Source organism: Rhodococcus sp. GB-02 (assembly GCF_053470465.1).
The window spans coordinates 747719-974948 of the sequence record NZ_JBPUKE010000002.1; the positions used below are offsets into that span (position 1 = coordinate 747719).

General features: G+C 62.1%; 231 protein-coding genes. 106 read left to right on the top strand and 125 right to left on the bottom strand.

Annotated elements, in window-relative coordinates; genetic code table 11:
• Positions 1-18 precede the first annotated feature (18 nt).
• Entirely contained in the window at positions 19-261 is a 243-nt protein-coding gene (locus ACSW29_RS16630; protein ID WP_448277759.1) for a hypothetical protein, read from the bottom strand.
• Between the two features lie 99 nt (positions 262-360).
• Here ACSW29_RS16630 and ACSW29_RS16635 point away from each other — a divergent pair, with 99 nt between their 5' ends.
• The 7 genes from ACSW29_RS16635 (at position 361) to ACSW29_RS16665 (ending at position 6936) form a co-directional block, all read left to right on the top strand.
• Positions 361-717 (top strand): WhiB family transcriptional regulator, encoded by a 357-nt coding sequence (locus tag ACSW29_RS16635; protein WP_448278163.1) that lies wholly within the window; start codon positions 361-363, stop codon positions 715-717.
• A 141-nt stretch (positions 718-858) separates the two neighbouring features.
• Entirely contained in the window at positions 859-1197 is a 339-nt protein-coding gene (locus ACSW29_RS16640) for a hypothetical protein (RefSeq protein WP_448277760.1), read from the top strand.
• Between the two features lies 1 nt (position 1198).
• Positions 1199-5416, top strand: a complete 4218-nt coding sequence (locus tag ACSW29_RS16645) for a hypothetical protein (protein WP_448277761.1) — start codon at positions 1199-1201, stop codon at positions 5414-5416.
• A gap of 124 nt (positions 5417-5540) precedes the next feature.
• Positions 5541-5828, top strand: coding sequence for a hypothetical protein (locus tag ACSW29_RS16650; protein WP_448277762.1), 288 nt, complete (start codon positions 5541-5543; stop codon positions 5826-5828).
• Complete coding sequence (locus ACSW29_RS16655; RefSeq protein ID WP_448277763.1) at positions 5825-6067, top strand: hypothetical protein; 243 nt, start codon at positions 5825-5827, stop codon at positions 6065-6067. Before ACSW29_RS16650 ends, ACSW29_RS16655 begins: the two co-directional genes overlap by 4 nt.
• Positions 6068-6074: 7 nt before the next feature.
• Complete coding sequence (locus ACSW29_RS16660) at positions 6075-6275, top strand: hypothetical protein (RefSeq protein ID WP_448277764.1); 201 nt, start codon at positions 6075-6077, stop codon at positions 6273-6275.
• Positions 6268-6936, top strand: a complete 669-nt coding sequence (locus ACSW29_RS16665) for a hypothetical protein (protein WP_448277765.1) — start codon at positions 6268-6270, stop codon at positions 6934-6936. Before ACSW29_RS16660 ends, ACSW29_RS16665 begins: the two co-directional genes overlap by 8 nt.
• Positions 6937-6953: 17 nt before the next feature.
• Here ACSW29_RS16665 and ACSW29_RS16670 read toward each other — a convergent pair whose 3' ends face one another.
• Positions 6954-7295 (bottom strand): helix-turn-helix domain-containing protein, encoded by a 342-nt coding sequence (locus ACSW29_RS16670; protein WP_448277766.1) that lies wholly within the window; start codon positions 7293-7295, stop codon positions 6954-6956.
• Between the two features lie 148 nt (positions 7296-7443).
• Between ACSW29_RS16670 and ACSW29_RS16675 the strand changes: the two genes are divergently transcribed.
• Positions 7444-8055: a hypothetical protein gene (locus ACSW29_RS16675; protein ID WP_448277767.1), complete on the top strand. Its 612-nt coding sequence runs from the start codon at positions 7444-7446 to the stop codon at positions 8053-8055.
• Between the two features lie 87 nt (positions 8056-8142).
• The gene (locus tag ACSW29_RS16680) at positions 8143-8445 is read left to right on the top strand and encodes a hypothetical protein (RefSeq protein ID WP_448277768.1); all 303 of its coding nucleotides are present in this window, start codon (positions 8143-8145) and stop codon (positions 8443-8445) included.
• 64 nt (positions 8446-8509) lie between these two features.
• Here ACSW29_RS16680 and ACSW29_RS16685 read toward each other — a convergent pair whose 3' ends face one another.
• The 7 genes from ACSW29_RS16685 to ACSW29_RS16715 form a co-directional block, all read right to left on the bottom strand.
• Positions 8510-9067: a hypothetical protein gene (locus ACSW29_RS16685; protein WP_448277769.1), complete on the bottom strand. Its 558-nt coding sequence runs from the start codon at positions 9065-9067 to the stop codon at positions 8510-8512.
• Between the two features lie 6 nt (positions 9068-9073).
• Entirely contained in the window at positions 9074-9313 is a 240-nt protein-coding gene (locus ACSW29_RS16690) for a hypothetical protein (RefSeq protein ID WP_448277770.1), read from the bottom strand.
• 75 nt (positions 9314-9388) lie between these two features.
• Complete coding sequence (locus ACSW29_RS16695; protein ID WP_448277771.1) at positions 9389-9703, bottom strand: hypothetical protein; 315 nt, start codon at positions 9701-9703, stop codon at positions 9389-9391.
• 351 nt (positions 9704-10054) lie between these two features.
• Positions 10055-10906 carry an alpha/beta fold hydrolase gene (locus tag ACSW29_RS16700; protein ID WP_448277772.1) on the bottom strand — a complete coding sequence of 284 codons (852 nt, stop codon included), beginning with the start codon at positions 10904-10906 and terminating at the stop codon, positions 10055-10057.
• 62 nt (positions 10907-10968) lie between these two features.
• A complete protein-coding gene (locus tag ACSW29_RS16705) occupies positions 10969-11235 on the bottom strand; it encodes a hypothetical protein (protein WP_448277773.1) in 267 nt (88 codons plus the stop codon).
• 622 nt (positions 11236-11857) lie between these two features.
• Entirely contained in the window at positions 11858-12667 is an 810-nt protein-coding gene (locus tag ACSW29_RS16710; protein WP_448277774.1) for a CPBP family intramembrane glutamic endopeptidase, read from the bottom strand.
• An 87-nt stretch (positions 12668-12754) separates the two neighbouring features.
• Positions 12755-13300 carry a TetR family transcriptional regulator gene (locus tag ACSW29_RS16715; RefSeq protein WP_448277775.1) on the bottom strand — a complete coding sequence of 182 codons (546 nt, stop codon included), beginning with the start codon at positions 13298-13300 and terminating at the stop codon, positions 12755-12757.
• A 120-nt stretch (positions 13301-13420) separates the two neighbouring features.
• On the opposite strand from ACSW29_RS16715, the gene ACSW29_RS16720 reads away from it, so the two are divergent.
• Positions 13421-13894, top strand: a complete 474-nt coding sequence (locus tag ACSW29_RS16720; RefSeq protein ID WP_230814651.1) for a DUF4334 domain-containing protein — start codon at positions 13421-13423, stop codon at positions 13892-13894.
• A 29-nt stretch (positions 13895-13923) separates the two neighbouring features.
• Positions 13924-15012: an NAD(P)-dependent alcohol dehydrogenase gene (locus ACSW29_RS16725; RefSeq protein WP_317826123.1), complete on the top strand. Its 1089-nt coding sequence runs from the start codon at positions 13924-13926 to the stop codon at positions 15010-15012.
• Between the two features lie 10 nt (positions 15013-15022).
• Here the strand turns inward: ACSW29_RS16725 and ACSW29_RS16730 are convergent, their stop codons facing one another.
• Positions 15023-15607, bottom strand: coding sequence for a hypothetical protein (locus ACSW29_RS16730; RefSeq protein ID WP_230814652.1), 585 nt, complete (start codon positions 15605-15607; stop codon positions 15023-15025).
• Between the two features lie 45 nt (positions 15608-15652).
• Positions 15653-16030, bottom strand: a complete 378-nt coding sequence (locus ACSW29_RS16735; protein ID WP_448277776.1) for an MmcQ/YjbR family DNA-binding protein — start codon at positions 16028-16030, stop codon at positions 15653-15655.
• Positions 16031-16130: 100 nt separating this feature from the next.
• Between ACSW29_RS16735 and ACSW29_RS16740 the strand changes: the two genes are divergently transcribed.
• Entirely contained in the window at positions 16131-16577 is a 447-nt protein-coding gene (locus tag ACSW29_RS16740) for a hypothetical protein (protein ID WP_448277777.1), read from the top strand.
• A 99-nt stretch (positions 16578-16676) separates the two neighbouring features.
• Complete coding sequence (locus ACSW29_RS16745; protein WP_448277778.1) at positions 16677-17267, top strand: DUF937 domain-containing protein; 591 nt, start codon at positions 16677-16679, stop codon at positions 17265-17267.
• A gap of 56 nt (positions 17268-17323) precedes the next feature.
• Here ACSW29_RS16745 and ACSW29_RS16750 read toward each other — a convergent pair whose 3' ends face one another.
• Complete coding sequence (locus ACSW29_RS16750) at positions 17324-18541, bottom strand: MFS transporter (protein ID WP_448277779.1); 1218 nt, start codon at positions 18539-18541, stop codon at positions 17324-17326.
• Between the two features lie 117 nt (positions 18542-18658).
• Here ACSW29_RS16750 and ACSW29_RS16755 point away from each other — a divergent pair, with 117 nt between their 5' ends.
• The 5 genes from ACSW29_RS16755 to phoU all read left to right on the top strand — a co-directional run bounded on the left by ACSW29_RS16755 (position 18659) and on the right by phoU (position 24816).
• Positions 18659-19534: a LysR family transcriptional regulator gene (locus ACSW29_RS16755; RefSeq protein WP_448278164.1), complete on the top strand. Its 876-nt coding sequence runs from the start codon at positions 18659-18661 to the stop codon at positions 19532-19534.
• A gap of 128 nt (positions 19535-19662) precedes the next feature.
• The gene (locus ACSW29_RS16760) at positions 19663-20622 is read left to right on the top strand and encodes an acyl-ACP desaturase (protein ID WP_230814657.1); all 960 of its coding nucleotides are present in this window, start codon (positions 19663-19665) and stop codon (positions 20620-20622) included.
• Positions 20623-20703: 81 nt separating this feature from the next.
• The gene (gene dusB / locus ACSW29_RS16765; protein ID WP_003939756.1) at positions 20704-21846 is read left to right on the top strand and encodes a tRNA dihydrouridine synthase DusB; all 1143 of its coding nucleotides are present in this window, start codon (positions 20704-20706) and stop codon (positions 21844-21846) included.
• Between the two features lie 150 nt (positions 21847-21996).
• On the top strand, positions 21997-24048 hold the full coding sequence (locus ACSW29_RS16770) for an LCP family protein (RefSeq protein ID WP_448277780.1): 2052 nt from the start codon (positions 21997-21999) through the stop codon (positions 24046-24048).
• Positions 24049-24120: 72 nt separating this feature from the next.
• Complete coding sequence (gene phoU, locus ACSW29_RS16775; protein ID WP_003940130.1) at positions 24121-24816, top strand: phosphate signaling complex protein PhoU; 696 nt, start codon at positions 24121-24123, stop codon at positions 24814-24816.
• Between the two features lie 58 nt (positions 24817-24874).
• Here the strand turns inward: phoU and ACSW29_RS16780 are convergent, their stop codons facing one another.
• The 13 genes from ACSW29_RS16780 to ACSW29_RS16840 form a co-directional block, all read right to left on the bottom strand.
• Positions 24875-25621 carry an SDR family oxidoreductase gene (locus ACSW29_RS16780; RefSeq protein ID WP_448277781.1) on the bottom strand — a complete coding sequence of 249 codons (747 nt, stop codon included), beginning with the start codon at positions 25619-25621 and terminating at the stop codon, positions 24875-24877.
• Positions 25622-25711: 90 nt separating this feature from the next.
• Positions 25712-26449 carry an urease accessory protein UreD gene (locus ACSW29_RS16785; protein ID WP_317825575.1) on the bottom strand — a complete coding sequence of 246 codons (738 nt, stop codon included), beginning with the start codon at positions 26447-26449 and terminating at the stop codon, positions 25712-25714.
• Positions 26449-27198 (bottom strand): urease accessory protein UreG, encoded by a 750-nt coding sequence (gene ureG, locus ACSW29_RS16790; RefSeq protein ID WP_347874591.1) that lies wholly within the window; start codon positions 27196-27198, stop codon positions 26449-26451. The genes ACSW29_RS16785 and ureG overlap by 1 nt, the downstream gene beginning before the upstream one ends.
• Positions 27191-27880, bottom strand: a complete 690-nt coding sequence (locus tag ACSW29_RS16795; RefSeq protein ID WP_317825577.1) for an urease accessory protein UreF — start codon at positions 27878-27880, stop codon at positions 27191-27193. The genes ureG and ACSW29_RS16795 overlap by 8 nt, the downstream gene beginning before the upstream one ends.
• Positions 27881-27884: 4 nt before the next feature.
• Positions 27885-29594 carry an urease subunit alpha gene (locus tag ACSW29_RS16800; protein ID WP_448277782.1) on the bottom strand — a complete coding sequence of 570 codons (1710 nt, stop codon included), beginning with the start codon at positions 29592-29594 and terminating at the stop codon, positions 27885-27887.
• The gene (gene ureB, locus ACSW29_RS16805) at positions 29591-30061 is read right to left on the bottom strand and encodes an urease subunit beta (RefSeq protein WP_317825579.1); all 471 of its coding nucleotides are present in this window, start codon (positions 30059-30061) and stop codon (positions 29591-29593) included. Before ureB ends, ACSW29_RS16800 begins: the two co-directional genes overlap by 4 nt.
• Positions 30058-30360: an urease subunit gamma gene (gene ureA, locus ACSW29_RS16810; RefSeq protein ID WP_003939800.1), complete on the bottom strand. Its 303-nt coding sequence runs from the start codon at positions 30358-30360 to the stop codon at positions 30058-30060. The genes ureB and ureA overlap by 4 nt, the downstream gene beginning before the upstream one ends.
• A 281-nt stretch (positions 30361-30641) precedes the next feature.
• Positions 30642-31418 carry a phosphate ABC transporter ATP-binding protein PstB gene (pstB, locus tag ACSW29_RS16815; protein WP_230814665.1) on the bottom strand — a complete coding sequence of 259 codons (777 nt, stop codon included), beginning with the start codon at positions 31416-31418 and terminating at the stop codon, positions 30642-30644.
• A 58-nt stretch (positions 31419-31476) separates the two neighbouring features.
• The gene (pstA, locus tag ACSW29_RS16820; protein ID WP_003940100.1) at positions 31477-32385 is read right to left on the bottom strand and encodes a phosphate ABC transporter permease PstA; all 909 of its coding nucleotides are present in this window, start codon (positions 32383-32385) and stop codon (positions 31477-31479) included.
• Between the two features lie 3 nt (positions 32386-32388).
• Positions 32389-33480, bottom strand: coding sequence for a phosphate ABC transporter permease subunit PstC (gene pstC, locus ACSW29_RS16825; protein ID WP_230814666.1), 1092 nt, complete (start codon positions 33478-33480; stop codon positions 32389-32391).
• A gap of 62 nt (positions 33481-33542) precedes the next feature.
• Complete coding sequence (gene pstS / locus ACSW29_RS16830; protein WP_317826124.1) at positions 33543-34661, bottom strand: phosphate ABC transporter substrate-binding protein PstS; 1119 nt, start codon at positions 34659-34661, stop codon at positions 33543-33545.
• 192 nt (positions 34662-34853) lie between these two features.
• Entirely contained in the window at positions 34854-35753 is a 900-nt protein-coding gene (gene mshD / locus ACSW29_RS16835; RefSeq protein ID WP_317825580.1) for a mycothiol synthase, read from the bottom strand.
• Position 35754: 1 nt separating this feature from the next.
• Entirely contained in the window at positions 35755-36507 is a 753-nt protein-coding gene (locus tag ACSW29_RS16840; RefSeq protein ID WP_003939728.1) for a winged helix-turn-helix transcriptional regulator, read from the bottom strand.
• 141 nt (positions 36508-36648) lie between these two features.
• Here ACSW29_RS16840 and ACSW29_RS16845 point away from each other — a divergent pair, with 141 nt between their 5' ends.
• The 7 genes from ACSW29_RS16845 to ACSW29_RS16875 all read left to right on the top strand — a co-directional run bounded on the left by ACSW29_RS16845 (position 36649) and on the right by ACSW29_RS16875 (position 40713).
• A complete protein-coding gene (locus ACSW29_RS16845) occupies positions 36649-37428 on the top strand; it encodes an LmeA family phospholipid-binding protein (RefSeq protein ID WP_347874593.1) in 780 nt (259 codons plus the stop codon).
• Entirely contained in the window at positions 37425-37901 is a 477-nt protein-coding gene (locus ACSW29_RS16850) for a thioredoxin family protein (RefSeq protein ID WP_230814669.1), read from the top strand. Before ACSW29_RS16845 ends, ACSW29_RS16850 begins: the two co-directional genes overlap by 4 nt.
• A gap of 10 nt (positions 37902-37911) precedes the next feature.
• On the top strand, positions 37912-37998 hold the full coding sequence (locus tag ACSW29_RS16855; protein ID WP_350318872.1) for a putative leader peptide: 87 nt from the start codon (positions 37912-37914) through the stop codon (positions 37996-37998).
• 131 nt (positions 37999-38129) lie between these two features.
• A complete protein-coding gene (locus tag ACSW29_RS16860) occupies positions 38130-38600 on the top strand; it encodes a DUF4395 domain-containing protein (RefSeq protein WP_448277783.1) in 471 nt (156 codons plus the stop codon).
• Between the two features lie 74 nt (positions 38601-38674).
• Entirely contained in the window at positions 38675-39508 is an 834-nt protein-coding gene (locus tag ACSW29_RS16865) for a sulfurtransferase (protein ID WP_003939859.1), read from the top strand.
• A 2-nt stretch (positions 39509-39510) separates the two neighbouring features.
• Positions 39511-39816 (top strand): DUF1416 domain-containing protein, encoded by a 306-nt coding sequence (locus ACSW29_RS16870; RefSeq protein ID WP_003939797.1) that lies wholly within the window; start codon positions 39511-39513, stop codon positions 39814-39816.
• Positions 39817-40074: 258 nt separating this feature from the next.
• Entirely contained in the window at positions 40075-40713 is a 639-nt protein-coding gene (locus tag ACSW29_RS16875) for an FABP family protein (protein WP_214884598.1), read from the top strand.
• Between the two features lie 263 nt (positions 40714-40976).
• Here ACSW29_RS16875 and cydC read toward each other — a convergent pair whose 3' ends face one another.
• The 5 genes from cydC to ACSW29_RS16900 form a co-directional block, all read right to left on the bottom strand.
• Positions 40977-42665, bottom strand: a complete 1689-nt coding sequence (gene cydC / locus ACSW29_RS16880; protein ID WP_448277784.1) for a thiol reductant ABC exporter subunit CydC — start codon at positions 42663-42665, stop codon at positions 40977-40979.
• Positions 42655-44343 carry a thiol reductant ABC exporter subunit CydD gene (gene cydD / locus ACSW29_RS16885; RefSeq protein WP_448277785.1) on the bottom strand — a complete coding sequence of 563 codons (1689 nt, stop codon included), beginning with the start codon at positions 44341-44343 and terminating at the stop codon, positions 42655-42657. Before cydD ends, cydC begins: the two co-directional genes overlap by 11 nt.
• Positions 44344-44401: 58 nt before the next feature.
• Entirely contained in the window at positions 44402-45445 is a 1044-nt protein-coding gene (cydB, locus tag ACSW29_RS16890) for a cytochrome d ubiquinol oxidase subunit II (protein ID WP_003939727.1), read from the bottom strand.
• 9 nt (positions 45446-45454) lie between these two features.
• On the bottom strand, positions 45455-46954 hold the full coding sequence (locus ACSW29_RS16895; RefSeq protein WP_448277786.1) for a cytochrome ubiquinol oxidase subunit I: 1500 nt from the start codon (positions 46952-46954) through the stop codon (positions 45455-45457).
• Between the two features lie 154 nt (positions 46955-47108).
• Entirely contained in the window at positions 47109-47972 is an 864-nt protein-coding gene (locus ACSW29_RS16900) for an aminodeoxychorismate lyase (RefSeq protein ID WP_448277787.1), read from the bottom strand.
• Positions 47973-48051: 79 nt separating this feature from the next.
• Here ACSW29_RS16900 and ygfZ point away from each other — a divergent pair, with 79 nt between their 5' ends.
• The 4 genes from ygfZ to ACSW29_RS16920 all read left to right on the top strand — a co-directional run bounded on the left by ygfZ (position 48052) and on the right by ACSW29_RS16920 (position 51194).
• Positions 48052-49173 carry a CAF17-like 4Fe-4S cluster assembly/insertion protein YgfZ gene (gene ygfZ, locus ACSW29_RS16905; protein ID WP_448277788.1) on the top strand — a complete coding sequence of 374 codons (1122 nt, stop codon included), beginning with the start codon at positions 48052-48054 and terminating at the stop codon, positions 49171-49173.
• On the top strand, positions 49170-49838 hold the full coding sequence (locus ACSW29_RS16910) for an MOSC domain-containing protein (protein ID WP_317825587.1): 669 nt from the start codon (positions 49170-49172) through the stop codon (positions 49836-49838). Before ygfZ ends, ACSW29_RS16910 begins: the two co-directional genes overlap by 4 nt.
• Positions 49835-50788, top strand: a complete 954-nt coding sequence (locus tag ACSW29_RS16915; protein ID WP_448277789.1) for an asparaginase — start codon at positions 49835-49837, stop codon at positions 50786-50788. Before ACSW29_RS16910 ends, ACSW29_RS16915 begins: the two co-directional genes overlap by 4 nt.
• Positions 50789-50990: 202 nt before the next feature.
• On the top strand, positions 50991-51194 hold the full coding sequence (locus ACSW29_RS16920) for a DUF3073 domain-containing protein (RefSeq protein WP_003940337.1): 204 nt from the start codon (positions 50991-50993) through the stop codon (positions 51192-51194).
• 150 nt (positions 51195-51344) lie between these two features.
• Here the strand turns inward: ACSW29_RS16920 and purM are convergent, their stop codons facing one another.
• The 9 genes from purM to purL form a co-directional block, all read right to left on the bottom strand.
• Positions 51345-52424, bottom strand: coding sequence for a phosphoribosylformylglycinamidine cyclo-ligase (gene purM / locus ACSW29_RS16925; RefSeq protein WP_070795756.1), 1080 nt, complete (start codon positions 52422-52424; stop codon positions 51345-51347).
• Positions 52425-52631: 207 nt separating this feature from the next.
• Entirely contained in the window at positions 52632-53378 is a 747-nt protein-coding gene (locus tag ACSW29_RS16930) for an AIM24 family protein (RefSeq protein ID WP_003939813.1), read from the bottom strand.
• 13 nt (positions 53379-53391) lie between these two features.
• Complete coding sequence (locus tag ACSW29_RS16935) at positions 53392-54069, bottom strand: AIM24 family protein (protein WP_003939918.1); 678 nt, start codon at positions 54067-54069, stop codon at positions 53392-53394.
• A 3-nt stretch (positions 54070-54072) separates the two neighbouring features.
• Positions 54073-54681 (bottom strand): AIM24 family protein, encoded by a 609-nt coding sequence (locus tag ACSW29_RS16940; protein ID WP_020970622.1) that lies wholly within the window; start codon positions 54679-54681, stop codon positions 54073-54075.
• 166 nt (positions 54682-54847) lie between these two features.
• Entirely contained in the window at positions 54848-56425 is a 1578-nt protein-coding gene (purF, locus tag ACSW29_RS16945) for an amidophosphoribosyltransferase (RefSeq protein ID WP_003940541.1), read from the bottom strand.
• Positions 56426-56551: 126 nt separating this feature from the next.
• A complete protein-coding gene (locus ACSW29_RS16950; protein ID WP_214883455.1) occupies positions 56552-56941 on the bottom strand; it encodes a sterol carrier family protein in 390 nt (129 codons plus the stop codon).
• The gene (locus tag ACSW29_RS16955; RefSeq protein ID WP_317825591.1) at positions 56941-57597 is read right to left on the bottom strand and encodes a CPBP family intramembrane glutamic endopeptidase; all 657 of its coding nucleotides are present in this window, start codon (positions 57595-57597) and stop codon (positions 56941-56943) included. The genes ACSW29_RS16950 and ACSW29_RS16955 overlap by 1 nt, the downstream gene beginning before the upstream one ends.
• Positions 57594-59378 (bottom strand): alpha/beta hydrolase, encoded by a 1785-nt coding sequence (locus ACSW29_RS16960; RefSeq protein ID WP_448277790.1) that lies wholly within the window; start codon positions 59376-59378, stop codon positions 57594-57596. The genes ACSW29_RS16955 and ACSW29_RS16960 overlap by 4 nt, the downstream gene beginning before the upstream one ends.
• 3 nt (positions 59379-59381) lie before the next feature.
• Entirely contained in the window at positions 59382-61670 is a 2289-nt protein-coding gene (purL, locus tag ACSW29_RS16965; RefSeq protein WP_230814683.1) for a phosphoribosylformylglycinamidine synthase subunit PurL, read from the bottom strand.
• A gap of 250 nt (positions 61671-61920) precedes the next feature.
• On the opposite strand from purL, the gene ACSW29_RS16970 reads away from it, so the two are divergent.
• Positions 61921-62898, top strand: coding sequence for a Dyp-type peroxidase (locus ACSW29_RS16970; RefSeq protein ID WP_448277791.1), 978 nt, complete (start codon positions 61921-61923; stop codon positions 62896-62898).
• An 11-nt stretch (positions 62899-62909) separates the two neighbouring features.
• On the opposite strand, the gene ACSW29_RS16975 is transcribed toward ACSW29_RS16970, so the two are convergent.
• Both ACSW29_RS16975 and ACSW29_RS16980 read right to left on the bottom strand, forming a co-directional pair.
• A complete protein-coding gene (locus ACSW29_RS16975; protein WP_448277792.1) occupies positions 62910-64202 on the bottom strand; it encodes a M18 family aminopeptidase in 1293 nt (430 codons plus the stop codon).
• An 88-nt stretch (positions 64203-64290) separates the two neighbouring features.
• Complete coding sequence (locus ACSW29_RS16980) at positions 64291-64644, bottom strand: VOC family protein (protein WP_317825596.1); 354 nt, start codon at positions 64642-64644, stop codon at positions 64291-64293.
• A gap of 68 nt (positions 64645-64712) precedes the next feature.
• Here ACSW29_RS16980 and ACSW29_RS16985 point away from each other — a divergent pair, with 68 nt between their 5' ends.
• Positions 64713-65318, top strand: a complete 606-nt coding sequence (locus ACSW29_RS16985) for a hypothetical protein (RefSeq protein ID WP_448277793.1) — start codon at positions 64713-64715, stop codon at positions 65316-65318.
• A gap of 12 nt (positions 65319-65330) precedes the next feature.
• Here ACSW29_RS16985 and ACSW29_RS16990 read toward each other — a convergent pair whose 3' ends face one another.
• From ACSW29_RS16990 to ACSW29_RS17000, 3 genes are all read right to left on the bottom strand, one after another.
• Entirely contained in the window at positions 65331-65975 is a 645-nt protein-coding gene (locus ACSW29_RS16990) for a CatB-related O-acetyltransferase (RefSeq protein WP_448277794.1), read from the bottom strand.
• 94 nt (positions 65976-66069) lie between these two features.
• Positions 66070-67299: an acyl-CoA dehydrogenase family protein gene (locus ACSW29_RS16995; protein WP_448277795.1), complete on the bottom strand. Its 1230-nt coding sequence runs from the start codon at positions 67297-67299 to the stop codon at positions 66070-66072.
• 91 nt (positions 67300-67390) lie between these two features.
• Entirely contained in the window at positions 67391-68692 is a 1302-nt protein-coding gene (locus ACSW29_RS17000; RefSeq protein WP_317825599.1) for an alpha/beta hydrolase, read from the bottom strand.
• Positions 68693-68761: 69 nt separating this feature from the next.
• Between ACSW29_RS17000 and ACSW29_RS17005 the strand changes: the two genes are divergently transcribed.
• Positions 68762-69373: a phosphoribosylanthranilate isomerase gene (locus ACSW29_RS17005; protein WP_448277796.1), complete on the top strand. Its 612-nt coding sequence runs from the start codon at positions 68762-68764 to the stop codon at positions 69371-69373.
• Here the strand turns inward: ACSW29_RS17005 and ACSW29_RS17010 are convergent.
• Entirely contained in the window at positions 69361-70272 is a 912-nt protein-coding gene (locus ACSW29_RS17010) for a hypothetical protein (RefSeq protein ID WP_448277797.1), read from the bottom strand. The genes ACSW29_RS17005 and ACSW29_RS17010 overlap by 13 nt on opposite strands.
• 235 nt (positions 70273-70507) lie before the next feature.
• Between ACSW29_RS17010 and ACSW29_RS17015 the strand changes: the two genes are divergently transcribed.
• Positions 70508-71281, top strand: a complete 774-nt coding sequence (locus ACSW29_RS17015) for an SDR family oxidoreductase (protein ID WP_448277798.1) — start codon at positions 70508-70510, stop codon at positions 71279-71281.
• Positions 71282-71312: 31 nt separating this feature from the next.
• Here the strand turns inward: ACSW29_RS17015 and ACSW29_RS17020 are convergent, their stop codons facing one another.
• Positions 71313-71744 (bottom strand): nuclear transport factor 2 family protein, encoded by a 432-nt coding sequence (locus tag ACSW29_RS17020; protein WP_448277799.1) that lies wholly within the window; start codon positions 71742-71744, stop codon positions 71313-71315.
• Entirely contained in the window at positions 71741-72664 is a 924-nt protein-coding gene (locus tag ACSW29_RS17025; protein ID WP_448277800.1) for an alpha/beta fold hydrolase, read from the bottom strand. The genes ACSW29_RS17020 and ACSW29_RS17025 overlap by 4 nt, the downstream gene beginning before the upstream one ends.
• 111 nt (positions 72665-72775) lie before the next feature.
• Between ACSW29_RS17025 and ACSW29_RS17030 the strand changes: the two genes are divergently transcribed.
• A complete protein-coding gene (locus ACSW29_RS17030) occupies positions 72776-73777 on the top strand; it encodes an NADP-dependent oxidoreductase (RefSeq protein WP_347874608.1) in 1002 nt (333 codons plus the stop codon).
• A gap of 54 nt (positions 73778-73831) precedes the next feature.
• On the opposite strand, the gene ACSW29_RS17035 is transcribed toward ACSW29_RS17030, so the two are convergent.
• Positions 73832-74980, bottom strand: coding sequence for a CaiB/BaiF CoA transferase family protein (locus tag ACSW29_RS17035; protein ID WP_448277801.1), 1149 nt, complete (start codon positions 74978-74980; stop codon positions 73832-73834).
• A complete protein-coding gene (locus ACSW29_RS17040; protein ID WP_347874610.1) occupies positions 74977-76149 on the bottom strand; it encodes an acyl-CoA dehydrogenase family protein in 1173 nt (390 codons plus the stop codon). Before ACSW29_RS17040 ends, ACSW29_RS17035 begins: the two co-directional genes overlap by 4 nt.
• 148 nt (positions 76150-76297) lie before the next feature.
• On the opposite strand from ACSW29_RS17040, the gene ACSW29_RS17045 reads away from it, so the two are divergent.
• On the top strand, positions 76298-77368 hold the full coding sequence (locus ACSW29_RS17045) for a LacI family DNA-binding transcriptional regulator (protein ID WP_448277802.1): 1071 nt from the start codon (positions 76298-76300) through the stop codon (positions 77366-77368).
• Positions 77369-77372: 4 nt separating this feature from the next.
• On the opposite strand, the gene ACSW29_RS17050 is transcribed toward ACSW29_RS17045, so the two are convergent.
• The 3 genes from ACSW29_RS17050 to ACSW29_RS17060 are packed head-to-tail and all read right to left on the bottom strand — an operon-like array spanning position 77373 to position 79394.
• On the bottom strand, positions 77373-77924 hold the full coding sequence (locus ACSW29_RS17050; RefSeq protein ID WP_378542803.1) for an SRPBCC family protein: 552 nt from the start codon (positions 77922-77924) through the stop codon (positions 77373-77375).
• 43 nt (positions 77925-77967) lie between these two features.
• A complete protein-coding gene (locus ACSW29_RS17055) occupies positions 77968-78633 on the bottom strand; it encodes an alpha/beta hydrolase family protein (RefSeq protein ID WP_448277803.1) in 666 nt (221 codons plus the stop codon).
• Entirely contained in the window at positions 78630-79394 is a 765-nt protein-coding gene (locus ACSW29_RS17060) for an MBL fold metallo-hydrolase (RefSeq protein ID WP_448277804.1), read from the bottom strand. Before ACSW29_RS17060 ends, ACSW29_RS17055 begins: the two co-directional genes overlap by 4 nt.
• Positions 79395-79413: 19 nt before the next feature.
• On the opposite strand from ACSW29_RS17060, the gene ACSW29_RS17065 reads away from it, so the two are divergent.
• On the top strand, positions 79414-80505 hold the full coding sequence (locus ACSW29_RS17065) for an alpha/beta hydrolase (RefSeq protein WP_347874615.1): 1092 nt from the start codon (positions 79414-79416) through the stop codon (positions 80503-80505).
• Here the strand turns inward: ACSW29_RS17065 and ACSW29_RS17070 are convergent.
• Positions 80491-81081, bottom strand: a complete 591-nt coding sequence (locus ACSW29_RS17070) for a TetR/AcrR family transcriptional regulator (protein ID WP_317825612.1) — start codon at positions 81079-81081, stop codon at positions 80491-80493. The two genes, ACSW29_RS17065 and ACSW29_RS17070, sit on opposite strands and share 15 nt — an antisense overlap.
• Positions 81082-81211: 130 nt before the next feature.
• On the opposite strand from ACSW29_RS17070, the gene ACSW29_RS17075 reads away from it, so the two are divergent.
• The 6 genes from ACSW29_RS17075 to ACSW29_RS17100 all read left to right on the top strand — a co-directional run bounded on the left by ACSW29_RS17075 (position 81212) and on the right by ACSW29_RS17100 (position 85864).
• Positions 81212-82216: a patatin-like phospholipase family protein gene (locus ACSW29_RS17075; RefSeq protein ID WP_448277805.1), complete on the top strand. Its 1005-nt coding sequence runs from the start codon at positions 81212-81214 to the stop codon at positions 82214-82216.
• A gap of 13 nt (positions 82217-82229) precedes the next feature.
• Complete coding sequence (locus ACSW29_RS17080) at positions 82230-83762, top strand: flavin-containing monooxygenase (protein ID WP_448277806.1); 1533 nt, start codon at positions 82230-82232, stop codon at positions 83760-83762.
• A complete protein-coding gene (locus ACSW29_RS17085; protein WP_317825615.1) occupies positions 83759-84637 on the top strand; it encodes an SDR family oxidoreductase in 879 nt (292 codons plus the stop codon). Before ACSW29_RS17080 ends, ACSW29_RS17085 begins: the two co-directional genes overlap by 4 nt.
• Positions 84638-84656: 19 nt before the next feature.
• The gene (locus ACSW29_RS17090) at positions 84657-85175 is read left to right on the top strand and encodes a GNAT family N-acetyltransferase (protein WP_448278165.1); all 519 of its coding nucleotides are present in this window, start codon (positions 84657-84659) and stop codon (positions 85173-85175) included.
• 90 nt (positions 85176-85265) lie between these two features.
• The gene (locus tag ACSW29_RS17095) at positions 85266-85676 is read left to right on the top strand and encodes a hypothetical protein (RefSeq protein ID WP_230814708.1); all 411 of its coding nucleotides are present in this window, start codon (positions 85266-85268) and stop codon (positions 85674-85676) included.
• Positions 85676-85864, top strand: a complete 189-nt coding sequence (locus tag ACSW29_RS17100) for a helix-turn-helix transcriptional regulator (protein WP_230814709.1) — start codon at positions 85676-85678, stop codon at positions 85862-85864. Before ACSW29_RS17095 ends, ACSW29_RS17100 begins: the two co-directional genes overlap by 1 nt.
• A gap of 24 nt (positions 85865-85888) precedes the next feature.
• On the opposite strand, the gene ACSW29_RS17105 is transcribed toward ACSW29_RS17100, so the two are convergent.
• The 5 genes from ACSW29_RS17105 to ACSW29_RS17125 all read right to left on the bottom strand — a co-directional run bounded on the left by ACSW29_RS17105 (position 85889) and on the right by ACSW29_RS17125 (position 90055).
• Complete coding sequence (locus ACSW29_RS17105; protein ID WP_030535223.1) at positions 85889-86116, bottom strand: hypothetical protein; 228 nt, start codon at positions 86114-86116, stop codon at positions 85889-85891.
• 81 nt (positions 86117-86197) lie between these two features.
• Complete coding sequence (locus ACSW29_RS17110) at positions 86198-87025, bottom strand: ABC transporter ATP-binding protein (RefSeq protein WP_448277807.1); 828 nt, start codon at positions 87023-87025, stop codon at positions 86198-86200.
• Entirely contained in the window at positions 87009-88109 is a 1101-nt protein-coding gene (locus ACSW29_RS17115; protein ID WP_448277808.1) for a taurine ABC transporter substrate-binding protein, read from the bottom strand. The genes ACSW29_RS17110 and ACSW29_RS17115 overlap by 17 nt, the downstream gene beginning before the upstream one ends.
• Complete coding sequence (locus tag ACSW29_RS17120) at positions 88106-88963, bottom strand: ABC transporter permease (protein WP_448277809.1); 858 nt, start codon at positions 88961-88963, stop codon at positions 88106-88108. Before ACSW29_RS17120 ends, ACSW29_RS17115 begins: the two co-directional genes overlap by 4 nt.
• 243 nt (positions 88964-89206) lie before the next feature.
• The gene (locus tag ACSW29_RS17125) at positions 89207-90055 is read right to left on the bottom strand and encodes a class I SAM-dependent methyltransferase (protein ID WP_448277810.1); all 849 of its coding nucleotides are present in this window, start codon (positions 90053-90055) and stop codon (positions 89207-89209) included.
• Positions 90056-90236: 181 nt separating this feature from the next.
• On the opposite strand from ACSW29_RS17125, the gene ACSW29_RS17130 reads away from it, so the two are divergent.
• The 4 genes from ACSW29_RS17130 to ACSW29_RS17145 all read left to right on the top strand — a co-directional run bounded on the left by ACSW29_RS17130 (position 90237) and on the right by ACSW29_RS17145 (position 93615).
• Complete coding sequence (locus ACSW29_RS17130) at positions 90237-91082, top strand: LLM class F420-dependent oxidoreductase (protein ID WP_347874622.1); 846 nt, start codon at positions 90237-90239, stop codon at positions 91080-91082.
• A gap of 103 nt (positions 91083-91185) precedes the next feature.
• Positions 91186-91758: a flavin reductase family protein gene (locus ACSW29_RS17135; protein ID WP_448277811.1), complete on the top strand. Its 573-nt coding sequence runs from the start codon at positions 91186-91188 to the stop codon at positions 91756-91758.
• Positions 91751-92377 carry a superoxide dismutase gene (locus ACSW29_RS17140; RefSeq protein WP_378446622.1) on the top strand — a complete coding sequence of 209 codons (627 nt, stop codon included), beginning with the start codon at positions 91751-91753 and terminating at the stop codon, positions 92375-92377. The genes ACSW29_RS17135 and ACSW29_RS17140 overlap by 8 nt, the downstream gene beginning before the upstream one ends.
• 146 nt (positions 92378-92523) lie before the next feature.
• Positions 92524-93615 carry an alpha/beta fold hydrolase gene (locus ACSW29_RS17145; RefSeq protein ID WP_448277812.1) on the top strand — a complete coding sequence of 364 codons (1092 nt, stop codon included), beginning with the start codon at positions 92524-92526 and terminating at the stop codon, positions 93613-93615.
• A gap of 1 nt (position 93616) precedes the next feature.
• Here ACSW29_RS17145 and ACSW29_RS17150 read toward each other — a convergent pair whose 3' ends face one another.
• Positions 93617-94885 carry a vWA domain-containing protein gene (locus ACSW29_RS17150; protein ID WP_317825623.1) on the bottom strand — a complete coding sequence of 423 codons (1269 nt, stop codon included), beginning with the start codon at positions 94883-94885 and terminating at the stop codon, positions 93617-93619.
• 173 nt (positions 94886-95058) lie between these two features.
• On the opposite strand from ACSW29_RS17150, the gene ACSW29_RS17155 reads away from it, so the two are divergent.
• Positions 95059-96021, top strand: a complete 963-nt coding sequence (locus ACSW29_RS17155) for a sensor domain-containing diguanylate cyclase (protein WP_230814720.1) — start codon at positions 95059-95061, stop codon at positions 96019-96021.
• Between the two features lie 89 nt (positions 96022-96110).
• On the opposite strand, the gene ACSW29_RS17160 is transcribed toward ACSW29_RS17155, so the two are convergent.
• Entirely contained in the window at positions 96111-97409 is a 1299-nt protein-coding gene (locus ACSW29_RS17160) for a DUF222 domain-containing protein (RefSeq protein WP_448277813.1), read from the bottom strand.
• A gap of 158 nt (positions 97410-97567) precedes the next feature.
• On the opposite strand from ACSW29_RS17160, the gene ACSW29_RS17165 reads away from it, so the two are divergent.
• From ACSW29_RS17165 to ACSW29_RS17185, 5 genes are all read left to right on the top strand, one after another.
• Complete coding sequence (locus ACSW29_RS17165) at positions 97568-98071, top strand: MarR family winged helix-turn-helix transcriptional regulator (RefSeq protein WP_317825625.1); 504 nt, start codon at positions 97568-97570, stop codon at positions 98069-98071.
• 10 nt (positions 98072-98081) lie between these two features.
• On the top strand, positions 98082-99140 hold the full coding sequence (locus ACSW29_RS17170) for an LLM class flavin-dependent oxidoreductase (protein WP_448277814.1): 1059 nt from the start codon (positions 98082-98084) through the stop codon (positions 99138-99140).
• A gap of 8 nt (positions 99141-99148) precedes the next feature.
• Complete coding sequence (gene msuE, locus ACSW29_RS17175; RefSeq protein WP_448277815.1) at positions 99149-99715, top strand: FMN reductase; 567 nt, start codon at positions 99149-99151, stop codon at positions 99713-99715.
• On the top strand, positions 99712-100239 hold the full coding sequence (locus ACSW29_RS17180; protein WP_042952845.1) for a hemerythrin domain-containing protein: 528 nt from the start codon (positions 99712-99714) through the stop codon (positions 100237-100239). Before msuE ends, ACSW29_RS17180 begins: the two co-directional genes overlap by 4 nt.
• A gap of 72 nt (positions 100240-100311) precedes the next feature.
• A complete protein-coding gene (locus tag ACSW29_RS17185) occupies positions 100312-100644 on the top strand; it encodes a CD225/dispanin family protein (RefSeq protein ID WP_448277816.1) in 333 nt (110 codons plus the stop codon).
• Positions 100645-100680: 36 nt separating this feature from the next.
• Here the strand turns inward: ACSW29_RS17185 and ACSW29_RS17190 are convergent, their stop codons facing one another.
• Complete coding sequence (locus ACSW29_RS17190; RefSeq protein ID WP_448277817.1) at positions 100681-101832, bottom strand: alpha/beta hydrolase family protein; 1152 nt, start codon at positions 101830-101832, stop codon at positions 100681-100683.
• A gap of 38 nt (positions 101833-101870) precedes the next feature.
• Here ACSW29_RS17190 and ACSW29_RS17195 point away from each other — a divergent pair, with 38 nt between their 5' ends.
• Positions 101871-102329: a DUF5990 family protein gene (locus ACSW29_RS17195; RefSeq protein WP_448277818.1), complete on the top strand. Its 459-nt coding sequence runs from the start codon at positions 101871-101873 to the stop codon at positions 102327-102329.
• 72 nt (positions 102330-102401) lie between these two features.
• The gene (locus ACSW29_RS17200; protein ID WP_317825629.1) at positions 102402-103883 is read left to right on the top strand and encodes a flavin-containing monooxygenase; all 1482 of its coding nucleotides are present in this window, start codon (positions 102402-102404) and stop codon (positions 103881-103883) included.
• Positions 103884-104505: 622 nt separating this feature from the next.
• Here ACSW29_RS17200 and ACSW29_RS17205 read toward each other — a convergent pair.
• Both ACSW29_RS17205 and ACSW29_RS17210 read right to left on the bottom strand, forming a co-directional pair.
• Positions 104506-105276 carry an ABC transporter permease gene (locus tag ACSW29_RS17205; RefSeq protein WP_230815461.1) on the bottom strand — a complete coding sequence of 257 codons (771 nt, stop codon included), beginning with the start codon at positions 105274-105276 and terminating at the stop codon, positions 104506-104508.
• Positions 105277-105338: 62 nt separating this feature from the next.
• Positions 105339-105776 (bottom strand): GtrA family protein, encoded by a 438-nt coding sequence (locus ACSW29_RS17210; protein ID WP_020908979.1) that lies wholly within the window; start codon positions 105774-105776, stop codon positions 105339-105341.
• A gap of 141 nt (positions 105777-105917) precedes the next feature.
• Between ACSW29_RS17210 and ACSW29_RS17215 the strand changes: the two genes are divergently transcribed.
• Positions 105918-106625: a TetR/AcrR family transcriptional regulator gene (locus ACSW29_RS17215; protein WP_003940173.1), complete on the top strand. Its 708-nt coding sequence runs from the start codon at positions 105918-105920 to the stop codon at positions 106623-106625.
• Positions 106626-106674: 49 nt separating this feature from the next.
• On the opposite strand, the gene ACSW29_RS17220 is transcribed toward ACSW29_RS17215, so the two are convergent.
• The gene (locus ACSW29_RS17220; protein ID WP_230815460.1) at positions 106675-108171 is read right to left on the bottom strand and encodes an MFS transporter; all 1497 of its coding nucleotides are present in this window, start codon (positions 108169-108171) and stop codon (positions 106675-106677) included.
• 99 nt (positions 108172-108270) lie between these two features.
• Here ACSW29_RS17220 and ACSW29_RS17225 point away from each other — a divergent pair, with 99 nt between their 5' ends.
• Positions 108271-108930: a TetR/AcrR family transcriptional regulator gene (locus ACSW29_RS17225; protein ID WP_019745154.1), complete on the top strand. Its 660-nt coding sequence runs from the start codon at positions 108271-108273 to the stop codon at positions 108928-108930.
• Positions 108931-108939: 9 nt separating this feature from the next.
• Here the strand turns inward: ACSW29_RS17225 and ACSW29_RS17230 are convergent, their stop codons facing one another.
• The 3 genes from ACSW29_RS17230 to ACSW29_RS17240 form a co-directional block, all read right to left on the bottom strand.
• Complete coding sequence (locus ACSW29_RS17230; RefSeq protein WP_317825630.1) at positions 108940-109143, bottom strand: PspC domain-containing protein; 204 nt, start codon at positions 109141-109143, stop codon at positions 108940-108942.
• Between the two features lie 178 nt (positions 109144-109321).
• Positions 109322-110170 carry a PGAP1-like alpha/beta domain-containing protein gene (locus ACSW29_RS17235; RefSeq protein WP_448277819.1) on the bottom strand — a complete coding sequence of 283 codons (849 nt, stop codon included), beginning with the start codon at positions 110168-110170 and terminating at the stop codon, positions 109322-109324.
• 294 nt (positions 110171-110464) lie between these two features.
• On the bottom strand, positions 110465-110818 hold the full coding sequence (locus tag ACSW29_RS17240) for a winged helix-turn-helix transcriptional regulator (RefSeq protein ID WP_007731459.1): 354 nt from the start codon (positions 110816-110818) through the stop codon (positions 110465-110467).
• Positions 110819-110927: 109 nt separating this feature from the next.
• Between ACSW29_RS17240 and ACSW29_RS17245 the strand changes: the two genes are divergently transcribed.
• The 5 genes from ACSW29_RS17245 to ACSW29_RS17265 all read left to right on the top strand — a co-directional run bounded on the left by ACSW29_RS17245 (position 110928) and on the right by ACSW29_RS17265 (position 115517).
• The gene (locus tag ACSW29_RS17245) at positions 110928-111548 is read left to right on the top strand and encodes a malonic semialdehyde reductase (protein ID WP_448277820.1); all 621 of its coding nucleotides are present in this window, start codon (positions 110928-110930) and stop codon (positions 111546-111548) included.
• 300 nt (positions 111549-111848) lie between these two features.
• Positions 111849-112496 carry an ABC transporter permease gene (locus ACSW29_RS17250; protein WP_054187726.1) on the top strand — a complete coding sequence of 216 codons (648 nt, stop codon included), beginning with the start codon at positions 111849-111851 and terminating at the stop codon, positions 112494-112496.
• Complete coding sequence (locus ACSW29_RS17255) at positions 112493-113704, top strand: ATP-binding cassette domain-containing protein (RefSeq protein ID WP_007731456.1); 1212 nt, start codon at positions 112493-112495, stop codon at positions 113702-113704. Before ACSW29_RS17250 ends, ACSW29_RS17255 begins: the two co-directional genes overlap by 4 nt.
• Before the next feature lie 2 nt (positions 113705-113706).
• Complete coding sequence (locus tag ACSW29_RS17260) at positions 113707-114525, top strand: ABC transporter permease (protein WP_003939758.1); 819 nt, start codon at positions 113707-113709, stop codon at positions 114523-114525.
• Positions 114522-115517, top strand: a complete 996-nt coding sequence (locus tag ACSW29_RS17265) for a glycine betaine ABC transporter substrate-binding protein (RefSeq protein WP_347874636.1) — start codon at positions 114522-114524, stop codon at positions 115515-115517. The genes ACSW29_RS17260 and ACSW29_RS17265 overlap by 4 nt, the downstream gene beginning before the upstream one ends.
• A gap of 27 nt (positions 115518-115544) precedes the next feature.
• Here ACSW29_RS17265 and ACSW29_RS17270 read toward each other — a convergent pair whose 3' ends face one another.
• Positions 115545-116321 carry a trans-aconitate 2-methyltransferase gene (locus tag ACSW29_RS17270; RefSeq protein WP_448277821.1) on the bottom strand — a complete coding sequence of 259 codons (777 nt, stop codon included), beginning with the start codon at positions 116319-116321 and terminating at the stop codon, positions 115545-115547.
• A 44-nt stretch (positions 116322-116365) separates the two neighbouring features.
• Positions 116366-117412 carry a phosphatidylinositol-specific phospholipase C domain-containing protein gene (locus ACSW29_RS17275; RefSeq protein WP_448277822.1) on the bottom strand — a complete coding sequence of 349 codons (1047 nt, stop codon included), beginning with the start codon at positions 117410-117412 and terminating at the stop codon, positions 116366-116368.
• A gap of 192 nt (positions 117413-117604) precedes the next feature.
• Between ACSW29_RS17275 and ACSW29_RS17280 the strand changes: the two genes are divergently transcribed.
• Positions 117605-119143, top strand: coding sequence for an acyl-CoA synthetase (locus ACSW29_RS17280; RefSeq protein ID WP_448277823.1), 1539 nt, complete (start codon positions 117605-117607; stop codon positions 119141-119143).
• Between the two features lie 19 nt (positions 119144-119162).
• Here ACSW29_RS17280 and ACSW29_RS17285 read toward each other — a convergent pair whose 3' ends face one another.
• The 11 genes from ACSW29_RS17285 to ACSW29_RS17335 all read right to left on the bottom strand — a co-directional run bounded on the left by ACSW29_RS17285 (position 119163) and on the right by ACSW29_RS17335 (position 130889).
• Positions 119163-120227, bottom strand: a complete 1065-nt coding sequence (locus ACSW29_RS17285; RefSeq protein ID WP_448277824.1) for an acyl-CoA dehydrogenase family protein — start codon at positions 120225-120227, stop codon at positions 119163-119165.
• Positions 120224-121351: an acyl-CoA dehydrogenase family protein gene (locus ACSW29_RS17290; RefSeq protein ID WP_448277825.1), complete on the bottom strand. Its 1128-nt coding sequence runs from the start codon at positions 121349-121351 to the stop codon at positions 120224-120226. The genes ACSW29_RS17285 and ACSW29_RS17290 overlap by 4 nt, the downstream gene beginning before the upstream one ends.
• Positions 121352-122373: 1022 nt before the next feature.
• A complete protein-coding gene (locus ACSW29_RS17295; RefSeq protein WP_448277826.1) occupies positions 122374-123432 on the bottom strand; it encodes a hypothetical protein in 1059 nt (352 codons plus the stop codon).
• Between the two features lies 1 nt (position 123433).
• Complete coding sequence (locus ACSW29_RS17300) at positions 123434-124045, bottom strand: signal peptidase I (RefSeq protein ID WP_448277827.1); 612 nt, start codon at positions 124043-124045, stop codon at positions 123434-123436.
• Positions 124042-124647: a SipW-dependent-type signal peptide-containing protein gene (locus ACSW29_RS17305; RefSeq protein ID WP_230815448.1), complete on the bottom strand. Its 606-nt coding sequence runs from the start codon at positions 124645-124647 to the stop codon at positions 124042-124044. The genes ACSW29_RS17300 and ACSW29_RS17305 overlap by 4 nt, the downstream gene beginning before the upstream one ends.
• Before the next feature lie 9 nt (positions 124648-124656).
• Positions 124657-125328, bottom strand: coding sequence for a signal peptidase I (locus ACSW29_RS17310; protein WP_448277828.1), 672 nt, complete (start codon positions 125326-125328; stop codon positions 124657-124659).
• 65 nt (positions 125329-125393) lie between these two features.
• Positions 125394-125936, bottom strand: coding sequence for a hypothetical protein (locus ACSW29_RS17315; RefSeq protein ID WP_019745195.1), 543 nt, complete (start codon positions 125934-125936; stop codon positions 125394-125396).
• A gap of 15 nt (positions 125937-125951) precedes the next feature.
• Positions 125952-126449 carry an alternate-type signal peptide domain-containing protein gene (locus ACSW29_RS17320; RefSeq protein WP_448277829.1) on the bottom strand — a complete coding sequence of 166 codons (498 nt, stop codon included), beginning with the start codon at positions 126447-126449 and terminating at the stop codon, positions 125952-125954.
• Between the two features lie 218 nt (positions 126450-126667).
• Complete coding sequence (locus tag ACSW29_RS17325; RefSeq protein ID WP_448277830.1) at positions 126668-127609, bottom strand: Ig-like domain-containing protein; 942 nt, start codon at positions 127607-127609, stop codon at positions 126668-126670.
• A 728-nt stretch (positions 127610-128337) separates the two neighbouring features.
• A complete protein-coding gene (locus ACSW29_RS17330) occupies positions 128338-129933 on the bottom strand; it encodes an amidohydrolase (RefSeq protein WP_448277831.1) in 1596 nt (531 codons plus the stop codon).
• A complete protein-coding gene (locus ACSW29_RS17335; protein WP_448277832.1) occupies positions 129930-130889 on the bottom strand; it encodes a DMT family transporter in 960 nt (319 codons plus the stop codon). The genes ACSW29_RS17330 and ACSW29_RS17335 overlap by 4 nt, the downstream gene beginning before the upstream one ends.
• Before the next feature lie 51 nt (positions 130890-130940).
• Here ACSW29_RS17335 and ACSW29_RS17340 point away from each other — a divergent pair, with 51 nt between their 5' ends.
• Positions 130941-131498: a TetR/AcrR family transcriptional regulator gene (locus ACSW29_RS17340; RefSeq protein WP_448277833.1), complete on the top strand. Its 558-nt coding sequence runs from the start codon at positions 130941-130943 to the stop codon at positions 131496-131498.
• Positions 131499-131704: 206 nt separating this feature from the next.
• Positions 131705-133345 carry an ABC-F family ATP-binding cassette domain-containing protein gene (locus tag ACSW29_RS17345; protein ID WP_347874650.1) on the top strand — a complete coding sequence of 547 codons (1641 nt, stop codon included), beginning with the start codon at positions 131705-131707 and terminating at the stop codon, positions 133343-133345.
• Positions 133346-133413: 68 nt separating this feature from the next.
• Here ACSW29_RS17345 and ACSW29_RS17350 read toward each other — a convergent pair whose 3' ends face one another.
• The 6 genes from ACSW29_RS17350 to ACSW29_RS17375 all read right to left on the bottom strand — a co-directional run bounded on the left by ACSW29_RS17350 (position 133414) and on the right by ACSW29_RS17375 (position 138884).
• Complete coding sequence (locus ACSW29_RS17350; RefSeq protein WP_113682517.1) at positions 133414-133902, bottom strand: nuclear transport factor 2 family protein; 489 nt, start codon at positions 133900-133902, stop codon at positions 133414-133416.
• Between the two features lie 27 nt (positions 133903-133929).
• On the bottom strand, positions 133930-135243 hold the full coding sequence (locus ACSW29_RS17355; RefSeq protein ID WP_317825652.1) for an MFS transporter: 1314 nt from the start codon (positions 135241-135243) through the stop codon (positions 133930-133932).
• Positions 135244-135319: 76 nt separating this feature from the next.
• Complete coding sequence (locus ACSW29_RS17360; protein ID WP_317825653.1) at positions 135320-136777, bottom strand: FAD-dependent oxidoreductase; 1458 nt, start codon at positions 136775-136777, stop codon at positions 135320-135322.
• The gene (locus ACSW29_RS17365) at positions 136774-137556 is read right to left on the bottom strand and encodes an SDR family NAD(P)-dependent oxidoreductase (protein WP_030535186.1); all 783 of its coding nucleotides are present in this window, start codon (positions 137554-137556) and stop codon (positions 136774-136776) included. Before ACSW29_RS17365 ends, ACSW29_RS17360 begins: the two co-directional genes overlap by 4 nt.
• Complete coding sequence (locus tag ACSW29_RS17370) at positions 137549-138385, bottom strand: SDR family NAD(P)-dependent oxidoreductase (protein ID WP_317825655.1); 837 nt, start codon at positions 138383-138385, stop codon at positions 137549-137551. Before ACSW29_RS17370 ends, ACSW29_RS17365 begins: the two co-directional genes overlap by 8 nt.
• 49 nt (positions 138386-138434) lie before the next feature.
• Complete coding sequence (locus tag ACSW29_RS17375; RefSeq protein ID WP_448277834.1) at positions 138435-138884, bottom strand: nuclear transport factor 2 family protein; 450 nt, start codon at positions 138882-138884, stop codon at positions 138435-138437.
• A gap of 138 nt (positions 138885-139022) precedes the next feature.
• Here ACSW29_RS17375 and ACSW29_RS17380 point away from each other — a divergent pair, with 138 nt between their 5' ends.
• From ACSW29_RS17380 to ACSW29_RS17405, 6 genes are all read left to right on the top strand, one after another.
• The gene (locus tag ACSW29_RS17380) at positions 139023-139745 is read left to right on the top strand and encodes an IclR family transcriptional regulator (RefSeq protein WP_230815435.1); all 723 of its coding nucleotides are present in this window, start codon (positions 139023-139025) and stop codon (positions 139743-139745) included.
• A gap of 131 nt (positions 139746-139876) precedes the next feature.
• Positions 139877-140842, top strand: a complete 966-nt coding sequence (locus ACSW29_RS17385) for a pirin family protein (protein ID WP_230815434.1) — start codon at positions 139877-139879, stop codon at positions 140840-140842.
• A gap of 1 nt (position 140843) precedes the next feature.
• The gene (locus ACSW29_RS17390; protein ID WP_448277835.1) at positions 140844-141590 is read left to right on the top strand and encodes a pirin family protein; all 747 of its coding nucleotides are present in this window, start codon (positions 140844-140846) and stop codon (positions 141588-141590) included.
• Positions 141591-141704: 114 nt separating this feature from the next.
• Positions 141705-142487: a pirin family protein gene (locus ACSW29_RS17395; protein WP_448277836.1), complete on the top strand. Its 783-nt coding sequence runs from the start codon at positions 141705-141707 to the stop codon at positions 142485-142487.
• A 44-nt stretch (positions 142488-142531) separates the two neighbouring features.
• Positions 142532-143458, top strand: coding sequence for a PaaI family thioesterase (locus ACSW29_RS17400; RefSeq protein WP_448277837.1), 927 nt, complete (start codon positions 142532-142534; stop codon positions 143456-143458).
• Positions 143459-143524: 66 nt separating this feature from the next.
• Positions 143525-144472 (top strand): intradiol ring-cleavage dioxygenase, encoded by a 948-nt coding sequence (locus tag ACSW29_RS17405; protein WP_448277838.1) that lies wholly within the window; start codon positions 143525-143527, stop codon positions 144470-144472.
• 13 nt (positions 144473-144485) lie between these two features.
• Here ACSW29_RS17405 and ACSW29_RS17410 read toward each other — a convergent pair whose 3' ends face one another.
• From ACSW29_RS17410 to ACSW29_RS17420, 3 genes are all read right to left on the bottom strand, one after another.
• Positions 144486-146846 carry an ATP-binding cassette domain-containing protein gene (locus tag ACSW29_RS17410; RefSeq protein WP_448277839.1) on the bottom strand — a complete coding sequence of 787 codons (2361 nt, stop codon included), beginning with the start codon at positions 146844-146846 and terminating at the stop codon, positions 144486-144488.
• An 88-nt stretch (positions 146847-146934) separates the two neighbouring features.
• Positions 146935-147345, bottom strand: coding sequence for a VOC family protein (locus ACSW29_RS17415; RefSeq protein ID WP_448277840.1), 411 nt, complete (start codon positions 147343-147345; stop codon positions 146935-146937).
• 5 nt (positions 147346-147350) lie between these two features.
• Positions 147351-147800 (bottom strand): helix-turn-helix transcriptional regulator, encoded by a 450-nt coding sequence (locus ACSW29_RS17420; RefSeq protein ID WP_230815428.1) that lies wholly within the window; start codon positions 147798-147800, stop codon positions 147351-147353.
• 113 nt (positions 147801-147913) lie between these two features.
• On the opposite strand from ACSW29_RS17420, the gene ACSW29_RS17425 reads away from it, so the two are divergent.
• Positions 147914-149872, top strand: coding sequence for a M13 family metallopeptidase (locus ACSW29_RS17425; RefSeq protein WP_448277841.1), 1959 nt, complete (start codon positions 147914-147916; stop codon positions 149870-149872).
• Positions 149873-149942: 70 nt separating this feature from the next.
• Here the strand turns inward: ACSW29_RS17425 and ACSW29_RS17430 are convergent, their stop codons facing one another.
• From ACSW29_RS17430 to ACSW29_RS17490, 13 genes are all read right to left on the bottom strand, one after another.
• Positions 149943-150269, bottom strand: coding sequence for a YnfA family protein (locus ACSW29_RS17430; protein WP_448277842.1), 327 nt, complete (start codon positions 150267-150269; stop codon positions 149943-149945).
• A 16-nt stretch (positions 150270-150285) separates the two neighbouring features.
• Entirely contained in the window at positions 150286-151371 is a 1086-nt protein-coding gene (locus tag ACSW29_RS17435) for an ABC transporter ATP-binding protein (RefSeq protein WP_448277843.1), read from the bottom strand.
• Between the two features lie 15 nt (positions 151372-151386).
• Positions 151387-152718: an ABC transporter substrate-binding protein gene (locus tag ACSW29_RS17440; RefSeq protein WP_214883217.1), complete on the bottom strand. Its 1332-nt coding sequence runs from the start codon at positions 152716-152718 to the stop codon at positions 151387-151389.
• Between the two features lie 37 nt (positions 152719-152755).
• Positions 152756-153658 carry a carbohydrate ABC transporter permease gene (locus ACSW29_RS17445; protein ID WP_124567764.1) on the bottom strand — a complete coding sequence of 301 codons (903 nt, stop codon included), beginning with the start codon at positions 153656-153658 and terminating at the stop codon, positions 152756-152758.
• Positions 153655-154629, bottom strand: coding sequence for a carbohydrate ABC transporter permease (locus ACSW29_RS17450; RefSeq protein ID WP_003940557.1), 975 nt, complete (start codon positions 154627-154629; stop codon positions 153655-153657). The genes ACSW29_RS17445 and ACSW29_RS17450 overlap by 4 nt, the downstream gene beginning before the upstream one ends.
• Positions 154630-154703: 74 nt before the next feature.
• Positions 154704-155627: a L,D-transpeptidase gene (locus ACSW29_RS17455; protein WP_124567765.1), complete on the bottom strand. Its 924-nt coding sequence runs from the start codon at positions 155625-155627 to the stop codon at positions 154704-154706.
• Between the two features lie 215 nt (positions 155628-155842).
• Complete coding sequence (locus ACSW29_RS17460; RefSeq protein WP_448277844.1) at positions 155843-157525, bottom strand: FAD-dependent oxidoreductase; 1683 nt, start codon at positions 157523-157525, stop codon at positions 155843-155845.
• An 81-nt stretch (positions 157526-157606) separates the two neighbouring features.
• A complete protein-coding gene (locus ACSW29_RS17465; protein ID WP_448277845.1) occupies positions 157607-158488 on the bottom strand; it encodes a hypothetical protein in 882 nt (293 codons plus the stop codon).
• Between the two features lie 10 nt (positions 158489-158498).
• Positions 158499-158717, bottom strand: coding sequence for a dodecin (locus ACSW29_RS17470; protein ID WP_003939815.1), 219 nt, complete (start codon positions 158715-158717; stop codon positions 158499-158501).
• Between the two features lie 15 nt (positions 158718-158732).
• Positions 158733-159944: a serine hydrolase domain-containing protein gene (locus ACSW29_RS17475; RefSeq protein ID WP_230815420.1), complete on the bottom strand. Its 1212-nt coding sequence runs from the start codon at positions 159942-159944 to the stop codon at positions 158733-158735.
• 108 nt (positions 159945-160052) lie between these two features.
• A complete protein-coding gene (locus ACSW29_RS17480) occupies positions 160053-160568 on the bottom strand; it encodes a DUF6764 family protein (protein ID WP_448277846.1) in 516 nt (171 codons plus the stop codon).
• A gap of 78 nt (positions 160569-160646) precedes the next feature.
• Entirely contained in the window at positions 160647-161687 is a 1041-nt protein-coding gene (ligD, locus tag ACSW29_RS17485) for a non-homologous end-joining DNA ligase (RefSeq protein ID WP_230815418.1), read from the bottom strand.
• Positions 161687-162733 (bottom strand): ATP-dependent DNA ligase, encoded by a 1047-nt coding sequence (locus ACSW29_RS17490; RefSeq protein WP_448277847.1) that lies wholly within the window; start codon positions 162731-162733, stop codon positions 161687-161689. The genes ligD and ACSW29_RS17490 overlap by 1 nt, the downstream gene beginning before the upstream one ends.
• A 108-nt stretch (positions 162734-162841) precedes the next feature.
• On the opposite strand from ACSW29_RS17490, the gene lppU reads away from it, so the two are divergent.
• A complete protein-coding gene (gene lppU / locus ACSW29_RS17495) occupies positions 162842-163459 on the top strand; it encodes an LppU family putative lipoprotein (protein ID WP_230815416.1) in 618 nt (205 codons plus the stop codon).
• 88 nt (positions 163460-163547) lie between these two features.
• Here lppU and ACSW29_RS17500 read toward each other — a convergent pair whose 3' ends face one another.
• Both ACSW29_RS17500 and ACSW29_RS17505 read right to left on the bottom strand, forming a co-directional pair.
• Positions 163548-164699: a magnesium and cobalt transport protein CorA gene (locus ACSW29_RS17500; protein WP_317825675.1), complete on the bottom strand. Its 1152-nt coding sequence runs from the start codon at positions 164697-164699 to the stop codon at positions 163548-163550.
• A gap of 302 nt (positions 164700-165001) precedes the next feature.
• Positions 165002-165619 (bottom strand): TetR/AcrR family transcriptional regulator, encoded by a 618-nt coding sequence (locus ACSW29_RS17505; protein WP_230815414.1) that lies wholly within the window; start codon positions 165617-165619, stop codon positions 165002-165004.
• A gap of 100 nt (positions 165620-165719) precedes the next feature.
• Here ACSW29_RS17505 and ACSW29_RS17510 point away from each other — a divergent pair, with 100 nt between their 5' ends.
• From ACSW29_RS17510 to ACSW29_RS17570, 13 genes are all read left to right on the top strand, one after another.
• Complete coding sequence (locus ACSW29_RS17510; RefSeq protein ID WP_448277848.1) at positions 165720-166634, top strand: SDR family NAD(P)-dependent oxidoreductase; 915 nt, start codon at positions 165720-165722, stop codon at positions 166632-166634.
• 49 nt (positions 166635-166683) lie between these two features.
• On the top strand, positions 166684-168285 hold the full coding sequence (locus ACSW29_RS17515) for a PucR family transcriptional regulator (RefSeq protein WP_347874667.1): 1602 nt from the start codon (positions 166684-166686) through the stop codon (positions 168283-168285).
• Positions 168286-168430: 145 nt separating this feature from the next.
• Positions 168431-170029, top strand: a complete 1599-nt coding sequence (locus ACSW29_RS17520) for an ABC transporter substrate-binding protein (protein WP_230815411.1) — start codon at positions 168431-168433, stop codon at positions 170027-170029.
• A 215-nt stretch (positions 170030-170244) separates the two neighbouring features.
• Positions 170245-171843, top strand: a complete 1599-nt coding sequence (locus ACSW29_RS17525; protein ID WP_448277849.1) for an ABC transporter substrate-binding protein — start codon at positions 170245-170247, stop codon at positions 171841-171843.
• 227 nt (positions 171844-172070) lie between these two features.
• A complete protein-coding gene (locus ACSW29_RS17530) occupies positions 172071-173672 on the top strand; it encodes an ABC transporter substrate-binding protein (RefSeq protein ID WP_448277850.1) in 1602 nt (533 codons plus the stop codon).
• 65 nt (positions 173673-173737) lie between these two features.
• A complete protein-coding gene (locus tag ACSW29_RS17535) occupies positions 173738-174751 on the top strand; it encodes an ABC transporter permease (RefSeq protein ID WP_230815408.1) in 1014 nt (337 codons plus the stop codon).
• A 1-nt stretch (position 174752) separates the two neighbouring features.
• Positions 174753-176633, top strand: a complete 1881-nt coding sequence (locus ACSW29_RS17540; RefSeq protein ID WP_317825682.1) for a dipeptide/oligopeptide/nickel ABC transporter permease/ATP-binding protein — start codon at positions 174753-174755, stop codon at positions 176631-176633.
• Positions 176630-177421 (top strand): ABC transporter ATP-binding protein, encoded by a 792-nt coding sequence (locus ACSW29_RS17545; RefSeq protein WP_448277851.1) that lies wholly within the window; start codon positions 176630-176632, stop codon positions 177419-177421. The genes ACSW29_RS17540 and ACSW29_RS17545 overlap by 4 nt, the downstream gene beginning before the upstream one ends.
• Positions 177418-180777, top strand: coding sequence for a serine hydrolase (locus ACSW29_RS17550; protein WP_448277852.1), 3360 nt, complete (start codon positions 177418-177420; stop codon positions 180775-180777). The genes ACSW29_RS17545 and ACSW29_RS17550 overlap by 4 nt, the downstream gene beginning before the upstream one ends.
• Positions 180774-181937, top strand: coding sequence for a M20/M25/M40 family metallo-hydrolase (locus ACSW29_RS17555; RefSeq protein WP_317825684.1), 1164 nt, complete (start codon positions 180774-180776; stop codon positions 181935-181937). Before ACSW29_RS17550 ends, ACSW29_RS17555 begins: the two co-directional genes overlap by 4 nt.
• On the top strand, positions 181915-182736 hold the full coding sequence (locus ACSW29_RS17560) for a GNAT family N-acetyltransferase (RefSeq protein WP_317825685.1): 822 nt from the start codon (positions 181915-181917) through the stop codon (positions 182734-182736). The genes ACSW29_RS17555 and ACSW29_RS17560 overlap by 23 nt, the downstream gene beginning before the upstream one ends.
• A complete protein-coding gene (menC, locus tag ACSW29_RS17565) occupies positions 182726-183859 on the top strand; it encodes an o-succinylbenzoate synthase (RefSeq protein WP_448277853.1) in 1134 nt (377 codons plus the stop codon). Before ACSW29_RS17560 ends, menC begins: the two co-directional genes overlap by 11 nt.
• 123 nt (positions 183860-183982) lie before the next feature.
• Entirely contained in the window at positions 183983-184663 is a 681-nt protein-coding gene (locus ACSW29_RS17570; protein ID WP_230815402.1) for a 3'-5' exonuclease, read from the top strand.
• 31 nt (positions 184664-184694) lie between these two features.
• On the opposite strand, the gene ACSW29_RS17575 is transcribed toward ACSW29_RS17570, so the two are convergent.
• Positions 184695-186122: an amidase gene (locus tag ACSW29_RS17575; RefSeq protein ID WP_448277854.1), complete on the bottom strand. Its 1428-nt coding sequence runs from the start codon at positions 186120-186122 to the stop codon at positions 184695-184697.
• 115 nt (positions 186123-186237) lie between these two features.
• Positions 186238-187104 (bottom strand): response regulator transcription factor, encoded by an 867-nt coding sequence (locus tag ACSW29_RS17580; protein WP_448277855.1) that lies wholly within the window; start codon positions 187102-187104, stop codon positions 186238-186240.
• A gap of 142 nt (positions 187105-187246) precedes the next feature.
• Between ACSW29_RS17580 and ACSW29_RS17585 the strand changes: the two genes are divergently transcribed.
• Positions 187247-188851 (top strand): acyl--CoA ligase family protein, encoded by a 1605-nt coding sequence (locus ACSW29_RS17585; RefSeq protein ID WP_448277856.1) that lies wholly within the window; start codon positions 187247-187249, stop codon positions 188849-188851.
• 15 nt (positions 188852-188866) lie between these two features.
• On the opposite strand, the gene ACSW29_RS17590 is transcribed toward ACSW29_RS17585, so the two are convergent.
• Entirely contained in the window at positions 188867-190234 is a 1368-nt protein-coding gene (locus ACSW29_RS17590; RefSeq protein ID WP_230815484.1) for a cytochrome P450, read from the bottom strand.
• A gap of 90 nt (positions 190235-190324) precedes the next feature.
• Between ACSW29_RS17590 and ACSW29_RS17595 the strand changes: the two genes are divergently transcribed.
• The 6 genes from ACSW29_RS17595 to ACSW29_RS17620 all read left to right on the top strand — a co-directional run bounded on the left by ACSW29_RS17595 (position 190325) and on the right by ACSW29_RS17620 (position 195408).
• The gene (locus ACSW29_RS17595; RefSeq protein ID WP_448277857.1) at positions 190325-190945 is read left to right on the top strand and encodes a TetR/AcrR family transcriptional regulator; all 621 of its coding nucleotides are present in this window, start codon (positions 190325-190327) and stop codon (positions 190943-190945) included.
• Between the two features lie 72 nt (positions 190946-191017).
• On the top strand, positions 191018-191710 hold the full coding sequence (locus ACSW29_RS17600; protein WP_230815397.1) for a TetR family transcriptional regulator: 693 nt from the start codon (positions 191018-191020) through the stop codon (positions 191708-191710).
• A 159-nt stretch (positions 191711-191869) separates the two neighbouring features.
• Positions 191870-193027 carry an acyl-CoA dehydrogenase gene (locus ACSW29_RS17605; protein ID WP_448277858.1) on the top strand — a complete coding sequence of 386 codons (1158 nt, stop codon included), beginning with the start codon at positions 191870-191872 and terminating at the stop codon, positions 193025-193027.
• Between the two features lie 39 nt (positions 193028-193066).
• Positions 193067-193915, top strand: coding sequence for a 3-hydroxybutyryl-CoA dehydrogenase (locus ACSW29_RS17610; protein ID WP_448277859.1), 849 nt, complete (start codon positions 193067-193069; stop codon positions 193913-193915).
• A 164-nt stretch (positions 193916-194079) separates the two neighbouring features.
• The gene (locus tag ACSW29_RS17615) at positions 194080-194991 is read left to right on the top strand and encodes an oxygenase MpaB family protein (protein WP_448277860.1); all 912 of its coding nucleotides are present in this window, start codon (positions 194080-194082) and stop codon (positions 194989-194991) included.
• A gap of 24 nt (positions 194992-195015) precedes the next feature.
• Positions 195016-195408, top strand: coding sequence for an RNA-binding S4 domain-containing protein (locus ACSW29_RS17620; RefSeq protein ID WP_092764369.1), 393 nt, complete (start codon positions 195016-195018; stop codon positions 195406-195408).
• A gap of 18 nt (positions 195409-195426) precedes the next feature.
• On the opposite strand, the gene ACSW29_RS17625 is transcribed toward ACSW29_RS17620, so the two are convergent.
• Positions 195427-196059 carry a GyrI-like domain-containing protein gene (locus ACSW29_RS17625; RefSeq protein WP_230815394.1) on the bottom strand — a complete coding sequence of 211 codons (633 nt, stop codon included), beginning with the start codon at positions 196057-196059 and terminating at the stop codon, positions 195427-195429.
• A gap of 120 nt (positions 196060-196179) precedes the next feature.
• Between ACSW29_RS17625 and ACSW29_RS17630 the strand changes: the two genes are divergently transcribed.
• Positions 196180-197502 (top strand): metallophosphoesterase, encoded by a 1323-nt coding sequence (locus ACSW29_RS17630; protein ID WP_448277861.1) that lies wholly within the window; start codon positions 196180-196182, stop codon positions 197500-197502.
• Between the two features lie 33 nt (positions 197503-197535).
• Here ACSW29_RS17630 and ACSW29_RS17635 read toward each other — a convergent pair whose 3' ends face one another.
• The 4 genes from ACSW29_RS17635 to htpG form a co-directional block, all read right to left on the bottom strand.
• A complete protein-coding gene (locus ACSW29_RS17635; protein ID WP_347874680.1) occupies positions 197536-198453 on the bottom strand; it encodes a diacylglycerol kinase in 918 nt (305 codons plus the stop codon).
• Complete coding sequence (locus tag ACSW29_RS17640) at positions 198450-200030, bottom strand: FAD-binding oxidoreductase (protein ID WP_317826127.1); 1581 nt, start codon at positions 200028-200030, stop codon at positions 198450-198452. The genes ACSW29_RS17635 and ACSW29_RS17640 overlap by 4 nt, the downstream gene beginning before the upstream one ends.
• Positions 200031-200121: 91 nt before the next feature.
• Positions 200122-200661, bottom strand: a complete 540-nt coding sequence (locus ACSW29_RS17645; RefSeq protein ID WP_317825697.1) for a DinB family protein — start codon at positions 200659-200661, stop codon at positions 200122-200124.
• A gap of 157 nt (positions 200662-200818) precedes the next feature.
• Positions 200819-202747, bottom strand: coding sequence for a molecular chaperone HtpG (htpG, locus tag ACSW29_RS17650; RefSeq protein WP_448277862.1), 1929 nt, complete (start codon positions 202745-202747; stop codon positions 200819-200821).
• On the opposite strand from htpG, the gene ACSW29_RS17655 reads away from it, so the two are divergent.
• The 8 genes from ACSW29_RS17655 (at position 202705) to dacB (ending at position 211894) form a co-directional block, all read left to right on the top strand.
• Positions 202705-203163: an ATP-binding protein gene (locus tag ACSW29_RS17655; protein WP_448277863.1), complete on the top strand. Its 459-nt coding sequence runs from the start codon at positions 202705-202707 to the stop codon at positions 203161-203163. The two genes, htpG and ACSW29_RS17655, sit on opposite strands and share 43 nt — an antisense overlap.
• A 188-nt stretch (positions 203164-203351) precedes the next feature.
• Positions 203352-204515, top strand: coding sequence for a UDP-N-acetylglucosamine--N-acetylmuramyl-(pentapeptide) pyrophosphoryl-undecaprenol N-acetylglucosamine transferase (locus tag ACSW29_RS17660; RefSeq protein WP_230815390.1), 1164 nt, complete (start codon positions 203352-203354; stop codon positions 204513-204515).
• Complete coding sequence (locus ACSW29_RS17665) at positions 204512-205513, top strand: GDP-mannose 4,6-dehydratase (protein ID WP_448277864.1); 1002 nt, start codon at positions 204512-204514, stop codon at positions 205511-205513. The genes ACSW29_RS17660 and ACSW29_RS17665 overlap by 4 nt, the downstream gene beginning before the upstream one ends.
• 57 nt (positions 205514-205570) lie before the next feature.
• Complete coding sequence (locus ACSW29_RS17670) at positions 205571-206236, top strand: response regulator transcription factor (protein WP_230815388.1); 666 nt, start codon at positions 205571-205573, stop codon at positions 206234-206236.
• Positions 206233-207573, top strand: a complete 1341-nt coding sequence (locus tag ACSW29_RS17675; RefSeq protein ID WP_448277865.1) for an ATP-binding protein — start codon at positions 206233-206235, stop codon at positions 207571-207573. The genes ACSW29_RS17670 and ACSW29_RS17675 overlap by 4 nt, the downstream gene beginning before the upstream one ends.
• Before the next feature lie 45 nt (positions 207574-207618).
• A complete protein-coding gene (locus tag ACSW29_RS17680; protein WP_448277866.1) occupies positions 207619-209541 on the top strand; it encodes a glycoside hydrolase in 1923 nt (640 codons plus the stop codon).
• Complete coding sequence (locus tag ACSW29_RS17685; RefSeq protein ID WP_448277867.1) at positions 209538-210530, top strand: phosphatase PAP2 family protein; 993 nt, start codon at positions 209538-209540, stop codon at positions 210528-210530. Before ACSW29_RS17680 ends, ACSW29_RS17685 begins: the two co-directional genes overlap by 4 nt.
• 161 nt (positions 210531-210691) lie before the next feature.
• Complete coding sequence (dacB, locus tag ACSW29_RS17690; protein ID WP_448277868.1) at positions 210692-211894, top strand: D-alanyl-D-alanine carboxypeptidase/D-alanyl-D-alanine endopeptidase; 1203 nt, start codon at positions 210692-210694, stop codon at positions 211892-211894.
• Positions 211895-211986: 92 nt separating this feature from the next.
• Here the strand turns inward: dacB and bla are convergent, their stop codons facing one another.
• On the bottom strand, positions 211987-212892 hold the full coding sequence (gene bla / locus ACSW29_RS17695; protein ID WP_448277869.1) for a class A beta-lactamase: 906 nt from the start codon (positions 212890-212892) through the stop codon (positions 211987-211989).
• A gap of 250 nt (positions 212893-213142) precedes the next feature.
• Here bla and ACSW29_RS17700 point away from each other — a divergent pair, with 250 nt between their 5' ends.
• Complete coding sequence (locus tag ACSW29_RS17700; protein ID WP_448278166.1) at positions 213143-213619, top strand: helix-turn-helix domain-containing protein; 477 nt, start codon at positions 213143-213145, stop codon at positions 213617-213619.
• 6 nt (positions 213620-213625) lie between these two features.
• On the opposite strand, the gene ACSW29_RS17705 is transcribed toward ACSW29_RS17700, so the two are convergent.
• From ACSW29_RS17705 to ACSW29_RS17715, 3 genes are read right to left on the bottom strand one after another with little or no spacing between them, the layout of a single operon-like run.
• Entirely contained in the window at positions 213626-214741 is a 1116-nt protein-coding gene (locus ACSW29_RS17705; protein WP_448277870.1) for an acyl-CoA dehydrogenase family protein, read from the bottom strand.
• A gap of 9 nt (positions 214742-214750) precedes the next feature.
• Positions 214751-215923, bottom strand: a complete 1173-nt coding sequence (locus ACSW29_RS17710) for an acyl-CoA dehydrogenase family protein (protein ID WP_448277871.1) — start codon at positions 215921-215923, stop codon at positions 214751-214753.
• A 28-nt stretch (positions 215924-215951) separates the two neighbouring features.
• Positions 215952-216413 carry a MaoC family dehydratase gene (locus ACSW29_RS17715; RefSeq protein ID WP_230815380.1) on the bottom strand — a complete coding sequence of 154 codons (462 nt, stop codon included), beginning with the start codon at positions 216411-216413 and terminating at the stop codon, positions 215952-215954.
• Positions 216414-216509: 96 nt separating this feature from the next.
• Here ACSW29_RS17715 and ACSW29_RS17720 point away from each other — a divergent pair, with 96 nt between their 5' ends.
• Positions 216510-217163: a TetR/AcrR family transcriptional regulator gene (locus ACSW29_RS17720; RefSeq protein ID WP_448277872.1), complete on the top strand. Its 654-nt coding sequence runs from the start codon at positions 216510-216512 to the stop codon at positions 217161-217163.
• 6 nt (positions 217164-217169) lie between these two features.
• On the opposite strand, the gene ACSW29_RS17725 is transcribed toward ACSW29_RS17720, so the two are convergent.
• Both ACSW29_RS17725 and ACSW29_RS17730 read right to left on the bottom strand, forming a co-directional pair.
• Positions 217170-217616 carry a MarR family winged helix-turn-helix transcriptional regulator gene (locus ACSW29_RS17725; protein WP_347874691.1) on the bottom strand — a complete coding sequence of 149 codons (447 nt, stop codon included), beginning with the start codon at positions 217614-217616 and terminating at the stop codon, positions 217170-217172.
• A gap of 12 nt (positions 217617-217628) precedes the next feature.
• Entirely contained in the window at positions 217629-218033 is a 405-nt protein-coding gene (locus ACSW29_RS17730; protein WP_448277873.1) for an EVE domain-containing protein, read from the bottom strand.
• Between the two features lie 145 nt (positions 218034-218178).
• On the opposite strand from ACSW29_RS17730, the gene ACSW29_RS17735 reads away from it, so the two are divergent.
• Both ACSW29_RS17735 and ACSW29_RS17740 read left to right on the top strand, forming a co-directional pair.
• Positions 218179-218856: a TetR family transcriptional regulator gene (locus tag ACSW29_RS17735; protein WP_448277874.1), complete on the top strand. Its 678-nt coding sequence runs from the start codon at positions 218179-218181 to the stop codon at positions 218854-218856.
• Positions 218853-219773, top strand: coding sequence for a TIGR01777 family oxidoreductase (locus tag ACSW29_RS17740; protein ID WP_317825712.1), 921 nt, complete (start codon positions 218853-218855; stop codon positions 219771-219773). Before ACSW29_RS17735 ends, ACSW29_RS17740 begins: the two co-directional genes overlap by 4 nt.
• On the opposite strand, the gene ACSW29_RS17745 is transcribed toward ACSW29_RS17740, so the two are convergent.
• Positions 219731-220699 (bottom strand): NAD(P)/FAD-dependent oxidoreductase, encoded by a 969-nt coding sequence (locus tag ACSW29_RS17745; protein WP_448277875.1) that lies wholly within the window; start codon positions 220697-220699, stop codon positions 219731-219733. The two genes, ACSW29_RS17740 and ACSW29_RS17745, sit on opposite strands and share 43 nt — an antisense overlap.
• A 94-nt stretch (positions 220700-220793) precedes the next feature.
• On the opposite strand from ACSW29_RS17745, the gene ACSW29_RS17750 reads away from it, so the two are divergent.
• Complete coding sequence (locus ACSW29_RS17750) at positions 220794-221303, top strand: MarR family winged helix-turn-helix transcriptional regulator (RefSeq protein WP_448277876.1); 510 nt, start codon at positions 220794-220796, stop codon at positions 221301-221303.
• Positions 221304-221309: 6 nt separating this feature from the next.
• On the opposite strand, the gene ACSW29_RS17755 is transcribed toward ACSW29_RS17750, so the two are convergent.
• From ACSW29_RS17755 to prpD, 6 genes are read right to left on the bottom strand one after another with little or no spacing between them, the layout of a single operon-like run.
• The gene (locus tag ACSW29_RS17755) at positions 221310-221783 is read right to left on the bottom strand and encodes a MerR family transcriptional regulator (RefSeq protein ID WP_283302778.1); all 474 of its coding nucleotides are present in this window, start codon (positions 221781-221783) and stop codon (positions 221310-221312) included.
• Between the two features lie 10 nt (positions 221784-221793).
• A complete protein-coding gene (locus ACSW29_RS17760; RefSeq protein WP_448277877.1) occupies positions 221794-222654 on the bottom strand; it encodes an SDR family NAD(P)-dependent oxidoreductase in 861 nt (286 codons plus the stop codon).
• Between the two features lie 60 nt (positions 222655-222714).
• Positions 222715-223497: an enoyl-CoA hydratase gene (locus ACSW29_RS17765; protein ID WP_448277878.1), complete on the bottom strand. Its 783-nt coding sequence runs from the start codon at positions 223495-223497 to the stop codon at positions 222715-222717.
• A gap of 28 nt (positions 223498-223525) precedes the next feature.
• Positions 223526-224647: a bifunctional 2-methylcitrate synthase/citrate synthase gene (locus ACSW29_RS17770; RefSeq protein ID WP_448277879.1), complete on the bottom strand. Its 1122-nt coding sequence runs from the start codon at positions 224645-224647 to the stop codon at positions 223526-223528.
• Positions 224644-225561 carry a methylisocitrate lyase gene (gene prpB, locus ACSW29_RS17775; RefSeq protein ID WP_448277880.1) on the bottom strand — a complete coding sequence of 306 codons (918 nt, stop codon included), beginning with the start codon at positions 225559-225561 and terminating at the stop codon, positions 224644-224646. Before prpB ends, ACSW29_RS17770 begins: the two co-directional genes overlap by 4 nt.
• Positions 225561-227063: a 2-methylcitrate dehydratase PrpD gene (gene prpD, locus ACSW29_RS17780; RefSeq protein WP_448277881.1), complete on the bottom strand. Its 1503-nt coding sequence runs from the start codon at positions 227061-227063 to the stop codon at positions 225561-225563. The genes prpB and prpD overlap by 1 nt, the downstream gene beginning before the upstream one ends.
• Positions 227064-227230: the final 167 nt, after the last annotated feature.

Consider the following 227230-nt stretch of genomic DNA (forward strand, 5'->3'; position numbering starts at 1 on the left):
AGCGAACGTTCGGCACGGCTACCGCGCACGGGAGAGAGGAACCCCGCAATGCCTGACCGCTACGGCGAAGAACGCACCGACACCGCGAGCACCGAGCCACTCCCCCACGAGTGCGATAACGGCTGGCTCGGAGAAGACGAACAAGGCCGCCCGCGCCCATGCCTGCGTTGCCGGCCGAACCTCGCCAACCCCACGACCGTCTTCGGCGTCCGCTGACAGGTCCGCGCAGGCGCGTGCATCCGCGAACCAGACGTCTGGCACAGTCCCCGCGCACGCGATAGGAGCAACGAGGTGAACGCCCGAGGTGATCTAGACAAGGTTGCGGTCGACAAGCTTCTACGGGCGCTGGCATCACCAGCAATGAGCATCCTCGTCGATCCCCGACTCCACGGCGCAGCCTGCAAAGGGAAGGCGCCACTGTTCGACGACCGCCTCGACCGGGAAGACCACGACGCCGAACCCGAGAAGGAACGCGCCGAAAGGCATCACCAGGCGCGAAGGATCTGCCTGACATGTCCGGTGCGCTCCGCATGCGAACTCGCGGCGAAAGACCACGAGGCGTCCGGGATGTGGAACGGCCGCCTCGTCTCGCGCCATCAGCCGCCAAGGCGAAAAGCAAAAGACGCCGGGACAGCGGACCCCGCCAAACGGGTCGAGCTTGTCGGTACCAGCCCGCATGATCAACCAAAACGAATGGCTATTCGCGTTACCGCATAACCATTCCACCGAACGGAAGGAAATCGCGATGCTCACCGGAACAGCAGCGCGTGACCACCTTGTGACCACAGGTGGCCTGAACTGCACAAACACACACCTGATCGGATTCTCAATCCGCAGGTCCGACCCCTCGGAGAACTCATGAACGATCCCACCGGCGCATTGCCGGGACACTACGACTTGCAAGCGCTGATCGTGGCCATCGGAAACGACGATGCTGCTGGCGCTCGGGCGATGCTCGATCAGATGAACCCCGACGAGCTCAAGGCCGTCACGATGTACGCCGCTGAGAGCTTCTCTATGCACTCCCCGTTGACTCATCCGCAACATGTCGAGCGGACGATCCTCCGACAAAGGCTGGACGAACTCGAATGGGTCGCGACCCAGGCCGAATCCGAACCCGCCGATAGTGTGCTCGTCGCCAAAGTCGGAATGAAGATCCGGCTACTCAACGAGTCCATCGACGAGCTGGGGCACTGACATGCTCGACGTAGGGGAGCTTGTCGCCCGACTCACCGTTGACATGTCCGGGTACACCCGCGACGTTCGATCGGCCGACCAGCAGTTCAGCAACCTGGCGCGGTCGACAGCTCAGTCGTCGACCCAGATCAGCCAGTCACTTCAGGGCGCGTCCCGTGGACTCGAACGCATGGGTCAGGGCGCGCAGGACGCTGGCCGGCATCTCGGTCAGGTGGAGTTGAACCGGAACTTGGATCGTGCAGCCCAGCAGGCTGCTGATCGGATTCAGGAACTCCAGTCCAATGCGAACCGTGCTGGTCAGTCGACGCGGGAGATCGAGCTGAATGCGCAGCTGTTGCGTGATGCTCGGCAGTCGGCGAATCAGATCGAGGAGTTGCGGCGCAATGCCCAGCAGGCTGCTTCGAGTGTCAATGACATCGAGGTCCGGAACTCTCTTGAGCGGGATCTGCGGGCAGCGCAGGGCGAGTTGGAGCGTGTTCGGCGTAGCGCCGAGCAGGCCAGTGAGTCCACCAACAGCATCGGTGAAGGCTTGCAGGAAAGAATGTCAGGAGCCTTCGGAGGGATCGGCGACCTGGCAGGCCAGTCCGGCGAGTCCGGCGGCGGCAACTTTCTCGCCGGATTCGCCAGCCGAATCGGTGGTTTGTCCGGCAAGGGCGGCCCGATCGTCATGTCCTTGGCCGGCGTCGCCGTCCTCGGGCTCGCAGCAGGTGCAGTTCTGGCAAATGCCATCGCAGACGGCATGGAGCAGGAGCGGGTTAGCGACCTGATTCAGGCAAAGCTAGATGTGGATGACGCAACGATGCGCCGGGTCGGTAGCGCGGCAGGTGCGTCGTACTCCAACGGCTGGGGCGAATCCGTCAGCGAAAACATGGATGGCATTCGGGCCGCAATGCAAGCCGGGTTGCTCGATAAGAACGCTGACACCAAGACGATTCAGGGGACAATTGATCAGCTGAACATCGTCTCCTCGCTGCTCGGCGAAGATCTTCCGGCCGTCGCTCGGGCCGCGGGCAAGTCACTGCAAAGCGGCATTGCAAAGGATGGCACTGGCGCGCTGGATCTCCTCGCCCAGTCTGCAAAGGCGAACCTGAATGTCTCCGAAGATCTTCTGGATTCACAGGTCGAATACTCGACCCAGTTGCGCGCTCTCGGCCTCGAAGGCGCCGAAGGGTGGGGGCTGGTCTCACAGGCTGTAAACGGCGGGGCACGCGATACCGACGTTGCGATCGACATGCTCAAGGAGTTCAAGCTTCGAGCCACTGACGGAACCGCCTCTGCTGCTGATGGTTTCGATAAACTGAACGTCAATGCTGCCGAGTTCAAGACTGCGATGAACGAAGGCGGAACAGCATCTCGGGACATGATTGCAACGGTGCTCCGGAACCTGAACGCAATCCAGGATCCGACTGAAAAGAACGCTGCGGCGCTCGCACTGTTCGGCACAAAGTTCGAGGACGTTCAAGACGCCGCCTTCGCAATGAACCTGGACACCGCTGTCGAGGCGTTCGGAAAGGTCGAAGGATCTGCCCGCAAGGCCGGCGACACAATGTCGTCGAACACGGCCTCCTCGTTCGATTCGGCGAAGCGTTCCATTGAAACATCGTCTGCCGACATCAAACTTGCGCTTGCACAGGCGTTCGGTCCCGCGCTTACCGATATGGCGACCTGGGTGAGTGAGCACAAACCTGAGATCATCGGGTTCTTCACTCAGCTCGCTGATGCAGGGTTCGCAACCTTGGATGCAATGCTGGCCTTCACGTCTGGCGCGTTGCGCGGCTGGGCTGTCTTCGCGGATGGTGTCGGCGGAATGATGGGCAGCATCATCAACGTGATGGCGCTCGGGGTCGAGAACGCTGCTCGGTTCGCGGACATCATCCCGGGCATGGGCGACAAGGCAGACACCCTCCGTGACCTCGCCGACGACATGCGCGGGTTCGCGAACACAGTTGGCACGGCTGGCGACAAGGCCCGCGACATGGCTGACGGCATCGACAGCGCTCGACCTGTCATCGAGGGAATGCGAAACGACGTTCGAGACGCAGGCGAGGAAGCGGAGAACTCCGCTCGTCTGATGCAGGCGTTGGGGACCGCCGTCGTAGAAGACATCCCTGACAGCAAGACGATCACCATCTCTGACAACAGCCCCGAGACGGTTCAACGTTTGCAGGATCTCGGATTCAAGGTCGAGACAACCCCGAACGGGATCAGGGTCACCGCCACCACCGATGAAGCCGACACGATCATCGGCGACTTCATCAATCGCGAACGGGTCATCAACGTAGCAATGGTGATCTCTGAGCGTCGGACTGCCGCGGGTGTGCCGTCCGATTTCATCGGACCGACTGCAGTTGACAACGGTTACTACGTCGGTCGTGGCCCATCCCGTGGAGGTGGCGGCAACTTCGCTGATGGTGCCGTCCGGACGTACGCAGACGGTGGCATCGACAAGCTGCCCGATCAGGCGGTCATCCAGAAGGGGCAGGGCAAGGGTCTCGTCAACTGGGCGGAGGGCGAAACCGAATGGGAGTCGTTCATCCCTGGCGCCCGCTCGAAGCGGCGCCGCTCCGAGGCTATCCTCAGCGAGACCGCTCGGCGCTTCGGTTTCGGACTCGTCAAGTTCGACGCCCTCAAGATGGCTGACGGCGGCGTGATCGACAAGGACGGCTTAGATGCGTCGATGTCGTGGGCGCGAAGTGTCGATCCGGCGACGTATCAGATGGGCGGGTTCTCGCCGAAGGCGTTGGACTGCTCGGGCGCCGTATCCGGCGCGGTCAATACTGCTCTGGGGTTGGGGCCGTACGACTCTCGGATGTCGACAGTCACGGCTGCGGAGTGGTTGCAGGCGAAGGGCGCGGTACTCGGCCGTGGCGGTCCGGGGACGATGCGTGTCGGTTGGTGGGACAAGGGCGGTGGCGCGAACGGTCACATGGCCATGACCTACCCGGACGGCACGAACTTCGAATCCAACGGCTCCGAAGGTGTCGTCATCAACGGCAAGACCGGCGCTGATGATCCGAGTTTCACCGATCATGCTTACTTCCCGACGATCGGTGACCTCGGCCAAAACTATGGTTTGCCTCCGGACACCCGCACCGAGAAAGAGAAGATCGCTGACACGATCATCTCCGAAGGTAAGAAGCGGGGGATGTCGGACAAGCAGATCAAGGCTGCGGTCATGGCGTCGCTCGAAGAGACGAGGTTGGAGAACCTCGACTACGGGATGGACGGCGACAATAAGGGCATTTTGCAGCAGCGTGATTCGTGGGGTACCGCGGAAGAGCGTATGGATCCGTCCAAGGCTGCGGGCATGTTCTACGACGAGTTGGCGAAGCTGGATTCGGCGAACATGACTGAGGCTCAGATGGCTCAGGCTGTGCAGCGTTCGGGTACTGCTGACGGTTCGAACTATGCCGACGAGGCTGCTGAGGCGGAGCAGATTATTGCTGCGTCGAATGCCCGCGGCAACGGTCAGATGACCGTTGGGACGACGGAGTCCGGCGTCGCACTCGCCACAGACGGCCAACGGGTATTCGTCACCAACTGGCCCGGATCATCGTCACTGACCTCCACCCCGAGCGCACCGACCACTACCAGCGCGCCGGCAGCAGCGGCCGCCCCGGATGACAACGTGATCTGGAAAGGCGCGTTCCGAGTCTTCGAGAACGGCGGGATCCGTGGTCTACCCGAGCAGGCGGGCATCTACCCCGACGGCGCCGACCTCGTACGGTTCGCTGAGCGCGGCACAGGTGGAGAGGGTTACATTCCACTCTCGCCAGCCAAACGCCCTCAGTCCCTTGCTGTGACGAAGAAGATCGTCAACGGCTTCGGATTCGATCTCGTCCCCTTCGAGGACGGCGGGATCCACGGCGGCCTAGGCGGCTTCGGTGGCTACGTCGGAGAGGCCCCCGGGCTGAAGGTGCCCACCACCGCCAACGGGCGCAGAGCAGCCGCATACAACGCCCTTGCCTTCGGCGTCGGTGGAGCATTCGCGCTCGCAAGCGGTTTCGACGCAGACGGCCACTTCACCGGCAAGTTCGACACAGGCGCCAATAGTTCCGCTCAGTTGGAAAAGCAGTTCTCGGAAGCAACGGACGAGATTAAACCGATCCTCGAAGGAATCCTGTTGGCGATCAAGAACCGTGAGCCAATCCGAGCAACGGTGAATGTTGGGACCGACGATCGCATGGCGAACATCGCAATCATGAAGGGCGGCCTCTAATTTCGCTGTGACCACTGCGTGACCACACGGCCCTTGACCAGCACCTTTGCACACACCATCGGACATTCAGTCCGCAGGTCGAAACCACAACAGCAGCAACAACACTCAACCAGGAGAACACATCATGGCAATCACAGAGAACGTGCGACGCATCCAGACCGGCGTAGGAGCAGCGAACCCCGACTCCCACGACTACACCGGACTCGGCTACGTCGATAGTGACGGCGTCTATCACTTCCGCGACGGCCGTACCTTGCCGACGCATGGCGTGACCTTGGTCGTCCAGCCGAATGGCGTCGCGAGTACGCCCGGGCCGAATGACGGTGCAGATCCAGAAGGGTCTCGGCTGCGGCGACTCCACGCCGTCGACGCCAAACTCCAGAACGACTACGACGAGGGACGGATCGCATGACCTACTTTCGAACCGACAACCTGATGACCCCTCTACATCCGGGGCGCAAGACCTCGAACGGCCAGGAAAGCAACATTGCCCTGAACGGCGCAAGTCAGAAGCAAGCTGCAACGTTCAGAGCGTGCGCTGCGGCAGAACGGGCCAAGCAGGAAGACCCCGCCAGTCCGGCTACAGCTGCCCTCGTCGAGAAGGCGCATCAGATGCGGGAAGCACTCGAAGCCACCTACCCGAACAGCTGAGGACCGAATGACGAACCCACAAAGCGCACTCGGGGAGAGCCTCCACGCTCACTACGAGCGCCAGCAAGAGCAGATCGCCCAGGAACGGACAGATCGGCCGGCAGACGATCGTGAGCCGCCCAAGAGCTTTCACGAAGCAGCCGGCCGAATGGTCGAAGCCATGACCAACCGCAGGGACCACAGAACGAAGGGCACCAACGATGAGTAACGAAACAGTGCGAGATGTCGACCAGGCAATCATCGACGCAAACGCCGAAGTCGAACGACTCGAACAGGCAGTTGTCAACGGAGACAGGCGAATCACTGCCGAGAAGATCGAAGATGCCAAACGGCGAATTGGGTTCCTCAGCTTGCGTCGTCAGGCCGCAGAAAAGCGCTCGATCAAAGACCAGGAAACCGAGCGGCAGGCAGCAATTCAGTCGCTTGTTGCCGACCGCGAGAAGTTTTACAGCGAGGGCATCGACCATGCACGACGCGCCTACTCTGCACTCATCGAAGCTGGCGGGGCCTTCGTCGACGAGCTGAAGGCTATCCGCGAGACTGTCGCGGAGCTGAAGAGCCGGGAGAACTCCATCCCTGGCGCACCGGTAGACCCATTTGCTGCCTGGTGGCAGCCAGACGATGAGCGCTTTCTGCGTTGGGCGCTTGAGGAATACCGGGGTGAGTTGCTCGACCAGTCAACGTCCTCCACCTACTATCTCGTCCACGCTCTGCACGACGAGGCTGCGAGGAAGCGCATCACCGAGAAGGAAGCCGAGCGTGACCGCCTCTTGGCGGAGCAGGAGGAAGCGAGGCTGAAGGCGGCAGGTTTCTACGATCGCGTGGAAGAGACCGGCCCGGACAGTCAGATCGGCCGTATCTACCTCTGACCCGAATCACAGGTGGCTCAGCCTTCACGGGCTGGGCCACCACGGTGGTCGAGCCGACTTCGGTAGTGATGCGTCTTCCGCCTACTCCCTGGCCTCATGTGGACACGAGCAGGCGGACCCTGATCGAAGAACAAAGAAGGCTTAGTAATTGGCCGATGCGTCAGATCCAAGATCGCCTGAAGATCGTCCTGAGTCAGTCGCCACCGCTGTCCGAACTTGTGGCCAGGGAACTTCCCAGCGCGCAGCTGGTCCGCGAACCAAGTCGGCTTCACCCCGAATATCTCCGCAGCTTCCGGGACCGAGATCGTTCGGAACCGTCCTAGATCCATCTCGAATACATCCTCAGGCTTCTCAGACATAACAGAGATCCTCGCAAACCATGGTCACGAGGTCACGCCACCAATCCTTTGATCGATACATTCGATCAATAATTCGATATTGATTGATTGAAGCAATAAGTTAGACGTGCCGATCGGAATAGTCCGAGCGGTCTGGTATCAATTGGCCATGAATCGCATGACTTCCGCGCTGCTAGCCGGCACATTGGCAGCGTTCGCGCTCACAGGTTGCACAAGTGAAAATGAGCCGGCCGCCGCTTCTCAACCCGCCACGACTCCTAGCGAACCCTCTAGCGAAACGCTAGCGCCCGCTACGCCCACAACGATCAACACGCAGGGCGGCGTCATCTCCAAGAACATCGGCGAGGCGGCAGGGTTTGGGTGCGATCCAGCCCTGACCCGCGACGACTGCGATGTCCAATTCAAGGTCACCTCGATCACCCGCGGCGAGACCTGCCCGTCGTACGGCAAGGGCCCAGGACCGGACGAGGAGATTGTGCGGTTCGATCTCGAAGTCACAACCCAGCCCGCTTTCAACTATCAGCAGAGTGAAGGCATGCTTCTCATTCAGAACTGGAGCGTCATCGGCGCCGATGGGTTCATGCAAAAGAACCCGGACGTTGCCATCGGCTGCACTGTGGTGGACACAGACGCCGTGTATCAGTTCCTCGAACCAGGGACGAAGCAACGGGCTAGCGTCCCGATCATTGCGCCCAAGGGATCAACAACGCTGCGTTTGTTCTCCAGTGGATCCGGCCTCGAATGGCCAATACCAGCATAATTACTTGCAGTCACGCAAGCATTCCAGAGCATGCACCTCGGCGCGAACACACCCTCGGAAACCGATTGGTTGCATTCACACGATTGCGTGAAAGCAACCAATCATGTACGTAAGCAATTGTTTTCATGCCTGGACGAGCGGGTAAGTACCTATCGCATGAGCACCAAAACAGTCGACATCCTCGAACTCGCTGAGCTAATGCACTGCAGTAAGCAGACCATCCTCAATAACCGGAAACTCCACCCTCTGTACAGGAGAGGCTTCAAGAACGGGGTCGGTCGCAGCAGCAAGCTGTTGTGGTTTCAGGACGATGTGGACGAATACTTCGAGATGCTCCGGAAGGCAATCAATCAGCGCGAGCCTCAGTTCACCCTGCCACCCGGTTGTTGATAGTTGCACTCTGTCGCCCGCTTGAACCGACCAACTCCACCCCTGGGCCTATCTGCGACTGTCCCTACCCCTCAGACTGTTCGGGCATGTCGGACCAAGTCCTATGTTCCTCGTGCAGTTGCTTGTTCGTCTGCAGAATCTCGCGCCATCGCTCGGTCGTGGGCTGTGCGCCTTCGTTCACGCACCATTCGATCGCGTCCTCAATAGTGTGACGAGCGCATGGGTTGTGAGCACCAGGTCGCCGATTGAAATGATAATGGGGGCGAGTCTCGTAGCTATTGCCGTGCGGATGCCAGTGCATCTGCCACTCAACTATTCCGTCGATCTTCAGTTCGTAGGCATACATGAGTGTCGTCACCCGGTATCGGTTTGCAGTCGTTCGACGAGCGGATTCGACCTCGACGATACGAAACGCCTGCTCCGCGGCGAAATATGCAGTGGACCCGTTTGCCATACGCAGTTGCAGCCCGTCCTCGGCGCCCAATCGCCAGTAGCCATCGGCATCTAGCTCGTACTTGACCCCACGCCCCAGAATAAGAGTTGGATGCCCCAGAACACCAAGGCATGCGCGGATCGGATCGAGGTAATTCTGGACTGCCTCAAAGGGCTTGCGGCCTGGCATCTACAGCTAGGGGCGCACCAAGGGAAGCGCCATCGCGGCCGCCCTTAGACCGCTGACATCATCCCAGTCACGTCCTTCATATTCGCCAGAGTCCCAGCGAGCTAAGAACTCACCCGCAGGAATCCCCATGTTCTTGCGAACGATGCGGTCAAACAACGCGTCGTACTCCTCGTTGGAGAGCACAACGACGCCTTCCACCGCTTCTGTAATTAGCATTGTTGCTCCAATCTCCTCGGGTGTACTCATTATTTGTACCGGCTAGGTCCGACAGTACCCGCGACAACGCGTAGGTGGTCACTCAATCGGTCGTTTTGTCGGTCGTCACAGTGCGATCAGTTCGATGATCTCAAGTTCCGTGTCGAACGGCACCCGGCAGGCCTCCTTGTGTGCTTTCTGTGTGGGAATTGGCGGGTGCTGCAGGACCATGCCAACCCCCGGCGCATGGCCTGTCTCGAAGATCTCCAACTTCAGGATCTTCGCTTGGTAGTTGACGCCATCGCGATTACATCCAACGAACTTGCCGACATCATCGGGCGTCAACTCTCGTGCACTCACCTTCTTCATCGAGACAAGCCCCTCAGTGATGTCTCCACTGCCCACGATTTCCGTGTGCCTGATCGGCTCTTCCACAACCACAACGACCAACTCCAATCCACCGAGCAAATACTTCAACGACCCAGCGTGATGCTACAGAGCGCGAGGCCTGACTCGACGGCAAATGTGGCTTCAGAGTGGTCACAGACGACGCGTGTGACCACGTAACCAGGCATCACGAAACGGACCTCGAATCGACGGCCACCTGCCGAAACGAGGTCCGTTCGTCATTGGGTATCACCAGGTGTCACGTCTGGGTTCTGACTTTTAATCCGCAGGTCGTAGGTTCGAGTCCTACTGGGGGCACAAATGCAGACCCGGCGCCTCATTCGGAGGCGCCGGGTCTTGTGCATTCATGCCACATCAATTCGTGCCACATGAATACTGAACAGGTCATCGAAGCAGGAACTCGCGGGTCACGCGCTCGAATGCCTCCTTGGCTTCGATCATCACCCAGTGACCGCAGTTCGGGAATACATGCAGTTCGGCGTTCGGAATCAGTCGCATCGGAATCATCGGCATGTCCGGTGGACATTGCCGATCATCGAGCCCCCACGTCAGCAAGGTCGGGCATTGCACCTTATGCATCATCGACCAGTAGGGCGGGGTATCCGAGTTGGCCATCATCTGCTGCTGAGCGGCAAAGGCTTTGGATCCGTACATCGCCGACAATGCCTGGTGCGAAGCCGGGTCGTTGGCCGTTTCCCACCGCTCCTCGATCCGCTCCTCGGTAATCACGGATTTGTCGTAAACCATGCACTCGAGCCAGCGAACCAACTTCTCGCGACTGGGAGCGTCGGCGAAATCCTGCAGGAGCCGCGTGCCTTCACTCGGGTTCTGACTGAAGATGTTCGGACCGATGCCACCGATGGTGACCAACTTGCGGACGCGATCGGGAAACCTCATTGCGATGTTGACGCCGACTACCCCACCCATCGAATTGCCGATCATCGCAGCTGATTCGATTCCCAGCGCGTCCATAAATCGGATCACCGACGACGCTGCCGTGAGCACCGGGTGGCCGTCGACTGGATCACTCACGCCGAAACCCGGGAACTCGAGGATGTAGCAGTGGAAATGCTTCGCGAATATTTCGAGGTTCCCCCGATAGTTCCGCCAACCACTCACACCGATCCCTGAGCCGTGCAACAGGATCAACGGCGGACCATCGCCCGCCTCGTGATAGCGCAAAGTCCCCTTGTCGGTAGCGACTTCGCGTTTGGTCCCCTCATAAGTCACGTCCATCACGCAAGATTAGAACGTGTTACAGATTTGCGACGGTTGATTGCGGAACTTCGCAATCACTGTCAGAAGCATCCCCCGCTACCTCGACGCCCACTACGATTCGTGGACTTCTGCTCGCTCGTTTTCGGCTTTCCCTGCCCGGCCTTCACGCATCGGTTGGGGCGCCGCACCTGCTCCAAATGCCCAGCGCTCACGACATTGCCGGCCACGCTCACCCTGACCGGCGTGTCCGCGCGGGCGGTTCCGACTTGCGCCGACCCCAACGTCAGGGCGAATGCAGCCACAACGACCAGCGCCGTCATCTTCGAAATCTTCATGCGTGCTGCCACTTCGACACAGTCCACTCCCGATGCTGAACAGGTGCGCGCACCGAAGGAACACGCTGGGTGTCGACGATATTCAGTCCGGGTGGCCGGCCGCGATCCTTTTGCTCACCAGCATCTGAACAGTCGACAACAAAAGTTTTGGCGGCACGTCAACATCCCGAGGGCGTCAACGAGCCGACGCCCAACGTACGCACCGTTACTGAGAAATCCGTAAATCCAGGCAACCGCCTCACTCGAGGGTCGAGCTGCACCCCTACCCGGTCCCGAGAGAACGGCGCGTTTCCTCCACAGTCCGAAGCATCCGGTGTGCGGAAACTCTTAACCCACCAAGCCGCGGAAACCGAGGCATGAATGACACACACGAACGTCACCGGACGGGAAGGGCCGCCACCTGTCCTCTTCGTCATCATGACCGTCACCGCATTGACGATCGTGGTCCGCGTATTTCGATGACGGTTCCACAAAGCGCCAGTTCCTCCGAGAGGTCCTCGCCCCGGAGGTCGAGCGAGGCGTCATGACTGGTGATTCGCGGACGCCGCGGGTCTCGCCGATACGCGGAACAGAAAGCGACCGAATCGAATTCGCGTGATCCGAGACAAACGAATCCGAAGCTGCGTTTCTCGCCTCAGAGAGCGAGGAACGCAGCGTTTGCTACCAACGCCTGTGTGAACAGCGTCCAGTCGTTGACGATGTGCGCACCCGAGGAGACCCACAGGTTCTTCGTGCGAATGTAGGCGAGGGTCAATACAAGTCGAGCGCCACCGATGACGATGAACGCTTGCGCGAAGTTCCAGTCATATGTCGGAAGATGCGCAGCAGCAAACCACAGGGAACTGATCAGCCAAGCCAGAAGAATCGCGTTCTTACGTGAGAGCTTTGCCTTGGCGAACAGGAAGTACATCAGGGCGAGAAACGGGATGATCGTGAAGACTTCCTCGCCGACGAGTTGGAACAGTGTCCCCACGTAGAAGGCAACGGTGTCCAACGCACCCGCTTCGCCGACATCCTCGATTACGTCGTTCGCCGATACCCCGAAGACCGACTTGACGATGAGGGCCAGTAGAACCGTCAGGATGAGGTTGAGAACGGCAAAACCGATCATCACCAACACATCGTGACCACTGACCTTACGAAACAGTGCGCGCCAGTGATCTTTTTTCACCATGGCCAGCACAACCAGCGGAATCGTCACGAACAGGATCCGGGGAATCAACCCCACGAAGTTGTTGGGCTGCGGGATGAGTACCAACGCAGCGAACCCGACTATGACGGAAGCCCACAGGATGATCCACTGCTTCACGGAAAGCGCAGCCGGAACATCGTTGTAGAACGGGAAATCTGCGTCGTCACGACGCTCTACCAAGTGACCGAAACGATCACCAGGGGTATCGCTTCCACCCGCAGGCAGCTCGTGCGTTCCGGAACGACCACTCATCGAAGTGCCCCTTTTAGGTAGTTTGGTGCGTTGATAATCTCACCTCCCACCCGTCGGCACAGCATTGAACACGGCCGGAAATCCATGTCACTGCATGGCGATCAACCGCTGAACCGCCCCGACCGCAGCCTCGCGACGCTGAGCGACGGGACGGGACGACTTGAGCGCGAGCATCCGCGCGATGTCGGTAATCAACAGAATCAACTCCGCGGGATTCCACTCGGGGTCGATGTGTCCCTCGAGTTGGCCTTTGCGAATCTCGGCCACTTTCGGCCTGAACGTCTTGCTTCGTATGTCGTCCTCGCTCATGACGTCCGGCGCTTCGAGTTCCGCCCACTGCTGTAATCGAGCGTTCTCGGGATGCGCTACGTAATTGTCGAAAAGTCGACCTGCATAGCCCGGCAGATCATCACCTCGTAGCGCTGTCTCCGCTGTGGTTTCGGACGTCCATTGCTCAGTGACGACAGAAAACAACTCTTCCTTGCTCGCGAAGTACGCATATAGACGGTCCTTGCTGGCACGCGCTTGCGCGGCGATCCGATTGATCCGCGCGCCGGCCAGGCCGTACGTCGCAAATTCGTCCTTTGCGGCCGCCAGAATGCGGTCTCTCGTGGCTTCCCCTGCTGAGCGCATGTTCACAGCCTAGAACGAATCGACCGTTGCCGAACCATCCGGTTCGGCGTAGCGTGCAGAGTTGACGAACAATTTGGTTCGCGAACTTCGGCCAACTCACCCGCCGCCGCAAGGAGAGACATGAATCTCGATGACGCTCGAACCGCATTCACCCGGCTCCGTGGATCGGAAAGTGGTGTTTCACCAGCAGAACTCGACGAAGTGTGGGCCGCGTTGGAGACCGTCGCCGCCGAAGAAATCCTCGGCGAATGGAAGGGTGACGACTTCGCCACCGGTCATCGTCTGCACGAAAAGCTGTTCGCGAGCCGTTGGTACGGCAAGACTTTCAATTCCGTCGAGGATGCCAAGCCGTTGATCTGTCGCGACAAGGACGGAAACCTCTATTCCGACGTCAAGGGCGGCAACGGCGAAGCAAGCCTGTGGAACATCGAGTTTCGTGGCGAAGTCACGGCGACGATGGTCTACGACGGCGCGCCGATCTTCGACCACTTCAAGAAAGTCGACGATTCGACGCTCATGGGCATCATGAACGGAAAATCGGCGTTGGTTCTCGACGGCGGGCAGCACTACTACTTCCTGCTCGAGCGAGCGTGATTCGCGCCGAACAGAATTCGACGTCCTCCATGCAGATGACAGCGGCGCTCTCACACGGCCCGCACTCCCCCTTCACGCTCGATACCGTCGAGATCGACGAACCCCGCACAGACGAGATCCTGGTTCGCATCGTCGCGACTGGCCTGTGTCACACAGATTTGTTCACGAAGTCGGTGCTACCGGAAAGGCTCGGCCCCTGTGTGTTCGGACACGAAGGAGCGGGGGTGGTCGAGGCCGTCGGCGCGTCAATCGACAGCATTGCACCCGGTGATCACGTGTTGCTGAGCTACCGCAGTTGCGGTGTGTGCAGGCAATGTCTCAGCGGCCATCGGGCGTACTGCGAAAGCTCACACGGGCTCAACAGCTCTGGCGCACGCATCGACGGCTCGACGCCGGTCCGGCGAAACGGGACTCCGATACGGTCCGCATTCTTCGGCCAGTCCAGCTTCGCGGAATATGTCATCGCCTCTGCCGACAACACCGTCGTCGTCGATCCTGCAGTGGACCTGACCGTCGCGGCTCCCCTCGGCTGCGGATTTCAAACCGGCGCGGGTGCCGTGCTGAATCTGCTTCGCCCCGAGCCCGACTCGACGTTTGTCGTTTTCGGAGCCGGCAGCGTCGGACTCGCAGCGCTGCTGGCGGCGAGGGCTGCCGGCGTTTCAACCCTGGTCGCCGTGGACCCCGTTGCGCAGCGGCGCGAACTCGCCGAGGAATTCGGCGCCGTCACTGTCGATTCCTCGACTGAAGATGTGATCGACGCGGTCCACTCCGCCACCGACGGAGGTTCGACACATTCCCTCGACACCACCGGAGTCGGCTCCGTGATCAATCAAGCCGTCGCATCACTCCGAGCACGGGGAACGCTGGCAGTGGTCGGACTCGGAGCATCAACGGTCGAGGTGAACATGGCCGACATCATGCTGAGCGGAAAGACAATTCGAGGATGCATCGAAGGTGAATCGGAAGTCTCGACGTTCATCCCCGAACTCGTCGAACTCTTCACCGAGGGTCGATTTCCGATCGACCGCTTGGTGACGCGCTACGCCTTCTCCGACATCGACAAAGCCGTCGAAGATCAAGCGTCGGGGCGCGTCATCAAACCGGTGCTCGTGTGGTGACTCGGCCGCCTCAGATTTCGGGAGCTGGTGCCTCGCCCTTGCTCTGCGGCTCGTGCTGCTTGAGTTCACCGCGCATCTTGTCGAGATCCTTGCCACGCTTTTTGTACAGGTAGCCGAGCGCAACGAGACCCAGGAACAACGCGACGCCGAGGACTGCACCAACAACGGAGGCTCCGCGGAAACCGGGACCGTCGACGTCGAGGATCCGCTCGCCCGCGTGTGCTGCATTGTTGTTGCCGAGAACGACTGTCAAAGAAAGCAGATTCGGCAGCGCGAAGATCACACCCAACGCGAGAGCCGTGATCTGCATGATTCGAGCGTGCTTGCGCTTGCGCACCTGCCACACAGCCCGGAAGAAGAGCAGCGGGACCAGTGTGCAGACGAGACCGAACAGCAGTCCCCACGCGATACCGGCGCTGAAGCTGCCGTTCGCGAGCGACGCGATGCGCTGTGCCCACCAACGTGGAAGGAAGGCGGCAAGGATGAAGTAGGCGATGACCAGGACCACCGCCATCACTGCGATCCCGATGGCCTTCTTCGCCCACGGCGGCATGCCCGGTTTTGCGGTGGTCGGTGAAGTTTCCGGTGTCGTCATGACAATTCCTCGTCTAGTCGGCGTTTGTACTGACGAATCTATCCGTTACGGGCGTTCCTCATCCGCATCGAGAACGATCCGGGCAAGCCGCTTCGGCGCAACGAGGGTGAACGAGGTGTAGATCCATTCCTCGAGCTGTGACCATTTCTCCTCGAAAACGTCGGTACCGATGTCGAGTGAAACCCACCCGTGGCGACCGAGCCCGTAGCCGGCAGCGCTTGCGCCTGGTTCGGTGGCCACCACCGCTTCGGCTTCTTCCTTGCTCAACTTGACGGTCAAGGAGGTAGCTTCGAGGTTGCAGAACACGAAGTTCTTGCCGCGCACCCGAAACGTCGGGTGACCATCCCACGCTTCGATGTCGACACGCTCTGCCTCCGGCAGTGACAGCGAGATCTCTTCGAGTCGACGCATGTTGTCAGGCATGGAGATGATTGTGCACGCTTCGCTACTGGGCTTCACACTCGCGACACAGCTAGGCTCGGCGACGACCGCGTTACCGAACTCCAATCATGGGGAGAGTGGCATGCGCACGTTAGTTCATCTGGTTCTGTTGATTTGTGGGATCGCCGTAGCCGTCGGCTCGTTCATGTACGTTCTGGCCGGCGTCAAACCGGGCAACGTTCGTCTCGAGGACCTGCGGGACGGTTTTCCGGCGGGTTGGGCCATCGAGCAGATCAGTGATCAGTCGGTGACCTTCTACCGTTCGATGGCGGTACTTCTGCTCGCCGCCGCCGTTTTGATTCTGATTGCCGCATTGTTCGGTTCTCGCATTGCAGCGTGGATCGGAATCATCGTGGGATTGGGAACTCTGGGCACGTTCTACTACCGAGTGAACGACCAATTCGACAACGTCATCAGGGAAAACCACTCCACGATCCTGACAAATCAGACAGGATTCATCTTGACGGCCGGCGGACTCATTCTCGCTCTCCTAGCGTGTCTGGTCCCCCGCGAGAAGACCCGAGCCTGACCGCTCGGCAACCGGAGGGTTACCGTCGACACCGACATTCACTAGTGTCTGCAGCAGCCGGGTACTGACGAGTAGTACCCCAGAAGAGGTAGGGCATCAATGGCATCGCTTGACGACCTTCTATCCCAGATCCCCATCGACCAGATCGCGCAGCAACTCGGTGTGGACCAGGCAACTGCCGAATCGGCGGTCAAGACTGCACTTCCGACCCTCGTCGGTGGCCTGGGCGCCAACGCGCAGGATCCCGCCGGCGCAGCATCGCTGGAAAGCGCGTTGCAGTCGCACGCCGACACCAGCCTTCTCGACGACGGTGTCGACATCAGCAAAGTCGACACCGCTGACGGTCAGAAGATCGTCTCGAACATCTTCGGCGGCAAGACCGATCAGGTCGCCAGCGCACTCGGCGGTGTCGGTGGCGGCGGTGGAAACGATCTGGTGAAGCAGTTGCTGCCAATCCTCGCTCCCATCGTCCTGGCTTACCTCGCCAAGCAGTTCACCGGTGGCGGAGCTGGCGCGCAGACCCAGGCCTCCGGTGGTGGCGGACTCGGGGATCTCCTCGGCGGAATTCTCGGCGGTGGTGGCAATTCCGGCGGCGGCATCGGCGGAGCACTCGGCGGCATCTTGGGCGGATCCGGTGGCGGCGGCCTCGGAGACCTGCTCGGCGGCCTCCTCGGCGGCGGCAAGAAGTAAGTCGCTCGACAGATTCGCACTGTGGCGATCCCGTTTGGGGTCGCCTCAGTGCACTGTCAGTCGACCATCGAAGTTCGAAACATCTTCAGCGACAATGCAAACGCAACCAACAGCAGCGCGCCGACAAAGGCGCTGACCCCACCCCAACCGCCGCCCGCGTACGCGAGACCCGCGAGGGCACCCGCCACGGACGAACCCGCGTAGTAGGCAAACAGATACAACGCCGACGCCTCGGCCCGGTGGTCGGTCGCGATCAACCCCACCCACCCGCTGGCCACCGAATGTGCCGCGAAGAATCCTCCGGTGAAGAGGAGCATTCCCACGAGTGTCAACGCCAGGTTGTCCGGAACGGTCACTGCCAGCCCGATACCGATGACGACAACCGAGCCGAGCAGAACACTGCGCCTACCCAGCCGGTCCGAGGCCGCGCCGGCTACCGCTGATGTGAAAGTACCGGCAAGGTAGAAAAGAAACACCAGCCCGACAAGTGCTTCAGGAAGGCCGAAAGGTGCTGCCGTGAGCCGAAATCCGAGGAAGTTGTAGATCGAGACGAAGCCGCCCATCAGGATGAAACCCAAGGCGAACAGCGTGCGCAGCGACGGGTTCGCAAGGTGGCGTCGTAGATTCGATGCTGTCGTGCGTAGCGATACAGGTTGCGGGCGAAAGAACTTCGAAGCGGGCAACTTTCGGATCATGTCGAACGCGAACAACGCTGACAGCAGAGCCGCAGTCAGCAGTGCCCAACGCCAGGTACTGAAATCGACCACGGCCGACGGAACAAGCCGTCCGATCAATCCACCGATCGTCGTACCGGCGACGTACCTTCCCATCGCTGCACCGAGGTCCTTCCGATCGACCTCCTCGGCCAGATAGGCCATCGCCACCGCCGGGACACCAGCCAGAGCCAATCCTTGTGCTGCGCGTCCGACCAGCAGAACCTCGATCGTCGGACTAAGCGGCAGAAGCAAACCGATCACACAGGACGCCGACGCCGACGCGATCATCACCCGTGTGCGACCGAAACGCTCGGAGAGCGCACTGGCGGGAATGATCGCCAACGCCAGCATGCCCGTCGTCGCCGAGACGGAAAGCGCAGACACCGCCGGCGAGATGTCGAAGCCTTCCGCGAACGCGGGGAGCAATGCCTGTGCCGCGTACATCGAGATGAACGTCGACAGTCCGGCCGCGAACAACGCAACGGTCACCGTGCGATACCCGGCGGATCCCCGGCGAAGCGGCGCCACCTCGGATTCGATCACATTCTCGACAGTCACCACGTACCTCCAGGCATCACTTACCTCCGGTAAGAATCTTCCCGCCGAGCTTCGACAAAAGAAAATGCATATATTTGGAGTTCTATATGCGCAGAACGCATATAGATTTGGTTCGTGATGCTGACCGAAGACCTCGACTGGTTTGTCGTTCTCGCCGAAACCCAACAGGTGACCGCTACCGCGGATCTGACTCACCTGTCGCAGCCGACCCTTTCGCGCAAACTCGCACGCCTCGAACGGCAGATCGGCGTGACGCTCTTCGACCGTCAGGGACGACGACTCGAACTGAACCGGTACGGCGAGATCCTCTACGAACACGCTCGAACCGCGCTCCGCGCCCTCGACGCGGCGCAAACCGAAATCCAGTCGCTGGCGAGCCCCGAGAGCGGCACGGTCCGGCTCGACTTCCTCCACTCGTTCGGCACCTGGTTGGTGCCGCACATGCTGCGGGGATATCGCGTCGAGCATCCCGGGGTGCGATTCGAATTGCATCAGGACAGTGCACAGTTCCTGGTCGACAGAATTTCCGCCGGCACGTCCGACCTGGCCGTCGTCTCGCCGCAGCCGCGAGATCCGCAGGTGGCGTGGATGCAAATCGCTCAACAGTCACTGGCATTGGCCGTTCCGGCTGATCATCGCTTTGCAAAGTTGCATTCGGTCGAGCTTGCGGACGCGGCCGACGAACCGTTCATCGGTATGCATCCGAACTTCGGGATGCGAAGAATTCTCGATGAACTGTGCGCGGACGCAGGATTCACTCCGAATTTCGTCTTCGAGAGCAGTGAGCTGGCAACGGTCGGCGGACTGGTCTCCGCGTCCTTCGGCGTCTCGGTCATGCCGGTTCAGGATCCACCGATCTGGGCCGAAGGAGTCGTCTACGTACCGATCGAAGGAGCACAGCGAAAAATAGGCCTGATCTGGTCGAAGAGCCGCGAGCTGTCCGACCCCGCCCGGACGTTCCGCGACTACGTCCAAAGAACGACTTGGTCGTGAAAGTGCCCCCGGATAACTACGGATCGGTAACATCCCTCGAGGGGAGCAATTTTCATGCCATTCTTTTCAAACCTACGGTGCCGTAGGCTGGGGCGAAGTCGCGCATTCACTCAACATGGAGGCAAGAAATGACGAGGATTCTGACGCAGCTGGAGCTGCTACAAGAGCTGCAGCCGGTTGCCGAGGAGAACGTCAACCGCCACATCTCCATGGCCAAGGAATGGCATCCACACGACTACGTTCCGTGGGACGAGGGTCGTAACTTCGCAGCCATGGGCGGCGAGGACTGGAGTCTCGAGCAGTCACAACTCGGCGAGGTAGCTCGCGCCGCGATGATCACCAATCTGCTCACCGAGGACAACCTGCCGTCGTACCACCGCGAGATCGCCGAGAACTTTTCGCAGGACGGTGCCTGGGGAACGTGGGTCGGCCGGTGGACCGCCGAGGAGAACCGTCACGGCATCGTGATGCGTGACTACCTCGTCGTCACGCGCGCAGTCGACCCCGTCGAGCTCGAGCGCTTCCGCATGGAACACATGACAAACGGTTACAGCGCGCCCATCGACGAGGGTGACGCCGGCCTGCTGCACTCGGTCGCCTACGTGACCTTCCAGGAACTCGCGACGCGCGTCAGCCACCGCAACACCGGCAAGGCCTGCGACGAGCCGATTGCCGACAAGATGCTTCAGCGCATCGCGGCCGACGAGAACCTGCACATGATCTTCTACCGCAACATCTGCGCCGCCGCGCTCGATCTTGCTCCCGACCAGGCTCTCAAGGCTGTGGCGAACATCGTCCAGAACTTCCAGATGCCCGGCGCCGGCATGCCGAACTTCCGTCGTAACGGCGCTCTCATGGCCAAGCACGGCATCTACGACCTTCGCCAGCACCTCGACGAGGTCGTCTGGCCTGTCCTGCGCAAGTGGAACATCTTCGAGCGCAACGATTTCAGCGCCGAAGGCGAGAACACGCGCGAAGAGTTGGCGGCCTTCCTCGAGAGCCTCGCCGCCAACGCGACGAAGTTCGAGGAACAGCGCGATCGCATGCTCGCACGCGAAGCCGCCAAGCGCGAACAGCAGGCTTCTTAGTTTCACCGGCTATTCTGTGCCCGGTACCGGATTCGGTACCGGGCACTTCCAATTGTCACAAGTATTTGTTCAGAGGTAGACATGTCATCCCTTCGTATCGGTTCACTCGAGCTGCACAGCCCCGTGGTCCTCGCACCCATGGCGGGCGTCACCAACGTCGCCTTCCGCACGCTGTGTCGTGAACTCGAACTCGAACGTGCAGGCAGCACGTCCGGGCTCTACGTCTGTGAGATGGTCACCGCACGCGCGCTCGTCGAACGCCAGCCCGCCACGATGCACATGACCACGTTCGGCCCGACCGAAACGCCCAGGTCGCTGCAGCTGTACACCGTCGACCCGGATACGACGTACGCCGCAGCCAAGATGATCGTCGACGAGAACATGGCCGATCACATCGACATGAACTTCGGCTGCCCGGTACCGAAGGTGACCCGCAAGGGCGGCGGATCCGCGCTGCCGTACAAGCGTCGACTGTTCGGACAGATCGTCGCGGCAGCCGTGCGCGCCACCGAAGGCACCGACATCCCGGTCACCGTCAAGATGCGCGTCGGTATCGACCCGGAACATCACACACACCTCGACGCCGGCCGGATCGCCGCAGCTGAAGGCGCCGCTGCCGTCGCGCTTCACGCACGAACCGCGTCGCAGCGCTACTCCGGCACCGCCGACTGGAACGAGATCACGCGCCTCAAGGAACACGTCACCGACGTTCCGATCCTCGGCAACGGCGACATCTTCGACGCCTCGGATGCTGCCCGCATGATGAACGAGACCGGCTGCGACGGCGTCGTCGTCGGACGCGGCTGCCTCGGACGGCCATGGCTGTTCGCGGAACTCAGCGCAGCTCTCAACGGACAACAGATCGCCACGCCGCCGACGCTCGGCGAAGTCACCAAGATCATCGCCCGTCACGCCCAACTGCTCGCCGCGCATCACGGTGAAATGAAGGGCTTGCGCGAACTTCGCAAGCACGTCTCCTGGTACATGCGTGGGTTCCCGGTCGGATCGGATCTACGGGTCTCGATGGCTTTGGTCAGCACGTTGTCCGAACTGGACGACCTGCTCGGACAGCTCGATCACGACGTCCCGTTCCCCAAGGACGCCGAAGGCCCGCGCGGACGCCAAGGCTCACCCGGTCAGGTAGCACTCCCGGAAGGTTGGCTCGACGATCCCGAGGACGACCTTGTGCCGGTGGGAGCTGACATGATGCACTCTGGCGGCTAGCGACAACACGCCGTCGGATTACTCACATCACTTTCTGAGTGGAGCACTCAGGATTCACCAGTAATATGGCTCCAGCTTCGTCGACAACCGGTTGACGCCGGCATCTGAATGACGAGTTACTGACAGTCGACGACGGGACAGGTTGCATCGGTGGGTGATGATCACGATTCGGGCCCACCTCCGCCCGAGAGCCGCGCCCCCTGGGAACGTCCGCTCGCAGACAAGCGCTTCCGCAGCGCCCGACCGGACCAACCGGCAACGCCCCAGCGCCCGGCAACACCACGCCCTTCAACATCACAGCGACCAGCACCGCAACCGCCCAGTCCCCCGGAGCGTCGCAGCAGTGGACGTACCGGCCGACGGGATTCGCCTCCGACCGACGACTCCGTGTCGGTCGCCGAGTTGGTCCGTCGGGTAGGCGACAAAAAGCCGCCACCTGCCCCGGCGGCGCCGCCCAAGTCCGCACCACCCAAGACTCCATCTCGAGCTGCATCGGCACCACGCCCGGCGGCATCAGCACCGCCCCCGGCCCGGCCGATTCCCGCGCGTCCGACAGTCCCGCCTGCCGCTGCGGACTGGATAACCGAAGAACATCCCGTCACCTCCGCAGTGCCGCGCATAGTCGGTGACACCGGCGCCACCCGCCTGGCGCAAAGCAAGATTCGCCGCCGCCATCGCGCAAAAGTGATCGGCCGATCAGCAGTAGCGTTCCTGGCCGTCATGTCGCTCGCATTGACCGGCGTCGTCTGGGGTTATCTGCGATCGGTCGAAGGCGGCTTCGATCAGATTGCAGCACTCGACACCGAATCCGACGACATCATCGACGCCGGCGGCCAGCTCGGTGACGAGACATACCTGATCATCGGCACCGATACCCGCGCCGGTGCGAGTGGTGAGATCGGCGCCGGAACCGTCGAGGACGCCGAAGGTGCCCGAGCCGACACGGTCATGCTCGTGAACATTCCCGCCGACCGAAGCCGTGTCGTCGCAGTCTCCTTCCCCCGTGACCTCGACGTCGAACGTCCGATCTGCCAGGGCTGGGACAACGACGCCGGCAAGTACACCAGCGAAACCTTCCCAGCGGCCAGTGGCGACAAGCTCAATGCGACGTACGCACTCGGTGGCCCCAAGTGCCTGGTCAAGGTCATCCAGAAGATGTCCGGCCTGAAGATCGGACACTTCGTCGGAATGGACTTCGCCGGTTTCGAGCGCATGGTCGACACCGTCGGCGGCGTAAACGTCTGCTCCCCCGGACCGATCGAAGACGGCATTCTCGGAACCGTTCTCGCGTCCGGCGGCACGCAGATGCTCGACGGCCGTACCGCACTCAATTACGTGCGCGCCCGCCACGTCGAAGCCGAGGGCAACGGCGACTACGGACGCATCACTCGCCAGCAGAAGTTCCTGTCGGCGCTGCTCCGCTCGGCCCTGTCCAACCAGGTCCTCCTCAATCCGAGCAAGCTCAACGGATTCATCAACGCCTTCACCAGCGACACGTTCGTCGAGAACATCGACACGAAATCACTGGTCACCCTCGGCCGTTCGCTACAGAACGTCGATGCAGGCGCGGTCACGTTCTTGACGGTCCCCACCGACGGCACCAACGACTGGGGCAACGAGATTCCTCGCACCGACGAGATCAAGTCCCTCTTCCAGGCGATCATCGACGACGATCCGCTTCCGGGTGAAGAGCGCGAGGACACCACACCATCGTCGACCAGTTCCACGACGACCGCTCCTACGTCCAGCACGCCGCCCGCCGCCACTTCCGTCGAAGCGATGAGCGCCTACAACATCTCGGTCGACGTCTCCAACGCGTCGGGAATTGCCGGGCAGGCCGCGACAATCGCCGACAGCCTCGCTGCTTACGGTTTCCAGATCTCCACGGTCGGTAACTTCAGCGCAGCCACCGGCCTGGCGAATGCTCAAGCGTCGACCACCGTCGTGCGTTACGCCGCAGGCTACGAGGCTGAAGCGGTGACTGTCGCGTCGTCGATTCCCGGCGCGGTTCTCGTCCTCGCTCCGAGCATGGGAGACATGATCGAGGTCGTCGTCGGAAGCAATTTCTCCGGCACCGTCGTCGCCCCCGCCGACCCGGGGACCATGCTGGCGGCAAATCCGACGTCGGTCGACACCAGCACCTCGACGGCTCTGCCCGCCGACATCGCCAGCGTCAACGCCGGCGACACCACCTGCGACTGACACGCGTTCATTCACCTTGCGTTCACCTGGTGCTTGTGACTTGGTCTTTCACGGCACGTAGGCTCTGACCTCATGCGCGTGGCTTACAACGAACAGATGACCGAGCTTGCAGACACGCTCGGCGAGATGGCAGGACTGGCAGGTGCCGCTATGGAGCGCGCCACCCAGTCCCTGCTCCAGGCAGACCTGTCCCTGGCAGAACAAGTAATCGGCGAACACGACAAGATCACCGAACTCAGCACCATCTGCGAGGAGCGCGCGTTTGCGTTGCTCGCCTTGCAGGCTCCCGTTGCCGGAGATCTGCGCTCGGTGGTCAGTGGAATCCAGATCGTCGCCGACATCGACCGCATGGGTGCACTCGCCCTGCACGTCGCCAAGATCGCGCGTCGCCGACATCCCAACCACGTGCTTCCTGAAGAGGTCAACGGCTACTTCGCCGAGATGGGACGCATTGCTGTCTCCATCGGTGCGGCCGCCAAGGTCGTCCTCGAGACCCGCGACCCCGAGCGCGCTGCCCGTCTGCGCGAAGAAGACGAAGCGATGGACGACCTCCACCGCCACCTCTTCACCGTCCTCATGGACCGCGAGTGGAAGCACGGCGTTGCCGCCGCAGTCGACGTCACGCTGCTCGGCCGCTTCTACGAGCGATTCGCCGACCACGCCGTCGAGGTCGGCCGACGTGTCATCTTCCTGGTGACCGGCAAGCTGCCGGAAGAGCCGGAAACCACCGAGAAGGTCGACAACCTCACCTCGTACCCGGATCTCTGAACCCAACCGTCCACGTGAGTAAAAGGCGGCCGCGCACCTGCGCGGCCGCCTTTCCTATTCAGTTCTCGTGCAACCAGGTTCCCAACGTGGGTCCTGCAGTTGTCGATCCAGGCCCGGGTAGCAACGCCCCACCCTTCATCGCCTTACCCGCTCCCGGCATCGAGATCGGGATCAGCCACTTACGTCGGCCACGGTATTTCAAGATCTCGCGCGTCATGGCCGGGATCTCGAGAACCTCGGGCCCGGCCAGGTCTGGAGCCCTCCCGGTCGGACCGTTCTGAGCGCAGGTCACGAGCGCCTCGGCAACGGTCTTCGCTGCTATCGGTTGTGACCGCATCCGCGGAACCATCGCGACCGGCCCGAGTCCGAAGAGGGCGATGGTCTTCTCACCGAACTCGAACCACTGGGTGGATCGCAGAATCGTGAACGGAATGCCCGACGCTTCCACCGCGCGTTCCTGCGCAGCTTTTCCCTGGTAGTACCCGAACGACTTCAATTGCGGATCGTCGCAGTTCACGATCGAAAGCAGCACGTGGTGCTTCACGCCGGCTCTGGTTTCGGCCGCGGCGATATTCCTCGCTGCGGTCTCGAAGAAATCGATCGCCTTCTTGGCACTGTTGGTGACGTGATCGCTCGCGTCGACGACCACGTCGGCGCCGGCAAACGCGTCGTCCAACCCGGCACCGCTGAAGATGTCGACTCCCGTCGATCGAGCGGCAGCGACCACCTCATGGCCCCCTGCCGTTGCCAGCTCTACGACCAGTTTTCCCATCTGGCCGGTTCCGCCCAGAACAACAATTCGCATGATGCCTCCGTCAAACCTGTGCGCCCGGCTCTCTTCGGCCTGGTCACATAGTGGACGATGCAGCCGCCCGGAGTGTGACGGTCGGGCAGATCAGTCGCTGTACTTCTCCGCGACCCGTGCCCGCCACTGCGACCAGATCTCGTCCAGAGCCGCGCTCGCCTCGTGTGCGTGATCGGCCACAGCCCGGGCCAGCATCCCCGGTCCCGCCAGCGGCGTCACGTGCCCCTCGACGTCGTCGGAAGTCTTCATCCCCAGCAGCATGGTTGTACCGAGCACGCGATGACCACCAAGAATTCCCGGCAGCGAACGGCCCGGCACGCTACGCAGATCGAGTGTTTCCACGAGAAGCGCGTCACCGTCGACGGTGATTCGCTGATCCGAGCGAAGCGCACCGCCGGTTTCGCCGGTCCGGCCGAACACGATCATCTCGTCGAGCAGCGCCACCGCGTCGGATTCCAGCGAAATATCCACACGCCTGGTCACATCCGCGCCGCCGGCGACGACAAACGGTGCCGCACGCCAGATCAGCGCCGCACCGGTACCGACTCTGGCCGAAGCCGACCACGACGCCCGGCCACCGCGCGCGTTGTACGCGACTGTCCCTGAAGGCTCGATCACCTCGAGACACGTACCCGGCGCGACCACGAATTCGATACGCAGGTCGTCGCCGGCCAGCAGCGTTGCGCTATGCCCTACCAAGGCAATTCGCACGGTGAGCCCGCGAGCGTCGACGAATCGCGGGGCCAGGAAGTCGCCCGAGATCAGCTCTCGTGCAACAGCGGTGTCACCCACTCTCTCGACGACGACCCGCGTAGCTCCGGCACTCATCAGTGAGCGTGAGAGTGACTGTGCCCGTGACCGTGTCCGTGGTCGTGGTCTTCCTCATCGGCATGGAAGTGCGGTGCCATCGGTCCCGGATCCTGCGGGGTGTGGCTACCCGCGCGATGAGCTGCGATGACCTGGCGAAGCCACGCGCTGAGCTGGTCGATCGTGGCGTGATCCTTCTGGCTGAGCGCGAGAACGGGAAGTCCGTCACGTGCGGCCGTGGCGTCGGCAACCATCTGGACCGCGTCGACGTCGACGTAGGGGGCCAGGTCGATCTTGTTGACCACCAATAGATCTGCCCGCTCAATTCCGGGACCACCCTTGCGTGCGACGTCTCCGCCGCCGGCGACGTCGATGCAGAAGATCTGGGCGTCGACCAAGGCCGGACTGAACGTGGCGGTCAGATTGTCACCACCGCTTTCCACGATCACCATGTCGAGGGGATGGAACTGACGCTCGAGGTCTTCGACCGCAATGAGGTTCGGTGTGACGTCGTCACGAATAGCCGTGTGCGGGCACGCGCCCGTCTCGACTGCGACGATGCGCTCAATCGGCAGAACGTTGGCCGCGCGCAACAGTCGCGCGTCCTCGTCGGTGTAGATGTCGTTGGTGACAACCGCAATCTCGTACTCCGACGCGAGCTCGCGGCAGATGGTGGCGATGAGGGTACTTTTGCCGGTGCCAACCGGTCCGGCGACGCCGAGCCTCAAACCTCTTGCAGCAGTGGCGGTGTTGTTCAGGTTGTCAAGCACGGAAAATCCTCCTGGATCGAGCGTGGTGTTCGAGTGACCATTGTTCGACCAACGGTCCTGTTGTAGCGGGTATATCTGTGACGCCGTCGACTGCTACGGCAGCCGCTGCGACGGTTTCGATGGTCGAGGCAGCTCGGAGCAGCCATTCGACCGGTTCTGCCGGATCCACCGGCAGTAGCTTCAATGCCGCCGACGCCACCGTTTGAGCGTCGTCGTACAGACAGGATCTAGCTGCCTGTAGGTCGTCCATCCCGGAGATCGCCGTGAAGACTCCCAACGCGAGCGGACGCATCGGATGCCCAGGCAGGGCCATGAGGATCTGCACCGCGGGGTGTTGCGGCCACAATCGCGACGCCAGCCTTGCCAGCCCACGCCCGAGCTGAATCGACGCCTCACGCAGCGGTGCGCTGGGAGTCCGAGCGAGCAGTTCCCTCGAGATGTCCTCGAGTTCGCCTGCACCACCCTCACTTACGGCCCAGCGTCGCGTGACCACGGTTGCAGCGGCCTCGACCAGTCCGACTGTTTCGAGTCGACCCCGGATGAAATCCGGGACCTGACTCTGCAGGAGTCCGCCCACCAGTGCCGGTTCCAACCCGGACGAGTGCGCGTGACCGCCCGTAGGCAGACGCCCGTCTGACAAGAGCATCGACGCTATCTCGGCAGACGCCATCTCGATTGACATGGTTTCAGAACAGCATGTAGCGCTGAGCCATCGGCACTACGTCAACGGGGTTGGGCGCGATCAGGTCGCCGTTGACCTTGATGGCAAACGTCTCCGGATCGACGTCGATGGACGGCAGCGCCGTGTTGTTCGGCATGTCCGCCTTGGTGAGGTGCCTCGTCGGGCGAACACCGGTAAGGGTGCGGGTGAGACCGAGACGATCGGCCAGACCGTCCTCGATGGCCATCGGAGAGACGAACGTCGTGGACAGGTGCGGGGCCGATCCCGGAGTCGCCGCGATGGCCGGGCGAACGAACACCGGCTGCGGGGTCGGGATAGCAGCATTCGGATCACCCAGCGGCGCAGCAACTATCGCCCCGCCCTTGATCACGGCAGAAGGACGGACTCCGAAGAACGCGGGATCCCACAGCACCAGGTCCGCCATCTTCCCGGCCTCGACCGAGCCGATCTCGTGATCGATACCGTGCGCCACCGCGGGGCAGATCGTGTACTTGGCGACGTAACGCCGCGCACGCTCGTTGTCGGCGGGCATGCTGGTGCCCAGCTTGCCGTACTGGGCCTTCATGACGTGGGCAACCTGCCATGTCCGCAGGGTCACCTCACCGATACGGCCCATCGCCTGGGCGTCGGACGAGGTGATGGAGATGGCTCCGATGTCGTGCAGAAAGTCTTCTGCTGCAATCGTTGTCGGCCGGATCCGGGACTCGGCAAAAGCAAGATCCTCCGGAACCCGGGGATTGAGCGCATGACACACGATGAGCATGTCGAGGTGCTCGGCGACCGTGTTGACGGTATGCGGCAACGTCGGATTGGTCGATGCCGGAAGAACGTTCGACTCACCTGCCGTCACGATGATGTCCGGTGCGTGCCCGCCGCCGGCGCCTTCCGCATGGAACACGTGGATCCCGCGTCCGGCGATCGCATCCAAAGTGTGCTGTACGTAACCGGTTTCGTTGAGGCTGTCGGCGTGCAGCGCTACCTGGAGGCCGAACTCGTCGGCTGCGCGGAGAGCTGCGTCGATGGCGGCCGGAGTGGATCCCCAGTCCTCGTGGACCTTGAATCCGCCTGCGCCGGCGAGAGCTTCCTGACGCATGGCCTCATGGCTGACGGTGCTGCCCTTGCCGAGGAGAAGAACGTTGAGCGGGATGTGGTCGAGGGCGCGGTGCATCATCGTCAAGGACCAGGCACCGGGCGTGACGGTGGTTGCCTTGCTTCCTTCGGTTGGGCCCGTTCCGCCGCCCGCAACCGTCGTCGTACCGGTCGCGAGCGCCTCCATCATCTCGATTTCACTGAGGAAGTGCACGTGAGTGTCGATCGCACCCGCGGTGAGGATCTTCCCCTCGCCGGCGATCACGTCGGTGCTCGGCCCGATGAGCAACTTGGGGTGCACGCCATCCATGATGTCGGGGTTACCGGACTTGCCGATCGCAACGATGCGTCCGTCGCGAATTCCGACGTCTGCCCGGACGATTCCCCAGTGATCGAGAATCACCGTGTTGGTGATGACGACGTCGAGAGCGCCCTGATCGCGAGTGGTCAGGCCCTGGCCCATCGACTCGCGGATGCTCTTGCCGCCGCCGAAGACCATCTCGTCGCCGGTCGCGGTGTAGTCGTGCTCGATCTCGATCCACAGATCTGTGTCGGCCAAACGGATCTGGTCGCCTGCGGTCGGGCCGTACAGGGAGGCGTAACCGCGTCGATCGATCCTGCTCATTCGGCTGTCCTCTCAACTGTCGTCGCGGCGTCATCCGGTGAATCCGCCTCGACTGGAACATCACTCACGCGAACGTTCACCGAGGACGCTCGCAAAGGCTCTTCGACCTCCACGCCGGGTGTGCCGAACGGCATGACGGTCTTGGGCTCACGCGCATGCGTCGGCAGGTCTTCGTCCGGCACGATCTGCAGGCCCGGAACCCTTTTGAGTCCTCCGAGCGCGATCAGTGTCACCGTCCTGCTGACCCCCGGTTCGAACCGAACCGACGTTCCCGAGGGGATGTCGAGCCGGAAGCCTTCTGCCGCTTCGCGATCGAAGGTCAACGCCGGGTTGGCCGCGGGAAGGTGGAGATGTGAACCGATCTGAATGGGGCGATCGCCGTCGTTGACGACGACCATCGTGATCTTCTCCGCGTCCGTTCCGAACTCGAGCGGTTCGGTGGACACACGTACCTCACCGGGAATCATCGAATGGGCTCCGTCACGGTTACCAGCTTGCGACCGTCCGGGAAAGTGGCCTCCACCTGGACGTTTGCAATCATCTCGGGTACCCCTTCCATCACGTCGTCTCGGGTGAGCACTTGCCGACCGGCGTTCATCAGTTCCGCAACCGTCATTCCGTCACGCGCGCGCTCGAGAATCCAACACGAGATCAGGGCCATCGCTTCGGGGTAGTTCAGCAGTACCCCGCGCTCGCGGCGGTCGCGGGCGACCATGCCCGCAACGCTCAGGAGCAGCTTTTCGGTATCTGAAGGGGTGAGGTGCACTGACAAGCCCTTCCGGTTGTGAAACGACATCGATCGACAGCGTGCTGTCGGGCCGAGATTAGCATTGCCCGAAGCGTCGTCAGTATCCACGAGATTCACATCTTCGGCTACTTCAGCACCCGCTCGGCACACTTGCGCTGCTCATCGAATTATTCGGGCGCCCAACGACGCTCAGCTGTGCGCACCGGAGTGGGAACTATCACCACAACCAAAAATTTTCACCCCCGTCTCCTGTTGGAAACGGGGGTGAAACATGGTCGTGCGGTGTGCAATCCCAGGACTTATCCGAAGCGTCCGGAGATGTAGTCCTCGGTGGCCTTCTGTGTCGGGTTCGAGAAGATCTTCTCGGTGTCGTCGATCTCGACGAGCTGACCGGGCTTACCGGTTGCCTCGAGGTTGAAGAAAGCCGTCTGGTCACTCACACGCGCAGCCTGCTGCATGTTGTGCGTGACGATGACGATGGTGAAGTCCTTCTTCAGCTCGGTGATCAGGTCCTCGATCGCCAGAGTCGAGATGGGGTCGAGAGCGGAGCAAGGCTCGTCCATGAGCAGGACGTCGGGCGAGACGGCAATGGCACGCGCGATGCACAGACGCTGCTGCTGACCGCCTGAGAGGCCTCCACCGGGCTTGTCGAGGCGATCCTTGACCTCGTTCCACAGGTTGGCGCCGCGCAGCGAACGCTCGGCCACCTCGTCGAGCTTCTTCTTGCTGCGCTCGCCCTGCAACTTCAAGCCCGCGACGACGTTGTCCCGGATGGACATGGTCGGGAACGGGTTGGGCCGCTGGAAGACCATGCCGATGGTCTTGCGAACACCGACGGGATCGACGTTCGAGCCGTAGATGTCTTCTCCGTCGAGCAAGACCGAACCCTCGACGCGCGCACCGGGAATCACTTCGTGCATGCGGTTGAGTGAACGAAGAACGGTGGACTTGCCGCAGCCGGACGGGCCGATGAAGGCGGTGACACTCCGGGGCGGGACGGACAGGCCCACATCGGCGACGGCGTGGAACTTGCCGTAGTAGATGTTGACGTCCTTGAGATCCAGACGCTTGGCCATTACCGGCTCCCTACTGAGTTGTTGACGCTGTTGAGTACGAACATGTTCCGAGGCCGCATCACTTGCTTCTGACCTGTGAGAAGTGACCGATCAGCTTCGCGACGATGTTGAGGATCGCGATCAGCAGGATCAGGGTCAGTGCTGCGCCCCAGATGCGGTTGGTGCCGGCGTCGGTGGGGTTGTTCATCTCTGCGACCATGACGGAAGGCAGAGTACCCATTTCGCCGTTGAACAGATCGAAGTTGATGAACGGCGCGTAGCCGACGAGGATCAGCAGCGGTGCGGTCTCACCGAGCACGCGGGCCAGGGCCAACATGACGCCGGTGATGATGCCGGGGAGTGCCGTCGGCAGAACGATTTTCGAGATGGTCTTCCACTTCGGCACACCGAGCGCGTACGACGCCTCTCGCAGATCCATCGGGACGATGCGCAGCATTTCCTCGGTGGAGCGGATGACGACCGGGACCATCAGCAGGACCAGAGCCAGCGACACGGCGAACGCGGACTTGGGGAAGCCGAAGGTCGCGATCCACAAGGCGTAGATGAACAGCGCGGCCACGATCGACGGAACACCGCTGAGGATGTCGACCATGAACGTGGTGAGCTTGCCGAGCTTCGACTTCCGGTCGGCGTACTCCACCAGATAGATCGCGACGAAGATACCGAGCGGGATGGAGAAGACCGCGCACACGATGCCTTGCAGCAGGGTACCGATCAATGCGTGATAGATACCGCCGCCGTCGGCCGACGCCGTCAATCCGCTCAGTGAGTTGGTGAACCACGTCGGCGACGTCAGAGCGGGCAGGCCCTTGGCGATAACGGTGAAGAGCACCCAGACCAACGGGATGAGCGCGATGACAACTGCCAGGCTGACCAGGATGGTCGCGATGACGTCCTTGGCGCGACGACGGGCGCCGACGCCTTGGAAAGTGGGGGCCTTGACCGGCCGGTCCAGAGTGGAGGTCATGGGTCAGTCCTTCTTTCCGGCGATCACTGCGCGGGCAGCCGCGTTGACGACGAAGGTCAGAACGAACAGCACCAGTCCGGCCGCGATGTACGCGCCTGCCTGGATGTCGTTGTTGAACTCCGCGTAGCCGAGGGCGATCTTGGAGGCGATGGTCGAGCCGCCGTCGAACAGCGACCAGCCGAAGGCCTGAGAGGTGGTGCGCAGGATCAGGTAAAGCGCCATCGTCTCGCCGAGTGCGCGTCCGAGACCGAGCATCGAGCCGCTGATGTAGCCGGACTTACCGAACGGGATGACCGTGGTGCGCACAACTTCCCAGCGCGTGGCGCCGAGAGCGAGTGCTGCTTCGATCTGTGAGCGCGGGGTCTGGATGAACACCTCGCGGGTCACTGCGGTGATGACCGGAAGGATCATCACAGCGAGGACGATGCCTGCGGTGAAGATGGTGCCGCCGCCGGTGATCGATCCGCTGCCGTCGGCGAAGAGCGGGAACCAGCCGAGAGTGTCGTTGAGCCACACCGCGACCGGGGTGATCGCCGGAGCGAACACGAGAAGTCCCCACAGGCCGTAGACGATGGACGGCACGGCCGCGAGGAGGTCGATCGTGTACGACAGTGGCCGCGTGAGCCACTTGGGTGAGTACGAAGTCAGGAAGATCGCGATGCCCAGTGCGATCGGCATCGCGAGCACCAGTGCGAACAGCGAGACCAACACCGTGACCTGGAAGAGATCGAGGACACCGAACGCCATCGCGTTGATGTTCTGCGTGACCCATTCACGGCTGGTCAGGAAGTTGACCTGGTTCCGGCTCAAAGCAGGAACGGCACGCCAGATCAGGAACGCACCGATCGCCGCGATGACAACCGTGATGAAGATTGCCGAACCGGATGCGAGCGATCTGAAGATGCGGTCACCCGGACGGGTCACCGTCTTGCTGTTGCCGCTGCCCGGACCGTCACCCTTCGGAGGATGCTCGGTTTCTGGAGCCTTGGTGGAAGTAATCGTGTCCTCCGTGGTGCCGTTCGGACCGCCCACCCCGGCCCCGCTGGTTGCGGGGCCGGGAGAACGAGATGTCGAGGTGATGGGCGCGTCACTCATGTGCGCTCACTTCCTTCACGTCTGAATGTAGATCCATGAGCTTGTCCGCACGAGTCTCTAGGTCAGCTGATTGCCGTGATGGACGCGTTGAGGCGATCCTGGACGTTGGCCGGCAGCGGGACGTAACCCTGCTCGGCAAGGTTGGCCTGACCCTCGTTGGCCGCGCTCGTCAGGAACGACTTCACTGCTGCGGAGGTGTCCGCGTCGTAGCCCTTGGAGCAGACGATCGAGTACGTGGCGAGAACCAGCGGGTATGCGCCGGCTTCGTTGGTCTTGAAGATCGACGCGAGGTCGAGCGTCAGGTCGCCGGTCGCGTCGGACTTGAACTTCGCGCCTGCGATCGACTTCGAGGCCGAATCGTTGGTCAGTGCGACTGCCTCGGAGCCGGTGTTGATTTCGGCAACCGAGAGCTTGTTCTGGTCCGCGAACGACTTCTCGACGTAGGTGATCGAACCCGGTGCAGTAGCGACTGCCTGCGCAACGCCCGCCGAACCCTTGGCGCCCTCACCGACGCCACCGGTGAAGTCGGACCCAGCGCCCGACGTCCAAGCACCGTTCGATGCTGCGTCGAGGTACTTCTGGAAGTTGTCGGTGGTGCCCGAGGAATCGGACCGGATCACGGTGGTGATCTTCTCGTCGGGAAGCGAAGCACCGGAGTTGAGCGCGGCGATGGCCGGATCGTTCCACTTGGTGATGCCACCGTTGAAGATCTTCGCGAGAACCTCTGCGTTGAGAACGAGCTTGTCGACGCCGTCGAGGTTGTATGCAACTGCGATCGGGCCGAAGACGAGGGGAAGGTTCCAGGCTTCGCCGCCGACGCAACGCTCCTTGGCCTTGTCGGCCTGCTCGTCCTTGATGGCCGAGTCGGAGCCGGCGAAGTCGATCTGGCCGGCGATGAACTGCGTACGTCCGTCACCCGAACCGCTGGGGTTGTAGGCGACGTTGACCGTCTTGCCCTTTTCCTGGCACACGGAGATGTAGGTGGAGACGAACTGGTCCATGGCGTTCTTCTGTGCCGAGGAACCAGCGGCAGAGAGGTTGCTCTTGCCTTCGCACGTTGCGTTCGATGAGGACGCGTCCACACCCGTCGACGACGAGTTGTTGTCGCTGCCACATGCGGCCAAGGTCATGGCGCCCACGGCCACTACACCGAGCAGGGCACCACTGCGCTTGAGATTCACCAAGATCCTCCGGAAATCGCTACCGCCACGCCCACGATCGGGCGGCGACATGAGATGCAGATGATTGAAATCTGCATCAGGCAACACGGCGCTGCCCACAGAGAAAAGTAGGCGGGCGCGGTGTCCGGTTGGACCACACATGGTTAACGGAGAATGAACAGACCAGACATTTCTGCGTGTTCGACTGTGACGTCAGCGCGCGCGGGCGTAAGCCATGTCCACATGGAACCGATCGAAGCCGAGACGCTCGTACGTGTGCAGGGCGGCAGTGTTGTCGCCTTCGACGTAGAGAAGGACGGTTCCGAGGCCGCGATCACGCAGGTAATGCATGCCCGCGAGAGTCAGCACTCGGCCGAGACCGCGTCCCTGCGCCGCAGGATCGATACCCACGACGTACACCTCACCCAGTTCGGGATCGTCACCTTCCGGTGCGTGCACCTTGGTCCAGTGAAAGCCGAGAAGAGTATCGGGATCGGTGTCCGCGAACGCCATGAACAGACCGGCGGGGTCGAACCACCCTTCGGCCGTTCTCTCGTCGATCTCCGACTGGGTCCAGCCGCCCTGCTCGGGATGCCAGGAGAACGCCGCGTTATTGACGCGAAGGATCTCGGAATCGTCTTCGGGTCCACGATACGTCCGCATCGTTATACCCTCGGGCACAACGATTTCCGGAAGCTGCGGAGCATCGAGAGGTCGACGCAACTGGAGGAGCTCACGAACACTGATCAGATCGAGACTCTTGGCGAATTCCACTGCAGCATCGATGTTTCCGTGCGCCCAGACGCGTGCGCCTGAACGACCCTCGTCGAATACCGCTGCGGCAAGCCCGGTTCCGATGCCGCGGCGCCGTGCCTGCGGGTCGACCACCAACTCCGCCATGTCGGGATGCTCGTCCGAACCGGCTTGCAGCTGTGCGTAACCGACGACGGCATCGCCGTCGAACTCGAGGAAGTGTCGTGCTGCACCGCGTCCGGCAACGGCATGGCGCCCCTGCTCCGACACCGGTGCCTTGCCGTCGAACTCGGTCGCGCGATCGAGCAGCGAGGAAACCTGCGCGGCGGATCCGGCCGGCAGCGAATCGGTCCAACCCACGTCAGACCACCGAACCGTCGGCCGCGTCGTAGTCGACGTCTTCGTCGTCCTCGAACTGAACGGGAGCTGCTGCGCCGCCCTTGGCCCTGGTCGGACGCACTGCCTTGTATCCGACATTCCGGACTGTACCGATCAAGGACTCGTATTCGGTGCCGAGTTTCGCCCGCAGACGACGCACGTGGACGTCGACCGTCCTGGTGCCGCCGAAGAAGTCGTAACCCCACACTTCCTGTAGCAGCTGTGCACGGGTGAATACACGCCCGGCGTGCTGCGCGAGGTACTTGAGCAGCTCGAATTCCTTGTAAGTCAAATCAAGGGGCCGTCCACGCAGTCGTGCCGTGTACGTCCCCTCGTCGATAACCAGTTCGCCCAGCGTGATCTTTCCCGACGCTTCCGGACTGGCCACACCGCCGCTGCGAGCGACCAACAACCGCAATCGGGCGTCCACCTCCGCCGGACCGGTACCGGGAAGCAGGATGTCGTCCAGCCCCCAGTCGGCGTTGACTGCGACGAGTCCGCCTTCGGTGAGTACGGCGACCACAGGTACTGCTGATCCCGTGCTTCCGAGCAGTCGACACAAACCGCGCGCGGCAGCAAGATCGGTGCGCGCATCCACCAACGCCACGTCCGCGGAACTCGCTTCGAGAAGCGAGGAAACCTCTGTGGGGGCAGGCCGAACCGAGTGCGCCAGCAACGCCAACGCCGGTAGTACAGCTTCCGGGTTGGGGTCGGAGGTGAGGAGGAGCAGTTCCACACGGCCTCCTATCTAGTAGCCCGCGCAACCCGCGAGGGCAACGCTCGAGTAGTTCGACGCTTTTGGTCGGTCACTACATTAGCGTGCCTGGTACCGGGGCCGTCGCATCGAACCCCGACCGGAGTCCGTCACAATGGTGCGGTGCGCAAACTGATCATCGGCATCGTCTTCCTCCTCGGCCTCGGACTGGTGGCCGATTTCGGCGCTGCCGCGTACGCCGAGTACCGGGTTTCCCGCGAGCTCCGAACCGGCGCGTCACTCGAGGCGGACCCCGAGGTCACCTTCAACGGGTTCCCCTTCCTCACCCAGGCACTCGGTGGGAAGTACAAGGACGTCTACGTCAGAGCCACCGGCGTCCAGAGCGACGTGGTCGGCGAAGTGACCGTCGAGGCCAACCTGCGCGGGGTCACCGTGCCCTTCTCCGACATCGTGAACGGCAACGTCACCCAGCTCCCCGTCGACAAACTCGACGGCCGGATGGGAATCAACGCCACCGACCTCGGAAAGCTGCTCAACATCCCTGACCTGCAGGTATCTTCGCCGCCGGCCAACAAGTCGGACGGCACCGGGGGCAGCGGCGGAACGGGCGCCAGCACCGCGGGCGCCGTCGTGCTGACCGGAACGGTTGCCGTCGGCCCGGTCGAGACTGCCGTGAGCGTGCAGGCCAACCTGGTTCTGGAAGGAGGGCAGGTCAAGATCGTCGCCAGCAACCTGTACTTCGGTCCTGAGGGCAAAGCCGATTTCTCGATCCCCGCAGCACTCGAGCCCGTAGTCCTCGGATTGTTCAGCTACACGATCGATCCGCAGGCACTCCCCTACGGAATCCAGCCGAGCCTGGTCTACGCAGAAGGCGGAAGAATCGTGATCGAAGGCAGCGCCGAAAACACGACGATCGATCTCGCAGAGCTGCAGAACCGATGACCGGGATCACAATTCTGCTGGTCGCGCTCGTAGCCGTCGTCGCGGTCGGGCTCTTTCTCAAGTCGCGCAACGGAGCGGTCCGAGCCACAACCACGTCCGCAGCCGGCACCACCGACAGCCGCCTCGAACTGCTGAGCGCCGCCGGAGTCGCGTCGCCGAACGGCGGACCCGTCGTACTGCATTTCTCCGCCGACTGGTGCGGGCCGTGTGCAGCAGTACGGCGCGTCGTCGGCCAGGTCGTGGTTTCGATGGCCGACGCTCCCCGTCCGCCGGTGGAGATCGAACTCGACATCGACAAGGAACCGGCCCTGGCAAGCGAAATGAGCGTCCTGTCCCTACCCACCACGTTCATCCTCGACGGTGGTCTCGACGAACAGTTCCGAGTGTCCGGAGTGCCGTCCGCAGCCGATCTGAAAGCTGCGCTCGTACCACTATCCGGACCCCACGAGCCAAAATCCGAGAATTCGGGGTAAACTCGCCGACGTGCAAACCCGCCACGAGCTGATGCTCACCCGACGCCGCGCAGTAGACCTGTGCCGCCTCGGGGGCTGTTGCTGTACCTGTTGCTGATCACCACATCCGTCAGTTCTCTCTGACTCTCGAGCTTTCGCTCACGTGATCAATTCACCGAATGGGACTTTTGCGTCCCCGTTTTCTCGGTCCAGGCAAGCACCATGCAATCCAGCGCAGGAGCACTCCCGATGTCCACAACCACACCCCAACTCGAGCAAGTCGACGTCCGCGGACCTCGATTCGCAGCATGGGTCACCACCGGCGTACTCGTACTCACGCTCATTCTCTCGACCTTCTCCCTGCCCGCCGCCACCGCGCTTCTCGCCCTGCAGGCGATCGTCTTCGCGGTCGGAGCGATACTCGGCCCCAAGCGCAGCCCGTACGGCCAGATCTTCGGCAAGCTCGTCGCGCCGCGAATCTCGCCGGTCAGCGAACGCGAACCCGTAGCGCCACTTCGCTTCGCGCAGTTCGTCGGCTTCGTCTTCGCACTCGCCGGCACGGTCAGTTTCCTGGCCGGCTCGACGATCGTCGGCACCGTTGCCACCGGCTTCGCCTTGTTCGCGGCTCTGCTCAACGCCGCGTTCGGCATCTGCCTCGGCTGCCAGATCTACCCACTCGTCGCAAGGCTGCGAAATACCGGCCGCGCTACCACCGTGTGAAAGCGCTTGCCACACAACCCTGTTGAACCCCTGCTAGATATCGACCGATGCAAGACCACATCGAAAGGAACACCATGGCTCGCTCCGACGTCCTAGTCTCCGCTGACTGGGCTGAGCAGAACCTCAACACCCCCAAGACCGTTTTTGTCGAGGTGGACGAGGACACCAGCGCATACGACGGCGGCCACATCGAGGGTGCAGTCAAGCTCGACTGGCGCAAGGACCTCCAGGACGGCGTCCGACGCGACTTCCTGAACCAGGAGCAGTTCTCGGATCTGCTCTCCGCCAAGGGCATTGCGAACGACGACACCGTCGTTCTCTACGGTGGCAACAACAACTGGTTCGCCGCTTACGCGTACTGGTACTTCAAGCTGTACGGCCACCAGGACATCAAGCTGATCGACGGTGGCCGCAAGAAGTGGGAGCTCGACGGACGCCCGCTCTCGAAGGACGCCGTCAACCGCGAAGCCACCCAGTACAAGGCCGAGACCCCCGACTTCTCGATCCGCGCATTCCGCGACGAGGTCATCGACGCCATCGGCAGCAAGAACCTCGTCGACGTTCGCAGCCCTGACGAGTTCTCCGGCAAGATCCTCGCCCCCGCGCACCTTCCGCAGGAGCAGGCACAGCAGCGCGGCCACGTCCCCGGAGCCATCAACATCCCGTGGAGCACCACCGCCAACGAGGACGGCACCTTCAAGTCGGACGACGACCTCGCCAAGCTGTACGCGGAGAAGGGCTTCGACGACACCAAGGAAACGATCGCATACTGCCGCATCGGCGAGCGCTCGAGCCACACCTGGTTCGTCCTGCAGGAGATCCTCGGCAAGAACAACGTCAAGAACTACGACGGCAGCTGGGTCGAATACGGCTCACTCGTCGGCGCACCGATCGAATTGGGAGCCTGATCATGTGTGGAGCACCTACCCAGGGCCAGACCCTGCCTGCCGGCGTCGACGTCGAGAAGGAAACGGTCATCACCGGCCGCGTTCTCGCAGCTGACGGCCAGCCCATCGGCGGCGCATTCGTGCGTCTGCTCGACGGCTCCGGAGAGTTCACGGCCGAGGTCGTGGCATCGGGAACCGGCGATTTCCGCTTCTTCGCCGCTCCGGGCGAGTGGACCGTGCGTGCGCTGTCCAGCTCGGGCAACGGCACCTCGACCGTCGCTCCCGAGGGCTCGGGCGTGCACAACGTGGACGTGACCGTCAGCAAGTAATTCCTGCTTCGGCAGGCGGCCCCGCACCCCTTCGGTGCGGGGCCTTCTGCATTCCGGCTCCCGATTTTTCCGGTCGGTCGCCGCGGTCTAAGATGTACCCGTGGTCATTTTCTTCGAGGTACTCCTCGCACTCGCATCCGTCATGATCGCTTGGTTCTCCGTGTACGTCGTGTACCGCTTGGTCACCGACGAGTCGTGAGCCAGGCTCCGGATTCAGGGTCCGACGCGACCGCTGACGATTCCGCCGCTGCAGGTGCCGTGAGGCGCGGCAGCGGGGACGAAGCTGTCGCCATCGCCGTCGAGCGCTCCAAGTCGACGGCGTCGCTCAACATTCCGACCCTGCCGGACCTTCCGTTGCCCGAGGACACCGCAAACCTGCGCCTCGGCCCGGACATCAATCCCGAACTTCTCGCACTACTCCCCCTCGTCGGCGTCTGGCGCGGCGAAGGCGAAGGGCACGACGAGACCGGCGACTACGCCTTCGGTCAGCAGATCGTCATCTCCCACGACGGTGGCCCCTACCTCAATTGGGAGTCCCGGTCCTGGCGCCTCGACGCCGAGGGCGAGTACGTGAGCCCTGATCTGCGCGAGAGCGGTTACTGGCGCATGGGCGGCGACGGCATCCCCGGCAGCGTCAACCAGGAAGTCGTCGAACTCCTGCTCAGCCACAGCTCCGGCGTCGTCGAAATGTACTACGGCCGAGCTCTGACCCAGGCGTCGTGGGAACTTGCCACCGACGTGGTGATCCGCAGCCAGTCCGGTGCACTGTACGGCGGCGCGAAGCGCCTGTACGGCATCGTCGAAGGCGGCGACCTCGCGTACGTCGAAGAGCGGATCATGTCTGACGGTGGCCTGGAACCGCGCCTCTCGGCGCGGCTGACGCGCTACATCGGCTAGTTCTGCTGTGCGCCTCTACTAACGGCAGGCTCACGTGGTTGTCGCAACGAGCGACCCCCGAGCCACATCCACGCTTTCGCGGGGTCCCGGTCGGACTGATCGGGGGCTCGGGGGTCGGGTGGCTGCCTGGGATTCGCCGGCCGCTCGCGCGGTAAGTGAATTCCGTCAGCGATTGCGGCTAGCTGGCAGCCACCTCACGCGTCCGTCTGTACTTCAATTTCAGACCACCTCCTTCCTTGTGTACTGGAGAAAGTACGCCCACTTCACGATGACGGCAACGTATTTTCCACAAAAGCTTTTCCGACGCATATCACCTGTTCAGCTCCAGTACCGGCCGGAAGTTGGTGGGTGACTACAACAACCGTTCGCGAAGAATCGACCAGCATCCCGTCGCGATCGAGTAACTCGCGAAGCAACTGAGCGCCTGCCTCCGCGTCCATGTGCTCGGTCGGCTCGTCGAGCAGCAGTACCTCCGCGGGCGAGACGATCGCGCGTGCCAAAAGCAGCCGACGACGCTCACCGCCCGAAACCGCTCGCATACCGCCGACCAGGTAGGTGTCGAGCCCGCCCGGCAGTTCCGCCAGCCAATCGCCGAGACCGACTGCGGCAAGTGCTTTCTCCGCGTCCTCGACGGTGAGGTCGCCGCGCGCAACGCGCAGGTTCTCGAGTACCGACGTCTCGAAGAGGTGTGCGTCCTCGGCGAAGTACCCCACGTGACGACGCAACTCTGCCGGATCGACATCCGAAACATCCACTCTGCCAACGCGAACTGTTCCCGCGACAGGCGGCAGCAGACCCGCCATCGTCATCAGCGCAGTCGTCTTTCCCGATCCACTCTCGCCGACGACTGCAACACGAGCACCGCGAGGAAGATCCACCGACAGCGGTTCGGTCACCCTTCCCCCGGGCCAACCAGCCCGCAACGCGTCCACGCTGAGGACCCCGTCCTCCGGCCACGCACGGTCACCTTCGACGTGTTCCTCAGCTGCGCGATCGAGAACCGCCATGATGCGCGCCGACGCCAGTCGCGCCTTGGTCAACGCCACCGCTGCGCTGGGCAGTATCGCGGTTCCCTCAAAAGCCGACAGGGGAAGCAGTACAAGGATTCCCATGGACATCGGTGACATGTCGGTGGTTCCGTAGAGCGCGATTCCGATCAGTAGAGCCCCGAGGACGCTCACTCCGATTGCGAGAGGCGTCGCGGCGGCGGCAAAGGCACTCGGTACCGCCGCACGGTCGGTTGCCTCGACCACCTCGTTCTCGGCGGAGACTGCCTCGCTCACCGCCTGATCCAAGCGACCCGATACCCGGAGCTCGGCGGAATGGTCGAGGGCGGTCACCGCAGACTCACTGAATCGAGCTGCGGCAGCAGAACTGTCGGCTTCGGCCAGCCGAGCAGCTCGCGCCGACAGCCAGGGTGCCGCGATCCCGGACACCGCCAACGCAACAGCGAGAATGAGCGCCGCCGGCACGGAGATGAACAACAAGATTCCCACCGCGGCGAATGCGAGGACAACCGAAACCGCAATCGGGATCAGCGCTTTGACGACGACGTCGCCCAGCGCGTCCACATCGGCGCCGGTACGTGAGAGCAGGTCACCGCGTCGCAGTCCGGCAGCGGCCGCGGGGTCCCCCGCCGCCAACTGCTGGTAGATCCTCGACCGCGCCGCGGTGGTTCCGCGCAACGCGACGTCGTGCGTCGTCAATCGCTCGAGATAGCGGAAGACACCACGCGAGATTCCCAATGCGCGTACGGCTACCACCGCAACACTGAGGTCGAGAACAGGGGGCATCTCCCAGGCCCGCGTGATCAACCACGCGGACAGTGCGGCCAAGGCGAGTGCACTGCCGAGTGTTGCCACGCCCGCCGCTACCGCAGTCAGTACGCGTCGTGGCCGAAGTTCCAGAAGCCGCAGAGCACGCAGGAGCGGATCGTGAGTGTCACTTCTCATGAGCATGTACCTCGACAATCCGGTCAGCCGCGGCGAGCACACTCGGACGGTGGCCGATCAGGACCACGGTGTCGCCGCGCTCCGCCCGTGCTCTCAGAGAAGCCAACACTGTCCCTTCCGAATCGGCGTCGAGGTGGGCGGTGGGTTCGTCCAGGACAAGAACCGCGCGGTCGGAGGCGAGGACGCGTGTCAGGGCCAGGCGCTGCCGCTGCCCCAACGACAGACCAGTGCCGCCGACGCCGATCACGGTCTCGACGCCCGCTGGCAGCTCGGCCAGTACCGCGTCGAATCCCGTCGCGGCCGCAGCACGAGCCAACGCCTGCGACTCGACGGCCCCGGTGAGATCGAGGTTCTCGCGAATGGTGCCGGGCAAGAGGACCGGATGTTGCGGTAGCCAGGCCAACTGACTCCACCACGCGTGCTCGTCCAGGTCTCGGACATCGATGCCGGCGACCGTCACGCGCCCACTGCTCGGTTCGATCAACCCGAGTAGCGCGTGCACTGCCGTCGACTTGCCGCAGCCGTTGGGGCCGGTGAGCACCGTGATCTTCCCTGGCGACGCAACGGCGGAAAGTCGAGACGGCGCCACTCCCCCACGAGTGGCCACACCGAGACCGTCGAAGACGATATCGGCGCCGCGAGCGACCACCGTCGTCCGACCGCCCTCCGGCGCGGCAGAATCGGCCTCGATAACCTCGAATGCTTTGTCGGCTGCGGCCATTCCGTCCTCGGCGGCATGGAACTGGGTTCCCACCATTCGGAGCGGCAGGTACACCTCGGGCGCGAGGATCAACGCGACTATCCCCGGCTCGAGTGTCATGTCCCCGTACACCAGTCGCAAGCCGATGCTCACGGCCACCAATGCAACGCAGAGTGTTGCGAGCAGTTCCAACACCATCGAGGACAGGAACGCGACGCGGAGGGCGGACATCGTCGTTCGCCGATGGGCGTCACCGAGTTCACGGACGCGCTCGGCAGGGCCTTGCTGACGACCGAGCGCCCGCAGCGTCGGCAAACCGGCGAGTAGATCGAGGAGTTGCGAAGACAACGTGGTCATCGCTGCCAGCGTCTTCTCCGACTTACCCTTTGTCAGCAAGCCGATCAGAATCATGAAGATGGGGATCAGCGGCAGCGTCACGAAAATGATGACCGCAGACGTCATGTCCTGCATCGCAATGACTATCAGGGTGATGGGTGTCAGCGTTACCGACAGGACCAGAGCCGGAAGGTATCCCGTCAGATACGGACCAAGACCGTCGACGCCGCGGGTGACCACGGTCGCGATCTCGTCACGCCGCGGATCGAGATCGCGAGGACTCATCGCCGTCGCCGACGCCAGCACGCCGTTCTTGATCTCGGCAACGACGCGTGTCGACGCCCGGTGCGCATACCTGGTCTGTAGCCAAGTCCCCAGAACTCGGACCACCACAGCGGCGGCAAGAACAGCCAACTCGGTTGTCCACGAGGAAACATCCACAGTTCGAGTGGTGATCACTCCGGCCAGCACCCGGCCGATCATGAGCGCCGCGACGATGACCATCACGACGTTCACTATCGACAGAGCAACGGTCAGGATCAGATAGCCGCGCGCAGAAGCGGAATGTCGCCACAGCCGCGGGTCGATCGGCCCCCGGCGACGCTCCCGAGTGGTGGGAGCGTCGCCTACTTCGATAGTCACGTGAATTCGACCGTCAGTTCTTTCGTGATTCGAATCGTTTGTGACTGCGGGTTTGCCACTACCACGTCTTCTCCTTGAATCGCAGACCGATCGACGCCGGAATCTGCTTGGAGGAGATGCGCTGTCGGAACACCCAGTACGTCCAACCCTGGTAGATGATCACCACCGGCGTCATGAAGGCCGCGGCCCACGTCATCACCTTGAGCGTGTACGGGCTCGACGACGCGTTCTCGATGGTCAGGCTGTACGCCGGATCAAGCGTCGACGGCATGACGTTCGGGAACAGCGAGGCGAACAGCAGCACGACGGTGGCGATGACGGCCACACAGGTGAGAACGAAGGCCCAGCCTTCGCGCTCGGCCCGCGTCAGGAAGACGACGCCGATCAGTGCGGCAGCAGCGGCGGCTACCAGAATCCACGTCCATCCCTTGCCGTAGGCGAGTTGCGTCCACAGGACGAATCCGCCGGCGACCGGAATAGCTGGAATTGCCAGTCGTGCAGCAATTTTCACGGCATCTTCACGAACCTCGTCGGCACTCTTGAGCGCCAGGAACACAGCGCCGTGGAGAGCGAACACCAGCGCGGTGGTCAGACCGCCGAGCAGTGCGTAAGGATTGAGCAGATCGAAGAATCCCGACTCGACCTGCTTGTCCGCGTTGATCGCCACGCCCCGAACGATGTTCGCGAAAGCCACGCCCCAGAGAACTGCCGGGACCCAGGAGCCGAAGATGATGCCCCAGTCGCAACGCTGACGCCACTTGTCGTCGTCGATCTTGCTCCGCCATTCGATGGCGCAGATCCGAACGATCAAGGCCACCAGGATGATCAGCAGCGGTAGATAGAACCCGGAGAACAACGTCGCGTACCACTCCGGAAATGCCGCGAACATCGCGCCACCGGCCGTGATCAGCCACACTTCGTTTCCGTCCCACACCGGGCCGATCGTGTTGAGCGCCACCCGTCGACGCGTATCGGCTGGGAGGTCACTGCCTCTGCCGACGATCGGCATGAGCATTCCGACACCGAAGTCGAACCCTTCGAGGACGAAGTAACCGATGAACAGTACTGCGACGAGCACGAACCATACTTCTTGAAGTCCCATGATCGCCTCCTAGTACGCGAACGACAGTTGTTTGGGCTTGTCCGGATCTTCCGGCTCGTCATGATCTGTATCGCCCGGCGGATGCATGTCGTGCTCCAACGGGCCTTCCTTCGCGTACCGCACGATCAGCTTGAACCAGACCACACCCAGCGCTCCGTACAGAAGAGTGAACGTGATCAACGAGGCCCAGACCGTCGCCGTTGCATGGTCCGAAACACCTTGGTCGACAGTGAGTCTGATCATGTCGACGCCCGTCGGGTTGGGATGCACCACCCAGGGCTGACGGCCCATCTCGGTGAAGATCCAGCCGGCGCTGTTCGCCATGAACGGAGTGGGAATCGCGACCAGGCTGAGGATTCCGAACCACTTCTGGTCCGGGACTCGCCCCTTACGAGTGACCCATAGTCCCGCGAGAGCCAGTGCTGCCGAACCTGCGGCGAGGCCGATCATGGCGCGGAAAGACCAGTACGTGACAAAGAGATTCGGTCGGTAGTTGCCCGGTCCGAAGTCTTGCTCCGCCTGCTCCTGCAGCTGGTTGACGCCTTGCAGTTCGACGCCGGTGAACTTGCCCTCGGCCAACCACGGTAGAACGAAGGGGACCTTCAGAACGTGCGTCACGCTGTCACAGTTGTTGTGTGTACCGATGGTGAGAATCGAGAAATCCGGATCCATCTCGGTCTCACACAGCGATTCCGCCGACGCCATCTTCATGGGCTGCTGCTGGAACATGAGCTTGCCTTGGACGTCACCGGTGTAGATGATGCCGATTCCGGCCACGATCATGACGAGCAACGCGAATCGTGTTGCCGGACGGTACATCGTCCGCGCATCGGTTTCGAGACGTTCGGCTTCGGCGGCCTCAGCCTGCTTGGCGCGGCGCATGTTCCGCACCATCCACCAACCACTGATGCCGGCAACAAACGTCGCCGCCGTCAGGAAGGCGCCGGCAACCGCGTGCGGGAAGGCAGCGAGAGCGGTGTTGTTGGTCAACAACTCCCAGATGCTGGTGAGTTCGGCACGACCCGTTTCAGGGTTGTACGTCGCACCGACCGGATGCTGCATGAACGAGTTGGCCGCGATGATGAAGAACGCCGACGCGTTGACTCCGATCGCCACGAGCCAAATGCACGCCAGGTGTACAAGTTTGGGCAGCCTGCCCCAACCGAAGATCCAGAGTCCGATGAAGACGGACTCCATGAAGAAGGCGACAAGGCCTTCCAATGCGAGTGGAGCTCCGAAGACGTCACCGACGAATCGCGAGTACTCGCTCCAGTTCATACCGAACTGGAACTCCTGCACGATGCCGGTGGCTACACCGAGTGCGAAGTTGATGAGGAAAAGCTTGCCGAAAAACTTGGTGAGCCGATACCAGTGGTCCTTTTTGGTGACCACCCACATCGTCTGCATGATCGCGATCATCGGTGCAAGTCCGATGGTCAGCGGAACAAGGATGAAGTGGTAGACGGTAGTGATACCGAACTGCCACCTGGAGACGTCCAAAGTATCCATTGGCTACTCCGAGAGTAGGGCCCTGGGACAGGCTTCGGGGTTCGAGACGCGGGCAGTCGCTCGGCCCCTGCGGACACGGTACTGCTGTCCGGTTTGGACCGCAGGACTTTGCTACTACCAAATGTAGTAGCAACCTGTCGCGATTCCTATTCGCCTATCGCCCTGCTGAATCCGAATCAATTGCACGTTCAACCAATTCCGCGAATTCCTCGGAGACCTTCGGCTCTGGCAATGCGAGCCCGTCGAGTGTATGGACGCGCGCGGCCAGCGTGACGCTCGAAACCATCCACACTCCGTCGGCTGCAATCAAATCCGCAGGTCGGAGGGTTTCGTATCGGCAATCGAAGCGAGCACTGCCGGCAACGTCGAACAGGGCACGCTGCGTCGTACCCATCAAAATGCCCTGTGCGGGAGGAGGTGTGATCAAAGTCCTGTCCCGAACGATCACCACCGTCGAGCGTGGTCCCTCCAACACATTGCCCTCGGAACTGACGAAGATCACATCGTCGGCACCCAAATTCGCCGCATATCGAAGCGCTGCCATGTTGGTTGCGTAGGACAACGTCTTCGCGCCCAGTAGTTGCCAGGGTGCCCGGGCGGAGAGATCGACGGAGAAACCTCGCTCGAGAGTCATCACCGACAGCCCCGATTCACGGACCTGCCTGACCCGATCAGCCACCGGACCGACCATCACGAAGGCTGTCGGCTTGTCACCGCCCTCACGGCCGCGGGTCAGAACGAGACGAAGAGCGCCTTCCTTCTCTGTCCCCCACTCCTCGGCTGCCATCTCGATCGCCAGACGCCAGTCATCGAGAACGGGGGCGGGTAGACCCAGTGCCCGCGCGCTCAGAACCAGTCGACTCAGATGTCCCTCGACCACCCGCGCCCTACCGTCGCGCACCAACAGCGTCTCGAAGACTCCGTCGCCGCGTACCACCGCCAGGTCGTCGGCGTGCAGAAACGGTGCGTCAGCATCGAGCACCTCATGGTCGAGAGTCACCAATACGCGTTCAGGCATGCCATCAACCCTAACGATCCGCCAAGCCGCCGGGGCCGCCCTGTAACCGCGATCCCGCCCACACTCCTAGACTGGTCTTGTGGTCGACAACGCTCTTGTGCCCAACAGCCCACTTCTGACTTCCCCCGGCGCGGTCACCGCACCGGACGGTTCGGCCGACATCGGTGTCGCATGGCACTACGGCGATCCCCTCGGTGAACAGCGAACCGCGCAGCGCGCAGCAGTGGTGGTCGACCGCAGTCACAGATTCGTGATCGCCATTCCCGGCGACGAACGCCTCACGTGGCTGCACACGATTACGAGCCAGCACATCGCCGCGCTCCCCGACGGCAAGAGCGCCGAAAACCTGAGCCTGGACGTCAACGGACGCGTCGAGCACCACTTCGTGCAGACGGACCTGGCAGGTGTCACCTGGATCGACACCGAGGCCGACCGCGGACCGGACCTCCTCTCCTTCTTGAAGAAGATGGTGTTCTGGTCCAAGGCCGAACCTCGAGACGGCAACGAACTCGCGGTCCTGAGCCTGATCGGACCCGAGGCGCCTACCGTCCTCGCCGCACTCGAGGTTCAGACACCAACCGAGGCCTACGACGCTCTCGCGTTGGCCGACGGCGGATTTGTCCGCCGCATGCCGTGGCCTACCGAGAACTCTTTCGATCTTCTCGTCCCACGTGAGCAATTGGCGGCGTGGTGGACCAAGCTGACCGATGCCGGCGCGAAGCCCGCCGGCAGTTGGGCCTTCGAGGCACTGCGCGTCGAAGCGACGAGGCCACGCATCGGACTGGACACCGACGAGCGGACGATCCCACACGAGGTCCACTGGATCGGTGGGCCGGCCGAGCAAGGCGCTGTCCACCTCGACAAGGGCTGCTACCGCGGTCAGGAAACCGTCGCCCGGGTTCACAATCTCGGCAAGCCTCCGCGCCATCTCGTCATGTTGCACCTCGACGGCAGCGCCGAAGCCGTCCCGGAACCGGGTGACCCGATCACGGCGGGCGGACGAACTGTCGGACGCGTCGGCACCGTTGTCAATCATCACGAACTCGGCCCCATCGCGCTCGCTCTGATCAAGCGCAACATCCCGGTCGACACCGAACTCATGGCCGGACCCAGCGCCGCGTCCATCGACCCGGACTCGATCGTCGCGGACGACGCACCCCAGGCCGGACGTGAGGCCGTCAACCGATTGCGCGGAAAGTGACGGGCATCGTCGACGCGGTCTGCGTCGTCCACACCGAACGTGACAGTGGCGTCAGGCGCGTCCCGCGAACCGCGATCGACAAGCGTCCCGTCGACGGCCGTGTCGCTGTCGGGCGACTCGGACTCGGCGGAGACTACGTCTGCGACACCGAGTTCCACGGCGGCGCCTTCCAAGCTGTCTACGCCTATCAGCGCGACGAAGCCCAGCGTTGGTCGGACGAATTGGGCCGACCTCTCGGCCCCGGATGGTTCGGCGAGAATCTCCATATCAGCGGGATGCTTGTCACGGACGCCGTGATCGGCGAGCGTTGGCACATCACCGGAGCCGAGGCGTCGGACGTTCTCGAACTCGAGGTGACCGCTCCCCGCGTCCCGTGTGGCACGTTCGGCATCTGGGCCGCGGAAAAGGGCTGGGTCAAGAGATTCACCGAGCGGACCGACGTCGGCGCCTACCTTCGCGTCAACCGGACCGGCACGATCGCCGCCGGCGACTCGGTCACCCGAGTCCACATACCGGATCACGGAGTGACTGTTCGAGAGGTCTTCGCCGGAACGGACCCTGAGCGGCTTCGACGGCTGCTCGCAGAACACACCGATCTTGCACCGAACGTCACCGCGCGCGTCCAGAGGTTCATCGAACAAGCCGAAGCGCAGGTGCACTCGTGAGTATCGACTTGGTGGAAGTGGTCCGCTCCGGATTCCGCGAATGCGTGCATCGCGGATCGGCAGTCATTCTCGGCGCCGACGGCGAGGTCGATGTCGGACTCGGGGAAATTCACACACCCATCTACCCCCGCTCGGCGAACAAGCCGCTGCAAGCCGTCGCTGCGCTTCGTAACGGCTTTGCACCCACCAGCCCGCAAGAGTTGGCCGTCGCGTCGTCTTCACACGCGGGCGAAGCCGATCACATCGAACTGATCGCCGCGCTTCTCGCTCGCTACCAGCTCGGTGTCGACCAGTTGCAGTGCCCGTCCGACCTCCCGGGCAACGAACTGGCCCGAGCCGAACTGATCGCCGCGGGCGAGCTTCCCAGCCCGATCTACATGACCTGCTCGGGCAAGCACTCCGCGATGCTCGCGACGTGCGTCGTGAACGACTGGCCTCTCGAGACGTACATGGAGCCGACTCATCCCCTGCAGCTCGCGATCCAGGAGACGATCTTCGATCTCAGTGGCGAGGAAGAGCAGGAACTCGGCATCGACGGTTGTGGTCTCCCGATCGTGCCGCTCTCGCTCACGAACCTGGCTCGGGCATTCGGACGCCTGCCCTCGGCCGAGCCCGACTCACCCGAGCGAGCTGTGGCCGACGCGGTCCGCGAGAACCCCTTCCTCGTCTCGGGCACGGGCCGCAACGATCAGCGCCTGATGTCCGCCGTGCCGGGTCTGTTCTCCAAGACCGGATACGACGGCATCTACGCCGGAGCGCTTCCCGACGGGTCCACTTTTGCCCTCAAGATCGACGACGGTCACGAGCGGGCGCTCCTGCCCTTGGCGGCAGCTCTGCTCAAGCGGATGAACACGGAGTGGACCGAGGAGTTGGCGGCTCTTGCGTCCGCTCCGGTCTTCGGCGGCGACGCCCGAGTGGGGACGATTCGCGCAATTCCGGGAAACTTCTGAGCAGTTCTCACAAAGTTCTGACGAGTTCTTTCAGCATCCTGGCAGCTCGCGGCCATAGTGAGAGCAATCAGACACGGCGGTGAGGCCTTCGTGGAAGCGGAAGCGACTTTTCCACGCTAGAGTGTGTGTCAGGAAACTTACACACTCAAACGGGGCCGCCAAATTCCCCAGGCCGCCCCGCGAAAGCGCGAGGGGGTCAGCCATGGGCCGCGGCCGGGCTAAGGCAAAGCAGACCAAGGTTGCACGCGAATTGAAATACAGCGTACCGACCACGGATTTCGACAGCCTGCAAAGAGAGCTCGCAGGTGGATCGACCAACTCGCATCGGAGCAGTGTCCGATCGGACCAGACTTCCGATAGGGAAGGGCATGCGCGAGAGGACGACTACGACGACTGGCGGCGTTGACCGCGCACTGCCACCGCGCAGACTGTGAAATGAGGAAGAGCTGATCGCTCTTCCTCATTTTTGCGTTCCATTTTCTGCCTTGCGACTGCTTGTGCGGACACACAAAACTGCCCCACCGGATCTCTCCGATGGGGCAGTTGACGTTGCGGTTCAGAAGCGCGGGTGGTCTCCGGCCAGGAACGCACGCTCTGCAGCGGCGTCCGACGCCTTCTTGACGCTACCGAGCGTCCAGCAGTCGATGTGGCGTGCGGTGAGGACGGCCAGCGCGCGGTCGACGTCCTCGGGTGCGACAACGGCGACCATGCCGACGCCCATGTTGAAGGTCTGCTCCATCTCGGCGCGCTCGACGCGTCCGCGCTGCGCGATCATGGCGAAGACCGGAGCGGGGCTCCAGGTTCCGCGATCGAGTTCGGCGACCAGGCCCTTGGGCATGACGCGCGCGAGGTTGTTGGCGAGGCCGCCACCGGTGACGTGGCAGAAGGTGCGCACGTCGGTCTCGGCAGCGAGCGCCAGGCAGTCCTTGGCGTAGATCTTGGTGGGCTCGAGCAGTTCCTCACCGAGCGTGCGGCCGAACTCGTCGACGTGTGCGCTCAGGTTCATCCGGTCGATCTCGAGCAGGACCTTGCGGGCCAGCGAATAACCGTTGGAGTGCAGTCCCGACGAACCCATGGCGATGACGACGTCGCCGGGGCGAACGCGGTCCGGTCCGAGCAACTTCTCTGCCTCTACGACGCCGACGCCGGTGGCGGAGAGGTCGTAGTCACCGTCGGCCATGATGCCGGGATGCTCGGCGGTCTCGCCACCGAGGAGAGCGCAGCCGGCCTGGATGCAGCCCTCGGCGATACCACTGACCAATTCCGCGACGCGTTCGGGGACGACCCGGCCGACCGCGATGTAGTCCTGGAGGAACAGCGGCTCAGCGCCACAGACGACGAGGTCGTCGACGACCATGGCGACGAGGTCGAGTCCGACCGTGTCGTGCTTGTCCATCGCCTGGGCGACAGCGAGCTTGGTGCCGACGCCGTCGGTCGATGCGGCGAGCAGCGGCTCCTTGTAGTCACCCTTGAGGGAGAACAAGCCGGCGAAACCACCGAGGCCACCCATGACCTCGGGGCGGCTGGCCTTCTTGGCCAGAGGGGCGAAGAGTTCCACCGCCCGGTCGCCTGCGGCGATATCGACTCCTGCTGCCGCGTAGGAGGCGCCTGCGGTGCGGTGACTGTCCTCGGTCATCGGGTTACTACTCCAGCCTTGTATTTCTCGCGAGCACGTATTGCTCGTGCACAGGTAAGTGGTCTTGCAATGTGAAGTGTTTGCAATCCTCGTGACGCGAGATGGATCGTTCGACTCGAGACCCAGAGCGCGCACACAAATACCGACGATTACGCCCATACGCTACCGGACCGGCCCCCTCGGTGAGACCTCGCGTACCCCGAGACGTCAGTTCTGCAGCCGCGCGCCGATCGAGGCGTGCAGTGCGCGCAGACTGTTCTGCCCGAGTGCAACGGTCTCGGATTCGATGTGTTTGAGGAGGTGTCCGTCGTGGACGACCTTCTCGCTCGACTGGATCAGTACCGTCCCGGCTCCGGTGAAATCGAACTGACGTTCTTCGCCGGTGTTCGCGCCGAACATGCTTCCGCGAACCGCGCCCAGGAAGCTCTGCATCCAGTCGGCATCGAAGTGATGGGACGGTGACGGGCAGTCAGCCCAACCCACCAGCGCCTGCGGGTCGATGCGCAGCGGCGGCTCCGCGAACATGACGGGGCCGTTGGACGACGCCAGGAACTTGCCCGTCCCGAGCAGCGTCAAAAAGCCTGGGACGATGGACTGTTTGAGGTCCAGGCTCGTCTCGAAGGCGAGGAGATTGGCCGCGCGAATCGTGAGGTTGCCGTCGTCGAGGTCGTAGGAATTGATGTTGAATCCGCGGTCCCCGAGGATCAACTTGCCCTGCCCCTGAGCGAGCACCCAGTCGTCCGCGTAGAGCGGCGAAGAGAACCTGGCCGCGACGATCGCCGTCATACTCGTGCGCCCGAGCGGCTCGAAGTTGATGTTTCCGTAGTACGCGATCATCGCGCCCTTGGACGTGAACCACGGCTGCCCGGCCATCTCGACGCAGAAGGCGTAATCGTTGCCCGGGACGTTGTCGTTGGCGGGCAGAGTTGCCGGATTGTGAATTTCGATACCCATGCTCTGTGCCCTCTCAGAACTTCTGCTCGGACGCCTGGACCCAGACGGTGCCGGCGCCGGTCATCTTCAGCTGGATGGACTCCCCCGAGCCCTTGCCGACGGCCTCGCGCCAGCCGACGTTCGCGGAGATGTCGACGTTGATCTGACCGATGTGGCACACGTACGCCTGCGGGTCGACGACGACCTGAGGATTGTTCGGACCGACCTGCAACGGAATCGCGCCCCCGTGCGAGAGAACCGCGACGCTTCCCTGTCCGTGCAACTGCGTCGTGAACAGTCCTTGACCGGTCATGGCGCCGCGTACCGCTCCGCGCACACCGCCCTGCGACGTGAGAGCGACTATCGAACTCTGGAGGTAACCGTCGTGTGCGAGGAGCCGGTCGGCTTCGACCGTGAGCATCGACGAACCGTCGAGGTGGATGACCTCGACGTAAAGACCGGCGTGCCCGTAGAAGACCTCTCCATTTCCCTCGGCGGCCATCATGCGTGCATGTTCGCCGGACATCATGCGGCCGGCCATCCCGGCGATACCGCCCATGTTCGGCATGGCGCCGGGCCCACCGCCCATGCTGTGCGGGATGAAACGGACATCGCCGGTGTAGTAGAGCATCGACCCGGTGCGGGCGAGCACGTTCTGTCCCGGTGCGAGAGTCGACTTGACGACCTTGCTGTTCACCAATTCCAACGGCATGGCTCAGCGCTCCTCGGGCTGGATGTAGACGACACCGGATCCGTCGAATCGCAGCGAGAACGCTTCACCGCTGCCACCGCCGATCGCGGAGCGCCAGGTGACGTCGGTGACGAAGCTCTGGTTCAGCTGGCCACGGTGCGCGACGAATGCGTCGGGATCGGCAACCAGCGGATACTGCGGGCTGACTTCGAGCGCGATGATCGGTCCGCCCTTCGACAGCACGGCCACCAGACCGGTGCCGCTGACGACCGTCGTGAACAATCCCTGTCCGGAACCTGCGCCGCGGAGGCCGGCAAACTTCACATCGGTTCGCAGCTGTCCGACCAGTGCGAGCAACTGTGACGCTTCCACGTGTAGAGCGTCGTTGTCGAGCTCGATGATCGTGATGTCCTGGGCGTCGACCGCGAAGTAGACGGTGCCTTGACCGCTGACTTCCATCAGGGACAGTGATTCACCTGCCGCCTTCTGTTTCAGCGCGGCGCGTAACCCACCGCCACCGCCCATACCGGCGTTCTTGAAGGTGATCGCACCCTCGTACGCCACCATCGAACCGTTGATCGCTTTGATGGTGTCCCCCACCAGGTCTGCGACCAGTACCCGGTGCCCATCCATTCTCAGTTGCGCCACGGAGGGCACTATGCCAGATGCTCACGACGTATGCCGTGTCGTGGAACAGATCGCGTCGTTGAACAGATCAAAAAGCGACGGAACAGAAAATCTGCCGCCCACATGCTGTGGACGGCAGATTCTCGGCTATCGAATTTCAGGCTTTCGGTGTTCAGGGGCGGCTGAGCGCGCTCGCATTGTCGTTGTCGCGAGTGGCCGTCGAACCTGCGGTGCTCTCGAGCATCCCCTCGAGGACGTTCTTGCCGATCGACGTTTCCTTGGGAAGCGCGATCGGGTAGGTTCCGTCGAAGCACGCGGCGCACAGACGGCTGGCCGGCTGCTCGGTGGCGGCGATCATGCCTTCGGTGGAGATGTACCCGAGGGTGTCCGCACCGATGGAACGACGCACGCCGTCGAGCATTTCCTCGAACGTCGCGTCCTGTCCGCCCGCTCCGTTGGCGATCAACTCGGCCGGTGAGGCGAAGTCGATGCCGTAGAAGCAGGGCCACTTGACCGGCGGCGAGGCGATGCGGACGTGGATTTCGAGAGCGCCGGCTTCACGGAGCATCCGGATGAGCGCACGCTGAGTGTTGCCGCGAACGATCGAATCGTCCACCACCACAAGGCGCTTGCCGCGGATGACTTCCTTGAGCGGGTTGAGCTTGAGCCTGATACCGAGCTGACGGATCGTCTGCGACGGCTGGATGAAGGTACGGCCGACGTAAGCGTTCTTCATCAGACCCTGGCCGTAGGGGATGCCTGAGCCCTGTGCGTACCCGACTGCTGCGGGGGTGCCGGACTCGGGAACGGGGATGACCAGGTCACCTTCAGCGGGATGCTCGCTGGCGAGCAGACGGCCGATCTCGACGCGGGTCGAGTGGACCGAACGGCCACCGATGACGCTGTCGGGACGGGCGAGGTAGACGTACTCGAAGACACAGCCCTTGGGCGTCGGGTTCGCGAAACGCGAGGATCGGACGCCGTCGGCGTCGATCGCGAGCAGCTCACCGGGTTCGATGTCGCGGACGAACGACGCACCGACGATGTCGAGGGCTGCGGTCTCGCTGGCGACTACCCAACCGCGGTCGAGTCGGCCCAGGCAGAGCGGGCGGATGCCGTGCGGATCGCGCGCTGCGTACAGCGTGTGCTCGTCCATGAAGGTGAGGCAGAACGCGCCCTCCAACGTGGGAAGCAATTCCATTGCGGCCTGTTCGATGGTGCTGTCGCCGGCGGCGTGTGCCAGGAGACCACCGATGAGGTCGGAATCGGAAGTCGCGGCATTGGGGCGCTTGTCGTTGACCAGGCCGGCTGCACGGGTGCGGCTCGCGAGTTCAGCGGTGTTGACCAGGTTGCCGTTGTGGCCGAGCGCAATGCCGGTACCGGCAGTGGTCGTACGGAAGATGGGCTGCGCGTTCTCCCAGGTCGTGGAACCGGTGGTGGAGTAACGGCAATGTCCGACGGCGACGTGTCCTGGCATCGCTGCGAGGGTCTGCTCGTCGAATACCTGGCTGACCAGGCCGAGATCCTTGAACACCAACACCTGGGAGCCGTCGGCTACCGCAATGCCGGCAGCTTCTTGACCACGGTGCTGAAGTGCGTACAGGCCGTAATAAGTGAGCTTCGCCACATCCTCTCCCGGCGCCCAGACGCCGAATACACCGCATTCTTCGCGGGGCTCGTTCTCGTCCTCGTCGGACGGGTTCGAAGCGAGGAGATTTGGACTGTTGACCGACAGATCGGCACGAGTCACCGGGCGCTCCCTTTGTGGGCAGGGGTTGGGGGGCATCCATAGTCTACGGGCATTTTGGGACCCACTTCCCCTGAGGGCTGCCTTGGGCCTCAGATCACGGCGAAGCGAACCGGATGGTCTCTGTCCCTACGCCAACCGGAGCAGTGGGAGCCAGTGCGCAATTTCGGGGGCGCGGCTACCTGAGGCGTCGACTCGTCCGTCACCTGCGGCCTCGGAAAACTCGAGGAGTCCGGTGACCATCTGCAACCAGGTCCGAGCGTCCGTCTCGACGACGTTGGGCGGGGTTCCGCGGGTGTGACGCGGACCTTCGATGCATTGCACGGCAACAAACGGCGGCACTCGTACCTCGACGCTCGATCCAGGGGCAATCTGTTCGAGAGTGCGCGCACTCATCTTCACTGCCGCACCGAGTTCACTGCGGGAAGGCTTCGGAAGTTCCGGATCGCGAAGCCACGGGCCGACGGCCAGGACGGCGGCTCGAAATTCGGCGGGGTCGACGGCGCGGCGGGGCGGCATCAGTTCACTCCATGTCTGCGAGTAGCGATACGAACGGCAAGTGCGCCACCAGCATTCGTGGCCAGGTGCAGCAGGGCGGGGGCAAGCACGCTGCCGCCCCGGCGGTGCAGCCACTCGAACAGCAATGCCGACGCACCGGTGAATGCCACTGCTGCGGGAACGTTGTCGCCGGCGCCGCGGGCGGGGGCGACGTGCCACAGCCCGAAGGTCACTGCATGAACGGCCTGCGCGGTCGGTCTGTTCAATTCGCGGTTCCAGACTGCGGACATCGCGCTGCGGAACAACAGTTCCTCGGAGAGCACCGTGCCGAACGGGATGTGCAGGACGATCCATTCGAGGAAATCTTCGCGGCCGTCTGCTCGCTCGTCGGCAGCGAGAGTCGCGCGCAAGGAGGGAACGGCCAAAGCGACGCTGTAACCCGTAAGTACTGCGCCGGCCGCGGCTCCGCCGAACTGAGCACCACCACGAATGCCGGTGTGCGCCAAACCGAGTTCCTCGCGGGTGTAACCACGTGCGAGTAGGACTCCGATGGCCGACAGACCGGCCGCGGTGTTGACCACGGCGCGAGCGCGAGGCGAAAGACCGAACGCCGGAAGCACGACGTTGCTCCAGGTGATCGCGGTAGCGGAAAGCGCGATCGAGGCGACTCCCCTCACTTCTCGGGGCCCTCTGATTTCACGGCGACAACCAATGCCGACCGCACTCGCTCTGTTTCTGCGGCCGTCCATCCCTCGGGCTGGGCGACGCTGATCCAGGCGTCCAGAACGGAGGTTCCGTAATTGTGACCGTGACCGTCGGGAACTCCCGCGGCGTTACCGAGGTCTGCGGACACCTGCCAGAACGTCACGACCGGGAACCATTTCATCGACGGCGAGCGGTCGAAACCGGGTACTTCCTTGAGCCACTCAGGCCGATTGAACATGAGGTCGGGTGACCACCACACCACTGGATCGGAAGGGTGCTGGACAAACAGAACTCGAGGCTGCGGCCACGTCATCCCGTCGGTCGGAATGTCTTCGGAGCGATCCGCGAACCGCACGCCGGCCAAGCCGTCCGCGTATACGGGAGCTACTTCGGGAGTGCCGGGATCGCGTCTCTTCTCGATCGAACGCCACAACTGCGTCGCGTTCGGCGGGCCCACCCACAGAATTCCGTCGGCGGTATCGCGCGCCGCTTGCAGTGTGTCGAACGCCCCGGCGCCTGCCATGACGCCGAGGCTCTCGCCGTAGACCATGAACTTCGGCCTGGTGGCTTCCGGTTCCTGAAGCCATCTTTCGTGTACCCGCTCGATCAACAGGCGACCGGCAGCTTGCGCCTTCTCCTGGTCTGCGAGGAACGAGATCCAACTCGGCAGGTACGAGTACTGGCTGGCGACAAGCGCAGTGTCACCGTCATGTACAAGTTCGATTGCCTGCGCCGCAGTGGGATTGACCCACCCCGTACCCGTCGTCGGAATGACCACGAGAACCTTGCGCTGGAATGCGCCGGTCCTCTCCAGTTCTTTGACGACCAGATCCATGCGCTCTTCGGGGTCTTCGGCGCTTTCGAGGCCGGTGTACACGCGAATCGGATCCATCGCAGGCTTACCGGTTGCCGCTTCGAGTTCCTGCGCGTCGAGTCCGCGTGAGACGAAGTTCCGTCCCTCGAACCCCAATGTGTCCCAGGGAGCAGCAGATTCGGGGCTACCCGATTTCATCGGATCCTGCGGTTCCACGACGCCGTCGCGAGTAGTCGAGTTCTGCAGACTGAAGATCGAGTTGGTCGCGGCGTAGATTCCGCGGACCAGGACGCCGTCGACCAGCATGAAGAACAGAACGGTGACCGCCAGGACGCCGACACCATTGGCCACCGACCGCGACCAGTGGAACCGCCGCATCAGCTGTCGGGCAATCAGTTTCACCAGATCGTGGAGGACCCGCCAGATCGAGATGAGCAGGCCGCCGACGAGAAGACTCAGTCCGAGTGTTCGGATGTAGCCCGAGGTGGTCGTGCCTTCGGCATCGGTCAGTGCCGCGATTTCACGTTGCCACCCGGCCGCGTAGACCAGCATGATGATCGCCGCGACAATGGACGCGACCGGAACGAAGACCTTGATCGCGGATGGCACCGGTTCGGGCAGTGGCCACCACCGTCGACCGCTGAGGAGGTATCGCTCGACAGCCCAACCGATTGCGGTACCGACGCCGTAGCCGATGGCCGAGTTGATTCCGCCGATCAGACCTTGGAACAGCCAATCTCGCGGCAGCAACGAGGGAGTCAACGACCAGCAGAAGAAGAACGCGGCAAACGCGATGCCGGTGAAGTCGAGTTTGAGGAGACCCCACGCCCACTCGGTGAAGCGGTTGTCGAGCTTCTCGAGAGATGCGGGAACAGCCAGCCGCAGGTGGTGTTCCTGCGGCTGGCTGTCAGAAGAAGTCAGTTCTCCGGAATCGACCATCTATCACCCGAACAGAGCGGGCAGCGTTCCCTCGAAAGCCTCACGGAGCTTGGCCATCGTGACGGAGAAGTGTCCCTGGACCTCGACGGAATCACTGCCCTCATCGACGACTCCGATACGCGTCCACGGCAAGCCGCGGGCGGTGCACATACCTGTGAAGCGTGTTTCTTCCGTGCGCGGAACTGCAACGAGGACGCGTCCCGACGATTCCGAGAACAGGGTGACGAACGGATCGGCGCCTTCGGGAATCAGGATGCGGCAACCGGTTTCGCCGGCCAGCGCGGCTTCGACGACGGCCTGGGCCAGTCCGCCCTCGGAGAGGTCGTGGGCTGCGGTGACCAGTCCGTCACGCGAGGAGGCGAGCAGGATGTCCGCGAGCAACTGCTCACGGGCGAGGTCGACCTTCGGCGGCACGCCACCGAGATGACCGTGCTCGACCTGCGACCAGATGGAACCGTCGAACTCGTCGTGGGTGTCGCCGAGCAGGATCAGCGTCTCGCCGGGTTCGAGTCCGAGGCCCGTCGGGATGCGGCGGTGAACGTCGTCGATCACACCGAGGACGGCAACCACCGGCGTCGGCAGGATTGCCGTGGATCCGGTCTGGTTGTAGAAGCTGACGTTGCCGCCGGTGACGGGGATGCCGAGGGTGGCACAGCCGTCGGCGAGGCCGCGAACAGCCTGCTGGAACTGCCACATGACACCCGGATCCTCGGGTGAACCGAAGTTGAGGCAGTTGGAGACGGCCTTGGGCGTTGCGCCCGTGACTGCCACGTTGCGGAAAGCCTCGGCCAACGCGAGCTGGGCACCGGTGTACGGATCGAGCGCGGTGTAGCGGCCCGAAGCGTCGGTGGACAGCGCGATTCCGCGTCCGGTCTTCTCGTCGATGCGGATGACGCCGCCGTCGGCGTTCTCGGCCAGGACGGTGTTGCCGCGGACGTAGCGGTCGTACTGCTCGGTGATCCACTTGCGGCTGCACAGGGCAGGCGAAGCGATCATCTTCAGCAAAGTGGCTTCGAGTTCTTCGTCCGTCTCGGGACGCTCGAGGCCTGCGGTCGTGTTCGCGATCAAAGCGTCCTGGCTTGCCGGGCGCTCGACGGGACGGTTGTAGACCGGGCCCTCGTGAGCGACGGTGCGCGGGGGAACGTCGACGACGGTCTCGCCGTGCCAGGAGATGGTGAGGTGCTCACCGTCGGTGACCTCGCCGATGTCGGTGGCAAGGACGTCCCACTTCTTGCAGACCTCCATGAACGCATCGACGTTCTCGGGCGTGACCACGGCGCACATGCGCTCCTGCGATTCGCTCGAGAGCACCTCGGCCGGGGTCATGCCGGTGGCGCGCATCGGAACCTTCTCGAGGTTGATGTGCATGCCGCCGTCGCCGGCTGCAGCCAGCTCGGAGGTTGCGCAGGACAGCCCGGCGCCGCCGAGGTCCTGAATACCGACAACGAGGCCGGCCTTGTAGAGGTCGAGACAGCACTCGATGAGTACCTTCTCTGTGAACGGGTCGCCGACCTGAACCGCGGGCAGCTTCTTACGTCCGCCGGTGTCTCCACCCTCGTCGTCGAAGGTTGCCGACGCGAGGACCGAAACGCCGCCGATTCCGTCGAGACCGGTGCGTGCTCCGAACAGGATGATCTTGTTGCCTGCGCCCGAAGCGAAGGCCAGGTGCAGATCCTCGACGCGCATGACACCGGCAGCGAGGGCGTTGACCAGCGGGTTGCCTGCGTAGGACTCGTCGAAGACCGTCTCGCCGCCGATGTTCGGCAGGCCGAGGGAGTTTCCGTATCCACCGACACCACGCACGACACCGTCGACGACGCGACGAGTGTCGGGGGCGTCAGCAGCGCCGAAACGCAGCTGATCCATGACGGCGATCGGGCGCGCACCCATGGCCATGATGTCGCGGACGATGCCGCCGACTCCGGTGGCCGCACCCTGGTAGGGCTCGACGTACGACGGGTGGTTGTGGCTCTCGACCTTGAACGTGACTGCCCAGCCGTCGCCGATGTCGACGACGCCGGCGTTCTCACCGATACCGGCCAGCATGTTGGCGCGCATCTCGTCGGTGGTGGTCTTGCCGAAGTATCCGAGGTGGACCTTGGAGGACTTGTACGAGCAGTGCTCGCTCCACATCACCGAGTACATCGCCAGTTCGGCGTCCGTGGGACGGCGGCCCAGGATCTCCTTGATGCGTGCGTATTCGTCGTCCTTGAGACCGAGCTCCTTGAACGGCTGAGCGGCATCGGGATCAGCCGATGCGTGCGTGACGGTATCGACCTGGTGAGCAGACACTGGAGAGTGGTCCCTTCCCTACGGGAGTCAAGAGGCAAGCCGGCGCGGAGCAGGACACCACGAATGTGCCCAACGAAAGAACGTGCCGGGGGACAGTCTATCGGTGTGGGCCGACGACTTCCGCAGACGGCAGCACCCGCAACACCTCCGGGCCTGCGAAGTATCGCCGGTCACACCCGCCCCGGTTTGGGTAATCCGGTCGGTTTTCTTAAGGTCAGGCCGGTCCACTCTCTCCCTCGAAAGGCCTCGCATGCCCCAGGATGTTCGTCAGTCCGACCTCACGGCACAGTCGCAGTCGGTGACCACTCCCCTCACTCCGGCTGCAATTTTCCTGGTCGCGACCGTAAATCCGGGCGGCGAGAACACCACACGCGGACTACTCGCCGACGTCGCGGGTCTGCAGCGCGCCGTGGGGCTGCGCGTCCCCGGATCAGGTTTGGATGTGGTGACGAGCATCGGATCGTCGGCCTGGGATCGACTGTTCGCCGGTCCGCGCCCCGCGCTACTGCACCCGTTCGCCGCTCTACAGGGTGACGTTCACTCGGCGCCGTCGACTCCCGGCGATCTGCTCTTCCACATCCGCGCAATGAGCATGGACGCGTGTTTCGAGGTGGCTCGGCAGATCACGAAGCGACTGCACGGCGCGGCCACCGTCGTCGACGAAGTTCACGGCTTCCAATATTTCGAGAACCGCGACCTCATCGGCTTCGTCGACGGCACCGAGAATCCGGTGGGCCGCGACGCCGTCGCCGCGGTGACGGTCGGCGACGAGGATCCCGAGTTCGCGGGCGGCAGCTACGTCCACATCCAGCGATACATCCACAAGATGCGGGACTGGGAAGCAATCACCGTCGACGAGCAGGAGCGTGTGATCGGACGCAGCAAACTCGAGGACATCGAGATGACGTCCGACGTGAAGCCTGCCAACTCGCACGTCGCCCTCAACGCAATCAAGGACGAGAACGGCAAGGCTCTCGAGATCCTGCGTGCCAACATGCCGTATGGACGCCTCGGCGACGACGAGATCGGCACCTTCTTCATCGGCTACTGCCGCACACCGGCGATCACCGAACGGATGCTCGAGAACATGTTTCTCGGCAACCCTCACGGGAATTACGACCGTCTGCTCGACTTCTCGACGGCCGTGACGGGCTCGATGTTCTTCACACCGAGCGCCGACTTCTTCGAGGATCTACCGGCTGCGCCCACTGAGCTCCCAGCACCTTAACTACGCGCCCTCTAACTACGCGGCGTGAGGAAGGCACCAAGCGCGTCGGCATACATGCGGACATCTGCCGCCCCCATCAGCTCGCGCGCCGAGTGCATGGCGAGCTGAGGCGCGCCCACATCTACGGTGGACAGTCCGGTGCGTGATGCCGTGATCGGTCCGATGGTGGAGCCGCACGGCAGATCGGCGCGGTGGACGTAGCGCTGCATGGGCACTCCTGCCTGATCGCACGCCAGCGCGAATTCGCCTGCACCGGCTGCGTCGGTGGCGTATCGCAGGTTCTGGTTCACCTTGAGTACCGGCCCACCGTTGATCTCGATCCGATGAGCGGGCTCATGGCGGTCCGGGTAGTTGGGGTGCGTCGCGTGAGCCATATCGCCCGACGCGCACACCGAGCCCGCCATCGCCTGCAGGAATTCTTCGCGGCCACCACCGCGCCCCAACACGATCCGTTCGAGCACGGTGTTCAGCAGATCTGAGAAAGCTCCACGGTCGGACATGCTGCCGACCTCTTCATGATCGAAGAGTGCGAGCACCGGGACCTGCTGACCGGGCGACTCGACTGCGGCCAGAAGTGCTTGTGTCCCTGCATAACACGTGCCCTGATTGTCCAGCCGAGGGGCGCTGACCAATTCCTTGTCCACCCCCACGACTGAGCTGGGCGCAAGATCGTGTGTCATCAATTCCCAGCCGAGAACCGACGACGCGGCTACACCCGCACGCTCGGCGACAAATCCGATGAACGACTTGGGTTTCGAACCCACGCCCCAGATTCCGTTGACGTGCCGCTGCGGATCCAGAGTCACGCCCTTGCGATCTTCGGACAGGTGGATAGCCAGCTGCGGAACACGCAGAATCGGGTCGTCGATGCGAACCAGCTTCTGCTCCACAGTGTTTCCCACCCGGACACTCAAACGGCCGGAGATACCGAGATCGCGGTCGAGCCAGGAGTTCAGCCACGTACCGCCATACGGTTCGAGGCCCACCATCTGCCACCCGGCCGAAGTGAGGTCGGGATGCTGTTTGACCCGCAGATTCGGGCTGTCGGTGTGACCTCCGACGATCCGGAACGGAGCGGTGTTTCCCACGCCCTCGGTGCTCCAGGCAATCAGCGAACCACCCCGCACGAGGAAGTACCGTCCGGGCTCGGCGGGCCACGACTGCGTTTCGTGGACTTCGACGAACCCACCGGCCGTCAGCTCGGTCGCCACCGTCGCGCACACATGGAACGGTGACGGTGACGAATCGACGAAGCTGCACAGGCCGTCTGCGTCGGCCCCGGTCCGAGGAGTCTGAGAAGTCATGCCCCTCATCATGCCCGAATCGGTGTCCGCGAAATCAGTGGGCACGAAATCAGTGGGCACGAATCGGGTGAGCTCAGAACCTGTCAGCTCAGGCGTGAGGACCGGACACGCAGAACTGGTTCCCATCAGGATCGAGGAGCGTCACCCAACGGAAACCGTCCATGTTCTCGCGGTGGTGCTCGGTTGCTCCGGCCTCGACGAGCCGCGCCACCTCGGCGTCGAGATCCGGACTCCCCAGATCGAGATGGATGCGATTCTTCCCTGCCGTGGGATCCGAGACCTTCTGGAAAGCGAAGTTGGTGGCGCTGTCAGGGACCGCGACGATGTAGAACCAACCGTCGTTCTCCTCGACGATGTTTCCGCCCAACTGCGCTGCCCACCACGTTGCAAGCGGACCGGGATCGAGACTGTCGAAGGTGATCATGCCGAGTGTGAGAGTCATGCGCACAAGCTAATGCAAGCCACCGACAAAAGACTCGCAATCTCGGGCCGAGATGAGACGATCCTCGAATGCGACTCACGACGCTTCGCAACCGCGTTGCAGAACCACTCTTCGCCGTTTTCTTCACGACCGGATTGCTGTTGAGCTGCCTCGGAGTGCTCGCCTGGCGATTTGCCACGACATCTATGCGAACAGAACATATCGGCATCCAACCTCCGCCTCCGCCGCCGGCGGAGGACGGCAAGACCGGATACATGTGGGTTGTCGAAGGCTACAGCTACGTCGACGCCCCTCATTGGTTCCCCGCAACTGCGTGGTTCCTGATTGTCGGAACGGCTGTCGCCATTGCCGTGTCGGCGATACTGAACGCGACGGGATGGCACCTGTCCCGCGACGCAGGTGGGCGAAGATTTGTTCTTCCGCTTGCACTTTCGATCTTCGGAGCGGCCTACGGACTTGCGGTCGCCGTTGTCGGAAAAATCTGGCCGCCCACCTTCTATTCGGTGGTCCTTCCTGAACCTCGTGACCCGCAGAACCCTTACCCGGCATCGGCCATCATCCACTTCGACCTCGAACCGAACTTGATCACCTTCACCGCAACCGGTCTTGCCGTCGGCCTTCTCACGGCCGCCCTGCTTTATGTCCGGGACTACTCGCTCATACGAACGAACTAGCGGGCGAGGAGATCACTCGACCGATTCGAGTTCCGCGACACTCCCGTCCGAGATCACCCGGACGTGGCGGGTGATCTTCTCGATCGGCCAGTCCCACCACGCAATTCGCACCAACTTCTCGATGTCTTCAGCACTGAAGCGGCGCTTGATCTCCGTTGCCGGGTTGCCGCCGACAATTGCGTAGTCCGGGACGTCGCGCGTCACGACGGCGCCAGTGGACACGATCACCCCGTGACCGATCCGAACACCGGGCATGACTGTCACATTCCCACCGAACCACACGTCGTTCCCGACGACGGTGTCACCGCGCGACGGCAGATCCTGCACCAAATCCATGTGCCTGGCCCAATCGCCGCCCATGATCGGGAACGGGTAGGTGGAGACACCGTTCATACGATGATTTGCGCCGTTCATGATGAAGGTGACGCCGGTTGCCAGCGCGCAGAACTTTCCGATCACCAGTTTGTCGGGACCGTAGTGGTGCAACACGTTTCGAGTCTCGAATTCTTCGGCGAACTCCGGATCGTCGTAGTAGGTGTACTCCCCTACCTCGATCAACGGGTTGTCGATCAACGGCCTCAGCAACACCACTCGCGGTTGCCCGGCCATTGGATGAACAAGGCCGGGATCCGGCGCAGTGAAATCTGACGCGTCCATTACCAACTCCGATCCGTCGGCGCGGTGTCGCCGACCGCAGCAAGACTATCTGGTTCCTGCTGCGGTCGACCGACACGCGAAAACGTGCCGGTCGTCAGCCCAGAAGCCCCTTGGCAATATGGGTGACCTGAATTTCGTTGCTGCCTGCATAGATCATGAGCGACTTGGCATCACGCGCCAACTGCTCGACTCGGTACTCGGCCATGTAGCCGTTTCCACCGAACAGTTGCACGGCTTCCATCGCGACCTCGGTCGCTGCGCGCGAGGAGTACAGCTTCATCGCCGACGCCTCCGCCAGGCTCACCTTGTCGCCGGCCGCGGTGCGTTCAATCGCGTTGAAGACCATGTTCTGCACGTTGATTCGAGCGACTTCCATCTCGGCCAGCTTGAGCTGGATGAGCTGGAACTGCCCGATCTCACGTCCCCACAGTTTGCGGGACTTCGCGTATTCGATACTCAGACGGTGACATTCGTTGATGATGCCGAGCGAGAGGGACGCGATGCCGATGCGTTCGGCGGCGAAGCTCTCCTTGGCGCTGGACTTTCCGTCCGACTTTCCGCTGTCCTCGGTCTCGCCGAGCAGTCGATCCTTGGTGATGCGGACGTTGTCGAAGAACAGCTCACCGGTGGGTGAGGAGTTCATGCCCATCTTCTTGAACGGCGGGCTCTGTGTGAGCCCCTCCATGCCCTTGTCGAGGACGAAGGCGAGCACCTTGCGATCACGACGGTCGACCGACGCGTCCCCCTCGTCGAGCTTTGCGTAGACGATCATCACGTCGGCGTACGGACCGTTGGTGATGAAGGTCTTGTTGCCGTTGAGAATGTAGTCGTCGCCATCGCGGCGCACGTAGGACTTCATTCCGCCGAAGGCATCCGAGCCCGAATCCGGTTCGGTGATCGCCCAGGCGCCGACGGTTTCGAATGTCACCAAGCCGGGAAGCCAGCGTTCCTTCTGCGCGAGTGTGCCGCGGCTGCGGATGGTTCCGGCGGCCAATCCGAGGCTGACGCCCAACGACGCGACGAGACCGAGGCTGACTCCGGCCAATTCACTGTTGAGCACAACGCCCATACTGCCTGCGCCGCTGAAAGCGCTCGACTTCTCACCGTCACTGGAGGGTGCATCGCCGCGCTCACGTGCCAGCGACTTCTCGAGACCCTCGCGTGCCATGTCGGCCAGACCGAAGGTCGAGTACAGCTTGCGGATGATGTCGAACGGCGGCAGCGCACCACTTTCGAGCTCGTCGACGTGAGGTCGCACCTCTTTGTCGATAAAGCCCCGCAAGGCGTCGCGGAACATCAGGTCGGTGTCGGACCACTCGTACATGTGCCTGAACTCCAGTCGGTGAACGATCGAGAGACTGCCGAACGGCAGTCACACACCGAATATAGAACACGTTCCAAAACCGGAACAGGATTCAGCTGATCAGTCCCATTCGCTGCGAGATCCACGCCAGTTCCTGTTCGACGCCCGCGGACCACACCGAAAAGCTGTGACCACCGGGAAGCTCGAGATACCTGGCGTCCATTCCGGCCGCTTTGGCCGCTTCGTACACCTTCTGCTGGCCGGGCTTGAACTCGTTGTCATCTGTTCCGACGACAAACACTCCGCCCGAGTTCGGAAACTTGCGGGTCGCCAGCAGGTCCATCGGATTCACCTTCACGAATGCTGCTTCGTCGCCGCCGAATATCTCGTCGACGGTTCGCTGTCGGTCACCGAGCGAAGGCTCCAACTGACCGGACAGATCGAGGAAGGTCGGGTACACCTCGGGGTAATTGGTCGCCATCTGCAGTGAGCAGGTGCCACCGTAGGAGAGCCCGCCGATTGCCCACGCTCGCGGACTCGTGTCGATCTGGAACGCATTCGCCACCGCAGCGGGCAAGTCCTTTGCCAGATACGTGCCGACCTTGCCCTGTGACGAGTCGGTGCACAGCGGATTGGCCATCTGCGACCCTGTTCCATCGGCTATCACGACGACCGGAGCGAGCCCGGCGTGATCGCGCGCGAAAGAATCCATTGTCGCGGTCAGCTTTCCGCCTTGGAGCCAGTCCTCGGGCTTGCCAGGCTGACCTGCCATGAGCACGAGCACGGGAAGAAGCGGGCGCGGATTGGTGAAGTACGACGGCGGCAGATACACCTGGGCGTCGCGCGCGGAGAATCCTGAAATCGTTCCGGGTACAGGCAAAGTCGTGACTCGTCCGCGAATCGGCATGCCCTCCGGCGCTTTCCACACCGTGTCGGTGGGGTCGCCGGTGACAACAGGATCCGTCGGACCGGGAACTTCACTGAGTGAGATGCGGTCGAAATCGTCGTGTCCGAACGCAATTCCCACAGTCGGATACGCGGCGAAAACCAGATTGATCTGCGTCGCGGCGGTGACGATGACCAGTACGGTCGCAATCACGGACAGCACCGCCTTCGCGACGGTTCCGCCCGCCTTGATTCGCGGCCCGAGAAGTAGCAGCGCGTAGATACCGAGACCGATCCACACGTAAATCGACATCTCGATGGGATCGGGGAACGGCACGATCACCTTTTCGACGGTGATCCACACGGCGATCATGATCACCAGTGCGATCAGCCCCGCGATCGGCACCGCTCTGCGGTAGTACCAACGCACGTTCGAACCGAGCAGCCACACACCACCCAGAACCCCAAGGACAGTCAGGATCACCGGCAGCGGTCCCGAGATCAAACTGATTCGGTAGAGCCAGTCCACGTCAAGCCTCTCGCACGTAGAAATGTCGCACGCACGAGGCTAGACGACGACACTAGTACTCTGTATCAGGTGACATTCATCAAGGTCTGTGGCCTACGCGACGTTGACACGGTCGACCTCACGGTGGGACTGGGCGTCGACGCCATCGGTTTCGTCTTCGCCGAGAGCGTCCGCAAAGTCGACCCCGCTCTCGCAGTCGAGCTACTCGCACGAGTCCCCGCTCACGTCCGGGCAATCGGAGTCTTTCTCGGTAACCCGATCGATCAGATCCTCGAGATCGCCGAGGTCACCGGGCTTCGCACCGTGCAGATTCACGATCTTGTCGACGCCGAGCAAGTGCAGCAACTGCACGATGCCGGCCTCACCGTCATCCGCGCGGTCGTCTCCAGCAACGTCCGCGACGGTTACAACCTCGACCTCGGTGAGGACGAGCTCTTGATCGACGGCGCGGACGCCGGATCCGGGGTGCCGTGGAACTGGGCCCAACAGCAATCGCGCCCGCAAGGTCAATGGATCCTGGCGGGCGGACTGTCCCCGGACAATGTTCGTGACGCATTGGATGCCACCGGAGCCTGGGGCGTCGACGTCTCCAGCGGCGTTGAATCGTCCCGCGGTGTCAAGGACCACGCTTTGATCGAGAAGTTCGTGAGCGCTGTCCGGCAGACCGATCACTCGAAATAGGACGCGTAGTCACTGAAAGCGACTTGGCCGGTGGGACTCGCCTTCACAGCGTCGGCAACGGCAGGCGGAATGGGAACCCAGTGTGCAGGCATCGCTGCCGCCAGTGCGGGCTTCAAGATGTAGAGCAGAGCGAAGTTCACTATCCAGAGCGGCGGCGCCATCGACATGCCGACTTCCGAACTCACATCGCCTTTGGTGTTTGTCACCAGCTGCGCTTCTCCCGAAATCTGTTGCGCTGCAAATCCGTAGACTGCCTGCACCGTGTATGCCGACTGATAGAGCGCAATCAGAGTGTGCGTCGCACCGTTGTTGCGCAACCAGGTGCCCACAAAACCACCAGGGGCGATCAGCGTATTCACCTGTCGAGTCGGCGCATCCGCGTTGGCCGGACTCTCCAGCAACCCGTCGGGATTCACGTACAACCCGTAACTGGCCAGAACCGACGGCGTAGTGCCGGAATAGAGGGGCCGCCCGTTCGTATTGGTGAGAATCCGGGCACACTCGTCGATCACCTCGGCATCCTCGAGATTGCCCCCGACCCCACCGCCGGTGATGAGGTCGCGATACTGCTCCTCGGTCAAAGCGTCGGCTGGCTCGAGTCCGATCTGCGCGGCAATCTCTTCCGCAATCTGCTGACCGATTGGCTGGTTGAGTTGATCCGGAGTAGTCATCTGCGTGGGCGCGACGCTCTCGTAGCCAGACGCCCCAGCGAAGGGGATCACGAACCCGGTATCGACTGTGTCCGCAACGGGTTGAGCGCCGGCCATCTGGGTGGTGGCACACGAAAGTACGCACGCCCCAACCAAAGCCAGCACCGAGACGGTCCCGCGATGAGACCGTGCTCCACGTCTACAGCCCTCGTTTGAGAAAGCCTTGCCTGCAATTCCCTTGCCGCGCATAGGTCAACCTCCCGGGACGCAGTCGGGCGAATCAACTCGAGCTTGTATCTCAGTCAAACGCTGTGACCAGCGCCGTGTCAAGACACCTGCCGGGTCGAAGGGCCGACGACGCCCGCTCGCCCGCTACAGTGGTCTTTCCGACCAAGGTGGCCTCACCCGCGGTAGACCGCTCGAGTTGTGCGCGTCAGTTGCCGGAAGCCCCGCGTCGGTTACAGGAAGTCTCGGGAGGCGAGCAGTGTCTGACAAGCGCGGGACCGTATTGATCACCGGTGTCGGTCGGAGCAAGTCGATCGGAGCGAGCCTCGCATTGGGCCTTGCCGAGGATGGTTGGGATCTGGCTATCGGCTACTGGGAGCCTTACGACCAACGCGTCGGGTTCGGGCGCGGAGCGCACGATCCGCAAGACATTGCCGAGAAGTGTCGCGCACTCGGAAGCCGTGTCGACCTGGTTCCCGGAGATCTGGCCTCGCCGGATGTGGCCGATCAGCTCGTTGACGCTGCCGCAGCGCGGAACGACCTCCGTGGGCTGGTGCTCTCACATTGCGAAAGCGTCGACAGCTCGATCCTCGATACCACCGTCGAGAGCTGGGAACGACATTTCGCCGTCAACGCTCGCGCCTCCTGGCTGCTGATCAAAGCGTTCGCTGAACGGCTTCCGGAACAGCGCGACGTCAGTCAGGTGGCCGGGCGGATCATCGCACTCACCAGCGACCATGCGGCCCACAATCTTCCGTACGGGGCAAGCAAGGGTGCTCTCGACCGCATCGTCATCGCCGCCGCAGTCGAACTCGGGTCACGTGGCGTAAGAGCAAACGTCATCAACCCAGGACCGATCGACACAGGGTGGATGACACCGGAGATCAGACAGGCCGCCACCCTCCAGACTCCTGCCGGCCGGCTGGGTACACCCGGCGACACTGCAGACCTCGTTCGATTTCTGATGTCCGACGCCGGAGGCTGGATAACGGGACAACTCCTTCACTCCAACGGCGGATTCAGCACGAGTTGAGCAGGCAGACTCGGCCCGCGCCAGACTCAGGTCAGGCCTTGTAAGTCGGTAACGTCTGCCCGAGCCTGCGGCCCATCTCGGCAGCCAATGCGGCGAGCCCGCTGGCCGGACGCACCATGACCTCGAAATCGACGATCTTGCCGTCCTCGTCGAATTCGACCATGTCGATTCCCTTGAGGCTCTTGTCGCCGATGTTCGCACTGAATTCGAGAACGACCTGCCGGCCGTCGGCTCCGGCGAACTGACGGTGGTACTCGAAATTCTCGAACACCTGGATCACCGTATTGAGAATGAGCACAACGGCATCCGCGGACTGGTACGGCTTGAATCCGGTGGGCGATCGGAACTGCGCGTCAGGCGCGACGATGGTCGGTAGCGCCGACAGATCACCGGTCTCGATCATGTTGTGCCACAGCTTCAGTGCAGCTTCGACTTTCGGTTCAAGCGTCAATTCCGTGCTCATGCTTCTGCCCTTTCCTCGAAGTTACCTGCCACTTGATTTACTGGCACTTGATTTGTGACGGCCCACGCACTCAACACAGTTCGCACCCCGGTCACGAGTTGCAACGGCTGATCGATCATGACGTGATGTCCGGCTTCGGGAATCTCCGCCACGATGGCCTCCGGTCCGAACAATCCGCGCATGTGCTCCATGAGCCGGTCGGACACAATTCCGTTCTCGGCCCGGAAATACGCTACGCGGCAACGTGGTTCGCTGCCCATAACATCCTCGGCGCCAACACGAAGAAAGAAGTTCGGATCGAATTTCCACGACCAACCACCCTCGACTTCCTCCATCGACGTGGCCGCCACATGATCACGCACTGCGGGTACCCCCGAGTCCTGCGGCGGGACGAAGCGGAATCGGTCCATCGCATCTTCTCTGGAGGAGTAAACCTTCTTGGGGCCGAACGCATTCTGGCGTCGAGCTGCCTCTTCTTCGGGCGTACGCGCCTTGAGTGGAGAATCGATGATGACAACGCCGTCCAACAACTCGCCGTGCAGATGTGAGGCCACGAAAGCAACAATCCCACCCATGCTGTGCCCCACCAGAATCGGCTTGCCGTCGATTCCCCCGGCCTCAGCCGCCGCCAGCACCTCGCGAGCCCACTGGGACATCGCGTAGGCGTCGCGAGTGTCACTGTCGCCGTGCCCCGTCAAGTCGAGAGCGACAACGCGGCATCCCTCGGAGAACTGCGGCGCGATGTGATCCCACCAGCGACTGTGGGCTGCGCCGCCGTGAATCAGCACGATTCCCGGCCCCGCCGACCCCCAAGCCCGAAAGTGCACCGAAGCGCCCTCGACCTCCACCGACCCCGTCTCGACCGGCGCTTCCAGCGCCCGAGTGAACCAACCAGGCGCGTCTTCGACCACATTGCTCATCGATCGAACATACATAGTCGCCAATCGGTTCATCCAACTCTTCCCAGTTCGTGATCCATCACCTATATTGAATCCGGCCTCAAGTTCAATTCGTTTCGCCGAAGGGGAGAGATGACCAACCGCCAAGTACGCCTCGCCGCCCGCCCGACAGGACTTCCCGACGCTTCCACCTGGGAATATGTCGACGCCGAGATCCCGTCCGCCGGACCGGGCGAGTTTGTCGTCAAGGTCGAATACCTCTCCCTCGACCCCGCGATGCGCGGTTGGCTCAACGACGTCAAGTCGTACGTTCCCCCGGTCAAGCTCGGTTCCGTCATGCGCGCCCACGGCGTCGGACGCATCACCGAGTCGCAACACCCCGATTACCAGGTCGGTGACATCGTCGCCGGATCGTTCGGCGCTTCCGAATACGGTGTTTCCGATGGCAACGATGTCACGCGGGTCGACGAATCGATCGCTCCCCTACCGACTTGGCTCGGTGCTCTCGGATTCCCCGGCGTCACCGCATATTTCGGACTGCTCGACGTCGGAAAGCTGAAGGACGGTGACACCGTCGTAGTATCCGGCGCGGCAGGCGCCGTTGGCAGCCTCGTCGGCCAGATCGCAAAGATCCACGGCTGCAAGGTCATCGGCATCGCTGGTGGTCCGGAGAAGTGCGCGTGGCTCACCGAAGACCTCGGCTTCGATGTCGCCATCGACTACAAGAACGAATCCGTCTACAAGGCGCTCAAGTCCAATGCTCCCGACGGTATCGACGTGTACTTCGACAACGTCGGCGGAGAAATTCTCGACGCCGCGCTCTCCCGTTTGCGTCTCGGCGCTCGGGTGGTCATCTGCGGCGCCATCGCGGGCTACAACGCCACCGAACCTCAGCCCGGCCCCGCGCACTACCTGTCACTTCTCGTCAACCGGGCCACGATGGCCGGCTTCGTGGTCTTCGACTACCTCGATCGCTATGCAGAAGCGCAGGAGCAGATCGGAAAGTGGATCAAGAGTGGCGAATTGACGGCCCGCGAACATGTCGTCGACGGGGGTATCGACGCATTCGGCGACAGCCTCAATCTTCTCTTTGCCGGTGCGAACACCGGAAAGCTGGTCCTGAAGGTCAGCTGAGTCAGCCATACACGCAGATCGGCCACCGGTATTCCGGTGGCCGATTCGCTTGGGTCAACTGACTCCGGAGGGAGTGGGAACGCTGTCCTCACCCAACCGCGGCGGGGCCGACCGATAGGTTGCCGGCGTGCCGCTCATCCGAATCGGATTGGCTACCTGCCGAGTCGGTGCATCGCGACGAGGATCGTCGATGGTCACCACCGGATCGAGATCCAGCCGCTCCGCCAGCGCTATCGCGTCGGCGATGTCGTTGAGAGGCCCACACGGAACACCTCGCTCGGTCAGTGCCTCGAACCACGAGTCTGCAGTGCCCTTGGCCAATGCAGCAGTGACGGCGTCGAACAGTTCTTCTCGATGCGCAACCCTGTCACTGTTGGACGCGAAACGCGAATCAGCGGCAAGTTCGGGAACTCCGAGAACCTCTGTCAAAGAACCGAATTGCCGATCATTGCCGACAGCGAGGACCAGCGGGCGGTCCGCGGTGTCGAACACCTCGTAGGGCGCGATGCTCGGATGTCGGTTGCCCATTGCCTGGGGCACCACGCCCGCGGCAACGTAGCCGGACGACTGGTTGGCCAGTGCGGACAGCAACGAGGACAACAGATTGACCTCGACGTGCTGCCCTTCGCCCGTTCGATCGCGGTGGCGCAGCGCTGCAAGGATTCCCACGCTGGCATGCAAGCCGGTGATGACGTCGACCACCGCGACACCGACCTTGGTGGGAGTCTTGGAATCGGGACCCGTGATACTCATCAATCCGCCGACCGCCTGAATCAACAGGTCGTACCCCGGCAGAGAATTGTTGCCACCGAAGCCGCTGATCGAGCAGTAGACCGCACGCGGATTCATTTCTCGGACAGCGTCGTAGCCCAGCCCCAGACGGTCCATCGTTCCCGGCAGGAAGTTCTGCACCACGACGTCCGCACTGCGAACCAGCTCGCGTGCACTCTCCAGATCCGCGCGCTCGCGCAGGTCCAGAGTGACCGACTTCTTGTTGCGGTTCACCGACAAGAAGTAGCTCGACTCGTCCCCCACCCACGGCGGGCCCCAGCTGCGAGTATCGTCGCCGACACCCGGCCGCTCGATCTTGACGACCTCCGCGCCGAGATCGGCAAGAATCATCGTGGCGTACGGGCCGGCGAGGACGCGGCCGAAATCCGCGATCACCAACCCGTCGAGCGCTCCGACAGCGTCTACCGTCACCGGAACGCTTCTTCACCGGTGAGAGCGCGACCGATCACCAGCTGGTGAACCTCGGAGGTGCCCTCGTAGGTGAGAACGGATTCGAGGTTGTTGGCGTGCCGAATCACGGGGTATTCGAGCGTGATGCCGTTGGCACCCAGGATGGTTCGGCACTCACGGGCGATCTTGATGGCTTCGCGGACGTTGTTGAGCTTGCCGGTGCTGACCTGCTCGGGACGAACCGTCCCAGCATCCTTGAGACGTCCGAGGTGGATTGCGAGCAACTGACCCTTGCCCAATTCGACTGCCATGTCAGCGATCTTGGCCTGAGTGATCTGGTACGCGGCGAGCGACTTGTCGAAGACCTTGCGATCACGCGCGTACGAGATCGCGGTCTCGAGGCAGTCACGTGCTGCACCCATCGCTCCGAAGATGATCCCGAAGCGGGCCTCGTTGAGGCAGCCGAGCGGGCCGGAAAGTCCGCGAGCCTTGGGCAGCATCGCCGAGGCAGGCAGACGCACGTCCTCGAGCACCAGTTCCGACGTGACCGACGCCCGCAGCGACATCTTGTTCTTGATCTCGGGGGCGGAGAATCCCGGAGTGTCGGTGGGAACGACAAATCCGCGCACTCCGTCGTCGGTGCGCGCCCAGACCACGGCGACGTCCGCGATGGAGCCGTTGGTGATCCACATCTTGGTGCCGTTGAGGATCCAGTCGTCACCGTCGCGCTTGGCGTTGGTTCGCATGCCGCCGGGGTTGGATCCGAAATCGGGTTCCGTGAGACCGAAGCAACCGATGGCTTCACCGGCCGCCATCCGCGGGAGCCACTCTTCCTTCTGCTCTTCACTTCCGTTGTGGTGAATCGCGAACATGGCGAGCGAACCCTGGACCGAGACGAGGCTGCGAATGCCCGAATCGACAGCTTCCAGTTCCTGGCAGGCCAACCCGTACGCCGTCGCGCTCATCCCGGCACAGCCGTAGCCTTCGAGGTGCATGCCCAGTACGCCGAGCTCGCCCAGCTCCTTGGCCAGCTCACGAGCCGGCAATGCTGCCGCCTCGAACCATTCGCCGATGTGCGGGCGGATGCGATCGTCGACCATCTTGCGGACCGTGTCGCGTATCGCGATCTCCTCGGCGTCCAGCAGGGTGTCGATGGCAAAAAGCTCGGACAGGGACTGCGGCGTGTTCACGGGGCCTCCAGTGTTCTCGGGCGCAATCCTTTGCGAGAACGATTGCGCAATCGTTTGCATCGCCTAGACTAGAGCCCGGTTACACACCCGTCAATCCCCGAACAGCCGGCCGACACAGAACCGACGCACACCAGGAGCCCCGACGCAGATGACGCCCGATCCGTCGACCCGCAGCAACGGCCGTCCGCCGACGCTGCGCGAAATCGCCGACCAGGCCGGGGTCCACATCTCGACGGCGTCGCGGGTCCTCCGTCAGCCCGAGCCCGCCGATGGTTGGTCCGACTCCGCGCTCCGAGTTCGTCAGGTCGCCGAGGAGCTTGGTTACCAACCGAACCTGTGGGCGGCCAGCCTGCGTACCCGAAAGACCACCACCATCGGCGTCGTGATGCCGAGGCTGACGGACGTCGTGGTGGCCACCATGTTCCAGGGCATCGAGGAGGCTGCCACCGCGGAGGGTTACTCGGTCCTGCTCTCCAGCCCACCTGACGATCTGGACGCGCAGCGCAAAGCAGTCGAGTTCCTGGTCAGCCGCCAGGTCGACGGGCTCATGCTGAGCAGCATCCACCTGCCGGGTACCGATTTTGTCGACTCACTCCCCCTGCGCTCGCTACCGATCTTGCTGCTGAACCGGCACATCGACCCGGCGACGTCGTCCGCGAACCGAAGCCTGCCATTTGTCAGCGGCGACGACCGCCTCGGCGGCTACCTCGCGGGAAGGCATTTACTGGATTGCGGCTATCGCGATCTCGGTGTGATCGCCGGACCGGATCACGCCAGCACTTCACGTGAACGCGTCGCAGGTTTCCGCGACGCCCTGGCCGAAGCGGGCTTGGAACTACCGCCGAACCGAATAGTGGCGTCCGAGTTCGAAGTTCAAGGGGGTGTCGATGCGGCGGCAATACTGCTCGGTGGGGATTCACGGCCCGACGCCGTCTTCACGGTGAGCGACACCATCGCGATCGGCGTACTCGGTGTGGCCCGCGATCTCGGGTTGAGCATTCCGGACGATCTTGCACTGGTCGGCTACAACGACATCCCGGTTGTCTCCCAACTCCCGGTGCCACTGACGACGGTGAGGTCCCCCGCCCGCAAGATCGGCGCGACGGGGCTCGAACACCTGCTCGCATTGATCGCCGGCAGGAACGTCGAATCCGTGAAGCTTCCCGTCGAACTGATCGTGCGAGCCTCCACCAGAACGCCCGCCGCCCGAGAACTCTGAGCAGCTACCAGACCTGAGATTCGTCGATACCCAACCGTCGCGCGTAGCCGGAGTTGAGCGCGTCCCAGCCGTACTCGCGTGCCCGTTCACCCACGATCGGACCGAAGGGCTCACCCGCGAGAAGGGCATCGAGTACGTCGAAGCACAAATGCCACCCCGCAGCGAGCGCCGACGCCATCCCCTCAGCCCGCGACCTCTGCGTCAGCACGACTCGGGTACCGCCTTCGACCGGGGTCAGGTCCCACACCAATTCGTCCGGGCCCCACTCGTGTTCGAGACGCCGGGTGGTCTCCACGACGTGAACACTGACCGGCAACGACATTTCGGGGGCGCCGTCCTCGGTGAGCATGGTGATCACGGCGTCGCCCGTGCGGCTCAGATTCCGATCGGCGGTGTACGGCGTCCATTGCGCCAACATCTCCGGGTCGGTGATCGCCTCCCACACCTTCTCGACCGGATACGGCAGCACCCGGGGAAAGCTGACGACTGTGTCGTCGCCGTCGACGCTCACCGTGACGTCGGACAGGGCACTGGGCTGATACTGCTGGGCACTCATGCTTCGATCTCACCAGGAACCACCGACACGGGCAACCGGCGCGTCAATGTCCGAGCGTGAACAGTTCTGTTGCTGCGGCGACTGCCTGTTCGACCACCGGGAATTTCACCACGGACAAGTCGTGTCGAGCCCCCTCGAACTCCACCAATCGCGTCGGTGCTGGAATCAGCGCAAGTGCAGCCCGAATCTCCTCCGTGGTCGCGAACTCGTCCTTCGATCCGTGGACGACAACGGTCGGTGTGTTCAACTCGGGAAGGTGTTCCGTTCTGAGCTTCTCGGGCTTCTTCGGTGGATGCAGTGGGTAGGACAGCAGAACGAGTCCGTCGACGAGTCCTGGGTTCTCCGACGCCAGCATCGACGCTTGCCGCCCGCCGTACGAATGTCCGCCGAGCAGAACAGGTCCGGGCACCGAGTAGTCCGCGTGAACAGCGGCAATCACCTCGGCAATGCCCGCGCGATCCTCCGCAGCGCGCGAGGGATGTGGCGGGCCTGAAGCTCGACGCACCCGAAACGCGAGATCGAATCGGAGAACTTGCACTCCCGCCACGGCAAAGCCGTCCGCAACAGCACGCAACAGCACAGTGTCGCAGTTACTTCCGGCGCCGTGAGTCAGTGCAAGCGTGGCGACGGGCGACGCGAAGGACACAGAATCAGGCCGATGCAGGAAACCGTGCACTGCACCTTCGTCGACCGTTTCGACAGTAGTCATGGACGCATCCTTGTCCGGCCGGCTCGGGCCTGTTCGACTGCGGCAGCCAGGCTGCCTTCGTAGACCGGACCGTGTCCGGGAAACAGCACGCCGGCAGGTGCAGCGGCGATCTTGTCCAACGCCTGGTCCGTCGCTTCACGGTCATGATTGAAAGGGCACACCAGAAATTGTGGTCCGGCGACGCTCGACGTCGCGTGTCCGGTCACCAAAGCGTCACCCGACGCGACGACGCCTGCGTCGGGGACCAGGTAAGCGCTGTGGCCGTCGGTGTGCCCGTGAGTGGGGATCGGCACGATACGGCCTGGGATATCCAGCGCGCCACCGGACGCAAAGGCCTGTGCGTGAGGCAGTTCCGCTCCTTTCAACGCGCCCGCTCCGATCACGTCGCGAAGCCACTTCGGAGCACCTCGCCGCCACAACAGCAACGGAGCTTTCGCCGGCGACAACTGCTGCAGATACTCCCGCTTCGCGTGGGGCACCTCCAACGGATCCATCAGGACCGGAACCTCGAGCCGAGTCACGATGTCCGCGATTCCGCCGATGTGATCAACGTGCGCGTGAGTGACGAGGATTGCCCGAACATCCCCGAGCTGGTGACCGATCTGCTCGATCGAGCGTTCGACGTCGGCCCCGTTGGCCGGGTATCCGCCGTCGATCAGCGTCAGATCGGACCCCTCTTCGACCAGTACCCAATTGGCGTGACCGCACCGAACCAGGTGTGTGTTCTCGATCTGCGTGATCGACAGTGCCGCAGTAGTCATGCTTGGTAGTGTGCGCCACGTGTCGGAATCCGTGAAGCAGGCCAGCAGCCGCAGCATTCGAGATCGCGCCGAAGCATCTTTGGTGGCAGCCGCATTCGCGCTGCCCAGCGCGGTGAAACGCCGAATCACCGGTCCACCCGTCGTCATCGAGGGCAACACGCTCGACGCCGACGCACACCTGCTGCTCACGCTCGCGAAGACGCGGCCACTACCGTCGCATACAACCGATTCCCAGTCACTCGCCGCTGCTCGCGCCAATCTCACCCGAACGGCGATCATGATGGGCGGTCGGCCCGCACCGGTCCACACCGAAGAGATTTCCGTGTCGGGCGCCGACGGCCCACTTCGAGCTCGGCTCTATGTTCCGAGCGCCGACACCGGCGCTCTACTCGTCTACTTCCACGGCGGCGGCTGGGTGCAGGGCGGCATCGAATCCCACGATGCTCCGTGCCGCCTGTTGGCCGAGACTTCCGGCGCACGGGTCGTCTCGGTCGACTACCGGCTCGCGCCCGAATTCGCTTTCCCCACACCGGTACACGACGCCTACGCCGCCTACCTCGACATCGTCGACCGCGCCGAAGAGTTCGGTGCAGACCCGAGGCGCATCGCTGTCGGCGGCGACAGCGCGGGTGGGCACCTGTCGGCAACGGTGGCGCTGCGTGCCCGCGACGACGGCAAGACCCCTCCGGCAGCACAACTGTTGATCTATCCCGCGACCGACTTTCACGAGAAGGCGCCGTCGAGAACGACGTTCGGTGGAGGCTTCTTCCTGACCGAGGCCAACATGAACTTCTACGAGTCCAGCTTCCTCGGCAGCGATGCCGATCGACTCGACCCGATGGTGTCGCCGCTACGCGCCCCCGATGTGGCCGGACTGCCACCAGCCATCGTGATCACGGCGGGATTCGATCCACTCCGGGACGAAGGCGAAGCCTACGCAGCTCGATTGCGCGACAACGGTGTTCACGTGACGGATCGACGCTATCCCGGATTCATCCACGGCTTCGTCAATGTTCTGGGACCGAGCGCCGGTTCACGCGCCGCTGTCGCCGAGATCGGCGGAATGCTGCGAGTACTCCTTGCCCGCCCAACAGTTTCACCCACCCAGTAATATTTCGCGCACCGTATCCACCAACGGATCGACGGGAAGCTCTGGGCTGATCGCACGCTGAAGACCCAAACCGATTCCGACGCTGAGCATTCGAAGGGCCGCCGCATTCGGGTCCATTGTCGGCGTCACATTGTTGGATTCGGTGAGGTGCTGCACCATTCCGGCGATCAGTCCGCGCACTTGGTCGGCACCCGCCGCGATTTTCGCTCGAATGTCCTCGCTGTGCCGTGACCGGACCGAGAACTCGACCTCGAGCAGAGTCCACCTCTGGTCCCCGATCGTCCGCTCGGCCCATCGCGCGAACTCGGCCACCGCGTCGTCGAGCGTCGACTTCGCTCCGAGCTGGGCGGTGATCTCACCGACCTTGGTCAACCTGATTCGGCCGAGCACTTCAGCGCACAACTCGTCTTTGTTCTTGAAGTTCGAGTACACCGCACCCTTGGAGTAGCCGGCATCCTCGGCGATCTGATCGAGTGACGCGGCGGCGTACCCGCGATCGAGAAAATGCTCGACGGCCGTCGCCAACAAGGTTTCGCGGGTCAACGCCTGCGCTTCCTGCCTGGTCAATCGTGCCATCGGAACCTCCTAGTGGTTCTGAGTATCGAGATTCCAACGGTAGCCGAATACCGGGAGCGGCCCGCGGGCGCACTCCGGAAAACCATATTTGGGGTACCCACGTTATTCAGATACTGATAGTCTCCGAAATATGACTTCAGAAGTGACCGGCACCACCGCGACCGGGTTCAGGCGAAACAGCGCGCCGAAACGCGGCTTGGCAATCGGATGCGGCGGCACTCTCGGCTTCGCCTGGACCGTTGCCGCGCTCGCCTCGGTTCGGGAGGCACTCGACTGGGATCCCCGCGAAGCCACCGCAATCATCGGCACGTCCGCCGGAGCCGAGTTCGTGACGATGCTCGGCAGCGGAGTCGGAGTCGACGAGCTGGTCGCCATGCAACTCGGTGATCCCGCGGCCCGCCCCGAACTCCTCGCCCACATCGCGTCGGCACCCGGAAAAATCCCACCACTACCGAGCTTGGGGATCGGCAATCCACGACTGGTGGCGCGTCGAGATCTTCCGGTTCTGAGCCGGATGAGCGGCATAGCACCGCTTGGTGGCGGTGACCCGTCCTGGCTCACCGCGCTCGCCGCATCACTTGCCCCTGGCGATTCGTGGCTCCCACATCCGAACGCGTACATGGTATCCATGGACTACAGAACGGGGCGGCGGGTCGCATTCGGGGCACAGGGGGCTCCGAAAGCGACCGTCGGTGAAGCACTTCGAGCGTCCTGGGCGATTCCCGGCTGGTTCCCACCTGTCACCATCGACAGCGTCAGGTACATCGACGGCGGCGCGGCATCCACGGCTTCAGTAGACCTCCTGCTCCCCCTCGAGCTGGACGAGCTGGTCGTACTGGCGCCCATGGCATCTCGAACGCTGAAGCCAGCGCGCGGTGCTGCCCGCATCGAACGCCGGGCCCTGCGCAACTCCATGTCCAAGGGCCTCGACCGCGAGATCGAGCTGGTTCGCGCTGCCGGCACCAAGGTCCTGCGTATCGATGCCACCGATGACGATCTCGCCGTCATGGGCGCCAACTTCATGGACGGCCGACGGCGGCTCGCCACCTTCGAATCATCCCTGCGCACAACACGTGCGAGCGTCAAGCGTGAACTCGATGCGCACCCGTTCGACACCACCCATTCCCACCAGTGAAAGCGCAGACTCAGTGAACAACGAACCTGACCACTTCGAGGTCGTGATCATCGGCGGCGGGATCTCCGGAATCGGCGCAGCCATTCATCTGCAGCGCCTCGGGATCGAAAATTTCGTCCTGCTCGAAAAGGCCGATTCGCTCGGTGGAACCTGGCGCGCCAACACCTATCCCGGTTGTGCCTGCGATGTTCCGTCCGGCCTGTACTCGTATTCCTTTGCCGCCAATCCGGATTGGACGCGTTTGTTCGCGGAGCAGCCGGAGATCCGCGAGTACATCGACGATACGGCCCTCCGCCACGGCATCGACAAGCATGTTCGCTTCGGGGTCGAAATGCTCTCCTCACAGTGGGATGCGTCGCAATCCCTTTGGAAGATAACAACTTCCAGTGGCGAACTCACTGCTCGTTTCGTGATCGCGGCCACGGGTCCGTGGAACGAACCCTTGACACCGGCAATCCCCGGACTGGAAGCGTTCGAGGGCGAGGTGTTTCATTCCTCGCAGTGGAATCACGACTACGACTTGACCGGAAAACGGGTCGCTGTCGTGGGTACCGGCGCTTCGGCAGTCCAGTTCGTTCCGCGCATCGTCTCCGAAGTCTCCACACTTCACCTCTACCAGCGAACCGCTCAATGGGTTCTCCCCAAACCCGACCACTACGTACCGCGGATCGAAAGGTCCGTCATGCGATTCGTACCGGGAGCACACAAAGCCCTGCGCAGCATCGAATACGGAATCATGGAAGCGCTCGGATTGGGATTTCGCAATCCGTGGATCCTGCGAATCGTGCAGAAACTCGGTTCGGCCCAGTTGCGCCTGCAGGTCCGTGATCCGAAGCTGCGCAAGGCGCTGACACCCGACTACACCCTCGGTTGCAAGCGACTGCTCATGTCGAATTCGTACTATCCGGCACTCGGCAAACCCAACGTCAGCGTCCATGCCAATGCAGTTGAAGAAATCCGCGGCAACACCGTGATCGGCGCCGACGGAGCGGAATCGGAGGTGGACGCCATCATCTTCGGAACGGGCTTTCACATCCTCGACATGCCCATCGCCTCCAAGGTTTTCGACGGAGAAGGTCGATCACTCGACGACCATTGGCAGGGAAGCCCGCAGGCGTACTTCGGTTCCGCCGTCAGCGGATTTCCCAACGCGTTCATTCTGCTGGGCCCGAGCCTCGGCACCGGGCACACGTCGGCGTTCATGATCTTGGAAGCCCAACTGAACTATGTGGCGCAGGCGATCGGCCACGCTCGTCGGCACGGCTGGCAAACCATCGACGTGCGGCCGGAAGTACAGGCAGCCTTCAACTCTCAGGTTCAGGAAGCACTGGGAACCACGGTCTACAACGCCGGTGGTTGCGAAAGCTATTTCTTCGACGTCAACGGCCGCAACAGTTTCAACTGGCCGTGGTCGTCCGGCGCCATGCGTCGACGCCTACGAGACTTCGATCCGTATGCCTACAACCACACGCTCTCCGACAACCCTTCGTCGGATACCACGCCCTCTGATCCCACCACCACCCTCGAACCGGAGTACACTGCATGAGCCTCTTCGGCACCACCTACCCGCCGATCGATCTCGACGGAGCAGTTGTTGTCATCTCCGGCGGCGGCCGCGGAATCGGCCGGGCCACAGCGGAGTTGTTCGCAACTCGCGGCGCACTCGTCTGCGTCGGCGATCTCGATGAGGAGACGGCCGTCGATACAGCCGCGTCCATCGGCGCACGGGCCCGCGGCTACGCACTGGACGTCACCTCGCGCGAATCCTGGGATGTGTTCATCTCCACAGTGATCGGCGAATTCGGTCACATCGACATTCTGGTCAACAATGCGGGAGTGATGCCGCTCGGCGGCTTCCTCGACGAGTCCGACGCCACCAGTCGAGTCACCCTCGACGTCAACGTCTGGGGGCCGATTCACGGGATGCGCGCAGTGCTGCCCGGCATGGTGGAACGACGACGGGGCCACGTCGTCAACATCGCATCCATGGCAGGCAAGCTCCCCGTGCCCGGAATGGCCGTGTACAACGCAAGCAAGTTCGGCGCGGTGGGTCTTTCGGCTTCTGCCCGTGTCGAATTCGCAGATTCCGGAGTCAGCGTCAGCGCCATCCTGCCCAGCGCCGTGCGCACCGGACTCTCCTCCGGTGTGCCACTCGGAAAGGGTATGCCGACCGTTGAACCCGAGGTCGTGGCCAAAGCCGTCGTCGACACCGTCACGCATCGACGAGCCGAAACTACGGTTCCGCGTTACCTTGCGGGCTGGGACCTCATCGACGCCGTGGTACCCGAATGGATGATCAATATCGGACGTCGGGTGATCGACGATCGCCGCGCACTGACATCGGTAGATCCGAACGGGCGTGCGGACTACGAAAAGCGAGTAGCACGTCAGGCCGAAAACGAGGAGCACGATCGGAGATGAAGCGGGTAGTTTCGTGGCCATGTACATCCGCCGCGAAACTTCTTCCGACCGTGACGCCGTCTACTCACTGCTCGGGGCGGCGTTTGCCGACCAGGCACCGCCCGGCGAGACTCCCTACGAGATCGAACTGACACGCCAACTCTTCGCCTCGGACGACTACTTGCCGAAGTTGTCCCTGGTCGCCGTAGCCGGCGGCGAGATCGTCGGTTTCGTGATCGGAACACGCGGATGGGTCGGTCAAGTAGAGGCGGTTGGTCTCGGGCCGTTGGCAGTCACGCCGGGCAACCAGCGCAGCGGCGTCGGTTCGGCCCTGATGCACGCCGCAATCGGTGCAGCCGACGCCCAGGACGTGCCACTGCTCGCGCTTCTCGGAAGCACCGACTACTACCCCCGGTTCGGATTCGTCACCAGCACCGACGTCGGAGTCGAGTCTCCGGAAGCCGAGTGGGGCGCTCACTTTCAGATCAGGACCCTCACCGCGTACCGGGCTGATCAGACAGGGAAGTTTTCCTACGCCGCGCCTTTCGGGATCGCTTGACCCTCAGCGCGATGTAAGAGTTCTTTGACATCAGGCATACGGAGACCTACGCTCAGGCATGTCAAAGAACTCTTACATCTGGGAGGCTTCATGAGCACCACTGCACGGTGGAGCCTGATCATCGGTATCGGCGCCGCAGCAACGCTGGCCTTCAGCTTTTTTGCAGCATTGACCGCCGACGACCGGAAGACGTTGGCCTTCATAGTCTTCGCTGTCGTCATGGCACCGGCTTGTATCGGGTCGGCGTGGGCCCTTTTTCCATCGGAGAACAACAAGGCCCCCGCCTACCCTGAGGACACTGTCGAAACCGAATGGAGTCGCAAGGCCGGCTTCGGTGCGTTCACCGACTTGATCACTGCTATGGGGATCGCACTGATCGCGCACAATGTCTTCGGCGCTCCCGAACTGCCGCTCGTAATGTTTACAGCCCTCGGGCTGGCCGACTTCGGAATCCGGTACTGGGCAGTGTCGAGGGACCGCACCCCCACTATCGAGATCTGATGCGCAACAACCTTCAAGAACTCCGGACGGCAGCCGGATTGTCACAGCAAGCGTGCGCCGACGCGCTCGGCATCACACGCCAGACCGTCATCTCTATCGAGAAGGGTCACTTCGACCCACGCCTGTCACTGGCGTTCCGAATCGCCGAATATTTCGACAAACGCGTCGACGACGTCTTCTCGAACTGACGGAAAATCAGTCGAGCTGCGGTTTCAGTCGAACAGAGTTGGCGATCCGTTTTCGTCTTTCCCGTCTTCGACGGCCGTGGCCTTCTTGCCCGAGCCCTTGCGGACGACGGTCAGCGTCGTCGTTCGACGCGACAACCTGTGCCCGTCACTGTGTTCGAGCAGCGCCATGCCCTGGCGAACTTCGACTACCGTCCACGGACCCGCATGGCCGGCTGCCTGCACGAGGTCACCGGACTCCACCTCAGTTGCCATGACCACTCCTTGTTCGTCGTGTCCTGCACGTTCTCCCTCCTATTATCGACGCGGTCGCCAGGTAGTCGACGCGCAGGGTACCTACGCTGCAGCCGCAACCTTGACGGCGTGGCCGACTTCGGCTCGGAATGCCGCATATTCGGGTGAGCCGCGGAGGTCGTCAGGGTCGACGCCTGTTCGTGGCAGATCGATTTTCAGATCGAGCGCGACCTTGCCCGGCCTGCTTGTCAGGACCACGACCCTGGAGCCGAGAAATGCTGCCTCGTCGGCGCTGTGAGTGACGAAGACACTCGTTCGCCCGGACTCGGCGCTGACGTTGCGGAGGTCCTCCTGCAGACGCTCGCGGGTGAGGGCGTCCAGCGCGGCAAAGGGCTCGTCCAACAGAAGCAACGACGTTTCGGCCGCCAAGGCCCGGGCAATTGCCACCCTCTGCTGCTGCCCGCCGGAGATCTCCCAGATTCGCCGGTCCGCAGTGCCGCCCAGCCCGACGCGGTCGAGGAGTTCGTCGCGTCTTTGCCCGCGGTCGCTCTTTGCAACGCCGGCGTATTTGAGTGCCAGACCGATGTTGCCGCCTACGGACTTCCACGGGAAGAGCCGCGGCTGCTGAAACACCACTCCCGCACTCGACCCGGGGATCGGGTCGGATCCCGACACCTGAACCGTTCCGCTGGATGGGTTTTCGAATCCCGCAATCAACCGCAGCAAGGTGCTCTTGCCGCAACCCGACGCTCCGACGAGGACCAGGAACTCACCAGGTGCGACGTCGATCGATACCGGTCCGAGCGCCGTTACGGACTCTCGGCCGTGGCCGTATTTGTGTGAGACGGTGTCGATTCTGATCGCGCCCGGGCGGTCGGGTGCGAACCCTCCGACCGCCTGCTGTGCGGTCACGCTACTGGTCAAGGACATCGGGAAGCCCCTTCACATAGAGAGCATTCTGAAACACCGTCAGATCAGGCACACTGTCGATCTGCTTCTGCTCGGCCAGGAATTGCGCTGCACTCTGCAGGTTCACTGCCAAATTTCCGGGAGCGCCCTGGGTACCCAGCCATTCCGGCGAGGAGATCTGCTCGGGAGTGAGGAACACACCCTGCTTCAGCTGCGCTGCCGCGTCTTCCTTGGAGGCGCCCAATTGCGCGGCAACAGCTTCCGCTGCCGCGTTCGGGTCAGTGGCGATCGTCGTGAGCGCGCGGGCCTGAACCTGGCGCCAGGTATCGACGATCTCGGGGTGATCCTTCGCAAACGCGGTCGACACCACACCCAGGTCCAGCGTCGGCTTTCCCGCCGTCGCCAGCTCGCGGCTGGCGATCAACTGTGTTCCGTCCTTGCGGAGTTCGTCGAGCGTAGGCAGCCAGGTGTAGACGGCGTCGATGTCACCTCGCTGCCAGGCGGCGAGTGATGCTTGCGGCTGGAGATCCACCAACTGGACGTCATCTGCGCTGAGTCCGGCCTGGTTCAGAGCCGCCAGCAGACTGTAGTGAGCGGTCGACGCGAATGCCGTGGCCACTTTCTTGCCCCGCAGATCTGCCACGGTCTTGATTCCGGTTGCGTTGCGGGCCACCAGAGCTTCGTTGTCACCGGCCACATCGAGAACAAACGCAACCTGGTACGGAATGTTCAGCGGTGCCGAGAGTCCACGAGCAACCGGACTCGAACCGATTGCACCGAAGTCGATTTCACCGGCAATGAAGGCGGTGTTGATATCGGCTCCCGAATCGAACTTCGTCCACTTCACGTTGTACTCGGGCAGCGCGTCTTCGAGCCACCGATTGTTCTTGACTATCAAATCGCCGCTCGGGAAAGACTGGTAGGCAATGCGAATCGTTTCCTTGGACGAATCCTGGCCGGAATGATCCACCGAGCACGCACCGAGAACCAGTGCGAGGACGCCGATCAGCACCGTGAACGCCGTCCGGGAAGCCTTGCCCTCATTGCGCGTCAGATTACTGCTGCGCTTCGGATTACTGCTGGCGCGTTTCTGATTGTCACTCATACTTTTCCCCTCCAGGGAACGGCGCGGCGCTCTGCAGCCCGCAGCAGTCCGTCGATGATCAGGCCGGAGAATCCGATGGCGAAGATCCCCACCAGCACAACCGGTGTGTTGTTGTAATTGCTTGCATCCTTGACCATTCCGCCGATTCCAGGGATGCCGTTGAACAGTTCGGCTGCGACCACCGACGAGTACGCCATACCCACCGACAGCCGAATTCCGGTGAAAGTTTCCGGCAAGGCCGACGGGACGACGACGTCTCGGATCACTTGTGCCCGTGAAGCTCCCAACGCTCTGACCGCTTCGACCAGCCCGACGGGCGCCGCGACGACAGCAGCTGTGGTGGCCACTGCTGCGGGCGGGAGAGCAGCGAGCGCCAGCAATGTAATCTTTGGCGCCTCGTCGATTCCCAGCCAGATCACCAGCAGGAAGAAGTACGCCAAGGGCGGCAGTGCGCGAAGGAACGTCAACCACGGTTCGAGCAGAATCCGCAGCCATGACACCGATCCCATGGCCAATCCGAGAATGACGCCCAATCCGACGCCGATGATCACACCGACCAGCACCCTTCGCAGCGTCATGTAAAGGTGCTCCCAGAGCAAATACCCCTGGTAGCCCCGCACTCCGTCATGTGTGGTCATCGTGTTGACGACGGCATGCCAGACCGTGCTCGGAAACGGCACGAAGGTCTCACTCCAGGTCCCGCTGGCTGCCGCGACCTGCCACAGCGCCAAGAATGCGATCACCGAAAGCACTGGAAGTCCTACGGTGGTCACACTCGAAGCCCACGGCCGACGCGGCTCACGGTTCGATTCCGAGGCCGGTGTTGGTTCTTTTGCTTCGACAGAAGTCGACATCGCTGTTCTTCCTCGACGTACGGAAATTCCGGCACATATGCAGCTGCAAGTGCATACGCAAGGACGAAGGCGCACAGGGAGGCGCCATTCTCACTCAGGAGAGTCGGAAGGAATCAACAGCAACAGCAGTGAGCACCAAGACGGCACAGGTCGACGGCGATGCGTCGTGTCAGTGGCGTCGTGGGCATGGGGGTAATTAGTACCTGTGTCGTCAATTACCCGCAACTGCGGGGGAAATAGGCGTCAGCCTGCCAAGCGAACGGACAGCGAATACATCAGCGGAAGCTCGGGACGTCCGGCCGGGACTCCCCAGCGCTTGCCGCCGAGTTCGGCCATCTCCTCGAATCCTTGCCAGCCGTTGGCGTACGGGTACTCATCGAAGGACTCGAGCAGCAGTCCGGCCCGCCGCAACGCGCCGAGTACCTCGGCAATAGACCAGTTGAATTCACATGAGGGGAAGGGATTTTCGAAATTCGCGATTCCACCTCCCGGAGCACCCGGCAAGACAAGATCGACTGAATCTGCCACGTAGTCGCCTACGCCACCGGGTTCGGTCACCGGGGTCCCGCCTCCGTACGGGTATGTCAGCGACCACTTCTCGTCGAAACACATGGCAAATGGATGAAACTCCACCAGAACGAATCGACTGTCAGGCGCCAGAACACCGGCAATCCCCTCGGCCCACTCGTCGAGATCGGGTAACCAGATCACAGTCCCGTAGGAAGAAAAGACTCGGTCGAACTTTCTCCGGGCGGCGGCGGCTTCGCGGAGCCATCCAGATACATCCGCTCGCTCGAACTCGGCGGCAATGCCGGAATCCGCGGACAAGGTTCGGGCGAAGTCGATCGCGGAATCCGAGAGGTCGACGCCGGTCACATTGGCACCGAGGGCCGCCAAACTCAACGAATCCTGACCGGAATTGCACTGCAAATGCAGAATTGAGGAGCCTGCAATCTCGCCGAGCAGCGCCACCTCTTCCGGAAACAGGGTCGACCCGCCGTTGCGAAAGAACTGTGCCTGGTCTCCTTTGTGGCTGTTGTGAGCGACAGTCGCCGCATTCCACGACAACCGATTCATCTCTACTACATCCACGGTGCCCACCTTGTCCAACCGCTCGGCCCCAACCTATCCGGCCCACAACCTCACACAACAAGTCCGCACGAGTTCACCACGACCTCGGCCACGTCGGCAATCGATTTAACTCGGCCGGAAACCTATCCGAACAATCCTGGAACAGGTTACAGTTTTTTGACGGACCATCGAAGGAGAACCAGTGCGCTACGGACTCAGCCTGTTCACCAGTGATCGCGGCATCCGCCCCGCCGAGGCGGCAAAGGCTGCCGAGGCGAATGGATTCGACGCCTTCTACGTTCCGGAGCACACTCACATCCCGGTGTCGAGGGATTCCGATCACCCCGGAACCCAGTCGGCAGAATTGCCCGACGACCGTTACATGCGCACACTCGACCCCTGGGTCGCCCTGAGTACCGCGGCGTCGGTCACGAGCACCATCCGGTTGGGTACGTCCGTGGCCCTCCCCCTCGAACACGATCCGATCACTCTCGCGAAAACCATCGCATCGCTGGACCATCTCTCCGACGGTCGCGTGGTTTTCGGCGTCGGATTCGGCTGGAATGCAGAGGAACTCGCAGACCACGGCGTACCGCCCAACAAACGCCGGACCGCACTCCGTGAGTACCTCGAAGCCATGGGAGAACTGTGGTCGAAGGAAGAAGCTTCGTACGACGGCCAATTCGTGAAGTACGGGCCAAGTTGGGCCTGGCCCAAGCCTGTTCAGAAACCCCGTCCGCCCATCCTCCTGGGAGGTGGCGGCAACGAGAAGACTTTCAAGTGGATCGCCAAGTCTGCCGACGGTTGGATCACCACGCCCATCGAGCAGGAGATCGACGGAAACGTAGAACTGCTTCGAAAGATCTGGGCCGAAGAAGGTAGGGTCGGCGAGCCTGAAATAACAGTCCTGGCAGGCAAACCCGACCCGGAGAAGCTCGCCCACTGGGCAGACATCGGTGTCACCGAAGCAATGTTCGGCACTCCGGACAAAGGCCCCGAAGAGGTTGTCGGATACATGGAACGTCTGGCAACCAAGCTCGGACAGTGAGGTCCGCCACAGCACCTTGACCTCAACTGCACTCGAGGTTTTAACGTCGGTATTGCACAAGACAGTGCAACGACAGAAAACCGAGGCAGAAGAGGGGTGAGGAGTGACCACAAAACTGGTTGGCGCCCAATCTGTTTCGGACGGCCCCGTTGATTCGGAGCTGTCCATCCGAAGCTCCTTCGTCGAGGCGTTCCGGAACCATCCCGCCGGCGTCTCGATCATCACGGCAACGGGCGACGACGGCCCGGCCGGAATCACGTCGTCGTCGCTGATTTCGATCAGCGCCGATCCGGCGGTTCTGGCGTTCTCACTGCAGTCGTTGCGAGGTTCTGCCAGAGTCATTGCTTCCGCCCGCAGTTTTGTTGTTCACCTGGCAAATTCGGCAAACGAGCGACTGGCTGCCACGTTCGCGACCCGCGGCGCTGTGCGCTTCGGGGACGACATGCCTTGGTCGTTACTGCCGACCGGTGAACCTTTCCTGCATGGGACGGGCCATGCCCTGCGCGCAGTTCCCTTGAATGCCACAACGTGTGGATCCGCAGTGATTGTCACCGCACGCGTAGTCGACGTCATTTATCCGCAGCAGGTTTCGGAGCCACTGGTCTATCACGATCGAACCTACAGAAACCTGTCCCCTCACAACATCTCCTCAAAGGAAGGCACGTCACATGACTGAATACGTTCTCCCCGAGCTGGATTACGACTACGCCGCTCTCGAGCCCCATATCTCCGGCGAGATCATGGAACTGCACCACAGCAAGCACCACGCCACCTACGTGGCGGGCGCCAACAGCGCAATCGAGCAGTTGGCTGCTGCCCGTGAAGACGGCACGATTACCGCGAAGGCACCGCTACTCAGCAAAAACCTCGCCTTTCACCTCGGCGGCCACACCAATCACTCCATCTTCTGGAAGAATCTCTCCCCCAACGGTGGTGAGCGGCCGGAAGGCGAGTTGGCAGCCGCGATCGACGAGCACTTCGGCTCCTTCGACGCATTCGTCAACCACTTCTCCGCTGTAGCAACCACTTTGCAGGGTTCCGGCTGGGCGGTGCTCGCCTACGACACGATCGGGAAGCGACTGGTCATCGAGCAGCTCACCGATCAGCAAGGCAACATCAGCATCGGCATCGTTCCACTGCTCATGCTCGACATGTGGGAGCACGCGTTCTACCTGCAGTACAAGAACGTCAAGGCCGACTACGTGAAGGCCTACTGGAATGTCATCAACTGGGAAGACGTCGCACAGCGCTACGCAACGGCCACTGCCGCGACGGGCTTGATCATCCCGGCTTGATTATTACCGATCGACCCAGCTCGGCACGGTGGCTCCGTTGCCGAGCTGGGTTTCTGCACCCCAGACGTCGATGTATGTGAAGGCAGGTAACATACACCGAGTGCGGCCGACTCGGCCGTCAGCCGATTCGACTCCGAGGGGAACCAGTGCTGGATATCAGTGGCTTGATCGCGACGTGGCGTCCGACGCTGGACACCGCAGCGCGCAACGCGTGGGGACTCTCGTTCGGCGACGGCGTCGAGAAGGCCGAACGCACCCCCTCCGTACTGATCAGCGAAGGCCCACACCGCGATCTATATCGCTTCGGTGCATTGTGGACACCGAAGGGCAAGCCGGTTCTTCTCGTGCCGCCCCTCGCAGTTTCCGCCGATTGCTACGACCTTCGTCCAGGCCAGAGCCTCGCTGCCCACCTACTCGGCGGCGGCAACACTCCCTATCTTCTCGACTACGGAACCATGCGGTACTCCGACCGCGGAATGGGATTCGAGGCCTGGGTCGACGACATCATCCCCGAAGCGATCCGCTCCATATCGGATCTGCATGACGGCGCTGCCGTTTCCGTGATCGGGTGGAGTCTCGGCGGGACCATGTCTCTACTCACGAGCTCCGCTCACCCCGATCTGCCGGTCGCGTCGATCACCGCGATCGGCACACCGATCGACTACACGAAGATTCCCGCCATCAGCCCGTTGAGGCTGATCGGCAAATACACCGGTGACACGCCACTTACGTCGGCGACCAATCTCGTAGGCGGACTACCCGCTCCACTCGTTCAGGCGAGCTACAAGGTGACGGCTTTGCAACGTGAAGTCCTCAAACCGTGGTTCATCGTGCGCAACCTCCACGACACCGAGACTCTGGCTCGCATGGAATCGATCGACAATTTCATGGCGGCAATGCCTGGATACCCGGGCAAAGCATTTCAGCAGATCTGCGAACAACTCATGCTCGGCAACAACCTCTTCAACGATGCCATCACACTTGCCGGACGTGAGATCAAACTGTCCGCACTGAAGGTCCCCGTTCTCGCGATCGGCGGCACCACTGATGTGATCGCACCCATCGCTTCGGCAGAGGCGATCACTTCGGTCCTGACCGGAGCGCCGTCAGTTCGATTCGAGGAGGCGTCGGGCAGTCACCTCGGTCTCGTTGCCGGTCCCACCGCTCGAGATTCCACCTGGACTTTCATCGACGAGTTCTTGAAAGAGAATGCACCGCAGCTGGTTTCGACCAGCTGAATCACGACTTCGTGATGCCTGCGGCCACAGCCGCCTTGTGCCAATCCGGGAACTCACTCAGCAAACGGGTGTACAACTGGGCGTCGTCGACGGTGTCGATGTCGTCCAGAGCGAAGAATCCGGCGTTGTCGATCACCCTGCCGTCGAGGTCGTCGAGCTTCTCCAGCACTCCGTAGTTGGCCTTGCCGATTCCGACGAACTGCCAAAATGCCGGGAGCCCAGACGCTTCGCGCATCAATTTCGTGATTTCCTTCCGCTCACTGAAGCCGCCGTCGGTGAAGAACAGAACAAGCGTAGGGGCCGAACCACGGGTCAGGCCGGAGAGTATCTCTGTCATGATCGGCACTTCACGATTCGCGGCGCCGATCTTGTCGTAGTTGAATCCGCCGTGCGAGCCGCGCAAGTGCAGGTAGGTATCCGACCACTCTTCCGCGTCATGGACAGAGATCTCGGGAAGCTTGAGGAAGCTGACTGCGTACAAGTAAGGCTCGAGTTTGCCGTCGTCATCGAGTTGGATCGCAACGGGGACCATGCGTTCGACAACGCGGTGAACCACCCTGGTGCGGTACTGCTTGGCCATACTTCCGGTTTTGTCGATCACCAGGACCACCCGTGCGCGAATTCCTTTGCCGCCCTTGGTCAGCAGGACCTTGGCCACTTCGCGCTTGCGGAGGTCCAGCTTTTCACGCTTCACCATCGAGAGTTTCGCCTCGTCAGGCACGCTCCGAATTCCGTCTGCCGATTCAGTGGACCCGGCAGGTTGGGTCTGCGGTTCCTCGTCGACAGAAACGCCGAATGCTGTTACCAGATCTGCCAATCCGCTGTCCCAGCCGGCTGACACGTTCCGCAGCTTCCACCCCGCGCCGCGGCGATAGATCTCGACGAGGACCGCCGCTCTCTCGGTCGTCAAACCCAAAGCCGGAGCCACAATCGCGACGGAACCGGCCTGTTCCACCACGACGCCCATGTCACGGACTGCAGAAAGGGTTCCGTTTGCCGCCGCATCCAACGCCACGGCAACACTCAGCTGGTGTATGTCAGCAGGCAACCTTGCGATGTCGATTTCAATGACGCCGCCGGACTCCAAGCGCACCGCACCTTCGGGTGAGACCGGCTGATTGAAGAAGATGAAATCCGCGTCATCGCGCACTTTGTTGCGATCATCGAGCTGGAACACCATCAGATCCACCGTGCCCGGGGCGCTACCGCTCACCGCCACTTTCAATGAAGTTCCGTCAATGACTGTGTTCGCCCCACGCGCCAGCTCCATACCGGAAGATTAGCTGGCCACGTCGAATCAACGGCCCCGCGGTCGGAAGAATCACAGCACACTTTCAGCAATCGCGAGGATTCTCGAGGCAGACTGTTCGAGGAAGATTTGTCGCACGCGGGACCAAGAGCCTGAACATCGACAGAATCCTAGGGTCGATCAGGAGGTCAAAAATGCCGCACGGCCAGGCGCGCACCATCCCGATGTTGCCACTCTTGCCACCTCTGACGAATTTCGACGACGCAAGTCGCTCGGTCGTGTCTTATCTCGACGAATATCTTCCGCTAGCACTGTGGTCGATCACGCGGTTCGACGGGTCCAATCAAATCTTTCTCACCGTCTCACCCAACCCACTTCACATCGAAGTCGGCGAGACCCGGGCTTGGCCAAACACCATGTGCAGCGAGGTAGTACTCGGAAATGCGCCGCCCGTCTCATCAAATCGCGCACTCGTGCGCGCACTTTCCCGAGATGACAGGTGGGAAGGCATTGGCGCATACGTCAGCATCCCAATCCTCCACAATGACGGCAGTCTCTTCGGCACTCTGTGTGGCGCCGACCCGAGTACAGGCGACTCCGCACTCGAGGACAACCTGGCCCTCCTCAATCTCCTGTGCCGACTTCTCGGAACCATTCTCGATGTCGACTATCAGCGCGCGCAGTCAGTACGACTGGCGGAAACCGCGCAACTCGATGCCGAGACCGACCCGCTGACAGGTCTTCTCAATCGTCGCGGGTGGAACCGCATCCTCGAGGCCGAGCAAACTCGGTACCGCCAATTCGCCGACCCTGGATCTATCATCATCGTCGATCTGGACGGTATGAAGACCATCAACGACGAACTCGGTCACGCCGCGGGCGACGAATACGTTCAAAGGGCCGGCAAGATCTTGGCAGCATGCGCGCACCCTGGTGCAGTAGTTTCACGGTTGGGAGGGGACGAATTCGGGATCGTTCTGCCCGATACACAGCCACGCGCCGTCGACTACCTGGTCGAGTGTCTGGAGAAGTCGTTCCGAAATGCCGACGTCTGTTGTTCGATCGGCCGAGCCGACTTTTCCATGACCCAAAGCCTTTCCGAGACTTGGGATACAGCCGACGCCGAGATGTACCGCCACAAGCGCTCGAAGCGCTGATTGGTCTCCCCAACGGCCTGTTGGCACCGCATCGAGGTTCTCTTCGATGCGGTGCTGGGCCGTGTTCTGTTGTGCCTGAGAAGCTGTTCTCAGGTTTTGAATGTGGTGTTCGCCGGCCTGGGATGCTGCCCGGGGTCGATCGAGGGCGGCGGGATGAACCACGGTTTGTTGTCGACGCCGATCCGAATCGACCACTTGCCGACGAACCCCGTTTTCCGGTGCATCAGACGGTGATGCGAGCGGCACAGCAGGACAAGGTTGTTCATCACCGTAGGCCCGCCGTTCGCCCAGTGCCGGATATGGTGCGCGTCGGTCCACGCCGGAACACACGAACAGCCTGGGAACGCGCAGCCCTTGTCTCGGGCGATCAGGGCGACTCGTTGTTCGGCGGTGACCAACCGTTTTCCTGGTCTCGCATCCAGCGGCGCGCCGTGATCGTCCAGCAACACCGTCGACAGGAAGCAGTCGCACCCCAACAACCTCGTCTGCGAGACGGACAGTGGCCCGAGCCATGGCATGTGTCCGACGTCGAGATCCGACACAAACCCACCATCATCGGAGGGTGTCGCGGCGCAGTCGCGGTGCTCGGCGAGGTCGCGGGCGTTGATGTGTACGTTCACGTGCGGACGTTGCCCACCATCGGTACCGGTCTTCGCGCAGTCGAGATAGCGGCGGATCAGTTCGGTGAACCCGTCCGCGGTTCGCTTCGCCGCGGACCGGGCATCGGGCGTTCCGTCCGGCGCTGGGGTCGGCATCGTCAAATTCGACAACGCCGACAACAGCATTTCTCCGGTGAGAGCGTCGAAATCTCCGCGGACCACCACCCGACCGTTCAACGTCGATGCGATCCGGAGCTCGTTGCGATCGACATCTTCGGCGGGCGGAATCTCATCGGACTCGAACAACCGCTCCAAGGTCGCGATGACGTGCCGTACCTTCGTGGTTGTCGCCTCCACCCCCGACGCAGCAGCGAGCAACAGGTCGATGCACTTCGGTAGCGCTTCCTCAGGCATGCCTTTCGGTGGTGATTCACAGAACGCCACGATCAACACCGCATGATCGAACGAGCAATCCCCACAATCAAATCTCGCTGCCACTGCCGGAAACGGCCGCAACGCCGCACCGAGGGCGGCGATCTTCTTCCCGTCCCGAACCTGCAACATCGTGTTCGCCGCCAACCACGCACCGACACCGCGACTGGCAATCACCTGATCATCGGAACGCATCGACAGTTCGTCCACCACTGCCACCCGCACGGCGTCCAGGCGCAGAATCTCCGCACTCGCCGACACCGCAGCAGCCCGCAACTCAGCAGCAGAAAACCGCCACAGACGTCCGCGCAACCCCACCGCAGAACCAGACACCACATCCGACAACAAGACAGTCATTGAATCCCCCGATCCCCACCTCAAAGCATACTCGAACACGCGTTCGAGTCAATGCTTTCCGGCCAGCAAAAACCCAAGCAGGGAATGGATCGACCGTCGCGAACGTATTACTTGAGTAAGCAATACTTGCGATCGCAAATAAATGGAGGGCGTCACCGATGACAACTGATGAACACGTACGTGGTCGCGTGTGGCGCGACCTCGTCGTCTCCCACAGCGTCATCCTCGGCAAGATGGAGGCGGACCTTCGAACCACCACCGGTCTCACCCTTGGCCAGTACGACGTTCTACTCCGACTGCACGAAGCTCCGGGAAACACGATCCGAATGGGCGATCTGGCCGAACTGGTATTGGTCACCACCAGTGGCGTGACGCGCGTCGTCGATCGATTGGTCGAGGCAGGACTGGCCGAGCGCGTTCGACCGGACAACGATCGACGCGTCGTGACGGTATCGATGACGCCTGCAGGCAAGAAGACACTTCGAAAAGCGTCCGCCATACATACACGAGGAATCGCCGAATACTTCTCCGATCTCATTGAAACCGAGGAGCTTCCGGTACTCGAACGCTTCTTCTCCCGACTTGCCGCACATCACACGAATCAAGGCGGCACATGCGATGCGCACGTCGATCAACTTTCCATCACTCCCACGAACAGATAGCGAGAACAACATGGCTTTCGAATTGGGCGTCTACCATTTCGGTGAACTCACCCCAAACCCCACAACCGGCGCGATGATGAATCCCGGTGTACACCTTCGCCATTTGGTGGAGCAAGCAACCGTCGCCGATCAGGTTGGACTCGATGTCTTCGGCGTCGGCGAGCACCATCGTACCGACTTCGCAGTCTCGGCCCCTGCAGTTGTGCTCGCGGCAATGGCTCAGGCTACCGACAACATCAAGCTGTCCAGTGCCGTAACTGTGCTCAGTTCCGACGATCCCGTACGTGTGTTCCAACAGTTCGCGACAGTTGACCTGCTTTCCGAAGGCCGTGCCGAGATCATTGCCGGCCGAGGTTCGTACACGGAGTCATTTCCGCTTTTCGGGTACGACCTGTCCCAGTACAACGAACTCTTCGCCGAAAAGCTCGATCTACTACTGAAACTGCGCGACGAGAACCCGATCAACTGGGAAGGACAACTTCGCGCACCACTGATCGACGGTGACGTGACGCCCCGCCCGGACCGTCAGATTCCGGTGTGGATCGCAGTCGGAGGTACTCCGGCCTCTGTCGTCCGTGCCGCGAAACTGGGCCTGCCCCTCTCACTGGCCATCATCGGTGGAAGTTACCAACAGTTCGAACCGTTCGTCGATCTGTACCGCAGGGCTGCAGCGGAGTTCGGACACGATCCGAAGAGGCTCGCTGTCTCGATTGCTTCGCCAGGATTTGTCGATACCTCGAAGCAAACGGCACTCGACACGTCGTACCCGTACTTCCAGGCCGGGTGGATGCAGAATCATCATCAGCGGGGAAACGGAGTTCCCATGCCGCGCAGGGCATACGAGGCGCAGGCAACCACCGCGGGTGCGTTCTTCCTCGGCGGCCCGCAAGAAATCATCGACAAGACGATGGCGCAGTACGAACTGTTCCATCATGACCGCATCATGATCCAGATGGGGTTCGGCAACGTGCCACAGAAGGACATGCTGCGTGCGATCGAGATCCTCGGCACCGAAGTAGCCCCCGTTGTGCGTAAGGAAATCGAATCACTGAAGTCGTCCCAAAAATAGGAGTTTCGATGAGCACACCGCTCAAAATTGTTGCCGTTGTCGGCAACCTTCAAAAACCCACCAAGACTCGTGCCCTCGTCGACCTGATCGTCGAAACCTTGGGAGACTTAGAGCAGATCGACACACGAGTTTTCGAGATCGTGGATCTGATTCCAGGTCTTGCATCTGCTCTGGATCGCGATCACGTCGACTCAGTGACCGCCGAAGCGCTGGCAGCAGTCGAGTCCGCCGATATCGTCATCGCGGCGTCACCGGTGTTCCGCGGCTCGTACACGGGAATGTTCAAGCATTTCTTCGATCTCGTGGACCAGTACGCGCTTGCCAACACTCCGGTGATTCTTGCTGCGACAGGTGGCAGCGACCGCCATGCTCTCGTGTTGGACCATGCCCTGCGGCCACTGTTCGCTTTCTTCCAAGCGCTGACCGCTCCGGTCGGGATCTATCTCAGCTCCGGTGATTTCGACGGAACGACTATCCTCAACCCCGAGGTATTCGAACGTATCGAGATGGCAGCGAAGGACGTCCTGCCGGTAGCGAGGATGCTCGCGGAGCGGGATCGAGTTGCGCTGACGTGAACGCCCCTCATTCGCACAACACGGCAACAGTTGCCGGTCTGAGGATGATCGAACAGCTACGTCAGGTTCACGAACCTCTGCGAGCCGATATCGAGGTACTCGAGAAAGCCCTGCAACTGTTGTCGGACGAAACCGCCGATCTGACTCGGATACCCGAAATGATCGACAATCTGACGATCGCGGATTTCGTCTGGCAACTACGGGTCAACTGCGACTTCTACTGCAACACGCTGACTCTGCACCACACCATCGAAGATCAACGTATGTTCCCGGTAATGACCAGGAACTTTCCCGAGTTGGCCCCTGCGGTCGAACGACTGCAGGCAGAACACAAGCTTGTCGGGGAGATCGTGTCGGAAGCCAAGCGTGCGTCACTCGCGCTGAGCACCGAATCCTCCACGGTCAATCGGGCACACGCCGCAATCTCCGAATTGGCGGATCATATGCAGTCGCACCTCGATTTCGAGGAGGCCACACTCTTTCCGTACTTCCGACGGATGGATCGCGACTGGCATTACGGCTGATCGTGCACACTCAGTGATTCTTCAGCTCCATGGCAGTAGCGTCGAAAGGGCCACCTCATGTCAGGAGCCCCCATGACCAACCCGGATCAACCCACCGTCCAGCAATCCGTTCCTCAGCACCCGATTCGACCGCCCGTCAATGCGGGTTGGGCAGTGGTCTCGCTGCTGTTCTTCTGGCCGCTCTCCTTCGCCGCCTTCACGCACGCCTTCAACGTGTATCCCTTGTGGGCCGACGGCGATGTCGCCGGATCGCGGTACGCGTCCGATCGAGTGAAACGACTCGGTCAGATTTCACTGTGGATCGCAGGCGGGCTGCTACTCCTCGTCTGCATCCTGTACGCGATTGCGGCAATCGTGTGGTTCGCCAACGGCGGCCACGACTACGGCCCGCGGCGAATGCACTGAACAACCAGACAACCAGACAACCACACCACCAAAACATCACCTCATCGATCGATCGATGAACTCCATGGTCTGGTCCATCGAAGCGACCGTCGTTTGGCCGTGACTGATCCCGTTGAGCTCCTGATACTCGAATTGCGTTCCTCGCGTTCGCATATCGAACAATTGCGCCCAGGTGAGCGCGACGGGAACCGTCGTGTCCGAAAGACTCTGCACCACACGTAGTGGTCGGTCGTATCCGTCGCCCGGCACCTGCATCATCTCGCGGAACAGATCGTACATGCGCGGCGTCCATACCGACCGAGAGAACAACGAGCCCAACTGGATTCGCTCGGCTCGAATTTGTCGGCCGAGATCCCCGGCGCACAGAGATCGCGCCTTTTCCATCCACTCGATTCCCTGGGGCGAGAGAACCTCGCGAATATTCTCTTCGGGTCGTTGATCGTCGATTCCAGCCAGGGCATACAGCGCGTACCCCACTAATCCAGTGATGCCTATGTCGGGAAACAGCGGTCCCCCCAACGGGAACAGACCTTCCATGTGTGTGGGTCCTGCAACAACAACCGAGCCGCGGAAATCCAATTCCGGTGCACGAGAAGTGGCCTCGTGTCCCGCAAAGTACGTCGCGTGACCACCTTCGGACAGACCTACGACCATCCACCGCGGGCTCAGCACGTTCCCGTACAACTCGTGTGCGGCCTGCACGATGTCGACGGCATTCGCACCGGCGGCATGCCCGTCGAGATACGCCAATACCCCGTCGGTGCCCAGACCCGAGTAGTCGGTAGCGACAACTGCGTACCCCTGGCCCAACCAGCGTTCGATCGGTTCGATCTCCCCGGGACCGAATCCGGTTGACGACGGCGCACACTGATCCGCACTGCCCAGAGTTCCGTGGGCGTAGGAGATGACGGGCCAGCCACCGATCGGTGGCGCACCTTCCGGTAGAAACACCGACCCTGACGACTCTCCCCACCTGTTGGCAGTTCGCAGAGTCCGATAGACAACTCGCTCCGCTGCACCGGTACCGACTGGAAGGGCTGCGGAGAGCAGTTCGTGCGATTCCAACGTACCCGCGACTTCCGGTTCGTCCGCCGTCGCCACGGCAACATCAGACACCACCACAAGACTCGACAACAGCATGCTCGCCACCGCGGCCGCAACAACGCCTCTACCCGAACGACTCACCACGCCAACCCCTCCCGACCCGTGCAGAGCATGATGTCGATATGCAGATCATCATCACCGGTCACAGCCTGCCCGGACGGGATTGTTCCGAAACCGCAACCTTCGAAGGACGGAGCAACATCCACGTCGGCGTCCAGCGCCGGGGCAAGCCCCACGAAATCCTCGACCTCGTACCGGGAGACACCGAGACAGCGCGGTGGGAACTGGCCGCGAACCTCGAGAGAAAGCCAGGTCCCTGGGACATTCTCGGACCATACATCCAGGGCAAACCGGGCGGACGCTTCATCTACCTGTCCTGGGTGACGGTATCCGAGGACCAGACGTTCGAGATGTTCCGACGCGCAAAGCTGATGCTCGATGCGATCCCCGAGCACGTCGTTGACGAGGCGGACGGTTCCGGTGTGCTCCACGGAGATCTCGGCCTCACCGACGCCGCAGGTAAACCCCTGTGCGCGGCGATCCGGCCGCCAACGATCACGTGGACATCCTCGCCTTACTGAGCATTGTTCAGTAGTGTGATGAACGAACACTACTCTGCGGGTGACCACGCGATCGATACGGAGTCCGAACTGATGAGCACTGAACACCTCGATGTCCTGATCGTCGGCGCCGGCTTGTCCGGCATCGGTGCTGCGTATCGACTCCAGACCGAACTGCCCGGTAAGTCGTACGCAATCCTCGAGGCTCGTGCGAACAGTGGCGGAACCTGGGACCTCTTCAAATACCCCGGTATCCGTTCAGATTCCGACATGTTCACGCTCGGCTATCCGTTTCGCCCGTGGACAGATGCCAAAGCAATTGCCGACGGTGATTCGATCCTCCGGTACGTGCGCGATACCGCTCGCGAAAACGGGATCGACAAGAAGATTCGGTACAACCGGAAGGTGACGGCAGCATCCTGGTCGTCAGCGGACTCGACGTGGACAGTCACCGTGACGACCGACGGCGAAGACGAAATACTGACCTGCAACTTCCTGTATCTCTGCAGTGGTTACTACAGCTACGAGGGCGGATACACCCCCGACTTCCCCGGACGCGAATCGTTTGCCGGCGAGGTGGTGCACCCGCAGTTCTGGCCCGAAGAACTCGATTACTCCGACAAGAAGGTCGTTGTGATCGGAAGCGGCGCCACCGCAGTCACTTTGGTCCCCACGATGTCTCGGGACGCAAGCCACGTCACGATGCTCCAGCGATCACCGACATACATTCTGGCGCTGCCGTCCAGCGACAAGGTGTCGGACACCATCCGTGCGATATTGCCGAATCAACTCGCGCACAGCATCGCTCGATGGAAGAGCGTCGTAGTGAACCTGAGTTTCTACCAACTGTGCCGACGTAGTCCGGCGCGCGCAAAGAGGCTGCTGAACCTCGCGATCAGTCGCCAACTCCCGGACGAGATCCCACTCGATCCCCACTTCACTCCCACCTACGATCCCTGGGACCAGCGCTTGTGCGTCGTACCGGACGGCGATTTGTTCAAAGCCCTCCGATCTGGGAAGGCTTCGATCGAGACCGATCACATCGACACCTTCACCGAGACCGGGATTCGGCTCGCGTCAGGACGTGAACTCGACGCTGACATCATCGTCACTGCAACAGGATTGAAGATGGAAGCGTGCGGCGGAATGTCGATCGAAGTGGACGGCCAACCCGTCACCCTCGGTGATCGTTACGTCTACAAGGGCATGATGATCAGCGACGTACCGAACTTCGCAATGTGCGTCGGATACACCAATGCCTCGTGGACTCTGCGAGCCGATCTCACGTCGATGTACGTGTGCCGACTACTGACCGAGATGGACAAGCGCGGCTACTCGAAGTGTGTGCCGCACGCGACCGAAGACATGGACCAGCGGCCGATCCTGGACCTGGCGTCGGGGTATGTAATGCGCGCGGTTGAACAGTTCCCGAAGCAGGGATCTAAGTCACCCTGGAACATGCGGCAGAACTACATCCTCGATCGACTTCACTCGACGTTCGGGAGCATCAACGACCACATGACGTTCTCGAAGGTGCCAGTTCGAAATTCGAACCCGGTACCGAGCAAGAGTTGATCGGCGCCCGCACAACCAGGTAGAGCAGTCGGGCAAATCCACCAATCGATCCGAGAACAAAAAACACGCCCGAACCTGTGACGACGGCACAGAGCGCACCCAGGACGATGATCGTCGACGCCTCGATCATCCGACCGGCGGACTCCGATCCGAGAACGTGTATTCCATCAACTCCTTCGTCCATAAAACTATTTTCAGCCAACCGTCCAGCCGGTTTGTAGGGACTTTAGTCACAAGTCGCGTCAAAATGGACTCATAATTGCAGGTCAAGCGTTCAGTTGGTGATCGTTTTCAGGGCAACGGGGATGACCGGCAACCGTGTCTTGCGCTAGTGCCTGGACGATCCACAGCACACGTGACATCACACTCGCCGCCACCACAACACTGTCGCGCTTGAACCCACAGATAGTGTTCGTCTACATCTCCGGTGAAACGCCGACTCCACCGAATCCAATAGGACCATGTGGAAGCGAGTACGTGGCGCAACCGTGAACGCGTTACTCGCACTCCCCCTCACCACCTACATCTTCAGGACGGGGTTCATCCGTCCGCGCCCGGAATCGCCGTCGAAGACGTAGTGGTACAAGCTCTTCTATCGGCCGTGTCCTGCACAGCGACAAGATCAACGAACTCGCGCGGACCTGACAGCCTTGCCTCGAAAGACGAAACCGCGGGCGACGAGTTCCAATGCCACGGCCACCGAGCAGGTTTGTGCCAACAGCAACCCTGCCAGTACAAGAATTTGCACAGCACCGGCCTGAACGGCCGATCCCGTCGCGAGCAACACACCGACAAAGGCTCCAGGCAATGTCACGAGGCCGACGGTGCGGGTCTGGTCGACTCCGGGCAGCAAAGCATCGGACGCAGCGGTACGGGCGACTTCCCACCGCGCATCGCGTTGCGAGAAACCTAGGCTCAGTGCGGCTTCCACTTCCCCGAACCGATCGTCGACGGCGTCGAGTCCGCGTTTGGCTGCCATCGATGTTGCAGTCATCGCGCCACCCAGAACAATTCCGCCGATCGGCACCAGAGCAACGCCTTCCAGCGGAACCACTCCGGACAGCAACATCAGTGGCAGAACCACACCGATTCCCGACGCCAAGGCGATGGTCAGCCATACTCCGGAAGTTCCTGCGCCGGAACGTCGTGCCGCGGTGAACGACGCCGCAGCGAACATCCCGACGAGCACGAGGAGCGCCGACCAGATGTGAGCCAAGGCGGCGGCGAGAATCAACGAAATCGCAGCCAACTGAAGAGCGCCACGAGCGAGCGCACCGGGGACTACCCGAACGCTACCGAGAGAGGCGAATCGGTAGACGAGCGTGGCGACAAGAGCCATGACGATGCAGAGCACAACCAGCCGGACGCCGGAGTCGGCTATCGAAAGGCTCATGGGTCACAGTGTTCCCTACGAACCGATTCGATCCGAACCTGCGATCCGAACTCGAGAACCGCTCAGAACACCCAACCGCGAAGTGCGACAAACCGCAGACCGCCGACAATTCCGCTTACTGCGATCACAAGGCCCGCTTGAAGAAGTCCGTCGGCGCCGGGCAACAGGAAGCCGAGCGCACTGATGGCAGCCGAACTGGCGATCAACCCGACCAGAGCGAGTCCACCGCCTTCCCACTGCGCGGTGAACCAGTTGACGCGATCCGCGGCATGGAAGGTGAGCCGGCGATGCAGCTCATTGGCAAGAATGGTGCTCAAGACCGCACCAACTGCGTTGGCGACCAGCGCTCCGTCACCGCGCAGCGCCAGAAAAGCGGCAAAGTACAAGATGTTGCTGGCTCCGCCGACGAGGGCAAAACGAACGAGCTGGGCAAAGGCGCCGTCGCCGGCAAGGGCGCGAAGCCTCGTTGCCGCGAAACCTGCACTCCGCGTACCCACCATCGAGATCGGATTGCTCCCGACCCAGATGTCAGACGTGCTCATATCGGCTTCTCTCATACGGACAATCGGAACCACACGTTCCGCTTAGCAATATAGCACTAACGGAATCGATCATTCCGCTTAGTGTCGTAGACTATGAGGATGCCGACAACACACCCCGACGCTTCTCATGCGGGGACCTCGGCCGACTGCTCACAGCCGCGCCTTCGGTCCGACGCCAAGGCCAACCTCGAGCGCATTCTCAACTCCGCTCGCGAGGTGTTCGCTGCCCAAGGACTCGACGCCACGCTGGCGGACGTCGCGAAGCACGCCGGCGTCGGAGTCGGCACCGTCTATCGCCGGTTCGCCAGCAAGGACGAACTGATCCAGGCACTGTTCGACACGCGGTGCTCCGAGATCGAAACGATCGCCGCCACCGCCCGAGAGATGCCCGACGCCTGGGAAGGTCTTGTCTACTTTCTCGACGTGATCTCCCTGCGCATGGCAGACAACCGCGGATTCGGCGATCTCCTGATGGACGGACGCTTCACGTCCGACACCTTCGCTCGCGCGCGCGCCGGGATCGCTCGACACACTGCGGTACTTGTCAATCGCGCCAAGGAACAGGGCACCCTGCGCAGCGACTTCGAAGTCAACGACATTCCACTTCTCATGCAGGTCGTCAAGATGGCCCAGAAGTTCGGTGGGGACGAGGCCCCTCAGGCTTACCGCCGCGCACTCGGGTTCATGATCGACGGACTCTGCGCGTCCCGCACCGGCCATCGGGAACTGCCCGTGCCGGCGCTTTCCTCCGAGCAACTCGATCACGTCCTTCATCGGTTTCAGGCAACGCCCGGGAAGAACTGCTGACTCGATTTCGGGGTCGACGCCATTGCGGCGTCGACCCCGAGATTTGCTGTCAGTGAGCGATTACCGGCTCACCTTCAGGTGAATCCGGAAGCAGTCCGCTCCGAAGAACCAGTCCGGTCAACACCGCACCGACCGCGAAAATACCTGCTGCCCAATAGAACGTCGTGGTGTAGCTCTCGACGGCAGCCTGCGCCTGAGTCAGCGGATTCGTCTCGCGGCCCACCAGGTAGTTGGTCGAAGCCGAAGCAGCAATCGTGCTGAGCAGTGCGGTACCGATCGAGCCGCCCACCTGCTGCATCGTGTTGACGGTGGCAGATGCGACGCCGGCATCTTCGTGATGCACGCCTGAAGTTGCTCCCTGCATCGACGGGGCGAAGATGCTGCCCATGCCGAGTCCGGTGACAACGAGACCGGGCAGGATGTGGACGGCGTACGTGCTGTCCACGGAGATCTGGGCCAGCAGCGTCATTCCGATCGCCGCGATGACCATTCCGCTCACGATCAGCACTCGCGGACCGACGCGCGGTAGCAAGACTGCTGTCGAAAGCGTTGCCGCTGTTACGATTCCGAACACCATCGGCATGAATGCGAGGCCGGTCATGATCGGACTGTACCCGAGGATCAGCTGCATGTAGTACGTCAGGAACAGGAAGACTGCGAACATGCCTGCGCCGGAAAGGAAGATCGCCAGGTACGAGCCAGCCCGGATTCGGTCGAGGACCACCCGCAGCGGAAGGAGCGGGTGCTCGGACTTGGTCTGCCAGTAGATGAACGCCGCCATGAACACGACGCCGGCAACGAGCCACGAGATGGTGGGAGTTGCGCTCCACCCGTCCGATTCGGCCTTCGAGAATCCGAAGACGATGCTGAACAAGCTGATCGACACCAGGATCGTTCCCGGGATGTCGAGTTTGGGTCGCGAGTCACTGGTGTGCGGCGCGAGCAACAGGACTGCTCCGACCAGGGCGATCGCCGCGAAGAAGAGATTCACGAAGAGGCACCAGCGCCAGTCGACCCACTCGGTGAGTGCGCCGCCGAGCAGCAGTCCGATGGCGCCACCGCCGCCGGCAACGGCACCGAAGATGCCGAAAGCCTTGGCACGCTCACCGGGGTCCGTGAATGTCACGGACAGCAGCGACAGGGCCGCCGGGGCAAGGAGCGCACCGAATACGCCCTGGCCGGCACGAGCGGCAACAAGCATTTCGAAGTTGACGGCTGCGCCACCGATGGCGGAAGCCACAGCGAAGCCGATCAGGCCCACGATGAAAGTTCGCCTGCGCCCGAACAAGTCGCTCAATCGACCGCCGAGTAGCAGCAAGCTGCCGAACGCCAATGCGTATGCCGTGATGATCCACTGGCGGTCCGAATCACCGAACTCCAGTGAGCGCTGCGCAGCAGGCAGCGCGATGTTGACGATGGTGGCATCCAAGACCACCATCAGCTGCGCAATTCCCAGAACCGCGAGAACCAGCCACCGCTTTGCGTGGTTGTCCCCTGAAGGCGCTGAGGACTGCTCGAATTCAGTCCGTTCAGCAATGTCTGACATAGTCCCTCGCCCAACCTATGCGGAGATGGCTTCTCCGGTTAGCAAAAACGCTACACGAAAACGGAGAGACTGTCTCCACTTGACGGGTAGAGTGGGGACATGAGTACCGCAATGGAGCGCCCCCTTCGCGCCGATGCTGCACGTAATCGGCAGTTGATCATCGACGCCGCACGTGAATTATTCGCCGAAGAAGGGATCGACGTCACACTCGACGACGTCGCCCGGCGCGCGGGTGTCGGCGTCGGAACGGTCTATCGGCGGTTCGCCAGCAAGGAAGAATTGATCGACGGAGTCTTCCAACAGAACTTCGCCGACATGGCGGCGGCCGCGGACGCGTCACTTGCCAATCCGGATCCGTGGGACGGACTTGTCACCTTTGCCGAATTCGCTTGCAGCCGTATGTCGGTCAACCGCGGGCTCAAAGACGTCCTGAACGGAACCGACGAGGGATGCGAACAAGTCGCATGCCAACGATCCATCATCGAACCGTCGGTCGAGAGGATCTTCTACCGGGCCCAGGAGGCCGGGATGCTGCGCCCCGACGCCGTACCGACGGACCTGTTCGGCCTCATCTTCATGGTGGGCGCAGTCACCGAATTTGCTCAACCCGTCAACCCGACTGTGTGGCGCCGGTACCTTTCGGTGATGCTCGACGGCCTACGCACGGAGGGCTTGCACCGTGACGCACTCCCCCTTCCTCCGCTGAGTTCGGAGGAATTGCACGAGGCCAAGCAATGCCTGAAAGACCGCCGCCGTTGAGCGGTTGGGTCAGATCTGCTCACGAGGAATGAAAATCCACATCACGATGTAGATCAGAAACTGCGGGCCGGGCAACAGGCACGAAAGCACGAAGAGCAAGCGGACCGTCGACGACTTCCAACCGAAGTATCGTGCGATCCCGGCGCACACTCCACCGAACATTGCTCCCGAGCGTGCGCGGGCGAGCTTGCGGGTCTTCATCGGCGAAGTCATGTTTCGTGCCCCTTCAGTAGATCTCGCGGACTGTCCGCGTCGACTTCCACTATCCGCCGCCTGGTCACTCACGCGCATCAGGCCATGGACCCATCTTTTCCGGCCGCGGTACATACCCAGGTACCAGTCTGCCCCCGCGTCGGACTCAGGGTTCTCCCCTACACCTCAGCCCCAGACTTCAGCGCGGGAACAGCCGCCGAAGCCGTTTCGGTGCCGCGAAAGGTTGCCAGTTGTCGACGTCCTGCGCCAGACGGTCGGCGACCGTCCACAACGCCGATGGGTTGTGAGTCAATCCCATGTGACTACCCTGCACCGCAACGCTTTCCGATAGTCCGGACGTGGTTTCACAACATGCTTGCCACGGAACGATTCCGTCATGCCTCGAGTAGACCGACGTGGCAGGAACCGAAATGCTCGGTCCCTGTTCGGATTCGATGCCGTCGACTGGAGGCAGTATGGCGTGGTTACCGGACAAACGAGCGTAGAGCGATCCGACCCTCGTCTGCTCCAGACTGGTGAGAGCGAAAGGACTTCCAAGTGTCACCACCTGTCGCACCGAATCCGGCAGGTCCCTCGCCAACTTACGAGCGTAAATACCGCCCAAGCTCCAGCCGATGACCGACACCTTCTGCTCGTATCGATTCGCCACCTGGGCCAATGCGGCAGGCAATCCGTCGACCACCATCGCTGTCGGGCCGGTGTTGACGCCCAGATTCCAGCCCTGGACGCGGTATCCGAGGAAACTCAAATACGCCCTCAAGGCAAGAGTCGACACGTCCGATGTCAGCAATCCTGGGAGAACGAGGACTGGATGCCCGTCTCCACGCGGTGATCGGAGTAACCAAGGAGCCGCAAGAAGCAGCGAAGCAATGTCGACCAGTCCGCGCGTCGGCTCGCTCAGACACATCGCCAAGGATGTCGGCCCCGGAACAAGCGGGCCGACTTCACGAATCACCGTCGATCGCTGTGCCCAATCGAATTCGGTCTCGGCGAAATCGATCGCCGAGACTTCCGCACCTATGGACACCTGAACTCCTGTCGGCCGGTGCCCTTGCCGGGGTGCGTGGTGGGGCGGTTCCGCGGGCTGTGTGCTCAACCCGCGGAACCTTGTCCTCATCCGCCACCGGTAGCGAACCAGGACCCGTTCTGCCCACAGATTCGTGACCAAAGGCATCTCGACCACACGAACACTGTGTGATCCAGAACACTAGTTTTGGTTACGTTGCATCTACGTTGCGTAGATGTTTCGTCGCCTCCAAGGAGATTTCGTCCCACAGAAGCGCGACCCACGCGGTCGCGGCGCCTGCGTCCTAGCGGTCGCTCAGTTCGAGCAACTCTCGGGTGGCAGATTTTCGGCGGCCCACGTTGTCAGTTCACTGAGAGCGGGGAGCAGCGCCTGCCCCGACGCTGTGAGTTCGTACTCCACGGCTATGGGCGGGCCTGCATCGACGCTCCTCGTCACCAGGCCTGCCCCTGCCAACTCCGTCAGGCGTTCCGAGAGCACCGAATCACTGATCCCGCCGACCGCGCGCTTGAGTTCGGAGAATCCCGCCGGCCCGTTCAGCAGCGTGCCGAGAATGACGCCGTTCCACCGTTTGCCCAGGAAGCCGAACGCGCGGGCCAGAGCCCCGTCACATGCGCGGGGCTCGTGTCCCGCTTCGCTCTTGCTTGCCACCCCACCATCCTAGCCACAGTGCTAACGTATCCGTAGGCACTATTTTTTTACTAGCAACTAGCTTTACCGGGTAATGCTCGGTCGAGCTACCACGGAACGGAAACCCCCGATGTCTCTCGACGCAGCCACCCCATTCACCGCCCAGCAACTCGACGAAGCCGGCCGCGAGCTCCTCTTCACCGCGGCTCGCACCGCCAACTCCTTCTCGAACGAGCCTGTGACCGACGACGAACTAATTGCAATCTGGGAGCTCGCGAAGTGGGCTCCGACCGCGGCTAACACCAATCCGCTGCGCGTGCTGTTCGTTCGTACCGAGGAAGGCAGAGCACGCCTCGTCGAGCACATGTCCGACGGCAACAAAGCCAAGACCGAGGCGGCTCCTGCAGTTGCGGTTCTCGCGGTCGATACCGAGTTCTACAAGCACATCCCCGACCTGTTCCCCATTCGCCCGGAGATGAAGGACTACTTCGAATCCGACGAGGCTGCCGCCAGTTCGACGAGTCGGTTCAATGCCGCACTGCAGGCCGGCTATGTGATCCTCGCGATTCGCGCACAGGGTCTGGTTGCCGGCCCGATGGCCGGGTTCGACGCCGACGGCATCGACGGTGATTTCTTCGCAGACGGACGTTTCAAGACGATCCTCGTGGTGAACATCGGCCATCCCGGTGAGAGCCCGTGGTTCGATCGTCTGCCGCGTCTCTCCGATGAGGATGCGCTCAGCTGGGCCTGAGGCCAATTCGGACAAATGAAGCGATGCGGGAGGGTTCTGCGGAACTCTCCCGCTTTGCTATCTCCAGCGCGTTTCAACTCTGCTCGCAGTGGGTACCTACCCGCGTCTCGCAATATCTCACGTCCAGAACAACATCCGACACGCTGCAATCGGAATTAGTTGCAGTATCTCAGTTTTTGGACGACAGTCGAGGGAAACCCCTCGGCCTACTGAGGCTGTGGGGAAAGCCCTTGTGCGCCGGTCGGTGTCGAGGGAAGACGTTCGAGCGAGCAGAAGTCCGAAGAAAGTGGGTTCGGAAATATGGGCGCGCTATGGGATTTTGTCGTTGCACGACGACAACAGTTGTTGACCGACTCGTACCTTCATGTTTCAGCAGTTATCCAGTCCGTGATCATCGCGACGATCGCCGCCGTGATCATCGGCATTCTCGTCTACCGGAGCCCGGCGGGATCCTCCATCGCTACGGCGTTGGCCAGCACGATCCTGACGGTTCCTTCATTCGCTCTCCTCGGACTGCTCATTCCGATTCTCGGTCTCGGCGTCGCTCCCACGATCACCGCGTTGATCTTGTATGCCCTGCTCCCGATCATTCGGAACACCATCATCGGTCTGGATGCGGTCAACCCGGCGATCACGGACGCAGCCCGCGGTGTCGGAATGAATCGCATGCACGTACTGAGTCGAATCGAGCTACCGATCGCGTGGCCGTCGATCCTCACCGGCATGCGGGTCAGCACACAGATGCTCATGGGCATCCTCGCCATCGCGGCGTACGCCAAGGGGCCTGGTCTGGGAAACCTGATCTTCTCCGGACTCTCGCGTGTCGGTAGCCCGAACGCTGTTCCTCAAGCGCTGGTCGGCACCGTACTGATCGTCATTCTCGCTCTGATTCTCGACGGAATCTACGTCGTCATCGGTCGTCTCACTACTTCGAAGGGGCTGCAATGACTGAAACCATTCCGTCTGACGTATCCACAGATCAGAAGGTATCCGGGGTCGAGATCGTCCTGGAGTCCGTCACCAAGCGGTACCCGGGCCAGAAAGCTGCAGCGGTGGACAATGTTTCGCTGACTGTTCCGGCCGGTGAGATCGTGGTCTTCGTCGGACCTTCGGGTTGCGGCAAGACGACGACGATGCGCATGATCAACCGTCTGATCGAACCTACCTCCGGCAAGATCACCATCGACGGCAAGGACGCGCTGTCGATCGACCCGGACAAGCTCCGCCGCGGCATCGGGTACTCGATCCAGCAGGCAGGCTTGTTCCCGCACTTCACGATTGCGAAGAACGTCGCGACTGTCCCGGGTCTCATCGGTTGGGACAAGAAACGTATCGCAGCGCGCACCGACGAGATGCTCGACCTCGTCGGCCTCGATCCCGATACCTATCGCGACCGCTACCCTCGCCAGTTGTCCGGTGGGCAGCAACAGCGTGTGGGCGTGGCGCGGGCGCTGGCCGCCGATCCCCCGGTGCTGTTGATGGACGAACCTTTCGGTGCCGTCGACCCGATCACCCGCGGCCTGCTCCAGGACGAACTGATGCGTCTGCAGTCGGAGTTGGGTAAGACCATCGTCTTCGTCACCCACGATTTCAACGAGGCAGTCAAACTCGGTGACCGTATTGCCGTGCTGGGCAATCAGTCCAGCATCATGCAGTACGACACTCCGGAAGCGATTCTCGCCAATCCCGCAAACGACATGGTCGCGGGATTTGTCGGGGCGGACGCCTCGCTCAAGCAGCTGACCCTGACACGCGTGCGCCAGATCAAACTCAAGCAGTGCCTCACCGCCCGCGAAACCGATTCGGTCGATGATCTGAGAACCGCACTCGCAGCGCGTAAGTGGAAGTGGGCCCTGATTCTCGATCAGCGTGGACGGCCGCTTCGCTGGGTCTCACCCGGCCACCTCGCCCATGCGTCGACTCTTCGAGGTGTCGGGAACGAGATCGGCGAAGCCGTGTCCATCCAGTCCACCCTGCAGGATGCGTTGGAAGCTCTTCTCGCCGAAAGCAATGCGTCCACCGTGGTCACCGGACGGCGTGGCGAGTACGTCGGTCTCATCACCATCGACACACTGGTCAGCCATCTCTCCGAGATGCGCGAGGAGCATGCGCACGACCACGACGAAGAGCCAGACACCGAGAACGTCGAGGGTTGAACATGACTGCCACGACAGAGGAGCGCGTCTCCGCGCCTGAGATGGAACCGGACGCCCCCGACCTGGGTGCGGCCGAGAACGCCGCCACGCGCCGTGCGGAACGGATGCGACTGTATGTGCAGCCGGTCATCGTCCTGATCCTGGTTGCGGGCGTGTTGATCTGGGCATTCAGCCGTGATCTCAACGCGACGCAAAAGGCGAGCATCAATCTCGACAACATCGTCACACTGACCTGGCAGCACGTACTGATCACCGCCGCCGTGGTCATCATCGTCGTAGCCATCGCGGTTCCACTAGGAACTCTGCTGACCAGGCCGAAATTCACCCGGCTGGCACCGTTCTTCGTGGGAATAGCCAACATCGGAGCCGCGGCGCCTGCCATCGGCCTGCTCGTGCTGTTCTATCTCGCAACAAGAACGACGGGCTTCTGGATCGGCGTGTTTCCCATTGCGTTCTATTCGCTGCTTCCGGTGCTGCGCAACACCATCCTCGGCTACCAGCAAGTGGACAAAACCTTGATCGACGCGGGGCGCGGGCAAGGAATGTCTTCGCTCACGGTCCTACGTCAACTCGAGTTCCCGATGGCTGTCCCGTACATCCTTGCAGGACTGCGCACTTCGCTCGTTCTGGCCGTCGGTACCGCGACGCTGTGCTTCCTGGTCAGTGCCGGCGGACTCGGCATTCTGATCGACACCGGATACAAGCTCCGCGACAACGTCACCCTCGTTGTCGGTGCCGTACTGGCGGTGTCGTTGGCCTTGCTGATCGACTGGCTCGGCGCGCTCGCCGAAACTTATCTCGGGCCCAAGGGATTGCGATGACCAAGACTTCGATCACCAGAACGTGGGGCTGGAAACTCGCGGTTGCCACGATCGGCCTCACACTTGTCGCTTCCTGTGGCCTCGAATCCGGTGGCGCACTGCCCCTGGCCGTCGGCCCCGGCAGCATCGAGCCGGTTCCGGAGCTCGAGGGTGTGAAGATGACCGTCGGCTCCAAGGACTTCACCGAGCAGATCGTGCTCGGGTACGTCATCGAATTCGCGATGGCCGCTGCGGGCGCCGATGTCCGCGATCTCACGAACATCCAGGGCTCGAACAGCACCCGTGACGCACAGTTGAACGGGCAGATCGATCTTGCGTACGAATACACCGGAACAGGCTGGATCAACTACCTCGGCAACGAGACTCCACTTCCCGATTCACAGGCACAGTTCGAGGCCGTCCGTGATGCGGACCTTGCTGCGAACGACATGGTGTGGACCGATCCGGCGCCGATGAACAATACGTATGCATTGGCGATGAGCAAGGAGACCGCTGAGAAGACCGGTGTCAAGACCGTTTCCGACTACGCGAAGTTGGTCGAATCCGATCCCGGAGCTGCGGTGACGTGCGTCGAGACCGAGTTCAACGTCCGCCAGGACGGATACCCCGGCCTGGCAGAGAAATACGGATTCGACGCCTCACGTGCCCAGCGCCAGATCCTGCAGACCGGCATCATCTACCAGGCGACAGCCGACAGCGATCAGTGCAAGTTCGGCGAGGTGTTCACCACCGACGGCCGCATCATCGCACTCGATCTCGTTCTGCTCGAAGACGATCTGCAGTTCTTCCCGAAATACAATCCGGCACTGGTCATGAAAAAGGACTTCGCGGAGGCACATCCGCAGGTTGCCGAAGTCATGGCGCCGATCTCGGAGCGACTGACCAACGAGGTGATGACCGAGCTCAACCGGCAGGTCGACGTCGACGGCAAGGAGCCGGCGGATGTGGCCCGCGACTGGCTGGTCTCGGAAGGCTTTGTCACCGCTGAGTGATCGACTGACTGCAACCCAGCCGAGTAGTTACCGCTTGCGTCCGACGCAGAACACCCGCCGGAACGGAAAGAGCGTTCCGGCGGCTGTTGCGGGGTAGGCCTCCCGCAGCAGATCGGAATACTGGCGCTCGAACTCCGGAGCGTCAGCCTCGCCGAGAACGTCGAGCACGGGCCGTAACCCCGTCCCCCGTACCCATCCGAGCACCGGATCGGCACCTGCCAGCACATGGACGTATGTCGTCTCCCAGGCGTCGACGTCGAATCCGTGTTCCTGCAGACGCTGCGCGTACGCAACCGGACTGTCGACGCCTTCCGGGCCGCGTAGGACGCCGCCCAGTCGCTCGCTCCATTCCGCGGACTCCGCGAGGCTTCGCATGAGCGCATGTGACGGTGCATCGAAGTTTCCTGGAACCTGCCACGCCAGCCACGACCCGGATACCAGGGTGTCCGCCCACTGGTCGATCAGCTCGCGGTGGCTCGGAACCCACTGCAATGCAGCGTTACTGACGACCACGTCGTAACCCGTGGCATCGAAGGACATGATGTCCCCCAACTCGACGGTGACGTTTCCCGGTAGGTCTGTCGGGGCCTGCGCCACCATTTCGGGAGACGAATCGAAACCGGATACCGAGGCGTCCGGCCATCGTTCCCCCAGCATCGCGGTCAAGCTACCTGATCCGCAGCCGAGGTCGGCTACCCGCATCGGGTCTTCGGTCGCCACCCGTGACACCAGGTCCACGAACGGGCGTGACCGCTCACCCGAATAGCGGCCGTAGACTTCGGGATTCCACGTGACAGTGCGCATGAACCCATCCTGCACCCTGTTCCTGAGAATTGCCGCCCTCGAGATCACCGACGCGGCACCACGGCGGACAGTACGTTCGGCAACCTCGACCAGTCCGCGGTGATGTAACTTGCGTGCTCACCTGCCAACAGCTCGAGTCGCTCGCTCGCCTCGGCTTCCGAGGCATGGGATCCGTCGATCTGCGGAACGACCTTGTGCGCGTCGGTCATGACGAGCAGGTATCCACGATCGTGGTACCACTGCGGATCCACAACGCCCGAGGTGTAATCGAGGGCGTCGCCGTCGAAGATCACGAACCACGGGCGGATGCCCGGGTCGGCGTAACGGTCGATTCGTGGGTCTCTCGGTGACGCCCGGTGAACAGCGGGAAAGGCGGCGCCGAGTTGGACGAGCCCGGCAGCGGACAGATCTCGCAAATGCGTCGCGTACTGCCGGTCGGTCCACTCCGCGTCGAGCGGGTTTCCCTCCTCGATCGTTCCCGGAATCAGCTCGAACAGAAATTTGCCGGTCATCTCGGACATGCTCGGCCATCCACGGTCGGTGACGGCGGCATCCGGGGTCGAGTAGGACTCACCCATCAGATCGGATGGAGTGAAGACCGCGTCGCCGAGAGTCCCGAGAATCAAGGCGTCGAGATCGGCAGGTCCGCGTCCGTAGCCGGTGGTGAACCCGTCCTTGAGTTCCAACTTGATCATCACCGGAGGATGCTCGGGGTCGGCTTCGTGCCACGCCCGCATATCTGCCAGGCATCCGCGCAGTCCCTGATCTCGCAGACCACTTCGCAACCCGGATGCGTCCTGCGCACCGACGCAGTTGCTGTCACTCGCCACCGGATTCATGTGCGAGACACGCCAGTCCGGACCACCGCCGTTGGTCCACAGATCCAATTCGAGCAGCGAGGCCCCGGAGTCCAAAGCGTCGGCGAAGTACGGAAACGTCGCCTTCTCGTAGGAATTGTGGACGCCGACGGACGTGGTCTCGGAGAACGAGCGAGCTCGGTCCGCAGTCGTCTCGGCACCGGCGGTGGAAGCAGAGACGACCGAGACGACCGCCGCGAATGCACTCACACCGGCTACCAGAATTCCACGCATGTTCGACACTCTCGCAGAAATCACGCCGCTGCAGGACGGAATCGGAAGAGACAACTGGACAATCGTCCTAGACGGCATCGAGGGTGAGGCGCGGTCTCAGGCGGTGAGTGAAGGAAATTATCAGGCAAATAGCATCATGGCTGGAACTGATCCGAGTCGGAGCACTCGGCCCACACCCGCAGAAGGAATCGCATGCAGCTGACTCAATTCGTTCACCGATCCCTGCGAGCATCACCCGATGCGGTGATGACGATCTTCGACGGCCGGCTGCGCACGTGCCGGGAATCGGTGGACCGGATGAGCAGACTCGCCGGAGGGTTTCAGACTTTGGGCCTGCGCACCGGTGACAGAGTCGCAATCTTGGCATCGAACTCCGACTACTACCACGAGGCGCTCCTGGCCTGCTGGTGGTTCGGAGCAGTGGCCAGTCCGGTGAATTCTCGCTGGAGCACGGCGGAAATCATGTACGCCCTGGAAGATTCAGGATCGACGGTATTACTCGTGGACGAGAACTTTGCTTCCGTCGGATCTACCCTTCGCGAGGCGTGTCCGGGCCTGACCACTGTCGTCTACTGCGGCAGCGGCCCGGTTCGCGACGGAATGCTCGACTACGAACGGGTGATCGCGGAGGCGACTCCGGTCGACGATCTGCGCGTCGGCGGCGACACGCTGGCACTACTCCTCTACACCGGTGGGACCACCGGAGTGCCGAAGGGCGTGATGATCAGTCATCAAGCGCTGATGACCTCGGCGCTTGGTACTCTCGCGGCAGGCAGCGTGGCTGTCAGCAACGGAACAAACCTCGCGATCAACCCTCTGTTTCACATCGCCGGGATAGTTGGATGGTTGGCTCAGTCGCTGATGGGTGGCACCCAGGTGTTCATGCCGAACTTCAGCCCACGGACGTTCCTCGGGGCCGTGGACCGCCATCGCCCGACAACCGTGGGTCTGGTGCCGACAATGCTCCAGATGTTGGTCGCCCACGAAAACGAAACGGGCGAAGACGCAACCACCTACGATCTGTCCAGCGTCAGGATCCTGAGATACGGCGCCTCGCCCATTTCGCCGACGCTTCTCGAACGAGTCATGCAAATGTTCCCCAACAGCTCGTTTGTGCAGGGCTACGGGATGACTGAAACCGCGCACATCAGCATGCTGAGCCCGGCTGATCACCTCGAAGGTGGTGATCTCCTCCGCAGCGCCGGTCGAGTACTGCCGCACTGCGAGGTGAAAATCGTCGACCCGACCGGCGCGGAACTCCCACCCGGCGAGGTGGGCGAAATCGTCACGTTCGGCAGCCACGTCATGCTCGGATACTGGAACAAACCGAAAGAGACCGCAGAAGTGCTCCGCGACGGGTGGATGCATACCGGCGACGCCGGATACCTCGACGCCCGCGGTTACCTGTTCATCGTCGATCGCATCAAGGACATGATCGTCACCGGTGGCGAGAACGTCTACTCCACCGAGGTCGAAAACGCTCTGGCACAACATGAATCCGTCGCGGCCTGTTCCGTGATCGGCCTGCCCGATACCCAGTGGGGCGAGCGTGTCCATGCCGTAGTCGTCCTTCGGCATGGTTTCGACGCCGACGCCGACGAACTGCGCGCTCACGTGAAAACGCTGATAGCCGGTTACAAATCTCCGCGTACCTTCCAATTCGTCGATGCATTGCCACTGTCGGCAGCAGGCAAGATACTGAAGCGCGATCTTCGTTGCAACGCAACGTAATCCTCTACGACAGTCAGGATTACAGCTGCAATGTCGGTTCTGGGTCAGTAAACAAGCGGTGCAGTGAGGGCGATGCAGCTACGGCCTCTCCCAGTTGCGTCGCGCTCGCGATTTCGTCGCCGAACTCCGATCGCCAGGCATGCAGTCGTCGGGTGAGTTGTTGCAAGCGGTATTCGCGGGTCATGCCGATCGCACCGTGTGCCTGGTGGGCGGCGCGCACGCTCGCGAGCGCATTCTGCGAAACCACCAATTTGGTTGCACACACTTCGAAGTCGGCGTCGCGACGGGTGAGCGCGTGCGCCGTGCGATCCACGGCCAGTGTGGACATCGATGCCATCTGTGCGAGGGTGACGATGTGCTGCTGGACGGCTTGGAACTGCGCGATGGGCCTACCGAACTGCACCCGCTCCGACACGTAGCGACGGGTCAACGTCGACACCGACTCCATGGCTCCTGCCATCTGTACCGAGCGCAAGAAGGCACCGAGTCTGCTGAGAATCCGGGCATCGACCGGGTTGTCGCCGTCAACGGTCCGCGCTTCTGCGAACGTCAGGCTCTCACGCGGTTGCCCCGCAAGATCCGTCCCGGAACCGATCTCGGCATCGGAAATGTTCAGGAGTACAACGCGATCACCGAGAACTGCCGCCAACACTGATGCGGCGCTACCCCACGGCACATCGTGGAAGGTTCCCGATACGAGGCCGTCGCCGATCCGACGCACATCGTCGCGCGGCGAACCCGGGGCGACCGTTGCGATTCCGGAGGGCACGGGTAACCCGGCCGCTGTTGCCAGCCTGCCCGCGAGGTACGTCTCGGCGAGCGGCAACGGCGCAGCGTGCCTCGCGGCGGCACGCTGGACAGTCACGGCGTCGAGGAGCGAGCCACCGGAACCACCAACGGATTCGGGAAGACCGACCAGCGGCAACCCCAGTTCCACTGCCGCGCTCCATAATCCGGTGGGCAGACCGTCGATCTCCGCCTGCGCTACCACCTCGGTGCCGGACTTCTCGGCGAAAAATTGCTCGACCATCGATTCGAGGTCGGCGTCGAATGTGTACTCGTTGATCTCTGACCCCGAATTCATCGGTTCAACCCTTTCACGATCACGGTGCGGAGAATTTCATTGGTGCCGCCGCGAATCGACCACGACGGTGCCACCAGCACGGCCCGGGCGAGCAGCGACTCGTACGGATCGTCGGATGCAAGGTCTGGAGCCCGGCCGAGGTGCCGCGCGATGGTCGCAACACAGTCCTGTTCGAAGCGTGTTGCCATCTCCTTGATCAGCGCCGCCTCCGTGACCGGCGAGCGACCGGAGTCGACCATCCGTGCAATGGACAGTGACATCCCACGAAAAGCCCAGCAGCGCACTGCAATCGAGCCCAGATCGGCCAGGGCCGCGGGGCCACCCTGCGCCGCCTGGTTGGCTGCCCAGTTCTCGAGGACCGGCATCAGCGACATCCAACGGTCGACGCCACCTCGCTCGAGTGCGAGTTCACCGGTGTTTTGTCCCCAGCCCGCTCCGACGTCGCCGAGGCGACGCGAGTCCGGCACGAAAACGTCCTGAAACGACACCTCGCAGAAATCCTCGCTTCCGTCGATGAACGGAATGGGTGAGACGGTCAGGCCCTCGCTGTCGCGATCGACGATCAGCTGAGTGAGTCCATTGTGCTTGTCTGTCGAGGTTCGAAGCAGGGCGAGTATGTGTGTGGCGTGGAAGGCGCCCGTAGTCCAGATCTTGGTGCCGTTGACTTTCCAGCCACCATCGACACGTTCGGCGCGAGTGCGTACCGATGCCAGGTCCGAACCCGAGTCGGGCTCACTCATCCCGATCGAGAACGAGAACTCACCGCTCGCGATACCGGGAAGGAAGTACCGCTTCTGTTCTTCCGTGCCGTTGGCGGCGATGCTCGGACCCGACTGTCTGTCTCCGATCCAGTGGTAACCAACCGGCGCTCCCCGCGCGAGAAGTTCTTCCACGACGACCAATCGATCCACTGCTGACCGTCCGCCCCCACCGTATTCCTTCGGCAGCGACATGCCGAGCCACCCACGGCTACCGAGATCTCGCGAGAACACCGGATCCACCGCCCCGGACATCCCGAGTCCGAGTGGGTAGCTTCCGGGGGTGAGCCGCTTGTCGAGGTACTCCCGTACTTGTGCCTGAAGATCGAGTTCCTCGGTCGTCAGTTCTGTTGCGTCGAAACGCATGAACGTCTCCGATCAGTTGAATGTGTCGATCCGCCACCCGTGGCGGATACACGAAATTTTCATGCACCCAGCAGCAGGGCGCAGCCGATCTCCAACAGTCTCTCCGACAGGTCGTCAGGACGGAAGAAGTTGGCGGCTCCACAACCGTCAGAGCAGCACTGACAGTGATTCTGGCTGTCGTGGGTTCGAGCCCCGGACGAACGCCGTCGAGCATCTTGACCCACAGCGCGACGTACTCACGTTGATTCTGTTCACACGTGCGGCGGAACTTGTCCGGAAACTAGTCGAGTTCACTGATTCCACCGCTGCGAGTGCGCGCGGCCCTTCTGGCAATTGTTTCAGCGCTTGCAGGCCAATCTGTTCCGTGATCTGCGAAACTATCGAATTGACAAGCTGTTGCAGATTTGGGAAACGAATACACGTCCGCCATCAGCTCGAAGTCGATCATCCCCCGCCGAAATCCGCGCCTACCTGTCAGCCAATGCTTGCCCACTGCAATTCCGGGTGGCCGAACTGCAAATCCTCTTAGGAGCCATACGACTTCACCAGGTTCGTGCGATTAGCCGACACTCCGGTGCGCGGATTCCACGATGAGAGGTCGATTTCGGCGGCTTCCGTGGCAGCGACCAATCGATACTGAAATAGCAATGCCGCATATGATTTGGGGCTGCGCCCACTGGTTCGAGCTTCTTCGACGAGTGTTTGCACGGTGCCTAGGCCCGTCGGCAACGCGGGATGGACGATTTACACTCGGCGAGTTCGGATACCGACCCTGATTTCTGTACCGACAGCAACGCAGACAGTGCAAGCGCGAATGCCATCGCCGCTGCGAGCGCTTTCGGCATCTCTCCACGCCGTTGCCACCTGTTGTTGCTTCATCCCGTTCGCGAGGCACCGAAACCTCCCCAGTAAGCAACTCATCGGTTTACCTATTACCCGCCACAATCAGAGCACGCGGATCAACGACTGTGCCCCCGGGTCCGGAGACTCGGGGGCACAATCGAGAGGTCAGTGATTAACTGCTACCCGAAGTCAGGCATGTTCTGACCGCTGTCCTTGTAGAACTTCCACGTGCCGTCCTGCGGCGACTCCATGATGCGGAAAACCTCGGTTGCCCCGACGATCCACAGCTGGCTGTTGTACCAGTGCAGAGTGGAGCCAGATTCGACACGGCCACTGGCGAGTTCGTTGCCGTCGGCATCGACGACCGCAACCTTGTTACCACCCGCAGTCCAGCCGCCGGTGAGGCCGCCACTCTCGACCGTGTCCGTGAGAACCGGCTTCGGATCAGCCGAGGGAGTGGTCTCCGGCGACGTGGTTTCCGGGGTGGTCGGTGCCGGAGTTGTCGTGCTCGGTGCCGTCGTGGTCGTGGTCTCGGTTGTGCTGGTCGGCTCGGTAGACGTTGTCGACTTGACGGTCTCGCTCGTGGACGGAGCTTGGGTGGTGTTCGCCTCCAACGCATCTGGCTCGTTCGGCACCATCGCTTCGGCCTGCATCCGGCTCAGAGGATTCGACCCGTTCGGCGCCGGTGTCGTCGGATCCCAGGTGTTGGTATTTTCCCATGCCTGGTTGGCCACCTGCGGACCACGATTACCCTCGCATTCGGTCCTGTTACTTACGAGGTCCTTATGGGTTATCTCGACAGATGACATGAAACCAGACGAGATCGCCGGCCCGTTCACGGTGTACACGCGCGCCCACATCACATTGCGACTGCCATGGGTAATTCCACTGATCGACGTTTGGCTCGCCGACAGATTATCCGTTCGAACGATGTAGCTCGGGTCGGATTTCCTGACGAAAACCACCTTGTATCCCGTGACACCTGGAACTGCGGGCCAGCTCAGGTTTGCTCTACGCCCCACTAGGTCTGCTCCTCCCGACGTTGAGCAGTTCACAGTCGAGGTCAACGGCGTCGGATAGAAGTTGCCCGTCGCCACCTGCGCACCAGTCGAATTGACCGCGTCAGTGGGATTGGCCATCGTCCCGGTGGTCTGAGCCAGGCCGAAAGCCATTGCGGCAGCGCCGCCGATAGCGATCAACGACCGCAGCGACTTCATGCGGGTGCTAGCCCGACGCATTTCAATCATTATGAGCCTCCTGAAGCTCCCCGCAGGTTTCGTCAGCATCGACGCGGGCGTCATTTGTAGTGGCGGCGCGGGCATTCTCCAGACGCCGGTCTTTAGTTCGTCCAAATGCGATGACCAGCACCGCGCCTATCAATCCGCCGCCGAGGAAAGTTGCGAGCGGACTGGAAAGCCAAGCAACGACGTAGCCGAGCCCGCCGACACTGGTGAACACGCGGTCTGCCTCGGTGATGGTGTAGGGCAGCCGATCAGCCACATTGTTGGCATCGCCCTTGAGCGTGGCGAGCACGGTGTCCGCTCCCGCCGGTTCGAGTTCGACCACGCGGTGGGTAATGCGCACACCTTGGTCGTTGTCGACGCTGATCACGTCGCCGACAGCGAGTTCGGTTGCAGGCACGGCCTTCGCCAGCGCCAGCGCACCTGTAGAAATTGCAGGCTCCATTGAACCCGAGCGAAAAACCAGCGGCTTGATCCCGAATATCAGGGATGCGAAAGTGGCGATGATGCAGATGAGCCCGGCGACCGCAGCCACATTCAAGGCAATTTCCTTGCCACGACTTCGTCCCACGGTCACCTCCTCATCAGTGCTGTCCATCTCGATAATCACTGCCCCGTTGCGGTGAAGTTGAAGCCCAGATCGGCGATCTTGAACCGCTCCGTCTGACCCGCGGTCGAATCGACGGTCACCTTGATGCACACCTGCTCCGAAACACCGGCAGCGAGTGATCTGCCGGAGACGAGTGTCGGGTTGCCGGAGAACGCCTGCTGCGTCCCGATGATCGGTCCTGAACAGGTACTGCCGTCGTTGGCGCCGGTCTGATGTAGGGAAACCTTGAGCTTCCCGATCAGCGCGGACGAGCCAGTGGCCGTTGCCGATACTGCCCACTGGAAGTTGGCTGTTCCGGTGTTCTGAACCGTCAATGCCCCGGCCTCACTCTGGCCTGGCAGCATGCTGTTGCGCTTGAGTTCGGTGAATTGGTGTGCAGGCCGCTGGTTGTCGACTTTCAGCTGGACCGACGAAGTGCTGAACATGCCGGTGGTCGCGGTAGCGCTATCGGACCACGCCGCCATCGTGCCGACAGCTCCGAGGCCCAGGACCATGCCGAGTGAGAGCACGGCCCGAGTACGTATCCAACCGGTCTCGCCCAGACGGCTTCGCATCCGCGCCCCGAGACGCGCGCCGCCGCCCGATTTCTGTTCTGTAGACATTCTGCTGTCCTATTTCGATTCGGAGTTTGGTGCCGATGGATCGGCGGGCAACACCGGCGCGCCGAGTTCAGGGCCGGAAAGATTCGGGTCGGTGCCACTTTCGTCGTCATCGGCCTTGCCCCGCTTGTCGCGGATGCCGCTGATGACCATCCACACCGCATACACAGCCAGGCCGGCAGCCACGCCTGTGGTGAGAATCGAACGCGATTGCCCGTTGATCACCGAGTTCACCCGGCCCAGATACGGCACCGAGTAGATGACACGACCACGGATCTGCTCGGGCACCAGCGACCACGAGTCGGCGACGGGGTTGTTGTCGCCGCGGGTGTGGATGCGACGCTCCCCTTCCCCGGTGTAGTAGATGCCCTCGATGCGGTGGGTGACCACCGCTGGATCGCCGGAGACGGGCTGGAACGTGATCACGTCCCCGGTGGTCAGATCCTCGTTGGGGGTCGGTTTGACCACGATGAGCGTGCCAGGGGGCATGGTCGGTTCCATCGAGCCGGTGAGAACCGTGTACGCAGTAGAGCCGGTAAGTCGAGGGATAACGACCATCACCGCGAGAACGCCGATCATCAACAGCAACAGCACCCACGAGACGATGGTGCGAGTCCACCACCAGAGGGTGGTCTTCTCGCCTGCGTCTTGTTCGGGATCATGTTGCTGCTCAGATGTTTCCACGTGTGCGCTGTGCCGGGGTCCATACTCGGCACGTTCGCCCGCGCGCCGGCTTCTCGCGGTGACGGTCATGACTGGCTCACAGAGCTTGCGTCGAACGTGAACGTCGCGTTGGACTGTTGGCTCGCTGCCGCGCCCTGGCCCAGCGTGGCCCGCAGGCACAGCACCTGCATCTGCCCGGCCGGAACCAACTGCTCGGAAAAGGCTGCGCCGTCCATGGCACCGTTGTAAAGCTCAGTGCCCACGTCACCAGTCGCGGTGCAGGCCGCCTCGTTGGCTACCTTGGCCACGCGCAGGCTCAGCGGCGGTGGGGTGGCGCCGTTGAGTACAACATCGGAAAGCACGTAGTTCATCTGCACGTTGCCGGAGTTGATCACCGGCAGGGGCATCTGAATGCTGTCGCCCGGGCCCTTGTTGTCCAACTTGAACCCATCGAGGTTGAACTGCTTGACCCCTTCACCGCCGGCAGAGATATCGAGCATGCCCGCCTGGATAGTGCCGCCGGTCGATTCTGCGGTATCGCGCCACAGCGCGCCGGTCTGCTGCACCGAGACGAACCCGATGAGCAGAACCGACGACGCTGCGATCGCCCATTTGTACTGGGTCTTCACGTGACCTTCTTTGGCTTAGTTGAGCGTCTGCTCGAGGGTGACCGAGGCTCCGGACAGCGTGGCTGCCTCGCCCGCACCGTCCGTGTTGGCGGTGTCCGTCTTGAACGTGATCGTGGTGGTGATATCCCGCGTGCCGGTGCCCGCGGTGACGCTTGCGTTCTGGCCACCGGCAGTCGCGACCTCCAGCTTGCTCGCGAGAGCCCCGGAAATACCGCCGACGGTCGGTGTGAGTGTGGCCTTGAGGTTGGTGCCGACGAGGTTGTAGTTGTACGTAGCGGTGTAGGTGAGGACGTCACCGGGGACGATCTTGTCGGTCGTCGGGTTGAATGCACTCCCGCCGAGCTTCCACACACCCGAGCCCGCCGCTTCGCTGATCGTCATCGAGCCTGCGGTGACGGCTTGGCTTCCGCCAGTGCCGGTCGATGCATTCCATGCCGCCATGGTGCCGGCGCCGCCTGCAAGCAGAACGGCAGCCGCACCAGCGGCGATCGCACCCTTTGTGGTCTTGTTCATCTGGTATTCCTCCTGTGCAGTTCGCGGCGGGACATCCGACGCGCTTGGTTGAGCCCGGGCCGTGCGGATGTGCACTCCGGTGAAACAGCCCCAGGAAGGGGCATGGGAAATGAAGCTGCCGAATTGAATTCGGTGACCGAGAAGGCTGGCGATGCGCGGAGATGGTCGAGATAGCCCCGCGCATCGCGAGGTCTAAGTGGCCGGTTGGGCCGGAGTGGTTATCCGCCGAGGCTTCCGAACAGGTCCAGGCTTCCGAGCGAACCGGTGCTACTGCCGAGCGAACCGCTGCTGCTGCCACCCGGATCGGTGTTTTTCGCCGTGACCTTGACCGTGACTCCCGCGGAGGCGGGGCTGGTCCCACCCGCATTAGTCGCAGTGGCCGTGATCGGATGGCTGCCGGGTGTGGTGATCGTCAGGTTGCAGCTGAAGTTCCCGCTCGTATCCGCGGTGGCGGTGCAGGTGGCACCCCCTCCGGTGACCGTGACAGTGCTGTTCGACTCTGCCTTGCCTGAGACCGTGACGGGTGTGCCCGCCTCTACCTCGGCGGTGTCCAGAGACAAGTCGGTCGGAGCACCGGGGGCTACCACAGCGGGCTCGCCCTCCACCAGGACCAGACCCCAGCCGGGGTTGATCTCGTATCCCTGCAGGACTTCGCCGGCCGGGATACCAATCATGAAACCGACCATCACGTTGACGTTCTGCGCGAGAGGCGTCTTCACCAGCTCGATCCGAGTCGCGGAATTCGCATCCGGTCCGATCACGAATTGCTGGCCGACCTGGCTGCCGATTTTGCCCCGCACCGTCGCAGTGCCCCCGCCCGAGACGGACCAGCCCTCACTGAAGAGTGTGAGCGTGGCGGGAAGGTCGCAGACATTGCGGACGTCGAAGGCCATCTGCGTGCCCTCATCTCCGGGGATCGGAATGTAGTCGGTTCCGTTGGGCCCGAAGGCTGGTGGCTTGACCCAGGGTCCACCGTTCTGGGACATCTCCAGGCACTGGTCCGTGATGTCGTCGCCCGGCGCGGCCGAGGCGATACCGGGTGCGAGCAGCGCACCCGAAGTCGCGAGGAGCAATGCAGCCGGCAGCGCCGCCAACACAGCAGTGGCGCGCCGAGGGAGACGGGATTCGTGTCCGTCCCCGACCGGGAAAAATCGAGGCATGTGAAGACTCATTTCATCTGTCCCGTTGCCGGGTATTGAGGTGAAGAGATGGCGGAACGAGGTACATCCGCCATCGGTGCCAAACATGTTGCAGAAAGCTTGCGAGTCGAACCGAGATGCTGTGCATGCCCTCGCTCCTGCATAGCTACTGTTCCACTTCGGATCAATTTTTATCACACGTATCAGCTTTCGTGGCGGTTTTCCTGGTCAAACGTTCAGTAGGAATTTCGACGTCCGCCGCGAGCGAATTCTGCACCCTGACCAGTGCAGTTAGAAAAAGTTAGCTGTGCATCATAACTAGTTCCCGGAAAACGATCTGTCGTCAAACGGGCGATTCGTTCCAATAGAAGCAAGAACACGTTCTACATACTCTTGGTATGTCCGAGAATCCTCACGAACGAACTCGCCGAGAACAGCGACCCTCGAGCAAACAGAAGGATCGAGCCGTTTCGAGTACCCACTGCATTTCGTTCACGAGCGCCACGGACACTGGCGCAATCGATAGCTGCGCCTCGCCGGATCGGCCGGCCATGACAAACTCTCGCGCGCTCCGAAACCAACACTCCACCAATAACTTTGTCCGACCATCGAATAGCGACTTGCCCCTGCTGCATCCAAAGCTGTGGACTGGGAAGCGAATTCGCTCCCCAGCCCACGTACATCTACAGTTACGAAGCCGGTAAGGAGTTGACTACCGGCACCCAATCCCAAGGTAAAACGACGAGCATCTACGCCTCGAAGACGGTCTCACCGCCGACAACCGTGCGCAGGACCGACAGTTCGTTCAATTCCTGAGAAGCGCTCCGCAACGGATCTCCGTCGAGCACAACAAAATCCGCCAAAAGTCCCACCGCTATCCGACCTTTGTCCGATGACTCACCGGTGAGACGAGCGGCAGCACTCGTGTAGCCGGCCAGCGCGTCGGACGTGGAAACCCGTTGCTCCGCACCCAGAACATGACCTTCTCGCGTCACTCGATGTACGGCTGTGTTCATGGTGAAGAGCGGGTTCACCGGAGTGACAGGGCAGTCGCAATGCAGCGCGTAGGCAAGCCCCGCCGCCACGACCGAGGCCACGGGGCTGATCCGCTCGCCGCGGCCCGGTCCGAGGAACCGATCACGGTGCCGGTCACCCCAGTAGTAGACGTGGTTCACGAAGATCGACGCCACCACCCCGAGTTCGACCATTCGCGCGATCTGATCTTCCCGCAACGTCTGAACGTGCTCGAGTCGATGTGTGACCTCGACGTCCGGGTGCGCTGCCCGCGCCGTGGCAATTGCGTCCAGTGCAAAATCGATGGCCTGATCACCATTGGTATGAATCGCAACCTGCCGGCCGGCAGCGTGATGTTCCTCGACGAGCGCCCCGAGCGCACCTGCCGGGATTGCCATTCCGCCGCAGTGGCATCCATCCAGATCGTGGTACGGCTCGGTCAGCGCCGCGGTGTGCAACTGGATCGACCCGTCCGAAATGAGTTTGACGCCACCCACCTGGACTCGGGTCGTCGGATCGGCGAGTTCGCCCAACTGATCGTGAACCCCGTGGCCGAGATAGAGGCGCGCACGCAGCCTCAGGTCACCTTCAGCATCCAGTTGCCGGTACGCCTCGTACATCTCGGCCGTGACGTACATGTCGTGGAAGCTCGTCACGCCCACCGACGCCATGACTTCCTGCGCCCGCAGCATCGCGATCTTGGACGCATCCGGGTTCATCTCCGGAACAAGGCCGTGCACCAGAGACATTGCCGGAACCTCGCACAGCTCACCGGTGGGTATACCGTCACTGTCGCGAACGATGACACCACCCTCCGGATCGACCGTTGCGGAATCGATCCCGGCCTTCTCCAGTGCGACCGAGTTGACGTAGATCCCGTGAGCAGACAAGTGCCGCACCAGAATCGGATGCTCGGTGGAAGCCTTGTCCAGATCAGCCGCGGTCAGGCCTCGATCTTCCGCCACGAGGCTGTCGTCGAAGCCCCACGCTTCGATCGGATCACCGACTGGTGTGATCGCGGCCCGCGCAGCCAACGCCGTGATCAACTTCTCGATGGTCGGGCACGCACTTGTCGTTGCGTCGACCCCACTGAGCATCAAACCCCACATCATCGGATGAAGGTGCGTCTCGATGAACCCCGGCACAACCACCGCGCCGGCGAGATCGACAACGGAAGTGTCGGAATCGGTCAGCGCCGAGATCTCGGCGTCAGTTCCGAGGGCAACGAATCGGCCGTCCTTGACCGCCACAGCGGTCGGGTTATCGCCGACCGGACCGTCCATGGGCCTGAAGTCGCCGTTGATGTAGATGTGGTCAGCCGCCGTGGTCATACGCTTGTCTCCATTCGTTTTCCGACAACAGTCGTCGAGGACTTCTTCGCGGGTATCCGCGTCGCCACAACCACTCCGGCCAAAATCATTCCGGCACCCGCGAGTTGGACGAGAGTTGGGGTCTGCGCGAGCAGCACCGCGCCGAACACCATCGCCGACGCCGATTGCAACACAAGGCTGGCGGCGACTGCACTGGCAGGCAGACGCTGACTGGCGCTGGCCACCAGCAGCCACCCGATCACCTGAGACACCAACGCGAGCAGCACAAGCCAGCCTTGAGCTGCGAGCGAAGGCGTCAGGTCCAAAGTTCCGCTCACGAGGCCGTAGACACCTGCCGTGAGGGCAGTGGCTCCGGTCGAGACGAACATCGGCAACGCCGTTCTGCCCGCCGCCCGAGTAGCCAGCCCCATGAGGAAGATGTAGACCGCGTAGGCACCTGCGGCGATCACGGCAAACGACGCTCCGACAGCAGGATTCGACCCTGTGAGCGTGGTACTCGTCCCGGCTACCAGAGCAACTCCGACAAAGAGCAACGGAAGGCTGGCGACCAGTTCCCGGCCGATCCGTTGGCGCAGAACAACATAGCCGAGGATTGCGACGAACAGCACCTGCAGGTTCAGGATCACAGTCGAAAGACCTGCTCCGATCGAATGAATCGACTCGTGCCAGAGCACCAGATCGATTCCGAGGAAAGCGCCGGCGAGTAGAGACTTCACGATCCAGGGCGCCGCCGTCGACGCTCGTGGTGACCGGCGGCGCTGGACGAGCACGAGCACGCCGAGGGGGATGAGCGCATAGAGACACCGAAAGAATGCACCCGTCGACGGAGACACTCCGGAGAGTTCGTAGAGCACCGAGGTCAACCCGAGGATGCACGCACCGGCGACGACTACGCGCAGGTCACGACGGCGTAGTTGATCGCCGGACCGCTCACGCGGCGATACCTCATCACTCATGGTGATAATGTATCACCCGCATGAGGCCTGTTATACGGGGAAGATGCGTGCATGAGAACTCCGGTTACCCGTGAACGCGTGATCGCTACCGCAGCCGACCTGGTCGACAGCAAGGGCGCCGACGCTCTGGTACTGAGTCAACTCGCCGAGACCCTCGACGTCCGGCAGTCAGCCCTGTACAAACACGTCGACGGGGTCGACGACGTCCACCATCAACTCAGCCTCCTCGCACGCAACCTTCTCGCCGAACAACTGCGTGCCGCCGCGGTCGGTCTCTCGCGCGACGACGCCGTCATGGCGCTCGCAGACGCGTGGCGCGCCTTCGTCCGAGCGCACCCCGGTCTCTACGCCATCACCGATCGCTACCCCACCGCTCCGCATCCCGATCTGGTCTCGGCCGTCGGCGAGGTGGTCGACGTCATCAACAAGGTGATCGCGGGATACGGTCTGAGCCCGGATGATTCGGAGCAGGCGGCGTGGTCTCTTCGTAGCGCGCTGCACGGTTTCTGCATCCTCGAATCGGTAGAAGGCCAACCGGCAGGAACCGACCCTGATCGGGTGTATCGACGACTGGTCGAACTTCTCTGCGCCGGTATTGCTCGTATGTAAATACGCGCTCCTGTTATCGTCGGATGAAACGACACAGACCAAAAGGATCAGACATGGTTGGTGAACTCGACATCTCCGGATAAACCGGGCATGACGGCCACCGGCAGACGCCTCGGAGCGCAGCCGTCGTGGCCATGTTGTCGTTCACTTACCCGACTCCTTGCGGAGCAGCGTTGCCGCGCCCGCACAACACCTGAGGTCTATTCATGTCCGATACCTACATCGTTTGCTCGAATCTGTCTTTTGCCTGGCCGGACGACACTCCGGTCTTCGACGAATTGTCATTCACCGTGCCCGGCGGCCGAACCGGGCTGATCGCCCAGAACGGCGTCGGGAAAAGCACTCTGCTCAGATTGATCGCCGGCCAGTTGCGGCCACGCGCCGGCAGTGTGTCCGTCGACGGCGTTCTCGGATACCTTCCGCAGGACCTGCCGCTGACGGGCGATCTGACCATTGCCGAGGTCTTGGGCATCGCCCCGACGCTCGCTGCGTTGGACGCTGTCGAATCCGGGGACACACGAGAAGAACACTTCACGACAATCGGGTCCGACTGGGATATCGAGGAACGAACGCGAGCCCAACTCGGTCGACTCGGTTTGGCCGACATGACGTTCGATCGTCGCCTCGACACTCTGAGCGGCGGGCAGGTCGTCTCGCTCGGACTGGCGGCGCAACTCCTGCGACGCCCCGATGTCCTTCTCCTCGACGAACCCACCAACAACCTCGACCTGGACGCGCGCCGCAGGCTTTACGACGTTCTCGACGACTGGAGTGGTTGTCTGTTGGTAGTCAGTCACGATCGAGGACTACTCGACCGCATGGACCGCATCGCCGAACTTCACAGTGGCGAGATCAGCTTCTACGGTGGCAATTTCACCGACTACGAAGCTGCGGCACGCTCGGCTCGCGAAGTGGCGGAGAAGAACATCCGCAACGCCGAGCAAGAGGTCAAGCGCGAGAAGCGCGAACTGCAGCAGGCCCGAGAACGCGCTTCACGACGCGCAAGTAGCGCTGCCCGCAATCTCGGGAACGCGGGCTTGCCCAAGATCTTTGCGGGGACCATGAAGCGCAATGCTCAGGAGTCGGCCGGCAAGGCCAACGAGACACACCTCGCCCGGGTCGACGCGGCAAAGGAACGACTCGACCAAGCCGGTCGAGCTCTCCGAGACGACCAGACCATTTCGCTCGAATTGCCGGGAACCCACGTACCGGCTGGCCGGACGGTATTCCTCGGCGAGCGAATGCAATTCGCGTTCGACGATCGCGCGATCTTCACCGACCCCGGAGCTGACCTGGCCATTCGAGGGCCGGAACGTATCGCCCTGACCGGGCCGAATGGCGTCGGAAAGTCGACGTTACTGAGAATCGTGAACGGGGACTTGGCGCCGACTTCCGGTGAGATCAAGCGAGCCGACGGTCGGGTGGCCTATCTGTCGCAGAGACTCGACCTACTCGACCCCACGCGCACCGTCGCCGAGAACTTTGCATTGTCTGCTCCAGGCCTTCCGGCACCGGAACGCATGAACATCCTGGCGCGCTTCCTCTTTCGTGGCGCGGGCGCTCATCTACTAGTCGCTGCGCTCTCTGGTGGTGAACGATTGCGAGCTACGTTGGCATGCGTTCTCTTCGCCGATCCAGCCCCACAACTGCTGCTTCTCGACGAGCCGACCAACAACCTCGACTTGGTGAGTGTCGCTCAACTCGAAAGCGCCCTGAACGCATATCAGGGGGCATTCGTGGTGGTCAGTCATGACAAGAGATTCCTGGCCGAGGTGAAGGTCCAACGCTGGCTGAGGCTCTCGAACGGCTGCTTGACCGAAGTCGCTGCACCGGATGTAGTGGACTGATCAAACGCTTAACAGGCGAAAGGCCTTCACACACATCGTGTGTGAAGGCCTTTCGTCTGCACGGCCGGTCAGGGAGTTCTGGTATAGACCGGGTCGTCGAAGGATCGGCGTTGGGTCACCCAGTCAGTGGGCAGAACGTTTTCGATCACGTCTTCACGGGATTCGTCGAACACGACGATCCGATCGGCGATTCGCCACTCACCACGGCGCCTTTCGAACCTGTCGACGTAACGGCACTTGATCGTGGCAAGCGTCTGCACCGAATCCGTACCGGAACGCTCCTGCCGCAGAAAACACAAGCAGTACGACTCGCACTGAGCGACATCGCCGTTGACGTCTATCAGTATGTTGGAAATGCAGTGAATCGAAGAGTCGATCGTCTTGTGCCTGAGCTTCATGTCTTCGATGAGCCCGTCGACGGTTCCGATGTAGCCACCGTGGTTGTCTATCGCGTCGTCGAAGTAGCAGAGAGCTACGCTGTCGAAATCTTTCCGATCGACGGCCCGAGCGTAGCGATACAGAACTTCGGTGATTTCTTGCTTGTCAGCGAGGGACACGGTCAGGCTCCTGTTCTCACGAGGTGATCAATCAACCTGCAGTTCAACACCCTTGGTCTCCTTGATGAAGAAGACCGTGACGAGGGTGATCACGGCGCAGAAGACGAAGTATCCGGCCGGGGCGAGGGAATTACCGGTCAAGCTGATCAGATAGGTGGCGATGAAAGGCGCAGTGCCGCCGAGGAACATGTTGGTGACGTTGTTGCCCAGGGCCAGACCGCTGTACCGCACAGATGCTTTCAGCATCTCGACATAGGTCACGTACGAAGCACCGTTGACGACGGAAACGCAGATGAAGAGCACCGACTGACCGACAACCGCCTGCCAGATGCCAGAACCGGCCATCATCATGAACATCGGGATTCCGAGAACCACGGCGGCAGCGCTACCGGCGAACAGCACCGGCCGACGCCCGTACTTGTCTGCCATGTATCCCGAGATCGGCAAGGTGATGACGCCGAGAACCAGTGCAAGGGAGGTGGAAAGGAAGGCAACCCGCGACGAATGACCGCCCGTGGTCTGCAGGTACGTCGCGGCATATACCGAGGCGATGTAATAGCCACCAGTGATGAGTGCGCCCAGCATGATGATCTTGACGACGCTGCCGCCGGAGGTGCTGAGCAGTTCCCGGATGGGAAGCTTCTTGGTCTCACCCTTGTCCTGCAGTTCTTCGAACTGAGGAGTGTCTTCCATCTGGCTACGGATCCAGATACCGATGCCACCGATCAGCAGGCTGAGCAGGAACGGGATGCGCCAAGCCCATTCGAGGATCTGTTCTTGCGAAAACACCGAGGTCAGGCCGAGGGCCATGAGCGAAGCTGCCAGCGAACCCAGGTAGGTGCCGGTGTTGACCATCGACGTCTGCGTCGCACGCCACCGTTTGGGAGCGGACTCGGAGACAAACGCGTTGGCGCCGCCGAGTTCACCGCCGGCCGCGAAGCCCTGAAGGCAACGAGCCAGAACGAGGATGGACGTGGCCCACACACCCAGCGTGGCGTACGTCGGCAGCAAGCCCATTCCGGCTGTCGCGAGAACCATCAGGAGGATGGTCCAGGACAAGGCGTTCTTGCGGCCGTACTTGTCGCCGATGTGGCCGAAGAAGATTCCGCCGGGCACACGTAGGAAGAAGGCCACCGCGAACGCCGCGAAGGTACCGAGCAGTGCTGCGTTCGGGTCGTGGGAGACGAAGAACAGCGCGGCGATGGTGGTCGCCATATACCCGTAGATACCGAAGTCGTAGTACTCGACGACGGTACCGACGATGGCCGCGCGAATTACCTTCGTCGTCGACTGTCGTTCGGTTGCCACGCTGCTGCCCTCGGTGAATTCGGCTCTCGCCATGGTCTCATTCTCTGACATGTTGTTCCCTGCCTGGATTGGATACTGACTGGATTCGGTGCCGCGCAGACGTCGGACGTCAGGAGTGCGCGATGGAATGGACCGGTGCGCTGTCAGCGCTGGTCCTGGTGTAGTTCGCCGCATTACGTCCCGCTACGCGGCCCATGGTCAAAGCGTTGGCAACTGCATTGCCGCCGCCCACGTATCTCAGTCCGAGGATTCCGGCGCCGGCCTCACCGGCCGCGTACAGACCCTCGATAGGTGCTCCCGTGCTGCCGAGTACGGCCGCATCGGTGTCGATCTCCATTCCCGCATGCGTGCATACGAGCTCTGCAGGAAGGATTTTCGCGGCATAGAACGGTGCAGTCGCAATAGGATCCGGGTTGCCGACGGCGCCCTTGTTCCGCAACGTGCGATGACGGAGAAAGTCGTCGTCGTGGCCGCTGGGCAGTTGCTCGTTCCATCGACGCAAAGTTTGGGTCAGCGTCGCAACCGGAACACCCGTCGCCACTGCGAGGTCTTCGATCGTGTCAGCGCGGATCGTGCCACCGGCGGCAACTTCTTCCTCGATGCGTTCGGGATTCCAATCGGCATATCCCGGAGCCAGATTCACGCGAGCGTTCTCGTCGAAGATCATCCACCCGTATCCGCCCTGATGGTCGATGATGCCGGTCGAGACGGCGTACGAGCTGTCCTCGTCCATGAATCGACGGCCGTTTTGGTTGACGTAGATCCGTGACTTCGGCGGAAAACCGGCCTGCCAGTGGTGGAATCGCTGGAAGTAGACGGTGGGCAGCATCAGACCCCAGCCGTCGCCCGCCAGGGAAGCGCCGAGGTCTTCGGCAAAACGAAGATGGTCTCCGCGACTCCCCTCGGCTGCGACGACGAACAAGGCATCTCCGGCCTTGTTCGCGTCCGGGAAGTGGCGTTCCACCAAACCCGGATCTTGCGCGAATCCACCGGAGGCAACAACGACGGCGCCCGCAGGCACCTCGATGTCGTCGGCGACAACGCCGACAACCCGACCGTCTTCCTCGATCAGCTTCTGCACCCGTGTTCCGAAGATGACCTCGATCCCGTGCTTGCGACGAGCCTTGTCCAGCACTTGAATCAGTCCGTATCCCTGATCCTTCGGCACGTGGCCGCGCCAGACGTCCTCGACGCCGGCTTGGGCGAGCCCAGGTTGGTGTGCGTTACCCGAGATCGCCGCGGGAACCTCGACGCCGAGTCCGATGAGCCATTCCAGTGTCGGGCCGGCGTTTTCGCAGAACGCACGAATCAACCCGGGTGAGAGCATCCACTGGTTAAGGTCCATGTAGTGCTGGAAGAACTTCTCTGCCGAGTCGTCGACTCCGAGGCCTGCCTGCACGCTTGTTCCGGCGGCTGTGAAGATTCCGGCCGACAGCGCAGTGGATCCACCGAGTTCGGTTTCGGACTCGAACAGCAGAACGGATGCGCCTTCTTCAGCTGCCGACACCGCAGCGGCGAGACCTGCTCCGCCGCCGCCGATGACAACGACGTCCCAGTGCTCGGTCATGAGAGTTCTCCAGTCTCCGCGATGATGCGGTGGTAAAGACCGTTCGACACCAACCCGCCGTCGACAGTGAGTTCCGTACCGGTGGTGTAGGTCGAACTGTTCGAGAGCAGGAACAGCACTGCTTCGGTGATCTCGTCGAGAGTTCCCATGCGTCCGAAGGGAACCGACTTCAGTGACGCGGCGACGAAATCGTTTGCGCCGCCGAGCAGCGCCGTACCGACCAGTCCCGGGTGCACCGAGTTGACGCGAATCCCCCACTGTGCGAAGTTCCCCGCGGCCGACTTCGACAGACCGGTCAGACCCCACTTACTCGACGAGTAAGCCGGAGAAAAGTATCCGATCTGACCGGCGATGGACGAGATGTTGACGATCGATCCACCGCCACTCTCACGCATCAGTGGCGCCACCGCCTTCATACCGTAGAACGGGCCGAAGAGGTTGATCTTCATGGTCAGTTCCCAGATGTCGTTCGGGGTGTCCATGAATTCGAGCCGACGCGAGATGCCGGCGTTGTTGACCAGTCCGCCGAGTTCCCCACGGGTGGTGCGAATTTCGTCGACAACCCGGTCCCAGGCATCGGCATCGGTGACGTCGAGAAGATGAGCGGATGCCGATCCGCCTGCGGCGACGATGTCGTCGACCACGCCGGATGAATCCGAAACATCGGCAATGCAGACGTGCGAACCGCGCGCGGCGAGAGTGTGCGCGTGATGCGCTCCCATCCCGGCAGCACCGCCGGTAACGAGAACGACGCCGGGATATGTCGTGGACTCAGACATGCCGCGAACCACCGTCCACCGCAATGCTGTGCCCGGTGACGTAACGCGCGCTGTCCGAGAGCAGGAACAGCAGCGGGCCGAAGACCTCTTCGGGCGAGCCCAGACGATGCAGCGGTACCGCGTCGAGTGCGTTCGCGAGCGCGATCGGATCTTCCTGGACCCACTTCGTCATCGCCGTGTCGATGTAGCCGGGCGCAATGGAGTTGACCCGAATACCCTTGTCGCCGAACTCCACTGCGAGAGACTCCGTGAGGTGCGCAACGGCAGCTTTCGACGTGCAGTATGCGCCTCTCCCCTTCCGCACACGCAGCGCAGACACCGAGGACATGTTGACGATGGCGCCGCCGGGACCGAGGTGGCGTGCCGCGGCCTGAGCACCGTAGAGCACTCCTTCGACATTGACACTCAGCGTTGCGCCGATCTGCTCCGGGGTGATCTCCTCGGCCAGCGCGAACGGGAAGATACCCGCATTGTTGATCCAGAAATCGACCCGGCCGAACTCCTTCAACGCCAACTGCGCAAGCAGTTCGTGCTCGTCCGGCTTGGTGACGTCGACCCGAGCTCCGACGACGCGACCCGGCCTGTCCGCCAGTGCATTCGATTCCAGGTCCGTATTGATTCGTGCGGCCGTGGCGAGCATCTGCTCTTCGTTGATGTCGGCGCCGACGACATGTACGCCGCGTGTTGCCAGTCCTTCGGCGAACGTCGCACCCATCCCCTGAGCCGCGCCGGTCACCACTGCGACCTTGCCTGCCAACTCCGGGTACACCGCCGACATCTGCGTCACTACGGTACGGCCCGGGTTCGTCTGGTCAGAGCTTTCGGTCATGATGTACTTCTCCTACTGAATATTGTTGCGCAAGAAACATTTCGGTACTTCAAGCTTGTTCGAACGCTCGGGGCGCGTCGTCGCGGGAGACGGTGCGGCGGGCGATCTTCCACTCCTCACCGACCCGAACCACGCGATCTGTGACAGTCGTCATCCGCAGTAGCCGCGAGTCTCCGCCGCGAGCGGTGGCAACGATCTGCAGGTACCCGTGCACTGTGAGAGCACTCTCGTCTACCACCGCGACGACGAGATTGGTCAGAACGTGACGATGCACCTCGTCGGCAGCTTCCGCCGCAGCGGAGAAACGAGCAGCAAAAGCCGCAAGGTCGGCGAAACCGACCACGGGTTCCGGATAACTGGGGGAATGAAACTCACCGCCATCGGTGAATGTCTGCGCCCAATCCTGCTGGCGCCCAGAGTCTATGCAATGACTCTGGTGGCCGTACAGCTGATGGATTGCGACAACGTCCTCCGTTGCCACGACGCTGTAGTTGCTCATGAAGGTTCTCTCCGAACACGCTGCGCTGCATCCACCCGAAGGTTGTGCAGCTCCGTAAAGTGTGCGATAATCGCACACACTGTGCGATATGTTCAAAGCGTAGGTGGCATACCTCACAAACGTCAAGAAAGGGATTTGATGTCAGAGCTGAGCGAGGAACACCGACCGCGCAAAAGTGCAGTTCAAGTGGACTCGAGCATGTCGAAAACGCTGCACCATGGACTCGAGATCCTGGAACTCCTGACGTCCTATCCACACGGCCTGTCGGTCACCGACATCGCCGACGGAGTGGGAGTCCACCGAACCGTCGCGCATCGATTGATCCGCACACTCGAGGCTCATCACCTGTGCCGCAAGGACTCCTTCAAGCGCGTCACTCTCGGCGCCGGGCTGGTCACCCTTGCCGAACCGGTGGAACAAGATTTGCGCACTCTCGCTCGCCCGATTCTTCAAGAACTCGCCGAGGCCACCGAGGCGACAGCGCACCTGGTGGTCCGCGAGAGCGACACCGAAGTGCGCGCCCTGATGGTGGTCGAACCGCGCAGCGCCAAAGTCCACGTCGCGTTCCACCCAGGGCAGGTTGATCCGATCGACCGCGGCTCCGCCGGGCTTTCCATCCTTGCCTCACTCCCGCCGACGAGTGGGGAACGAGAGGAAGTGACGGCCGCACGCGCACGGGGCTACGCAGTGACCGTCGGCGAAGTCATCCCGTCCGTCCTGGGAATCTCGGCAGTGATCCCCGGCAGACGCCGCGACGCCATTTCCAGCCTCGGAATTTCCGTCTTCGACTCTCAGGACCAAGCAGCGCTGGGCGCCGAGGTCGTGGCTGCCGCAAAAACCCTCGGCAGCATGTTGCGCTGATCCAGGCACCAGGCTGATCCAGACACCAGCCGGGCCCCGGGAATACTCGGGGCTCGACTTTGTTGACTCCTGGTGAGATAGTTGAACAATCAACTACCTGACTTCAGCTTCACGGACACGAGGAGTACGACATGCCTGCTGTGACAGTCGAGAACATCTTGGCCCTGCCCCGCCTCGACGAGCCGGCCGCGTCAGCAGTCGACCGCCCGGTCAAGAGCATCACCACCGCACCGGTCGGATACGAAGGTGAAGGCTTCCCCGTTCATCGCGCCTTCGCGGGCATCGACCTCTCCGCCCTCGACCCCTTCATCCACATGGACCAGATGGGCGAAGTCAACTACGCACCCGGCGAACCCAAGGGCACACCGTGGCACCCGCACCGCGGCTTCGAAACCGTTACCTACATGATCGACGGCATCATGGAGCACCAGGACTCAAACGGCGGCGGCGGCATTATCGGCGGCGGCGACACCCAGTGGATGACAGCGGGTGGCGGCATCCTCCACATCGAAACTCCGCCGGAACACCTCGTCGTCAGCGGCGGCCTGTTCCATGGTGTCCAGCTGTGGGTCAACCTGCCCCGCGACAACAAGATGGCAGCGCCGCGGTACCAAGACATCACCGGCAACAAGGTGGCACTGCTCTCCTCCCCCGACGGCGGAGCCTTGGTACGCGTCATCGCCGGAGACATCGCCGGCAACGCCGGACCCGGTTCGACATACACACCCATCGCGCTCTCCCACACGACCGTGGCCCCGGGTGCGAGCCTGACACTTCCCTGGAACCCCGAGTTCAACGCGATCGTCTACGTCCTCGCCGGCGAAGGCACGGTCGGGGCCGAGCGCCGGCCCATTCGTGTCGGACAGACAGCTGTCTTCGGACGTGGTGACTCCATCACCGTCGCCGCTTCCGATCGCCAGGATTCACGGACCGAATCCCTCGAGGTCTTCATCCTCGGCGGCAAGCCGATCCGCGAACCCATCGCCATGGCCGGGCCGTTCGTCATGAACACCAAGTCCGAGGTCATGCAGGCTTTCGAGGACTTTCAAGCCGGACGCCTCGGATCCATCCCGGCGGCACACGAGACGCTGAGCTGACATGTCGTCGGTAGTCGTCCAACGAGCAGACGAACGTGCGCATCTCAACTACGGCTGGCTCACGGCACGTCACAGTTTCCCCTTTGCCGGAAACTTCGATCACGCCGCGTACGCGCACGGACTTCTGTTGGTGAACAACGACGACATCATCGAAGCCGACTCCGGTTTCGACACTCATCAGCACCGCGACACCGAGATCGTGACGTGGGTGCTCAGCGGATCTCTGGTTCACCAGGATTCCGCTGGGCACTCCGGAGTCATCCATCGAGGCCTCGCGCAAAGAATGAGTGCCGGTACCGGAATCCTGCACTCCGAACGCAACGATCGCTGGCGCGCCGACGGCTCACGTGTCACCGAACCCGTTCACCTCGTTCAGATGTGGATACCGCCGGACGAATCCGGAGTGACTCCGAGTTATCAAGAACTCGACATCAATTCCGAACTCGACGCCGGTGGCCTGATCACCCTGGCGTCGGGGATGCCCGCGCATCGTGATCACAGCGCGATAAGCCTGCACAACAAACATGCGGCCCTTCATGTTGCACGCCTCGAGACCGGCGGGTCGGTATTCCTGCCGGACGCACCGTACGTGCACGGCTTCGTCGCCGGCGGCACGGTCGACGTCGAGGGAGTCGGATTGCTCGGTCCGGGAGATTCGTTGCGTCTCAAGGATACTGGCGGTCAAAGAGTCGAGGGGATCGACGATGCAGAGATACTCATGTGGGAGATGCACGCGTCGACGAACTGACGACACAACCGAGTACGCCCAATGCTCGGACTACACAGCAGGTTCGTCGTAGGGTGGATTCCGGTAGTGGTGGATCCGGCAGTGATGGATCCCGGTGGCACAGAAGGAGGAGCCATGGCATCTGGTCGAGCACAGGCCCCACAGACGACACCGCACATCGATGTGCACCGCTCCGGTGATCGCTTGAAATCCCGCGTCTCCTGGCTGGATTCGAAGCATTCGTTCTCGTTCGGGCAGCATTACGATCCCGACAACACCCATCACGGATTGCTACTGGTCAACAACGACGACACCGTTCTGGCGGGAACCGGCTTCGATACCCATCCGCACAAGGACATGGAAATCGTGACGTGGGTTCTTCGCGGTTCGCTCGTGCACCAGGATTCCATCGGCCACACCGGCGTCATCTATCCAGGGCTCGCCCAGCGCATGAGCGCCGGCACCGGAATCATGCACAGCGAGAAGAACGATTCGTGGCGTCTTGGCGGCGAACAGCATTCCGATCCCGTGCATTTCATCCAGATGTGGGTGGTCCCGGACGAAGGTGGACTGACTCCCGGGTACGAACAACTCGAGATCGACGACGAATTGCTGCGCGGCGGTCTGATCCCGGTCGCCTCCGGAATGGGTCGCTACAAGGATCATTCGGCGATTCGCATCAACAACAAGAACGCCGCAATGCACGTCGCACGCATTCTGCCCGGCACCTCTGTACATCTTCCCAGCGCACCGTTCCTGCACGTCTTCGTCGCGCAGGGCACTGCCGAGATGGAGGGCGTCGGCACACTGTACGAGGGCGATGCCGCCCGGTTGAGCGATTCGGGTGGGCAGCAACTGACCTCCGACGCCGGGGCCGAAGTCCTCGTCTGGGAAATGCATTCCCGTATCGGAGGTTGAGACCCGGTCTCGGCCGGACTGTGCGCGCTGGAGATACTCGACGGATGAGCATCGACAACTCCGCCGCGCCCGTCAAGAAGCTTGACCCCCTCAACACCTTGATGGGTGTGCGTGCCGTGTCGGTTGCGCCCGGGGACCTGGCCTTCGTCCAGTCCGTCGGCCCGCGATTCCACGATCACCGTGGCAAGACCGTGCTCGGTTCCATCGGAGTCATGATCGACGGAGCCATGGGCGGCGCGGTGTACTCGGGACTGACTTCCGGGCATCAGTCCGTACTTGCGCAGGTCACGGTCAGTGCCGGCGCAGACATCCCGGCCCTCGCAGACGTCGGTGCCACCGGCACACTCGTCCATCTCGACGACGGCGTCGGTCTGGCATCCGGGCAACTTCACGACGACAACGGCACCCTCCTGGCCGTGATGGCCGGCCGCGCCATGGTGGTCTCGCGTCCTCCCGTCGTGGGAATCGACGACTACGTGGAGGGTGAGCCGCTGCCCGTCCCGACGCCGGAAAAGACAAGCAACCTGAGCGGGTTGTCCGGGTCCGACGTCGTCGAAGGAATCCGCGACGGCAAACTCGAACGCGGTCCGCTCGCCGGGCTCCTCGATCTTGCAGTCGTCGACGTGACCCCGGGTTCCGTCGTGGGCGAGTTCGCCCCGGTCACCTGGATGGCCAACCCGTTGGGCGCCGTTCAGGGAGGTGTCCTCATCTCAGCGGTCGATGCCGTCACCGGTCTGGCAGCGCAGACGCTGACCAGCGTCGATCAGGACTATCGCGTCCTCGACCACAAGGTCGACTTCCTGCGCTCCCCCGACATCGGTGGGCCGATCATGCGCGCCGAGGCCGTCGTGATTCGTGCCGGGCGCAGGCTCGCACTGATCGAAACTCGCATCGTCGACGACGGCGGACAGGTCTACGTACGGGCCACCTCGAGCATTCAGATGCTCTCCCAGCAAGTTCACAGCGGATAACCAGTTCCGAACCAGGTCGCCCGTCCACCATTGAGACAACAGCCCACACAATGGAGGTACAGCGGCGTGAACAAAGACATCGAAGCAAGCCGGCTACGCGTGAGCCGTCGACGGGCCCTCGCGCTCGGCGGAACCATCAGCCTGGGCGGGCTCATCGCAGCGTGTTCCGGTAACAGTGGCACCGCCCCGACGACTTCGACTGCGGCTGCATCGACGACAACCACGTCCGGAACTTCCGCCGCTGCCACGTCCGGCGATGTCGTCACCGCACTTCTGGCCAAGGCGCCTCAGTGCGTCATGAGCAAGGAAGAGACGCAGGGTCCCTACTGGTTCGACGTCGACTCCATTCGCAGCGACATCCGCGAAGACCGTCCGGGCACCACACTCCAGGTGGCAATGCGCGTGCAGGACAACAGCCAGTGCAACGTCGACGGCAGCATCGGCGCGGTCTCTAACGCCGTCGTCGAGATCTGGCACTGCGACGCCGGCGGCGTGTACTCCGGTTTCGAATCCGGTTCGCTGAGCGCCAACGGCGGCGGTGGCGGCGGAACTCCCCCGGCCGGCGGAATGGGGGAACCTCCGTCAGGCGCACCCGGTGGGATGGGCGGCGGCATGGGCGGTTCTGGCGAGACGTCGGACGGTTCGTACAGCGTCGGCGACACCGAAGCCACCACCACCGACGACGGAACCTACCTGCGCGGAGCCCAGACCACCGACGCAAACGGAATCGCGCAGTTCACCACGATCTTCCCCGGCTGGTACATGGGCCGCACCACCCACATCCACGTCAAGGTGCACATCGACAAGAAGACGGTCCTGACGTCGCAGACCTTCTTCGACGAGACGCTCCTCGACGAGGTGTACTCGCAGTCCCCGTACAGCGAGCACACCGGTCGTGAGAACAACACAAACAACGCCAGCGACGGCATCTACGACGACACTGGCCTCATGACCGTCGAAAAGCAGTCGGACGGTTCCTACCTCGCCGTCATCAACCTGGGTATAGACGCCTGAAGTAGGAGCCAGGTCAGCCGCCGACGTATGCCGCGAGGTGCTTTCCGGTGAGGGTGGAACCGTCGGCAACCAGTTCCTCGGGAGTGCCCTCGAAGACGATCCGACCGCCGTCGTGACCGGCACCAGGGCCGAGGTCGATGATCCAGTCGGCGTGCGCCATCACCGCTTGGTGGTGCTCGATGACGATGACTGACTTGCCGGAATCGACGAGTCGATCGAGCAGGCCGAGCAACTGCTCGACGTCGGCCAGGTGCAGTCCGGTGGTCGGCTCGTCCAGGACGTACACACCACCCTTCTCCCCCAGGTGTGTTGCCAGCTTGATGCGCTGACGCTCACCGCCGGACAGCGTCGTCAGCGGCTGGCCGATCGTGAGATACCCGAGCCCCACGTCGACCAGTCGTACGAGGATCTTGTGCGCCGCAAGCGTCTTGGCCTCACCGTCGCCGAAGAACTCCTCGGCCTCGGCCACCGACATCGTGAGAACCTCGTTGATGTCCTTGCCACCGAATTTGTAATCGAGTACCTCAGCTTGGAAGCGCTTACCCTCGCACTCCTCGCAGAGAGTGGCAACGCCGGCCATCATCGCCAGGTCGCTGTAGATGACGCCGTTGCCGTTGCACGTCGGGCAGGCGCCCTCGGAGTTGGCACTGAACAGCGCCGGCTTCACGCCGTTGGCCTTCGCGAATGCCTTGCGGATCGGGTCGAGCAGCCCGGTGTACGTTGCCGGGTTGCTCCGGCGCGAGCCACGGATCGCGCTCTGATCGACCGACACCACGTCTTCGCGTTTCGCGAGTGAGCCGTGGATCAGCGAACTCTTGCCCGACCCGGCGACACCGGTGACCACGACCAGGACGCCCAGCGGTACGTCGACGTCGACGTCCTGCAGGTTGTGCGAGTTCGCTCCGCGAATCTCGATTGCCCCGGTGGACTCGCGCACAGTCTCTTTGATTGCGGCCCGGTCGTCGAAGTGACGGCCGGTGACGGTGTCGCTGGCACGCAAACCGTCGACGGTGCCCTCGAAGCAGACGTTGCCGCCGGCGCTACCCGCGCCCGGACCGAGGTCGACGATGTGGTCGGCGATCACGATCGTCTCCGGCTTGTGCTCGACCACGAGCACCGTGTTGCCCTTGTCCCGCAGGCGCAGCAGGAGGTCGTTCATCCTCGCGATATCGTGCGGATGCAGGCCGGTGGTGGGTTCGTCGAATACATACGTGATGTCAGTGAGCGAGGAACCCAGGTGACGAATCATCTTGGTGCGCTGAGCTTCACCGCCGGAGAGCGTTCCCGAGGGCCGATCTAGACTGAGGTAGCCGAGTCCGATCTCCACGAACGAGTCGAGCGTTTCACCGAGCGTCGTGAGCAACGGCGCGACCGACGGTTCCTTCAGTCCACTGACCCATTCCGCGAGATCGCTGATCTGCATCGAGCAGGCGTCGGCGATGTTGACGCCCTTGATCTTCGACGACCGCGCACCCTCGCTCAGTCGCGTCCCGTCGCATTCGGGGCAGGTGGTGAAGGTGATCGCCCGCTCGACGAAAGCCCGGATGTGCGGCTGCATCGCGTCGACGTCCTTGGCCAGGAACGACTTCTGAATCTGCGGAATCAAACCCGTGTACGTCAGGTTGATTCCTTCGACCTTGATCTTGGTCGGCTCTTTGTAGAGAAGGTCGTTCAGTTCTTTCTTGGTGTACTTCTTGATCGGCTTGTCGGGATCGAAGAAGCCGCAGCCGCGATAGATCCGGCCGTACCAGCCCTCCATGCTGTAACCGGGAACCGTGATCGCACTTTCGTTGAGCGACTTGGTGTCGTCGTACAACGCGGTCAGATCGAAATCGCTGACCGCCCCTCGTCCCTCACACCGCGGACACATGCCGCCGGTGATCTTGAAGCTGCGACGCTCTTTCGTCTGACGGCCGCCGCGCTCCATGGTGACCGCGCCTGCACCGGAGATGGAAGCGACGTTGAACGAAAACGCCTGGGGCGAACCGATGTGAGGCTTTCCGAGACGGCTGAACAGGATGCGGAGCATCGCGTTGGCGTCGGTGGCGGTTCCGACGGTCGAACGAGGGTCGACGCCCATTCGCTGCTGATCGACGATGATCGCGGTGGTCAGGCCGTCGAGAACGTCGACGTCCGGCCGCGCGAGTGTCGGCATGAATCCTTGAACGAACGCGCTGTACGTCTCGTTGATCATCCGCTGCGATTCCGCGGCGATCGTACTGAACACCAGCGAACTCTTTCCCGAACCGGAGACGCCGGTGAAGACTGTCAGCCTCCGCTTCGGGATCTCGACACTGATGTCTTCGAGATTGTTCACCCGCGCGCCTTGCACGCGGATCAAATCGTGGCTGTCTGCGGTGTGCAAGGCAGTCATCGTGTCTCCATCTGTCAGTCGATCGCCGACGGTCTCAGCGCAGTTGACGGTCTCAACGCAGTTCTTGAATTCAGCGCAGTTCTTGAATTCAGCGCAGTTCTTGAATACGGATCAGGTTTCCCGCTGGGTCGCGGACGGCGCAATCGCGAACGCCGTAGGGCTGCTCTGTCGGTTCCTGGACGACGTCGATGTCGCCGGCCTGAAGCCGCTCGAACGTGTCGTCCAGATCTTTGGTGGCCAGGAGAAGTCCGCCGTAGGTGCCCTTGGCCATCATCTCGATGATGGTGAGGCGCTCCTCGTCGGTGATGCCGGGATCGACGGCCGGCGGATGCAGCACGATGGAGGTACCGGGCTGGCCGGGCGGCCCCACGGTGATCCAACGCATCCCGTCGTAACCGACGTCGTTGCGAACCTCGAAGCCGAGCGTGTCGCGATAGAAGTTCAGGGCGGCATCAGGGTCGTCCTGCGGAAGGAAACTCGAGTGAATGGTGATGTCCATGGCGATCACGTTAATTGCGGTTGTGGGGTCTGCGCTTCTCGATTCCTGATCGGTCTGGTGACTTGTTTCGACACACAGGACGGCATTCCGGCCGTCGACTGCTCGGCCTCGCGCCGATAGACACTGGGCGGAACCCCGACCAACTCGGTGAACCGGCTGCTGAAGGTGCCGAGTGAGCTGCAGCCCACTTCGAAGCAGACGTCCGTGACACTCAGGTCGCCGCGGCGCAGAAGCGCCATCGCGCGCTCGATGCGCCGGGTCATCAAGTAGGCGTACGGCGGTTCGCCGTACGCCTGGCGGAATTGACGACTGAGATGCCCCGCAGACATGTTCACTCCCCGCGCGAGCGCCTCCACGTCCAGAGGCCGCGCGTACTCGCGGTCGATACGGTCACGCACGCGTCGTAGTCGCGCGAGGTCCTGCAGGTGCGGATCTGCGGCAGGTCTGCTGGTCACGTAATCGATCGTGCCATGCCATACCGACGTTGCCCAGCGCAATAGTTGAACTGGGGCTTGGAGCGATCATGCACACACCGAGCAGTTCGTCATGATCGTGTAAGGATGGAGAAATGACCACGGCTCATCGCTCAGGCATCGACCTCACCCACCTCGACGGCGACACACGGGCGCAGGACGATCTGTTCGTCCACGTCAACGGAAAATGGCTCGCCGAATACGAGATTCCGGCAGACCGCGCCGTCGACGGGGCATTCCGCACGCTCTACGACAAGGCCGAAGAAGACGTACAGACCATCATCACCGAAGCCGCGGAGTCCAACTCCGCCGCCGGTACCGATGCTCAGCGCATCGGTGACCTGTACTCGAGCTTCATGGACGCCGATTCCGTGGAAGCTGCTGGTCTGAACCCCATCGACGACGAGCTCGACGCCGTCGCAGACGCACCGGACCGTTCGTCTCTCGCCACCGTGATCGGACGCCACCAGCGCGTCGGCGTCGGTGGCGCCATCTCTCACTACGTCGACACCGACGCCAAGAACTCCGAGCGATACCTGATTCACTTCAGCCAGTCGGGCATCAGCCTGCCCGACGAGTCGTACTACCGCGAGGACAATTACGCGGAAATCCGCGAGAAGTACGTCGCGCACATCGACAAGATGTTCACCCTCGCCGGCGTCGGGTACGACGCGCAGCGTGTGTTCGAACTCGAGAAGAAGATCGCGGCCGGGCACTGGGACGTCGTCAAGCGTCGTGACGCAGATCTGAGCTACAACCTCGTGGGCTTCGAGGAACTGACCGAGCAAAACCCCGGGTTGGACTGGGCGGCGTGGCTGTCGGGTCTCGGCGCCGATTCGGAGAAGTTCGCCGAGATCGTCGTCCGTCAGCCGGACTTCCTGCACACCTTCACCGCTCTATGGGCGTCGGAGTCACTCGACGACTGGAAGGCATGGGCGGCGTGGAAGGTGCTTCATGCCCGCTCCCCTTACCTGCATTCGGCCCTGGTGGACGAAACCTTTGCGTTTTACGGCACCACGCTCTCCGGGACGGAAGAGAACCGTGAGCGTTGGAAGCGCGGAGTCAGCCTTGTTCAGGATCTGCTCGGCGAGGCCGTCGGCAAGCTCTACGTCGATCGGCACTTCCCCGCAGAAGCCAAGACCCGGATGCTGGAACTGGTCGCAAACCTGCAGGAGGCGTACCGCCGCAACATCTCCGATCTCGAGTGGATGAGCCCGCAGACGCGTGAGGCCGCATTGGCCAAGCTCGAGAAGTTCACTCCGAAGATCGGTTACCCCGACAAGTGGCGGGACTACGCCGGTCTCGAGATCTCGGCTACCGACCTGGTGGGCAACTACCGTCGCGGATACGCCGCCGAGTACGACCGTGACCTGGCCAAGCTGGGCGGCCCCGTCGACCGAGACGAGTGGTTCATGACGCCGCAGACCGTCAACGCCTACTACAACCCGGGCATGAACGAAATCGTCTTCCCCGCAGCCATTCTCCAGCCGCCGTTCTTCGACGCGGCAGCCGACGACGCTGCCAACTACGGCGGCATCGGCGCCGTCATCGGCCACGAGATCGGTCACGGGTTCGACGATCAGGGCGCCAAGTACGACGGCGACGGCAACATGGTCGACTGGTGGACCGACGAGGATCGCAGCGAATTCGGCAAGCGCACAAAGGCTCTCATCGAGCAGTACAACGAATTCGAGCCGAAGGAACTGCCAGGCCACCACGTCAACGGCGAGTTCACGATCGGCGAGAACATCGGCGACCTCGGCGGTCTGTCGATCGCGATCGCGGCGTACAAGATCGCAACCGAAGGTACCGAACCGCCGGTCATCGACGGACTCACCGGCTTGCAGCGCGTGTTCTTCGGGTGGGCGCAGGTGTGGCGCACGAAGGCTCGGGAGGCCGAAGCGCTTCGCCGTCTGGCCGTCGACCCGCACTCGCCGCCGGAGTTCCGGTGCAACGGCGTCGTCCGCAACCTCGACACGTTCCACGAGGAGTTCGACGTCAAGCCCGGTGACGCACTGTATTTGGAGCCGGAGAAGCGTGTGAAGATCTGGTAGCAGGGGGGCAAGCCCCTGTGCGCGCTCGAGGACCCTCTGGACTCCCTGAGCGCGCACGGGGCCGAAGGTCCTACCGGGCGTACATGATCACCCCGACACCGACGAGACAGATCAGCGCACCGGCGATATCGAAGCGATCCGGGCGAAATCCGTCCATCACCACCGCCCAGAGTAGCGACCCCGCAACGAAGATGCCGCCGTACGCAGCGAGGATACGGCCGAAGTTGGCATCCGGTTGCACGGTCGCGACCAGGCCGTAGAGGCCGAGCGAGATGACGCCCAGCCCTACCCAGATCCAACCCTTCTGCTCGCGAATTCCCTGCCACACCAACCACGCGCCCCCGATTTCGAGCAGCGCGGCGAGAACGAACAACAACAGCGAACGCGCGACGGTCATGCCGCACACAGTATCGCTACAGACGGACCCCGGTCTCCGCGGAGAAGAAGTACACCTCACCGGCTTTGGGCAGCAGATGAAGCGATTCCCCTGGTGTCACGGACATCTTCCGGTCAACGCGGATGACAATCCGGCTGGATCGGCTCTGCCACTGGCAATCCGGAGCGCCCTTCGCGTACACGAACGATTCGGCGCCCAACTCTTCGAGCAGGTCGGCATCCACGGCCAGCGAGCCCTTTCGCCACGCTCCCACCAGATCCCACGACTCCGGGCGAACTCCCACGACTACCCGTTCCCGCTCGGACGCCCCGGTGGGCAGCGGTATCCGTAGATCACCGAGCACCGCGACGGTGCCCTCAACCGGCGCTTCGATCAAGTTCATGCCGGGCGACCCGATGAAGGCGGCCACAAAGGTGTTGACGGGGTTGTCGTAGAGTTCGCGCGGCTTTGCCACCTGCTGCAAGCGACCGTCCAGCATTACCGCGACGCGGTCTCCCATCGTCATCGCCTCCACCTGATCGTGGGTGACGTAGACCGTGGTGGTGCCGAGTCGGCGTTGCAGGGCGGCGATCTGTGACCGTGTGCTGACGCGTAGTTTGGCGTCCAGATTGCTGAGCGGCTCATCCATGCAGAACACCTTGGGATGGCGAACGATGGCTCTACCCATGGCAACTCGCTGACGTTGCCCACCGGACAGCTTCGCCGGTTTGCGTCCGAGCAGCGGTTCGAGTTCGAGCATCCGCGCGGCCTCGAGCACCCGCTCTCGGCGCTCGGTCTTTCCGACTCCCGCATTCTGCAGCGCGAAACCCATGTTCTGCTCGACGGTCATGTTCGGATACAGCGCGTAACTCTGAAACACCATGGCGACATCGCGCGCCCGCGGAGCGAGGTGCGTGACGTCCGTGCCGCCGATCTCGATCCGGCCGTCCGACGCGGATTCGAGACCGGCGAGCATTCGCAGGCTGGTGGACTTACCGCAACCGGAAGGTCCTACGAGTACCAGGAACTCACCGTCAGCGATGTCGAGGTCGAGACGGTCGACCGCCGGTCGATCGGTTCCTTCGTAGCGGTGCGTGACTCCCGCGAATTGCACGTTGGCCATGAGTGCTCTCTCCTACTACTTCGGCAGCTTGGGGGTGATCTGCCGGTCGATGATCTGCTGCAACTGGGTGGCAACGCCGGCGAATGTCGATGCGACGTCGGCCTTCTGGAGAGCGATCTGCTCGAGTCCCGTGCCGATGATCTGATCGCCGCCCGGGACGAACACGCGTGCGTAGTCCTGCGAGCGCGTACGCGAAAGCTGATCCACGGCGGTACGGGAGTTGGGGTTCGCGTCGAGGAACGCCTTCATGCTCGGCTCCGAGGTTGCCGACTTGCGGACGGGCATGTAGCCGACGTTCTGCGAGAAGTACGCCGTGTTCTCACCGTTGGTGATGAAGTCGATGAACTTGAGCGCGTTCTTCTTACGCTGATCGGAGATCTTGGACGGGATGGCAAGTCCGGCGCCGCCGGTGGGGCAACCGGGAGTTCCGTCCACTGCCGGGAGGAAAGCGGTGCCGAAGTCGAAGTTCGCAGTCTTCTTGATGCCGGAGAGGTCACCCGTGGACGCGATGGTCGACGCCAGAATCCCGGTACCGAATTCGTTGGCGATGTCGGTGGAGACCGCGGCGTACTTCTTGTCGTGAATCATGCTGGAGAGGAATTGACCTGCAGCAATGGTCTTCTCGTTGTCGAGCTGCAGATTCCACTGGTCGGAGTACGATCCGCCGAAGGTCCAGATGGGGCCTTCGTAGGTCCAGCCGAGGTAATCCTTCGCGTTGCCCCACCCGTGTGCCAATTTGCCGTTGCCCACGACCTTCTGCAGCTCTGGTCCCCACTCGTCGAACTCCTGCCACGTCGCCGGCCCACGGTCGGGAAGACCGGCCTGCGACCAGACCGCCTTGTTGTAGTAGAACAACGGCGTCGACCGTGCGTAGGGAAGCGCGTAGTGCTTGCCCTGGAAAAGGTAGTCGGCGAGCAGCGAATCGACGTAGTCGGCCGAGTCGACGCCCACCTCGGAGAAGAGTCCGTCGAGCGGCTCGATCGCTCCGGCCAGTGCGTAGTTGAACCACCAGACATCCGACAGCACAACTACATCGGGCACATCTCCGCCGGAGAGGGCAGCGTTGAACTTTTGTGCCACCTCTTCGTAGTTCTTGCCGCCGTCCACCAAGTTGACCTTCAGGTCCGGGTACTTGGTCTGGAAGCGGTTGATCAGTTCCTTCTCCACGTCGGTGGACTTACCTGGGTGGTTCGACCAGAAGGTGATGGTGTTGGAATCACCGGCAGCACCGGATGTTCCCGCAGCATCAGCGCTCGACCCGCCGGAACCCGCGCACGCGGTCAGTGCGGCGCCGGCTGCGATTGCGCCGCCGAGGCTCAAGAATCCGCGCCTGTTCATGTTTGCCATTGCTGCTCCTCGAAAAAGAAATGTGACGGGAAAACTGTCAGCCCTTGACCGCACCGGAGGTGAGGCCCTTGATCATGTGTCGTTGCAGCACAAGGAAAATCACCAGAATCGGCAGCATCGTCAGCACCGTTCCTGCCATGACCGGACCCCAGTTGGTGAGTCCGTCGTTGTTCTGCAGTTGGGTCAATCCGATCGGCAGCGGTGCTACCGAGGAATCGTCGGACATAAGGAACGGCCACAGGTACTCGTTCCATTCGTTGACCACCGTGATGATGCCGAACGCCACCATCGTGGGTCCGGAAACGGGGAGCACCACGCGCCAGAGCAGCCGCCAGTGACCGGCGCCGTCCATCCGCGCCGCCTCGATGATCTCCGAAGGAATCGAGAGGAAGTGGTTGCGCATGAGGAACGTACCGAAGGCTACACCCGCGAGCGGAACTATGATGCCCTGGAACGTGTTACGCCAGCCCCACTCTGCCACGAGTGCGTAGTTCGAGATCACGGTGATCTGATTCGGCACCATCAAGGCGGCGATGATGCCGAGAAAGACGAAGTTCTTCCCCGGGAAGCGCAGGAACACCAACCCGTACGCACTGAGAGTGCCCAGAACGAACTTCGCCGCGGACAGAATCGTCGTGATGACTATCGAGTTCCGCAGAAACATCCAGAACGGGACCGATGTTGTTGCTTCGGAGTAGTTCTCGGGATGCAGCGACGACGGCCACCACGTTGCCGGCTGGGTGTAGATCTCCGGCCGCTCCTTGAACGAGGTCATCACGATCCAGTAGAGCGGCAGGACGATGATGATCAGGGCGATCACCATTGCCGCGTACCCGAGGACCTTCACGCCGACCTCACGCCGGTCCACGTTCCTGCGGTCCGGGCCGGGCCGGACGACGGAAGTCGGAGCAGCGCTTTTCTTTTCCTCTACCGCTGTCATTTTTCTTCTCCCCGATCCATGGCACGAACCTGGTAGACGGTGATGATCAGCAGGATCAGGAACATGATGGTCGCAACCGTCGCGCCGTAGCCCGCCCGGAAGTTTCGGAACGTCTCGTTGTACACCTGGTAGACCATGGTCGTCGTCCCTGTCCCCAGCGGGCCACCTCGGGTCATGACGTTGATGATGTCGAAGACCTGGAGCGAGTTGAGCATGACGGTGATCGAGAGGAAGAACGTCGTCGGACGCAACTGAGGCAGAAGAACCCGGCGGAACTTGGTCCACGGCTTAGCGCCGTCGATTTCGGCGGCTTCGTTCAACTCCTGCCGAACTCCTTGCAGCGCAGCAAGGTAGATGACAAACGTGTAGCCGAGGTTCTTCCACATGTACGTCACGGTCACCATGAACAGCGCCCAGTGGGGATCCTGATAGAAGTCGGGCGACTGGAGTCCGACACGGTGCAGGAGATCCTGGATCAGACCGAAGTTGGGGTCGAAGACGAACTGAAACGCGACACCGATCGCTGCACCGGAAATCACGAACGGCGCGAAGATGGCCGACCGGACCAGGTTTCGCCCGACGAGCTTGCGATCGAGCAGCATGGCCAACGCCAAACCGATGACCATCGAACCTACAACGGTGACCAACGTGAATACCACTGTGTTGGTGACGATCTGCCAGGTGTCGCTTCGTCCGAACCACTCGCGGTAGTTGCTCAGCCCGATGAACGTCGCCTTCGGGTCCGCAATGTTCCAGTCGAAGAAAGAAAGTCGGATGTTGTCCACCAGCGGGCGATAAGTGAACAAGATCAGCAACGCGAGATTGGGACCTACCAAGAGCGCAAAGAGCGCGTAGTCACGCCATGGTCTGCCCCACAGACCTGGCTTGCCTGAAGTGGGCAGCGTTCTTTCCGGACTCGATCTCACTGAGGCAGTCTGACCGCCCGCAACGAATGAATGGTGAACGTACAAGACACTCGAGTTGAACGCGACACGAAAAAGGCCCTGCGCGAATACTTCTCACGCAGGGCCTTCGTCGACTGTGTCTAGCGGTTCCAGTCACCCAATCCGTCGGCGCCGCTGAGGACTCCACCTGCGGTGTTCTGCACGATCACCGGGTCGCCCTTGCCTGCGTTCTCGAAGAACCACTTGGCGTCCTCGGTGCTGACGTTGAGGCAGCCGTGGCTGACGTTGGTGAATCCCTGTTGCGCAACCGACCACGGAGCAGCATGAACGAAGATGCCACTGTAGGAAATTCGCGTCGCGTACTCGACGTAGGTCCGGTATCCCTCGGGAGAATCGATCGGAACTCCGTACGTGGACGAATCCATGTACATGTCGCGCAGCTGCTCGCCGACGATGTACGTGCCGTTCGGTGTTTCGTGGCCCGGCTTGCCGAACGACGTCGGCATGGTGCGCACAACCTCGCCGTTGCGGGTGACGGTGACCTGCTTGGTGTTGTCGTCCGCGACGGTGACGAGCGCATCACCGATGTTGAACGTGGAGTGCGAATCACCGGCGTCGACGGTCACGGAGATGTTCGCCGGCCAGAACTGTGCCGGCTTCCAACGGACCTGGCTGTCGTTGATCCAGTAGAAGCTGCCCTCGACCGGAGGATCGGTGGTTACGCGAATAGCGCGTTCGGCCGTGGCACGGTCGCCGACTGCCTCGTTGAAACGAATGATGATCGGCTGTGCGATACCGACTGTCTCACCGGCAGACGGGTTGAGCGAAGGCGCGGAGAAGTTGGGAGCGCCGATGGGCGCCTGAATCGGTGTACCCGGGATGCCCGGAACCGGAATCGCCGGGTCGAGATACGGCACCCCTGGAATGACAGGCAAAGGAATGTCCGGTCCACCGGGGAAGAGAGGAACGGCCGCGGAAGGTCCGGCGAGAGCAAGGCCGGCAGCCACCGCTCCGACGATTGCCACGGCAACCCGTGACGTCCGACGACCCTGTTTGCTGCCCATGTCACTACCTTCGCTCGACTGACCACGTACTCACGTGGATTTTGCGCGGCCGGCATCGATACCCGCCTGGTACCGATGCCGATGCACATTCGGACGCACCCGCTGGGAGCACACCTACACACCCGAGCACGCCAAAGAGAGCAAACCGCACATTTCCATAGTCATTAACACACAAAAGCGGCAATCGAGCAATTCGGATGTTCGCCCAAATGTTGCTATCCCTCGCTGCGGGCAGCCGCCAACATGGATTCGATGGAGATGAGTTTGGTTCGCGGTCGCCCGGCGGCGGCACCGGATGCGCGTTCTGCCTTGTCGATACGCTGCCACCCTTGATAGTCCACCTGATCCGGCGACCGGTCTGCCAACAAAACCTGCAACTTGTCGGCATCCTCGGCGGGGGTTGTGAGGCGTCCACCAGCGAAGTCGTCGAAGATCATCGACACGGTCTCGGCGGAGCAGTACTTGTTGGTGCCGATCACGCCAGTCGGTCCGCGCTTGATCCAACCCGCGACGTAGACACCCGGGATCGGCGTGCCGGTCTCGGTGTCGATCACTCTGCCGTTCTCGTTGGGGATCACGCCGCGAGCGTCGTCGAAGGGCAAGTCGGCCATCGGTGTGCCGCGGTATCCAACCGACCGAAGCACCAGTGAAGTGTCGATCGTCTCCTCGGTTTCGGTGGGCCGGGCGGAGAGCTGACCGGTCGGCGTTGCCACCAATTCGTTTTTCACGATCCGCACCTGTGAGACTGCACCGTCGCCGAGGATCTCGACGGGAGAGGTGAGGAACCGGAGAACGATCCGCTTGCGAGAAGGATCTGCGGTACGTGAAGCAAATTCCTGCGCCTGCTTGACCTTGAGCAGGACGGACGGCTCGGCGGCATCGCTGTCCACGAACGCCCGACTGGCCTCGTCGAGTTCGGCTTCGATCGGGTCGACGACTACGTCCACGTTCGCCATCTGTCCTAGCGCCAACAGTTCGGGATTGGTGTACGCGGCCTGCGCCGGCCCGCGACGCCCGAGAATGACGACCTCACGAATCTTGCTGTCACGCAGAGCTTCCAATGCGTGCTCGGCGAGGTCCGTCTTCGCAAGCTGGTCGGGGTCGGTCACCAGGATGCGTGCGACGTCGAGTGCGACGTTGCCGTTTCCGACGATCACCGCTCGCTCGCCGGACAGATCGAAAGTCCGATCGGCATATCCCGGGTGGCCGTTGTACCAGGCGACGAACTCGGTGGCAGCGTGACTTCCCGGCAGATCCTCGCCGGGGATCTCGAGCTTGCGATCCCCGGCAGCGCCCACCGCGTAGATCACTGCGTGGTGATGGTCCAAGAGTTCCGAATGCGAGATGTGGGTGCCCACCTCGACGTTGAAGTGGCAGCGCACAGTCTTCTTCGCGACGACGGCGCGGAACTGGTCGGTGACGCCTTTGGTTCCGGGATGGTCCGGCGCCACGCCGGCGCGCACCAATCCGTAGGGAGTGGGAAGTCGATCGAACATGTCGACCTCGACGCGCGGCTTGCCGGTCAGTTCCATCGCCGCGTAACAGGCGGCCGGGCCGGATCCGACGATCGCCACTTTCAGCGTTCCGAGCTCGGGATCGATCTTGGCCATCGTGATCGGCTCGGGCCAGTCCGGGCCCATCGGATGCTTCTCGAAGTACGACGCGTTCATCTGCAGATACGGCGCGTCGTCCTCGTCGAGTTCGTTGTCCGGGAAGATCGCCTCGACCGGGCATTCGTCCACACACGCACCACAATCGATGCAGGTGTCGGGATCGATGTAAAGCATTTCGGTGGTCGCGAACGGAGCTTCGTCCGGTGTCGGGTGAATGCAATTGACCGGACACACGTCAACACACGAGGCGTCGTTGCAGCACGGCTGCGTGATTACATACGCCATGACATTCCCCTATCCCTGAAACACGAAGCACGAACTGATTCCCAGACTATAACGTGTTCCAATTTGGCGCGAGAATCGTTTTCAGATCACCCCATTGCGCTTCAGCAGCCATACCGCCTGCACGGTGGCGTGACCTCGCCATTCCAACGCAGCGGCGGGCGAATAGCTGTCGAAATCCACCGCCCAACCGCCGTCGTCATGTTGTCGCGCAGCGAGCGCAGACAGTTCGGACTCGATCACTGATGCCTCGAACAACGCGCGGGTCGGGCCACCGGGAAGCGGTGAGAAATCGAGGGGCCGCATGAACTCGCCCTCGGCTCCCCCGTCCACGTGAACCAGGCCGTCGGCCGGGATTCGTTTACCCAGTGCATTCACCAACGACGACACCTCGGGGGCCGTGCTGTGTACCGCGTCGAGAAACTGCAAGGCAAAGGCCAACTCGAGGGCATGCAGAGAATCCGCCCCGTCGATCGCGTCGAGGCAATATCGAACGGCAGAGGCGAACCACGGATGTTCGGCAACGGCCTCGTCGAATTCGGCGACGCGAGTCGCTGCAGCACACACGATGCTGGTGATCTGCAACGACGGCGTCGTCGGATCCGCATCCACCCAGAAGGGCGCACAACCGGCCGGGTCGGCGATCGGGAAGGCTAACGGCAAACCGCCGCCTGCCAACGAATTGGTCTGCAACCAATCGCACAGCTCGACCGCTCTGGGCGTCGGCGTTCCGATGTCCGCGAAGGCTTCGAAGGCATGCAGCGCGCCGCCAGGTTGGCTGGTTGCCGAGCGGAGATCCGGTTCGACTCCCCAGCCGTACCCACCGTCCTGGTTGCGATAACCGTCCACGGCCGCACAAGCCGCGGCCCGGTCACCCTGTCCGAGAATCAAATTCAGTCGATACCGATCGAGAGTCCTGGCATGTCCCGCCATGAACCCGACGGCCGCCCTGAGATCAACACTCATGAATGACGACTCAAGATTCGTCGCCGTCGAGCCGGAAGCCGACCTTCAACGTGACCTGGAAATGCGCCACGGCGCCGTTCTCGATGTGACCGCGAGTTTCCACCACCTCGAACCATTCGAGGTTGCGCACCGTCTCGTTCGCCCGGGCGATGGCGGTGCGAATTGCCGCATCACTGCTCTCAGTGGACGAGCCGACGATCTCGGTCACCCGGTACACGTTGCTGCTCATGGCATTCCCTTCGTGTCAGATTCGACGAACCAACTCCTGCGCCTCGGCACCGAGCCTCGCAAGGCGAAGATCACCGAGAGCTGTCACAGCACTACCCAACCTGTTGGTCGTGAAACCGAGTGAGAGTCCGCTGGACAGGTCCGCGTACGCACCCGAACCGCCGACTCCGTAGTGGCCTATCGCATTACGCGGCTGCCGCCGCGCGGCGATGATCGGCGGGTGGTAACCGAGAGTCCAGTTGGGCCGCACCGCCAGCACGTAGTCCCGATCGCGAGTCTGGATGGTCGACATCTGGTCGATGGTCGATTCCTTCAGGAACCGCTTCCCGTCGATCACACCGCCGTTCGCAATGGCGCCGTACATCTTCGCGAGAGCACGCGCGCTGAACACTCCGTTCCAGCCCGGCATGACGGCGTCGTGGACAGCCGGGTTGCGCACCATGACGTCGAAACCGTCCGGCATCGCGGCCTCCGCGAGTCCGCGAGTCGGACCGACGTGTGAGAGCACGGTAGAAGCGAAGGCCCAGTTCAAGCCAGCAGGGTTGATATGTGGAAACAGCTTCGCAATCCGTGGACGCTCGGTTTCGGGTACGCGGTACCAGAGTTCGTCGACTCCGAGGGGCTTCGCTATCTCCGCTTGTACGACGTCGATGAACGGCTGACCGGACACCCTGGCCACAAGTTCGGCTACCAACCACCCGTAGGTCACAGCGTGATAGCCGGGGCCTCGAAGCCGACGCGAATCCGGCTTCTCGGCAGCCAGGGCGGCAACAACCTCGTCGTAGTCCATCAGGTCGAGGGGATGCGGCATCAGGCCGCGAACGCGGTGAAGGCCCGCTCGATGCGACATCAGTTCACGGACGGTGATCTTGTCCTTGCCAGCCGCCCCGAATTCGGGCCAGTACTGAGCAACCGGAGCGTCGTAGTCGATGAGTCCACGTTCGGCGAGCCGATGGACAACAGTGCTGGCGACGCCTTTGCCGGTCGAGAACGACAGCGACACCGTGTCGTGGTCCCAGCGCCGATCACGATCGGCATTGCCGGCCCAGATATCGAGCACTTTCTCGCCACCCAGGTACACGACCAGCGCGCCGCCGCCTTGTTGCGGTTGGCGATACATCGCGAAGAAGCGGTCGGCCAGGGGAAGGAACCGCCGGTCCACATACAACTCGGTGCGCGAAGGCACCTCCACCCGGGCGAGCGAACCCCGTCGTGCATTGGGAGTCATCGCGTCCTCCGATCCCCGCTGATCAAGTTGCCCGGTCACCCGATCGGTGGCAGGAGCTTGACACCATTGTGACCACTGTCACGCAAGAGGCTCAGGGCCGGGGTGCTTTCACGGGGTGACCCACGTCGAAGTGCCGTCGCTGAAACATCCCTGACCTGTGGCGATATTGAAAACAAGGGTGGGACCACCTGAGCAGATCGCCCCGACGTCCGCGTCACCCACCGCCGCTCTGCCACCAGGCCCACTGAGCACGACGGCAAAGGGCGAGGAGTCGGTGCGGCCGAGTGCCAGCGAACCCGGACCGTACGCAACGGCGGCAAGTAGACCCCCGCGCGACTCCGCCGCAGCGACTCCGCCGAAGAGTCCCACGCCCGCCGACCGGCCACCGTCTCGAGAATCCGCGACGCCGACGCCGTCGCCCTCCACGTGTGAAATCGCATAACTGGAGGGATCGGCCACCGCTCGGCACGCGGACGCCCCCTCGACGATCGTCTGATCTTGGCCGCGCGCCGAACAATCCAACGTCGCAGCTGAAGCTGTTCCGCTACCGAGCGACAATCCGAAGGCGGCCAGAACGATGCCGCCCGCCGCCAAACCTGCTGCTCGCTGTTTCCGGCGATCCATATCCAACCCCCACAGTGCATTCGACGTGACCGTACATTCGACGTCTAATCGAATTACCCGATATGTCCGCCTCTGACGCTACCCGTCTTTGTTCTTCCGATCGCGGTCCTTGCTCGGTTGAACACGTTTGGGTTCACCGGGCATTTTGGGATAGTTCGGCGGGTACGGCAGATCGCCAAGTCCCGCCGCCAGATCCTTCTCCCACATCTCCAACAAAACATCGAGGGCAAAGGCCTTGTCGTGCATCGCTTCCATCGGATCACCACGATCGGCGAGCAAGCCGGGAACCGTGGCGATGGTGCAGTCGTCTGGATGCACGTCGCGCAGTTCGTCCCAGGTCACCGGCGTTGACACGGTTGCAATCGGCGTCTTGCGAGCGGAATACGCCGCCGCGATCGTCCGGTCACGGGCATTCTGATTGAAGTCGATGAAGATCCGTTCACCCCGCTCTTCCTTCCACCACGCGGTTGTGGCGCGATCGGCACTACGACGCTCGACCTCACGAGCGAGGGCGATACCCGCGTGACGGACCTCGACAAAGTCCCAGCGCGCTTCGAGCGGGATGTAGACATGAAGGCCTCGGCCACCGGAAGTCTTGGGGAATCCCTCCAACCCCAGCTCGTCGAGCAGGGGACGAAGAACCTCGTCCGCGATGGCAACGGCCTCGTCGAACCCGGTTCCCGGTTGCGGATCGAGATCGATGCGGAGTTCGTCCGGGTGGTCGGTGTCCGGGCACCGCACGGCCCACGGATGAAAGGTGACGGTCCCGAGATTTGCAGCCCACACGATGTTCGCGGCACTGCGCACTCGAAGGACATCGGCCTTGCGGCCGGAAGGGAACGTGACCTCGCAGGACTCGACGTGCTCGGGCCGCTTTGCCGGCAGCCGCTTCTGGTAGACCTCTTCGCCCTCGATGCCGTCGGGAAACCGCTGCAGATGCGTGGGGCGATCTTGGAGTGCTCGCAGCGCTGCGCCCTGCAGCGCCACCGTGCGGTAGTACTCGACAAGATGACGCTTGGTTCCGCCGTCCTCACCCAGCTGCGGATAGTAGATCTTGTCCGGGCTCGACAACCGGACCGCGATCCCGTCGACGTCCAATTCCTCTGCCGGACTTGCCATCACTTACCACCTGCAAGTACATCCGCGAAGTCGTATCGCACCGGAACCTCCAACTGATCGAATGTGCATTCGTCTGGCACCCTGTCCGGACGCCAGCGCAGGAATCGTGCAGCGTGCCGAAAGCGTTCCCCTTCCATCTGGTCGTATGCCACTTCCAGCACCCGCTCCGGACGAAGCGGAATCCACGAACGGTCTGCGGCAGATCTCCACCGACTGGCCTCGCCCTCGGCCACAACATCGTCCCCGAGCCGCAGAGGTTCGAGCTCGGCCAGCAACTCGATTCTCCGCGCCGCGGTGAAAGCCGAAGCGCCACCGACCATCTTCAATTCCGAACCGTCGAACAGACCCAGAAGCATCGACCCGATACCTGGCTGGCTCTTGTGGGGACGGTAACCCAGCAGTACGACATCCGCGCTCCTGGCGTGCTTTACCTTGATCATCTCGCGCTTGTTCGGCAGGTACCGCCCCGCCAGCTTCTTGGCGACAACCCCGTCGAGACCCGCGCCTTCGAAGGTTTCGAACCAGACCATTGCTTCGGCACTGTCTGCCGTCGCTGCTGTCACGTGGCAACTCGGTCCGCCGCCGACGGAATCGAGGAGCAGCGCACGCCGCACACCGAAATCCTCGATCGAGACGTCTCGAGCCCCGAGCGCGAGTAGATCGAACCCGACAAACTGTGCGGGCGTTTGTTCCGACAACAATGCAACGCGGCTCGCTGCGGGATGAATACGTTCGGACAATGCTTCCCAGCTCAGGCGCGTCACACCGTCGATTTCACGGGGAACCACCAGTTCGCCGTCCACTACGCATTTCTCGGGCAATTCAGCTTTGACGGCTTCAACTGCTTCGGGAAAATACCGCGCCAAGTCTTTTCCTCCCCGCGACCCGAGCACCACTTCATCACCGTCGCGAAAGATGATTGCTCGAAATCCGTCCCATTTCGGCTCGTACGACCACGTCGGATCCCCGGACTCGGGCTGCGGCGGCACGGTAGCCGCGGCCTTCGCAAGCATCGGGGCAAGCGGCGGCATCAGGGGTAGGTCCACCCACTCATACTGACAGTCCGGTTGGCAATTCGACTACCGATGTATTGGAATAGGTCCCGAACAATCTACGAACCAACAGAACTATCCAGAATAACCAAAGGGGTCCTTATGTCCGGAATCGTCCGGCGACTTTGCACTGCGGTGATCGCAACTTCTGCAATCGCCGCCTTCACCGTCGGTTGCGGTTCCGACATCGAGCCGAAAGCCATCGCGGAATCATCGTCCTCGGTTGCCGATTCGACCACTACCTCAGCGGCGCCGACAACCTCGAAGATCACCGGCCAGGAGGGTTCGGACGACGGCGGCGACGTCGACATCGACGTGTCGATCGGTGACTGCGTCAAACTCGGCGGCACTACGACGGCCGCCGAGATCGACAATGCGGACTGCGGTAGCAAGGAATCCAATTACAAGGTGGTCGCCAAGGTTCCCACCTCTGATCAGTGCGCCTCCGATGTCGACTCGTACTACTACGAGACTCTCGCGGGTGACGAGCAGGGCGCTGTCTGTCTCGACGTCGACTGGGTAGTGGGCGGATGCATGGATCTCGGCAGCGGCATGGACGAGCCTGCCCGCATCGAATGCTCGGACACCAGCGGCACCAATGTCGTCGAGGTCGTCGAAATTCTGCAGAACTCCACGTCGATCGACGAATGCGGTTCGGGGGCAGACTCGGGATTCGAGCACCCGGAACGTAAGTTCACGGTCTGCGTCGCCACGCTCTGATTCGAGCGTCTCTCCCGAACAAACCTGTGCGCCTTGCCAACCGAACTCGGTTGACAAGGCGCACAGCGCTTTCTACAACGAGTGCTTTCTACAGCCAGCCCCGACGCTTGAAGATCGTGTAGAGACTTCCACACGTCAGGAACATCATCGAGAGCGCAAACGGATAGCCCAAGTGCCAGTGCAGTTCCGGCATGTCGTCGAAGTTCATCCCGTACACGGTTCCGATGAGCGTCGGCGCGAAGAGAATTGCCGCCCACGCCGAGACTTTCTTGATCTCCTCGTTCTGCGCGTAGCTTGCCTGCGTCAGATTGCGCATCTCCTCGTTCTGGTTCTGCGACACCAGAGTTGCGTTCACCGTGAGGATGTTTCCGAGCAACTGACGAAATCCATCGGCTCGCTCCACCACCGTCGTCGCATGGTCGGTGACGTCGCGGAGGTAACGCTGGAGTTCTTCGTCCGTGTGGTACTTGTCGAATCCTGCCGACAACCCACGCAGCATCCCCAGCAGCGGACGAGTCGCCCGCTGGAATTCGATTACCTCACGGGTCAGTTCGTAGATGCGACGCGATACTCCGGGATCGCCGCTGAACACTTCGGTTTCGATCTCGTCGATGTCGTTCTGCAGGCCGGCAACTACCGGGGCGTACCCGTCGACGACTGCGTCGAGAATGGCGTAGAGAACGGCCTCGGTACCCAACCGCAACAGGTCAGGATCATTCTCCATGCGAGTCCGCACCGCGGACAGATCCGGCGATTCACTGTGACGGACGGTAAGAATGAAGTTCGGACCACAGAAGATGTGCACCTCACCGAATTCGACCCGCTCGGTCTCGTCGCGGTACCGCGCTGCCCGCAGGACCACGAACAGCGTCTTGCCGTAGCGCTCGAGCTTGGGGCGCTGGTGCGCGACGATCGCATCCTCGACCGCCAGCTCGTGGAGGTCGAAATGCTGTGCAGCGGCATACAACTGGGCGTCGTCGGGCCGGTACATGCCGATCCACGCCATCGACTGCGAATCCGGAAGGCAGGACAGCGCCTCCGCCAGCGTCGACGGTGACGCTATTCGCTCGCCGTCGCGGTACACGCCGCTGTTGACGACGGTCGATTCGACGGGCGCCACCGCCTCGGGCGGGGCAGCCTTCACGACGGTGCGCGCGGCTCGCGAGTGCCCGGGATGTGAGTCACCGAGACCTGCAGAACGACGTGGCAGTACCGACCGTGAACGACGAAATTCGCGCATGCTGAACAGCTTTCGAGGGAAGAGTGAACGACGACGCTTGCTTCACAGCAAAGCCGAAGCCGATGAACACACGATGAAGCTGCAGCAAAATACCGGATCAACCCGGGCGGCTACAGCTTCAGTTGGTACTCGGAGGTTGGCCACGCATTACAGCCACACCTCCTCTTCCCTGAATTCCTGCGCAAGTCCGCGCACGACGCCAACATGCTACCCCGACTGTCAGGGCACGACAAACCGAACGACAAGCCGCAGGAAAGCACGAACCGGCCGGAGGAAACCCGCACGGTGAATGCAGCTTTCAGTCAGCTCGCTGCGCGCAATCCGCCGACCAAGAGCTCGACGATCTGGTCCGCCAACGACTCCGTCTCCGCCAACGTCTGCCCTTCACGCCTTCGGTACCAGAGGTCGATGCCGTTGAGACTGCTGAGGAGTACTTTTGCGGCCATTCGAGGTGAACCCGCACGAATCGAACCATCCGCGACACCTTCGGTCATCACGTCGACGAACAGATTCTCGTAGTCGAGCCGCAGCGAATTCAGTTCCACCAGGACTTGCTGCTGCCTCGGCTTGAGCGCCGAGTTCATCTGGCCCCGGACCCCCTGGTGGATCGTGTGGTGATATCCGAGATGTGTCATGAGATTGACCAAGTGGGCGTGCGACATCGCTTCGAGACGCGCAAGGCCGCTGTCTGCGCCGTCCATCCGAGCCTCGACCTCGGCGCGGAGCAGGCTCATCCCGCGCTCGTAGATTGCCAGGTAGATGTCGAACTTCGAACGAAAGTGGTAGTAGACAAGACCTTTGGTGGCGCCGATTCGATCGGCCAGTAAATCTACAGTCGTGGCCGCGTAACCGTCTTCGGCAAAGGCGTCGGCGGCGCTGGTGATGATCGCGGATCGCACGTCCGGAAGATCACTACTCATTCGACTTCCACTCCCGTTCACACTGCCTGCCAGCCCTTGACTGTTTCCACGCTATCGCATAGTAATACTGAGTAGTATCCCAGATCAGAGAGGTTTTCCAATGTCGTTGGATTTTTCCGGCAAGGTAGCGATCATCACGGGCGCAGGCGGCGGACTCGGCCGTTCGCATGCACTGGCCCTCGCCGCTCGCGGTGCCCGCGTCGTCGTCAATGACATGGGTGGCTCGGTCAACGGCAGTGGCGGCGCCGATACCGCAGCAGCCAAGGTAGTGGCGGAAATCGTCGAGCTGGGCGGCGAAGCCATCGCGGACCACTGCGACATCACCGATGCCGACGCCGTTGCCGCCATGGTTGCGACAGCAGTCGCCAAGTGGGGCCGCGTGGACATCTTGATCAACAACGCCGGAATCCTGCGTGACAAGTCCTTCGTCAAGGCCGAGCTCGACGACTTCCGCAAAGTCATCGACGTGCATCTGATGGGTTCCGTCATCTGTTCCAAGGCGGTCTGGCCGCACATGGTCGAACAGAACTACGGACGCATCCTCATGACTACGTCGGCATCGGGAATCTACGGTAACTTCGGCCAGGCGAACTACGGCGCCGCGAAGTCCGGCGTCGTCGGCCTGATGAACGTTCTGTCCATCGAGGGCGAGCGCAAGGGCATCCGCGTCAACTCGCTGGCCCCGACCGCCGCAACCCGCATGACCGAGGATCTCCTCGACGAGAAGACTCTCGCTCTGCTTGCACCCGAATCGATTTCACCCGGCGCGCTGTTCATGGTCTCCGACGATGCGCCCACCAAGACCATCCTCAGCGCGGGTGCCGGCGTCTTCGCGATCGCTCGTATGGAGGAGTCGCAGGGTGTGTACATCCCCGAAGGCGCACTCTCCCCCGAGGTCGTTGCCGAGCGGTGGGCCGAGATCAGTGACATGACGAATTCCGTTCAGGTACCGGCGGCATTCGATCAGACCCGCCGGTTCGTCGAGAAGGCTGTAGCGGAGCAGCCGACCAACTGAGCGGGGCAACCCGCCAACTGATCGACCATGCTCCCCCTAAGGTGTGGTGGTGACCACACCCACGGGAGTATCGATCGTCGACATCGTCGACAGACTGGGAATGACGTTCCTCAGCGGTGGCGACACCGTCGACGGCGCCCGCACTGTCAGCCGCGTGACCCTGCATGAAGGGTCCGAAGCTACGCAGGACAGTGCGGGCGCCGTCGTGCTCGGTGCAGGTCTCGCTGGTTCGGCCGATATCGCAACGGCGGTAAGAGAATACGGCTCGGCAGGCGCGGTAGCACTGATCGTCAAGGAACCCCTGGACTTCGACGGACTCGTCGAGCAGGCGGTGGCCGACACCGACGTCGCGCTCCTCGGAATGGTCAAGGATGCGAGCTGGCTCCAAAGCGCGTCGTTGATCAACGAGATCCTCGAATCCGGCAACAACAGGGACCGCACGACGGCCGCCGACGCCGACCTGTTCGATCTCGCCAACTCGATCGCTCAGGTGATGAACGGCCCCGTCACCATCGAGAACCAGTCGAGCCGGATCCTCGCGTTCTCGGCGGATCAAGCCTTCGGCGACGAAGCCCGCAAGCAGAGCGTCCTCGGACATCAAGTGCCGCAGCACTATTCCGACCGACTCAGGTCCATGGGGTACTTCAACAAGATCTACGGCTCGGCTCTTCCGGTCTTTCTACCGGGTATCGGGCCGGGCATCAGACCCCGAGTCGGCATGCGAATACATGCGGCATCTCAGATCCTCGGTTCGATCTGGGTGATCTTGGATGAAGAGCCGAACGAATTGCAGGTCAAAACGCTCGTCGAGGCTGCGGGTGTGGCCGCCATGAGTTTGCTTCGCGCCAAACTGGCCGCGGATTCGGCACGACGACTGAGGCTGGGTGAGGTGATCACACTACTCAGTGGCGGTACTTCGGCCAAGGAAGCGGCCGAGCGACTGGGCTACGGTCGTTCGAAGGCAACCGTGCTGGCGGCCGGCTTCCGTGGCGGCGCCGGCGCGTCGTTGGAGGCTGAAGCCGACGTCGATCAACTGGCCCTGACACTCAATACCTATCTCCACCAGGTATTTCCGCTGTCGGTGGCGGCAGCGATCGGCGGCACCGTCTACGCCGTCATCCCCCACACCCGGCACCAGACCGACGACGACTACGTGCGCCGGATCGCGTCGGAGTTCGCAGACCGTTCCCGTTCGGAGAAGTCGGTGGTCATCGGAATCGGCGCGACGGTGACCGACGTGATGACACTGGAGAAGTCACGCGACGAAGCCGACAGAGCGCTTCGCGTTCTGAGGTCGACGTGGAATTCCTCGGGCCGGACCGTCGCGCGTGCCGACGACGTGCAGATCAATTCCCTGCTTCTACGCCTCTCCGACGCCCTGGCCGACGAGAACGAGACGGCGTCAGGTCCGCTCGCCGTGCTACGCGAATACGACCGTACGCACGACATCAACCTCGTCGACACTCTCCGCGCCTGGCTCGACACGTTCGGCGACATTCCGGCGGCCGCCTCCTTGGTTCACATCCACGTCAACACGTTCCGGTACCGCCTCAAGAAGCTCGCCGGCATCGCTGGGATCGATCTCGACGACCCCGAGACCCGATTCAGCCTGATGCTCCAGCTTCGTCTCTTCTATCCGGCGGTGTCGTAACGATCTACCAAATCTCACGGAACCTTCGTAAATTCGGACGATGCTCTCCTTCTTTCGTTGGGTGAAGATTCATGCAATCGTCTTTTGCTCCCCACTCGATAGACCGCGCGTCGCTCGGGTCGGGACTACATCTTCCGGAGGCACCATGAAACAACGGTCCTACGCACTACTGGCTGCAGCAACCGGCACCGTTCTTGCCCTGACCGCGTGCTCGTCGGGCGACTCGTCGGGTTCGGGCGGTGGGGAGCCCCTCACCGACGGCACCTTCAAATTGGCTCTCGTAGCAGACCCGGGTGCACTGAATCCGCTGATGACCGCCGCCTCGCCGGCACACCAACTGGCACGTTTGAGCTACGACTATCTGCTCCATCCAGATCCCGATACCGGTGTCACCAAACCGTGGCTCGCCGAAAAATGGGAAGAGACAACCACTTCCGCATCCTTCACCATTCGCGACGGCGTCACCTGTACCGACGGTTCCGCCCTGACTGCTCAGACTGTCGCAGACAACGTCAACTTCATCACCAACGCCGCAAACAAATCCGCTCTCCGCGGTGTGTACGCACCGGCAACTGCGAGCGCCACCGCCGACTCGGCGACGCGGACCGTCATCGTCACGACTCCGGAACCCTCGCCGTTCTTGCTTCTCAACCTGGCGCGAATACCGATCATGTGCGAGGCCGGATTGAAGGATCCGACGGCGGCAAACAAGACGACCTTCGGGTCGGGCATGTTCCAGATGACCGAAGCCGTGGCGAACGATCATTACTCGTACGTCCGGCGCGACGGGTACAACTGGGGGCCGGACGGCACTACCTCCGATACAGCCGGAGTACCCAAGAATGTCGTCGCATCCATCATCACGAACAACAGCACAGCGGCAAACCAGGTGTTGTCCGGTGATCTGAATGCCGCAGCGGTTTCCGGCCCCGATCAGGACCGCATGAACGCCGCGAACTTGGATACCGTCAAACAGCCTGCTCCGGCGGGCGAGATGTTCTTCAACCACAGTCCTGGCAATCCGACGAGCGATCCTGCCGTACGCAAGGCTCTGGTCCAGGCTCTCAATCTCGACGACCTCGCCGAGATCTTCACGGCCGGTCGCGGAACCCGATCGACCACGATGGTGTCCATCGAACCGCGGGCCTGCATCTACGACTCTGTCGCCGGAAACCTACCGGGCTTCGATACCAGTGCGGCCGCAGCAACTCTCGAGTCTGCGGGCTGGAAGGTCGGCGCGGATGGTAAGCGCAGCAAGGACGGCACACCTCTCCGAATTCGGATGGTCTACGAGACGTTCGGTGACGCGACCGATGCTGCCGCCGACGTCGCGGTCAACGCGTGGAACGACCTGGGCGCCACCGTTGAACTCACCAGTGGAGACTCGAACAAGATTCTCGATGTAGCACTCAGCGGCAAGGACAACACGGCGTGGGATGTCGCGTGGGAGCCGATCAACGTCGCGCTGCCCAGCATGTTGGTCCCCTTCCTCTCCGGTCCGGTGCCCGCTGCGGGAATGAATTTTGCGTCGATCTCCAACCCGTCCTACGACGCAGCCGTCGTCAAAGCCTCCGGACTGACCGGCGAGGACGCTTGTGCCGCTTGGGCAGACGCTGAGTCCGAGATCATCAAAGCAAACTCGGCGGTACCTTTTGCCGACAAGATCACGACTCTCTACTTCAACAATGCAGGTCTTGCATTCGGCCGCAATTTCATCGGTTCGGCCCTGCGCCTGTACCAGTAGTGGTTCGACGGCCTGCCCGGTCGACAACTGTGCATTGACGCTCAGAGTCGACCGGGTAGGGCGACCGTAATCCACTACGAAGAGTCTCCGAACTTTCGTGAATCGCCACGATACGACTGAGGGGTCGTCGCGTTAGTGTCGTCCAATCGTCATTCGTTCCTTGCCCGCCGCATCTGTTTTCGACTTGGGCCAAGGATTCTGCCACCGGAGGCTCCATGAAAAAACGTACTTGCGTCGTGCTGGCAGTCGCCGGCTGCGCGACCCTCCTCTTGTCCGCTTGTTCTTCAGGCGGGTCGCCCGGAGGTAACAACGGCCAACCCGTCACGGACGGAACATTCCGGCTGGCACTGTTCGGTGATCCAGGAGCGCTGAATCCATTGATGACCACGTCCACCTACGCCCACAGTCTTGCGCGTCTCAGCTACGACTACCTGATTCACGTCGATCCCGAAACCGGGGACGCCGGGCCTTGGCTGGCCGAAAAGTGGTCAGAGACAACCACTTCAGTCGAATTCACAATTCGTGACGGTGTCACGTGCTCTGACGGATCCGCGCTGACGGCACGCACCGTCGCAGACAGCATCAACTTCGTCACCGACGAGACCAACGGGTCCGCTCTCCGCGGGGTCTACGTGCCTGCAACAGCAACTGCCACTGATGATCTCGCGGCCCGGACGGTGACAGTGACTACCCCGGAACCGTCCCCGTTTCTGCTCCTCAACCTGGCCCGCCTGCCGATCATGTGTGAGGCGGGATTAACGGATGCGGCAGCGGCGAACAAAACCACCATCGGGTCCGGCATGTTCCAGATGACCGAGTCCGTCGCCAACGATCACTACACCTTCGCCCGGCGCGAGGGCTACAACTGGGGACCGGACGACACGACCTCGACCACGGCCGGTCTACCGGAAGCCGTCGTCGCGTCGATCGTCCCGAACATGAGCACCGCCGCAAACCAACTTCTTGCCGGCGATCTGAACGCGGCACAGGTGTCCGGCGCGGATCAGGACCGATTGAACTCTGCTCCGCTGGATACGATCAGGCAACCCTTTCCGTCCGGCGACATGTTCTTCAACCACATGCCGGGCAATCCGACAAGCGATCCGGCGGTTCGGAAGGCTCTCGTCCAGTCGCTGAATCTCGACGATCTCGCCGAGATCTACACCTCAGGACGTGGCACACGTTCGAGCACGATGGTGTCCGTCGAACCACGCGCATGTGTCTACGATTCGGTCACGGGCAACGTACCCGACTTCGATTCCAACGCAGCGGCAGCAACTCTCGAGTCTGCGGGCTGGAAGGTCGGCGCGGATGGTAAGCGCAGCAAGGACGGCGCGCCGTTGCGGATCCGACTGCTCTACGAGGCACTCGGTGACTCGTCCGACGCCTCGGCGGATCTCGCGCTCTCCGCATGGTCGAACCTGGGCGCAACCGTCGAACTGATCAGCGGCGACGCCAACAAGATTCTCGATGTCGCGCTGAGTGGCAAGGACAACTCCGCGTGGGACGTGGCGTGGGAAACAATCAACGTTGCAGTGCCGAGCATGCTCGTGCCCTTCTTCTCCGGCCCCGTTCCGGCCGACGGACTGAACTTCGCGTCCATCTCCAACCCGAACTACGACGCAGCGGTAGCCAAGGCGTCAGCAGTGACCGGCGACGCTGCGTGCTCCGCGTGGGCGGAGGCCGAGTCGGAGATCGTCAAGGCCAATTCGGCGATTCCGTTCGCCGACCAGATCACCACGCTGTACTTCTCCAATTCGGGGCTCGCCTTCGGACGCAACTATGTCGGCTCCGCTCTTCGGTTGTACGAGTAACCGTGCTGCAGCGACCGGGGAAATCGTTCTGTCTCGCCGGTCGCTGTCCGCATACGGACAGGTATTCACTGATCGCGCCGATTTTCGTGGGAGCGGACGAAAATCGACCCGATTTTCGTGAGGATCGACAGAGATGCGCGTCACGTCATGCGCCAAGATTTAGCAGTCAACACTCAATCGCGCCCTCACGTTTTTCGCTCGGGCCCCAGCTCCATCCCGGAGGCACCATGAAACACCGCTCCTATCCAACACTTGCGGCAGCCGCAGGGCTCACGCTCGTGTTGTCTGCTTGCGGCTCGGGAGGCACGTCCTCGGGCGCCAGTGGCGGTGAACCGGCCACGGACGGGACTTTCCGTTTCGCCTTGCAGGCTGATCCGGGCGCACTCAACCCGATCATGTCGGCCTCTCAGGCAACCGCCGAGTTGTCTCGATTGGCCTACGACTACCTGATCTACCAGGATCCCGATACCAGCGAAGTCGGACCGTGGTTGGCGGAGAAGTGGGAGGAGACTCCGACCTCTGCGTCCTTCACCATCCGCGAAGGTGTGACCTGCACCGACGGATCGACGCTGACTTCCCAGACCGTCGCGGACAACATCAACTTCGTGGCCAATCCGGACAACGGTTCACAGTTGCGCGGGTCCTCCGTTCCGACCGGTGCCACAGCAACCGCCGATCCGGCAGCGCGCACCGTCACCGTCACCACTCCGGCGCCGAGCCCGTTCCTGCTTCTCAACGTCGGTCGACTGCCGATCCTGTGCGAGGCCGGGCTGAAAGATCCGACAGCATCGAACAAGAAGTCTCTCGGCACCGGCATGTTCGAAGTCACCGAAGTCGCCGCCAACGACCACTACACGTTCGAGCGTCGTGAGGGTTACAACTGGGGCCCCGACGGCACCGCTTCCGATACCCCCGGCGTCCCCAAGACGGTCATCGCCGCCATGGCACCGAACGTGAGCACCGCCGCAAATCAGCTTCTCTCGGGTGAACTCAATGCAGCTCCGATCGGAGGGCCAGACAAGGACCGCGTCGCGGCAGCCAATCTGGACTCGGTTGGCCGGCCGGTGCCTGCAGGCCAGATGTACTTCAACCAGATCGCCAGCAACCCCACCAGTGATCCGGCAGTGCGCAAGGCGCTGATCCAAGCGGTCAATCTCGACGACCTCACTCAGGTCATCACCGCAGGAAACGGGGTCCGGGCCACCAGTCTCGTCGCCGTCGAACCGCGCGCCTGTGTCTACGACTCTGTCGCAGGCAACGTTCCGGACTTCGACCTCACAGCTGCAAAGGCAACACTGGACGGCGCTGGTTGGACTGCCGGCGCTGACGGCAAGCGAAGCAAGGATGGCAAGCCGCTCAATCTCCGCCTCGTGTACGACGGCACCGACGATCCGCGCAATGCGGCGGCCGAACTTGCTCAGTCGGCATGGTCCGAACTCGGCGCAAACGTCGAGGTGACCGGGGGTGACTCGAACAAGATCATCGACGTCATTCTGAGCGGCAAGGACAACTCTGCCTGGGACATCGCCTGGGTCCAGGTCAACTCCTCGCTGCCCAGCACCTTCACCGCGTACTTTGCCGGGCCGGTTCCCGCAGCAGGCAAGAATTTCGGATCGGTCAGCAACCCCGCCTACGAAGCAGCAGCCACCAAGGCTTCCGGTCTGACCGGTAGCGACGCTTGTGACGCTTGGGCCGACGCCGAGTCGGAGCTCACCAAGACGATCGCGGCCGTGCCCTTCGCCGATTCCGTCATGAATGTGTACTTCAACAAGGCCGGACTCTCATTCGGTAAGACGCTCACCGGTTCTGCGTTGCGTCTCTACCAGTAAGTCGTTTTCCCGCTCAGCATCTCTTCCCGCCCTGCATCTGTTCCCGCCCTCCGGAAAGACAGCCCATGAGTCAAACTATTGAAGCCGCGAAACCAGAAGCGGCGCCTCAGGCTCGAGCAAAGTGGCTCGAGTCCGACAGCTGGCCTGCATATCTTCTGCGTCGTTTCGGCACCTTCGTGATTTCACTCTGGGCGCTGGTGACTGCGGCGTTCCTGATGCTCCAACTGATTCCGGGAGACCCGGTTCGGTTGGCACTGGGAATGAACGCACCGGTCGAACTGGTCGAGACGACGAGGTCTCAGCTCGGTTACGACCTTCCCTTGTGGCAGCAGTACTTCCGATTCATCGGCGGTTTGCTGAGCGGGAATCCCGGTGACTCGATCACCTTGAGGACTCCGGTCTTCGAGGTGATCGCGTCCCGCCTACCGGCAACACTCGAACTGGCTGTACTCACAGTCGTCACGGTGTTGGTACTGGGCATTCCGATCGGCCTCATCTTCGCTGCACTGACCCGCAACGGTAGACGACGCGGAGTCGAGATCGGTTACACCGCAACGTCGGGAACCATCGCCGTGATCCCCGAGTTCATGTTCGGCACGGCATTGGTCTACCTCTTTGCCGTCACGTTCCCTGTTCTTCCCGTCGCCGGCCGCGGCGGACCGGAAAGCTACATCCTTCCGGTCGCGGCCATGTCGATCGGTGCCATCGCCTCGATGTCGCGCATCGTCCGTGCAGAGGCGCTCGGCGTGTTGGACATGGATTACATCCGCACGGCGCGCGCCAAGCGAATGACGGTGGCACGAATCTACTTCCGTCATGCAATGCCCAACCTCTTGACATCGACGCTGACGCTTGCCGGACTCCTCTTGGGCGCACTGATCGCCGGCACCGTGCTCATCGAGAGCATCTTCGCCTGGCCCGGCATGGGCATGGCGCTGGTCAAGTCCATCACCGAGAAGGACTACCCGCTCGCCCAGACACTGGTCGTGATCTACGGCGCCATCGTCCTTCTCATCAATTTCATCGTCGACGTGGTGCTCGCTCTCATCGACCCACGATCCACAATTCGGGAGAACTGAGTTGAGCACCTCACCTACCGCCCCCACTGCGGCCCCCAAGACGCCTCCGCGACGACACTGGATTGTCGGAACGTTCCGCACCCCACTGGGAATCCTGGCCCTCACCTTCCTGACCGCTCTGATCGCCCTCGTCATCTTCGGACCGATGATCTGGGGTGACGCCGCCGTCGCGGCCAACCCGAAGGCACTGTCTCAAGGACCGAGTTCCGAGCACATCTTCGGTACCGACGCGGGCGGGCGTGACGTCTTCGCGCGCACGATGACCGCCGCGAGGCTGTCGGTAGTCATGGCGCTCGGAGCCGTAGCACTCGGTGTGACACTTGGCCTGATCCTCGGTACGCTCCCGACGCTCGCTCCCCGGTGGGTCGGACGAATGGTCGTGGCATTCCTCAACTTCGCCATCGCGTTCCCCGGTCTCCTTCTGGCCATCTTCCTGTTGGTCGTTCTCGGACAGGGTGCTGGCAGCGCAGTGATCGCCATCGGTCTCGCCCTGGCCTCCCCGTTCGCAAGGTTGACGTACGCGCTGGCTTCGTCGGTCAACGGACGCGACTTCATCGACGCAGCACGCATCCTCGGGGTCACCAAGCCCGGGTTGTTGTTCCGCCACATTCTCCCCAACATCCGTGAACCACTCATCGTCAACGCCAGCATCGCCGTCGGCAGCGGTCTTGTGGTCTTTGCCGGACTCTCGTTCCTCGGCTTGGGCATTCAGCCACCCGCGTTCGACTGGGGCCGGATGCTCAACGAAGGTCTGTCGAAGATCTTCGTCAACCCGGCAACCGCACTTGCGCCTGGCGTCGCCGTCGTGCTCGCCGGCTTGACCTTCACGTTGCTCGGCGAGGCTATTGCCCGCGGCGCGGGAGTTCGCAGCCCGATCAGCAGTCGTCTGCCGAAGTGGAAGCCGATCAATGCACGTACAGCTCAGACGGATTCGACGCCCAGCGACGAAGACGCGGTACTGACCGTTCGCAACATGTCCGTCGCAGTTCCTGCCGGCGGCGACTGGCGCCGGCCGGTCGACAACATCAGCTTCACCGTTCACCGCGGCGAAACCGTCGGCATCGTCGGCGAATCGGGTTCCGGAAAGTCGCTGAGTTGCATGGCGATCGCGCAGCTCACCGATTACCCCACCGTGGTCGATGCCGGCCTCATCGAATTCGACGGCACCGTGTTGATGAAGGACGGCAATCGACCGGACAACGCGGCCTCACGCAAGGTTGCCCGTCAACTCGGCACACGCATGGCGATGGTGTTCCAGGATCCGATGTCGTCCATGAATCCGTCTCTCAAGGTCGGATACCAGGTCGCCGAGATCGGTTGGCTCCACGAAGGTATGAGCAAAGCCGACGCGAAGAAGGCGGCAGTCGAGCGACTGAACGCCGTCAAGATCCCCGACGCTCCCAGGCGTGCGAAGCAGTACCCCCACGAGTTCTCCGGTGGTATGCGTCAGCGCGCGATGATCGCCATGGGTCTGATGGGCAAGCCCGCTCTGATCATCGCTGACGAACCCACCACTGCGCTCGACGTGACCGTTCAGCGTGAGGTCCTCGGACTGCTGCACGAGGTTCGCGAAGAGACCGGCGCCGCAATCCTTCTCATCTCGCACGACATGGCCGTCATCACCGGCATGTGCACCCGCGTCCTGGTCATGTTCGCCGGAGAGATCGTCGAAGACATCGCAGTCGACGACCTGGTCGCCGGACGCGCACGACACCCCTACACCCGCGCGCTGATCGCCGCGGTCCCCACCATGACCACCGATCGTGACAAGCCGCTCGCCACCGTCGACGAAGCCTGGCAGGTGGAAAGTCTCGACGCCGAGGAGAGCACCGCCGACATCGAGTTGGAAGAACTGTTGGCTGTTGCAGAGGAGATCCGATGAGCAGGCTCGAATTCCGTGACGTCAACGTCCACCTGGGAAACGGTTCGAAAAAATTCCACGCCGTCAAGAACATCAATCTCGACATCCCCTCCGGATCGGTGGTCGGTCTCGTCGGTGAATCGGGTTCCGGAAAGTCGACACTGGCGCGAGCAACTGTCGGCCTGGCCGAGCCCAGTTCCGGCCAAATCCTTCTCGACGGCGTGGACGTCGCTCACGCCCGCGGCGCGACGGCTCGTCTGCGCCACCGGATCCAGATGGTCTTCCAAGATCCGTACTCGTGCCTCGACCCGCGAATGACCATCGGCCAGTCACTCGCCGAGGCGCTGCGGTCCACCGAGCGTCGTGACAAAGCTCGCCGCAGCCGCGGTGACCGCGCGGCCGAGGTGGCTCGACTCCTCACCACCGTCCAACTGCCGGTGGAGAAGGCGCACGAATACCCGTCGTCGTTGTCGGGTGGTCAGCGCCAACGTGTTGCTCTCGCGCGGGCATTGGCTGCTGCACCAGCAGTCCTGCTTGCCGACGAAATCACCTCTGCCCTCGACGTATCCGTACAGGGCGCCGTCCTGAATCTCTTGGTGGATCTGCAGAAGCAGCTAGGTCTGACGGTTCTGTTCGTCAGTCACAACCTGGCAGTGATCCGCTATGTCTGTGACCACGTCGCAGTCATGCTCGGCGGCGAGATCGTCGAGCACGGGCCGGTTCTCGACGTGATCGATTCGCCCAAGGAGCCGTACACGGCAAAGCTGTTGTCCGCGATCCCGACCTTCGGGGAGCCGATGTTCCAATGACAACGCCGACCACTCTCGACTCCCCCGCTGCCGTAGCCCGTGCCGAAGAACGTCGTTCGGCGAGAATCCAGGATTACGCGTCCGTGGTTACACCGACCAGCATCACCGTATCGGCGTCGGGACGCATTGCATACGTACGTACCGAAGCGAATCCGGCCGCGGATACCAACGAGCACTCGATCTGGTTGGCTTCCCCGCAACTACAGCTCACCGCGGGACCTGCCGACACCTCGCCGGCTTGGCATCCCGTATCCACGCTGTTGGTCTTCGTTCGGCCCGATTCCTCGGGCACACAGCAACTGTGGAAGGTCGATGCCACCGGCGGACCCGCCGTTCAGATGACCACCGCGGAACAACTCCCGCTTGGTGCTGGGGCACCGGTGTTCTCTCCCGACGGTGCTCGAATCGCCTTCAGTGCCCCGGTCGACCGCACTGCCGCCGGATCGTCACACCTCTTGGTGGCGAAACGCCTCAACTACAAGGTCGACGGATCCGGTGTCCGGGGCAGCGTTCGGGCGCACTTGTTCGAGTTCGATCTGGCCGCCGGCTCGCTTCGGCAACTGACGGACGGCGATTGGGACGCTTCGCATCCCGCGTACAGTCCCGACGGCACCGAACTTGCTTTCACCGCGACGATGGACGGCGACGCCGATCTGACGCGCGCGAGTTCCGCCTGGACCGTATCGCTGACGGATCTCGCTTCCGCTCCGCGGATGCTGGGGCACGCACGCGGCATCGTCGGACCACTTGCGTGGACACCTGCGGGCGACGCCGTCGTAGCAGTCGGTTGGCAAACGCCGATCATTCACAACAACGAACTTCTTGTCCTGCACCGCGACCAGCGAGTGGAAGATCGCAGTCTGACATCCGAACTCGACCGAAACGTCATGCCTGGCGGGACCGGTTATCCCGGTGGCGCACCGCGTTTCACCGCCGACGGCGCCATCGTCTTCTGCATCCGCAACCACGGCTCCACCGAACTGCACAAGGTCGATTTCGGATCAGGCTCCGTCTCACCACTTCTCACCGGAGAACAGACAGTGTTCTCCGGTCTTGCCCTGACGTCCGGGAAGGCCGTCGTCGCGCTGGCAACGGCGACGTCCTTCGGTGAGGTCGCCGTCATCGACCTCGAGACTCGCGCAGTCGAAACCGTCACCGAATTGAACACGGAACTGACAACCGCCGTCGCGTTTCCAGTCGCCTCCGAGCGTTGGTTCGACATCAGCGACGGCACCCGTGTTCAGGGTTGGATCCTGCGTGACCCGAACGTCACGGGCGCCGGTCCGCTGGTTCTGGACGTCCACGGCGGACCACACAATGCCTGGACCGGTACGCCCACCCCGATGCACGCGTACCACGCGGAACTAGTCGCGCTCGGATACACGGTCTTGATGATCAATCCGCGCGGAAGCGACGGCTACGGCAACGAGTTCTTCGACGGTGTGCGTGACGGTTGGGGTGAGGCGGATCGCGCCGACCTGCTCGAACCGGTCGAAACCCTTGTCGCCGAAGGGATGGCCGATCCGAAGCAACTGGTGCTCACGGGCTACAGCTACGGCGGTTTCATGACGTGCGCCCTGACGTCCGTCACCGATCGGTTTGCCGTCGCAGTCGCCGGCGGCCTTGTCTGCGACATTGCGAACACGGCGGGCCCGTCGGACGAGGGCATCTTGCTGCAGACGGTCGAATTCGACCCGCAGTCATCTCGGGTGCAGGAACTTTCGCCGCTGGGGCGAGTCTCCCAGGTGACGACACCGACCCTGATACTTCACGGCGGTAGCGACGTCCGCTGCCCGGTCAACCAGGCAGAACAGTGGTTCGGTGGACTGCGTTTGGCCGGCACCCCGACCGAACTGGTGGTCTTCCCGGACGCGTCGCATGCCTTTGTATTGACGGGTCGGCCCTCCCACCGTCTGGATTACAGCACTCGCCTCGTCGACTGGATCGAACGTCATCTCTCGCCTACGCCGACACTGACCACGGTCGATCCCGACTACTGGCAGTACCGACTCGACACCCTGAGCGCGAAGTACGGGGTTCCCGGTGCCTCGCTGGGAATTCTGACCACTACCCGCAGCGGTTTCGACCGCACCGTGGTCACGTCCGGTGTCGTCAGTACCCGCACCGGTGTCGCGGCCACTCCCGACACGTTGTTCCAGATGGGTTCGATCAGCAAAGTCTGGACGGCCACCCTGATCATGCAACTCGTCGAAGAAGGGCTGCTGGACCTCGACTCGCCTGTCCGGAACATACTGCCGGACTTCGCAGTTGCCGACACGATAGCCACCGAAACGGTCACGACACGCCACCTGTTGACTCATACCAGTGGCATCGACGGTGACGTCTTCATCGACGGCGGACGCGGCGACGACTGCGTCGAGCGATACGTCGCAGCCCTGTCATCGACGGTGCAACTCTTCGCCCCCGGCACCGATTGGTCCTACTGCAACACCGGCTTCGTCATCGCCGGACGAATCATCGAGGTTCTCCGAGGTAAGAGTTGGGACGCAGTTCTGCGCGAGCGGATCATCGAGCCGCTCGGCCTGACCAAAACCACGACTCTGCCCGAGGAGACGGCACTGCACCGCGCCGCGGTCGGACACGTCGGCGGCGCCGACAATCTCGAGCAGACACCACAATTCCTCATCCCTCGTTCGATGGGCCCCGCTGGCCTCATCAACAGCACAGCCGAAGATCTACTCCTGTTCGCGCAAGATTCGATGCGCGAGAATCCGGTGCTGCTTCAGCGTTCCACTCACCTGGCGATGCTCGAGGAACGCCGCCAGATCAGTGACGTGTCGTCTGCAGACGTGATGGGAACTACGTGGCTGCTGCACAATTGGGGCGGGGTACTGGCGCACGGCCACAACGGCGGAACTCTCGGCCAGCAGTCGTTCTTGCGGGTGGTCCCGTCGTGCGGCATAGCGGTAGTCCTGATGGCCAACGGCGGAGCGATGGACGCTCTCTCGGGCGATCTTCTGGCTGAAGTGTTCGGTTCCATCAGCGGCGTCGCCGTGACACCGGCATTCTCACCTGGTGACCCCCACACCCGCAACACGTCCTCGCCCGAGGAACTCGATGCGCTGTGCGGTCTGTACCGCGATGCTGCCGCCGATTTCGTCCTGGAACGGACCGGCAGTTCCCTGACCGCCCGCCGCACCGATCACATCGATCCTTCGCTCAACGCCGAAACGGCAGAGTCCGTCTCTCTCAGCTTGATCGAAGTTCACCCTGGAGTATTCGCGACCCAACTACCTCAAGCAGCGGGTTGGATCCGGATCACTTTCTCCGACAACGGGAGTACACAATTGTTACACGTCGGAAGCCGCGCATATCCGCGAGTGAACAACCGATGACCGTTCTCCGCGATATGGCCGAGCGCCAACTTCCTCAAATCCTCGAGGACGCCATCGCTCTCATCGAAGTCGAGTCGCCGTCCCACGATCTCGAAGCTGTTGCCCGTAGCGCGAAATGGACATCAGACCTTGTCCACGAACGACTCGGCGTTACACCGGAGTCGATAGTGAGCGAAGGCCGAACCCATCTGCTGACCCGTTTCGGCAGCTCACCGACGCGGCTGATGCTGCTCGGTCACCACGACACCGTGTGGCCGATCGGCACCCTGACGCGCCTGCCCGCAGCCGTCACCGACGGAGCACTTCGAGGTCCGGGTGGCCTCGACATGAAACTTGGTGTCGTTCAGGCAATCCACGCCCTCGCCATCGTCCGAGAGTTGCACGGAGATGATGCACTCGACGGAATCACACTCCTCGTGACCGGTGACGAGGAAATCGGTTCACCCACGTCGCGGTCCCTCATCGAGGAACTTGCTGCGGGCGCGGTGCTCGTCCTCGAGGCCGGCGGCGACGGCGGTGAACTCAAGACCGTCCGCAAGGGAGTGTCGCTGTATCGGATCCATGTTGCCGGCCGCGCTGCGCATGCCGGGTTGGAACCGGAAAAGGGCATCAACTCGGCAGTCGAACTGGCTCGTCTCGTGATCGCGATCAACGACTTGTCCTCTCCCGCGCAGGCAACCACCGTCACGCCGACCGTCATTTCGGCCGGAACCACCACCAACACGGTTCCGGCAGAAGCATTTGTCGACGTGGACGTGCGCGCAACCAGCGCAGCCGAGCAGGAGCGGGTCGATTCGAATATCCGAGCCCTGCAGGCAATCCACCCCGAAGCCGTAGTAACGGTCTCGGGTGGTGTCAACCGGCCTCCCCTCGAAGCAGCGATGTCCGCACCGTTGCTTGCCTTGGCGGAACGTGTTGCGCTCGAGCATGATCTGACTCCTCCCGTCGGCCTCGCCGTCGGCGGAGCCTCGGACGGAAACTTCACTGCCGGCATCGGCATCCCCACCCTCGACGGCCTCGGTGGCGTCGGCGGCGGTGCACACGCCGAGACCGAGCATGCGCTCGTGTCCGCTATCGCCCCGCGAACGGCGTTGGTTGCGGGCCTTATTCGTTCGATCACGTCTGAAGGGGGCCCTCGTGTCGAAAAGCAAAGCGGTTGAGTTTCGAGAACTGGTCGACAATCGCGAAATAGCCGATCTATCCGCCGTTTTCGATGAGATCTGGGCCACCAGTCCCGGACCGGCTCATTTCGGCACGGCGATGTTGGTTGCGCTTCATCACGGTGGTCACTACGTGGTGGGAGCCTTTTCCGAAGGCGAAATGATCGGTGGTTGTGTCGGATTCTTCGTCGAGCCTCTCGGCGAGGTTCTACACTCACACATCGCCGGAGTACTACCGGGACACGCAGGCAAGGGAATCGGCCGCGCCCTCAAGCATCATCAGCGAGACTGGTGCATCGAGCGCGGTGTCAGGACGATCCGGTGGACCTTCGATCCACTGGTCGCACGAAATGCATATTTCAACATTCAGCGTCTCGGTGCCGCACCGACCGAATACAATCCGGATTTCTACGGGTCGATGGCAGACGGCATCAACGCAGGCGACGCCAGCGATCGAATGCTCGTAAGTTGGGATCTCGATGTCGATGAATCTCCGAGTTCTGCTGTGGCCGTGAATGATACATTCAAGGTGCTTCGACCCACCGAAGACGGTACGCCTCGAATGCTCCCGATCCCACCCGACTGCATCGATATCGCAGTCGGAATACCCAGAGACATAGAGCATCTGAGAACAGTCGACCGCGCCTCTGCCTTTGCCTGGCGACACGCGCTTCGCGAGTACCTCGAACCACTGATCGCCTCGAAAGAATGGCAATCGACCGGCTTCGACCCCAGCGGCTATTACATGTTCACGAAAATCTGCGAGACAACCGGAGAAGAGCAAGTCCATGCACATTGAGTCCGTCGAATTGCGCGAACTGCGCATCCCTCTCGTCTCCCCCTTCACCACGTCATTCAGCACCCAGCTCGAGCGCAACACCCTCGTCTTGAAGGTGAGCGGCACCACCGACGGCCCCAACGGTCCGGTGGAGACTGTCGGCTGGGGCGAGTGCGGCTCGCTGAGCGATCCGTACTACAACTCCGAATACACAGCTGGTGCGCGGGCGATGCTTCGCGAGTATCTCGTTCCGACGCTACGTAAGTCGCAGTCGGATCAACCGCTCACCGCCGAGACTGTCGGCAGCGTACTTCACCACATCGTGGGTCACCAGATGTCGAAGTCGGCTATCGAAATGGCAATTCTCGATGCTGAACTGCGCGCTCGCGGACAGTCGTTCGCTCGGTACCTCGGTGCCACTCGCACGCGGGTTCCGTCCGGTGTATCCGTCGGTATTCAGGACAGCACTCCGCAGTTGCTCGAGACCGTTGGCAATTACCTGTCGCAGGGTTACGTGCGAATCAAGCTGAAGATCAAGCCGGGCTGGGACATCGAACCTGTCGCAGCAGTGCGCAAGGAGTTCGGCTACGACGTCCCCTTGCAGGTCGACGCGAATGCCGCGTACACACTTGTCGACGCGCAGCTGCTGCGTCGCCTGGACGAATTTGCACTGCTCCTCATCGAACAGCCGCTGGCCGAGGACGATTTGGTGCAGCACGCCAAGCTTGCCCAGTCCCTCTCGACTCCGATCTGCCTCGACGAGTCGGTCGAGTCGGCCAAGGATGCGGCGGACGCCATCACGCTCGGCGCCGCTTCGGTCATCAACATCAAGCCGAGCCGTGTCGGTGGATACCTGGAAGCCAAGCGAATCCACGATCTTGCCTCGGCGCACGGTATTGCTGTGTGGTGCGGCGGAATGCTCGAGACCGGAATCGGCCGCGCCGCCAACGCAGCTCTCGCGGCGTTGGACGGTTTCACGCTTCCGGGTGACATCTCGGCGTCCGATCGCTTCTACAAGGAAGACATCACCGAACCGTTTGTCATCGAGGACGGCCACATCGCCGTGCCCCAGGGACCGGGCTTCGGTGTGACTCCGCGTGAGGACGTCATGGAGCGCTTCACCGTCGGAACCGAAATTCTGTAGTTTTCCACTGCGTCAGCTGCAGTCACCTCCGCCTTCACCCGGCGGAGGTGACTGTTTGTCGTTTGTGTCGGTAGGGCGGTGCATAGTGATTCGGACATGATGTACCGCACCGAAAGGCCCCCGATGAGTAGCTGGTCCGATCGCCCGATCTGCGCGTTCGACCTCGAAACCACGGGACGAGATCCGTCGACCGCTCGTATCGTCAGTGCTTGCGTCGCGGTGATCGACGGTTCGAGTGTCGAAACACGCACGTGGCTACTCGATCCCGGCGTCGACATCCCCGCCGGCGCCTCGGCCATTCACGGCATCAGCACCGAGTTCGCGGCGCAACACGGCCAGAACTACTCCGAGGGCTACGAAGAGATCCGTGAGGCTCTGCACAATTCCTGGGCGCGCGATCACGCTGTCGTGGCGTTCAACGCGTCCTATGATCTGACGGTCATGCATGCCGAGGGTCTGCGCATCGGCAAGCCCGCCTTCGTTCCGGGGTTGGTCATCGATCCGTACGTGATCGATCGCGCCATGGACACCTTCCGCAAGGGAAAACGAACGCTCGCGGCCGTGTGCGAGCACTACGGGATTTCCCTCGAGTCGGCCCACGAGGCTGAGGCCGATGCCAAAGCAGCGGCAGCGTTGGCCCGCGAGCTGGCCGTGCGGTTCCCTGACATCTTGGGGCTCGATCTCATGGTCGATCAGGCCGATTGGCACGCCGAGCGCCAGCGTGATTTCGCCCAGTATCTTCTCAGCCAGGGGAGAGACGTGGCAGATGTGAACGGCCAGTGGCCGATTCGCATCATCGCCTGACGCCCTCCCCGGCTCGAACAACCGAGAGCGACTACACCGGGACCGGCGGCCACACCGGCGCAATGGACCACGGACGGGCCGTTTCGAGCTGCGAGGCCACCTGTATCAGCAAATCTTCACGGCCGAACGCGCCGACCAACTGCACGCCGACGGGCACACCGGCCGAGTCGTGCCCCATCGGCAAGGAAATCGCAGGCTGACCGGAACTGTTGAACGGACTGGTCAAACCGCTGTATCCGGCCGAGTGTTCCCAGATCGACATGGGATTTGCCGTATCGAGCAGACCGAGCGGAGCTGCCGGCCGAGCCATCGTCGGCGTCAGCAACAGGTCGTGATCGACAAAGAACGCACCGATCACCGGGGCTGCCCGCTCGAGTTCCTGCAACGCTGTGACGACGTTCGTCGCAGTTTCGGACTTCGCGCGGTCGTAGATCATCCGGGCCATCGGCTCGAGGTCGTCGTCGCGGATTGCGCGGTTCAGGACCTCGAGTCGTTCGTCGACCTCGATCGTCATCGGAATACCCATCAACACGGAGAGGCCGGCAGTAAGCGCATCGAGCGGAAAGTTCGGGGTACCCTCGGTGACATCGTGACCGAGTTCTTCGAGCAAGCCGGCGACACTGGTTGTGACGGCCGCACACTCCGGATCAACCGGAGTGCCGTCCGGCAGCACGTTGCTCAGACCAATCCGCAACCGCCCGGGATCCGCACCCACTTCCTCGACGTACGGCCGCTTCGGCGCCAGGATCACGTAAGGATCGCCCACAGTCGGTCCGGCGGAGAGATCGAGAAGCAGCGCAGTGTCGCGGACACTTCGGGTGAGCGCGTGATGAACACTCATCGGCGACGAGAAGAGCGTGCGCGCCGGTGCCGTCGGAGTGCGTCCGCGGCTTGGCTTGAGGCCTACCAAACCGCAGGCAGACGCGGGAATACGGATCGATCCACCACCGTCGCTGGCATGTCCGCCTGGCACGATCCCGACGGCAACAGCTACAGCGGTGCCACCCGAAGATCCACCGGGCGAACGATCAAGTGCATACGGGTTGCGGGTGGGCCCGAACAGCGCAGGTTCGGTACTCGCGTTCTTGCCGAACTCCGGGGTGTTCGTCTTGCCGATGACAACCAGACCAGCCTGACGGTAGCGCTCGACGAGCGTCGAATCTTTTTCTGCCACAGCGTCGGCGAACAATCGAGATCCATTGGTGCTCGGCAATCCTGCGACGTCCATGCCGAGGTCTTTGATCACGAACGGGACGCCGTGCAGTGGACCTTCCGGCAGGCCGCCTGATACCTCGTTCCGCGCTTCCTCGCGCCGCTGACTGATCACTGCGTTGACTGCAGGGTTGCGCTCGTCGAGCCTCTCCAGGCTGAACTCGAGGACTTCCTTGGCGGAGACACCGCCGCTCTTGATTGCTTCGGCCAGACCGGTCATGTCGTTGTTGTCGAACAAATCCTGCATCGATGCCCTCATCACTCGTGTAGAACTCTGCCGATAGTGAGGTCCGTCATATCAACCGGGACGGCGACGCAGTTCCGAAATTCCGCTTGGCGGGACCGATCAGAGAATCAAGCCCTCACAGAATCAAACCCTGCCGCCGCGCTTCCACGACCGCTTCGTGACGACTGCGGACGTCGAGTTTTCCCATCAGATTCCGCATGTACGTCTTGATCGTTTCGACGCTCAGGGACAACCTCTCGGCGATCTCGGCATTTCGTAGTCCGAGAGCGACGTACCCCATCACCTCCCGCTCGCGTGGCGACAGGCCAACGACGTTCGCGGCTGCAGTGTTCGCGGAGGGAATAGGCGAGGCCAATGCCCGAAGCTTTGCCTCGACGGCGTGGACCTGCACGCTGAGAGTCGTGTCCTCGAGGTTCGCCGCGATCTCGCCGAGTGCCAGTACGCTCTCGGTCAATCCCTCGGATATCTGGGCGTCGCGGTTCGAACCATGTTCCACGGCAGCGGTATCGAGCATCGCCACGCGCCGATCCACTTCGTCGCGGATCTCGAATTCGCGGGCCAACGCGTACGACGATCGCATCATCGTCTCGGCGATCACGTCGCCGATCGGCAGGTTGGCACGCAGTCCTCCGTATATCGCTCCGCGAGTAACCCCGCGTACGACGATCGGGACTGCCATCAAGGATTCGATCGCTTCGGCGCCCACTTCGTAGTCGTAGTCGTGAGTGATGTGCGACGAGTTCGCGTAGTCCTGGACCGCGCCCGGTCGTTGTTCTGCGATCGCCCGGCCACCGAGTCCGCATTCGGCGTCGATCTGCAGGTTTCGCAGGATGTTGCTGCGAGTGCCGACGTGGCCGGTGATGGTCAGCGACCGGTCGCTGACACAACCGCCGAACAGAACCGGCAACTCGGTCCGTGGATGTAGTCGACGCAGCTCGGCGCGCAACGCGTCGTCGTCGCTCGGCCTCAATACCCTGCTCACACGCACCTCCCGGCATCCCACATACCCAATTCAGAGGGTAGCGGCACCTGTGGCTGAGCAATAGCGTGCATCCAGACCATTTGTAGCGCCGATCACAATTACTGTGATCCGGCCGTCCCACGTCGCCCCTCCGGAGGAACCCGTGTCTGTACCGACAGCACTCGCAGCCAACAACACCCCGCTAAGTCCGCTGCGCTTTCTCGAACGCAGCGCTGCGGTGTTCCCCGATCGCACCGCCGTCGTTCACGGCGACCGGACCTACTCGTACCGAGAGTTCGGAGACGAGGTCGCATCGCTGGCCCGCGTACTGCGTGAACGCATTCAGCCCGGTGACCGCGTTGCGTATCTGGCTCCGAACGTTCCCGAGATGCTGTTCGCGCATTTTGCCGTCCCACTCGCCGGCGGAGTCCTGATCGCCCTGAACTCACGCCTCGCTGGTCCCGAACTCGAGTACATTCTCGATCACTCGGGAACCACGATCCTGTTCGTCGACTCCGAATTCGTCGGTTCGGTCACCTCGTCCAAGACAAACGTGGCGAGCCTGCGCGAGATCATCGAGATCCCGGACTCCACCGTCCCGTATCCGGACGTTCCCGCCGGAATCGTCACCGGGCAATACGCCGATCTGATTGCCGAAGGCGAAGCACTCGCCGACCAGCAACTGCACTGGGGCGTCGACGACGAGCAGCAGTGCATCGCGATCAACTACACTTCGGGCACCACCGGAAAGCCCAAGGGCGTCATGTACTCCCACCGCGGGGCATACCTGAACTCGCTCGGCGAGACCTTCCACAACGGGTTCGACGGATCGACGAAGTACCTGTGGACACTTCCGATGTTCCACTGCAACGGGTGGTGCACACCGTGGGCCGTCACTCAGGCCGCGGGCACACACATCTGCCTGCGTGCGGTCCGCGCCGACGCGATCTGGGACGCCATCGACAATCTGGGCGTGACGCATCTGTGCGGCGCCCCCACCGTCTGCTCGACCATCGCCGATGCCGAGCAGGCCCACAAGGTCGACGCCCTGCGCATCACCACCGCCGGCGCTCCCCCGTCGCCGACGATCATCGGAAAGCTCGAAGACATCGGCGTCACCGTCGTCCACGTGTACGGGCTCACCGAGGTCTACGGGCCGTACACGATCTGCGAGTACCAGGAAGCCTGGGACGACAAGCCTCAGTCCGAGCGCGCCGCACTTCTCTCCCGCCAGGGAGTCGGCATGGTGCAGGCTGAGAATGCTCGCGTTGTCGATGCCGAGATGAACGACGTTCCCGCTGATGGCCGGACGATGGGTGAGATCGTGCTCCGCGGCAACAACGTGATGCTGGGGTACTACCGCGACGAGGCCGCGACTGCCGAAGCGTTTGCCGGTGGCTGGTTCCATTCCGGGGATCTCGGCGTCATGCATTCCGACGGCTACATCCAGCTCAAGGACCGCGCGAAGGACATCATCATCTCGGGCGGCGAGAACATCTCCACCGTCGAGGTGGAGCAGGCGATCATGAGCCACCCCGCCGTGATCGACGTGGCAGTCGTCGGCGTTCCGGACGAGAAGTGGGGCGAGCGTCCGAAAGCATTCGTGTTGCTGGGCAAAGGGTTACAGGCTTCCGCAGAAGACATCGTGGAGCACACCCGCACCTTGCTGGCCGGGTACAAGATTCCCCGCGACATCGTCTTCCCCCTCGACCTTCCTCGCACCCCGACCGGCAAGGTCCTCAAGTTCGAACTGCGGGCGTCGAAGTAGCTCGGCCGTAGAAGCTCAGCGCACCGGAGTGGAACGCCGACGCAGATCGACAGGTTGACCGTCGGAGGGGAACGGTAAGGACGTGAAGTCGAGCGGGGCGACGTAATCGGCGTCGACGTTCCAGTCGAAGCGCAGGAGGAGGTGATGCATGATTGCTTTGATCTCGGCGCCGGCGAAGTGCATTCCGAGACATTTGTGCACTCCACCGCCGAACGGCTCCCACGCGTATCGATGAACCTTGTCTTCGCGTCGATTCTCGGCGAAGCGCTCGGGATCGAAACGCTCGGGATCAGGCCAGTACTGCGACATGTGGTGTGTGAAATGAGGGGCGACGGCGGCATACGTTCCAGCCGGTACGAAGCGACCCTGCACTTGGGTGTCGCGGACCGCTCGCCGCGCCATGACCGGTACGGGAGAGACGAGTCGGAGGCATTCCTTCATCACCAGATCAAGACTGCTCAGCCCGTCGAGATCTGCATAACTCGGCATCGAGGTCCCCAGAGCAAGCGATTCTGTCCGGCACTTGTCCTGCCACGTTGGGTGCTGACCCAGGTATTGCATCATCGTGGAAAGGGTGATGGTCGAGGTATCGTGTGCGGCCATCAGGAGGAAGATCATGTGGTCGATCACTTCGTCGTCACTGAAGCGTTGTCCCGCTTCGGATTCGATGTGACAGAGCACGGAGAACAGGTCATCGGTTTCGAGATCTCGACGCGCCGGCAGGTAACGGCGGAAGAAGTCTTCCAGGACCCGGCGGCCGTCGAGCCCTCGCTTCCATCGCGTCCCCGGCACGCGGTAGCGAACCAGAGACGTTGCTGCCTGGACACAATCGACGAAAGCCTTCTTCACCGAAGATATTTCGCTCTCGGTGCTTCCTTCCGCCCCGCCCATGAAAATGTCGGTGGCGAGATCGAGGGTCAGTGTCTTCAGCGCCGTATAGGCACGGAATCCGTCAGCGGGAGACCATGCGTCGAGCGCCGAGTCGATTGCCGGGTTGAGAACGTCGACAGACTTCTCGAGTCGTGATCGAGTGAACGCCTGCTGCATGATTCGACGGTGTCGTAGATGTTCTTCGGAATCGAGCAGCATCAACCCACCGTGAAAGAAGGGGCCGATCAGCACCGACCAGCCGTCGCTGTTGACGAAAGCCCGATCTTTGTTCTGCAGCACCTCCTGACACGCGTCAGGCCCGAGTACAGCGATCCATCGCCGACCGACCATGGAGAACCAGGACACCTCGCCGAATCGATCCCAGTTCTCCTGCATCAGAGCGAGTGGATCGCGAATGTATGCCAGCGCATGCCCGACCAGGGGCAGCCCGGAACGACCCGAAATCGGGTGCAGCGGCGAGTTCATCGGGGGACGAGCCAGGATCTTGGGCACTGCGACCTCTACTCTCACTCAATCTGACAGTGGCTCCTGTCAGATTGACAGTAGTCTGCGTCACACTGATGCCTCTGTCAATATCGACCTATGACTCCTCCTACCTCGCGTCGATATGCCGGCCTGAGCGGCGATCAGCGCTCGGCACTGCGGCGCGAGAGCTTGCTCGAGGCAGGGATGGAAATATTCGCGGCCGCAGGCAATCGCGGCGCCACGATGACCGCTATCTGCGCTCAGGCAAAGTTGACGGAACGATACTTTTACGAAAGTTTCTCCAGCAGAGACGAATTGCTGGAAAAGATCCTGGACAGGATTGCCGACGAAGTCCGCGACGCCGGCCTGGCCGCACTGCGAGCGAGCGACGGGACGCTCGAGCAGCGCGTACGAGATGCCATCGCGTCGTTTGTCACCATCCTCACCGACGATCCCCGCAAGGGCCGTGTAGCAATGATCGAATCCGCTGCATACGAACCCCTTCGTACACACCGACGTGCAGTACTGCACGGCTTCGCTCAGATGGTCGCGGACGAAGCCACACGAATGTACGGCGACCGAGCGTGGCCACCTCGTCAAGGTCAGATCAACGGACTGCTCTTTGTAGGCGGCCTCGCCGAGCTGGTCACCGCTTGGTTGAACGAGGAGATCGCTATCTCCCCCGAGGAGATCGTCGAGGCGGCAACCTACCAATTCACATCCACCGCACACCGTTGAGACAGGACTGCCCGGCACCTCGATCCTGCCCGTCACACCGGGATGGTCCCCACAGGCGCAATACTTGTCCCCATGAGTGAACGCGCAGACTTGCCCGGAACTGACCCCGCACAGTTTCGGGTGCACGTCGCGTCTCAAGCGATTCGATTGTTCTCGGAGAACGGGTACGAAGCCACCACAGTCGAGCAGATCGCCGCTGCCGCCGGCGTCTCGCGTCGGACGTTCTTCCGGCAGTTCCGATCCAAGGAAGACGTGATCTTCGCCGATCACGAATCCCTCCTCGAACACGTAGCCGAGTTCCTGGCGTCCGAATCCGCCGACCCCTGGGCGTCCGTGTGCGAGGCAGCCGGACTCGTCTTCGATTTCTTCCGACGCAACCGTGACCTGTCGATGCGGCGATACCGCGTCGTACAGCATGTCCCGGCTCTACGCGACCGCGAGCTGGTCACCGGATTCCGCTACGAGCGCCTCTTCGTCGACTACTTGCGCAGCGCTGTTCCCCGCGAACCCGTCCTCGAGGTTGTCGGTTTTGCCGCAGCTGTCACCGCGTGCCACAACTACCTCTTGCGAAGCATGATCAAGGGCGACGAGGACGCCACAGCCGAAGCGCTGAGCCAGGCGCTTCTCGACGTTCGGCGGACGTACGGCGTGGCCCCCGGGTCCAAGACCAGCACGCCAGAATCGAAGTCTGTGCTGGTAGTAGCGTTCACCCCGGGCACTCCCGCCGAGGAGATCAGCAGAAAGATCCACGAACAACTCGGCTGACACTCTTCGTGCACCGAAACTTCACACGCCCATCCCTTGACCTGGCACTCAGTGCCGTGTTTGACTGGGGTCATTGGCACCGGTCTGTCCGCGAATCTCGCTGGTAACGCCGGAGCCGCACCGACCGCCTTCAAGCCACCTTCACCAAGGAGCGTTCCCATGGCAGGAAACCCGGATTTCAAGCTCTTCGCGCTGAACGAAGAGCACGACGAACTGCGGGCCGCTATCCGCGGACTCTCCGAGAAGGAAATCGCGCCGTACGCCAAGGACGTCGACGAGAACGCACGGTTCCCCGAGGAAGCTCTCACCGCCCTCAACGCGTCGGGCTTCAACGCCATCCACGTCCCCGAGGCTTACGACGGCCAGGGCGCCGATTCAGTCGCCACCTGCATCGTCATCGAGGAAGTTGCCCGCGTCTGTGGTTCCTCCTCGCTGATCCCCGCCGTGAACAAGCTCGGCACCATGGGCCTGATCCTCAAGGGTTCCGAAGAGCTCAAGTCCAAGGTTCTCCCGGACCTCGTCAACGGCGGAATGGCGTCGTACGCACTGTCCGAGCGTGAAGCCGGATCCGACGCTGCCTCGATGCGGACCCGCGCAAAGGCTGACGGCGACGACTGGATCCTCAACGGCTCCAAGTGCTGGATCACCAACGGCGGCAAGTCCACCTGGTACACCGTCATGGCTGTCACCGATCCCGACAAGGGTGCCAACGGCATCTCCTCCTTCATGGTCCACAAGGACGACGAGGGCTTTGTCGTCGGACCGAAGGAAAAGAAGCTCGGTATCAAGGGCTCCCCCACCGCCGAACTGTACTTCGAGAACTGCCGCATCCCCGGCGACCGCATCATCGGCGAACCTGGCACCGGCTTCAAGACGGCTCTCGAGACCCTCGACCACACGCGTCCCACCATCGGCGCACAGGCCGTCGGCCTGGCCCAGGGCGCACTCGACGCCGCACTGGCATACACCAAGGACCGTAAGCAGTTCGGCAAGTCCATCAGCGACTTCCAGGCTGTTCAGTTCATGCTCGCCGACATGGCGATGAAGGTCGAAGCCGCACGTCTGATGGTCTACACCTCCGCTGCCCGCGCCGAGCGCGGCGAGAAGAACCTCGGCTTCATCTCCGCTGCCGCCAAGTGCTTCGCTTCGGACGTTGCCATGGAGGTCACCACCGACGCCGTGCAACTGTTCGGTGGCGCCGGCTACACCACCGACTTCCCGGTCGAGCGCATGATGCGCGACGCCAAGATCACGCAGATCTACGAAGGCACCAATCAGATTCAGCGCGTCGTGATGTCGCGTGCGCTACTGAAGTAGGGCCTCCGGCCCCCTGTCTGAAGAATCTTGAGGAGAATCGTGGAACTTGTAGGCGTAATCGGCGGCGGCACCATGGGTGCCGGTATTGCCGAAGTTTGTGCAAAAGCCGGTAGCTCGGTACTGGTGCTCGAAACCAAAGAAGAATTTGCGGCCGCCGCTCGCGAGCGGATCGCCAAGTCGATCAACCGCGGCATAGCCAAGGGCAAGATCACCCAGGAAGACGCCGACGCCGCCATCGCACGCGTTCGCGTCACCCTGGACATCGAAGAGTTCGCCGATCGCGATCTGGTGATCGAGGCGGCTCCCGAGATCGAAGCTCTCAAGTACGAGATCTTCGGCAAGCTCGACAAGATCGTCAAGCCTGCAGGCATTCTGGCGACCAACACCTCGTCGATCCCCGTCATCAAGATCGCCAAGGCCACCTCGCGCCCCGGCCAGGTTGTGGGCGTTCACTTCTTCAACCCCGTGCCGGTCATGCCGCTCGTGGAGATCGTGGTAAGCCTCACGACGTCCGAAGAGACCGTCCTCGCCGTCACCGACTACGCAAAGAACACCCTGCGTAAGAAGACGGTTCGCGCGGGCGACCGTTCGGGCTTCATCGTCAACGCTCTGCTCATCCCGTACCTGTGCCAGGCCGTCCGGATGCTCGAATCCGGTTACGCCACAGCAGAAGATATCGACGAGGCAATGAAGGGTGGCTGCGGCTACCCGATGGGCCCACTGACGCTCCTCGACACCGTCGGTCTCGACATCGCTCTCGCAGCGGCGGAATCTCTGTACGCGGAATTCGCAGAACCGCACTACGCTCCGCCCGCACTGCTTCGCCGCATGGTCGACGCCGGTCGCCTCGGCAAGAAGACCGGTCGCGGCTTCTACGAATACGCCTGAGTCCGACCGCTTCACTCTTCCGGCCCCTCACCTGTTGCAGGTGAGGGGCCGGAGTTGTTCTCGGGCAGATCTTGCCGAATCCATTGACAAATTCGCGTGGCGCAGCAAAAGTCATCATGTGACAACAACCGTTGTCACATGAGCGCAGGCGGAGGGCCAACCAAATGAGCAGCGATGCGGACACCGGCACTCGTCGGCCGATGCCCGGGGAAGTACCGAAGCCCCGGGAACTACAGGAGCCTCGGAAACTACGAGCCGATCCGATTGGCCCCGGTTCCCTGACGTGGACGCACTTCGGCGACATTCGCGGCCTACTGTATCTCGGACGCGCAGGCACGCTGCAGAACATGCACCCCGCGGTAAGTGGAGCACTGCAAGATCATTCGAACTTCTTCGACAACCCGCTCGACCGCCTGTTCCGCTCACTGCCTCCCATCTACGGCGTCGTGTACGACCGGACCGAAGAGGGCACAGGCGCAGTAGTCCGCAACTTCCACACCGAACTCAAAGGGATCGACGAAACCGGTGGGCGATACCACGCTCTGGCACCCGACACCTTCTGGTGGACACACGTCACGTTCTTCGAGGTGATTCTCGATTTCAACGAGCGATTCGCGTACAAGAAGTTCACACCGGAGCAGAAGGACCAGCTTGTCCGTGAGGCCGTAACCTGGTGGCGCTGTTACGGCCTCTCCGATCGACCGGCTTTCGACGACTACGCCAGCTTCCGCACGTATTGGGAAGACATGCTCGACAACCATCTGATCAACACCCACACCACAAAATGGTCGACGCGCATCGCCGAACACGACATCGCACCGGCTCCGAAGGTTCCGACGTGGCTGTGGCGTCTCACCTCACGCCCCACGATGGCCGTGGCGGACTGGATCAGCAAGGCACTGATGCCGGAGAAGGCGCGCGAAACCCTCGGATGGGAATGGACGCCGCGCGACGAACGAATGTACTTCTGGTTCGCCCGCTTCCTGACACTGACCGATGGGTTCTGGCATCTACTTCCCCGACGTCTGCAGTACGCACCGCGCGCATACTCGGGTATCCGCACACAGGGTCTTTGAGCCTGCATCGGTAGGCTGGAGAGCGTGCCAGCCCAACTTCCCTCCGACGCGATCAGTGTCCGCGTGGACAGCTGGACGTGGGCCGTTCGACTATTCAAGACACGCTCGCAGGCGGCGACCGCATGCCGATCAGGACATGTTCGGGTCAACGGAACGTCGGCAAAGGCGGCTCAGCAGGTGAAAGCCGGCGACGAGGTACGGGTGCGGGCATCCGGCATCGAGCGCATCGTCGTAGTAGTCAAGCCGATCACGAAACGAGTCAGCGCCGTACTGGCCGCCGATTGCCTGCAGGATAATTCACCACCCCCACCGCCTCCCGAACTGATCGCGTCCATCCCGCGACGTGATCGCGGCGCCGGCAGACCGACCAAGCGTGAGCGACGCGACCTCGAGAAGTTGCGCGGCCTCGAGCCCTAATCACTACCTCGAACGCAGTCACGACCTCGAAACAGGCTGACGCAGAACCGTCTTCAGTTTCTCGGGCGGCGTCCGGCGAGCGTCACTGAGGTAGATCTCGTGATGATCGCCGTTGAAGCTCAGGCCGTTCGACGGGATGAACGTGTTGTGAAGCCGGTCCAGGGTGGGAGCTTCGTCGTCGTACGAGCCGACGTGAAGAATCTGGGCGGACAGGCCTTCCTCCAACTCGAGAAACCTGACCTTGTCGAGAGCGGCAATGTCCTTCTTGGCCCGGACTGCCTTGGCCCGGACTGCGTCAATCGACGCAGACAGTTCGGTCTCCGTGATCCACTCCGGTTGCGAGATCATCATCGTCCAATCCCACGACGCCTTGTCCCGCGTCACGAACACCTCGGGGTCATCTGCCCGCCACAACCCTTCCAGCGGGCCAACGACGAAGTCGCGATCCAGTTCCTTCTTGCTCGCGAATTTGGTCGCGTAGGACACCGAATACAGCGATTCGAGCGCCTCGGAGTACTCGGTGGCAGTGTTGGGATCGCCGTGACCGTCGACGGCGAAGTAGCCGAAGCGCGGGACAGTCACGAAGGCAAAATCGCGACGGCCGGGCGAATAGAGATCCTTGTAGGCCTTTTTGACGTCGTACTTCTCCATGTGCCACCCACCTGAGCTCGGACCAAGTTCAACATCAGGAAACTAGCCGAAGACACCGACAACCGAATAGCGAACCGGCGTCCACTTGTTAATAGAAAGTGGACCTTTACTCTGGACGGAGTGACTACACCCCAGGCGACCGACGTCGTCCAAGCTCCGCACCGCAGCCCGTTGCGGATCGTAGCAATTTCCGCGATTGTCGCGTCGATCTTGGCCCTACTGTTCGTGTACCCCTGGTGGAGTTTGTTCATCCGGCCGAACTGGCCGACGGCTGTCACAGTGTTCGGCACCGTTCTGTTTGCCGCCCTCCTGATCACCCTGCCTGCCTCGATGGTGATCAGCCATGGCCACACCGATCGTGATCCCATTCGCATGGTCGGCGATGCGCTCCTCGGAATCGTCTGGGTCGTGTTCGTGTGGACGCTGCTCGGCGAAGTCCTGCGACTCGGACTCCTCTTCGGGGGCGTGGAGGATCCGCTTCGGTCGAGAATTGTCGCCGTTGCGGCGCTGATCATCTCGGCCGTTCTGCTGGTCTGGGGCTATCGGGAAGCCCTGCGGCTGCCACGGGTCAAGCACGTCGACGTCACCATCCCTCGCCTCGGTGCGGGGATGGACAAGCTTCGGGTAGTCGCAATTACCGACACCCATTTCGGGCCGATCAATCGCGAGAAGTGGTCCGCGCGCGTCATCGCGGCAGTCAACGAACTCGATGCCGACATCGTGGCCCACGTCGGTGACATTGCCGACGGAACGGTGGAGCAGCGCCTCGGCCAAACCACCCCACTCGCGTCGGTGGAAGCCAGACTCGCTCGTGTCTACGTCACCGGCAATCACGAGTACTTCCACGAGGCTCAGGAGTGGCTCGACTACATGACCTCGATCGGCTGGGATGCCCTGCACAACCGGCACCTCGTCGTCGCCAAGGGCGGTGACAACCTGGTCATCGCCGGAGTCGACGACGCCACCGCTCTGGGATCGAAACTCGACGGGCACGGCGCGAACTTCGATATGGCCCTTGCCGGCACCGACCCCGAATTGCCGATCCTGATGCTCGCCCATCAACCGAAGCAGGTAACCCAGTCCGCTTCCGCGGGAGTGGATCTGCAGCTCGCCGGTCATACACACGGCGGACAGATCTGGCCTTTCAACCTTCTGGTCAAACTCGATCAACCGTCGGTGCACGGGCTCACCCGTCACGGCGACCGCACGCAGTTGTACACAAGCAACGGGACCGGGTTCTGGGGTCCACCATTCCGAGTGTTCGCACCGAGCGAGATCACCGTCCTGACGCTGCACAGCGCCTTAACTGCTCAGACCTTCACGCCGGCCGACTGCGAACATGTCGGCAGCAGGAGGATGTCGGTGATGAGCTGCCATCGATCCGACGTCCACGCAGTGCGGCGGTGCACCGACTTCGTCGATTCGTTCATCCGAGAAGTCTGACACCACCGCTACCGCGTGACCGGCAGAACCGACTCAGATTCGCGTGTGCGTCAAGATGTTGAGCGCAGTGGGAACTGCCTCGATCGTGATCGGCAACGGCCCCACCCGATCGCCGTCCGCGTAAGCGATGATGCCCTCGGAGACCAACCGGACCTTCTTCGATCGGTACGTCTGCACCGCATCCAAGGAAATGTGAGTTCCCTTGTACACCCGCGGAAACAGGCGCACCAGACGAAACCTCGAACCATGCCCGACGACGGTCAGATCCAACAACCCGTCCGACTTCGACGCGCCTGGAGTGATGAGCATGCCGCCGCCGTACGAGCGGCCGTTGCCCACAGCCACGAGCGTCGCGTCCACCGTGATGACCTCGTCGTCGAGTTCGATCCGGTACGGCAACGGCTTCATCTTCGCCAACTCGGCGAGCATTGCAAGGTTGTAGCGCATCGGCCCTTTGGGCCAGGACATCCGATTGGCCCGCTCGCTGACCAGCGAGTCGAATCCGCTGGCGATGATGGTTCCCGACCAGACGACGGAACCGTCGGCCAGCGTGATCTTCGCCAGATCTGACTGCTGCACGACACCATCTGCGATCACATCGGCTGCTGCTTCGGGATCGCCTGTGGGAATACCGAACTCACGGGCGTGATCGTTGCCGGTGCCTGCCGGGATGAGCCCGATGGGCGTATCAGTCAACGCGGCGGCCTGCAGTCCGATACTGATGGCACCGTCGCCGCCGACAACCACGAGTGCGTCGGTACCCTCCTCGATCGCACGACGCGCCAACTTCTTGGCGTCGTCGGCGTCCGTTCCGATGATCTCGGTGACGGCAACTCCCCGAGCGCGCAGCCGCGCAACACCTTTGCGTCCTGCCGCAGGCGCGTGACCATGTCCCGCCATCGGATTGATCAGGACGGTAACCTTCTCGATCTGACTGCGGGTTTCGGTCACGGAATCAGCTTTCCAGGATTGAGGATGCCGGCAGGGTCCACTGCATTCTTTACCGCGCGAAGGATGTTCGCGCCCAATTCACCGATCTCGTCCTTCATCCACGGGCGGTGATCAGCGCCGACGGCGTGGTGATGGGTGATCGTGCCACCGGCCGCGATGATCGCATCGCCCGCGGCAGTCTTCGCCTTGTGCCACTGAGCGATCGGATCCTCGGTCTGCGCGCTGACCACGGTGAAGTACAACGAAGCGCCGGTCTTGTACGTGTGCGAAATGTGGCACATCACGAGCGGCTGAGTACCCTGCTCGACGAGAGCCTTCGTCAGTGCATCGGTGACCGAGGTGCGCAGATTCGCGAGGTTACCCCAGGTGGTTGCCGTCTCGAGGGTTTCGCACAGAGCTCCGACGTCGAGCAAGGCGTCACGCAGATACGGTGCATCGAATCGTCCATGTTCCCAACTGTTTCCGGGCTCTTCGCCGAGCGACATTCCGCCGTGTGCGGTGAGAATCGCGCGGGCCTCTGCCATCCGCTCAGCGGTGTGCGAAGCTGTGCCCTCGTAGGTGGTGATGCCGAGGCACCCACCGGTGAAGGCGTTCTCGCCGATCTTGTCGGTGGTCGCCAGATTCACGCCACTCTCGGCCTCGTCGGACAACCGCAGTACGGTCGGAGCCGATCCTTCCTGGACAAGCTCACGCAATGCTGCTGCGCCGGTGGCAAAGTCGGGGAAGCTCCATCCCTCGCGCACGGTGGTCTCGGGCAGGCGGTGAACCCGCACACGCACGTGCGTGATGACGCCGAAGGTGCCCTCGGAGCCGACAAAGAGCTCACCCAGGTCGGGGCCGGCGGCGGATGCCGGCGCGCGCCCGGTCTCGACCACACCACTCGGGGTGACGACGGTGAGGCCCTGGACCATGTCCTCGAAGCGTCCGTATCCAGCCGACGCCTGTCCCGACGATCGGGTAGCGGCAAACCCGCCCAGAGTGGCGAACAGGAAGCTCTGCGGAAAGTGCCCGACCGAGAAGCCGTACTCACGCAGTAGCTCCTCGGCGCGTGGGCCGGTGGTTCCGCCGCCGAACGTCGCGATGCCCGACTCCTCATCCAACCCAACGAGTTGATCGAACCGACGCAGATCGAGAGAAAGAACTGCGTCGAACCCGGCGCGGATGGGATCGAGCCCGCCGACGACGCTGGTGCCACCACCGAACGGGACCACTGCGATCCGGTTGGCAGAGCAGTATCGGAGAACCTGCTCGACCTCTGCGTCCGCCCCTGGAGTGACGATTGCGTCGGGGGCATCCTGCGGCTCGGCGCTACGACGGCGAAGCAGATCCGGGGTGCTCTTACCTCCCGCTCGAAGGATTCGATCCGAATCCTCGGTGCTGACGTACTCGGCCCCGACGAGCTCTGCCAACGCCTTGACGTGCGACTGCGCCAGGGAGGACGGCATCACCTGAACGTCTTCGATGGCGAGACGCGATCGAGTCGGTGCGGAGACGCCGAGAAATCCGGTCAACAAGGATGTGACTGCGTCCGACAGTTCACGCTTCTTGGCCGGATCGCCCCAGGCGTCCCACTGCATCGGCGGTTGCAAGGCAGACTTTTCGGTGCTCATAGACACTAGTGTTACATATTTATGTGATGTGTAAACATCAAGTCCGTCAACCCGACGATCAACCCATCGTCTTGGATCCGTCGATGGCTTCACGAAGCATGTCTGCATGGCCCGCATGCTGGGCCGTCTCGGCGATGATATGCAGCAACGCGCGCCGCGCTGACCAGCGAGCGCCTGCCTCGAACCACGGCGCCGACGGCAGTGGATGCGAGATGTCGAGACTGTCCAGCGAGACCACCAACTCGTCGGTCCGGGCCGCGATCCGCTCGTACTCGGAAACGATGCTTGCCAAGGTTTCGCCCTCGCCCATGGCGAATTCGTTCGCCCGTTCCTGTTGCATCTCTTCCGACCACTGGGTCGGGTCGAAGTCCCCACCAAGTCCGGCCGGCCCTTCCAGGATGAAGTCGACCCATCCCTTCTCCGCCTGACCCACATGCTTGATCAATCCACCGAGGCACAGTTCGCTGACGGTCGGCCTCGAAGCAGCCTGCTCGTCGGTGAGATCCTTGACGGTGAAGAGAAGGAATTCACGATGCCGACGCAGGCTCTGGAGGAAATCCGCGCGCTCGCCGGTGACGGTGGTGGTCGGTGCGTTCATGATGTTTTTCCTTCGCTCGTCGGTTCGTGCCCTGTGAGAACTACGTTAGAAGGCATTGCGGACAGAAACGGTCCTCATTAGAAAACGATCAAAGAAAAAACTCCCGGCACTCACCAATGAGGGTGAGTGCCGGGAGTTCGAGCGAGCTAGAACGAGATCAGACTGTGCGGGCCAAACGATCGGCCAGCAGGCGCGTGAAGTGCGCCGGGTCGCTCAGCTCGCCGCCCTCGGCAAGCAACGCCATGCCGTAGAGAAGCTGAGCGGTTTCCTTCAGGTTCTCTGCATTGTCGTTGGCGGCCTGAGCCTCCCGCAGACCCGAGACCAGCGGGTGCTCCGGGTTGAGCTCGAGGATGCGCTTGCTGTGCGGAACAGGCTGACCCGAAGCCTTGTACATCTTCTCGAGCGTCGGAGACATGCTGAACGCGTCGCCGACGATGCAGGCAGCCGACGTGGTCAGGCGCGTCGAGAGACGCGTTTCCTTGATGTCGTCGGACAGGGTTTCGGTCAGCCACGTCAGCAGCGCGCCGAATTCCTTTTCCTTCTCTTCGCGCTCGGCCTCGGCCGCCTTCTTCTCGTCCTCGGTGTCCAGGTCGACCTCGCCCTTGGCGATCGACTGGAAGGTCTTACCGTCGAAGTCCGAGACAGCGTCGACCCACATCTCGTCCACGGGGTCGGTGAGTACGAGAACCTCGAGGCCCTTGGCTTTGAAAGCCTCCATGTGCGGGGAGCTTTCGATGAGGTGACGAGATTCGCCGGTCATGAAGTAGATCTGTTCCTGACCGTCCTTCATACGCTCCACGTACTCGGCGAGAGTGGTCACGCCCTCTTCACTGTTGGTCGAGGCGAAGGACGAGACGTCGAGCAGCGTCTTACGGTTGTCGGCATCGGCCATCAGGCCTTCCTTGAGCGCACGTCCGAACTCGGTCCAGAAGGTCGAGTACTTCTCCGGCTCGTTCGCCTTCATGTCCTTGATGGTCGAGAGGACCTTCTTGGTCAGACGACGACGGATGGCAGCGATCTGCCGATCCTGCTGCAGAATTTCACGAGAGACGTTGAGCGAGAGGTCTTGTGCGTCGACCACACCCTTGACGAATCGCAGGTAATCCGGCACCAATTCTTCGCAGTCGTCCATGATGAAGACGCGCTTGACGTAGAGATGGATGCCGGCCTTGCGCTCACGCATGAAGAGATCGAACGGCGCCGTCGACGGAATGAACAGCAGCGCTTGGTATTCGAAAGTACCTTCGGCCTTCATCGGGATGATCTCGAGAGGCTCGTCCCAGGCGTGGCTGACGTGCTTGTAGAACTCCTTGTACTCGTCCTCGGACACCTCGTCCTTCGAACGAGTCCACAGAGCCTTCATCGAGTTGATCGTCTCGGTCTCGATAGTGACCTCGGGCTCCTCGCCCTCGGCCGGCGTCGACGTACGAGCGACATCCATACGGATAGGCCACGCGATGAAGTCGGAGTACTTCTTGACCAGTTCCTTGATCTTCCATTCCGACGTGTAGTCGTGCAGGCCGTTCTCGGAATCCTCGGGCATCAGGTGCAGGGTCACGGAGCTACCCTGCGGTGCCTCGTTCACATGCTCGAGCGTGTACGTGCCCTCGCCGGTCGATTCCCAGCGCGTCGCGTGATCTTCACCGGCGCGGCGGGTCAGCAGCGTGACCTTGTCCGCAACCATGAACGTGGAGTAGAAGCCGATGCCGAACTGACCGATCAGTTCTTCGGATGCCGCTGCATCCTTGGCTTCCTTGAGCTTGCGACGGACCTCGGCGGTGCCGGACTTGGCGAGCGTGCCGATCAGGTCGACGACCTCGTCACGCGACATGCCGATGCCGTTGTCGCGGATGGTCAGGGTGCGTGCTGCCTTGTCGATGTCGATCTCGATATGCAGATCGGAGACGTCGACGTTGAGGTCTTTGTCCTGGTAAGACTCGAGGCGGAGCTTGTCCAGCGCGTCCGAAGCGTTGGAGATCAACTCACGAAGGAAGCTGTCCTTGTTCGTATAGATTGAATGAACCATCAGATCCAGCAGCTGACGTGTTTCTGCTTGGAACTCGAGCTGCTCGGTATGCGCGGTCACTTCGATCCCTTTCTCTTCTCGGACTGATCACAGGGATTTTACTCGACCTCGAATACCAGGGGTCGGCCCCCGCACGGACAAGGGGAGGGCACGCGAACCTGTTTGTCCAGCTGGTCTCGAGTCGCTACGAGCATGCCTCACTTGTTCTGACCTCGAATCTGCCGGTCGTCCGGTGGGGTGACGCGTTCGGCGATCGGGCAGTCGCTGCCACGATGATCGACCGAATCGTCCATCACACAGAGGTATTGACGTTGAAGGGTTTTGACGTTGAAGGGGCGAGTTACCGACTCAGAAACACCGGGATCGAATGTGAGTCGGACGATCTCGGCCCTTTCGGCGGTGAATTTGCTGGTCTTCTCGCCAAGTTTCTTGCCGTCGGAGGACGCCGGCGTCGCGTAGTTTGCGCCCTTCGCTGATCGGCGAGGAGTAAGGGTTGATCCCGACATTGTCAGTGACCGGAACCATGCTGGAAATTGTCATCGTCGGGTTGATCCGAATCTTGGCCTGCAGGCGGGGTTACTGTGAACCGCTGGACTCAACTAACCCTGACACACAGAGCGTCGGCGCTAACAGAGTTCTAATCTCGCTCACGCACAGTGCTGGTATGACAAACGAACCGCGATCGACTCTGCGAGTCGCCATCGGAGCGGGTGGCACCGGTGGACATATTTATCCGGGACTCGCTGTAGCCGAGGCCTTGTGTCAGATTCCCGATGCCGATGTCGAGATCGACTTCTTCGGCGCGAAAGGCAGACTGGAAGAAAGACTTGTGCCCGCGGCCGGCTACCGACTCCACACCGCCGAGATCGAAGGCCTTACCGGTGTGCGCGGTAGTGCAAGAGCAGCGACACGACTCGCACGGTCCGGCATTCAGTGTGCCAGAACGATTCGTGAACTCGACATAGACGTCGTGTTCGGTACCGGCGGGTATCCCAGTCTGCCGATCGTGCTGGGTGCGCACCTCGCCGGTATACCGACGTTGATCCACGAATCCAATGCCGTGGCAGGACGGGCAAACCGACTGTGCGCGAACTTGTCTTCCCGGGTCGCAGTAGCATTTTCCGAGACTGCTCCGGCATTCAAGCGCACTGAGGTTCGGGTAGTCGGAACCCCGCTGATGAGGGAGATCGCCAGCCTCGACAAGCATGCGCTCCGTGATCAGGCACGTGCCAGTTTCGGTGCGGCGGCAGGACAGGCCCTCGTCATCGTCTGCGGTGGCAGCCTCGGATCTCGCCGAATGACCGATACCGCACTGTCACTGGCGCGCGAGTGGCGCGGCCGCAACAACATCCGCCTGGTTGTGAAGGCTGGGCCCGAGTACTTCACCGAGGCCTCCGCCGCTGTCGAGGACCTCGACAACGTGCTGGTGTTGCCGTACTTGGACCGGATGGATTTGGTATATGCGGGCGCCGATGTCTTTGTCGGAAGATCCGGAGCGATCACCGTCGCCGAGATTTCGCATGTAGAGGTGCCCAGCGTCCTCGTGCCTTACCCGCACGCGATCGGTGACCATCAACGACACAATGCCCAGGCTCTCGTAACTCGCGGCGGCGCCCGAATGCTGGGAGACGCGGATCTGACCACGGCAAACCTCGCGAGCGCGATTGACGACCTTCTCGGAGATTCCGCTGAACGTGCGACGGCTACAACCGATCTCACTCCGGGACTGAATGATTCCGCACGAACAGTAGCGAACTGGCTACGGCAGCTCGCCACCCGCAAACACGCGACGCCCGAAAACGTCAATACGAGTGAAGGAATCAAATGAGTGAAATTGTGCAAGTCAATGGATTCTGGTTCGGACGAAAGGTCTTGGTCACCGGTGGCGAAGGCTTCATCGGCAGCTCCCTGGTTGAGCAGTTGCTCATGCAAGGTGCGCACGTACGAGTTCTCGCGCACTACAAGCCGTACGCATCGGCCGGCTTTCTTTCGGATCACCTTCCCGATATCGAGATGATCGCCGGAGATGTCCGTGACAATGGACAAGTCCTCGATGCGGCAGAGGGGATCGACACCATCTTCCACCTCGCGGCACTGATCGGAATCCCATACAGCTACCAGGCTCCGCAAACGTATCTGGAGACGAATGTTCTTGGTACCCAAAATATTGTGGATGCTGCGCGCCGTCACGGCGCGCGGAGGGTGGTGCATACGTCAACCAGCGAGGTCTACGGAACTGCTCGGGAAGTACCTATATCCGAAACGCACCCGTTGCAACCCCAGTCTCCCTACTCCGCATCCAAAATTGCGGCGGACATGGTCGCGTTGTCCTATTTTCACTCGTTCGATACGCCGGTCTCGATCTGCCGACCGTTCAACACGTTCGGCCCGCGGCAATCGACACGCGCCGTGATTCCTGCGATCCTGCACCAGTTGCATTCCGGAGCAGGCGAGATCGCTGTCGGCGCGCTGACCCCGACTCGGGACTTCACCTACGTCGACGATACTGCCCGGGGCTTCATGGAGATCGCGGAATCCGAACGTACGCTTGGATTGACCTTGAATCTCGGCACCGGCCAGGAGATTTCGATCCGCGACCTGATTGACATGTTGATCGAGATCACCGGGTCTTCCGCAACTGTCACAACCGAAGACTCACGTCATCGTCCAGCAGGCAGCGAGGTTCACCGCCTGGTGTCCGACAACAGTCGAGTGCGGGAGTTGACGGACTGGATCCCACAGGTCTCCCTGAAAGCAGGACTCACGCACACCTCGGAGTGGATCAAAGCTCATCCGATCACCGATCCTCGCCGCTACCGCGTGTGATGCGAGACGTCGCACGGGTTGTATCCGTATCGGACTCACGTCAGGCACGATAAGTAGATGATCCTAGTCGTCGATGATGATCCGTCGGTCCGCGAAGCGGTAGTGACAACTCTCGAATCCGACGGGTACGAGGTGCAGGCGGTTTCCGACGGTTCGAGCGCTCTGGCCGCGGTCTCTGAGCATTCGTTCGATGCGATGGTGCTCGACGTCATGATGCCGGGAATCGACGGTCTCTCCGTATGTCGAATCTTGCGTGAGCAGGGCAATCGAATCCCCATCCTGGTTCTGACGGCACGCTCGGAGGTAGGCGATCGGATTGCGGGGCTCGACGCGGGGGCGGACGACTACCTGCCGAAGCCCTTTGACATCGACGAACTCGGCGCGCGGGTACGCGCCCTGCTGCGGCGGGCAGCGCCACCGGAACCCGAGGTGCAGTTCGGGGATCTTTCTCTCGACCCGCAGACACGGCGCGGCATCCGATCCGGCCGGAGCATGGACTTCACTGCCACCGAGTTCGCGCTGCTGGATCTACTCATCGCGAATTCCGGCCAGACGCTCACCCGTGAGGTGATCAGCGATCGGGTGTGGGGCCAAGATTTCGGACCTCAGTCGAATTCCATTGCCGTATATATTAATTACCTGCGCACGAAACTAGAGGCGGGCGGCGAGTCACGCATTATTCATACGGTTCGTGGGATCGGATACCGGCTGGAGTTGCCGTGACGCGTAGGCGATTGGCCATCCGAACGAGAATGGCCATCACCACGTCGATTGCCGTGGCCGCGGTAGTGCTACTTTGCGCGGTGGGGGCGTACTGGATCTCGTCACGGGAGGTGTACCGAAGCCTCGACATCGGTCTCATCCGGGAGGCGACGGCGATCCAATTACGGATCGCCGGTGGCCAGGAGTTGGGCAGTGGCGCCGAATGCGCCTATCTTTCCTCGCCAGCTTGCTTCGAGGTCCTCGATGCGACAGGCGAACCGAGTGCTACAGACGAACCCGCCACTATCCTGCCGAAGCTCCCTGCACTCGATGCCGTCCTCGACGGCGAGTCAGGGCCTTTCCTCACGAACATCGACCTCGCGGGTCTACCCGGACGGATGTATGTGACACCGCTCGAGGACGGTGGTGCGCTCCTTGTCGGGGTCCGTGCCGATCAGCAACACCGGGCGCTCAACCGGATTGCGTGGCTGTTAGCGCTGTTGTGCGGTATCGGCATCATCATCAGCGCCATCCTCGGCTACATAGTCGCCCGCTACACGCTGCGTCCCGTTGCCAGACTGTCCCGCGAGGCCGAAACTGTTGCGAAGGAACGGGATCCGAGCCGAAAGATCACCGTCGAGGGATCGGATGAGCTTGCCAGGCTCGGAGAATCGATCAACACCATGCTTGGTGCACTCGATGACTCCGTCCAATCGCAGAAACGGTTGGTCTCCGACGCGTCGCACGAGTTGCGGACCCCACTGACGGGGATCATCGCGAACGCGGAACTTCTGGCCCGAAGCGGCACGCTGACGGACGAACAGCAGAAGAGGGTACGGTCTGCGCTCGCTCGCAGTACCGCGGATATGCGAACCTTGATCGACGACATCGTAGATCTCGCACGGGGTACCGAGCCGGACATCGAGAGGGAGGACGTCGCGTTCGAGCGCGTCGTCGAGCAGGTAGTCGAGGCGGCACGTGCCCATTGGCCGAAGATTGATTTCCACTGCACGACGAATCCACACACGGTAGGGGGTAACGATGTGAGGCTCGCGAAGATGGTGTCGAATCTGGTTGACAACGCGGCAAAGTTCACTCCGCCGGGTGGGACGGTGAACGTGAGCCTGGCAGGCGGTGTTCTCACCGTTTCGGACAACGGACCCGGCATAGATGAAGCGGATTTGCCTCGGATCTTCGAACGCTTCTATCGGTCACCCCGTAGTCGGGGCACCTCCGGCTCCGGACTGGGACTGGCTATGGCCCAACAGATCGCGCATGCCCACGGCGCCTCGATCAGCGTGGGCAACAACCCCGACGGTGGAGCGGTGTTCACCGTGCGCCTGCCGGCCCGAGAGTAAGTCACTCTGATCTTGTTCTAATGTTCAGCGCTTACTTTTCGAACTATGAGAACACAGGCATTGACTTCTATCGCTGTGGGCACCGTGTTGGTCACGCTTTCCTCCACGGGGTGTACCGCGAGTGCGGCGGACCCCGCGGTGAGGGTCGATGGAAGCACCATCACGGTGCAGATCGAGGGCGGCGAGGCCAGGATCGATGTCAACGACCTACGCGTGGACAGCGACGTCGAACTGTCAGCCGCCGCTGCGACAGACCTCGGAGTTCCCGGCAAGGTGTCAGTCGAGAACAACAGTGCCCATTGGTCATACCCCGACCGCGGCCTCGACCTGACAGCGGGATCCCACGCCGGCCGCGTGGTGATCGACCTGACCAGTTCGCGGGATCAGTCCGTGGCGTGGCCGGTCACCGGGGCCGGTGCGCGAGATCTGCAGCTGCCCCAAGGCGAGGGGCTGAGTATCCCGGTCGACGACGCATTCTGGAACAACCCCGATATCGGATTGGTCGGGGACGAGGGGCAACGATTGCAGGACCTGACGATGCCGTTCTGGGGGTTCAGCGCGGGCGCTGTAGGGGCGAGCTATCTGGTGCCGACAGACTTGGGTACCTCCCTGAACTTCACCTCGGTTGAAGGCCAGCTGCGCAGCACTGCAACCCACGAGTTCAGCCAGGAGAAAGGCACCGACACTTACACGGTTGCCTTGTCAGTCACCGACGGATCGCCGGTGGCCCCTGCACTGGATTACCGCAGTCTGCTCGAGGAACAGGGCGGACTGCGCACTCTGCAGCAGAAGATCGCGGAGAACCCGGACACAGCCAAGCTGATCGGCGCCTTTCACGCCTATCTGTGGGGAGATGCGCGTACTCCCGAAGCGATACGCCAACTCCATGACCTCGGCATCACCAAGATGTGGCTCGGCTACGACTCCGATGATCAGCCGATGACCCGCGAGGCCGTCGACACCGCCACGAACTACGGCTTTCTCGTCGGGCCGTACGACACCTTCGCCAACGCACAGGACCCGTCCGGCGAGGTCGACAATCCCTCGTCTTCGTGGCCCGACGGGATTTGGCCCGGCGCCTGCGTCATTGACAAAATGGGCGACGTGGAAGGCGGATTCAGCGGCCGTGGCTGTTACCTGAGCTCAGAGGCATTGGCCGCCGACCCGGAGCTTGTTGCCTCTCGCGTCGCCGCAAAGGTGGGCAACGGCGCGAACAGCTACTTCCTGGACGTCGATGCCACCGGTGAGGTATTCGACGACTACAGCCCGGGCCACCGGATGACCCAGTCCGAGGACCGGCAGAACCGCATCGACCGGATGAAGGTGATCGGCAAGGATCTGGTGTTGGGATCGGAGACAGCCGGGTCGTGGGCCAACAGCGTTGTGTCCTTCAGTCACGGATCCAGCACTCCGGTGATGAACGGCCTCTGGAAAGCGGAACGAGACAAGGCGAACTGGGGTGCGTACTGGGGGAAGAACGGCCCGGCCTTCTTCTTCAAACCCGTCGAGCTTTCATCAGAGCTGAAAACCGGCATGTTCGATCCAAAATACCGTGTGCCGCTGTACGAGACGGTGCTGCACGATTCGGTAGTCAGTACGGATCGATGGGAGTTGTCCTTCAACAAGCTGCCGGCCGAGCAAACCGATCGCGCGTTGTTGGCAATGCTGTACAACACGCCACTGAACTACACCCTGAACGCACAAACCATCGCGGAGGAAGGTCCGAGGATGGCGACCATGCAGAAGTTCTTCGCCACCCTGCAAGAAGCGGCTGGAACTGAGCCCATGACGGACTTTCAGTGGTTGTCCGACGACAGAATGGTGCAGCAAACCATCTTCGGCGAGGGAAAGCTGTTGGTGACAGCCAACTTTGACGAAAGCACCTTCCATGACCCCGACGTTGGCGATATCGGCCCGGGCTGCGTCAGTGCATCCATCGGCGCCGCGAGCACGACGCTGTGTCCGTGACCGATTCCGCCCCGATGACGCCCGCCGTACGCAACAGACCACGGTGGACGGTGATTGTCGTCGGCATGTCATTCGCCGCAGGTGCGGCCGCCGTATTCCTTCTCATTGTTGGTACCGCCAGCGGTCAACGACTCGACCGGGAAGTATTTCAGGCTGCGAAGTCGGCGCAGGACGGCATATCGGTGCCCGACGTCCTGCGGCTGGACATCATGACCAATCCGCTCATGTGGATCTCTGTCGCAGCCGCGATCCTGTTGGCAGGGCATGTGATTCGTCAGCCGCTCGCTGCTGTGACGACGCTTGCAGTTCCCGTCGTGTGCATAGTGGCGGCGAGAACGCTTCGTCTCGAAGTTCTCGAGCGGCCTCAACTCGATCAGGATGTCCCCTGGCCGACGGCGAACACGTTTCCGAGCGGTCATGTCGCCGGCGCAATGGGTATTGCCCTCAGCCTGCTCCTGATCGCACCGTCGTGGATGCGCCTGGTCGGAGTCGTGCCCTGCGCGGCGTGGGTGACGCTGGTCAGCCGCGACATCATGGGCGAGGGATGGCACCGCCTCAGCGATGTTGCGGGATCCGTATTGCTCGCAGCCGCAATCGTCAGCCTCTTCGCTGCCGTCTTCGTAGTGGGTGATCGCCGAATGCGGGGGTTCATTTTGGTGTCCACGCTGGTGGGTGGGCCGGTAGCGACGACGGTGATCGTTCTGGCCCTCGATCCACGACCATACGGTGTGCTCACCGGTGTACTCGCGGCAACGGTGGCGGTTCCAATGACTGTCTTCGTCTGCGCGATATCGCAATCTCCGAACTGCTCGCGTCACGGAGAGCGCCGGATAAGCCGCTTTCGAGTCTTCCACGCCCATTGCTTAGAGTTGTCAGCCAGGGCGACAACACACGTCAGATCAATGACCACCACAAACAGATCGGCGACCCGCAAGAAATGCGGCAATGAGGTTGCCATCGAAAGTCGAAGAAATGACACAGAACAATGACGAACAGACGGTCTGGATCCCTTCTCGTATACGCAGCAGCAACGACAATGGCGGCGGTCTTCAGTGCCGGGTGCGGTCAACACGACCTCGACACCACTCCCGCCCATCCCCCGACCGCGACGGCCCCACAACTGATTACCCCGCACCCGAAAATCACGCCAGTGCCAGCGGACGCCCCCTCACCCAGCCCTGAAATGCTCGCGGCGGTGCTCCAACCCGCACTCGACAACCCCGACCTCGGAAGTTTGACAGGTCACGTCACCGACGCCCAGACCGGCGCAACACTGTGGCAACAACAGACCGACACCCCGCAAGTGCCTGGTTCCATAGTCAAAGTTCTCACGACGGCCGCCGCACTACTGACACTGCCGGCCGACCACCGAACCACAACCACGGTCGTCCAAGGCGCCACCCCCGGCCAACTGGTGCTCGTCGGCGGTGGCGACCCAACACTGACCGCGAAACCTACCGGCACGCAAGGCTATTACACCGACGCCCCACATCTCGACGACCTGATCAGCCAGATACACCGTTCCGGTACACACGTCAGCAGCCTCATCGTGGACAACACAATTTTTGCAGGCCCGACAATCGCCCCCGGATGGGACACCGCCGACATCGCCGGCGGCAGTATCGCCCCCATCGAATCGGTCATGCTCGACGGCGGCCGCACAGACCCCTTGGCGGACTACTCCCCGCGCACCCACACCCCAGCGCTGGACACCGGCCGAGCCCTCGCCGAACAACTCGGACTGGACCCGGCATCCGTCAGCGAAGGCACCGCGCCTTCTGCCACACCAGCAGCTCCCGTAGTGGCCTCGGTTCAATCAGCCCCGCTGAGCACACGCTTACGCGACCTGATGGTGCACTCCGACGACGTACTCGCCGAGACCGTGGGGTTCGAAATTGCACTCGCCCGTGGGTTACCCGCAACTTTCGACGGAGCGGTCAACGCCATCACTCACACACTGCAAGAGAGCGGATTCGACACCACCCGCGCACAATTGCGAGATGCAAGCGGACTATCGACCGACGACCGCATCTCGGCACACCTCATCGATCAGGTGCTCACCGCGGCAGCAGGGCCCGACACCCCGGAACTTCGCCCACTGCTCGACACACTCCCCGTCGCCGCAGCGACAGGCACCTTGGCAGATCGATTCAACCCGCCCTCCCCGGCAGCAGGGTGGGTACGCGCAAAAACTGGCTCCCTCTCCGGTGTCAGTTCGCTCGCAGGAATCGTCGTCGACAACGACCAGCGAGTCCTGACATTCACGCTCATGTCCAACGGAACCGCACCCGAGGCAGCAAGACCCGCCCTCGATGCCGTTGCAACAGCGCTACGCGGTTGCGGGTGCCGATAAACCCCGAGACCTCGGGATCGTTCATACAACGTGCGACAAGACACATGCCCACTCAGCTCGCATCGTGGCGACGACGTTGTTCATCTACGACGTCAGGTGAGCACTGAAACGACGAGACGTGTGGCGTCGGCGATGATCGCTTTGTCCGCAGTGGCGTCTCTATCCGAGCGTGTCGTCAGGATAGAAATCGTCACCGCATCTGAAGTATCCGTCCACACGACACCGACATCGTTGCTGGTTCCGTAGTCACCGCTGCCAGTCTTGTCGGCGACCGTCCACCCTTGTGGAACACCCGCCCGAATCTGCTCCGCACCAGTGGTATTGCCTCGAAGCCAATCCGCGAGCACCTCACGCTTGTCCGGCGTCAGCGCATCACCGAGGACAAGACGCGCATAGTCCGTACCGATCGCCCGCGGGGACGTCGTGTCACGGTCATCGCCTGGAATCGCGGTGTTGAGCTCGGGTTCGAACCGATCCAGCCGAGTCACATCATCGCCGATACTGCGAATGTACGCATTGACGGCGGAAGGTCCGCCAAGCATCTGCAGCAGGAGGTTGGCAGCGGTATTGTCACTGTATTGCACTGCTGCGGAGCATAATTCACCAACCGTCATCCCGGTATCGAGCTTTTGCTCCGCGATCGGGGCGTACGACTGCAGATCAGCGGCAGTGTAGTGCACTACTGTATCGAGATAACTCAATGGATACTTACCCAATACAGCTGCGACAGCGAGGGTTTTGAACGTAGAGCAGAACGCGAACCGCTCGTCGGCGCGATACTCCACCACCCTCCCGGTGTTCGAACTACTCGCATACACACCCAGCCTCGCATCGTATCGGCCTTCGAGTTCGACCAGAAGATCACTCGGATCTCCCCCGCCAACTGTCGGCGGCCCGGCAACTGCATTCTGATTACTCTTCGCCGAACATCCCACGACCGGAATCAACACCGCCGAAACCAAAAACGCACGCCGCGTGACTGCCCCACCCTCAACCATCACTGTCACCCTTCACAAACCTACAGGCGAAATCCCAAAATCCATTCCACACAACAACCTACGTGAGGCGAAGAACGCTCGCCGACGCACGCTTCCCGTGTCTGAGCTCAGCGCGATGACCACCCCTCGGCAAAGATACGGGCCGCCTCCCGCCAAACTCACGATTCGGCCGGTGAACGACGCAGTCGAATTGCATCGTGAAAGCGCACCAAAAATCGCCAGGGACCAGTGCAGGTACCGACGAGGCGGGATGAGCCGTCCTGTTCCTAGTGGAGGCCGATGCGCCCTGGAACATCATTCATACCCACCCGTGCCGTACGGCCCTGACGCATTCGGCAACATCGGAACAGCGTCAGCATCGTTGAACATGCCACCGAATTCTTTCCGCTACAGGCTCAGACAACTACGACGAACTACAGACTGTGACCTCGAAGTCCCAGATACCCGCTTTCGGCTGATGTTGCATCTTCGACTTCTCTGCCTGAAGAAACCGACATCGAGAACTTCTTCCCGACTCGTCGTGCAGCGTGTACAGGTGCAGCGAAAGCTCGAACGCTACTCGTCAAATCCACACCGACCGGGCTTCTTTCAGGATCCATACTCAACTCGAGAACCCTTACGGCAACGGCGGCAGTACGTGTCCGGCGACGTCGGTGCTGACTCGGTGTCTGTCACCACAGTTGCATTCGTAGAATCCGCTAACCGGCCTTTCTGTCCCAGACGGTAGGCCTGCTCACCGAAACTTCGAGACGCCGCCGGCCAGCACCCGAAGGTGATCGTCCGAGGCACCCAAAGTGTGTTCGATGGCCACCAGCCGCGAGACGTAGTGCCCGACCGGATACTCGGCTGTCATTCCGATACCACCGTGCATCTGAATCGCTTCCTGTCCGATCTGGTGCGCGGCGCGACCGACAGCCAGCTTCGCGCGCGACGCGATGGTCGGATCGATCACGCCGTCGGCAATGGACATGGTGGCGTACAGACTCATGCTGCTCGCCAGTTCGAGCGCCACGTACATGTCGGCAGCCCGATGCGTCAAAGTCTGGAACTTCGCGAGCGGAACGCCGAACTGCTTGCGCTGCTTCAGGTAATCCGTCGTCAGTCGCAGCGCTTCGGTCATGATCCCGATCGCCTCGGCGCACAGAGCTGCCTGCGCCCGAACCTCTGCTTCGACGATCGCTTCCGTGACATCGCCGCCCTCACCAAGTTGTTCGGCCGCGGCATCGGTGAACGTGAACTGCGCACCGCGACGGCCGTCGTGGGTGGCGTACGTGCTCCGGGAAACACCCGCGCCTTCCGCATCGACCAGAAAGAGCCCGGTGCCCCCGTCTGGAAGTGCGGCGCTGACGATCACGTCGTGCGCGCTGTCGCCCTGCAGGACCGGGTTCTTGACGCCGGTGACCGTCCACCCCGATCCCGACTGCGTCGCCGTGGTCGTGACGGTGGCGACCGGCCAGCGCGTGCCGGGTTCCGCATGCGCGAAGGCCGACAGAGTGGTCCCGTCGCTGAGCGCCGGCAGGAGCCGCGCCCGCTGATCTGCCGAACCGACAGCAGCGACCAAACCGCCGGGGATCAGAACACCACCCAAGTACGGTTCGGGTGCAAGCGCGCGGCCCAGTTCGGTCATCACGACCATGGTCTCGACTGGTCCAGCGCCCATTCCGCCGTCAGATTCCGCGAACGGCAGGCCGAGCAGCCCTAGCTCCGCGAACTGCTTCCACACCGCGGCATTCCATCCCTCGTCAGTAGCCGAGGTGGCGTTGCGCTTCTCCGCGTCGTAGCTGCGGTTGAGCAATTCGCGCGTCGTGTCGCGAAGCATCGTTTGCTCGTCGTCGAGTTCGAAATTCATGTCAGATGCTCACAATCCGAGAATCGAGGAGGCAATGATGGAGCGCTGCACCTCACTTGATCCGCTGTAGATGGAAACCTTCCGGTAGTTCAGGTAGCGCGGCGCCGCTTGCTGCGCCCACTCCGGCGAGTCGATCTCGGCCGTATTAACCGGCAACGAGTCCGGACCCGCAACATCCATCAGCAATTCCGTTGCTGCCTGCTGCAATTCGGAACCGCGGAGCTTGAGCAGCGAGGACGCCGGGTTCGGCTTGCCGTCTGCCGAACTCGCCACAACTCGCAGTTGAGTCAGATCCAGTGCAAGCAAATCGTTTTCCAGCTCAGCCAACCGAGCCGCGAACAACGGATCATCGAGGAGGGTGCCGGTTCCGACGCGAACCTCCCGTGCCTTCTCTTTTGCCGTGGCGACAAGGGTTTTGGAGAACCCGACCCGCGTGACGCCCGTGCGTTCGTTGCCCAGCAGAAACTTCGCGTAGTCCCAGCCTTTGTTCTCCTCGCCGACAAGATTCTCCGCCGGTACGCGGACGTTGTCGAAGAACACCTCGTTGACCTCGACGCTGCCGTCGATCAGTTTGATGGGGCGAACCGTGATGCCGGGAGTTGCCAGATCGATGAGCAAGAACGAAATTCCGGCCTGCCGCTTCTGAGCACTGGCATCTGTGCGAACCAGACAGAAGATCCACTCGGCGTGCTGCGCGAGAGTAGTCCACGTCTTCTGACCGTTGACGATGTAGTCTGCGCCGTCACGAACAGCGGCCGTCTTGAGTGAAGCGAGATCCGAACCGGCTTCGGGTTCCGAAAAACCTTGGCACCACCAGATATCGGCGTTGGCCGTAGCGGGGAGAAATTTCTCTTTCTGCTCCTGCGAGCCGAAGGCAGCGATAACGGGCCCAACCATGCTCACGTTGAACGGCAACGGGTTGGGCACCGACGCCAGCTGCATTTCCTCGGAATAGATGTGGCGCTGTACCGGAGTCCAGTCCTTGCCGCCCCACTCGACCGGCCAGTGCGGAACGGCCAACCCGTGTGCGTTCAGAATCTGTTGTCCCGCGACAATGTCCTCGCGCGTCAGCTTTCCGAATCCGGCTGCACGTGCTCGAAGTTCGGGCGGGAACTCGGTGGTGAAGAACTTTTGCATCTCCTCGCGGAACGCAACTTCCTCAGCGGTCAGTTCGAGATTCATGTGGAGTCTGCTTTCTTCTTGCAGGATTTCAGAACAAGATTCGCGCGACGGTTTGCGCAACAACGGCGGGTTTGTCCACGCCTTCGATCTCGACGGTGTTGGTGATCTGACTCTGCAGTGAACCGTTCGGCAGTTCTTCGATTGCGGAGAGCACTGCAGTGTTTCGAACCTTGGCTCCGACCGGCACCGGACTCGGGAATCGAACCTTGTCGGACCCGTAGTTGATGACCATCTTGGCCCCGTCGATGCGGTACACGGACTTCGACAGAAGTGGCAGGAGTGAGAGCGTCAGATACCCGTGCGCAATCGGTCCACCGAAAGGTGAGTCGCGCCTGGCTCTTTCGTCGTCGACATGAATCCACTGATGGTCACCGGTCGCGTCGGCGAATTGATGGACCATCTCGCGGGTGACCTCGACCCACTCGCTCGAACCCAGCGTTTCACCGACTGCCCCCAGGAGATCGGACTTGTTCTCGAACACCCGTGTCATCTGATCCTCCACGTTCCCGAACACTGTTAGGTTAATTCGATAATAAACTCACGGTGTAAGGTTGTCCAGTACTCTCAGACGAAAGGGTTCTGTGCGATGGCGCGACCGCGGGTTCCACTACTGAGTAAGCCGATCATCAGGGACACCGCCCTGAAACTGGTGGACGAGCACGGTTTGACCGACTTCTCGATGCGCAAACTCGCCACCGTTCTCGGTGTACAGGCACCGTCGCTGTACAGCCACTACGCCAACAAGGACGAGCTACTCGACGACGTCGCGAACGTCATCATGGAGTCCGTCGACGTGAGCGGCTTCGACTCCGACGATTGGCGCGGCGCGCTGCGCACGTGGGCGCGGTCCTACCACGCTGCCCTGGGCAAGCATCCCAACATCGTTCCCTATCTGGCCTACGGTCCGAGCGTCAGGCCCATCGCCCTCGATCGCGCGAACGCCATCCACGGCGGCCTGGTGCGCGCCGGATGGCCGCAGCGCACGGCAACGCTGATCGGCGCTTCCGTCAAGTACGTGGTCATGGGCGCTGCGACGGCAACGTTCTCCGGCGGATTCGTGGACGATCCCGCCGTCTATGCCGAGCGTTACCCGCACCTCACGCGAGCACACCTGTTGCGTGAGCGTGCCGCCGAGATCGACGGCGCCAGCTTCGAACTCGCACTGGAATCCCTACTGGACGGGCTGGAAGCCAAATATGCACTGCTGCAGAGAACTACAGAGCACTCTCCTCGAAACTAAGGGCTGTTAACGTCGATCAAGCACGCCGAGCATCGCAACGAAGGCCGCCTGACGATCCCCGAGAGCGGCAAAGAATTCCCGATCCGATGCTTCCACCGCACGATTAGCCTTGCCGGCCAGGGCCGCACCCGCCTGGGTCACCACCACTGAACGTGCCCGAGCATCGGTCGGGTGTGGACGTCGTTCGACCAATTTCTTGGATTCGAGGGTCCGTATCACCTGTGACGTCATCATCGGATCGGTGCGCGCATACTCGGCAAGATCGCGTTGAGTTATCGGCGTCTCCGCATCCAGCCAGGTCAGTGCGGCAAGCAGAACGAACTGCACGTGAGTCAGGTCGAAAGGCCGCAGCGTCGCGCGAATCGAGGCCTGCCAAGCGTTGGTGACACGCCACAACATCAGCCCCGGACTGTCGCCAGCATCCTCGAAATCGGTTTCCAGTTCCTTCACCACGGTCTCAGTGTGTCAGTTCGTTGTCGAGCGCAGAATCTCGACGTCGTTGTCATCCAACGGAATCAAGCCTCGGCGGAGTTGGTACCCCCAGTTCGGCGCCGATGTCAATGCCAATCGACTCCGGACTGCGTCGAGAGGAACGGGGTTGAACTGTTCGTACCGAACTCGCCGCCGAAACGGCTTGAAGCACCCCTCGTCCGCCTGCCAGATCTCACCCTCTTCGATCACACCGAGGGCTGTGAACTCGCGCAACGGATCTCGATCACCAATGGACTCGACCGGCGAATAGTAGACAAGCACATCGCCCGCATTCATCCGTGCCAATCCGGCTCTCTTTCCGTGCCCGATCTGTGCAATGCCGAGATCCACGGCGCGACGCACATGTTCGGCAGAGACAACCCCTAACCAGGCGTTCATCGCCGACCCCCGGGCGAACCGATCGCAAGTTCAATCATTCATTTAGTATGCGCGCTTATTATATCCCTCGCAAGAAATTGAGTCTTGAACGTGTTCAACTTCAGGGCGTATACTGAACTTGAACACGTTCAAAGAAGGGGAGCCCATGAGCAGTCGCGGGATCGAAACCAGGGAAAAGCTGGTGGAAACAGCATTGCAGCTCTTCCGCGACGAGGGCTTCGCAGCGACGACCATGCGCAAGATCGCGACTGAGGCAGGTGTCTCCCTTGGGAATGCCTACTACTACTTCGCCAGCAAGGACGAACTGGTTCACGAGCTGTATCTCGTCATCCAACGTGATCACCGAGAGCGTGCGCTCCCACTCCTGCGCAAAGGTGGCTCACTCGCGGAAAATCTCGCGATCGTTCTGCACACCGGACTCGATGTCATGGGGCCCTATCACGGGTTCGGTAGCGCGTTTCTGCACGTTGCCCTGCCCACCGCATCGCCGTCCAGCCCGTTCTCGGCCGAGTCGAGTGATGCGAGATCGATGGCCGTCGAATTGATGCGCGAAGCACTGGCGGCGTCCAAGCAGAAGACGCCGGCGTCATTGGAGACCCAGCTCCCCACACTCTTGTGGCTCAGCTATCTGGGCGTGACGCTGCATTGGGTCACCGACTCGTCTCCGGGGCAAACGCGCACTCGTTCCCTGGTCGACGGCCTGGTCCCGATCATCGCGAAAACACTCGCCCTCGCCCGGCTACCGGTGGCCCGCGGCCTGGTCGGTGACGTCGCCGCCCTGATGACCAAAGTCGTTTCTCCAGAGGGGAACACAAAATCATGAAGACTGTCGTTGTATCCGGTGCGTCGGGCTACATAGGGCAATCTCTCGTTCGAGCGCTCGAACCCAACGGGGTGGACGTACGAACGATCGGCCGGGGAGGAACGAGCGATGCCACCTGGTCCGACGAGCAAGGTGTCGCCGACGTACTCAGCGGCGCGGATCTGCTGATCAACCTCGCCGGACGCTCTGTGAGCTGCCGATACAACAAGCGCAATGCCGACGAAATCTTCTCCTCCCGCGTGGAAACGACCGCACTGTTGGGTCGCGCACTGGCCCGTACGCCGCAGCCACCTTCGCTCTGGGCGAATGCCAGTACCGGCACGATCTACCGAGACGCGAGGGATCGACCGATGGACGAGAAGAACGGAGAACTGGGTAAGGGATTCTCCGTCGCTGTCGCGCGAGCGTGGGAGCACGAATTGTTCTCCGCCTCAACCCCGGTTCGCAAAGTAGCGCTACGAATGTCGATCGTTCTCGGAGCCGGCGGCGGAGCAATCAACCCTTTCGTCAACCTGGCCCGAACAGGCTTCGGCGGACGAATGGGCGACGGACGACAAATGTTCAGTTGGATACACATTTCCGACGTCGTTCGCTCGATCATCCACATCTACGAGCATCCGGAGATCTCAGGCCCCGTCAATATCGCATCCCCGTGCCCTGTGACCAATGACGAGATGATGCGACAGGTGCGCGCAGCGTTGGGTCGACGGTACGGTGCGCCCACGCCCGGTTGGATGCTGAAATTCGGGGCTCGGATCATCCGCACCGAGGCCGAGTTGGTACTCAAGAGCCGCTGGGTGGCGCCAGGGGTGCTCGCGGACAACAACTTCCGCTATCAGTTTCCGACAGTGGAATCGGCGTTGGAACAGATCGCTCAGGAGACCCCGCGAGGGTTGCTTCCGGTGACACTCGGCTGAAGTTCGGTCGCGATCGCGACCGCTCGCACGATATCTTGTTCCAGTAGATAGTGATTGACCGCAATCGCAGCCTTCGAGCCAGCAGCGGCGGCAGTGATCATCTGCGCGGGCGAGTCCGACACATTCCCGGCGGCCCATACACCAGGCGCGCTGGTACTTCCCGCAGGATCGGTTACCACCCAACCATTTTCGTCAGATTCACATCCCAGGTCAGTCAGCAAAGCGTCGCGTGGAACAAACCGTGGACCGACAAACACCACACTCCGCGGAACAACCTGACCGGAGGCCAGCTCGACGCCGTCCAATCGACCGTCTGCCACCGAGACCCCGGCCACGTCGCCTTCGACGATGCGAATCCCCCTGACAGTCAGCCGCTCCCGCTCGGCGCCGGTCAGCTCGATGCGATTCGGAAAGAAGACGACATCGTCCGACCATTGGCGCACCAACGATGCCTGATGAATGGTGAACGGCCGGTTGTCACCCCCGAGTACACCGATCGGCGTATCACGAACCTCGTACCCGTGACAGTAGGGACAATGCAGAACGTCGACTCCCCACCGATCCTGCAGCCCAGCGATGTTCGGCAGCTCGTCACGTAGCCCCATGGCCACCAGAACAGTCCGTACCTCCAGCGACGCAGACACGTCGGTTTGCACAAGAAATCCACCGTCATCCGTCCGCTCGATTCCGATTGCGGTGCCAGTCGTCATCTCGCCGCCGTACTCGAGAACCTCCTTGCGGCCGGCCGCAAGTAGTTGCGCAGGGCTGTCCCCATCCCGCGCCAGGTACCCGTGCAGGTGCTCGGAGACACCATTGCGCGGGCTACCTGCATCAATGATCATCACTCGCCGCCGAGCCCGAGCCAGAACAAGCGCGGCACTCAACCCCGCCGCACCGCCACCGACAATCACCACGTCGAACCTCATGCGCTCCCCCAGTCCGCAGATCGTCCCACCCGAGACGGTGGGCTATTCTGACAATCTAGCAAATTTGTTTACCGGTTAACAAAATTGAGGAATCGTGAACGAACCAACACTCCGCTCCCGTACCTGCAACCTCTGGGCCGAAAACAATCCCGACCTCGACACCTCGCCCATGGAAGTGGTCGCGCAACTCAAACGGATTACGGCGCTTCTCGAACTCGCAGTCGAACCGGTGTACCGATCCGCGGACCTCAGCGTGTCGGAAGTGGAATTGCTTGTGCCACTGAGGTACGCAGAGGAACCTGTCACCGCGATTCGACTCGCCGAACGACTCGGCATGTCACGGGCCGGAGTCAGCAAGGCACTCGCACGGCTGGAGAAGCGAGGTCTTGTCTCCCGTACGAGCAATCCCGAAGATCGTCGATCTGCACTGATCGCGATGACCGCCCAGGGACAGAGAGTTGTCGACGACGTCTTCCCACTCGAACTCGCCGCTCACGGTGAATTGTTCACCCAACTCGGGCGGGACCGCGGCAAGGTCCTTTCCGCGCTCGAACAACTGGCAGTGTCCATGGAAAGTGGGCTCGATCGAATGCAGGGCAAGTAACCGGCGCTACTCCTGCTCCCCGGTTCGCCCACCGTACGTTGCGATCTTGTACTCCGTCGCGGCCAGAGACAGCGTGAGTTCCTTGATCTGCCGCCGAACGGTGTCCCGGTGTTCGAGCAGCATGTCGAGCCTCTCCGGAACTGTCCCTTCACCGGCGTCGACCAATTCGACGTAGTGCTGCAGGTCGCGAATCGCCATACCCGAGATACGCATACGGGTCAGAAACACCAGCCTGCGAACAGATTCCGGACCGTACACACGATGTCCGCTCGAGTCACGATCAACCGCGACCAGACCGATCTTCTCGTAGTAGCGCAGCGTATGTGCCGAGACATCCAGCAGGTCCGAGACTTCGGCGATCGACATCGGGTCCTGAACGTCCCCTGCATCGACGAGTCGGTGAATCACCTCGATCGACATGGGCCCGTCCACTTCCCCAAGCGCCTCGAGCGCCTTACGCATCAAGTCTTCGGTAGCCATGACTCTCAGCCTAGAAGGGGCGGACAGGTCCGGCAGCATCCGCGAAATCGGCGCTGCGAGCCAGGTCGGCCCAGACGGATACCTCGGCGAGATTCTTCCGATACGACGCGGACACCCGCTCCACGGCTTCCTTTCCGAGCGGCAAGCGAAGTGGCACATTCTCACTGTGCACCAGCGAGGTGATGATCTCTGCTGCCTTCTCTGGATCACCCTCCTGAACACCGTCTGCCGCCGCCATGTCCCGCAGAACAGGATCGAGCAAATCACAGTAGTCCGAGGATGATTCGGCGAAGCTCAGAACGCCAGGTGTGTTGAATGCTGTACGGAATCGGCTGGGCTCGACGATCATGACCCGGATGCCGAACTGCCCGACCTCACAGGCAAGGGCCTCCGACCAGCCTTCAATCGCGAATTTGGACGCCGAATACGCCCCGACGCCGGGAAACGACATGCGGCCGCCTTGACTGCTCATCTGCACGATCGTTCCGCTGCCCTGCGCTCGCATCGAAGGGAGGACGGCGCGCACCAACGCGGCGGGTCCGATCAGGTGCAGTTCCATGAGATCCCGCAAGGTCGAATCGTCCACCATCTCCGCCGCGCCGACCATCCCGCGACCGGCATTGTTGACCAGCACGTCGACACGACCGAAATGCTCGAGCGCATGTTCGACGACGCTGGGTGCCGCCGCGGTGTCGCGGACGTCGAACGTCACCGCCGAGAACCGATCCGGATGCTCCGACGCGATATCTGCAACGGACTCGGGCCTACGAACTGCCGCGACTACCGCGTCCCCGGTTCGAAGTGCGGACACTGCAAGCTCGCGGCCGAAACCCTGAGAAACTCCAGTGATGATCCAGGTTTTTGTTGTCATGGTCGGCAACGCTAGGGGTTAGAGCGCGCTCCAACGCAAGCCTTTGGTTCTACAGCCGAGCTACACGCCGGCCCAAACCGGTCGCTCGCCGCGAAGGAAACCGTCGACACCGGCTTTGAAGTCGTCACTGCTGTAGATCATGCGCATCAGATCATCGTTGTCGGTGATCGATCGGGTCCTGATGCGGCGCAGGGACTCTCGAATCGTCCACACGGTCATCGGGGCAGCCGCAAGGAGTTCCCGCGATACCTGGGCAGTCAGGCTCGCGAACTCGGTCTCTGTTGCACAGTCGCTGAGGAAGCCGTTCCGCAGAGCCTCGTCGCTCGACATGACCCCCGCCCGAGCGACCAACGACATCAGACGCGAACTGCCGATCCTGTCCGCCAGCAACGCCACGGAATGGACCGACAACGAGTTTCCGAGTGTGCGCGCGATCGGGAGGCAGAAGCGGGACCCGTGCGTCGCGATCCGCACATCGCACGCTGCCGCTAACAACAGCCCGGCTCCCGCGCACACACCGTCGATGACCGCCAGCGTGGGAACCCGCACTTTCTCGAGTTCGGTCAGCACGCCGACGAACCGACTTTCGTAGTCGAGCCCGTCGTGAAAACTCGAGAAAGTCTGAAAGTGGCGTATGTCGGAGCCAGCCGAGAACGCCTCTCCCCCAGCTCCGCGAAGAGTGAGTAACCGGATCTCACGGTCGGAATCGGCGCGCCGGCAGGCTCCAGCAATGGCGTCGTACATCTGGGGGGTCAATGCGTTGCGCTTTTCCGGCCGGTTGAACACGACGTCAAGCGTATCGCCATGACGGATGATCGAGATGTCTTCGTGCGTTTCAGTCATGACACTCATGCCACGACTGCCAAGACTGTCATGCCACAACGGTCCGCTGCGGCACACCGGAGTACTGACTCAGCGGCCTGATCAGTGCGTTCGACTGCCCCTGCTCGATGATGTGCGCCGTCCATCCGGTGATGCGGCTCATCACGAAGATCGGAGTGAACATCTCGACGTCGAAGCCCATCAGGTAATACGCAGGGCCCGTAGGGAAATCGAGATTCGGCTTGATTCCGGTTGCACTGACCATCGTCTTCTCGAGGATCTCGTACATCTGCACCCACTTCTCGCCGTCCGTCGCTGCCGCCACGTCGAGGAGCGCCTGCTTCATGGTCGGAACACGCGAATCACCGTTCTTGTAGACACGGTGTCCGAAGCCCATGACCTTCTCCTTGGCAGCCAACTTCTCCGACATCCAGGCTTCCGCGCGGTCTGGGTCGTCGATCTCGAGCATGTCGTGCATGACAGCTTCGTTTGCGCCGCCGTGCAGCGGGCCCTTGAGCGTGCCGATCGCAGCCGTCACTGCGCTGTATATGTCCGAAAGTGTGGACGTCACAACACGAGCGGCGAATGTCGAGGCGTTGAAGGAGTGCTCCGCATACAGGATCAGCGAGACCTCGAAGGCCTTCACGATCGCCTGCTCCGGAACAGCACCGAAGCACATGTTCAAGAAGTTTTCGGCGAAACCCAGGTCCGACTGCGGCGCGATGGGATCCTCACCACGCCGGCGGCGGAAATCGGCTGCGACGATGGTCGGCAGCACGGCCGTCATCCGCAGTGCCTTGGCTAGATTGGCCTTCTCGGAGTTGTCGTCCTCCGCCGGATCCTCAGCGCCGAGGTAGCTGATCGCCGTACGGACCACATCCATGGGGTGGCAGTTGTCCGGCATCTTGGTCAGGAGCGAGAGCAGCGATCGATCGGCACGACGGGCCGCACGCTCACGCAGGCAGAGTAATTCGAGCTGCTCGGGAGTCGGCAGTTCGCCGTGCCAGAGCAGGTGCGCAACTTCTTCGAAGCTGCAGTTCGCGGCAAGGTCCTGCACTGCGTAACCGCGATACGTCAACGAATTCGTCTCGGGCACTACCTTGGAGATAGCCGTCGTGTCGACGACAACCCCGGCCAAGCCCTTGTAGATCGTCGGAATCTGTTCGGTCATGTCCTACTCCCCTCCAAGCTGAAATTGAAAATGCCACTGTCGAATTCGTTGTAGCGCTCGTACTCGAGAATCTCGTACAACCTGCTGCGGTGCTGCATCTCACCGAGCAACCCTTCTTGCGTACCCTCCGCAAAAATCTCGCGCAGACCCTTTTCGATAGCGAACATCGCCAACCGAAGAGTGGTCACGGGGTAGATGACGGCGTTGAAACCGATCTCTTCCAACGCCTTCGCCGAAATGAGATTCGACTTCCCGAACTCGGTCATGTTGGCGAGCAACGGAGTGTCGACTGCTGCGCGGAACTTCTCGAAGTCTGCTTCGGTGGCAAGAGCTTCGGTGAAGATCAGATCGGCACCGGCATCCGCGTAGGCCTTTGCTCGCTCGATCGCTGCGTCGATACCGTCGATTCCGGCAGCATCGGTGCGCGCGCAGATGACGAAGTTCGGGTCACGACGTGCCGAGGCTGCAGCACGAACTCGGCGAACCATGTCTTCGGTAGGCACGATCGCTTTGCCGTCGAGGTGCCCACAGCGCTTGGGGTTGATCTGATCCTCGAGGTGCAGACCGGCTATACCGTCGTCCTCGAAGATCGTGACCGTGCGGGCAGCACTCATGGGTTCACCGAAACCGGTGTCGGCATCGATCAGCGTCGGGAGGTCGGTGACCCGCGCGATCTGCTTGCTGTGGGCGGCGACCTCGGTCAACGTGGTCAGCCCGATGTCGGGAAGCGCCAATCCGGCGGAATACGCACCACCCGAAACGTAGACACCTTCGAACCCGATTTCCTGAATGAGCTTGGCTGTCAACGGATTGATCGCACCGGGGAGTCGTTGAATCTTTCCGGACGTCAGCCCGGCCCGGAAGGCAATCCGCTTGTCGGCTGCAGACGTCGATGCGGCAATGAGGCCCGTCATCAGAAGAGTCCCTTGGCGACCTTGGGGGCCCGAGTGAGAACGTCTTCGGAAACGGTGAAGGTCAGCTGATCGAGTTCGCCTGCCTTCAATTCGGCGGTGCGCTGTGCCGCGTCGAGGAAGCGATCCTGTTCGCTCGGCTCGATGACGCCCTCGGCGAGGGTGCGGAACTTCGCGACGTACTGATCGCGAGCGAACGGACGTGCGCCGAGCGGGTGCGCATCGGCCACCGCAAGCTCGTCGACGATGACCTCGCCGCTCTTCAAGGTGATCTCGGCGCGAGCACCGAAAGCCTTCTCGTCGGGATCCGTCGAGTGGTACCGGCGTGTCCATTCGGGATCTTCGCGCGTGGAGATCTTGTTCCACAGCTCGATCGTGTCGGGGCGCTGTGCACGCTCGGGCGCGTAGGAATGCTCGTGGTGCCACGTACCGTCCTGCAGCGCAACGGCAAAGATGTACATCACCGAGTGGTCGAGAGTTTCACGCGATGCGGTGGGGTCGAACTTCTGCGGATCGCCGGATCCGGTGCCGATGACGACGTGGGTGTGGTGGCTGGTGTGCAGGACGATCGAGGCGATCTGGTCGAGATCGCCGACACAAGAACGCATCCGGCGAGCTAGGTCTATCGGCGCCTGGCTCTGGTATTCCGCGGAGTGTTCCTTGGTGTACGAGTCGAGGATGGCGCGCTTCGCCTCACCCGAACCCGGAAGCGGAACGTGATACTCCTTGTCCGGACCACCTAGCAGCCAGGCGATGACGCCGTCTTCGCCTTCCCAGATCGGTGAAGGTGCACCTTCACCGCGCATCGCACGGTCGACTGCCTCGACGGCAACCTTGCCGGCCAGCGCGGGCGCGTATGCCTTCCAACTGGAGATCTCGCCCTTGCGGGACTGCCGTGTCGCCGTCGTGAGGTGCAGCGCCTGACCGATTGCCTGGTAGACCGTCTCGGTGTCGAGACCGAGCAAAGTTCCGATACCGGCGGCGGCTGAAGGGCCGAGGTGTGCGACGTGGTCGATCTTGTGCTCGTGCAGGCAGATAGCCCGAACCAGGTCGATCTGAATCTCGTAGCCGGTTGCCAGACCGCGAATCAGGTCCTTTCCGTCACGGCCGGTGTGCTGAGCGACGGCGAGGATCGGCGGGATGTTGTCACCGGGGTGCGAGTACTCGGCGGCGAGGAACGTGTCGTGGAAATCTAGTTCACGAACCGCGACGCCGTTGGCCCAGGCGGCCCATTCAGGCGAGAACGTACCGGGGATACCGAACACGGTGGAGCCTGGCGTATACGGATGCGACTGTGCTTGCGCCCGCGCATTCACCACGGGACGGCGCACCAGGGAGGCGGCAGCAACCGCCGCGTTGTCAATGATCCGGTTGACGATCATGTCGGACGTGGCATCGGTGACGTCGACGGAATCCGTCGCAACTTCCGCGATCTTCCACGCGAGGTGGTCTTCCTTGGGGAACTCTTCGGCAGAGCGGTGGGTGCGTACGAGATGCGTCTTCATCGATCCTCTTCTCACGTGCTTCGGTATCTATTTGCACGCTACGCAGCTCGTTCACCTCGGGATAGGCCCTCGCAATTGCCTATTTGTGCAATAGCGATCCTGCAATGTTGCGAATGTTGCGAATGGCTCCTCGGTAGGGTGAACGCGATCGGCACCGAGGAGATTCG

Excerpts from the sequence above, each read along its gene's own strand:
- ACSW29_RS16635 (WP_448278163.1), top strand. The coding sequence starts at position 361 with ATGAGCATCCTCGTCGATCCCCGACTCCACGGCGCAGCCTGCAAAGGG.
- ACSW29_RS16640 (WP_448277760.1), top strand. The coding sequence starts at position 859 with ATGAACGATCCCACCGGCGCATTGCCGGGACACTACGACTTGCAAGCG.
- ACSW29_RS16645 (WP_448277761.1), top strand. The coding sequence starts at position 1,199 with ATGCTCGACGTAGGGGAGCTTGTCGCCCGACTCACCGTTGACATGTCC.
- ACSW29_RS16650 (WP_448277762.1), top strand. The coding sequence starts at position 5,541 with ATGGCAATCACAGAGAACGTGCGACGCATCCAGACCGGCGTAGGAGCA.
- ACSW29_RS16655 (WP_448277763.1), top strand. The coding sequence starts at position 5,825 with ATGACCTACTTTCGAACCGACAACCTGATGACCCCTCTACATCCGGGG.
- ACSW29_RS16660 (WP_448277764.1), top strand. The coding sequence starts at position 6,075 with ATGACGAACCCACAAAGCGCACTCGGGGAGAGCCTCCACGCTCACTAC.
- ACSW29_RS16665 (WP_448277765.1), top strand. The coding sequence starts at position 6,268 with ATGAGTAACGAAACAGTGCGAGATGTCGACCAGGCAATCATCGACGCA.
- ACSW29_RS16670 (WP_448277766.1), bottom strand. The coding sequence starts at position 7,295 with ATGTCTGAGAAGCCTGAGGATGTATTCGAGATGGATCTAGGACGGTTC.
- ACSW29_RS16675 (WP_448277767.1), top strand. The coding sequence starts at position 7,444 with ATGAATCGCATGACTTCCGCGCTGCTAGCCGGCACATTGGCAGCGTTC.
- ACSW29_RS16685 (WP_448277769.1), bottom strand. The coding sequence starts at position 9,067 with ATGCCAGGCCGCAAGCCCTTTGAGGCAGTCCAGAATTACCTCGATCCG.
- ACSW29_RS16690 (WP_448277770.1), bottom strand. The coding sequence starts at position 9,313 with ATGAGTACACCCGAGGAGATTGGAGCAACAATGCTAATTACAGAAGCG.
- ACSW29_RS16700 (WP_448277772.1), bottom strand. The coding sequence starts at position 10,906 with ATGGACGTGACTTATGAGGGGACCAAACGCGAAGTCGCTACCGACAAG.
- ACSW29_RS16710 (WP_448277774.1), bottom strand. The coding sequence starts at position 12,667 with ATGAGTGGTCGTTCCGGAACGCACGAGCTGCCTGCGGGTGGAAGCGAT.
- ACSW29_RS16715 (WP_448277775.1), bottom strand. The coding sequence starts at position 13,300 with ATGCGCTCAGCAGGGGAAGCCACGAGAGACCGCATTCTGGCGGCCGCA.
- ACSW29_RS16720 (WP_230814651.1), top strand. The coding sequence starts at position 13,421 with ATGAATCTCGATGACGCTCGAACCGCATTCACCCGGCTCCGTGGATCG.
- ACSW29_RS16725 (WP_317826123.1), top strand. The coding sequence starts at position 13,924 with ATGCAGATGACAGCGGCGCTCTCACACGGCCCGCACTCCCCCTTCACG.
- ACSW29_RS16730 (WP_230814652.1), bottom strand. The coding sequence starts at position 15,607 with ATGACGACACCGGAAACTTCACCGACCACCGCAAAACCGGGCATGCCG.
- ACSW29_RS16735 (WP_448277776.1), bottom strand. The coding sequence starts at position 16,030 with ATGCCTGACAACATGCGTCGACTCGAAGAGATCTCGCTGTCACTGCCG.
- ACSW29_RS16740 (WP_448277777.1), top strand. The coding sequence starts at position 16,131 with ATGCGCACGTTAGTTCATCTGGTTCTGTTGATTTGTGGGATCGCCGTA.
- ACSW29_RS16745 (WP_448277778.1), top strand. The coding sequence starts at position 16,677 with ATGGCATCGCTTGACGACCTTCTATCCCAGATCCCCATCGACCAGATC.
- ACSW29_RS16755 (WP_448278164.1), top strand. The coding sequence starts at position 18,659 with ATGCTGACCGAAGACCTCGACTGGTTTGTCGTTCTCGCCGAAACCCAA.
- ACSW29_RS16760 (WP_230814657.1), top strand. The coding sequence starts at position 19,663 with ATGACGAGGATTCTGACGCAGCTGGAGCTGCTACAAGAGCTGCAGCCG.
- dusB (WP_003939756.1), top strand. The coding sequence starts at position 20,704 with ATGTCATCCCTTCGTATCGGTTCACTCGAGCTGCACAGCCCCGTGGTC.
- phoU (WP_003940130.1), top strand. The coding sequence starts at position 24,121 with ATGCGCGTGGCTTACAACGAACAGATGACCGAGCTTGCAGACACGCTC.
- ACSW29_RS16780 (WP_448277781.1), bottom strand. The coding sequence starts at position 25,621 with ATGCGAATTGTTGTTCTGGGCGGAACCGGCCAGATGGGAAAACTGGTC.
- ACSW29_RS16785 (WP_317825575.1), bottom strand. The coding sequence starts at position 26,449 with ATGAGTGCCGGAGCTACGCGGGTCGTCGTCGAGAGAGTGGGTGACACC.
- ACSW29_RS16795 (WP_317825577.1), bottom strand. The coding sequence starts at position 27,880 with ATGTCAATCGAGATGGCGTCTGCCGAGATAGCGTCGATGCTCTTGTCA.
- ACSW29_RS16800 (WP_448277782.1), bottom strand. The coding sequence starts at position 29,594 with ATGAGCAGGATCGATCGACGCGGTTACGCCTCCCTGTACGGCCCGACC.
- ureB (WP_317825579.1), bottom strand. The coding sequence starts at position 30,061 with ATGATTCCCGGTGAGGTACGTGTGTCCACCGAACCGCTCGAGTTCGGA.
- pstB (WP_230814665.1), bottom strand. The coding sequence starts at position 31,418 with ATGGCCAAGCGTCTGGATCTCAAGGACGTCAACATCTACTACGGCAAG.
- pstA (WP_003940100.1), bottom strand. The coding sequence starts at position 32,385 with ATGACCTCCACTCTGGACCGGCCGGTCAAGGCCCCCACTTTCCAAGGC.
- pstC (WP_230814666.1), bottom strand. The coding sequence starts at position 33,480 with ATGAGTGACGCGCCCATCACCTCGACATCTCGTTCTCCCGGCCCCGCA.
- ACSW29_RS16850 (WP_230814669.1), top strand. The coding sequence starts at position 37,425 with ATGACCGGGATCACAATTCTGCTGGTCGCGCTCGTAGCCGTCGTCGCG.
- ACSW29_RS16860 (WP_448277783.1), top strand. The coding sequence starts at position 38,130 with ATGTCCACAACCACACCCCAACTCGAGCAAGTCGACGTCCGCGGACCT.
- ACSW29_RS16865 (WP_003939859.1), top strand. The coding sequence starts at position 38,675 with ATGGCTCGCTCCGACGTCCTAGTCTCCGCTGACTGGGCTGAGCAGAAC.
- ACSW29_RS16870 (WP_003939797.1), top strand. The coding sequence starts at position 39,511 with ATGTGTGGAGCACCTACCCAGGGCCAGACCCTGCCTGCCGGCGTCGAC.
- cydC (WP_448277784.1), bottom strand. The coding sequence starts at position 42,665 with ATGAGAAGTGACACTCACGATCCGCTCCTGCGTGCTCTGCGGCTTCTG.
- cydB (WP_003939727.1), bottom strand. The coding sequence starts at position 45,445 with ATGGGACTTCAAGAAGTATGGTTCGTGCTCGTCGCAGTACTGTTCATC.
- ACSW29_RS16895 (WP_448277786.1), bottom strand. The coding sequence starts at position 46,954 with ATGGATACTTTGGACGTCTCCAGGTGGCAGTTCGGTATCACTACCGTC.
- ACSW29_RS16900 (WP_448277787.1), bottom strand. The coding sequence starts at position 47,972 with ATGCCTGAACGCGTATTGGTGACTCTCGACCATGAGGTGCTCGATGCT.
- ACSW29_RS16920 (WP_003940337.1), top strand. The coding sequence starts at position 50,991 with ATGGGCCGCGGCCGGGCTAAGGCAAAGCAGACCAAGGTTGCACGCGAA.
- purM (WP_070795756.1), bottom strand. The coding sequence starts at position 52,424 with ATGACCGAGGACAGTCACCGCACCGCAGGCGCCTCCTACGCGGCAGCA.
- ACSW29_RS16930 (WP_003939813.1), bottom strand. The coding sequence starts at position 53,378 with ATGGGTATCGAAATTCACAATCCGGCAACTCTGCCCGCCAACGACAAC.
- ACSW29_RS16935 (WP_003939918.1), bottom strand. The coding sequence starts at position 54,069 with ATGCCGTTGGAATTGGTGAACAGCAAGGTCGTCAAGTCGACTCTCGCA.
- ACSW29_RS16940 (WP_020970622.1), bottom strand. The coding sequence starts at position 54,681 with ATGGATGGGCACCGGGTACTGGTCGCAGACCTGGTGGGGGACACCATC.
- ACSW29_RS16950 (WP_214883455.1), bottom strand. The coding sequence starts at position 56,941 with ATGCCGCCCCGCCGCGCCGTCGACCCCGCCGAATTTCGAGCCGCCGTC.
- ACSW29_RS16960 (WP_448277790.1), bottom strand. The coding sequence starts at position 59,378 with ATGGTCGATTCCGGAGAACTGACTTCTTCTGACAGCCAGCCGCAGGAA.
- ACSW29_RS16970 (WP_448277791.1), top strand. The coding sequence starts at position 61,921 with ATGCCCCAGGATGTTCGTCAGTCCGACCTCACGGCACAGTCGCAGTCG.
- ACSW29_RS16975 (WP_448277792.1), bottom strand. The coding sequence starts at position 64,202 with ATGACTTCTCAGACTCCTCGGACCGGGGCCGACGCAGACGGCCTGTGC.
- ACSW29_RS16980 (WP_317825596.1), bottom strand. The coding sequence starts at position 64,644 with ATGACTCTCACACTCGGCATGATCACCTTCGACAGTCTCGATCCCGGT.
- ACSW29_RS16985 (WP_448277793.1), top strand. The coding sequence starts at position 64,713 with ATGCGACTCACGACGCTTCGCAACCGCGTTGCAGAACCACTCTTCGCC.
- ACSW29_RS16990 (WP_448277794.1), bottom strand. The coding sequence starts at position 65,975 with ATGGACGCGTCAGATTTCACTGCGCCGGATCCCGGCCTTGTTCATCCA.
- ACSW29_RS16995 (WP_448277795.1), bottom strand. The coding sequence starts at position 67,299 with ATGTACGAGTGGTCCGACACCGACCTGATGTTCCGCGACGCCTTGCGG.
- ACSW29_RS17010 (WP_448277797.1), bottom strand. The coding sequence starts at position 70,272 with ATGCGCGGCAAGGGAATTGCAGGCAAGGCTTTCTCAAACGAGGGCTGT.
- ACSW29_RS17020 (WP_448277799.1), bottom strand. The coding sequence starts at position 71,744 with ATGAGCACGGAATTGACGCTTGAACCGAAAGTCGAAGCTGCACTGAAG.
- ACSW29_RS17025 (WP_448277800.1), bottom strand. The coding sequence starts at position 72,664 with ATGAGCAATGTGGTCGAAGACGCGCCTGGTTGGTTCACTCGGGCGCTG.
- ACSW29_RS17030 (WP_347874608.1), top strand. The coding sequence starts at position 72,776 with ATGACCAACCGCCAAGTACGCCTCGCCGCCCGCCCGACAGGACTTCCC.
- ACSW29_RS17045 (WP_448277802.1), top strand. The coding sequence starts at position 76,298 with ATGACGCCCGATCCGTCGACCCGCAGCAACGGCCGTCCGCCGACGCTG.
- ACSW29_RS17050 (WP_378542803.1), bottom strand. The coding sequence starts at position 77,924 with ATGAGTGCCCAGCAGTATCAGCCCAGTGCCCTGTCCGACGTCACGGTG.
- ACSW29_RS17055 (WP_448277803.1), bottom strand. The coding sequence starts at position 78,633 with ATGACTACTGTCGAAACGGTCGACGAAGGTGCAGTGCACGGTTTCCTG.
- ACSW29_RS17060 (WP_448277804.1), bottom strand. The coding sequence starts at position 79,394 with ATGACTACTGCGGCACTGTCGATCACGCAGATCGAGAACACACACCTG.
- ACSW29_RS17070 (WP_317825612.1), bottom strand. The coding sequence starts at position 81,081 with ATGGCACGATTGACCAGGCAGGAAGCGCAGGCGTTGACCCGCGAAACC.
- ACSW29_RS17075 (WP_448277805.1), top strand. The coding sequence starts at position 81,212 with ATGACTTCAGAAGTGACCGGCACCACCGCGACCGGGTTCAGGCGAAAC.
- ACSW29_RS17085 (WP_317825615.1), top strand. The coding sequence starts at position 83,759 with ATGAGCCTCTTCGGCACCACCTACCCGCCGATCGATCTCGACGGAGCA.
- ACSW29_RS17090 (WP_448278165.1), top strand. The coding sequence starts at position 84,657 with ATGTACATCCGCCGCGAAACTTCTTCCGACCGTGACGCCGTCTACTCA.
- ACSW29_RS17095 (WP_230814708.1), top strand. The coding sequence starts at position 85,266 with ATGAGCACCACTGCACGGTGGAGCCTGATCATCGGTATCGGCGCCGCA.
- ACSW29_RS17100 (WP_230814709.1), top strand. The coding sequence starts at position 85,676 with ATGCGCAACAACCTTCAAGAACTCCGGACGGCAGCCGGATTGTCACAG.
- ACSW29_RS17105 (WP_030535223.1), bottom strand. The coding sequence starts at position 86,116 with ATGGCAACTGAGGTGGAGTCCGGTGACCTCGTGCAGGCAGCCGGCCAT.
- ACSW29_RS17110 (WP_448277807.1), bottom strand. The coding sequence starts at position 87,025 with ATGTCCTTGACCAGTAGCGTGACCGCACAGCAGGCGGTCGGAGGGTTC.
- ACSW29_RS17115 (WP_448277808.1), bottom strand. The coding sequence starts at position 88,109 with ATGAGTGACAATCAGAAACGCGCCAGCAGTAATCCGAAGCGCAGCAGT.
- ACSW29_RS17120 (WP_448277809.1), bottom strand. The coding sequence starts at position 88,963 with ATGTCGACTTCTGTCGAAGCAAAAGAACCAACACCGGCCTCGGAATCG.
- ACSW29_RS17140 (WP_378446622.1), top strand. The coding sequence starts at position 91,751 with ATGACTGAATACGTTCTCCCCGAGCTGGATTACGACTACGCCGCTCTC.
- ACSW29_RS17150 (WP_317825623.1), bottom strand. The coding sequence starts at position 94,885 with ATGGAGCTGGCGCGTGGGGCGAACACAGTCATTGACGGAACTTCATTG.
- ACSW29_RS17155 (WP_230814720.1), top strand. The coding sequence starts at position 95,059 with ATGCCGCACGGCCAGGCGCGCACCATCCCGATGTTGCCACTCTTGCCA.
- ACSW29_RS17160 (WP_448277813.1), bottom strand. The coding sequence starts at position 97,409 with ATGACTGTCTTGTTGTCGGATGTGGTGTCTGGTTCTGCGGTGGGGTTG.
- ACSW29_RS17165 (WP_317825625.1), top strand. The coding sequence starts at position 97,568 with ATGACAACTGATGAACACGTACGTGGTCGCGTGTGGCGCGACCTCGTC.
- ACSW29_RS17170 (WP_448277814.1), top strand. The coding sequence starts at position 98,082 with ATGGCTTTCGAATTGGGCGTCTACCATTTCGGTGAACTCACCCCAAAC.
- msuE (WP_448277815.1), top strand. The coding sequence starts at position 99,149 with ATGAGCACACCGCTCAAAATTGTTGCCGTTGTCGGCAACCTTCAAAAA.
- ACSW29_RS17185 (WP_448277816.1), top strand. The coding sequence starts at position 100,312 with ATGACCAACCCGGATCAACCCACCGTCCAGCAATCCGTTCCTCAGCAC.
- ACSW29_RS17195 (WP_448277818.1), top strand. The coding sequence starts at position 101,871 with ATGCAGATCATCATCACCGGTCACAGCCTGCCCGGACGGGATTGTTCC.
- ACSW29_RS17200 (WP_317825629.1), top strand. The coding sequence starts at position 102,402 with ATGAGCACTGAACACCTCGATGTCCTGATCGTCGGCGCCGGCTTGTCC.
- ACSW29_RS17205 (WP_230815461.1), bottom strand. The coding sequence starts at position 105,276 with ATGAGCCTTTCGATAGCCGACTCCGGCGTCCGGCTGGTTGTGCTCTGC.
- ACSW29_RS17210 (WP_020908979.1), bottom strand. The coding sequence starts at position 105,776 with ATGGTGGGTACGCGGAGTGCAGGTTTCGCGGCAACGAGGCTTCGCGCC.
- ACSW29_RS17215 (WP_003940173.1), top strand. The coding sequence starts at position 105,918 with ATGCCGACAACACACCCCGACGCTTCTCATGCGGGGACCTCGGCCGAC.
- ACSW29_RS17220 (WP_230815460.1), bottom strand. The coding sequence starts at position 108,171 with ATGTCAGACATTGCTGAACGGACTGAATTCGAGCAGTCCTCAGCGCCT.
- ACSW29_RS17225 (WP_019745154.1), top strand. The coding sequence starts at position 108,271 with ATGAGTACCGCAATGGAGCGCCCCCTTCGCGCCGATGCTGCACGTAAT.
- ACSW29_RS17230 (WP_317825630.1), bottom strand. The coding sequence starts at position 109,143 with ATGACTTCGCCGATGAAGACCCGCAAGCTCGCCCGCGCACGCTCGGGA.
- ACSW29_RS17245 (WP_448277820.1), top strand. The coding sequence starts at position 110,928 with ATGTCTCTCGACGCAGCCACCCCATTCACCGCCCAGCAACTCGACGAA.
- ACSW29_RS17250 (WP_054187726.1), top strand. The coding sequence starts at position 111,849 with ATGGGCGCGCTATGGGATTTTGTCGTTGCACGACGACAACAGTTGTTG.
- ACSW29_RS17255 (WP_007731456.1), top strand. The coding sequence starts at position 112,493 with ATGACTGAAACCATTCCGTCTGACGTATCCACAGATCAGAAGGTATCC.
- ACSW29_RS17260 (WP_003939758.1), top strand. The coding sequence starts at position 113,707 with ATGACTGCCACGACAGAGGAGCGCGTCTCCGCGCCTGAGATGGAACCG.
- ACSW29_RS17265 (WP_347874636.1), top strand. The coding sequence starts at position 114,522 with ATGACCAAGACTTCGATCACCAGAACGTGGGGCTGGAAACTCGCGGTT.
- ACSW29_RS17270 (WP_448277821.1), bottom strand. The coding sequence starts at position 116,321 with ATGCGCACTGTCACGTGGAATCCCGAAGTCTACGGCCGCTATTCGGGT.
- ACSW29_RS17275 (WP_448277822.1), bottom strand. The coding sequence starts at position 117,412 with ATGCGTGGAATTCTGGTAGCCGGTGTGAGTGCATTCGCGGCGGTCGTC.
- ACSW29_RS17280 (WP_448277823.1), top strand. The coding sequence starts at position 117,605 with ATGCAGCTGACTCAATTCGTTCACCGATCCCTGCGAGCATCACCCGAT.
- ACSW29_RS17285 (WP_448277824.1), bottom strand. The coding sequence starts at position 120,227 with ATGAATTCGGGGTCAGAGATCAACGAGTACACATTCGACGCCGACCTC.
- ACSW29_RS17290 (WP_448277825.1), bottom strand. The coding sequence starts at position 121,351 with ATGCGTTTCGACGCAACAGAACTGACGACCGAGGAACTCGATCTTCAG.
- ACSW29_RS17295 (WP_448277826.1), bottom strand. The coding sequence starts at position 123,432 with ATGCGTCGGGCTAGCACCCGCATGAAGTCGCTGCGGTCGTTGATCGCT.
- ACSW29_RS17305 (WP_230815448.1), bottom strand. The coding sequence starts at position 124,647 with ATGTCTACAGAACAGAAATCGGGCGGCGGCGCGCGTCTCGGGGCGCGG.
- ACSW29_RS17320 (WP_448277829.1), bottom strand. The coding sequence starts at position 126,449 with ATGAACAAGACCACAAAGGGTGCGATCGCCGCTGGTGCGGCTGCCGTT.
- ACSW29_RS17325 (WP_448277830.1), bottom strand. The coding sequence starts at position 127,609 with ATGCCTCGATTTTTCCCGGTCGGGGACGGACACGAATCCCGTCTCCCT.
- ACSW29_RS17330 (WP_448277831.1), bottom strand. The coding sequence starts at position 129,933 with ATGACCACGGCGGCTGACCACATCTACATCAACGGCGACTTCAGGCCC.
- ACSW29_RS17335 (WP_448277832.1), bottom strand. The coding sequence starts at position 130,889 with ATGAGTGATGAGGTATCGCCGCGTGAGCGGTCCGGCGATCAACTACGC.
- ACSW29_RS17340 (WP_448277833.1), top strand. The coding sequence starts at position 130,941 with ATGAGAACTCCGGTTACCCGTGAACGCGTGATCGCTACCGCAGCCGAC.
- ACSW29_RS17345 (WP_347874650.1), top strand. The coding sequence starts at position 131,705 with ATGTCCGATACCTACATCGTTTGCTCGAATCTGTCTTTTGCCTGGCCG.
- ACSW29_RS17355 (WP_317825652.1), bottom strand. The coding sequence starts at position 135,243 with ATGGCGAGAGCCGAATTCACCGAGGGCAGCAGCGTGGCAACCGAACGA.
- ACSW29_RS17360 (WP_317825653.1), bottom strand. The coding sequence starts at position 136,777 with ATGACCGAGCACTGGGACGTCGTTGTCATCGGCGGCGGCGGAGCAGGT.
- ACSW29_RS17365 (WP_030535186.1), bottom strand. The coding sequence starts at position 137,556 with ATGTCTGAGTCCACGACATATCCCGGCGTCGTTCTCGTTACCGGCGGT.
- ACSW29_RS17370 (WP_317825655.1), bottom strand. The coding sequence starts at position 138,385 with ATGACCGAAAGCTCTGACCAGACGAACCCGGGCCGTACCGTAGTGACG.
- ACSW29_RS17375 (WP_448277834.1), bottom strand. The coding sequence starts at position 138,884 with ATGAGCAACTACAGCGTCGTGGCAACGGAGGACGTTGTCGCAATCCAT.
- ACSW29_RS17380 (WP_230815435.1), top strand. The coding sequence starts at position 139,023 with ATGTCAGAGCTGAGCGAGGAACACCGACCGCGCAAAAGTGCAGTTCAA.
- ACSW29_RS17385 (WP_230815434.1), top strand. The coding sequence starts at position 139,877 with ATGCCTGCTGTGACAGTCGAGAACATCTTGGCCCTGCCCCGCCTCGAC.
- ACSW29_RS17390 (WP_448277835.1), top strand. The coding sequence starts at position 140,844 with ATGTCGTCGGTAGTCGTCCAACGAGCAGACGAACGTGCGCATCTCAAC.
- ACSW29_RS17395 (WP_448277836.1), top strand. The coding sequence starts at position 141,705 with ATGGCATCTGGTCGAGCACAGGCCCCACAGACGACACCGCACATCGAT.
- ACSW29_RS17400 (WP_448277837.1), top strand. The coding sequence starts at position 142,532 with ATGAGCATCGACAACTCCGCCGCGCCCGTCAAGAAGCTTGACCCCCTC.
- ACSW29_RS17410 (WP_448277839.1), bottom strand. The coding sequence starts at position 146,846 with ATGACTGCCTTGCACACCGCAGACAGCCACGATTTGATCCGCGTGCAA.
- ACSW29_RS17415 (WP_448277840.1), bottom strand. The coding sequence starts at position 147,345 with ATGGACATCACCATTCACTCGAGTTTCCTTCCGCAGGACGACCCTGAT.
- ACSW29_RS17425 (WP_448277841.1), top strand. The coding sequence starts at position 147,914 with ATGACCACGGCTCATCGCTCAGGCATCGACCTCACCCACCTCGACGGC.
- ACSW29_RS17430 (WP_448277842.1), bottom strand. The coding sequence starts at position 150,269 with ATGACCGTCGCGCGTTCGCTGTTGTTGTTCGTTCTCGCCGCGCTGCTC.
- ACSW29_RS17435 (WP_448277843.1), bottom strand. The coding sequence starts at position 151,371 with ATGGCCAACGTGCAATTCGCGGGAGTCACGCACCGCTACGAAGGAACC.
- ACSW29_RS17440 (WP_214883217.1), bottom strand. The coding sequence starts at position 152,718 with ATGGCAAACATGAACAGGCGCGGATTCTTGAGCCTCGGCGGCGCAATC.
- ACSW29_RS17445 (WP_124567764.1), bottom strand. The coding sequence starts at position 153,658 with ATGACAGCGGTAGAGGAAAAGAAAAGCGCTGCTCCGACTTCCGTCGTC.
- ACSW29_RS17455 (WP_124567765.1), bottom strand. The coding sequence starts at position 155,627 with ATGGGCAGCAAACAGGGTCGTCGGACGTCACGGGTTGCCGTGGCAATC.
- ACSW29_RS17460 (WP_448277844.1), bottom strand. The coding sequence starts at position 157,525 with ATGGCGTATGTAATCACGCAGCCGTGCTGCAACGACGCCTCGTGTGTT.
- ACSW29_RS17465 (WP_448277845.1), bottom strand. The coding sequence starts at position 158,488 with ATGAGTGTTGATCTCAGGGCGGCCGTCGGGTTCATGGCGGGACATGCC.
- ACSW29_RS17470 (WP_003939815.1), bottom strand. The coding sequence starts at position 158,717 with ATGAGCAGCAACGTGTACCGGGTGACCGAGATCGTCGGCTCGTCCACT.
- ACSW29_RS17475 (WP_230815420.1), bottom strand. The coding sequence starts at position 159,944 with ATGACTCCCAATGCACGACGGGGTTCGCTCGCCCGGGTGGAGGTGCCT.
- ACSW29_RS17480 (WP_448277846.1), bottom strand. The coding sequence starts at position 160,568 with ATGGATCGCCGGAAACAGCGAGCAGCAGGTTTGGCGGCGGGCGGCATC.
- ligD (WP_230815418.1), bottom strand. The coding sequence starts at position 161,687 with ATGGCAAGTCCGGCAGAGGAATTGGACGTCGACGGGATCGCGGTCCGG.
- lppU (WP_230815416.1), top strand. The coding sequence starts at position 162,842 with ATGTCCGGAATCGTCCGGCGACTTTGCACTGCGGTGATCGCAACTTCT.
- ACSW29_RS17500 (WP_317825675.1), bottom strand. The coding sequence starts at position 164,699 with ATGCGCGAATTTCGTCGTTCACGGTCGGTACTGCCACGTCGTTCTGCA.
- ACSW29_RS17505 (WP_230815414.1), bottom strand. The coding sequence starts at position 165,619 with ATGAGTAGTGATCTTCCGGACGTGCGATCCGCGATCATCACCAGCGCC.
- ACSW29_RS17510 (WP_448277848.1), top strand. The coding sequence starts at position 165,720 with ATGTCGTTGGATTTTTCCGGCAAGGTAGCGATCATCACGGGCGCAGGC.
- ACSW29_RS17520 (WP_230815411.1), top strand. The coding sequence starts at position 168,431 with ATGAAACAACGGTCCTACGCACTACTGGCTGCAGCAACCGGCACCGTT.
- ACSW29_RS17525 (WP_448277849.1), top strand. The coding sequence starts at position 170,245 with ATGAAAAAACGTACTTGCGTCGTGCTGGCAGTCGCCGGCTGCGCGACC.
- ACSW29_RS17530 (WP_448277850.1), top strand. The coding sequence starts at position 172,071 with ATGAAACACCGCTCCTATCCAACACTTGCGGCAGCCGCAGGGCTCACG.
- ACSW29_RS17535 (WP_230815408.1), top strand. The coding sequence starts at position 173,738 with ATGAGTCAAACTATTGAAGCCGCGAAACCAGAAGCGGCGCCTCAGGCT.
- ACSW29_RS17545 (WP_448277851.1), top strand. The coding sequence starts at position 176,630 with ATGAGCAGGCTCGAATTCCGTGACGTCAACGTCCACCTGGGAAACGGT.
- ACSW29_RS17550 (WP_448277852.1), top strand. The coding sequence starts at position 177,418 with ATGACAACGCCGACCACTCTCGACTCCCCCGCTGCCGTAGCCCGTGCC.
- ACSW29_RS17555 (WP_317825684.1), top strand. The coding sequence starts at position 180,774 with ATGACCGTTCTCCGCGATATGGCCGAGCGCCAACTTCCTCAAATCCTC.
- menC (WP_448277853.1), top strand. The coding sequence starts at position 182,726 with ATGCACATTGAGTCCGTCGAATTGCGCGAACTGCGCATCCCTCTCGTC.
- ACSW29_RS17570 (WP_230815402.1), top strand. The coding sequence starts at position 183,983 with ATGAGTAGCTGGTCCGATCGCCCGATCTGCGCGTTCGACCTCGAAACC.
- ACSW29_RS17575 (WP_448277854.1), bottom strand. The coding sequence starts at position 186,122 with ATGCAGGATTTGTTCGACAACAACGACATGACCGGTCTGGCCGAAGCA.
- ACSW29_RS17595 (WP_448277857.1), top strand. The coding sequence starts at position 190,325 with ATGACTCCTCCTACCTCGCGTCGATATGCCGGCCTGAGCGGCGATCAG.
- ACSW29_RS17600 (WP_230815397.1), top strand. The coding sequence starts at position 191,018 with ATGAGTGAACGCGCAGACTTGCCCGGAACTGACCCCGCACAGTTTCGG.
- ACSW29_RS17605 (WP_448277858.1), top strand. The coding sequence starts at position 191,870 with ATGGCAGGAAACCCGGATTTCAAGCTCTTCGCGCTGAACGAAGAGCAC.
- ACSW29_RS17615 (WP_448277860.1), top strand. The coding sequence starts at position 194,080 with ATGAGCAGCGATGCGGACACCGGCACTCGTCGGCCGATGCCCGGGGAA.
- ACSW29_RS17625 (WP_230815394.1), bottom strand. The coding sequence starts at position 196,059 with ATGGAGAAGTACGACGTCAAAAAGGCCTACAAGGATCTCTATTCGCCC.
- ACSW29_RS17640 (WP_317826127.1), bottom strand. The coding sequence starts at position 200,030 with ATGCAGTGGGACGCCTGGGGCGATCCGGCCAAGAAGCGTGAACTGTCG.
- ACSW29_RS17645 (WP_317825697.1), bottom strand. The coding sequence starts at position 200,661 with ATGAACGCACCGACCACCACCGTCACCGGCGAGCGCGCGGATTTCCTC.
- ACSW29_RS17660 (WP_230815390.1), top strand. The coding sequence starts at position 203,352 with ATGACAAACGAACCGCGATCGACTCTGCGAGTCGCCATCGGAGCGGGT.
- ACSW29_RS17665 (WP_448277864.1), top strand. The coding sequence starts at position 204,512 with ATGAGTGAAATTGTGCAAGTCAATGGATTCTGGTTCGGACGAAAGGTC.
- ACSW29_RS17670 (WP_230815388.1), top strand. The coding sequence starts at position 205,571 with ATGATCCTAGTCGTCGATGATGATCCGTCGGTCCGCGAAGCGGTAGTG.
- ACSW29_RS17680 (WP_448277866.1), top strand. The coding sequence starts at position 207,619 with ATGAGAACACAGGCATTGACTTCTATCGCTGTGGGCACCGTGTTGGTC.
- bla (WP_448277869.1), bottom strand. The coding sequence starts at position 212,892 with ATGGTTGAGGGTGGGGCAGTCACGCGGCGTGCGTTTTTGGTTTCGGCG.
- ACSW29_RS17700 (WP_448278166.1), top strand. The coding sequence starts at position 213,143 with ATGAGCCGTCCTGTTCCTAGTGGAGGCCGATGCGCCCTGGAACATCAT.
- ACSW29_RS17705 (WP_448277870.1), bottom strand. The coding sequence starts at position 214,741 with ATGAATTTCGAACTCGACGACGAGCAAACGATGCTTCGCGACACGACG.
- ACSW29_RS17710 (WP_448277871.1), bottom strand. The coding sequence starts at position 215,923 with ATGAATCTCGAACTGACCGCTGAGGAAGTTGCGTTCCGCGAGGAGATG.
- ACSW29_RS17715 (WP_230815380.1), bottom strand. The coding sequence starts at position 216,413 with ATGACACGGGTGTTCGAGAACAAGTCCGATCTCCTGGGGGCAGTCGGT.
- ACSW29_RS17720 (WP_448277872.1), top strand. The coding sequence starts at position 216,510 with ATGGCGCGACCGCGGGTTCCACTACTGAGTAAGCCGATCATCAGGGAC.
- ACSW29_RS17730 (WP_448277873.1), bottom strand. The coding sequence starts at position 218,033 with ATGAACGCCTGGTTAGGGGTTGTCTCTGCCGAACATGTGCGTCGCGCC.
- ACSW29_RS17735 (WP_448277874.1), top strand. The coding sequence starts at position 218,179 with ATGAGCAGTCGCGGGATCGAAACCAGGGAAAAGCTGGTGGAAACAGCA.
- ACSW29_RS17740 (WP_317825712.1), top strand. The coding sequence starts at position 218,853 with ATGAAGACTGTCGTTGTATCCGGTGCGTCGGGCTACATAGGGCAATCT.
- ACSW29_RS17745 (WP_448277875.1), bottom strand. The coding sequence starts at position 220,699 with ATGAGGTTCGACGTGGTGATTGTCGGTGGCGGTGCGGCGGGGTTGAGT.
- ACSW29_RS17755 (WP_283302778.1), bottom strand. The coding sequence starts at position 221,783 with ATGGCTACCGAAGACTTGATGCGTAAGGCGCTCGAGGCGCTTGGGGAA.
- ACSW29_RS17760 (WP_448277877.1), bottom strand. The coding sequence starts at position 222,654 with ATGACAACAAAAACCTGGATCATCACTGGAGTTTCTCAGGGTTTCGGC.
- ACSW29_RS17765 (WP_448277878.1), bottom strand. The coding sequence starts at position 223,497 with ATGACTGAAACGCACGAAGACATCTCGATCATCCGTCATGGCGATACG.
- ACSW29_RS17770 (WP_448277879.1), bottom strand. The coding sequence starts at position 224,647 with ATGACCGAACAGATTCCGACGATCTACAAGGGCTTGGCCGGGGTTGTC.
- prpB (WP_448277880.1), bottom strand. The coding sequence starts at position 225,561 with ATGACGGGCCTCATTGCCGCATCGACGTCTGCAGCCGACAAGCGGATT.
- prpD (WP_448277881.1), bottom strand. The coding sequence starts at position 227,063 with ATGAAGACGCATCTCGTACGCACCCACCGCTCTGCCGAAGAGTTCCCC.